Annotated in this window: 257 protein-coding genes, 2 tRNA genes and 2 pseudogenes (1 of these 261 running past the window's edge); 162 read left to right on the top strand and 99 right to left on the bottom strand. The window is 62.4% G+C overall.

The features are described from left to right. Positions 1–150: 150 nt before the first annotated feature. The 29 genes from V1279_RS14795 to V1279_RS14655 all read left to right on the top strand — a co-directional run bounded on the left by V1279_RS14795 (position 151) and on the right by V1279_RS14655 (position 10,870). Positions 151–921, top strand: a complete 771-nt coding sequence (locus V1279_RS14795) for a hypothetical protein (protein WP_334436996.1) — start codon at positions 151–153, stop codon at positions 919–921. 172 nt (positions 922–1,093) lie between these two features. Further along, entirely contained in the window at positions 1,094–1,315 is a 222-nt protein-coding gene (locus V1279_RS14790; protein WP_334436994.1) for a hypothetical protein, read from the top strand. Positions 1,316–1,322: 7 nt separating this feature from the next. Then, positions 1,323–1,781 carry a hypothetical protein gene (locus tag V1279_RS14785; RefSeq protein ID WP_334436991.1) on the top strand — a complete coding sequence of 153 codons (459 nt, stop codon included), beginning with the start codon at positions 1,323–1,325 and terminating at the stop codon, positions 1,779–1,781. Positions 1,782–1,880: 99 nt separating this feature from the next. After that, positions 1,881–2,084 carry a hypothetical protein gene (locus tag V1279_RS14780; protein ID WP_334436988.1) on the top strand — a complete coding sequence of 68 codons (204 nt, stop codon included), beginning with the start codon at positions 1,881–1,883 and terminating at the stop codon, positions 2,082–2,084. Between the two features lie 460 nt (positions 2,085–2,544). Further along, a complete protein-coding gene (locus V1279_RS14775; RefSeq protein ID WP_334436986.1) occupies positions 2,545–2,775 on the top strand; it encodes a hypothetical protein in 231 nt (76 codons plus the stop codon). Positions 2,776–2,878: 103 nt separating this feature from the next. Continuing rightward, positions 2,879–3,100 carry a hypothetical protein gene (locus V1279_RS14770; RefSeq protein WP_334436984.1) on the top strand — a complete coding sequence of 74 codons (222 nt, stop codon included), beginning with the start codon at positions 2,879–2,881 and terminating at the stop codon, positions 3,098–3,100. Between the two features lie 9 nt (positions 3,101–3,109). Then, entirely contained in the window at positions 3,110–3,361 is a 252-nt protein-coding gene (locus V1279_RS14765; RefSeq protein ID WP_334436981.1) for a hypothetical protein, read from the top strand. 3 nt (positions 3,362–3,364) lie between these two features. Further along, positions 3,365–3,754, top strand: coding sequence for a DUF6197 family protein (locus tag V1279_RS14760; RefSeq protein WP_334436978.1), 390 nt, complete (start codon positions 3,365–3,367; stop codon positions 3,752–3,754). Then, a complete protein-coding gene (locus V1279_RS14755; protein WP_334436975.1) occupies positions 3,751–3,933 on the top strand; it encodes a hypothetical protein in 183 nt (60 codons plus the stop codon). The genes V1279_RS14760 and V1279_RS14755 overlap by 4 nt, the downstream gene beginning before the upstream one ends. 3 nt (positions 3,934–3,936) lie before the next feature. Then, positions 3,937–4,170 carry a hypothetical protein gene (locus tag V1279_RS14750; RefSeq protein WP_334436973.1) on the top strand — a complete coding sequence of 78 codons (234 nt, stop codon included), beginning with the start codon at positions 3,937–3,939 and terminating at the stop codon, positions 4,168–4,170. Next, on the top strand, positions 4,170–4,346 hold the full coding sequence (locus V1279_RS14745; RefSeq protein WP_334436970.1) for a hypothetical protein: 177 nt from the start codon (positions 4,170–4,172) through the stop codon (positions 4,344–4,346). The genes V1279_RS14750 and V1279_RS14745 overlap by 1 nt, the downstream gene beginning before the upstream one ends. Continuing rightward, a complete protein-coding gene (locus V1279_RS14740; protein ID WP_334436967.1) occupies positions 4,343–4,522 on the top strand; it encodes a hypothetical protein in 180 nt (59 codons plus the stop codon). Before V1279_RS14745 ends, V1279_RS14740 begins: the two co-directional genes overlap by 4 nt. Continuing rightward, positions 4,500–4,670, top strand: a complete 171-nt coding sequence (locus V1279_RS14735) for a hypothetical protein (RefSeq protein ID WP_334436964.1) — start codon at positions 4,500–4,502, stop codon at positions 4,668–4,670. Before V1279_RS14740 ends, V1279_RS14735 begins: the two co-directional genes overlap by 23 nt. A 7-nt stretch (positions 4,671–4,677) precedes the next feature. Next, positions 4,678–4,908: a hypothetical protein gene (locus tag V1279_RS14730; protein ID WP_334436961.1), complete on the top strand. Its 231-nt coding sequence runs from the start codon at positions 4,678–4,680 to the stop codon at positions 4,906–4,908. 239 nt (positions 4,909–5,147) lie between these two features. Then, the gene (locus tag V1279_RS14725; protein ID WP_334436958.1) at positions 5,148–5,321 is read left to right on the top strand and encodes a hypothetical protein; all 174 of its coding nucleotides are present in this window, start codon (positions 5,148–5,150) and stop codon (positions 5,319–5,321) included. Continuing rightward, complete coding sequence (locus tag V1279_RS14720; protein WP_334436955.1) at positions 5,321–5,485, top strand: hypothetical protein; 165 nt, start codon at positions 5,321–5,323, stop codon at positions 5,483–5,485. Before V1279_RS14725 ends, V1279_RS14720 begins: the two co-directional genes overlap by 1 nt. 513 nt (positions 5,486–5,998) lie before the next feature. Next, a complete protein-coding gene (locus tag V1279_RS14715; protein ID WP_334436953.1) occupies positions 5,999–6,202 on the top strand; it encodes a hypothetical protein in 204 nt (67 codons plus the stop codon). Beyond that, positions 6,199–6,372 carry a hypothetical protein gene (locus tag V1279_RS14710; RefSeq protein ID WP_334436951.1) on the top strand — a complete coding sequence of 58 codons (174 nt, stop codon included), beginning with the start codon at positions 6,199–6,201 and terminating at the stop codon, positions 6,370–6,372. The genes V1279_RS14715 and V1279_RS14710 overlap by 4 nt, the downstream gene beginning before the upstream one ends. A gap of 3 nt (positions 6,373–6,375) precedes the next feature. Continuing rightward, complete coding sequence (locus V1279_RS14705; protein WP_334436949.1) at positions 6,376–6,642, top strand: hypothetical protein; 267 nt, start codon at positions 6,376–6,378, stop codon at positions 6,640–6,642. Next, positions 6,639–6,869, top strand: a complete 231-nt coding sequence (locus tag V1279_RS14700) for a hypothetical protein (RefSeq protein ID WP_334436947.1) — start codon at positions 6,639–6,641, stop codon at positions 6,867–6,869. The genes V1279_RS14705 and V1279_RS14700 overlap by 4 nt, the downstream gene beginning before the upstream one ends. Next, positions 6,869–7,102, top strand: coding sequence for a hypothetical protein (locus tag V1279_RS14695; RefSeq protein ID WP_334436944.1), 234 nt, complete (start codon positions 6,869–6,871; stop codon positions 7,100–7,102). Before V1279_RS14700 ends, V1279_RS14695 begins: the two co-directional genes overlap by 1 nt. 12 nt (positions 7,103–7,114) lie before the next feature. Then, positions 7,115–7,762, top strand: a complete 648-nt coding sequence (locus tag V1279_RS14690) for a hypothetical protein (protein WP_334436943.1) — start codon at positions 7,115–7,117, stop codon at positions 7,760–7,762. Then, entirely contained in the window at positions 7,762–8,031 is a 270-nt protein-coding gene (locus V1279_RS14685) for a hypothetical protein (RefSeq protein WP_334436941.1), read from the top strand. Before V1279_RS14690 ends, V1279_RS14685 begins: the two co-directional genes overlap by 1 nt. A gap of 1 nt (position 8,032) precedes the next feature. Next, entirely contained in the window at positions 8,033–8,497 is a 465-nt protein-coding gene (locus tag V1279_RS14680) for a hypothetical protein (protein WP_334436939.1), read from the top strand. Further along, the gene (locus V1279_RS14675) at positions 8,494–8,901 is read left to right on the top strand and encodes a hypothetical protein (RefSeq protein ID WP_334436937.1); all 408 of its coding nucleotides are present in this window, start codon (positions 8,494–8,496) and stop codon (positions 8,899–8,901) included. Before V1279_RS14680 ends, V1279_RS14675 begins: the two co-directional genes overlap by 4 nt. 5 nt (positions 8,902–8,906) lie before the next feature. Next, a complete protein-coding gene (locus V1279_RS14670) occupies positions 8,907–9,281 on the top strand; it encodes a hypothetical protein (RefSeq protein ID WP_334436935.1) in 375 nt (124 codons plus the stop codon). Positions 9,282–9,677: 396 nt separating this feature from the next. Next, positions 9,678–9,878, top strand: a complete 201-nt coding sequence (locus V1279_RS14665; protein ID WP_334436933.1) for a hypothetical protein — start codon at positions 9,678–9,680, stop codon at positions 9,876–9,878. A 4-nt stretch (positions 9,879–9,882) separates the two neighbouring features. Then, positions 9,883–10,437: an HD domain-containing protein gene (locus V1279_RS14660; protein ID WP_334436931.1), complete on the top strand. Its 555-nt coding sequence runs from the start codon at positions 9,883–9,885 to the stop codon at positions 10,435–10,437. Continuing rightward, positions 10,427–10,870, top strand: coding sequence for a hypothetical protein (locus V1279_RS14655; RefSeq protein ID WP_334436929.1), 444 nt, complete (start codon positions 10,427–10,429; stop codon positions 10,868–10,870). Before V1279_RS14660 ends, V1279_RS14655 begins: the two co-directional genes overlap by 11 nt. Here V1279_RS14655 and V1279_RS14650 read toward each other — a convergent pair. Continuing rightward, positions 10,833–11,276 carry a hypothetical protein gene (locus V1279_RS14650; RefSeq protein WP_334436926.1) on the bottom strand — a complete coding sequence of 148 codons (444 nt, stop codon included), beginning with the start codon at positions 11,274–11,276 and terminating at the stop codon, positions 10,833–10,835. The genes V1279_RS14655 and V1279_RS14650 overlap by 38 nt on opposite strands. 97 nt (positions 11,277–11,373) lie before the next feature. Between V1279_RS14650 and V1279_RS14645 the strand changes: the two genes are divergently transcribed. The 26 genes from V1279_RS14645 to V1279_RS14520 all read left to right on the top strand — a co-directional run bounded on the left by V1279_RS14645 (position 11,374) and on the right by V1279_RS14520 (position 27,542). Then, positions 11,374–11,868: a hypothetical protein gene (locus V1279_RS14645; protein WP_334436923.1), complete on the top strand. Its 495-nt coding sequence runs from the start codon at positions 11,374–11,376 to the stop codon at positions 11,866–11,868. Then, positions 11,858–12,247, top strand: a complete 390-nt coding sequence (locus tag V1279_RS14640) for a hypothetical protein (protein ID WP_334436921.1) — start codon at positions 11,858–11,860, stop codon at positions 12,245–12,247. Before V1279_RS14645 ends, V1279_RS14640 begins: the two co-directional genes overlap by 11 nt. Positions 12,248–12,350: 103 nt before the next feature. Beyond that, a complete protein-coding gene (locus tag V1279_RS14635) occupies positions 12,351–13,301 on the top strand; it encodes a hypothetical protein (protein ID WP_334436919.1) in 951 nt (316 codons plus the stop codon). 206 nt (positions 13,302–13,507) lie between these two features. Continuing rightward, complete coding sequence (locus V1279_RS14630; protein WP_334436916.1) at positions 13,508–13,723, top strand: hypothetical protein; 216 nt, start codon at positions 13,508–13,510, stop codon at positions 13,721–13,723. Positions 13,724–13,813: 90 nt separating this feature from the next. Beyond that, a complete protein-coding gene (locus tag V1279_RS14625) occupies positions 13,814–14,353 on the top strand; it encodes a hypothetical protein (RefSeq protein WP_334436913.1) in 540 nt (179 codons plus the stop codon). Then, the gene (locus tag V1279_RS14620; protein WP_334436910.1) at positions 14,350–14,493 is read left to right on the top strand and encodes a hypothetical protein; all 144 of its coding nucleotides are present in this window, start codon (positions 14,350–14,352) and stop codon (positions 14,491–14,493) included. The genes V1279_RS14625 and V1279_RS14620 overlap by 4 nt, the downstream gene beginning before the upstream one ends. Further along, a complete protein-coding gene (locus tag V1279_RS14615; RefSeq protein WP_334436908.1) occupies positions 14,493–14,678 on the top strand; it encodes a hypothetical protein in 186 nt (61 codons plus the stop codon). The genes V1279_RS14620 and V1279_RS14615 overlap by 1 nt, the downstream gene beginning before the upstream one ends. After that, positions 14,675–15,259 (top strand): hypothetical protein, encoded by a 585-nt coding sequence (locus V1279_RS14610; RefSeq protein WP_334436905.1) that lies wholly within the window; start codon positions 14,675–14,677, stop codon positions 15,257–15,259. The genes V1279_RS14615 and V1279_RS14610 overlap by 4 nt, the downstream gene beginning before the upstream one ends. A gap of 497 nt (positions 15,260–15,756) precedes the next feature. After that, on the top strand, positions 15,757–17,280 hold the full coding sequence (locus V1279_RS14605; RefSeq protein WP_334436902.1) for a hypothetical protein: 1,524 nt from the start codon (positions 15,757–15,759) through the stop codon (positions 17,278–17,280). A gap of 15 nt (positions 17,281–17,295) precedes the next feature. After that, positions 17,296–18,267, top strand: a complete 972-nt coding sequence (locus tag V1279_RS14600) for a M28 family peptidase (protein ID WP_334436900.1) — start codon at positions 17,296–17,298, stop codon at positions 18,265–18,267. A 39-nt stretch (positions 18,268–18,306) separates the two neighbouring features. Then, complete coding sequence (locus tag V1279_RS14595) at positions 18,307–20,439, top strand: ATP-binding protein (protein ID WP_334436897.1); 2,133 nt, start codon at positions 18,307–18,309, stop codon at positions 20,437–20,439. A gap of 16 nt (positions 20,440–20,455) precedes the next feature. Then, positions 20,456–21,079, top strand: a complete 624-nt coding sequence (locus V1279_RS14590; RefSeq protein WP_334436894.1) for a hypothetical protein — start codon at positions 20,456–20,458, stop codon at positions 21,077–21,079. Further along, entirely contained in the window at positions 21,076–21,417 is a 342-nt protein-coding gene (locus tag V1279_RS14585) for a DUF7717 family protein (RefSeq protein ID WP_334436891.1), read from the top strand. The genes V1279_RS14590 and V1279_RS14585 overlap by 4 nt, the downstream gene beginning before the upstream one ends. Then, complete coding sequence (locus V1279_RS14580) at positions 21,414–21,599, top strand: hypothetical protein (protein ID WP_334436888.1); 186 nt, start codon at positions 21,414–21,416, stop codon at positions 21,597–21,599. Before V1279_RS14585 ends, V1279_RS14580 begins: the two co-directional genes overlap by 4 nt. Beyond that, complete coding sequence (locus V1279_RS14575) at positions 21,596–22,099, top strand: hypothetical protein (RefSeq protein ID WP_334436885.1); 504 nt, start codon at positions 21,596–21,598, stop codon at positions 22,097–22,099. Before V1279_RS14580 ends, V1279_RS14575 begins: the two co-directional genes overlap by 4 nt. A gap of 7 nt (positions 22,100–22,106) precedes the next feature. Then, positions 22,107–22,469, top strand: a complete 363-nt coding sequence (locus V1279_RS14570; RefSeq protein WP_334436882.1) for a hypothetical protein — start codon at positions 22,107–22,109, stop codon at positions 22,467–22,469. Next, positions 22,469–22,750, top strand: a complete 282-nt coding sequence (locus V1279_RS14565) for a hypothetical protein (RefSeq protein WP_334436879.1) — start codon at positions 22,469–22,471, stop codon at positions 22,748–22,750. The genes V1279_RS14570 and V1279_RS14565 overlap by 1 nt, the downstream gene beginning before the upstream one ends. 82 nt (positions 22,751–22,832) lie before the next feature. Beyond that, the gene (locus V1279_RS14560; RefSeq protein WP_334436876.1) at positions 22,833–24,407 is read left to right on the top strand and encodes an ATP-dependent helicase; all 1,575 of its coding nucleotides are present in this window, start codon (positions 22,833–22,835) and stop codon (positions 24,405–24,407) included. Next, a complete protein-coding gene (locus tag V1279_RS14555) occupies positions 24,407–24,715 on the top strand; it encodes a hypothetical protein (protein ID WP_334436875.1) in 309 nt (102 codons plus the stop codon). Before V1279_RS14560 ends, V1279_RS14555 begins: the two co-directional genes overlap by 1 nt. A gap of 17 nt (positions 24,716–24,732) precedes the next feature. Beyond that, on the top strand, positions 24,733–25,485 hold the full coding sequence (locus V1279_RS14550; protein ID WP_334436874.1) for a hypothetical protein: 753 nt from the start codon (positions 24,733–24,735) through the stop codon (positions 25,483–25,485). Beyond that, a complete protein-coding gene (locus V1279_RS14545) occupies positions 25,482–25,670 on the top strand; it encodes a hypothetical protein (protein WP_334436872.1) in 189 nt (62 codons plus the stop codon). Before V1279_RS14550 ends, V1279_RS14545 begins: the two co-directional genes overlap by 4 nt. A gap of 16 nt (positions 25,671–25,686) precedes the next feature. Continuing rightward, complete coding sequence (locus V1279_RS14540) at positions 25,687–26,010, top strand: hypothetical protein (protein WP_334436870.1); 324 nt, start codon at positions 25,687–25,689, stop codon at positions 26,008–26,010. Beyond that, positions 26,003–26,281 (top strand): hypothetical protein, encoded by a 279-nt coding sequence (locus V1279_RS14535; protein ID WP_334436868.1) that lies wholly within the window; start codon positions 26,003–26,005, stop codon positions 26,279–26,281. Before V1279_RS14540 ends, V1279_RS14535 begins: the two co-directional genes overlap by 8 nt. Next, positions 26,278–26,469, top strand: a complete 192-nt coding sequence (locus V1279_RS14530; RefSeq protein ID WP_334436866.1) for a hypothetical protein — start codon at positions 26,278–26,280, stop codon at positions 26,467–26,469. Before V1279_RS14535 ends, V1279_RS14530 begins: the two co-directional genes overlap by 4 nt. 406 nt (positions 26,470–26,875) lie before the next feature. Then, positions 26,876–27,169, top strand: coding sequence for a helix-turn-helix transcriptional regulator (locus V1279_RS14525; RefSeq protein WP_334436864.1), 294 nt, complete (start codon positions 26,876–26,878; stop codon positions 27,167–27,169). After that, the gene (locus V1279_RS14520; RefSeq protein ID WP_334436862.1) at positions 27,147–27,542 is read left to right on the top strand and encodes a hypothetical protein; all 396 of its coding nucleotides are present in this window, start codon (positions 27,147–27,149) and stop codon (positions 27,540–27,542) included. Before V1279_RS14525 ends, V1279_RS14520 begins: the two co-directional genes overlap by 23 nt. 13 nt (positions 27,543–27,555) lie before the next feature. Here V1279_RS14520 and V1279_RS14515 read toward each other — a convergent pair whose 3' ends face one another. Together V1279_RS14515 and V1279_RS14510 are read right to left on the bottom strand one after the other, a co-directional pair. Further along, positions 27,556–28,272, bottom strand: coding sequence for a helix-turn-helix domain-containing protein (locus V1279_RS14515; protein ID WP_334436860.1), 717 nt, complete (start codon positions 28,270–28,272; stop codon positions 27,556–27,558). A gap of 251 nt (positions 28,273–28,523) precedes the next feature. Beyond that, on the bottom strand, positions 28,524–29,126 hold the full coding sequence (locus V1279_RS14510) for a hypothetical protein (protein WP_334436858.1): 603 nt from the start codon (positions 29,124–29,126) through the stop codon (positions 28,524–28,526). Positions 29,127–29,245: 119 nt separating this feature from the next. Between V1279_RS14510 and V1279_RS14505 the strand changes: the two genes are divergently transcribed. The 26 genes and pseudogenes from V1279_RS14505 to V1279_RS14380 all read left to right on the top strand — a co-directional run bounded on the left by V1279_RS14505 (position 29,246) and on the right by V1279_RS14380 (position 46,922). After that, positions 29,246–30,067, top strand: coding sequence for a helix-turn-helix domain-containing protein (locus tag V1279_RS14505; RefSeq protein WP_334436856.1), 822 nt, complete (start codon positions 29,246–29,248; stop codon positions 30,065–30,067). 201 nt (positions 30,068–30,268) lie between these two features. Continuing rightward, entirely contained in the window at positions 30,269–31,822 is a 1,554-nt protein-coding gene (locus tag V1279_RS14500; RefSeq protein ID WP_334436854.1) for an AAA family ATPase, read from the top strand. A gap of 62 nt (positions 31,823–31,884) precedes the next feature. After that, the gene (gene ssb / locus V1279_RS14495; protein WP_334436852.1) at positions 31,885–32,550 is read left to right on the top strand and encodes a single-stranded DNA-binding protein; all 666 of its coding nucleotides are present in this window, start codon (positions 31,885–31,887) and stop codon (positions 32,548–32,550) included. A 145-nt stretch (positions 32,551–32,695) separates the two neighbouring features. Beyond that, positions 32,696–33,025 (top strand): hypothetical protein, encoded by a 330-nt coding sequence (locus V1279_RS14490; RefSeq protein WP_334436850.1) that lies wholly within the window; start codon positions 32,696–32,698, stop codon positions 33,023–33,025. 1 nt (position 33,026) lies between these two features. After that, a complete protein-coding gene (locus tag V1279_RS14485; protein WP_334436849.1) occupies positions 33,027–33,383 on the top strand; it encodes a hypothetical protein in 357 nt (118 codons plus the stop codon). Beyond that, the gene (locus V1279_RS14480) at positions 33,361–33,963 is read left to right on the top strand and encodes a hypothetical protein (RefSeq protein ID WP_334436848.1); all 603 of its coding nucleotides are present in this window, start codon (positions 33,361–33,363) and stop codon (positions 33,961–33,963) included. Before V1279_RS14485 ends, V1279_RS14480 begins: the two co-directional genes overlap by 23 nt. Continuing rightward, positions 33,953–34,192, top strand: coding sequence for a hypothetical protein (locus tag V1279_RS14475; protein WP_334436847.1), 240 nt, complete (start codon positions 33,953–33,955; stop codon positions 34,190–34,192). The genes V1279_RS14480 and V1279_RS14475 overlap by 11 nt, the downstream gene beginning before the upstream one ends. Further along, positions 34,189–34,896 carry a DNA polymerase III subunit epsilon gene (dnaQ, locus tag V1279_RS14470; RefSeq protein WP_334436845.1) on the top strand — a complete coding sequence of 236 codons (708 nt, stop codon included), beginning with the start codon at positions 34,189–34,191 and terminating at the stop codon, positions 34,894–34,896. The genes V1279_RS14475 and dnaQ overlap by 4 nt, the downstream gene beginning before the upstream one ends. A gap of 46 nt (positions 34,897–34,942) precedes the next feature. Beyond that, a complete protein-coding gene (locus V1279_RS14465) occupies positions 34,943–35,908 on the top strand; it encodes a YqaJ viral recombinase family protein (protein ID WP_334436843.1) in 966 nt (321 codons plus the stop codon). A gap of 38 nt (positions 35,909–35,946) precedes the next feature. Beyond that, positions 35,947–36,720 (top strand): hypothetical protein, encoded by a 774-nt coding sequence (locus V1279_RS14460; protein ID WP_334436841.1) that lies wholly within the window; start codon positions 35,947–35,949, stop codon positions 36,718–36,720. A gap of 265 nt (positions 36,721–36,985) precedes the next feature. Then, positions 36,986–37,189 carry a hypothetical protein gene (locus V1279_RS14455; RefSeq protein ID WP_334436839.1) on the top strand — a complete coding sequence of 68 codons (204 nt, stop codon included), beginning with the start codon at positions 36,986–36,988 and terminating at the stop codon, positions 37,187–37,189. After that, positions 37,186–37,668 carry a hypothetical protein gene (locus V1279_RS14450; protein ID WP_334436837.1) on the top strand — a complete coding sequence of 161 codons (483 nt, stop codon included), beginning with the start codon at positions 37,186–37,188 and terminating at the stop codon, positions 37,666–37,668. The genes V1279_RS14455 and V1279_RS14450 overlap by 4 nt, the downstream gene beginning before the upstream one ends. Positions 37,669–37,803: 135 nt before the next feature. Beyond that, entirely contained in the window at positions 37,804–38,073 is a 270-nt protein-coding gene (locus V1279_RS14445) for a hypothetical protein (RefSeq protein WP_334436835.1), read from the top strand. Continuing rightward, positions 38,070–38,285, top strand: a complete 216-nt coding sequence (locus V1279_RS14440) for a hypothetical protein (protein ID WP_334436834.1) — start codon at positions 38,070–38,072, stop codon at positions 38,283–38,285. The genes V1279_RS14445 and V1279_RS14440 overlap by 4 nt, the downstream gene beginning before the upstream one ends. Beyond that, positions 38,282–38,512, top strand: a complete 231-nt coding sequence (locus tag V1279_RS14435) for a hypothetical protein (RefSeq protein WP_334436833.1) — start codon at positions 38,282–38,284, stop codon at positions 38,510–38,512. Before V1279_RS14440 ends, V1279_RS14435 begins: the two co-directional genes overlap by 4 nt. 31 nt (positions 38,513–38,543) lie before the next feature. Next, a complete protein-coding gene (locus V1279_RS14430) occupies positions 38,544–39,056 on the top strand; it encodes a hypothetical protein (RefSeq protein ID WP_334436831.1) in 513 nt (170 codons plus the stop codon). Between the two features lie 200 nt (positions 39,057–39,256). Then, a complete protein-coding gene (locus V1279_RS14425) occupies positions 39,257–39,607 on the top strand; it encodes a hypothetical protein (protein ID WP_334436829.1) in 351 nt (116 codons plus the stop codon). 77 nt (positions 39,608–39,684) lie between these two features. Next, positions 39,685–43,089, top strand: a complete 3,405-nt coding sequence (locus tag V1279_RS14420; RefSeq protein WP_334436828.1) for an adenosylcobalamin-dependent ribonucleoside-diphosphate reductase — start codon at positions 39,685–39,687, stop codon at positions 43,087–43,089. Between the two features lie 198 nt (positions 43,090–43,287). Next, positions 43,288–43,617, top strand: coding sequence for a DUF6197 family protein (locus V1279_RS14415; RefSeq protein ID WP_334436827.1), 330 nt, complete (start codon positions 43,288–43,290; stop codon positions 43,615–43,617). After that, entirely contained in the window at positions 43,614–44,015 is a 402-nt protein-coding gene (locus V1279_RS14410; protein WP_334436825.1) for a hypothetical protein, read from the top strand. The genes V1279_RS14415 and V1279_RS14410 overlap by 4 nt, the downstream gene beginning before the upstream one ends. Positions 44,016–44,077: 62 nt before the next feature. After that, entirely contained in the window at positions 44,078–44,467 is a 390-nt protein-coding gene (locus V1279_RS14405) for a hypothetical protein (protein ID WP_334436824.1), read from the top strand. Positions 44,468–44,645: 178 nt separating this feature from the next. Continuing rightward, the gene (locus V1279_RS14400) at positions 44,646–45,530 is read left to right on the top strand and encodes a TAXI family TRAP transporter solute-binding subunit (protein ID WP_334436823.1); all 885 of its coding nucleotides are present in this window, start codon (positions 44,646–44,648) and stop codon (positions 45,528–45,530) included. A 73-nt stretch (positions 45,531–45,603) separates the two neighbouring features. After that, on the top strand, positions 45,604–46,068 hold the full coding sequence (locus tag V1279_RS14395) for a hypothetical protein (protein ID WP_334436822.1): 465 nt from the start codon (positions 45,604–45,606) through the stop codon (positions 46,066–46,068). Between the two features lie 53 nt (positions 46,069–46,121). Next, positions 46,122–46,211, top strand: a pseudogene (locus V1279_RS14390) (thymidylate synthase); the annotation flags it as partial. Further along, complete coding sequence (locus V1279_RS14385) at positions 46,208–46,537, top strand: hypothetical protein (RefSeq protein ID WP_334436821.1); 330 nt, start codon at positions 46,208–46,210, stop codon at positions 46,535–46,537. The pseudogene V1279_RS14390 and the gene V1279_RS14385, both read left to right, overlap by 4 nt. A 166-nt stretch (positions 46,538–46,703) precedes the next feature. Continuing rightward, positions 46,704–46,922, top strand: coding sequence for a helix-turn-helix transcriptional regulator (locus V1279_RS14380; RefSeq protein WP_334436819.1), 219 nt, complete (start codon positions 46,704–46,706; stop codon positions 46,920–46,922). A gap of 159 nt (positions 46,923–47,081) precedes the next feature. Here the strand turns inward: V1279_RS14380 and V1279_RS14375 are convergent. The 5 genes from V1279_RS14375 to V1279_RS14355 all read right to left on the bottom strand — a co-directional run bounded on the left by V1279_RS14375 (position 47,082) and on the right by V1279_RS14355 (position 49,831). Continuing rightward, positions 47,082–47,158 (bottom strand) — tRNA-Pro (locus V1279_RS14375). A 64-nt stretch (positions 47,159–47,222) separates the two neighbouring features. Continuing rightward, positions 47,223–47,720 (bottom strand): DUF192 domain-containing protein, encoded by a 498-nt coding sequence (locus V1279_RS14370; protein ID WP_442894769.1) that lies wholly within the window; start codon positions 47,718–47,720, stop codon positions 47,223–47,225. A gap of 118 nt (positions 47,721–47,838) precedes the next feature. Beyond that, complete coding sequence (locus tag V1279_RS14365) at positions 47,839–48,504, bottom strand: cold-shock protein (RefSeq protein ID WP_334436817.1); 666 nt, start codon at positions 48,502–48,504, stop codon at positions 47,839–47,841. A 200-nt stretch (positions 48,505–48,704) separates the two neighbouring features. Further along, positions 48,705–49,466 carry an SIR2 family NAD-dependent protein deacylase gene (locus V1279_RS14360; protein WP_334436815.1) on the bottom strand — a complete coding sequence of 254 codons (762 nt, stop codon included), beginning with the start codon at positions 49,464–49,466 and terminating at the stop codon, positions 48,705–48,707. Positions 49,467–49,594: 128 nt separating this feature from the next. Beyond that, positions 49,595–49,831: a hypothetical protein gene (locus tag V1279_RS14355; RefSeq protein WP_334436813.1), complete on the bottom strand. Its 237-nt coding sequence runs from the start codon at positions 49,829–49,831 to the stop codon at positions 49,595–49,597. A 189-nt stretch (positions 49,832–50,020) separates the two neighbouring features. On the opposite strand from V1279_RS14355, the gene V1279_RS14350 reads away from it, so the two are divergent. The 3 genes from V1279_RS14350 to V1279_RS14340 all read left to right on the top strand — a co-directional run bounded on the left by V1279_RS14350 (position 50,021) and on the right by V1279_RS14340 (position 51,465). Further along, a complete protein-coding gene (locus V1279_RS14350) occupies positions 50,021–50,188 on the top strand; it encodes a hypothetical protein (protein WP_334436812.1) in 168 nt (55 codons plus the stop codon). 688 nt (positions 50,189–50,876) lie between these two features. Next, positions 50,877–51,023, top strand: a complete 147-nt coding sequence (locus tag V1279_RS14345) for a hypothetical protein (protein ID WP_334436810.1) — start codon at positions 50,877–50,879, stop codon at positions 51,021–51,023. Between the two features lie 247 nt (positions 51,024–51,270). Then, positions 51,271–51,465 (top strand): hypothetical protein, encoded by a 195-nt coding sequence (locus tag V1279_RS14340; protein ID WP_334436809.1) that lies wholly within the window; start codon positions 51,271–51,273, stop codon positions 51,463–51,465. Between the two features lie 82 nt (positions 51,466–51,547). Here V1279_RS14340 and V1279_RS14335 read toward each other — a convergent pair whose 3' ends face one another. Both V1279_RS14335 and V1279_RS14330 read right to left on the bottom strand, forming a co-directional pair. Next, entirely contained in the window at positions 51,548–51,844 is a 297-nt protein-coding gene (locus V1279_RS14335) for a putative quinol monooxygenase (RefSeq protein WP_334436808.1), read from the bottom strand. A gap of 84 nt (positions 51,845–51,928) precedes the next feature. Then, entirely contained in the window at positions 51,929–52,084 is a 156-nt protein-coding gene (locus V1279_RS14330; RefSeq protein ID WP_214489467.1) for a hypothetical protein, read from the bottom strand. Between the two features lie 249 nt (positions 52,085–52,333). On the opposite strand from V1279_RS14330, the gene V1279_RS14325 reads away from it, so the two are divergent. Next, positions 52,334–52,492, top strand: coding sequence for a Flp family type IVb pilin (locus V1279_RS14325; protein ID WP_334436805.1), 159 nt, complete (start codon positions 52,334–52,336; stop codon positions 52,490–52,492). Here the strand turns inward: V1279_RS14325 and V1279_RS14320 are convergent. Continuing rightward, positions 52,489–52,938, bottom strand: a complete 450-nt coding sequence (locus tag V1279_RS14320) for a hypothetical protein (RefSeq protein ID WP_334436802.1) — start codon at positions 52,936–52,938, stop codon at positions 52,489–52,491. The two genes, V1279_RS14325 and V1279_RS14320, sit on opposite strands and share 4 nt — an antisense overlap. A 303-nt stretch (positions 52,939–53,241) precedes the next feature. Here V1279_RS14320 and V1279_RS14315 point away from each other — a divergent pair, with 303 nt between their 5' ends. Together V1279_RS14315 and V1279_RS14310 are read left to right on the top strand one after the other, a co-directional pair. Further along, positions 53,242–53,694, top strand: coding sequence for a VOC family protein (locus tag V1279_RS14315; RefSeq protein WP_334436799.1), 453 nt, complete (start codon positions 53,242–53,244; stop codon positions 53,692–53,694). A 287-nt stretch (positions 53,695–53,981) separates the two neighbouring features. After that, positions 53,982–54,641: a glutathione S-transferase family protein gene (locus V1279_RS14310; RefSeq protein WP_334436795.1), complete on the top strand. Its 660-nt coding sequence runs from the start codon at positions 53,982–53,984 to the stop codon at positions 54,639–54,641. A gap of 2 nt (positions 54,642–54,643) precedes the next feature. Here V1279_RS14310 and V1279_RS14305 read toward each other — a convergent pair whose 3' ends face one another. After that, positions 54,644–54,895, bottom strand: a complete 252-nt coding sequence (locus tag V1279_RS14305) for a porin (protein WP_334436792.1) — start codon at positions 54,893–54,895, stop codon at positions 54,644–54,646. A gap of 36 nt (positions 54,896–54,931) precedes the next feature. Further along, entirely contained in the window at positions 54,932–55,192 is a 261-nt protein-coding gene (locus V1279_RS14300) for a PilZ domain-containing protein (RefSeq protein ID WP_334436789.1), read from the bottom strand. Positions 55,193–55,437: 245 nt separating this feature from the next. On the opposite strand from V1279_RS14300, the gene V1279_RS14295 reads away from it, so the two are divergent. The 8 genes from V1279_RS14295 (at position 55,438) to V1279_RS14260 (ending at position 63,378) form a co-directional block, all read left to right on the top strand. After that, positions 55,438–55,512, top strand: a tRNA-Glu gene (locus tag V1279_RS14295). Between the two features lie 964 nt (positions 55,513–56,476). After that, on the top strand, positions 56,477–57,142 hold the full coding sequence (locus V1279_RS14290) for a PEPxxWA-CTERM sorting domain-containing protein (RefSeq protein ID WP_334436786.1): 666 nt from the start codon (positions 56,477–56,479) through the stop codon (positions 57,140–57,142). Between the two features lie 105 nt (positions 57,143–57,247). Then, complete coding sequence (locus V1279_RS14285; protein ID WP_334436783.1) at positions 57,248–57,442, top strand: hypothetical protein; 195 nt, start codon at positions 57,248–57,250, stop codon at positions 57,440–57,442. A 441-nt stretch (positions 57,443–57,883) separates the two neighbouring features. Then, positions 57,884–59,116 (top strand): Zn-dependent hydrolase, encoded by a 1,233-nt coding sequence (locus V1279_RS14280; RefSeq protein ID WP_334436780.1) that lies wholly within the window; start codon positions 57,884–57,886, stop codon positions 59,114–59,116. A gap of 17 nt (positions 59,117–59,133) precedes the next feature. Further along, on the top strand, positions 59,134–60,348 hold the full coding sequence (locus V1279_RS14275; protein WP_334436777.1) for an MFS transporter: 1,215 nt from the start codon (positions 59,134–59,136) through the stop codon (positions 60,346–60,348). A gap of 107 nt (positions 60,349–60,455) precedes the next feature. Continuing rightward, positions 60,456–61,490, top strand: a complete 1,035-nt coding sequence (locus tag V1279_RS14270; RefSeq protein ID WP_334436775.1) for a PrsW family glutamic-type intramembrane protease — start codon at positions 60,456–60,458, stop codon at positions 61,488–61,490. Continuing rightward, the gene (locus V1279_RS14265) at positions 61,487–62,071 is read left to right on the top strand and encodes an HdeD family acid-resistance protein (protein ID WP_334436773.1); all 585 of its coding nucleotides are present in this window, start codon (positions 61,487–61,489) and stop codon (positions 62,069–62,071) included. Before V1279_RS14270 ends, V1279_RS14265 begins: the two co-directional genes overlap by 4 nt. Positions 62,072–62,292: 221 nt before the next feature. Continuing rightward, complete coding sequence (locus V1279_RS14260) at positions 62,293–63,378, top strand: 3-deoxy-7-phosphoheptulonate synthase (RefSeq protein WP_334436771.1); 1,086 nt, start codon at positions 62,293–62,295, stop codon at positions 63,376–63,378. A gap of 76 nt (positions 63,379–63,454) precedes the next feature. Here V1279_RS14260 and V1279_RS14255 read toward each other — a convergent pair whose 3' ends face one another. Genes V1279_RS14255 through epmA form a run of 4 tightly spaced genes read right to left on the bottom strand, consistent with a single transcriptional unit; the run spans position 63,455 to position 66,099 of the window. Beyond that, on the bottom strand, positions 63,455–63,709 hold the full coding sequence (locus V1279_RS14255) for a hypothetical protein (protein ID WP_334436769.1): 255 nt from the start codon (positions 63,707–63,709) through the stop codon (positions 63,455–63,457). Between the two features lie 27 nt (positions 63,710–63,736). After that, entirely contained in the window at positions 63,737–63,952 is a 216-nt protein-coding gene (locus V1279_RS14250) for a hypothetical protein (protein WP_334436767.1), read from the bottom strand. 6 nt (positions 63,953–63,958) lie between these two features. Further along, the gene (locus tag V1279_RS14245) at positions 63,959–65,050 is read right to left on the bottom strand and encodes a lysine-2,3-aminomutase-like protein (RefSeq protein WP_334436765.1); all 1,092 of its coding nucleotides are present in this window, start codon (positions 65,048–65,050) and stop codon (positions 63,959–63,961) included. Next, entirely contained in the window at positions 65,047–66,099 is a 1,053-nt protein-coding gene (gene epmA / locus V1279_RS14240) for an EF-P lysine aminoacylase EpmA (RefSeq protein WP_334436762.1), read from the bottom strand. Before epmA ends, V1279_RS14245 begins: the two co-directional genes overlap by 4 nt. 479 nt (positions 66,100–66,578) lie before the next feature. Between epmA and efp the strand changes: the two genes are divergently transcribed. Together efp and V1279_RS14230 are read left to right on the top strand one after the other, a co-directional pair. After that, the gene (efp, locus tag V1279_RS14235) at positions 66,579–67,145 is read left to right on the top strand and encodes an elongation factor P (RefSeq protein WP_334446393.1); all 567 of its coding nucleotides are present in this window, start codon (positions 66,579–66,581) and stop codon (positions 67,143–67,145) included. 143 nt (positions 67,146–67,288) lie between these two features. Further along, a complete protein-coding gene (locus V1279_RS14230; protein ID WP_334436759.1) occupies positions 67,289–68,842 on the top strand; it encodes a M23 family peptidase in 1,554 nt (517 codons plus the stop codon). Here V1279_RS14230 and V1279_RS14225 read toward each other — a convergent pair. The 3 genes from V1279_RS14225 to V1279_RS14215 all read right to left on the bottom strand — a co-directional run bounded on the left by V1279_RS14225 (position 68,832) and on the right by V1279_RS14215 (position 71,665). After that, on the bottom strand, positions 68,832–70,319 hold the full coding sequence (locus tag V1279_RS14225; RefSeq protein WP_334436756.1) for a L,D-transpeptidase family protein: 1,488 nt from the start codon (positions 70,317–70,319) through the stop codon (positions 68,832–68,834). The two genes, V1279_RS14230 and V1279_RS14225, sit on opposite strands and share 11 nt — an antisense overlap. 57 nt (positions 70,320–70,376) lie before the next feature. Beyond that, positions 70,377–71,006, bottom strand: coding sequence for a L,D-transpeptidase (locus V1279_RS14220; RefSeq protein ID WP_334436753.1), 630 nt, complete (start codon positions 71,004–71,006; stop codon positions 70,377–70,379). A gap of 179 nt (positions 71,007–71,185) precedes the next feature. Further along, positions 71,186–71,665, bottom strand: coding sequence for a carboxymuconolactone decarboxylase family protein (locus tag V1279_RS14215; RefSeq protein ID WP_334436750.1), 480 nt, complete (start codon positions 71,663–71,665; stop codon positions 71,186–71,188). A 50-nt stretch (positions 71,666–71,715) separates the two neighbouring features. Here V1279_RS14215 and V1279_RS14210 point away from each other — a divergent pair, with 50 nt between their 5' ends. Both V1279_RS14210 and V1279_RS14205 read left to right on the top strand, forming a co-directional pair. Next, a complete protein-coding gene (locus V1279_RS14210; protein ID WP_442894768.1) occupies positions 71,716–72,312 on the top strand; it encodes a MarR family winged helix-turn-helix transcriptional regulator in 597 nt (198 codons plus the stop codon). A 66-nt stretch (positions 72,313–72,378) separates the two neighbouring features. Next, positions 72,379–73,611: a lytic murein transglycosylase gene (locus V1279_RS14205; RefSeq protein WP_334436745.1), complete on the top strand. Its 1,233-nt coding sequence runs from the start codon at positions 72,379–72,381 to the stop codon at positions 73,609–73,611. A gap of 131 nt (positions 73,612–73,742) precedes the next feature. Here V1279_RS14205 and V1279_RS14200 read toward each other — a convergent pair whose 3' ends face one another. After that, a complete protein-coding gene (locus V1279_RS14200) occupies positions 73,743–74,432 on the bottom strand; it encodes an FMN-dependent NADH-azoreductase (RefSeq protein WP_334436742.1) in 690 nt (229 codons plus the stop codon). Positions 74,433–74,541: 109 nt separating this feature from the next. On the opposite strand from V1279_RS14200, the gene V1279_RS14195 reads away from it, so the two are divergent. Further along, positions 74,542–75,432, top strand: coding sequence for a LysR substrate-binding domain-containing protein (locus V1279_RS14195; protein ID WP_334436739.1), 891 nt, complete (start codon positions 74,542–74,544; stop codon positions 75,430–75,432). A gap of 49 nt (positions 75,433–75,481) precedes the next feature. Here the strand turns inward: V1279_RS14195 and V1279_RS14190 are convergent, their stop codons facing one another. After that, positions 75,482–76,291 (bottom strand): glucose 1-dehydrogenase, encoded by an 810-nt coding sequence (locus tag V1279_RS14190; protein ID WP_334436736.1) that lies wholly within the window; start codon positions 76,289–76,291, stop codon positions 75,482–75,484. Between the two features lie 151 nt (positions 76,292–76,442). On the opposite strand from V1279_RS14190, the gene V1279_RS14185 reads away from it, so the two are divergent. Beyond that, positions 76,443–77,336, top strand: a complete 894-nt coding sequence (locus tag V1279_RS14185) for a hypothetical protein (protein ID WP_334436733.1) — start codon at positions 76,443–76,445, stop codon at positions 77,334–77,336. Between the two features lie 146 nt (positions 77,337–77,482). Here the strand turns inward: V1279_RS14185 and recJ are convergent, their stop codons facing one another. Further along, positions 77,483–79,324, bottom strand: a complete 1,842-nt coding sequence (recJ, locus tag V1279_RS14180) for a single-stranded-DNA-specific exonuclease RecJ (protein WP_334436730.1) — start codon at positions 79,322–79,324, stop codon at positions 77,483–77,485. Positions 79,325–79,631: 307 nt separating this feature from the next. Here recJ and V1279_RS14175 point away from each other — a divergent pair, with 307 nt between their 5' ends. After that, on the top strand, positions 79,632–80,723 hold the full coding sequence (locus tag V1279_RS14175; RefSeq protein ID WP_334436728.1) for a methyl-accepting chemotaxis protein: 1,092 nt from the start codon (positions 79,632–79,634) through the stop codon (positions 80,721–80,723). A 98-nt stretch (positions 80,724–80,821) separates the two neighbouring features. After that, the gene (locus tag V1279_RS14170) at positions 80,822–81,049 is read left to right on the top strand and encodes a hypothetical protein (protein WP_334436726.1); all 228 of its coding nucleotides are present in this window, start codon (positions 80,822–80,824) and stop codon (positions 81,047–81,049) included. A 190-nt stretch (positions 81,050–81,239) separates the two neighbouring features. Here the strand turns inward: V1279_RS14170 and V1279_RS14165 are convergent, their stop codons facing one another. The 5 genes from V1279_RS14165 to V1279_RS14145 all read right to left on the bottom strand — a co-directional run bounded on the left by V1279_RS14165 (position 81,240) and on the right by V1279_RS14145 (position 86,205). Beyond that, positions 81,240–81,959 (bottom strand): haloacid dehalogenase type II, encoded by a 720-nt coding sequence (locus tag V1279_RS14165; protein WP_334436724.1) that lies wholly within the window; start codon positions 81,957–81,959, stop codon positions 81,240–81,242. 15 nt (positions 81,960–81,974) lie between these two features. Next, on the bottom strand, positions 81,975–82,976 hold the full coding sequence (gene glpX / locus V1279_RS14160; protein ID WP_334436722.1) for a class II fructose-bisphosphatase: 1,002 nt from the start codon (positions 82,974–82,976) through the stop codon (positions 81,975–81,977). 78 nt (positions 82,977–83,054) lie between these two features. Continuing rightward, positions 83,055–84,374 (bottom strand): homoserine dehydrogenase, encoded by a 1,320-nt coding sequence (locus V1279_RS14155; RefSeq protein ID WP_334436719.1) that lies wholly within the window; start codon positions 84,372–84,374, stop codon positions 83,055–83,057. Positions 84,375–84,401: 27 nt separating this feature from the next. Beyond that, on the bottom strand, positions 84,402–85,622 hold the full coding sequence (locus V1279_RS14150; protein WP_334436717.1) for an LL-diaminopimelate aminotransferase: 1,221 nt from the start codon (positions 85,620–85,622) through the stop codon (positions 84,402–84,404). Between the two features lie 286 nt (positions 85,623–85,908). Further along, entirely contained in the window at positions 85,909–86,205 is a 297-nt protein-coding gene (locus V1279_RS14145; protein ID WP_334360209.1) for a hypothetical protein, read from the bottom strand. Between the two features lie 298 nt (positions 86,206–86,503). Here V1279_RS14145 and V1279_RS14140 point away from each other — a divergent pair, with 298 nt between their 5' ends. Both V1279_RS14140 and V1279_RS14135 read left to right on the top strand, forming a co-directional pair. Next, the gene (locus V1279_RS14140; protein ID WP_334436714.1) at positions 86,504–88,309 is read left to right on the top strand and encodes a PHA/PHB synthase family protein; all 1,806 of its coding nucleotides are present in this window, start codon (positions 86,504–86,506) and stop codon (positions 88,307–88,309) included. A gap of 82 nt (positions 88,310–88,391) precedes the next feature. Beyond that, positions 88,392–88,790, top strand: coding sequence for an MAPEG family protein (locus V1279_RS14135; RefSeq protein ID WP_334446392.1), 399 nt, complete (start codon positions 88,392–88,394; stop codon positions 88,788–88,790). Positions 88,791–88,869: 79 nt separating this feature from the next. On the opposite strand, the gene V1279_RS14130 is transcribed toward V1279_RS14135, so the two are convergent. From V1279_RS14130 to V1279_RS14100, 7 genes are all read right to left on the bottom strand, one after another. Further along, positions 88,870–90,291 (bottom strand): outer membrane protein, encoded by a 1,422-nt coding sequence (locus V1279_RS14130; RefSeq protein WP_334446391.1) that lies wholly within the window; start codon positions 90,289–90,291, stop codon positions 88,870–88,872. Between the two features lie 187 nt (positions 90,292–90,478). Then, positions 90,479–91,072, bottom strand: a complete 594-nt coding sequence (locus V1279_RS14125) for a class I SAM-dependent methyltransferase (RefSeq protein WP_334436712.1) — start codon at positions 91,070–91,072, stop codon at positions 90,479–90,481. Positions 91,073–91,086: 14 nt separating this feature from the next. Beyond that, positions 91,087–92,136 (bottom strand): N-acetyl-gamma-glutamyl-phosphate reductase, encoded by a 1,050-nt coding sequence (gene argC, locus V1279_RS14120; RefSeq protein WP_334436710.1) that lies wholly within the window; start codon positions 92,134–92,136, stop codon positions 91,087–91,089. Beyond that, positions 92,136–92,819 (bottom strand): FMN-binding negative transcriptional regulator, encoded by a 684-nt coding sequence (locus V1279_RS14115; protein ID WP_334436708.1) that lies wholly within the window; start codon positions 92,817–92,819, stop codon positions 92,136–92,138. Before V1279_RS14115 ends, argC begins: the two co-directional genes overlap by 1 nt. Before the next feature lie 240 nt (positions 92,820–93,059). Continuing rightward, positions 93,060–94,049 carry an MBL fold metallo-hydrolase gene (locus V1279_RS14110; RefSeq protein WP_334436706.1) on the bottom strand — a complete coding sequence of 330 codons (990 nt, stop codon included), beginning with the start codon at positions 94,047–94,049 and terminating at the stop codon, positions 93,060–93,062. A gap of 194 nt (positions 94,050–94,243) precedes the next feature. Next, positions 94,244–94,774 carry a DedA family protein gene (locus tag V1279_RS14105; RefSeq protein ID WP_334436704.1) on the bottom strand — a complete coding sequence of 177 codons (531 nt, stop codon included), beginning with the start codon at positions 94,772–94,774 and terminating at the stop codon, positions 94,244–94,246. A gap of 150 nt (positions 94,775–94,924) precedes the next feature. Further along, positions 94,925–95,374: a PEGA domain-containing protein gene (locus tag V1279_RS14100; RefSeq protein WP_334436702.1), complete on the bottom strand. Its 450-nt coding sequence runs from the start codon at positions 95,372–95,374 to the stop codon at positions 94,925–94,927. A gap of 230 nt (positions 95,375–95,604) precedes the next feature. On the opposite strand from V1279_RS14100, the gene parE reads away from it, so the two are divergent. Continuing rightward, positions 95,605–97,659, top strand: a complete 2,055-nt coding sequence (gene parE / locus V1279_RS14095; protein ID WP_334436699.1) for a DNA topoisomerase IV subunit B — start codon at positions 95,605–95,607, stop codon at positions 97,657–97,659. Here the strand turns inward: parE and V1279_RS14090 are convergent, their stop codons facing one another. Both V1279_RS14090 and V1279_RS14085 read right to left on the bottom strand, forming a co-directional pair. Beyond that, a complete protein-coding gene (locus tag V1279_RS14090) occupies positions 97,660–97,947 on the bottom strand; it encodes a HigA family addiction module antitoxin (protein WP_334436697.1) in 288 nt (95 codons plus the stop codon). A gap of 3 nt (positions 97,948–97,950) precedes the next feature. Then, positions 97,951–98,079, bottom strand: coding sequence for a type II toxin-antitoxin system RelE/ParE family toxin (locus tag V1279_RS14085; RefSeq protein ID WP_334436696.1), 129 nt, complete (start codon positions 98,077–98,079; stop codon positions 97,951–97,953). Positions 98,080–98,308: 229 nt separating this feature from the next. Here V1279_RS14085 and V1279_RS14080 point away from each other — a divergent pair. Both V1279_RS14080 and V1279_RS14075 read left to right on the top strand, forming a co-directional pair. After that, a pseudogene (locus tag V1279_RS14080) lies at positions 98,309–98,542 on the top strand (DNA topoisomerase IV subunit B); the annotation flags it as partial. A gap of 236 nt (positions 98,543–98,778) precedes the next feature. Beyond that, positions 98,779–99,579, top strand: coding sequence for an outer membrane protein (locus V1279_RS14075; RefSeq protein WP_334436693.1), 801 nt, complete (start codon positions 98,779–98,781; stop codon positions 99,577–99,579). An 83-nt stretch (positions 99,580–99,662) separates the two neighbouring features. Here V1279_RS14075 and V1279_RS14070 read toward each other — a convergent pair whose 3' ends face one another. Both V1279_RS14070 and V1279_RS14065 read right to left on the bottom strand, forming a co-directional pair. Then, on the bottom strand, positions 99,663–99,887 hold the full coding sequence (locus tag V1279_RS14070) for a hypothetical protein (RefSeq protein WP_334436691.1): 225 nt from the start codon (positions 99,885–99,887) through the stop codon (positions 99,663–99,665). Beyond that, complete coding sequence (locus tag V1279_RS14065; RefSeq protein ID WP_334436689.1) at positions 99,863–100,303, bottom strand: hypothetical protein; 441 nt, start codon at positions 100,301–100,303, stop codon at positions 99,863–99,865. The genes V1279_RS14070 and V1279_RS14065 overlap by 25 nt, the downstream gene beginning before the upstream one ends. Before the next feature lie 160 nt (positions 100,304–100,463). On the opposite strand from V1279_RS14065, the gene V1279_RS14060 reads away from it, so the two are divergent. Together V1279_RS14060 and V1279_RS14055 are read left to right on the top strand one after the other, a co-directional pair. After that, a complete protein-coding gene (locus V1279_RS14060) occupies positions 100,464–100,649 on the top strand; it encodes a hypothetical protein (RefSeq protein WP_247521200.1) in 186 nt (61 codons plus the stop codon). Between the two features lie 104 nt (positions 100,650–100,753). Continuing rightward, entirely contained in the window at positions 100,754–101,524 is a 771-nt protein-coding gene (locus tag V1279_RS14055; RefSeq protein ID WP_334436685.1) for an SDR family NAD(P)-dependent oxidoreductase, read from the top strand. Between the two features lie 104 nt (positions 101,525–101,628). On the opposite strand, the gene V1279_RS14050 is transcribed toward V1279_RS14055, so the two are convergent. From V1279_RS14050 to V1279_RS14035, 4 genes are all read right to left on the bottom strand, one after another. Then, positions 101,629–102,390 carry an outer membrane protein gene (locus tag V1279_RS14050; RefSeq protein ID WP_334436683.1) on the bottom strand — a complete coding sequence of 254 codons (762 nt, stop codon included), beginning with the start codon at positions 102,388–102,390 and terminating at the stop codon, positions 101,629–101,631. Between the two features lie 375 nt (positions 102,391–102,765). Next, positions 102,766–103,551, bottom strand: a complete 786-nt coding sequence (locus V1279_RS14045) for an outer membrane protein (RefSeq protein WP_334436681.1) — start codon at positions 103,549–103,551, stop codon at positions 102,766–102,768. Positions 103,552–103,755: 204 nt separating this feature from the next. Then, positions 103,756–104,958: an FAD-dependent oxidoreductase gene (locus V1279_RS14040; protein WP_334436679.1), complete on the bottom strand. Its 1,203-nt coding sequence runs from the start codon at positions 104,956–104,958 to the stop codon at positions 103,756–103,758. A gap of 844 nt (positions 104,959–105,802) precedes the next feature. Continuing rightward, positions 105,803–107,305, bottom strand: a complete 1,503-nt coding sequence (locus V1279_RS14035; protein ID WP_334436676.1) for a caspase family protein — start codon at positions 107,303–107,305, stop codon at positions 105,803–105,805. Between the two features lie 384 nt (positions 107,306–107,689). On the opposite strand from V1279_RS14035, the gene V1279_RS14030 reads away from it, so the two are divergent. Together V1279_RS14030 and V1279_RS14025 are read left to right on the top strand one after the other, a co-directional pair. After that, a complete protein-coding gene (locus V1279_RS14030) occupies positions 107,690–109,180 on the top strand; it encodes a DEAD/DEAH box helicase (RefSeq protein WP_334436674.1) in 1,491 nt (496 codons plus the stop codon). A gap of 126 nt (positions 109,181–109,306) precedes the next feature. Continuing rightward, positions 109,307–110,374, top strand: a complete 1,068-nt coding sequence (locus V1279_RS14025) for a GGDEF domain-containing protein (protein ID WP_334436672.1) — start codon at positions 109,307–109,309, stop codon at positions 110,372–110,374. Here V1279_RS14025 and V1279_RS14020 read toward each other — a convergent pair. From V1279_RS14020 to V1279_RS13980, 9 genes are all read right to left on the bottom strand, one after another. Then, complete coding sequence (locus tag V1279_RS14020) at positions 110,371–110,781, bottom strand: TfoX/Sxy family protein (RefSeq protein WP_334436669.1); 411 nt, start codon at positions 110,779–110,781, stop codon at positions 110,371–110,373. The genes V1279_RS14025 and V1279_RS14020 overlap by 4 nt on opposite strands. Positions 110,782–110,914: 133 nt before the next feature. Then, positions 110,915–111,310 carry a HesB/IscA family protein gene (locus tag V1279_RS14015; protein ID WP_334446389.1) on the bottom strand — a complete coding sequence of 132 codons (396 nt, stop codon included), beginning with the start codon at positions 111,308–111,310 and terminating at the stop codon, positions 110,915–110,917. 78 nt (positions 111,311–111,388) lie between these two features. Then, entirely contained in the window at positions 111,389–111,760 is a 372-nt protein-coding gene (locus V1279_RS14010; protein WP_334436666.1) for an SUF system Fe-S cluster assembly protein, read from the bottom strand. After that, a complete protein-coding gene (locus tag V1279_RS14005) occupies positions 111,757–113,004 on the bottom strand; it encodes a cysteine desulfurase (protein ID WP_334436664.1) in 1,248 nt (415 codons plus the stop codon). The genes V1279_RS14010 and V1279_RS14005 overlap by 4 nt, the downstream gene beginning before the upstream one ends. Next, positions 113,001–114,326 (bottom strand): Fe-S cluster assembly protein SufD, encoded by a 1,326-nt coding sequence (sufD, locus tag V1279_RS14000; protein ID WP_334436662.1) that lies wholly within the window; start codon positions 114,324–114,326, stop codon positions 113,001–113,003. Before sufD ends, V1279_RS14005 begins: the two co-directional genes overlap by 4 nt. Positions 114,327–114,343: 17 nt before the next feature. Next, a complete protein-coding gene (sufC, locus tag V1279_RS13995) occupies positions 114,344–115,099 on the bottom strand; it encodes a Fe-S cluster assembly ATPase SufC (RefSeq protein ID WP_334436660.1) in 756 nt (251 codons plus the stop codon). 16 nt (positions 115,100–115,115) lie between these two features. After that, the gene (locus tag V1279_RS13990) at positions 115,116–115,319 is read right to left on the bottom strand and encodes a hypothetical protein (protein WP_334436658.1); all 204 of its coding nucleotides are present in this window, start codon (positions 115,317–115,319) and stop codon (positions 115,116–115,118) included. 5 nt (positions 115,320–115,324) lie between these two features. Beyond that, on the bottom strand, positions 115,325–116,806 hold the full coding sequence (gene sufB / locus V1279_RS13985) for a Fe-S cluster assembly protein SufB (RefSeq protein ID WP_334436655.1): 1,482 nt from the start codon (positions 116,804–116,806) through the stop codon (positions 115,325–115,327). 88 nt (positions 116,807–116,894) lie between these two features. Then, positions 116,895–118,049 carry a cysteine desulfurase family protein gene (locus tag V1279_RS13980; protein WP_334436652.1) on the bottom strand — a complete coding sequence of 385 codons (1,155 nt, stop codon included), beginning with the start codon at positions 118,047–118,049 and terminating at the stop codon, positions 116,895–116,897. A 286-nt stretch (positions 118,050–118,335) separates the two neighbouring features. On the opposite strand from V1279_RS13980, the gene V1279_RS13975 reads away from it, so the two are divergent. Continuing rightward, on the top strand, positions 118,336–118,983 hold the full coding sequence (locus V1279_RS13975) for an alpha/beta hydrolase (RefSeq protein ID WP_334436650.1): 648 nt from the start codon (positions 118,336–118,338) through the stop codon (positions 118,981–118,983). A 116-nt stretch (positions 118,984–119,099) separates the two neighbouring features. Here V1279_RS13975 and V1279_RS13970 read toward each other — a convergent pair whose 3' ends face one another. Further along, on the bottom strand, positions 119,100–119,777 hold the full coding sequence (locus V1279_RS13970; protein WP_334436648.1) for a glutathione S-transferase family protein: 678 nt from the start codon (positions 119,775–119,777) through the stop codon (positions 119,100–119,102). 117 nt (positions 119,778–119,894) lie between these two features. After that, positions 119,895–120,995 (bottom strand): anhydro-N-acetylmuramic acid kinase, encoded by a 1,101-nt coding sequence (locus V1279_RS13965; protein WP_334436645.1) that lies wholly within the window; start codon positions 120,993–120,995, stop codon positions 119,895–119,897. A 175-nt stretch (positions 120,996–121,170) separates the two neighbouring features. Between V1279_RS13965 and tyrS the strand changes: the two genes are divergently transcribed. Together tyrS and V1279_RS13955 are read left to right on the top strand one after the other, a co-directional pair. Next, positions 121,171–122,424, top strand: coding sequence for a tyrosine--tRNA ligase (tyrS, locus tag V1279_RS13960; protein WP_334436643.1), 1,254 nt, complete (start codon positions 121,171–121,173; stop codon positions 122,422–122,424). A gap of 72 nt (positions 122,425–122,496) precedes the next feature. Next, positions 122,497–123,744 carry an MFS transporter gene (locus V1279_RS13955; RefSeq protein ID WP_334446387.1) on the top strand — a complete coding sequence of 416 codons (1,248 nt, stop codon included), beginning with the start codon at positions 122,497–122,499 and terminating at the stop codon, positions 123,742–123,744. Here the strand turns inward: V1279_RS13955 and V1279_RS13950 are convergent, their stop codons facing one another. Further along, the gene (locus V1279_RS13950) at positions 123,745–124,659 is read right to left on the bottom strand and encodes a LysR family transcriptional regulator (RefSeq protein WP_334436641.1); all 915 of its coding nucleotides are present in this window, start codon (positions 124,657–124,659) and stop codon (positions 123,745–123,747) included. 102 nt (positions 124,660–124,761) lie between these two features. Between V1279_RS13950 and bla the strand changes: the two genes are divergently transcribed. Then, complete coding sequence (bla, locus tag V1279_RS13945; RefSeq protein ID WP_334436639.1) at positions 124,762–125,658, top strand: class A beta-lactamase; 897 nt, start codon at positions 124,762–124,764, stop codon at positions 125,656–125,658. A gap of 39 nt (positions 125,659–125,697) precedes the next feature. Here the strand turns inward: bla and V1279_RS13940 are convergent, their stop codons facing one another. Continuing rightward, positions 125,698–129,378 carry a YhdP family protein gene (locus V1279_RS13940; protein ID WP_334436637.1) on the bottom strand — a complete coding sequence of 1,227 codons (3,681 nt, stop codon included), beginning with the start codon at positions 129,376–129,378 and terminating at the stop codon, positions 125,698–125,700. Here V1279_RS13940 and V1279_RS13935 point away from each other — a divergent pair. The 4 genes from V1279_RS13935 (at position 129,322) to V1279_RS13920 (ending at position 134,970) form a co-directional block, all read left to right on the top strand. Continuing rightward, entirely contained in the window at positions 129,322–130,353 is a 1,032-nt protein-coding gene (locus V1279_RS13935; RefSeq protein ID WP_442894767.1) for a peroxiredoxin, read from the top strand. The genes V1279_RS13940 and V1279_RS13935 overlap by 57 nt on opposite strands. A gap of 101 nt (positions 130,354–130,454) precedes the next feature. Then, positions 130,455–131,810: a M23 family metallopeptidase gene (locus V1279_RS13930; RefSeq protein WP_334436635.1), complete on the top strand. Its 1,356-nt coding sequence runs from the start codon at positions 130,455–130,457 to the stop codon at positions 131,808–131,810. Positions 131,811–132,044: 234 nt separating this feature from the next. After that, entirely contained in the window at positions 132,045–132,494 is a 450-nt protein-coding gene (locus tag V1279_RS13925; protein ID WP_334446383.1) for an SRPBCC family protein, read from the top strand. A gap of 307 nt (positions 132,495–132,801) precedes the next feature. After that, positions 132,802–134,970 carry a carbamoyltransferase C-terminal domain-containing protein gene (locus tag V1279_RS13920; protein WP_334436632.1) on the top strand — a complete coding sequence of 723 codons (2,169 nt, stop codon included), beginning with the start codon at positions 132,802–132,804 and terminating at the stop codon, positions 134,968–134,970. Positions 134,971–135,005: 35 nt separating this feature from the next. Here V1279_RS13920 and V1279_RS13915 read toward each other — a convergent pair whose 3' ends face one another. The 8 genes from V1279_RS13915 to V1279_RS13880 form a co-directional block, all read right to left on the bottom strand. Beyond that, positions 135,006–135,503, bottom strand: coding sequence for a cupin domain-containing protein (locus tag V1279_RS13915; protein WP_334436629.1), 498 nt, complete (start codon positions 135,501–135,503; stop codon positions 135,006–135,008). After that, positions 135,500–136,183: a helix-turn-helix domain-containing protein gene (locus tag V1279_RS13910; RefSeq protein ID WP_334436627.1), complete on the bottom strand. Its 684-nt coding sequence runs from the start codon at positions 136,181–136,183 to the stop codon at positions 135,500–135,502. Before V1279_RS13910 ends, V1279_RS13915 begins: the two co-directional genes overlap by 4 nt. A gap of 85 nt (positions 136,184–136,268) precedes the next feature. Continuing rightward, positions 136,269–137,174, bottom strand: a complete 906-nt coding sequence (locus V1279_RS13905; RefSeq protein WP_334436624.1) for a DMT family transporter — start codon at positions 137,172–137,174, stop codon at positions 136,269–136,271. An 83-nt stretch (positions 137,175–137,257) separates the two neighbouring features. Beyond that, positions 137,258–138,130, bottom strand: a complete 873-nt coding sequence (locus V1279_RS13900; RefSeq protein ID WP_334436621.1) for an NAD(P)-dependent oxidoreductase — start codon at positions 138,128–138,130, stop codon at positions 137,258–137,260. 3 nt (positions 138,131–138,133) lie between these two features. Further along, a protein-coding gene (gene prfB / locus V1279_RS13895) for a peptide chain release factor 2 (protein ID WP_334436619.1) occupies positions 138,134–139,265 on the bottom strand; the annotation gives its coding sequence in 2 pieces (ribosomal slippage) (positions 138,134–139,195 and positions 139,197–139,265; 1,131 coding nt in all). Between the two features lie 91 nt (positions 139,266–139,356). After that, a complete protein-coding gene (locus V1279_RS13890) occupies positions 139,357–141,846 on the bottom strand; it encodes a penicillin-binding protein 1A (RefSeq protein ID WP_334436617.1) in 2,490 nt (829 codons plus the stop codon). A 171-nt stretch (positions 141,847–142,017) separates the two neighbouring features. Beyond that, complete coding sequence (locus V1279_RS13885) at positions 142,018–144,531, bottom strand: penicillin-binding protein 1A (RefSeq protein ID WP_334436614.1); 2,514 nt, start codon at positions 144,529–144,531, stop codon at positions 142,018–142,020. A gap of 241 nt (positions 144,532–144,772) precedes the next feature. Then, positions 144,773–146,119: an N-acetylmuramoyl-L-alanine amidase gene (locus tag V1279_RS13880; RefSeq protein WP_334436611.1), complete on the bottom strand. Its 1,347-nt coding sequence runs from the start codon at positions 146,117–146,119 to the stop codon at positions 144,773–144,775. Positions 146,120–146,841: 722 nt separating this feature from the next. Between V1279_RS13880 and V1279_RS13875 the strand changes: the two genes are divergently transcribed. Next, positions 146,842–149,970 carry an Rne/Rng family ribonuclease gene (locus tag V1279_RS13875; RefSeq protein WP_334436609.1) on the top strand — a complete coding sequence of 1,043 codons (3,129 nt, stop codon included), beginning with the start codon at positions 146,842–146,844 and terminating at the stop codon, positions 149,968–149,970. A gap of 67 nt (positions 149,971–150,037) precedes the next feature. Here the strand turns inward: V1279_RS13875 and V1279_RS13870 are convergent, their stop codons facing one another. The 3 genes from V1279_RS13870 to V1279_RS13860 all read right to left on the bottom strand — a co-directional run bounded on the left by V1279_RS13870 (position 150,038) and on the right by V1279_RS13860 (position 153,335). Continuing rightward, positions 150,038–151,366 (bottom strand): dicarboxylate/amino acid:cation symporter, encoded by a 1,329-nt coding sequence (locus V1279_RS13870; RefSeq protein WP_334436606.1) that lies wholly within the window; start codon positions 151,364–151,366, stop codon positions 150,038–150,040. Positions 151,367–151,476: 110 nt separating this feature from the next. Next, positions 151,477–152,094: a biotin transporter BioY gene (locus tag V1279_RS13865; RefSeq protein ID WP_442894766.1), complete on the bottom strand. Its 618-nt coding sequence runs from the start codon at positions 152,092–152,094 to the stop codon at positions 151,477–151,479. Positions 152,095–152,147: 53 nt separating this feature from the next. Then, positions 152,148–153,335: a pyridoxal phosphate-dependent aminotransferase gene (locus V1279_RS13860; RefSeq protein WP_334436603.1), complete on the bottom strand. Its 1,188-nt coding sequence runs from the start codon at positions 153,333–153,335 to the stop codon at positions 152,148–152,150. Between the two features lie 219 nt (positions 153,336–153,554). On the opposite strand from V1279_RS13860, the gene V1279_RS13855 reads away from it, so the two are divergent. The 3 genes from V1279_RS13855 (at position 153,555) to V1279_RS13845 (ending at position 156,828) form a co-directional block, all read left to right on the top strand. Next, on the top strand, positions 153,555–154,961 hold the full coding sequence (locus tag V1279_RS13855) for a M48 family metalloprotease (RefSeq protein ID WP_334436601.1): 1,407 nt from the start codon (positions 153,555–153,557) through the stop codon (positions 154,959–154,961). Between the two features lie 126 nt (positions 154,962–155,087). Beyond that, complete coding sequence (locus V1279_RS13850) at positions 155,088–155,855, top strand: DsbA family protein (protein WP_334436599.1); 768 nt, start codon at positions 155,088–155,090, stop codon at positions 155,853–155,855. A 19-nt stretch (positions 155,856–155,874) separates the two neighbouring features. Then, positions 155,875–156,828 (top strand): DUF1236 domain-containing protein, encoded by a 954-nt coding sequence (locus V1279_RS13845; protein WP_334436597.1) that lies wholly within the window; start codon positions 155,875–155,877, stop codon positions 156,826–156,828. A gap of 91 nt (positions 156,829–156,919) precedes the next feature. On the opposite strand, the gene V1279_RS13840 is transcribed toward V1279_RS13845, so the two are convergent. Further along, complete coding sequence (locus V1279_RS13840; protein WP_334436594.1) at positions 156,920–157,891, bottom strand: helix-turn-helix transcriptional regulator; 972 nt, start codon at positions 157,889–157,891, stop codon at positions 156,920–156,922. A gap of 417 nt (positions 157,892–158,308) precedes the next feature. Between V1279_RS13840 and V1279_RS13835 the strand changes: the two genes are divergently transcribed. The 10 genes from V1279_RS13835 (at position 158,309) to V1279_RS13790 (ending at position 168,514) form a co-directional block, all read left to right on the top strand. After that, positions 158,309–159,427 (top strand): YadA family autotransporter adhesin, encoded by a 1,119-nt coding sequence (locus V1279_RS13835; protein WP_334436592.1) that lies wholly within the window; start codon positions 158,309–158,311, stop codon positions 159,425–159,427. A 471-nt stretch (positions 159,428–159,898) separates the two neighbouring features. Then, on the top strand, positions 159,899–161,278 hold the full coding sequence (locus V1279_RS13830; protein WP_334436590.1) for a YadA-like family protein: 1,380 nt from the start codon (positions 159,899–159,901) through the stop codon (positions 161,276–161,278). A gap of 7 nt (positions 161,279–161,285) precedes the next feature. Then, entirely contained in the window at positions 161,286–161,909 is a 624-nt protein-coding gene (locus V1279_RS13825) for a hypothetical protein (RefSeq protein ID WP_442894765.1), read from the top strand. Positions 161,910–161,938: 29 nt separating this feature from the next. After that, positions 161,939–162,718 carry a hypothetical protein gene (locus tag V1279_RS13820; RefSeq protein ID WP_334436587.1) on the top strand — a complete coding sequence of 260 codons (780 nt, stop codon included), beginning with the start codon at positions 161,939–161,941 and terminating at the stop codon, positions 162,716–162,718. 198 nt (positions 162,719–162,916) lie between these two features. Beyond that, entirely contained in the window at positions 162,917–163,396 is a 480-nt protein-coding gene (gene aroQ, locus V1279_RS13815) for a type II 3-dehydroquinate dehydratase (protein ID WP_334436584.1), read from the top strand. Positions 163,397–163,474: 78 nt separating this feature from the next. Next, positions 163,475–163,960: an acetyl-CoA carboxylase biotin carboxyl carrier protein gene (accB, locus tag V1279_RS13810; protein ID WP_334436581.1), complete on the top strand. Its 486-nt coding sequence runs from the start codon at positions 163,475–163,477 to the stop codon at positions 163,958–163,960. 24 nt (positions 163,961–163,984) lie between these two features. After that, complete coding sequence (gene accC, locus V1279_RS13805; protein ID WP_334436578.1) at positions 163,985–165,343, top strand: acetyl-CoA carboxylase biotin carboxylase subunit; 1,359 nt, start codon at positions 163,985–163,987, stop codon at positions 165,341–165,343. Between the two features lie 116 nt (positions 165,344–165,459). Continuing rightward, positions 165,460–166,986, top strand: coding sequence for a sensor histidine kinase (locus V1279_RS13800; protein ID WP_334436576.1), 1,527 nt, complete (start codon positions 165,460–165,462; stop codon positions 166,984–166,986). After that, positions 166,983–167,423 carry a response regulator gene (locus V1279_RS13795; RefSeq protein ID WP_334436574.1) on the top strand — a complete coding sequence of 147 codons (441 nt, stop codon included), beginning with the start codon at positions 166,983–166,985 and terminating at the stop codon, positions 167,421–167,423. The genes V1279_RS13800 and V1279_RS13795 overlap by 4 nt, the downstream gene beginning before the upstream one ends. Then, positions 167,420–168,514 (top strand): sensor histidine kinase, encoded by a 1,095-nt coding sequence (locus V1279_RS13790; RefSeq protein WP_334436571.1) that lies wholly within the window; start codon positions 167,420–167,422, stop codon positions 168,512–168,514. Before V1279_RS13795 ends, V1279_RS13790 begins: the two co-directional genes overlap by 4 nt. On the opposite strand, the gene V1279_RS13785 is transcribed toward V1279_RS13790, so the two are convergent. Beyond that, positions 168,511–169,302, bottom strand: coding sequence for an IclR family transcriptional regulator (locus V1279_RS13785; RefSeq protein ID WP_334436569.1), 792 nt, complete (start codon positions 169,300–169,302; stop codon positions 168,511–168,513). The genes V1279_RS13790 and V1279_RS13785 overlap by 4 nt on opposite strands. 170 nt (positions 169,303–169,472) lie before the next feature. On the opposite strand from V1279_RS13785, the gene V1279_RS13780 reads away from it, so the two are divergent. The 6 genes from V1279_RS13780 (at position 169,473) to V1279_RS13755 (ending at position 174,116) form a co-directional block, all read left to right on the top strand. Further along, positions 169,473–170,450, top strand: coding sequence for a Bug family tripartite tricarboxylate transporter substrate binding protein (locus tag V1279_RS13780; protein ID WP_334436566.1), 978 nt, complete (start codon positions 169,473–169,475; stop codon positions 170,448–170,450). Between the two features lie 3 nt (positions 170,451–170,453). Next, positions 170,454–171,071 carry a flavin reductase family protein gene (locus V1279_RS13775; protein WP_334436563.1) on the top strand — a complete coding sequence of 206 codons (618 nt, stop codon included), beginning with the start codon at positions 170,454–170,456 and terminating at the stop codon, positions 171,069–171,071. 73 nt (positions 171,072–171,144) lie between these two features. Continuing rightward, entirely contained in the window at positions 171,145–172,005 is an 861-nt protein-coding gene (locus V1279_RS13770; protein WP_334436560.1) for a fumarylacetoacetate hydrolase family protein, read from the top strand. A gap of 3 nt (positions 172,006–172,008) precedes the next feature. Next, positions 172,009–172,812, top strand: a complete 804-nt coding sequence (gene hpaH / locus V1279_RS13765; RefSeq protein WP_334436557.1) for a 2-oxo-hept-4-ene-1,7-dioate hydratase — start codon at positions 172,009–172,011, stop codon at positions 172,810–172,812. A gap of 20 nt (positions 172,813–172,832) precedes the next feature. Beyond that, entirely contained in the window at positions 172,833–173,216 is a 384-nt protein-coding gene (locus V1279_RS13760) for a RidA family protein (protein ID WP_334436554.1), read from the top strand. Positions 173,217–173,240: 24 nt separating this feature from the next. Next, positions 173,241–174,116 (top strand): amidohydrolase family protein, encoded by an 876-nt coding sequence (locus V1279_RS13755; protein ID WP_334436551.1) that lies wholly within the window; start codon positions 173,241–173,243, stop codon positions 174,114–174,116. Between the two features lie 22 nt (positions 174,117–174,138). Here V1279_RS13755 and V1279_RS13750 read toward each other — a convergent pair whose 3' ends face one another. Next, positions 174,139–175,080, bottom strand: a complete 942-nt coding sequence (locus tag V1279_RS13750; RefSeq protein ID WP_334436548.1) for an AEC family transporter — start codon at positions 175,078–175,080, stop codon at positions 174,139–174,141. A 134-nt stretch (positions 175,081–175,214) separates the two neighbouring features. On the opposite strand from V1279_RS13750, the gene aat reads away from it, so the two are divergent. Beyond that, complete coding sequence (aat, locus tag V1279_RS13745; protein WP_334436545.1) at positions 175,215–175,895, top strand: leucyl/phenylalanyl-tRNA--protein transferase; 681 nt, start codon at positions 175,215–175,217, stop codon at positions 175,893–175,895. Positions 175,896–175,947: 52 nt separating this feature from the next. Here aat and V1279_RS13740 read toward each other — a convergent pair whose 3' ends face one another. Then, on the bottom strand, positions 175,948–176,982 hold the full coding sequence (locus tag V1279_RS13740) for an aldo/keto reductase (protein WP_334436542.1): 1,035 nt from the start codon (positions 176,980–176,982) through the stop codon (positions 175,948–175,950). Between the two features lie 32 nt (positions 176,983–177,014). Next, positions 177,015–178,196 carry an MFS transporter gene (locus tag V1279_RS13735; RefSeq protein WP_334436539.1) on the bottom strand — a complete coding sequence of 394 codons (1,182 nt, stop codon included), beginning with the start codon at positions 178,194–178,196 and terminating at the stop codon, positions 177,015–177,017. A 104-nt stretch (positions 178,197–178,300) separates the two neighbouring features. Here V1279_RS13735 and V1279_RS13730 point away from each other — a divergent pair, with 104 nt between their 5' ends. Next, positions 178,301–179,227: a LysR family transcriptional regulator gene (locus V1279_RS13730; RefSeq protein WP_334446377.1), complete on the top strand. Its 927-nt coding sequence runs from the start codon at positions 178,301–178,303 to the stop codon at positions 179,225–179,227. 39 nt (positions 179,228–179,266) lie between these two features. Here the strand turns inward: V1279_RS13730 and V1279_RS13725 are convergent, their stop codons facing one another. Both V1279_RS13725 and V1279_RS13720 read right to left on the bottom strand, forming a co-directional pair. Continuing rightward, positions 179,267–179,911 (bottom strand): glutathione S-transferase family protein, encoded by a 645-nt coding sequence (locus V1279_RS13725; protein WP_334436537.1) that lies wholly within the window; start codon positions 179,909–179,911, stop codon positions 179,267–179,269. A gap of 220 nt (positions 179,912–180,131) precedes the next feature. Next, a complete protein-coding gene (locus V1279_RS13720; protein ID WP_334436534.1) occupies positions 180,132–181,121 on the bottom strand; it encodes a DUF2155 domain-containing protein in 990 nt (329 codons plus the stop codon). A gap of 311 nt (positions 181,122–181,432) precedes the next feature. Between V1279_RS13720 and V1279_RS13715 the strand changes: the two genes are divergently transcribed. From V1279_RS13715 to V1279_RS13695, 5 genes are all read left to right on the top strand, one after another. Further along, the gene (locus V1279_RS13715; protein ID WP_334436531.1) at positions 181,433–182,212 is read left to right on the top strand and encodes an SDR family NAD(P)-dependent oxidoreductase; all 780 of its coding nucleotides are present in this window, start codon (positions 181,433–181,435) and stop codon (positions 182,210–182,212) included. Between the two features lie 32 nt (positions 182,213–182,244). Then, positions 182,245–183,192 carry an alpha/beta hydrolase gene (locus V1279_RS13710; RefSeq protein WP_334436529.1) on the top strand — a complete coding sequence of 316 codons (948 nt, stop codon included), beginning with the start codon at positions 182,245–182,247 and terminating at the stop codon, positions 183,190–183,192. Positions 183,193–183,252: 60 nt separating this feature from the next. Then, positions 183,253–184,473, top strand: a complete 1,221-nt coding sequence (locus tag V1279_RS13705) for a citrate transporter (RefSeq protein WP_334436527.1) — start codon at positions 183,253–183,255, stop codon at positions 184,471–184,473. Positions 184,474–184,759: 286 nt separating this feature from the next. Then, positions 184,760–185,641, top strand: a complete 882-nt coding sequence (locus V1279_RS13700; protein WP_334436525.1) for a hypothetical protein — start codon at positions 184,760–184,762, stop codon at positions 185,639–185,641. 263 nt (positions 185,642–185,904) lie between these two features. Beyond that, positions 185,905–186,417, top strand: coding sequence for a hypothetical protein (locus tag V1279_RS13695; protein WP_334436521.1), 513 nt, complete (start codon positions 185,905–185,907; stop codon positions 186,415–186,417). Between the two features lie 12 nt (positions 186,418–186,429). Here V1279_RS13695 and V1279_RS13690 read toward each other — a convergent pair whose 3' ends face one another. Further along, entirely contained in the window at positions 186,430–187,368 is a 939-nt protein-coding gene (locus tag V1279_RS13690) for a GlxA family transcriptional regulator (RefSeq protein ID WP_334436519.1), read from the bottom strand. 150 nt (positions 187,369–187,518) lie between these two features. On the opposite strand from V1279_RS13690, the gene V1279_RS13685 reads away from it, so the two are divergent. Continuing rightward, positions 187,519–188,223 carry a DJ-1/PfpI family protein gene (locus V1279_RS13685; protein WP_334436517.1) on the top strand — a complete coding sequence of 235 codons (705 nt, stop codon included), beginning with the start codon at positions 187,519–187,521 and terminating at the stop codon, positions 188,221–188,223. A gap of 469 nt (positions 188,224–188,692) precedes the next feature. On the opposite strand, the gene V1279_RS13680 is transcribed toward V1279_RS13685, so the two are convergent. The 3 genes from V1279_RS13680 to V1279_RS13670 all read right to left on the bottom strand — a co-directional run bounded on the left by V1279_RS13680 (position 188,693) and on the right by V1279_RS13670 (position 190,431). Continuing rightward, positions 188,693–189,442 carry a hypothetical protein gene (locus tag V1279_RS13680; RefSeq protein WP_334436514.1) on the bottom strand — a complete coding sequence of 250 codons (750 nt, stop codon included), beginning with the start codon at positions 189,440–189,442 and terminating at the stop codon, positions 188,693–188,695. Between the two features lie 61 nt (positions 189,443–189,503). Further along, positions 189,504–189,947 (bottom strand): MarR family winged helix-turn-helix transcriptional regulator, encoded by a 444-nt coding sequence (locus tag V1279_RS13675; RefSeq protein ID WP_334436511.1) that lies wholly within the window; start codon positions 189,945–189,947, stop codon positions 189,504–189,506. Between the two features lie 73 nt (positions 189,948–190,020). Further along, on the bottom strand, positions 190,021–190,431 hold the full coding sequence (locus tag V1279_RS13670) for an NADH:ubiquinone oxidoreductase subunit NDUFA12 (RefSeq protein WP_334436509.1): 411 nt from the start codon (positions 190,429–190,431) through the stop codon (positions 190,021–190,023). Between the two features lie 264 nt (positions 190,432–190,695). On the opposite strand from V1279_RS13670, the gene V1279_RS13665 reads away from it, so the two are divergent. After that, positions 190,696–191,424, top strand: coding sequence for a BA14K family protein (locus V1279_RS13665; protein ID WP_334436507.1), 729 nt, complete (start codon positions 190,696–190,698; stop codon positions 191,422–191,424). Between the two features lie 61 nt (positions 191,425–191,485). Here V1279_RS13665 and V1279_RS13660 read toward each other — a convergent pair whose 3' ends face one another. After that, entirely contained in the window at positions 191,486–192,376 is an 891-nt protein-coding gene (locus V1279_RS13660; protein ID WP_334436505.1) for a DMT family transporter, read from the bottom strand. Positions 192,377–192,555: 179 nt separating this feature from the next. On the opposite strand from V1279_RS13660, the gene V1279_RS13655 reads away from it, so the two are divergent. Both V1279_RS13655 and V1279_RS13650 read left to right on the top strand, forming a co-directional pair. Then, complete coding sequence (locus tag V1279_RS13655; protein WP_334436503.1) at positions 192,556–192,963, top strand: response regulator; 408 nt, start codon at positions 192,556–192,558, stop codon at positions 192,961–192,963. Between the two features lie 15 nt (positions 192,964–192,978). Next, the gene (locus tag V1279_RS13650) at positions 192,979–195,213 is read left to right on the top strand and encodes a CHASE3 domain-containing protein (protein WP_334436500.1); all 2,235 of its coding nucleotides are present in this window, start codon (positions 192,979–192,981) and stop codon (positions 195,211–195,213) included. Between the two features lie 24 nt (positions 195,214–195,237). On the opposite strand, the gene V1279_RS13645 is transcribed toward V1279_RS13650, so the two are convergent. Continuing rightward, positions 195,238–195,612, bottom strand: a complete 375-nt coding sequence (locus V1279_RS13645; protein ID WP_334436498.1) for an MmcQ/YjbR family DNA-binding protein — start codon at positions 195,610–195,612, stop codon at positions 195,238–195,240. A 120-nt stretch (positions 195,613–195,732) separates the two neighbouring features. Continuing rightward, positions 195,733–196,251, bottom strand: a complete 519-nt coding sequence (locus V1279_RS13640) for a DUF1993 domain-containing protein (RefSeq protein ID WP_334436496.1) — start codon at positions 196,249–196,251, stop codon at positions 195,733–195,735. Positions 196,252–196,305: 54 nt separating this feature from the next. Here V1279_RS13640 and V1279_RS13635 point away from each other — a divergent pair, with 54 nt between their 5' ends. Together V1279_RS13635 and V1279_RS13630 are read left to right on the top strand one after the other, a co-directional pair. Next, the gene (locus V1279_RS13635) at positions 196,306–196,479 is read left to right on the top strand and encodes a hypothetical protein (protein ID WP_334436494.1); all 174 of its coding nucleotides are present in this window, start codon (positions 196,306–196,308) and stop codon (positions 196,477–196,479) included. Between the two features lie 103 nt (positions 196,480–196,582). Continuing rightward, positions 196,583–197,038, top strand: coding sequence for an HNH endonuclease (locus tag V1279_RS13630; RefSeq protein ID WP_334436491.1), 456 nt, complete (start codon positions 196,583–196,585; stop codon positions 197,036–197,038). 83 nt (positions 197,039–197,121) lie between these two features. On the opposite strand, the gene V1279_RS13625 is transcribed toward V1279_RS13630, so the two are convergent. The 6 genes from V1279_RS13625 to V1279_RS13600 all read right to left on the bottom strand — a co-directional run bounded on the left by V1279_RS13625 (position 197,122) and on the right by V1279_RS13600 (position 202,665). Next, positions 197,122–198,069, bottom strand: a complete 948-nt coding sequence (locus tag V1279_RS13625; protein ID WP_334436488.1) for a lysozyme inhibitor LprI family protein — start codon at positions 198,067–198,069, stop codon at positions 197,122–197,124. Between the two features lie 35 nt (positions 198,070–198,104). Beyond that, the gene (locus V1279_RS13620; RefSeq protein WP_212424302.1) at positions 198,105–198,386 is read right to left on the bottom strand and encodes a helix-turn-helix domain-containing protein; all 282 of its coding nucleotides are present in this window, start codon (positions 198,384–198,386) and stop codon (positions 198,105–198,107) included. Then, positions 198,383–198,601, bottom strand: coding sequence for a type II toxin-antitoxin system RelE/ParE family toxin (locus V1279_RS13615; RefSeq protein ID WP_334436481.1), 219 nt, complete (start codon positions 198,599–198,601; stop codon positions 198,383–198,385). The genes V1279_RS13620 and V1279_RS13615 overlap by 4 nt, the downstream gene beginning before the upstream one ends. A gap of 270 nt (positions 198,602–198,871) precedes the next feature. Then, complete coding sequence (locus tag V1279_RS13610) at positions 198,872–199,933, bottom strand: ketopantoate reductase family protein (RefSeq protein WP_334436478.1); 1,062 nt, start codon at positions 199,931–199,933, stop codon at positions 198,872–198,874. 149 nt (positions 199,934–200,082) lie between these two features. Continuing rightward, positions 200,083–201,072 (bottom strand): alpha/beta hydrolase, encoded by a 990-nt coding sequence (locus V1279_RS13605; protein WP_334436476.1) that lies wholly within the window; start codon positions 201,070–201,072, stop codon positions 200,083–200,085. A 189-nt stretch (positions 201,073–201,261) separates the two neighbouring features. Continuing rightward, entirely contained in the window at positions 201,262–202,665 is a 1,404-nt protein-coding gene (locus V1279_RS13600) for an MFS transporter (protein WP_334436474.1), read from the bottom strand. Positions 202,666–202,763: 98 nt separating this feature from the next. On the opposite strand from V1279_RS13600, the gene V1279_RS13595 reads away from it, so the two are divergent. After that, positions 202,764–203,405 carry a helix-turn-helix transcriptional regulator gene (locus V1279_RS13595; protein ID WP_334436472.1) on the top strand — a complete coding sequence of 214 codons (642 nt, stop codon included), beginning with the start codon at positions 202,764–202,766 and terminating at the stop codon, positions 203,403–203,405. Between the two features lie 42 nt (positions 203,406–203,447). On the opposite strand, the gene V1279_RS13590 is transcribed toward V1279_RS13595, so the two are convergent. Beyond that, a complete protein-coding gene (locus V1279_RS13590) occupies positions 203,448–204,347 on the bottom strand; it encodes a DMT family transporter (RefSeq protein ID WP_334436469.1) in 900 nt (299 codons plus the stop codon). Between the two features lie 744 nt (positions 204,348–205,091). Here V1279_RS13590 and V1279_RS13585 point away from each other — a divergent pair. From V1279_RS13585 to V1279_RS13575, 3 genes are all read left to right on the top strand, one after another. Next, positions 205,092–208,817 carry a vitamin B12-dependent ribonucleotide reductase gene (locus V1279_RS13585; RefSeq protein ID WP_334436466.1) on the top strand — a complete coding sequence of 1,242 codons (3,726 nt, stop codon included), beginning with the start codon at positions 205,092–205,094 and terminating at the stop codon, positions 208,815–208,817. Positions 208,818–209,079: 262 nt separating this feature from the next. After that, entirely contained in the window at positions 209,080–209,646 is a 567-nt protein-coding gene (locus tag V1279_RS13580) for a hypothetical protein (RefSeq protein ID WP_334436463.1), read from the top strand. 203 nt (positions 209,647–209,849) lie between these two features. Further along, the gene (locus V1279_RS13575) at positions 209,850–210,077 is read left to right on the top strand and encodes a hypothetical protein (protein WP_334436460.1); all 228 of its coding nucleotides are present in this window, start codon (positions 209,850–209,852) and stop codon (positions 210,075–210,077) included. Between the two features lie 282 nt (positions 210,078–210,359). Here the strand turns inward: V1279_RS13575 and V1279_RS13570 are convergent, their stop codons facing one another. Both V1279_RS13570 and V1279_RS13565 read right to left on the bottom strand, forming a co-directional pair. After that, on the bottom strand, positions 210,360–210,620 hold the full coding sequence (locus V1279_RS13570; protein WP_334436457.1) for a PepSY domain-containing protein: 261 nt from the start codon (positions 210,618–210,620) through the stop codon (positions 210,360–210,362). Between the two features lie 227 nt (positions 210,621–210,847). Further along, positions 210,848–211,015: a hypothetical protein gene (locus V1279_RS13565; protein WP_334436453.1), complete on the bottom strand. Its 168-nt coding sequence runs from the start codon at positions 211,013–211,015 to the stop codon at positions 210,848–210,850. A 176-nt stretch (positions 211,016–211,191) separates the two neighbouring features. On the opposite strand from V1279_RS13565, the gene V1279_RS13560 reads away from it, so the two are divergent. After that, positions 211,192–211,554: a hypothetical protein gene (locus V1279_RS13560; RefSeq protein ID WP_334436450.1), complete on the top strand. Its 363-nt coding sequence runs from the start codon at positions 211,192–211,194 to the stop codon at positions 211,552–211,554. A 140-nt stretch (positions 211,555–211,694) separates the two neighbouring features. Here V1279_RS13560 and V1279_RS13555 read toward each other — a convergent pair whose 3' ends face one another. Then, positions 211,695–211,952 carry a tripartite tricarboxylate transporter substrate-binding protein gene (locus V1279_RS13555; RefSeq protein ID WP_334436447.1) on the bottom strand — a complete coding sequence of 86 codons (258 nt, stop codon included), beginning with the start codon at positions 211,950–211,952 and terminating at the stop codon, positions 211,695–211,697. A 152-nt stretch (positions 211,953–212,104) separates the two neighbouring features. Continuing rightward, positions 212,105–212,695, bottom strand: coding sequence for a hypothetical protein (locus V1279_RS13550; protein WP_334436444.1), 591 nt, complete (start codon positions 212,693–212,695; stop codon positions 212,105–212,107). A 450-nt stretch (positions 212,696–213,145) separates the two neighbouring features. On the opposite strand from V1279_RS13550, the gene V1279_RS13545 reads away from it, so the two are divergent. Then, positions 213,146–213,946, top strand: coding sequence for a transglycosylase SLT domain-containing protein (locus tag V1279_RS13545; RefSeq protein ID WP_334436442.1), 801 nt, complete (start codon positions 213,146–213,148; stop codon positions 213,944–213,946). Between the two features lie 566 nt (positions 213,947–214,512). Here V1279_RS13545 and V1279_RS13540 read toward each other — a convergent pair. Then, positions 214,513–214,866, bottom strand: coding sequence for a Bug family tripartite tricarboxylate transporter substrate binding protein (locus V1279_RS13540; RefSeq protein WP_334436440.1), 354 nt, complete (start codon positions 214,864–214,866; stop codon positions 214,513–214,515). Positions 214,867–215,008: 142 nt separating this feature from the next. Here V1279_RS13540 and V1279_RS13535 point away from each other — a divergent pair, with 142 nt between their 5' ends. Then, positions 215,009–215,167: a DUF3096 domain-containing protein gene (locus V1279_RS13535; RefSeq protein ID WP_334436438.1), complete on the top strand. Its 159-nt coding sequence runs from the start codon at positions 215,009–215,011 to the stop codon at positions 215,165–215,167. Positions 215,168–215,211: 44 nt separating this feature from the next. Here V1279_RS13535 and V1279_RS13530 read toward each other — a convergent pair whose 3' ends face one another. Beyond that, positions 215,212–215,868 (bottom strand): hypothetical protein, encoded by a 657-nt coding sequence (locus V1279_RS13530; protein WP_334436435.1) that lies wholly within the window; start codon positions 215,866–215,868, stop codon positions 215,212–215,214. 250 nt (positions 215,869–216,118) lie between these two features. Then, entirely contained in the window at positions 216,119–217,093 is a 975-nt protein-coding gene (locus tag V1279_RS13525; protein WP_334436434.1) for a tripartite tricarboxylate transporter substrate binding protein, read from the bottom strand. 554 nt (positions 217,094–217,647) lie between these two features. Here V1279_RS13525 and V1279_RS13520 point away from each other — a divergent pair. Together V1279_RS13520 and V1279_RS13515 are read left to right on the top strand one after the other, a co-directional pair. After that, positions 217,648–217,917 carry a hypothetical protein gene (locus V1279_RS13520; RefSeq protein ID WP_334436432.1) on the top strand — a complete coding sequence of 90 codons (270 nt, stop codon included), beginning with the start codon at positions 217,648–217,650 and terminating at the stop codon, positions 217,915–217,917. Positions 217,918–218,142: 225 nt separating this feature from the next. After that, the gene (locus V1279_RS13515; RefSeq protein ID WP_334436429.1) at positions 218,143–218,493 is read left to right on the top strand and encodes a zinc ribbon domain-containing protein YjdM; all 351 of its coding nucleotides are present in this window, start codon (positions 218,143–218,145) and stop codon (positions 218,491–218,493) included. A gap of 194 nt (positions 218,494–218,687) precedes the next feature. Here the strand turns inward: V1279_RS13515 and V1279_RS13510 are convergent, their stop codons facing one another. From V1279_RS13510 to V1279_RS13495, 4 genes are all read right to left on the bottom strand, one after another. Further along, positions 218,688–219,737: an SH3 domain-containing protein gene (locus V1279_RS13510; protein WP_334436426.1), complete on the bottom strand. Its 1,050-nt coding sequence runs from the start codon at positions 219,735–219,737 to the stop codon at positions 218,688–218,690. 143 nt (positions 219,738–219,880) lie between these two features. Then, on the bottom strand, positions 219,881–220,825 hold the full coding sequence (locus V1279_RS13505) for an oxygenase MpaB family protein (protein WP_334446375.1): 945 nt from the start codon (positions 220,823–220,825) through the stop codon (positions 219,881–219,883). 26 nt (positions 220,826–220,851) lie between these two features. Then, a complete protein-coding gene (locus tag V1279_RS13500) occupies positions 220,852–221,850 on the bottom strand; it encodes a Bug family tripartite tricarboxylate transporter substrate binding protein (RefSeq protein ID WP_334436424.1) in 999 nt (332 codons plus the stop codon). Positions 221,851–222,106: 256 nt separating this feature from the next. Further along, positions 222,107–222,174: the final stretch of an ROK family protein gene (locus V1279_RS13495; protein ID WP_334436422.1), read on the bottom strand. It continues 646 nt past the right edge of the window; the window shows 68 of its 714 coding nt (coding positions 647–714); its start codon lies off the right edge, out of view; its stop codon occupies positions 222,107–222,109.

The raw sequence follows: 222,174 nt of genomic DNA, 5'->3' as shown, positions 1-222,174 counted from the left end.
ATATTGTCTATTTGTGCCTGCATATAGCGGGAGTTGGCAAGGGGTTTCGCCCCACGCGCGTTTGAAAACGTAGTTTTCAGAGCACGGGAAAGCCATGTCTGAAACTGAATTTTCCTCCGGACACCCGGACAAACGAAAGGACGAAAGCAAATGACCAACCCGGCAAACAATCCCAAGACGCTAGGGCAGATTGCCCTTTCCAACGCGGTCCGTTCCGTCTCTGGCGTTGATAGCGCGTGCTATGACGCTACCGTGGCACTCGGGCTTGTTCTAGCTGCAAAGCAGTTGGAACGGATGGAAACGGGCGAAACGCTGGAAAGCGAAACCAGTATCAAGGCCAACAAGGCCACGTTCCGCGCCTTCCTGAAGGAATTCGCCTTCAAGGGCAACCCGGTTTGGCGCGATACGCAACACCTTGTTGCGGGTTTCGCGGCAATGAAGCCGGAAACGCGGCGCAAGGCGGCGGCCGAATACGTGGACAAGAAGGCCAAAGGTTCCCGGCTCATTGACGGGCTGGCGCGGCTGAAAACGCAATCGTTCCGCCTGATGGCTGACGTTGTGACCAACCATGCCGACATGCTCCGGAACCTCAAGGCCTTGAAAGAGGCTGGCGCGGACGCACAAGGGCAGATGGCGCATTTCGCCGAATTCGTGGCCACGTCCTACGGTTCCACGTATGCGGAACTTGAAAGCGCGCTTTCGCCAACCCCAAAGGCAAAGCCGGAAACCAACCCGATTGACGCCATCGTTAAGAAGGCGGGCGATATGACCATGACCGATTTGGCCATCCTCGCCGAGCGCATTCAGGCGCTTTACGTGGAACGGGTTGCAACGGAAGCCGCCGTTACGGAAGCCTTTGCGGACGCGGACGCGGAAGCCATCGCGGAAGCCACTCCGGAATTGATCCAAGCCGCGGCCTAAGTTCCCTCACAACCCACGGAGTAGCTGGAACCTCCGCCCTACGGGGCGGGGGCTTCTGGCGTGCTCAAGTCCCGGATTTTCTCCGGGGCCCCGGATGCACATCCAACGTTTCATTTAGTCAATTTTCGACAGTCCACACGACACCCCCACCCCCTCTTCACTGAGTTTTCCCATGACCTTCCGAACCGCTGCGGTCCGCCGCAACGTGGCCGATAACCTGCGCCGCGAACACGCCATCCCCCACGCCATCAGCGACGACGACATCCTCTCCCTGCGCGAGGAGCTGGCGTTCATGGATGCCGACGAGATGCACGGCTACCTGCGCGAGGAACACGCACGCCTCGGCTGCTGGAGCCAAGTCGTCGCCCGCAACCTCTCCCTCGAATACGCCTGAGATCCCCATGTCCAAGAACATCGCAGCCATCCTGCGCTCGGTCGAGCTGGCCAAGCAGCAGCGCGTCAAGCGTGCCAAGACCACCGCGCCCGTCGAGCCTGTCACGGTCGACGAGGACGCCGAGTCGTACGCCCGGTTCAACGACTTCCTGACCGAGTACGACACGTTCGACATCCCCGACTGCAAGGCAGTCACGCCTGGCCTGGTCAAGGTGTCGCGCAAGGCTGAGCCCAAATCGATCTACTCGCCGGCTCCCTCCGGTCCGATCAAGTTCGAGCGCCCCCGTAAGCGCCGTACGCCCGATCGGTCATCTGGCCCGGACTGCGAGCTTCCGCCCGATCCGCGTCAGCACCGAACCGTCACCGTCGAGGACGCATCCGGCCGTGCCCGTGGCGTCATCCGCATCAACCCGTTCTCCAAGCGCATCGCCGTCTCCGGCTTTGGCCTGACCGAGAGGACCAAATGAACATCCTGAACCGCAAGATCGACAGCGCGCTCGAATACGCCATCGGCATCACCTTCCTGCTGGCCATGGCCTATGCCGGATGGACCCTCGGAGGCATCCATGCCGGCGTCATCTAAGCGAACCGGCATCGGCTCAGCAGCTGCACGCCTGCGCGAGCTGATCGAGACGCGCCCCTCGCTGTTCGACCAGACGGCTGCGATCAACGCCCAGTTCCGCGAAGCCATCCTCAAGGACGAACGCGGCATCCAAGCCCATCGCTACGTCGATGACTGGCTCGAGCGCCTCACACCGATGCGCCGCTGAGCGCTGAATTATCAACATCTAGTCACGCAGGGAGTGTCCAGCCGTGATTTTGAACACTCTGATACCGATATGGCACCTGCGCACGCTATATGTTGTGGTCGCAAGGGTGCAAATCCAGCGGATTGGCGAGCAAATGCAAATTCGCTTTTATGGCGCAGGCAAGAGGCGGGTCGACGAACCTAACGCTGGTTCTCCGGTTTGTCGCTGCAAACGCTGTGGATCTCGCAAATCCTGACTGCAAACCGGCTGGTTGGAGTGGCTCTGAGGATCACGCTGTCCCCCTCTCCATCCCCTGTCCCGTCTCTCTCTGTCCCTTATGCACCTACGTCTCTGGCTAATGCCTGAGGTGCTGTTGGTCCGGCGGCCCGCGAAATCCGGGCGGCCCGTTTAGCGCTGATTTTCTTGAAGATTTGATCTGTCTGCCCTGGCTCTGCCGGGCTCAACACGCATGGAGGAACCAATGCGCAATCGTCTCTTGCACCTGTACCAGACCTACTCTTGCCGGTCCGGCATTACCCCCTCCCAGTCGGCGGTGCTGGCCGAGGCGGCCTGCGTTCTGGGGTCTCGTGGCATCCCGGCTGATGTGGTCCGGAACACGGTCGAGGATCTCGAGTCGGCCTTCGAAATCGGGATCGTAATTCCCTCGCGGCCAGTTTTTTCGGGATTTATTTCCGAATTATCGAGGGCCTGATCAGGGCCTTCCGACCCTCCCTTTCTCTCACACAAACATGGCCGAAATTTGCTCTTGCATTTGCATGAAAGCTAGTGCAAACGAGGCCGCAACGGAGACGCACATGCGTATGTTCACCTGCAAGCTACTCGGTTTCGCCGACGCAATCGGCGCACCGGTCAATCAGATGCCGCTGTCGGGCGTGGTCAAGGCCCTGGTCGTGATGGGCGAGGATCACGACAAGATCGGCGGCAGCAAGGGCGAGGTGTGCGTCACCTCTGCTCTGCGCTCGATCGACTTCGAGCGTCGACTGCTCGTCACCCAGAACAACGTCTACCAGTTCTGAGGTGCGGCCATGCTGTTGATCCACAATATCGACCCGGCCGTGATCGAGTCGCGGGACCGCGCGATGAAACTCGCCGACTACTACCTGCGCAAGGGCGAGGACGCATTCACCTTCGAGAACGAGGCCGGACGCGCCTACGTCATCACCCGCAAGATGGGCGTCGAGCCGTTCATGGCAACCGGCGACAAGCTGGTCGGCTACGCCTCGTCGCGCCTCGCTGACGTGATCGACCTCGTCTGGTCTGAACCGGGAAAGGCTTGAGCCATGCGGAAGATATCCGAAACCCTGATCGCCGCCAGGGCGATCATCGCCGACCCCGCGCACTGGACGAAGCACGCCCACGCCCGGGATGCGGCCGGCGAGCCGGTTACCCTCGACGCCCCGAACGCCACCTGCTTCTGCCTCGATGGCGCGATCGCCAAGGCATCCGACGTTCACATCGATGCGTTCGGCCATTGGGTCCGGGACGAGCACTACTTCAAGACATCCGAGTTTTTGCGCGGGGTCCTCCAAGAGGCCAGCGGCAAGCACAGTTATGTCGCGGTCAATGATGGCTCGGCATATTGCAACGACGAGACCGGCCACCCCGGCGTTCTGGCTCTCCTTGATCTTGGCATCGAGAAGGCCAAGCAGGCCGAGGAGGTGCAGTCGTGAGGAAGCGCACCAAGAAGCAGCAGGCGGCCGACGCTGCCCGCATCCAGCGCGCGGTCACCGGGGTGCTGATCCCCATGACCTCGATCACCGCGGTCTACGCCTTCGCCGAGCAGCTGATCGCTGACGGCGCCGACGATGCGCAACTGGCGGCCGGCGTCCGCAAGTTCATCGGGACCTGAGCCATGGCGAACAAGCCTGACGATCTCGCCTACACCCGGAAGATGGCCAAGGTGACGCACGTCTCGATCGGCGAGGCCTACACCGACACCTTCGCCTTCGAGGCGGATGCCCGCACGTTCTTCGCCGAAGTTACGGCGACGCAGACGATCATCTTCGCCTCTCTGCATGTCAGGGAAGGCCGGAACTACCGGCTCAAGGCCGTCCACAACAACCTCGAAGGCCTGGAGCTGGACTGATGAAGTTCAAAAAGGGCGAATGGGTCAAGTCGGCCCGGCGCGGCTCGAAACCGTCGTTCATCGGCCAGATCGTCGACATTTCGGAGGGCGAATACGTCGTCCGAGATGTCGAGAAGCTGCGGTGGTTGCGCACCGAGGCCGAGCTGTCGCCGGCACACAAGAAGGAGGCAGCATGATCCTGACTGCGAAGACCGAAGGCGCGTTCTGCGTCGCTGCTGCCCTCCCCTGCTCGCTGCCGATCGGCGGCTGGCGGGTGGATGTCGACCCCGACATGATCGAGCTGCTCGATCGTGAAGACTACATCGAAACCTCAACCATGGAGGAGCGCCATGCTCACCCTTCGGCGGCTTGACGCCTTCGACGCCGATCGCCTGCATCGCAAGCTCAACCGCATGTGGCGGGAGGGCGACGAGCGGATGGCGAAGCGCTGCTATCGGATGATGTGCAGGGTATACCTGCACCTGCATCGGACGATGATGGTGGCCCATGCGACAAGGTGAACTTACCATGATCGCGTCGGGCTCTGGCGGCACCTGTCGGACGTTCGAAGAATTTCAGGCGCGCATCCGGGCATCCGCCCGCATCGTGACTGAGGCCGATCTGTACTGGCGGGCGAACCGCTGGGATCCGGATCTCGCCCGCGCGCTTGATGCCGAGATCATGGTGAAGAGCTGCAGTTCGCTCTTCAAATCGAACAAGTCGAACCCTCCCGAGGTTGGGAGGATCTATCGACGATGAGGCCCCGGTGGTGCGGTAAAGCGGTCCGCACCAGAAGGCAGGGGAAATCCGCAGCGGCTTCAAACTAGGGTCTAGGAGATATGGCGTCCCGCACGCCAGCCGAGGATGACCCGCCATACACAGAGCAGGACGTTCGCGATCCCGGAGAAATGGGTAGCGTATTTATATGGTTGCCGCGACCCAAACGCGGTGGCGAGGCCGGCGCTATCCGGCCATCCAATTCACACGAGGACGCTGTCGTGTCGATCCAACAGATGCAGACCAAATGGCTGCGGCAGGCTGATGCAGAAGCGGTCGCCAAGGCGAACAACGACAACGATCCCGACTGGACCTACGAGGCCAAGCAGGCCTCCGATGGCCACTGGTATGTGGCCGTCTTCGACGAGGACGGCGAACATCTTGGAGTCCTGTGATGCGAAACCTGGAAGAGAAGCCTTACACGCTTGATGAACAGCGCGTCGCTGAGTTCCTCTGCAACAAGGGCGTGGGCGGCGGCGATGATCCGATCGGCTTCTTGCTGGCATCGTACGAATACCTCGTTCACGAGCGGAACGAGCTACGGAAGCAGTCCAGCTGAGTTTTGACCGGTGAACCGCGAGCGACCGGACGCAGAGTGGGGCCAGCAGCCCACAAACCATCTGCTGGGGCCTTTCGTCCCCTCACTGCGCCGCCTGCCTTGTGGCGTTCGCGAGCTGCAGTGGGGGGATGTCACGAGATCGAAGCTGCAACGGAGAACGACCATGAAGTAAGCGACCCCGCCTAGACCCCACCATTACGAGAGACCGACTACCTTTTGACCGGAGAAGCCGGGAGCGACCGGACCCAATGCGTGACCAGCGGCACGCCAACAAATCCGCTGGAGCTATTCGAATGGGCGGGAGGGCGGCCTCCCTAAAGCGCGAGAGACTGATCCCGGCTCGCCGCCCACAAATTCCACCTGCGCCCCAAAGGATGCAGTGCGGTTGGAGAGAAACCTGCTGACACACGCGCCGACCCCGGCGCTTTCTGTGCAGCGTTGGAGAGAGCACTCGCGAACCGCAACCACGCCCGAGGTGCGCCTTGGGGTTTGTTTGAATGCAACGGATGGCAAATGAGCAATATCGAAACTGAGCTGGAAGCGATGATCGATCGGCACGGCCTCACCCATGTCGTCAACACGCTGGCCGTGATCTGCACCGAGAAGGCTGAGCATCTCCGCACCAACTGGCAGGACTCCCGCACAGCCAAGGCCTGGGAAGCTGATGGAAAGACGCTCGATAAAGCCGCGCGTTTGATCTGCTCGGACTGCAAATGAACCCCTTCGAGTTTTACGACGCCGGTTACCTCGCCGGCTTCGAAGGCGATGATGCATGCCCGTATCTCGCCTTCACCTTTCCCTGGCTGTGGTGGCACGTCGGCCACGCGGCTGGCCACCACCACATCTGCTCCCTTTGGGAAGCAACCCTCCACTTCGAACAGGACTGAGCCATGCAGCGAATTTTTGTAGTGCAAGGAGAGCACTGGAGCGTCCCCGGCAAACCGATGACCGCCCATGCCACCATGGGTCTGGCACAGCGTGAAGCTAACAAGCTGGTCAACATCATGCTGGCCGACGCCAAGCTGCCGCCCATCACAGAGGATGCCTCCGATGAAGAGCGCGACAGCGCCCTTGAGCGCGTCCGGGAAGATTCGATCAACGGCGGAACTGACTGCGACGTCTGGATTACGCCGCTGGATGTGGAGGAAGAGGCATGAGCCGGCGCAAGAACCAGCCCGAGACCAATGTCGAGTTCGTCACCCGGCTCATGGAGTTCAGCAACTACGGCGCGCTGGCTCAGATCTTCGTCATCGAGGCATTGCGCCGTTGGTCCGACCTCGTCGCTGATGCAGAGCCGGCGAAGGTCGATTCCCCGATGATTTCCGGTCATGCCTGGGTCGGCGTGGCCAAGGAGATCAAGGCCAAGCTCGAAGAGAGGGTGTGATGCCCTTCAAAACCTGGGAATTCAGCGGCCTGCTCCGCGAGAAGCAGCTGCGCGCAGCGGTGATTGCCGCCGGGATCAATCCCTTCCTGCTCGTCGAGACCGAGCACTTCTTCTTCTACGACGATGCCGAGGAATGGCTCGAACAAAACACCGTCCAGGGCGGAGACGCCCGGGCCGTCAAATACAAGGCAGGCGACGGCTCCGAGCGGTGGCTTGTCGGCGCGAAAGTGTGAGGAACTGACGATATGGCGAAACAGCCCGAGACCATCACAACGACCTATCCGATCATCGACACCGCGATGGCGGCCTACATAGTGCTGGAAGACAGCCGGCTCATCGTCGGCAACACGCTTCCGGAGGATCATCCCTTCAAGGAAGCGGAGATGTCGATCACCGACTGGTGCAACAACTTCGGCGCTGCAACGATGCGCAACCGCGCCTGGGACTTGTCTCCCCTGATCGAGAACGTCTGGTGCTCCCTGACCGAGAAAGAGCAGGAGGACATCTGCTGGGACTTCGAATTCGTTCCGGAGTTCATCCTCTACTGCATCAAGTTCGACGACCACAGCGAGTACCTCAAGCCGGTGGTCGATCGCGTCGATGCACTGGTCGATACCTATCGCAAAGCCCGCAGCACGGCCGAGGAGTTCAAGGGATCGTGCCCTCCCTCCTCCCGCCAGCGCGACGAGTTCATCCGGCAGTGCAAGGCGGAGGCCGTGAAGCAGTGGGCGTACGAAGACCTGGTCACCGACGATTGCCCGTCGCGCAACAACTACACCGGCAGCCGCATGCAGCAGGCCTTCGAGATCGGCGAGAAGCCGGCCGAATTCGTGAAGTGGCTCGGCGAGAAGTACGACCTGACCCCGGCTAACGAATGGTTCGGGAGGGGCTGATGCCGGCGACCCTGACCGCGGCCAACGCTGAGGAAATCCACGACCTCATCACCTGGCTTGATGACCACCCGGCCGATGTCAGTTCGCAGTGGCGCGATGCGACGGCGCACTGGCTCATGGTGTTCGTCGAGAACACCGACGCCTTCCCGGCATTCATCGCAGTCCCCGAGGAACTCATCGAGACGCTCGATGCGGTGATCGAGGACTGGGTCGAGGTGCTGACCGCCCACAACGAAGACTTCCTGACCGAGCTTAAGATCGGAGCCTGAAATGACCGTCTCTGCCTGCGATTACATGGACTACCTCAACGACGCTCTTGGTGTCGATGTCGACTCGGAGCACGGCGCCGAGGAAGCGACAAACGCGGCTCTCGCCGAGGTCGAAAGGCTCAAGCGCGTCGAGCAGGCGTTCAACGCTAAGACGCAACCTCCCATGGACCGTCTGCTTTATCTGGTCGCGCCGACGCACGATCAATGCCCTGTCGACGACGAGGGCGTGGTCAGCCGCGACCTCTTCGTATGGGCAACTGACGCCAGCGAAGCCGTCAAGTTCTGGCGCGACTACTACGAGATCGGCGACGACGAAGACCTTGAAGAGTACCCGCTTGGTATCACCGACAAGGTCCGCGTCTTCGAATGCCCCATCATGCCGGCCGGCGCAACATCCGCCGCTATTGGCTGGGGCGACATCCACGCCTACGGCGCAACGACAACAGAACGGACGGAACTGCCATGAAGAAGCGAGCTTTCATCACCATGACCCTGGCTGTCGACCTCGACATGGTAGCCGGCCCCTGGGACAAGCCGTCTGACTGGACCGACGCGATGCAGCGTCAGTTCCATGCGGCGGCCTGCTATCACCCCGAGTTCACGGTCCATGAGATCATCGAGAAGGTCTACGACTACGTCGAGGGACAAGGCTGGGTCCGCCCGGAAGCCGTGACCATCGCCGACCGTATGCTGAAGGTCGAGGAAGTCATGGGTACGTTCAACGTCAACAGCGATGTTGACGTGATCGAGCAGCGTATCCACCAGATCGAAACCATCATCGCCGATAGCGGCGGACCCGGCAGCATCGACCACATGCCGGAGCGCAACTCTGACGACGCCGTCGACGAAGACGGCTGCCCAACATGGTGAGTTCGATGAGGGATTGGATCAACGTCCACGTTTCCCCTTACGCCGTAGACGACGGCGAGACCGACGTGATCATGATGTGCGTTGTCGGACCTCGTGGCGGCACCCGATCAACCGATGTACTGACCTTGGAGCAGGCTCGCACGCTGCGCGCTCAGCTCGACGAGGTTATTGCCCGGTTTGATGATCGCCCACGGGATCGCATCCGCCTCTATTCGATCAGGGATATCGGCCACTTCCTGCAGGAGCTGGTTAGCATCAAGGGGTTTTGCCCCATCGAGCAGACGCGCAACGCGCTGGTGATAGAGCAGTCCACCACGAGCGGACATCTGTCGCAACGCTTCAAGATCACAATCGAAGATACGCCGGCCGAGCCGGTGTGACCACCCATACATCGCAAACAGGAACAACAGCTATGGACGCTGATCGACTTTACGTGTCTGAACGTGCCGCAAGGCAGGCGGCCAGTGACGCCATCACTGCAAAGAAGGCTGACAGCTTCAGGGTCCGCCCTCACCGTCAGCGCAACGACGATCGATCCTGGGACTTCGGTTTCGTCGCGGTCCTCATGAAGAGCGGCCGATCTGCCGGCTTCGCCTGATCTTCTCGATCAACATAATCAACAAGGTGACCATCATGCTCCAAGCCAGCCCGCAAGAGTTCATCAGCGCAAAGACGATCGGAACAGCTCTGATCCTCTCCGCGCTGGTTTGTTGTGTCATAATCTTTGCTTGAATGCAACGGTTTGTTGTGCAAATGTACTGCAAACGGAGGTTCCGATGTTCATCTTTCTTCTGGGCAACTACCAGCTGCCCTTCACGCTGATCGAGCTGGACTCGTTCGATTACACCCACACCCACCGCACCGCCTGGCACACGACCTGGAAGGAAGACATGCACCTGAAGGTGTGTGTCCCCGGGATGCTGCCGACCCGGCTGCGTATCGCCAACGACAATCAGAAGGCTGCCGACCATGGATAGAGTTTTGACCCTCCTCCGCACCGCCGAGGACTTCGCCAAGACGGCTCACGGCGACCAAAAGCGCAAGTATACCGGCGAGCCCTACTGGCATCACCTGAAGGAGGTAGCGCGGACGCTGATGCAGTACGGCGCAACCCCCGACGTGGTGGCGGCTGGCTGGCTGCACGACACGCTGGAGGACACCAAGACCACATACCAGGAACTGTGCCTGACGTTCGGCCACGTCATTGCCAACATGGTCGTCGAGGTCACGGACGTCAGCCGGCCCGACAGCGGCAACACGCCCGAGGGCATCGGCAACCGAACCCTGCGCAAGGCAATCGATCGCCAGTTCGTGGCTGGCGCCTCATGGCGGGGCCAGATGATCAAATGCGCCGACATCCTCAGCAACACGGCCAGCATCGTCGAGAACGATATCGGCTTCGCAAGGATTTACGTGGCCGAGAAGGGTCTGTTGATCGACGCCCTGGAGAAGGCTCGTCAGGCTCAGTATCCGATCTGGCGCGAGGCCTACGACTGCGTCGTTCAAGCGCAGAACCGAGTTCGCCGTGCCGCGTGATCCCCGAGCTGACCCGCTGATCGAGCGGGCCAAGCTGCGCTGTCCAGGATGCCGGATCGCCTGGCGCCTGGACGGCTGGAAACATCGATCGCCGGCCAACAGCGAGTGCATCGCCAAGGAAGAGCGCGCCGAGCTGCGGCAGATCGCGGCTGAATGTCGGGAGAAAGAGCGGATGGCATACGAGCAGGACGTCAAGGATCTGGCCTACACCCTCGATCCGCCATGTTGGGTGAGCTACAGCGGCAAAGGTCGGAACTTCAAGGCGGCGATGGATTACCGGCGCAACGCTTCACTGCGGAAGGCGCAGGACACCATGGATCGCATCAGGGAGCGGCGAGGTCCGCAAGCATCGATCGAGGATCGCATCGAGGCCCTGGAAGCCCAGATCGTCGAACTCAAGCGCGAACGGCGGCTTCAATCCTCGATCGTCTGATCGCCCTCACCTTCTGCAGCATCTCACCGTGCGAGAAGGTCGGGACATTCAGCTTGTCCGAGGCGAGGCGTATGGCTTGTTTGGACAGTTCCGGCGTTACGTCGAACCAGTCACCGAACAGCCTGCGCTTCGCCTTGTCGAAGGTGGCGGCCACCTCGTTGAAGACGCGGATCGCAAGCATATCGCCTGCGGTCCAGACGCACTCTTGAAGCACCAGCTCCTTCGGGTTTCCGAGCTGGAGTGCGGCCATGCGGTCCTTGAGCTGTCGAGCCCAGCCGATGCGGAGCGGCCGGCCCCCGACAGGACCGACCGCATACACACACGCGAAGCTGAGTTCATCAAAAATGGTGCGTTCCGGCTTTGAAGAAAGCCAAGGGAGCCCGCAAACAATCTCAGTCTTCTGCATGGCGCTGTCCTAGCACATCGTTTGCATCAATGCAAATTTAGTGCTTGCCATCCGCCTCGATGCAAACTATCGAATGCAAATAACCGGAGACCGATACATGTCCAAGAGAAAGTCGTTCCTTTACCCCCAGGAACTCGGCATCACCTACCCAGAGTACAAAGCCCTCATCGAGATCAGGGAGCTGTTCGCCAACAACAAGTTCGATCACGACCAGCACGTCGATATGACGAGCGGCAACGGCTTCAACATGAACTGCATCGTCAGCGAAGGCGAATGCGGCACTACCGCCTGCATCGGCGGCTGGATGTTCCTGGCGATGGAGCGCGACCGGACGCTGCCCGTGGGATGCTTCCGGGCTTTCCAGTACGTCCAAAGCTACCGCAGCGCTGCGCTCGGTCCGCTGTTTTTCCCGTTCTGCAACCGCGAAATGCGCGACCTGCTCGATCAGCACGGCCAGAACTACGACTTTCCGTTTGAGCTGGTCACGCCCGCGATGGCGCTTCAAGCGATCGACAATTTCCTCACGACGGGCAACCCGAACTGGCCCGAGGTCACCGGCCTTCTCAATATCGAGGTAGAGCATGTCGCTTGATTTCAGGAAGCCGCTGCAGACGAGGCACGGCTACCCTGCCCGCCTGGTCTTCGACCAGCTGCACACCCACGTCTACGGACCGCTGGTCTTTGCGATCACACATCCTGACGGCATGGAGCGCATCGGATTCCGCCGGGCTGACGGGTCCTACCCAATCCCCGACTCCGGCGACCAGTGGGACATCGTCTACGCGGTAAAGCGCGAGGTGGTGATCACTGTCGAGGGTGGCATGGTCGATGTCCGCCACCTGCCGTCTGACGTCCAGGTGACCGTGATCGACTTCGATGTCGACGGCCTCGACGTTGAGGAGCTGTCCTGGGACCAGGACCGAGCCTGCATCATTTCCGAATACGGTCCGGGCGATCAGCCCGTGACCTGACGCTTGCATGAATGCAAGCGATTGCACACCCCGTCATCAACCCGCGCGCCGCCCCTGCTGACGGGGTGGGATCAACAACGGCCCGCAACAAAGGAGAGAGTGAATGGATCCAACCATGGGACATGGTGTCATCGGTGGACATGGTGTCATCGGCCAAGCCACATTCGGTGGAGCCGAGAGCAGCGATGCTCCCGCGATCGGCATGTCTGGCTATCTTAGCCAAGCTGACATGCAGGCCGCACAACAGGATGGCGGGACGGAAGCTTCCAGCCTGGTCGTCGAGGCCGACACGGTAGTCGGAGCTGAAGTATCGACCGAGACCGCGCTCGCCGCCGTCCTGGAAGAGTCCGCCGCCCCTGCTGCGCCGGTCGTTCCGGCAATCATCTACCCGTCCGGCCGCGTTGACTTCAACAAGCCGTTCCAGGTGTTCGACGCCAACGATGACCAGGACGTCCACACCGACGCGAAGATCATCGCCGTGCTAACGGGCAACGCCTATCCGGTTGTCATCGTCTCGCATCACGACGGCGAACAGGTCGTCGGCCAGTTCGATACCGATGGCGACGAGATGCAGGGCGAGCTGAAGGTCGAGAACCTCGATACCGAGCCGCGCACGCTGTACGGCGCCGTCGTCAAGGACGGTCGCGAATACAGCCTTCACGAAGAGCTGTTCGGCAGCGAGCTGGAAGCGGGTCAGATCTACCTGAGCGGCAACCAGTCGATCGCGCTGGTCTTTCCGGTGACGATCCCGCCGCAGGGCATCGCCCCGGTTCTGCCGGAAGCTGGCGTCGAGGAGGCGATCGAGGAAGAGGACAACGTCCCGACCACCGCTGCCCCCGTCGAGCCGCCGCATCCGGATGCTCGCTGGGTCAACGGCCGGCTGGTCAAGCCGGGTGACAAGGTCCGGGCGATGAAGAAGGGCGAGTTCGTCGAGCGCGTCTGTACCGTCATCAAGACCCAGGATGACCACAAGCGCACCCTGTACATCCAGGCCGACGTCGGCGGCGATGGACCGTACTGGGCGCTGAACAAGAAGATCCGACCCCACTACTGAGCCAGTCAATGGCGTGCCCGCTCTCTTCGGAGGGCGGGCATCTCTTCGAAGGGACGACTGATGGAACACCGTTATCACTACGCTCTTGGGCAAGATGGCGACTACATCGTCTGGGAGAGCCTTCAGCCCGCCACTGCCGGCGATGGATGGCATTGGGTTGAGCATACCCGCTGGCTCATTCCTGGCACCCAGTTCGGGGACTGACCATGAAGCATATGCGTCTCTTCCGACGTCAGCGCCGCTGGCGTCACCCGTGCGACAAGGGCTCGCCTCATCAGCGCGCTCTCGGCGCAGCCTTCCGCTTCCTCCTGGAAAACCACACCTGGAAGCGCCACCCCGCTCCATTCAAGAAGACCTGGCGCGGCCGACAGCGGCGAGAGGAAGTTCGTTTCGTCGTCGCCAACAAACGCGCCTTCGTATGAGTATCGATCGTGAGAACCTCGAACACTGCCTTAGCAATATCCGAGAGGTTCGATAGCGCGTCGCTCGTCAAGCATGGCCGGCCCTGGACGGTGGCCGAGATCGAGATCATGCGGCGCAACCGGCACCTCAGAACAGCTGAGCTGCAGGCGTTGCTGCCTCCGCATCGGTCGAGGTCATCGATCCAGGGCAAGCGCGACAAGACGGAAGGTCTCGGCTACCGCCGCCTTCCATGGACGTCCGGCGAGGATGAGGAACTCAGACGGTCAGCTCCGACCAAGGGCGCGACCGCCATCCACCACATTCTGCCGCATCGCTCGCCCTGGGAAATCAGCCTTCGCGCCAGAGCGCTGGGCATCAAGCTGTTCAACTATCACGAAAAGCCTCTCGCCATCATCGGCGAACCGCTGGCGGACGCCATCCGCGCCCGAGCCCGAGAGGATGGCTTATCGATGCGTGGCCTCGACTGCGAGCTGAACACCGGAGGCTACTTCACCAACGTAGCGGCACTTCGAGCCAGACGAGGATCTGGCCCGTACATGCCCGCCATTCGCAAGGCCGTCGAGTTCTTCGAGGCCGAGCTTGTAACCGGTCCTGACGGGACCATCACCATAGACTGGAAAGACGAATGAAGACCCAACCAAAGAAGCGCCGCCGCTACACCCCCACCCTCAACGACCTGTTCGACAGTCGGATCGATGACTCGATCGTCCTGGCCGACATGCGTGAGCGCGTCCGGCTGTTCGGCACCACGCCGCTACGGTTTGCGTGATGTCCGAGGATGATCAGGCAGGCAAGCCGGTGCTCTTCGCCAGGCTGAACGGCAACACCCTCCGCGCCAAATGGCCAGGCAAACGCTGGCACGGCGCCTACCCCAACATCGATGCCGCCGCCGAGGCCGCCCATCAGGACGGTCTGGCGTCGTTCGTCATCGACTACGTCACCGAGGAAGAATGACCAAGAAATCGCTCGCCGAATTGCGCTCCGAGCTGGTCGACGAAGAGAGAAAGCGGGACGACCTGTTCGCCCAGCGCGCTCCGATCGACCGCAAGATCGAGCATTCGGCCAAACGTATCTCTCACCTCAACGAGTTGATCGGGCAGATCATCGTCGCAGAGGCGAAGGACAAGGGGCCGGACTGGCAAACGCTCGTCCGGAGCAACGTCAACGACGGCCTGAGTTACCATCGGCACGTCCTCGACGCATTCAACGACATCGGCATTTTCGCGGACGGCTTTTGGTCGGACACGAACGACCGGTGTCTGAGAATCATGTTGACGAAGGGCTCGCAGGAGAGCTTCGACACCACCAAGAAAGCCATCGAACTGATCGCACCGTTGCTTACTGAAAAGGACGGAATGGTCAGGTTCGGGATCTTCGAGCATTCGCTTTCGTCCGGCGGGATCTACACCCTGCTGGTTTCGAAGGATCTGAAGCGCGCGAAGGTCAAGCTTAACCGCTGGGATAAATTCGAAGGGACGCTCAACGAGGTCCTGATCCGCATCCAGCGGGATCACTACTACGACGACGGCACCTGAGCGCTTCCAGGAGGCTCGGACCAACCTTTAGCATCACGTACCTGGGGACTACGAACTTGCGACAACCTTGTTGGCAGTGCGGAACCAACAATCAAGAAATCAGAGATAGCAGAGGCATCAATGATTATCAGAGATTGCTGCGGAACACTCCTGTGTATCCGCTTCTACAACCCACGCGACAGACCACGAACCAAGCGCCTACCACACCTTCAACATCAACAAAGGGCGTCTTGAATGATCATCAGAAACTGCGGCGGAGCGCTGCTGCGCATCCGCTTCTACAACCCCCGAGATAGACCGCGTGCAGGGCGCGGCTCCTTCCCGGATATTTTTCCTTAGATTTTTCGCTTGCGCTTTCGTGCGCATGAATGCAAATAAAAAGCGCCACCGGTTCTGACTCGCCGCACTATTTCGAGCGGCGTTCACAGCCACCCAAGGACGTCGTGCGCCCATCCGGGCGCATGAATGCAAACGATGAACTGCAAACGGAGACTTCGATGTCGTTCTTCCTGGTCACTCTCGAGCCCGATGGCAAGGGCAACATGGTGGACGTTCCGATCCCGGACTACGGCCCCTATGACAAAGGCAGCGATGCGGCCAAGCACGCAAAGGTGCTGACTGAAAAGCTCGGCCGCAAGGTCCAGCCGCGTCGTATCGCCCAGGCTGCCGACTGGCGGGCTCGCCAGGCTCAGCGCCTGGCTGACGGCACGCTGAAGCCGCTGCCGGCGAAGTGGGACGTGAAGCCGATCAAGGATCACTTCGCGCACCTGCACGCGGACGACGTCACCAATATCGCCTTCACCGAGAACGATGAACTCGGTGTCATCGATCGCGTCACGATCCTGACCGCTGGTCGCTACCTCAGCCGGTTCTATCCGGATCTGGATAACGATAAGCGGAACAAGCTGATCGCGGCGATCGATCCCAGCGGGGAAGTCTATTACGCGACCACGCCGGAAGAGATCACCAGGATCTACAAGGAAGGCCCGTCGTCCTGCATGGACGGCAGCAAGAACTTCAACCTCCCGGTCTGGCCAACCGCGCCCTACGGAGCCGGCGACCTGGCTGTCGCATACCAGGTCAACGCGCGTGGACGCATCCAGTCGCGTTGCGTGTGCTGGCCGGCGAAGAAGCAGTTCGGCCGGGTGTTCGGCGACTTCCAGCGCATGCGTGCCAGCATGGAAAGCGAAGGCTTCACCTACATCCGCACAGACAACTCGGTTGACGGCAATAGCTCCTCAGAGTGCTTCGATGGTGCAAGGCTTCTGAAGATCCCAACCGGCCGCGTCGAGCACGAATATGTCATGCCTTACTTCGATGACATCAAGTTTGCGCTCGACATGGGTGACCACTTCGTCACGGCTCTGGAGAAGCCGGAAGGCAAGCTTGGTGCCAGCTACATCACCACGGGCAGCACGGCCGGCAAGTCCGACATGTACCGTTGGTGCCCGAAGCTGAAGAACTTCCATCCCGCAAGCCACTTCAGGCACGTTCATGGCGTGAATGAAGAATGGTGTCAGGAAGCCATCAACATCCACGGGGCCCAGTGCGAGGTGACGGGCGAGCTGTGGCCTTACAGCTTCCTTGTCGAGCGCGACGACGGCAGCCTGGTCAGCCCGAACTGCGCCGAGGGCGATAAGCCCAAGGCGAAGACCAAGAAGCGAGGTCGCCCTCCCCGCGCGCCTCGCATCAGCGGCACCCACGCTGACCTGGTCATCATTGATGATCCGATCATTCGTGCTGCCGATTGGGGCGATGCCATCGAGTACTGCCCCATAGAGCCGAACATCAACATCAACGTCGGCGATCAGTTCGATGCGCACGCCTTCAACCGGCACGTTTCGGCCACGCTCGAAAACGTGGTGATCGATCGCGAGGCGATGATGGATTTTCTCCGATCCCCGTCGCTGACGGAAACTATCCAGCAGCAACACATCGACCGGATGACTCGCCAGATCGACGAGGCCATCGAAGTTCAAGTCGTCGGCGACCCCTTCGTCCGCCGTATCCGCGCCGCCTAACCTGAAAGAAGAGAAATGTCAGACCTTCGTACTCTCATCGATATGCTGTCCTACTGCCGGCCGGCCAAGTCGGATACCGAGCAGCAGTTTATCGACCGGTTCCTCAAGCCGCTTAACGTGGCCAAGGATCAGTTCGGAAACCACTTCGTCATCATCGGCAACGAGCAGCCCTCCGTCCTGTGGTCGTCGCACACCGACAGCGTCCACACGAAGGAAGGCAAGCAGAAGGTCGCCTTCGACGGCAAGTTCCTGTTCAACCCGAAGGACTCCAAGTCGAGCTGCCTCGGCGCAGATGATGCGGCCGGCGTCTGGATCATGATGGAAATGATCCAGGCGAACGTGCCTGGCCTCTACGTCTTCCACTTCGCCGAGGAGATCGGCTGCAAGGGCTCCCGCGGCATTGCCAACGAGAACCCGAAGTTCCTGGAGGGCATCAAGGCGGCCATCGCTTTTGACCGGCGTGGCATTGACAGCGTGATCACCCACCAGGGATCGCGCTGCTGCTCCGATGCGTTCGGCGAGTCGCTCGCTGCCCAGCTGCCGAAGCGGTTCAAGCTCGATCCGACCGGCGTTCTGACTGACACCAAACAGTACATGGGCATCGTGCCGGAATGCTCGAACCTCTCGGTCGGGTACTACAACGAGCACTATCCGAACGAGAAGCTGGACGTCGGCCATCTGATCGAGCTGCGCGATCACATGATCAAGATCGACGCTTCGAAGTTCATCATCGAGCGTGACCCCACAGTCGTGCCGATGCCGAAGCAGACACGATCTCTCGGCTCTCTGCGCGATCTCGGCATCTTCAAGAAGATGCGCATCCGCGACCTCGAAGAGAAGGTCTGGAAGCATCCGCGCGAGGTTGCGCGCTTCCTCGACGCCATGGGCGTCTCTATCGACGATATCGAGGATTTCATGTGGGAGAACCAGCCCTCCCTCTTCGATTTCGAAGACGAAAACAAAGACGGCGACCGCCTGATCGCCTGACTGAACAGCAACGACCCACTCAGAAACAAGGACTGACCAATGAAGCTTGGAATGCAAGAGCACACCGACATCGCGACTGGCGTTCAGGAGGAATTCGACGTCGAGATCGAGGCCAATGCGGTCGCGATCTACGCCCAGATCTCCGGCCTGGCGAAAGACAAGGTCGGCTACGGCGTACGCGAGATCCCGTCCAACGCCTGGGATGCGTCCGGCGGCAACTTCGAAGTCCATCTTCCGACCCCGCTGAACCCGGTATTCAGGGTCCGCGACTATGGCACGGGCATTTCGCCAGAGAACATGAAGAAGGTCTACGGCAAGCTCTATGCCTCGGATAAGCGCGGTGCCAATGACAAGGTCGGCGGCTGGGGTCTTGGCTCGAAGAGTCCGTTCGCTTATCTGCTCGGTCCGGATGGTGCCGGCTCCTTCAACGTCACCTCCTACTATGAAGGCGTGATGCGAGCCTACGTCGTCTCGCTCTCCGCCGAAGGCAAAATCAAGGTCCGTCAGATGGCAGAGATGCCTTCGGACGAGCCGTCAGGGCTGGATGTCTCCTACGCAGTCCGCCGCGAGGACATCCATGCATTTCACAACCGCGCCCACAAGATCCTCTGGTCGTTCAATCCTCGCCCGAAGATCTTCCCCGAGATCAAGTGGGATGAGCCGGTGGTCAAAAGCTCTGGGGACAACTGGACCAGCTACAAGTCGGGCACCGTGCCGTTCTACGGACCGAGCGTCCGGATGGGCTGCGTGATGTATCCATTCGATCTGAGCCTGATCAAAAACTCCGGCTTCCTGGACAGCTCCGACGAGGTTCTGTTCGAGGCGCCGATCGGCTCGCTCAAGGTCATCCTGTCCCGCGAAGAACTGGCCTACGACGAAACCACCAAGGCGACGTTGGCAACCCTCGTGAAGAACTACGAGGACAGCTTCATCAACCAGCTCCGCGCCAAGGTCGAGGCCGCCGACACCCTGTTCAACGCCTGCGTGGCTTTCAACAAGGGCGTTGAAGGCCTCGGTCTGACCCGTGCGGAACGCCTTCGGACGATGATGGATTGGCGTGGTCTGCCGCTGACCAATAACGTCGTCAAGCACAACTTCAAGACCTGTCACCTGGGCAATGGATGGCAGCAATTCGACAAGTTCACGGACGAAACCGTCCTTGCCTCCTGGGCGGCCGACGCCAAGATCGTCATCGAGCACAACCCGCACTACTCCTTTAGCCGGTTCTCAATGGCCAACCTGGTCGGTGAGAAGGTCCTCTGGGTCCGCTGCAAGCGCATCGACCGGGATGAAACCCTGCGCCGGCTCGGCAACCCGGAAGTTATCGATCTCGATAGCTTCAAGGTTCCGGTCGAGAAGCGCGTCAGCAAGACGATCCGCAAGCGCCGCACCCTGGTGGTCGGAACGCATGGACGTCTCCGCAAGGAGACGCAGGACGTCGATCTGGCTGATGGCGGCTACTTCATCGAGCAGCGACCCTATGGCTACCGCCGTGGTCGCGGCAACGAGTGGTTCCACGTCATGGATGGACACAGCGATGTGTCGCTCAGCAGCCTCGATGACGTCACGCACGTCTGTGTCGAGCTGGGGCTGATCGAAGCCGGCACTGTCATCCTGATCAAGAAGCACGATCAGGAAGTGCCGGATGGCTGGACTCACATCGGTGACGACATCGTCGAAGGCCTGCGCGGCAAGGTGAACGTCGCTGAGTTCACCGGGCTGCACAAGAAGACGATCAACCATATCGACGGCACGATCCGCCGACTGGTCGATCCCCGGCTGTTCGACAACGCGCCGGCCGATCTGCAGGAATGGGCTGGTCAACTCCGGGCGCTTTACCGCACCCTGGAGGGTAACAGCACCGCGTCAACCGAAAGCGACAAGGCGTGCGCCGCCCTGCAGAAGCTGGGCGTGAGCGTCAACAAGCCTTCGGTCGAGTGTCCGATCGCCGCAGTCGAGGCTCGCTTCAACGAGCTGACACTCGGCTATCCGCTCCTGCGGATGATCTGCTCGAACAGCAGCTTCTACGGCTTCGACAATGCCGCGAAGCAGCGCCTCAAGCACTACTTCGACCTGCTGCGGCGACCGGAGATTCCGGTCGTCCAGGACAACGATGAGGACTTCGACAGCGACGCCGAAGATTTCGACGTCGATCTGGACGAAGCCGCCTAAATCAACGGAGCACCCAATGATCCCAGCGGTCATCACCGATACTTCGATCACGTTCTTCGCCAAGGGCCGTCCCTGGAACTTGTCGGCGGACCACCCGAAGTTCAGCGACATCAAGCAACTCCTGACATCCGGATCGGATGACGCCGATCGCGCCATCCAACTGACGGACGTCCGGGTTGCGGTCGATGCAGCGACAGCCGGACAGGCTGCGCTGACGGAGGAAGGTCTCTTCCTGAACGGGAAGCAGATGCCCTCCATCTGGCGTGACAAGGCCGTTGCCGCTCCCGACAGCATGAAGGTCCTCCTGGTCTATCCAGGGGACCGGGTGCGTGTCGAGGGCGACGAGGACGCTCCGGACGGCATCTACACGGTGGGCGAAGTCGACAACAACGACGCTGACAAGCGCGTCTACGTCGAGTCTGAAGAGGACTATTTCGGCTTCGTCGCCAACACCTCGATCAAGGAGATCGTTGAGGAAGGGCCACGGCTACCGGCGCAGGAGCCGGAGCCAGAGCCTCAACCGCTCGTCGAGGCTGAGGACATCGGCTGCGACTGCAACGAAGCCGGCATGGACTCCGAGTGGAACTGGGAGCCCGATCAAAATGCATACGTCTGCAACGGATGCGGAGAGGTTCAATGAATAAGCACGTACCAATGCCCGTGCCGGCGGCGACCGGCGAGCGCGATTTCGATCAGGCCATCGAGACCTTCTTCGAAGGCGTGAAGCGCATCAGCGACGACTACATGAATGCGAATTATCCGAGCCTCTCGAAGCCGGTCTTCGAGCTGCAAAAGCTGCAGAAGCGCTACCGCATCGTTCGCGACCAAGCAGCCTTCTGCTTCGTCGACAAGGCAACTGGCGACGTTCTCAAGTCAGCCAGCTGGGCGGCGCCGGCCAAGCATGCCCGCGGCAACATCTTCGACGCCCACAACGGGTTGGCGAAGATGGGCCCCTACGGTCCGGCGTATCTGCGATGAGCGAGCGATACGTCACCCTGATCGGCGCGGAACAGGTTCAATCCGCAGCCAACACGATGGTCAGAGCAGCCGAGCAGATGGGTCGAGCTGCCGACAACATCAACTACGCCTTCGAGTCCCACCAACGGTTCCTCGAAGATTGGCTGGTGCGATTGCAGGCAACGATGGAGCAGAAGTCGTGAAGATCCACTGGCACTTCGACAATCCCTGGCGCGACAAGGCGATCTACGTTCCGCTGGCGCACCTGGTCCCGATCAATCACCAGCGATACCAGGCAGATCTCGGCGACAAGCTGGATGCATATCTACTCCCGCAGCCGGACGGCACCTTCGTGGCCGGCATTCGCTACGGCAAGGAAGGGGAACAATACATCTCACCGAGCCCCATGGTGCTCGGTGACACCCGCGCGTTGGCCGAAATACATCGGATGCAATGGCGTCCGTGCCGCTGGGACGATGAGCTGACGCGGCCGACAGAGCCCGGCTGCTACATGCTGCGGATCGCTGGCGACTGCGAGACCGATGGTCCGCATGTCTACTACGACTACCCCGATTACACCCAAAGCGGCCGGGTCTTCGGCGAGGACGGCGAAGTCTTTGCCTATGGGGACACCGACGAAGAACCCGAACAAATCATCGCCTGGTACGGGCCGCTGACCGCCCCGCCCTGCGATTGCTACTGAGGAAAACATGCCGAAGACACTGACCAAGATGCAAGAGCAGATCGTCGCCAAGGTACTGACGATCGGCGCCACCGACTTCGTCTGGTGCAAGGCCGGCGAGGTCAACTCCATCAAAAACCTCCGAGATCGAGAGCTTCTCAAGGGAGATTGCTGGGGCGCTGTACAGCACCGCCACCTCACCGACCGGATCAAGACCATCTTCTGGGTCGAGAACCCGGTGACCTTCATGATCCCGAATTTCCACGGTGAAGGATGGCTGATCTTCGACGATCGCCGGTACATCACCAAGGTCTACAACGAGGACAATGCCAAGCGCGTGGTTTCAGCACTGAAACTGCTGCGGCAGACCGAATTAAAGGAGGCTGCGTGATGTCGCTGCATCCCAGGTTATCGAAGTACCTCGAAGGTCTCGACGCCCTGACCGATGGTCGCGGCTTCGACGCTAAGCACGAGAAGGCCCGGCTGTTTGTCGAGGGCGCCTGCAAGCTGGTCTCGCAGCTCGCCAGGATGGACACGCCCACAGACGGCGTCGAGGATGAAGATAAGGCGGACGAGATCATGGCCGATCTCGACGACGAGCGGCTGTGCAGTGATGCCTCAGCCCTCTACGCGCTGATCCGCGAAGCCAGGGAATTGTCCGGTAAAAGGTAGTTTGCATTTTTTGCAAATTACCGATTTGCGTGAATGCAAAAACCTGCTACCTCCAACCAGCAAATCACATTGAGGACTATCCATGGCGTTCGTTCCATCCCCTCAGCAGGCCGCCTTCATCAATGAGGCCCTCAACGGGACCAGTTCCATCGTCCTGATCGCCGTGGCCGGCGCAGGCAAAACCTCCACCATCCTCCAGGCGGTCGGCCGCATGCGGGGATCCTCGATCATCATCGCGTTCGGCAAGCGGATCGCTGAGGAGATTAAGGGTAAGCTGAAGCAGATGGGCATCGACTGGAAGAAGGCGGAAGCCTCGACCGTCCATGCGATCGGCCTTCGGAACTACCGCAAGAAATTCCCCACGGTGCGCGTCGTCGAGGACAAGGTCGCTAACATCACCTCGTCCTGGATCGATTCCAACAAGATCGGACCCGAACTGGCGCCCCACGCTTCGATCATCTGCCAACTGGTCGCCTTCGCGAAACAGAGCGGCGTCGGCATCCGCGGCCAGGGCCACATCGAGGACACGTCGATCTGGGACGATCTCGCCGAGCACTTCGATCTGTTCAATGAAGAGGCAGTCGAGAAGAAGGCTGACGATATCATCGACATGGCAATCGACGTCTTGAAGGCCTCCAATCAGGAGCCGGAGATCGTCGACTTCAACGACATGATCTATCTGCCTTTGCTCTATGAAATCAAGTTCTGGCAGTACGACAACGTCATCATCGACGAGGCACAGGACACCAACACGGTGCGCCGGCTGCTGGCCCGATGCCTGATGAAGCCGAATGGCCGGCTGTTCGCTGTCGGCGATCCGCACCAGGCAATCTTCGGGTTCACCGGAGCTGATAACGACAGCCTGGACATCATCAAGCAGTCCTTCAATGCGAAGGAGATGCCGCTGACGGTGACCTACCGCTGTCCGAAGTCGGTGGTGAAGTTCGCGCAGACCTGGGTCGGCCATATCCAGGCCCATCCTTCGTCTCCTGAGGGTTCGATCTCGCTCGAGACTTTCGAGCAGATGATCCAGAACCGCGACCGCCTCAACGCCGACGCGGCGATCCTGTGCCGCAATACCCGGCCGCTGGTGACCGCGGCGTTCGCTCTGATCCGCGAGAAGATCCCCTGCCGGATCGAAGGTCGCGACATTGGCGAAGCGCTCAAGAAGCTGGCAACCCGCTGGAAGTCCATCAGCACCATCCCGGAGCTGGAGGATAAGCTGGAGGAATGGCTGGAGCGCGAGAAGGAGAAGTGGCTGCCGCGTAAGAAGATGGCCAAGGTCCAGGAGGCCGAGGACAAGTTCGAGACGATCAAGGTGATCATGGATGCTTGCCGCGAGGACAAGCAGTACGAGATCAAGGCGGTCGTCGCCTACATCGACAACATCTTCTCCGACAACGTCTCCGGCATCCTGACGCTCTCGACGATCCACAAGTCGAAGGGCCGGGAATGGAAACGGGTGTACTGGCTCGACCGGTTCAACACCTGCCCATCCCGCTACGCCACGATGGATTGGGAAAAGGAGCAGGAAGCCAACCTGCAATATGTCGCAGCCACCCGATCGATGGGCGAGCTGATCGACCTCTTCCCGCCGCTGCCGAAGGTGCAGCCGGTCAACGACAACAAGCAGCAACCGGCGGAGAAGGCAGCGTAATGGCGATCTTCGAAATCGAGGCCTGGGGCCCTTGGAGCCCCTGGCCGGCCGAGTATTGCGGCGGCGACGAGCCGCTCGAATGTCCCCAGGTGATCCCGGCCCACTTCTGCACCGCGCCGAAGCGGGTCACCACCTGGCGGACCTGCCCCAACTGCGGCGATCGAGGCACGAAGATCCTCAGCCTCAACCCCAAGCACCCCGACAAGCCCTACCAGTGCCAGGGCTGTCGCTCCCACTACGCCCCACCTTCGCCCGAAGCTCGCCGGCCCCGCCGACGACGGGACAGCCGTGACTGGTGGTTTGCATGAATTCAAAGGAGAGACCGATGAACGGTTTTATTCTGTACCGCGGCCCGTCGTTGATCGACGGTGCGCCCATCGTCGTGATCGCCACCGGCCTGGAGGACGGCGGCAGCAATTCCAAGACCGGGCCGATGGTCCAGATCTACATCATTCGCGCCGACCAGAACCCGCTGCTCGCAGCGCAAACCGGCGACGACGTCTCGATCTGCGGCAGCTGCATCCACCGGGGCCGCATCGTCACTGATCCGAAGACCGGACTGCGCAAGAACGTCGAGCGCTCCTGCTACGTCACCCTGATGCATGGCCCCAGGGTTATCTGGGATGGCTTCCAGCGCGGTATCTATCCCGAGGTGTCGTTGGCCAAGGCTCGCAAGCTCCTGGCCCGCAAGCGCGTCCGTATCGGTGCCTACGGCGATCCTGGCGCCGCTCCAGTCAGCATGTGGCGAGTCGCCCTCGCCCAAGTCGACGAGCTGTCCGGTTATACGCACCTCTGGCGCACCTTCCCAGAGCTGGCGGACTTCTGCATGGCCTCCTGCGACAGCGAGGCTGATCGCATCATGGCGAAGGCCCTGGGGTTCCGCACCTACCGGGTGCGTCCAAAGGGTGAGCCCAAGATGGACGGTGAAGGTCACTGCCCGGCCGGCGCTGAGATGGGGAAAGCCGTGCAGTGCGCCTACTGCCTGCTCTGCGGCGGCAATCGGTCCAAGGCCAAGGCCGACATCACCATTGAGGCACACGGGACCGGCGCCAAGCACTTCGCCAGGGAGGCTGCATGAACCAGCGCCCGCATCGTTGGCAGAAAGTCTCTCTGATCGAAGATGACTTCGATCAGGTGGAGAGCGTTGGCGAAGTCCTCTCAACTAGCAGAGGCGAGCGAAGAGCACCTTCCCGCTACGGCGGGGAGTACCGCCGATCCAACCGATACACCGAAGACGGTTACGGCGAGCTGGATTTCGCCTGAAACCGAAGGAGAAACCATGGAAGTACAAGAAATCGAAAGGCAGATCGCCCGCAGGATCATCGACGATGCGCTGGCTGCCGGCTTTGCGATCGACGTCTACGACGGCGGCGACTTCGCGATCGAGAAGAGCACCGACGCCGATGCCATCTTCAGCGCGATGTTCTCCACCGATGACGACCGCCTCTACATGCACAAGGACGGCAAGCAGGTTGGATCTGTCTGGCTGATCTACGGCGAGTCTGGCTGGGACGTGATCACTGACTATTCGATGAGCATCGACGACCTTCTCCAGGGAGCGCTCAAGCTGTCTGAGGAGCTGGAGGGAAAGCTCAATGGCTGAGCACCTCGGCGAAGCGAATGGTTTCCGCGAGGGCCAACGCGTCAAGATGCTGGTCGAGGCCAAGGGTGCCGATCACGAAGACATCGAGCACACGATGCCGGCGGGATCTACCGGCGTCATCGACCGCATCGAACGGTACGACAACTCGCAAGGCGTCGTCTTCACGATCTGGATCCCCGTCGATGAGGCGGATGATCGCGGAATTGTGAACGCATTCGACGAGGAAGACGGACCGATCTCAAACTTCATTTCAGCAACGGAGGAACCGTGAAGAAGAAAATCCAAGCCGCCCTGGTCCGGGTGGTCGCATTCAAGGCGCCCGGGCCAAAGTGGCACATTGTCGGCGAGCCAATCGAGCGAGCCAAAGCCGTCCTCGTCATCGCCGCTGAATGGAAAAGCGGCAACATGGCCAGGATCGTGTCACAAACGAAGCCGCCTGCGGCATCGAAAGCGTCATAACTTTGTCCAAAAGGTTGCATGAATTCAAATGACGGTCTATCTGTTACACTTGTCGCCCAGCTACCAGCATGCTGGGCACTACATCGGCTTCTGCGAAGAAGAAGACCCGACCCGTCGCTTCGAGCGGCATCTATCCGGTCGCGGATCTCCTTTGATCAAGGCAGCGGTTGCCGCCGGGTGCAAGGTGCATATTGCCCATCACTTCCCGGGGGCTAGTCGAGATTTTGAGAGGGTGCTTAAGAACAGAGGAAGTGCCCGAAGATGGTGCCCAGCATGCGGAGTTAACTCCCGTCCGGTACCTGTCTGCAAAGTAACGTCATGATCATACTGAACGGCGTGAGTGCATCCCGCCGATCAGTATTTTCGTGATTCGCTCCCGCGCAAATGCGGCATCAGGAGGTTGAAAATGCCGTTTCGAAAGCGAAAAGCGTCTGACAAATATCTCGCTGGAGAGGATGTGAGGGCTTGGCGCATTTCGCGCAATCTGACGCAGGCGGAACTCGGAAAGTGGCTTGGCCTGACACCCCAGGCAGCCGCCCGATACGAAGTGGTCGGCGTCACCAAAGGAATTGCATTGGCATTCGCCGCGATCGATCGGGGCCTGAAACCGGTCAAGATCACGCGCGCCGATTACAAGGCCGTGGAGGATCACATGAAAAACAAACGAGAGGAAGTGAATGAAGAAGGTTCAGACGCCTAACAAGACAGATCCCCCTGCTCCTGTGTCACGCCCGATCAATGCCAAGTTCCAGAGCAGGATCCCCGCGATCCTGGAAGAGATCTGCAAGTCGCTGATGGTCATCGAGCCGGCGGTGCAGGACGTCACGATCCCGCTGCGCGAGTTCGTGGACTACCTCGACTTCGAGATCGCCAAGGTCAGCCTGGACATCAAGAAAAAGGAGTGGGAGTCAGTCGTCGACATCAACGAGATCAACGCCGACAAAGCCTGGCTGGCTCAGATGCAGCAGCTGCGCAAGGACTTCGACGTTGAAGCGATGACGTCGTCGGTCACCTTCATCAGGACGATGACCAAGCGAGTGCGGGACATGTTCGACATGAGGGTCGCCTATTAGGCGACCCACCTCTTCACATGGACTTCACGAACACAACGACGATAGCGATCTCGGCGATGTCGTCGAACTGCATCACCTCGTCCTCTTTGACGGGATGGCTCTTCGACAGCTTCAAGCCGGCCTCGTCTATTCCCATCAGCGAGCGGATCTTGGTCTTCCCGTTCTTGTCGGTGACCATGATCGTATCGCCCGTGACGGGATCACGCCGCTTGGTCGCGTAACACATCGTCCCGGACTTCATCCAAGGCTCGAAGGTGTCGTCCGGCATGTAGAACGCGAACGCCGTCTCGTCGCCCTCCAATTGCGGCGGGGCCGGAGCGTAGCTATCGCGCTTCGGATTGGCAGCTGCCTGCAGCGCCGCCGGCAGCGACGACACATGACGAAGCTCCACCGTCGACACGCGCGGGGTACTACTACGGAAGGAGCGCCGAGGAGCCTCGGCTTCTTCTTCGGCAGTATCGGAGGGCTCGATCTTGTTTGCCCCCAGCACGTTCATCACTTTCCGTGGGATGGGATATCCCGATCCATCGGCAATCTTTTGCAACGTCTTAAGGGTCGGTACGAATTGATGATCTGGGTCGTTCATCAGCCGGAGGATCGTCGACGGGGCTATATTCGATTTGCGTGCTAGATCAGTCCCTGTCCACTTCTTGCGATCCAAGATGTGCTCGATCCACTCGATCACGATCTCTTTCGGGGTTTTCATATTCTCTGTCACTGCTGCATTCATTTTGCGATCCTTCCATATCACGGTCGCTGAGCAAAAAGGTTATCCTTTGTTCGAAAATCGCACAGTTCTTGAAATTGAGTTCATCTGAGGCAGTCCCCTTGCTCCGTTTGCGCGGATGCTAACGCCACCCCATAGAGGAGGTTGCGCGGATTTGCAAAGGCTTTTTTGTTCCAATTTTTCCAGAAATCAAACGCACAAGGAAAAACTGTAGACAAATCAAAGACAAGTCGCGCCTGCGACAATCTGACCACTCAATTAGAATGGTTCGAAGCCCGCCATAAGGCTAACAGTTGCTTGAATTCCGGCGTGCGAATGCCGGCATGCACAACCGCGCAGGCGTCGGCCGCGTGCTCGTTGTCGTCGTGCAAGTCCCCTGCCCTGCGCAGCAGCTTGCCCTTCTTAGAGACTTCCTTCTCGTAGGTCTGCCAGGCGATGTGCGGATACTTCGCCGCCGCCCAGGCGATGACCTCCGGCTTGTCCGCGGTCTTGGAACCGACGCTGGCCATCTTGGTCTCGACCGGCATGACCTCGATCACGGCCGGCGCCGAAGCGAGGACGCCGATCGCAATGCCCAGACCCCACGCAGAACGCGCGTGCTGGGCGCCTGAGGGGATTTCAGCGAAGGCTACCGAGCAGCCATGCAACTCTTCCCGGAGCCCCTCGTGCAGCTCCCTGGCCCGGCGGAAATCGTCGCTGTTCTGGCGCACCATTTTCTTCTTGCCGGCCAGCTTCTCGGTCGAGATCGTCCGCACTCTCTCCAGGCTGAGGTCCAGCGTGTCGAGGTCGAGTTGCATCCGGGCGATGCCCCAATTGGCAAAGCCGAGATCGAGACCAGCGACGCGAACGGTGCCCATGTTCTTCCTTGTGTGAGTCGGTCAGCCCGCCACCCAATATCTCGTGGCTTGACCATTTGCATGAATTCAAGCTAATAACCCACCCCGCAAAAGGGGTCAACCCCACGAGAGGCACGCACATGAGCTACGACGCGATGGCCTGGGCCAGAACGGTGATCACCGGCAGCCCGTCCCGCAAAGCTGTTCTGATGAACCTTGCCAACAGGTTCAACGATACCGAAGGCGCTAGTTGGCCGTCACAGCGCCTGATCGCCGAAGAGACTGAATTCAGCGAACGCACAGTCCGGCAGGCGATGGCCGATCTGGAGGAGATGAACATCATTCGCCGGATCAAGCGACACGACACGACCGACCTGGTCTTCTTCCCACTGATGCCCAAACCGGGTCGACCGGCACGTCTTGCCGGTGCCTCCAGAAAACCTGAGCAATCTCAAGGGAATGTAGAGGACGACCGGCAGGAGCTGCCGGTGGTGTCCGACAACGACAACGACCGGCAGGAGCTTCCGGAGGGACCGGCAGGAGCTTCCGGTGAGTACCGGCAGCAGTCGCCGGAGGCACCGGCAGCAGCTTCCGGTGGCCACCGGCAGGAGCTGCCGACTAACAGATATCTAGAACCGATAGGGAAACAAAAGACTGAAACAAAAGTGAAGCGAGGACCGGCTGCGCCGTTCCCTGCAGACGCTTTCGATCAGTTCTGGAAGCTGTACCCGAACAAGGATGCCAAGCCGGTCGCTCGCAAATCCTTCGAGCGCATCGCTGATGCCGGCAACGTCGAGTTCGACGCGATCATGGAAGGCCTCCGGTTCTACGTAAACAAGGATGACTTCCGGGAGTGGGCAATGCCCAGCACCTGGCTCAACCAGGAGCGTTGGGAAAGCCGGCCGAAGCAGAAGAAGCGCGGCGAACCCAGCGGCCGGTGGAAGCGAGTGGTGGCGATCTGATGGGCGTCGATGTTTCGAAGGTCCTGAGAGAGGAGAAGATCGAAGTCAGGTCGATCAAGTTCGGCAATCAATATGCCCTCTGTCCGCAGTGCTCGCACATGCGGAAGGGGGCGCACAAGAAGATCAAATGCCTGAGCGTCAAGATCGACGCGAGCGGCGTGTGTTGGAACTGCAAAAACTGCGGATGGGTAGGTTCAGAGAATGCTAAGCGAGAGACACGCACAGGGGATCGAGGACCGCGGCCTGAGCGTCGAAAAGGCGGTGGATATGGGGCTCTACAGCGCGCGTCGCTTGCGCGATGGGTCAATCGAGCCTGACCTCGATGGTCCGATCCTGGCGATCCCCTACTTCGAGGCGGACGTCGAGGTGAACACCAAGTACCGTTGGCATCAGGATGGCATCCGGATGTTCCAGCAGCGCAAGGGCGCTGTGAAGACCGTCTACAACGCCAATGTCCTGCTCGATGATGCTTGGCATCAGCGCCTTGCACAGGGCTTGGACGCCCTAATCTGGACGGAGGGCGAGTTCGACACCCTCGCTGCGCTGGAGTGCGGATTCCACACCGTGATCTCCGTGCCCGATGGTGCGCCGCCGGCCCGCGACAAGAATGGCAAACTGATCCATGTGCCCGACGATGATCGGGACATCGATCCCGAGGATGACGATAAGTTCTCGTTCATGGGACGCTTGATGGAGCGGATCATGGAGGTCAAGACCCACATCATCGCCGTCGATGGCGACGAACCTGGCGGCCGGCTCGCGAAGGAGTTGGTCAGACGGCTCGGGGCGGTGAAGTGCTTCTGGGTCGAGTACCCGAAGGACCAGGTCGTCCCGGACAAAAAGAAAAGGGGCGAGCTGCGCGCCTGCAAAGACCTGAACGAGGTGAAGAAATATCTCGGCACCGAAGCCGTGCGCGAGATGATCGAAACTGCGAAGCCCTGGCCCGTCAAGGGACTGTTCCGTCTCTCGGACTATCCGGAGATGGAGATCCCGGCGATGTGCGAGATCGGCTTGTCCGACGAGCTGGACAAGATGATGAAGTTCTACCAGGGACAGTTCATCATCTGCACTGGCGTGCCAAACGTCGGCAAGTCGACATTCATCAACCAGGTATCGGTGCTGCTGGCGAAGAAACATAAATGGCCGGTGGCCATCTTCTCCGGCGAAAAGGACGTCAAGCCGTTCCTGGCGTACGAGCTGATGACGGCATACCTGGAGAAGCCGCGAGACCAGTGGACGTTCGAGGACCGGAAGAGAGCCGAGGCATTCGTTCAGCGCTACTACCAGTTCATCGACTACGACGACACCGGAGACGCGGAGATCGACGTCAAGTTCGTCCTCGATGCGGCGGCAGCAGCGGTGTTCCGTGATGGCGTCAAGCTGCTGATCATCGATCCCTGGAACGAGCTGGAACACGACCGACCGATGAATATCTCGCTGACCGAATACGTTGGCAAGATGATCAAGAAGATGAAGAGGTTTGGAAAGATGTTTGGTTGCGCGGTCTGTGTTGTCGCACATCCGACCAAGCTGGCGCCGGATGCGGTGCCCGGTTTGTACAGCATCTCGGACTCGGCGCATTGGGCCAACAAGCCGGATCTCGGCATCGTGGTCCATGCCGGCGACGACGAGAACCCGAGCGCTCGCCAGATCATCATTCCCAAGGTGCGCCTCAAGCGCATCGCGGGTAACACCGGAACAGTGCCGATGGCGTTCAACGAGACCACCGGACTGTTTGTCGCCCCTGAGTTTTGACAAACTATTTGCATGAATACAAACGTCGTGCTAATGCAAACGAAGAAGGAGAAGGAAGACCTATGGCTCAATCACTGAACAAAGTGGAACTGATCGGACGTCTCGGCGCCGATCCCGAGGTGAAGAACCTCAACAATGGCGCGGTTGCCAACCTCCGCATCGCGACCAGCGATGTCTGGAAGGATCGCGACGGTGAGCGTCAGGAGAAGACCGAGTGGCACTCGATCTCGATCTGGAACGAGAAGACGATCGAGTTCGCCGAGAAGTACCTGAAGAAGGGTGACCTCGTCCGCCTCGAAGGCAAGATCCAGACCCGCAAATGGCAGGACCAGGATGGCAAGGATCGCTACTCGACCGAGATCCATATCCCGAAGTTCGCTTCGCTCGATGCGCTGATGAAACTGTCGTTCGACAACGACAACGATCGCGGTGGCAATGATCGCGGTGGCGGTTCGCGCAGCTCCGGTCGCTCGTCCCGTGACGATGACCGCGGTGGACGCGACGATGACCGCGGCGGCAGCCGTTCGTCGAGCCGCTCCTCCAGCCGCTCTCGCGACGATGATCGCGGTGGTGATGACCGGGGTCGCGACGATGATCGCGGCAGCCGCTCTTCGTCCCGCAGCTCGTCCCGCGATGACCGCAACGACGATCGCGGCGGTGGACGGTCCTCGGGCCGCTCGTCGGCGCCGTCCCGCAACAACGACATGGATGACGACATCCCCTTTTGATCGGGACATCCTCACCCGCATGAGATGCGGTGAGATCTGAGCTTCCCCGGTTTGAGCGGGGATTTTGAGGGGCGCTCCTTTTGTTGGCGTGCAGGAGCGCCCCTTTTGGCATCAACTGTTTGCACGAATGCAAAGGCAGGAATAAATGAGATTTATGTCAGACCGGGAATTCGCGGCCTATCACGCGAAGGCCGAGCAAGCCCAGAACAGCAACGACAACGTGGAATGCGACTGCGCTCCCGGTTGCTGCGATGGCGGGGCCGAGGTCGATCCGCAAGAGGTCGAGTTCGAGCAGATGATGGCGTTCCTCGGCGGGATCTTCGGTGGTGACCCGGTCGTCGACGAGGAGACGGCTCAGGCAATCGAGATCGCTGAACGGCGCGAGGCCGTGGCGCAGCTCGGCCGCATCATCGAAGGCCTCACGATCCTGACTGCGATCCACGCGGATCTGGTCAAGGCAACGGTGGAAGGCTGACATGGCCGGAACCCGCACAGTTCTCGAAGTCGATCCCGGCGCGCTCGGCGACTACTACGACTGGCTGAAGGACGCAGCCAACGGCGACACCCTGGTCTATTGGCAGGGTGACCTCCAGTACGACCGACAGGTCGTGATCCCAGCCACCGACCTTCTGCGCACCGCAGAGCGTCAGCGCATCACCATGCTCAACGTGATCGCCGATCGCGTGTTCAAGGATGCGAAGGCCGGCGAGCTGACGCTGACCCAGTTCAAGGTCGGCGAGAGCATCTACGAGTATCGCGCCACCCGCCGCCGGCAGTCCTATCCCGGTCAACCGCAGGTATCGATCCCGCATGACAACCTCGTCCTCGCTTGAGGATCGCGTCACGGCTCTCGGCTGGCTCGCCCATGGTGGTGAGCTGGCCGTAGCCCTGAAGGGCGATCGCGCCAAACACAGCGACATCATCTGGCAGCTCCTCGCGGAGGCTGTCGAGACGATCGACAAGACCCCCGACCAGGAACGGCGGTGGCTGACATCCGGCCAGAGATCTGGCGGCTGGAACATGATCGGCATGACCCGCGCCGATCTGATCGAGATCGAGCGTATCCGCTTGCTCTCTGCGATGAAGCCCTTCGACGGAGCAACCAAGTATGCCCCACAACGAAACGATGTCGACCGCGCCCTCGGCGTCCTCTCCTGGATGCGTTGGTGCAATTCGGCACGCCTACCTGATCGACTTACAAAGGCAGCTATCGCGCTGGCTCGCGGCGGAGATCAGGAGCTTGTTCATCGGCTCTACTGCCCGACGCGCAAGCCGAACCGCCAAAACGTCCACGAAATCCGCACCAGGACTGTCGGGTTCATCCTGACCGGACTGAAGGGCGATCTGGGTATCGTGCCGGCACACGGCATCGCATTCCAGGAAACCTACGGAGGGTCGCGCGATGCCGCGTAGCCCCGAGGAAACGGATGCGTACCTGCGCCTTCAGTCGGCCAGGCGCATCCATGAGGCCACCATCTGCAGGCTGGAAGCCGCCTACATCAACGGTTCGCCCGAGGATGTCGAGATGGCGACCAGCGCCCTGCTGGACACGTCACAAGTCATCGCCGATCGGCTGCGCGACCTGGTGTTTGCGCAGATGTATCGGGATGGCATCGATCCAATCACGAGGCGATCGTTTTGAGCATTCGAGAGATCGTACTGGACACCGAAACGACGGGCCTCGACCGCAAGGTCGATCGCGTGATCGAAATCGGCTGCGTCGAACTGGTCGACATGATGCCGACCGGCAAGACGTTCCACCAGTACATCAATCCCCAGGGACAGCCGGTCCACAAGGAAGCGTTCAGGGTCCACGGACTCAGTGACGTCTTCCTGTCGAGCAAGCCCACGTTCCGCAGGATTGCTGACCGGTTCCTCAAGTTCATCGACGGCGCGAAGCTGGTGATCCACAACGCCAGCTTCGACATCGGCATGCTGAACGAGGAGCTGGATCGCCTCGGCTACGAGCCGCTCGAAAACGAAATCGTCGACACCCTGGAGCTGGCCAAGGAGAAGCGGCCCCGCGGGAAGCACACGCTGGACGCTCTCTGCAGTGCCTTCGGCGTCGACAACTCGAGAAGAACGGAGCACGGCGCCCTTCTGGACGCGGAGCTTCTTGCCGAAGTCTACGTCGAGATGCTCGGCGGCCGGCAATTTGGAATGTCCCTGGATCTCTTTGCGGTCCAGGAGGAAGTCATCAAGCCCGTCATCAGGCAGCGGCCCACGCCGCTCGCCTCCAGGGTGACGGCAGAGGATCGCGCGGCACACGCCGCATTCGTAGAGACCCTCGGTAAGGAAGCCGTCTGGCTCGACTACCGGGAAAAGGAAACCAGCGAAGCCGCGTAGACGGCGGAGCTATGTCCAATCGTTTGTTTGAATGCAGGAGATTGCAATGCAACCACCGAACTATAGGCGCACTGGCCACATCGGCATGAGCGAGGAAGCGCGAAAGGCCCGCATGGGTTCGATCGGCGGCTCCGATGCCAAGATCATCATGTCCGGCGACCAGAAGGCCATCGAGCGACTGTGGCGCGAGAAGCGCGGCGAAAAGGAGCCGGAGGACCTGAGCGAGGTCATCCTCATCAATCTCGGCAACCTGACCGAGCCGCTCAATGCCGACCTGATGGAAAAGGACACCGGCTGGTGGGTCACCGACGAGCAGCTGAAGGTCCATTACCCGGACTGGGACAAGGCTCACACGACGCTGGACGGCTACCTCCGCGAGACCCCGACGTCCGCACCGTTCGGCATCGTCGAATTCAAGTTCATGTTCCCGTTCGGCTTCGACATGGAGAAGGCGATCGAGAAGTACTACCCGCAATGTCAGCACAACATGATGGTGACCGATCTTCCGGTTGCACATCTGTCGATCCTGACCGGCGCGGCCCAGTGGTATCGCGCCGAGATCGAGGCGGACGTCTTCTATCACTCCGAACTGCTCAAGGCAGAGAAGGACTTCTGGGAGTGCGTCGAGACCGGTCGCATGCCTGGAACGCCGGAGATCGTCGTGCCGCTGGTCGAGCGGATACGCATCGTCGACATGAACGAAAGCAACGAGTGGGCTGACCAGGCCGCCACGCTGATCAAGACCGTCACCGCGGTCAAGAAGCACGACAAGGCGAAGAAGGACATCAAGAAGCTGATGCCGGCCGATGCTCAGCAGGCTTCGGGCAAGGGCGTGACGATCAAGCTGTCGAAGGACGGCAAGATGCTGATCGACTTTGACAAGGCTGCTGTCGAGCAGGCGGACAAGGACAGCGGTCTGTTCCCGCCCCCGGCGAAGTCCACGAAGGCAGCGGCCAAGCCGAAGAAGGCCAAAGCCAGCAACGACAACAAGGAAGAGGCAGCGGCGGCCTAACGCCCTTGCCCTCCACCCCAATCACCAAGAGGAAGACCATGAGCACTAAGCAGCAAGACAATCTCGCGATCTGGGATGCGGTCGAGACGACCGATATGAAATACACCAAGCAGTTCAACCGCGGTGGTGGTTTCAAGGGAACGTCGATCAATGCCACCTACTCGGCGAAGAAGGCGACCCAGGTGTTCGGGCCGCTCGGTATCGGCTGGGGTTGGAATGTCATCGACGAGAAGTATCAGCCTGGCCAGGACAAGGACATCGTCCACGTTGTCCGGATCAAGCTCTGGTACGAGTGGAACGGAAAGCGCGGCGAGATCGAGCACTTCGGCCAGACCCAGTTCGTCGGCAAGAATAAGAACGGCTACTACACCGACGAAGAGGCGCCGAAGAAATCACTGACCGACGCGATCTCCAAGGGGCTCAGCCTCCTCGGGTTCGGCGCCGACGTACATCTCGGTCTGTACGACGACAACCGCTACATCAACGACCGCAAGGCGGACATGCGCGACGGCGTCGATGCGTTCAACAACGATAACGAGCGCCGAAGCGACCGGAACGATGACCGCGGTCCGTCCGGCGACCACCAGAAGGACGACGGTGGGCTCACTGCCGAGGAGGCTGATGCCATCCTCGACAAGTGGGAGAAGGCGATCGCCGGCTGCAAGAACAACGCGGAAGTCCTGACGCTCGTCGGATCTGACGACTTCAAGGACGACCTCGCCAAGCTGCATGTCGACGACGAGAAGTTCCTGCGCCAGAAGGCCAACGCCCGGTCCAAGGAGCTGAAGGCGGCGAAGGACAAAGCTGCGTAAGGCGTCATGACCCAGGCTGAAGCCTACATGGAGCTGGCTCTGTGGGGCATCACACTGGCTCAAACCCCATCAGGACTTCGGTCCTGGTGGGAGGCCGAGAGAGCCCATCGAGAACAATATGGGCTGTCTCAGGACCAGATTGATCGCCTCGTCGCAGCCTGCCGCGATCGGATCGCCCTCCTGACGGAATGCGAGGCCGAGAAACCCGAGCAACCGAAACCCAGAGCCAGGGCGCCACGTCGCCGGCCGCTGATTTGAGAACACGATGGCTGAAACACCACTCACCCGCCTGGCCAGATCGGTCAAGGCGCTCACCTACGACGACACCGAAAAGCTCGCACGCCGATTGAAGGGCATCATCGAGGGTCGAGAGGACGACCCTGAACTGCGGCTCGACCTCGATAACCACCAGCACTGGATGGCGCTGGTTCAGGATTGGGCTGAAGTGGAGTTGGACGAACCATCATGAGCAGCAAATCGTCCAGCAAGTCCAAGAACCCGTGGATCTACGTCGTCAAGAACGAGGACGGGCACCTGGTGCCTTACGCGAACTACGACCGCGAGATGTTCGAAGCGCTCCCCTTCAAGAAGGTGCTGCGCGTCAACATCGCACAGCAGCGCAGCCAGCCCCGGCATCGGCTGTATCGCGTCGTCCTTCGCATCATCGTGAAGAACACCGACCTGTTCGTCGACGAAGACAGCCTGCACAAGACACTGCTGCTCGGCTGTGGCGTGGTCGAGCCGATCATGACCGTGACCGGCGAGATCATCATGATCCCCTCCTCCACCGCGTACGACGCGATGAAGGAAGACACGTTCAAGGCCTACTTCGATCGGGCCATGAACATCATCGAAACCAACATCATCCCAGGTATCGACCTGAGCCTGCTGCTGAAAGAAGCGCGAGCTGAGGCCAACTGGAAGGAAGAAGAGAAGGAGGCGGCGTGAGGTTCTACACACCGATCATCTGCGAAGAGACGGGCTGGTACGGCGGCAATTTCCACTGCCTTGCTCCGTCTCTAAAGTATGCCTTCCGGATGCTGGAGAGGCGCATCGCTGACGGCAAGATCCAGAGGAGACCGTATGAGCAACGCTGACAACCTCGCCAAACGGTGTGTGGAGGCAATCAACTTCTACACGCTCAACAAGCAGCCGGCTGAGGATGCGGCAATCATGATCACGACTCCGAAGGGATGGAAGGCTCCGCCGAAGTTCCCACGGAGCGAGATCACGACCGTAAATCCCAATACTGGCGACCGAGTGCGCCGTATCCCGGCTATGCGACTGCTGGCCTATCTGGTCGGCAACAACCTGACCACCATCAAGATCGAGATGAAGGAACTGAAGGCATGAGGGGCATTGAGATCACATCCTTCACAATCGTCGGCGAGGAAGGCGCCTGCATCAAGGCGTACAAGGACAATATGGGTGAGCCATATCGTTCCGGTGTCACTGTCTGGATCGCTAAAGACGGCGACGATCGTGGATCTGGAGTCTTCCTCGAAGAGCGAGACCTTGATGGCCTGATCTCTGGACTGCTGGAAATTCGGAAGAGGTTTAAATGAGGCTGTCGAAAGCGCAGATGGCATTCCTCGACGAGTGGGTGCCGGCGCAGCAGATCTGGGCGCACGCCTGTGATCTCGCCATTGGTGCCGTCCCGGGGAATGGCCAGAGAAGAACCTTCGACGCCCTAGTGAGAAAGGACGTCATCACGCCGGGCGGTCAGATCACCAAGGAAGGTCTTACCGCCTGGGAGAGAGCCGTTGCTCGGCTGAAAAAACGTTCTGCTTGACTGTTTGCGTGAATGCAAATACGAAACGCAAATGCTGATCGAAGCTCTCCCCCTCGCTCCACCACCCGGTTTCCGCAAGGCGATCCCGGACAAGGTGAAGCTCAAGGTGGTTATCAGACAGGGTGGCAACTGTGCTTCCTGCAGCGAGAAGCTGGGGAAGCTCGAAGACACCCAATTCGATCACTTCCCGGCATTGCAGCTGCGCTGCTGGGATCCAGAAGCGAAGGACACCGTTCCGCCGTCGAATGACCCGGAGCACATCTTCGCAAAGCACGTCGATTGCCACGCGGCCAAGACCTTCGGATCGAAGGCCTCGAAGCGCGGTGCCGACGTCACCGAGATTGCAAGAACGAAGCGGATCGCCCGGGAAACCGAGGAGTTCAGACGTCGCATGTTGGCGAAGCTGATTGATCCCAATGAGGCGGCCGAGGAGCCGCCGAAGCGCATGAAAAAGAAATGGCCATCACGACCATTTCCGAAGAGGGGCAAGAATGGAAAGTCATGTTCGAGAGGTGAAGAAGGAAGTTCAGAGACTGAAGGATAGTGGAGAGATCGAAGACTTCGACTTCGACCACGACAAGAGACACCATCGGATCAGGTTTCTGTTCAAAGGCAAATGGCACTCAATCCCGTTCGCCGCCTCTCCGAGGACGTCCAACACCAACAAGTTCACCCGGCAGCAGATCAGACGGATCATCAGATCCGTGTCCTGACGTTTGCATGAATTCAAAGAGAGAGGACCTAATGAGACAGGTAGCAGTTCACGACAATAACTCGATGGGCCTGATGAAAGCCTTCCACTTCCTGCTCCAGCAGCAGCAGAAGCGGACGATCAAGAAGAAGTTCGACTACGTGCCGAACGGCACCGTCGTTCACGCATCGCGTAACCTGAAGGCTGACGAGGCCAGCAAGGTGAACGGCCTGGTGTCGCAGCTCAATGCGCTCGATCCCAAGGACGGCGCGAACGACGAGGCCATCAAGTCCCTCCTCACCGAGCTGTCGAAACAGCCAGTGAAGTTCGTGCCGCTCAAGCGACAATTCCCGATCGATTACTCCAAGCCCTACCCGTACCGCTCGACGAAGCGCGGCGGCTGACGCTCGACCGATGACTGAGCATCCCGGCCGACGTGGCCGGGACCTTCCAACAAAGAAACGCAAGAGAATACCAGTTCATGAGAATTGAGCGTCGCTTCACCGTTGATGGCAGCAAGTCCCCATACGACCTGATCGAATGGCGGACCGCGACCAGCGAGATCAAGAACCCGGACGGCTCGGTCGTTTTCCGCATGGAGAACATCGAGGTGCCGGCGTCCTGGTCGCAGGTCGCTGTTGACGTCCTCGCCCAGAAATACTTCCGCAAGGCCGGCGTTCCCAAGCTGTTGGAGCGGGTGCCTGAGGAAGGTGTTCCGACGTGGCTGCAGCGCTGCGTTGGCACCCCCTACCCCCTAGCTGAAGCGGGCAACTACCTGACCAGCGAGACCTCCGCCAAGCAGGTGTTCGATCGCCTCGCCGGCTGCTGGACCTATTGGGGCTGGAAGGAAGGCTACTTCGTTCCCGGCACCATGAGCCAGTACGTCACCCGCGCCGACCTCGACGAGGATGCGGAAGCAAACGCCCGCGCGTTCTACGACGAGCTGCGCTTCATGCTCGCCAACCAGATGTTCGCCCCCAATTCGCCGCAGTGGTTCAACACCGGTCTGCATTGGGCATACGGCATCGACGGTCCGGCTCAAGGGCACTTCTACGTCAGCGACACCGACGAAGCTCTGCTTCCGCAGGTCCTGTCGTCGACCTCCGCCTATGAGCGCCCGCAGCCGCACGCCTGCTTCATTCAGTCGATCGGCGACAACCTGATCCAGGACGGCGGCATCATGGACCTGTGGGTCCGCGAGGCTCGCCTGTTCAAGTACGGCTCCGGCACCGGCACCAACTTCTCGAGCCTCCGCGGCAAGGGTGAGAAGCTGTCGGGTGGCGGCACCTCGTCGGGCATCATGTCGTTCCTCAAGATCGGCGATCGCGCTGCCGGCGCCATCAAGTCGGGCGGAACGACGCGCCGCGCTGCCAAAATGGTCATCGTCGACATCGATCATCCGGACATCGAGGAATACATCGACTGGAAGGTCGAGGAGGAGAAGAAGGTCGCTGCTCTGGTCGCCGGTTCGAAAGCGACGAAGAAGCACCTCTACGACATCTACGAAGCGTCGATGGCTGCCGACGATCAGGCCGTGAAAGCCTCGATCAAGGCTGCCCGCAAGGCGTTCGTGCCGGACTCCTACATCCAGCGCGTTCTGCAGCTCGAAGCCCAGGCAGAGAACTTCAGCTTCCCGGAGTTCGATGTGGACTGGCAGTCGGCTGCCTACGAGACGGTGTCGGGCCAGAACTCGAACAACACCGTGTCGGTCACCGATGCCTTCCTGAAGGCTGTCGAGAATGACGAGAGCTGGAACCTGATCGGTCGCACCGATGGCAAGGTCATCAAGACCGTCAGCGCCCGTCACCTCTGGCAGAAGATCGTTCGCGCTGCGTGGGAGTCGGCCGATCCTGGCCTGCACTTCAACACGACGATGAACGAATGGCACACCTGCCCTGCCGGCGGTCCGATCCGCGGGTCCAACCCCTGCTCGGAATACATGTTCCTAGACGACACGGCGTGTAACCTGGCGTCGACCAATCTGCTGACGTTCTACGTGCGAGACTTCACTGCTTCGAACGTCTACACGTTCGACGTTGAGTCGTTCATCCATGCGAACCGGCTGATCACCATCGTCCTGGAGATCTCGGTGGCAATGGCGCAGTTCCCGTCCAAGGAAATCGCGCTGAAGTCATACGAGTACCGGACGCTCGGCCTCGGCTACGCCAACATCGGCGGTCTGCTGATGTCGATGGGTCTCGCCTACGACTCGCCTGAAGGTCGAGCCATGGCGGGCGCGCTGACGGCAATCATGACCGGAACGGCCTACAAGACCTCCGCCGAGATGGCGCAGGAGCTGGGTTCGTTCGTCAAGTTCCAGGAAAACCGCGAGGCGATGCTGCGGGTGATCGGCAACCACTACATGGCCGTGGTCGGCAATGACGAATACGAAGGTCTGTCGATCGAGCCGGTGAAGCTCGACTGGGACAACCTGCCGCAGAAAAATCTCGGTGCCGTCGCCGACCGCATCTGGGGTGAGGCGTATCGGTTGGGCCGCGAGTACGGTTTCCGCAATGCTCAGACCACGGTCATCGCCCCCACCGGGACGATCGGCCTGCTGATGGATTGCGACACCACGGGTGTGGAGCCTGACTTCGCGCTGGTGAAGTTCAAGAAGCTGGCCGGCGGCGGCTACTTCAAGATCATCAACCAGGCGGTGCGCCCTGCCCTGCGCAAGCTGGGCTACTCCAACTCGGAGATCGAGGCCATCGTGGTCTACGCCACTGGCGTGGGCATGCTGCCGGCGAAGTTCGAGAAGGCGGCTTTCGATGCTGGCATCAAGCTGACGAACGAAGGTGTCCGGGCTGCTTTCGACATCCGCTTCCTGGCGGATTGGGAGAAGCTCGGCTTCGCCAAGGAAGAGATCGAGCGGGTCAACACCGAGGTTTGCGGCACGATGACGCTGGAAGGCGCACCGTATCTCAAGCCGGAGCACTATGCTGTGTTCGACTGCGCCAACCCGTGCGGCAAGACCGGCAAGCGGTTCATCTCGTCCGAGGGTCACATCCGAATGATGGCTGCGGTTCAGCCGTTCATCTCGGGCGCGATCTCGAAGACGATCAACATGCCAAACAGCGCCACCGCAGCGGATGTGGCGGAAGCCTACAAGCTGTCCTGGCAGTTGGGTCTGAAGGCCAACGCGATCTATCGCGACGGATCGAAGCTGTCCCAGCCGCTGAACGCGACCTGGATGGCCGACATCGACGGCGAGGAGGACGAGGCGCCGAAGACGGTGATCCAGGTGGTGGAGAAGATCGTGCGCAAGCGCGAGAAGCTTCCATCCAAGCGGAAGGGCTACACGCAGCGCTCGATCGTCGGCGGCCACAAGGTCTACCTCCGCACCGGAGAATATCCGGACGGGCGCCTGGGTGAGTTCTTCGTCGACATGCACAAGGAAGGCGCCGCCTTCCGGTCGCTGATGAACGCCTTCGCCATCGCTGTGAGCCTCGGCTTGCAGTACGGCGTGCCGCTGGAGGAGTTTGTCGACGCCTACACGTTCTTCCGGTTCGAGCCCTCCGGGTTCGTCCAGGAACACGACCGGGTGAAGAACGCGACGTCGATCATCGACTTCATCTTCCGGGATCTGGCGATCAACTACCTTGATCGCGACGACCTGGCTCACGTCACCCCCGAGGAGTGCTCGCACACCTCGATCGGGGAAGGCTTGGGTAAGGAGCAACCCATCGTGATCAACAACGTCGTGATCACGAAGGACGCTGTCACGGTCTCGGCTCCGGCCGTAACGGTGGTGCCCGACAAGCTGTCGGTCGCGAAGATGAAGGGCTACGAGGGCCACGCCTGCCCGAACTGCTCGAACTTCACGATGGTGCGGAACGGCACCTGCTTGAAGTGCGACTCGTGCGGCGAGACCACCGGCTGCTCCTGATGCATCTGTTTGTGGCCAAGCGGCACAAGCGGCTCTGGATCATCAACCGGGAGAACAACGAGGCGGTCTACACGCCTCCGAACTTCCTCCAGTTGCCGTCCAGGGTCGCCATGCACAACCTGGCGTTCGACCTCATGAGGCTCGGGCGCCGGGACATTGACCGGATCGCTGCATTCGAATGGGAGTTCAGCAAGCGCAATGTTCACCGAACTCGAAATTGTGGAACGGTGCCTGTTGATGTTTTCCAAGCCCGGCCGATGGACGCAGAAGACCTGCGCCCGGGATCGGCAGGGTAAGCCGGTCCCCGTATTCAGCCAGGAGGCACGCTCCTTCGATCTCGAAGGGGTGATCCGCCGAGCGGCTGGCATTGAAGACCGAGGCGCGTATGCGCGCTTCGCCCCACTGATCAAGACCCAGGTCGGCAAGTATCCATTCGACTGGAATGACCAGGCCGGTCGCACCCAGAAGGACGTGACCCGGATGCTCGAAGACTTGGCAGACGAGTTCCGATTTAAGGAGGTAGCATGAACGACAACTTCACAGAGGCGGACCTGATCGAACTGGAAAGATCGGTCAATGCGCTGGTGGCAATCTGCCACAAAATGAACAAGCACTGGTGGACCGACCCGGTCACCGGAGAAGACCTTCGCAAGAAGGAGCTGATCGTCCCCACCAAGTTGATGCTGACCGTCAGCGAGCTGTGCGAGGCGATGGAAGCCGATCGCAAGGATCTGATGGACGACAAGCTTCCCCACCGGCTCGGCCTGGAGGTGGAACTTGCCGATGCGCTGATCCGCATCGGAGACCTGGGCGGAGCGCTGACACTCAACCTCGGCGCCGCGGCGCGTGAGAAGTCAGCCTTCAATCAGGTTCGCCCCGACCACAAGGCCGAGAACCGGGTGAAGAAGGGCGGAAAAAAGTACTGACAACTTCTTGACTTTCCGTGCGCTTGAATGCAAATCATCGACTGCAAATAAGGAGAACCCAATTGGACGTGTTTGAAGCTGAGAGATTGACCGACGAGCTGGTCTCGGCCGAGTTGGCCAAGCAGAACCAGATGTGGGGCCGCATGACCGAGCGGGCCGACATCTCCGAGGGGCAGCTGTTCCACGCTGGCATCGCCCAGATCGACGCGCTGTTCGACCGACAGAACGGTGAGCCCGACGCTTTCGCCTCTGCTCCGGAGATCTATCCGCCGGACTGGAGCGGCTTCCGCGACTACGGCTCGGATATCGCAAATCTCGTGGTGGCCGTGGCTTTCTTCACCCAGGAGATCAAGCGCAAGCTTCTCGCTGGCGAAGACTACACCCGCCTCGCCCGCGGCGCCGACCAGGTCTACCGGCCTGAGACCGGGCTGCCCAACCTGATCGAGGCGTAAGCCATGATCGTTGCCGTTCTTCTGAACAACGTTCTGCCAGCGATCGGCGTGTACCAGCTGATCACCGTCACCATCAAGATCACCAAGCGGTATCCGATCCGCCGCTGGTTTTTCTAGTACCCCAGCGTTTGTTTGAATTCAAACCGTTCCAATCTTGGAACACCTAAAGGAGAACTACATGAAGAAGCTTTTGCTGATCGCGGCGGCCATCCTCGGCCTCGCCACGGTGACTAACGCCCAGGCAGCGGAGAAATTCCGCCTCTGCACAGGCAACAGCGCGCTGAACTACTTCAAGGCCGGCCACATGCTGAAGGCCTCGTCGTCCAGCGTCACGGTCGAAGTGATCGAGACCAAGGGTTCGCTCGACAACCTCGACAAGCTGTCCAACGGACAGTGCGACGGCGCGTTCGTACAGTCCGACGCGATGCTGGTCTTCTCCAGCAAGAACGCCAAGGCGATCTCCGGCATCGAGCGCGCGGGCATCCTGTACCAGGAGCAGGCCCACATGCTCTGCAACCGGAAGCTCGATCTCGGCCGCATGGTCTCGCTGAACAAGACGCACACCGTTGCTGTCGGTCCGGATGGCTCCGGCGCCCGCACCACCTGGGATGCGTTCGTTCTCGCCGACAAGGCCCGCTACTCGGTCGTGAACACTGATGCCCGCTCTGGCGTCCGCGCTCTCTCGGCGGTCGCCGAAGGCACGCAGGTGCAGTGCGCGCTGGTGATCACCGCCCTGAACTCGTCCTTCATGAAGAACGATGCTCAGCAGCAGGGTGACAACGTTGTGCTCGTCGGCACCGACGACCGCGACATGACCAAGACTGCCAAGGATGGCCGCGGCCAGCCCGTCTACACCTATGGTGAGATCCCGGCCGGCACCTACCCGAAGATCCAGCCGACCGGCGCGGTCTACGGCACCAAGGCCATCGGCACCATCCAGGTCGACGCGATCTTCGTCGCCAACACCGAATGGATCAACGCTCACGAAGGCGACTACGACAAGCTGCTCCGCTCGTTCGCTGCCGCCAAGCCGCAGATCCAGAAGCTCGCTCAGCCGCAATAACCGCTGACGCAAAGACGGGCGCCCTCCGGGGCGTCCGTTTCTTTTTCCGTTTGTCAATTTTCTGGAGGGTAATGTGACTGAAGTACTGAGAGACGAGCTTGGTGAATGGATCGCGCAGGCGAAGCAATTCCTGCCGTTGTTTCGCGATCCCATTTGGGCTGGCACTGGCGAGCAAAACGACAGAGAGCATCTAAGGGATTACGCCAACACCTTGGCGAAGACCCGAGCAACCTTCGACCTGCTGCCGGCCGAGACGGTGATGAACTTTATCGTCGACGAGGACGATAAGGTGATCGCCTTCACCGGCAACTCCCCGGATGCCGCTGATCGAGCCAAGGCCATTGTCGGGTTCATCCGCGCGATGCCGGAGATCATCCACAAGCTGGAGGAATTTCGAGCGCTGGTTCCAGATTTCGGCGCACGCATCGCCGAGCTGATCGAGCACAACAATGACCAGCTGATGGAGAACCGGGCGCAGCGGGAGATCATCCGACAGCAGAAGGCGCAGATCGATTTCCTCCTGAGCAAGGTGCCCTGAGTGCGGGAGGCCGAGTGATGAAGATCGAAGAACGGCAATCTCGGTCCGGTCTAGTGAAGAGCATCTTCGATTTCCGGATCGAGGACTTCGCGCTGGACGGCTACGACCCACACCCGCACATCAAGGCAGAGGTTTCCGTATGAAGGTTGCGCAGGCTTACTACTCGACGGCGGTCGAGCATAAGGAAATGCCTGGCTGTTTCATGGCCACCTTCGCAACACCTGGTGAAGCTCCGATGTGGGTCAATGACCGGGATGGCAAACCGAAGATCTTCCGGGATGCCGCGGAAGCGGAGCTGGCGGGCTTCAGGGTGATGGTCGCGAGGCTGAACCGGGCTCGATCGGTCCAGACATTCCAGACCAACGGCAAGAGCTACAGGCAGAAGGGTGGGATCAAGGTGTTCCGCGCCGCCGAAGAGCGGAAGGGCGAACCAACAATCCACACGGTATTCGGGAAGAACGGCAAATGAACCAGCACTGGATCAGCGTTTCCGTCTACGGCGATCCTTGGGAGGTCGAGATGGATATCCACAGCGATCGATATCGCTACCGGTCTGCGATGTTCGGGAGGATTAGGACCGAGTGGTCCTACGGGCGACCGCCGACAGGCGCACATGCAGAAAAGAGGAAGGAACAATGACGACCGCGATGAACGACAACCCCGACAACGGCATCAGACAGATGATCTCGATCTCGGAGGTTCTGAAGCGTGTGCCGGTAAGCCGGTCCACGCTGCACCGCATGGTGAAAGAGAAGCGGTTTCCTCAATCCCACGAGCTGAGCCCGATGCGAGTCGGGTTCTTCCTGGACGAGGTGATCGAGTGGCAAAAGAAGCTGACCGACAAGGCAGCGTGACACGAAGGCCGGGCCAAATGCTCGGCCTTTCTCATTTCCAAAGGCTGGACCTCCGCAGTGACCTCCCGTAAAAAGCCACCCCAGGGCCACCCGGGAGAAAAAAAGGTAAAAGGACCGCTTTCGTCCGATTAGTTAAGTGATTGGATTTGTTGAAGTATTTGGTCGGGGCAGCTGGATTCGAACCAACGACCTGCAGTACCCAAAACTGCCGCGCTACCAGGCTGCGCTATACCCCGATCTGTATTGGGAAATGCGTCGATACACGCTTAGACCGCTGCCAGCAAGGCGATCTGAAAGGGCTCAGCGCTTATTAAAGAGCGGGTGCGCCACCCGGTCGCCGGGCTGAATTCCATACTTTTGCGCCGTGCCCGCGATCACCTCCAGCACGCCTTTGGCTAATCCCCCCGAGGAGATGATCTTGGTGGAGAACGGCTCGGTATTTTCGGCAATGCGCAGGATGCGGCCGTCGGCGCGGATGAAGATCATGTCGAGCGAGATGTAGGTGTTCTTCATCCACATCGAGATCTGCTGCTCCGGCGAGAAATCGAACAGCATGCCTTTTCCGTCAGGCAGCTCCTTCCGGTACATCAGCCCGTTGGTCTTCTCCTCTTCCGTGGTCGCCATCTCGACCGAAAACACCTGTACGCCCGATTTGGTGACGATCTCGAGCGGCTGAACGCTCGCGGCCCTCGCGGCGGGACTGGCGCAGAGGATGAAGAGCACGGCGGATGCCGCGGCCAGCGACGTCACCAGGCGGCCACCGATGCGAAGCCGCGCAACCATCAAAGCGAAATTCATCAAAGCACTCATGCCGGATATCTGGGAATTGCCGGGAACCCTAACCCGATGATTGCGGCAAATGCCAGAGGCCGCCGCGCAGGTGCGCGGCGGCCGGCTCAAATTTCCGTCAACGGGATCAATGCGAGGACAGCGCCGACGGGCCGGTCTCGGGATGGATCTCGGCCGCCATCATGCCCTTGGACCCGGGCCCGAAGCGCACCAGCACATACTGGCCCGGACGCAGTTCGGTCATGCCGAAACGGCGCAGCGTTTCCATATGGACAAAAATGTCCGGCGTGCCCTCGCCGCAGGTCAGGAAACCGAAACCGCGCAGCCGGTTGAACCATTTGACCTGGGCCCGCTCCAGACCGCTGGTCGGCGTGACGCTGACATGGGTCCGGGGCGGAAGCATTTGCGCCGGATGGATCGCGGTGGACTCATCCATTGAAACGATTCGGAACGCCTGATAGCCCTTGGCGCGCTGCACGCATTCGACCACCAGCCGCGCGCCTTCATAGGCGGTCTGATAGCCGTCGCGCCTGAGCACGGTGACGTGCAGCAGCACGTCGGGCGAACCATTGTCGGGAACGATGAAACCGTACCCCTTCGAGGCGTCGAACCATTTGATGACGCCGGATATTTCGACAAGGTTGGCCGCGGCATCGCCGAGACCCGACAGTGCATCCACTGCCGGGTCGCGCTGCGCGCCCGTTGCGTATTCACCCGGTCCAAATCTGTTCTGCCCTGTCCCGCCTGACGGCGGCCCCCCGAGCTTCTTGGACCCAAATTCGTCCGACCCCATGACCCCGGACCTCACACTTCAAAAAAGCGGTCCACTTTCGCCGCAGCGGACCGGAACACGCGCCCTACCATGACCATCATGATAACGCAGCGCGAATCTCTCGAATCAAAAGATAACACTCTCGACTGCTGCGCATAGCTAAAAAAAACAAAATTGCGGGGGCTATGAACAGGCTTGCACAGCCGCGAATCAGTTGGAGATCAATTGCCTACGAACGGTCCGAGCGTTTCCCCGATGTCGAAACGGATCACCAGATCGGCGATATCGTCCTGTTCTGTCGGCTCGTTGTTGATAATCACGAGCTTCGCGCCGCAGTTCCTGGCCATCAGCGGAAAACCTGCGGCCGGCCATACCACCAGCGAGGATCCGATCGCCAGGAACAGATCGCATTGCTGGGCCAATTCAGTGGCGCGGCACATCGCGTCTTCCGGCATCGCCTGTCCGAATGAGATCGTTGCCGTCTTCACCGGATACTCGCAGATGGTGCAGTCGGGGGCATCACCGGTCTCTTCGAAACGCGCTTTTACCCAAGGAAGATCATAGGCATGTCCGCAGCCGATGCAGCGGGCATAGGTGATGTTGCCATGCAGTTCGATCACGTCGTCCGCCTTGAAGCCCGACGCCTGATGCAGATTGTCGATGTTCTGGGTGATGATCGCCGGGGTCTTGCCGGCCTTGTAGAGCGAGGCCAGCGCGCGATGCCCGCGGCCGGGCCTGGCCGCAGCAAAGGTCTCTTCCATCGCAAAGCGCCGCCGCCAGGCCTCGGCCCGCGCGTCGGCGCTGGAAACGAATTCGTCGAACGCAATCGGGCGGTTACGAGTCCACAGACCGCCGGGCGAGCGGAAATCCGGAATGCCGCATTCGGTCGAAATGCCGGCTCCGGTAAAGGGGACGATACACGCCGCTTCGGCGATCATGTTGCCGAGCTGCTCGACGCCGCTGTGCAAATCCTTGGCGATCACCGCTGATATTTTCCGAATGGTTGGGCCGTGCGAATTATAGCACGGCCCTTCGGATTGCCAGATCGAAGCGCCCTGCCCGGCCGCGCAGCATGCACATCGTCAAGGCGGCCTTATATCAGGCCGCCTTATCACGCTGCTTTGGCGACCTGTTCCTTCGGCTCTTTGGCTTCTTCGGTCTTCTTCGCCTTCGGCGCGGGTGCGCTTTCCGCCTTCTTCACCGGCTTGCCGTACTGGGCCAGCTTTTCCAGCTCCGCTTCGAGCTCGGCGCGTCGCGCGGCGACCTTCTCGAACAGCTTGTCGGCGGCGCTCTCGCGCAGACCAGCGAGTTCTTCGATACCAAGTGAATCCAGATCGATCTTTGCCATTGGAACCTCCCGTTTGAGCCTTTCGCTAACGGGAACCCGCGTGAGCGACAAGAATGCGCCACATCTTATCCACCACCTTCGCTTCACTACGACAGCCAATCACAGTGCTGTAGCCCGCCTCCCCATTCACGCCCCATTCGCGCGCGCCAATCATGGCGGGGCGCGAATCAAACAAGATACGGATGGGCGATGACAGAGAAGGAAGAAAGACTCACGCGCGACCGGGCCGAAATCGCAGCCCGCGTCGCTAGCTTCAGGGAAACCCAGCAGAAGTTCGAACGCGAGCGCGAAGAGTATTACGAGACGACCTTGGCCAACGCGCTGAACGGATCCGGCCGGCCTTCGTTCTGGCGCTGAGGCGGAACCGGCAGAAGCTTGCTCGCCCCTCGCGTTATCGCCGACGGAATATGGCGCGTGGAACCGCAAGCGAATTCCGCCAAGAAATTCCGCCAAGAAAATTCGCAATGGCAGGAACGAAGCCGGTGCCTCGACGTTTTCTTCCCAAGTGCAGCAACCTTGCGAGAGGTGAAGCACGAAAAACCCCGTCTGCATCTTCGAATGTAGGCGGGGTTTTCGTTATGGAGCAGACGACTGCGGTCGCACGCGATCGCGAGCCATGCGGTAGGGCGGGTCTGATCGTCGTATTGCGCAGGAACAAACACGCCCTGGCGGAGTTTAACAGTCGGGAAGGTGTGTCATGCCCGCGTGGATGGAAATACTGATCAATGTGATCGGCTATGCGGGCTTCATCGCCATCGCAACCTATCACCGACCGCCAGACAATAAATTGCCGGACCGTTGACGCCGAACGTCGGCGTCAATCGCGGGATTGAGTTCGGTTGAGAGCAAGACTCCTTTTGTTCTCACAGAACGAACAGGGGCCGCGTTTTCCGGCACCGTTATCTTGTTAAGATAGCGTTACCTCGCCGCGTCGTCCTCTTACCCATCCGATCGATCCCGCTGTTCCTCATCCCGCCATGTCCGGTCGCGTGCCGGACGTCGAACCTTTTTGGCGCAGCCCGTACTTATCCAAAAAGGTGCTGCGATGACCCAAGCCGACCACTACCGAGACCAGTCCAACAGAGCCCGGCAGCTCGCCGAAGCCGTCAAGGATCCCGAAGCCTCGAAGAAGCTGATCGAGATGGCCGAGGAATTCCGCCTCTATGCCGAGCGGCTGGAACAGAAGCATTAGGTCGTTTCGGTTCCGATTGCAGCAACGCCGGGCTTCAGATTCCCGTTTTGATGCGTGCTCGTGACGCGACCCCGGATCAAGTCCGGGCAGGCTTTCGCTCGAAAAACACTATAAATTTTTTTGACGCCGGTCATGGAAACTTAAGCCTCCATTTACCGAGCCTCCCTGAAATGCTGCGCCATTAACCCAACCTCTTTACAAAGCGTAAATAGCCGCCTGACAAGGTTTGGCCCAGGAGGGTTATCCCATGGTCATTTATCCCATACCGGTTGAAGTGACGCAGGCCAGAATACAACTCGTCGTCGATCAGAACGCCAAGGCGCCACCGAATACGATCAACCAGGATCTTCAGGCCGTCTATCACGCCAAGGCAGCCGCCATGGAAGCGGCCCTTGCGGATGTGCCGCCCGACGAAACGTCCCTGCTGGACGTCAAGGTCTAAGCGAAGCGGGAAGTCAAATTCCTGCGCGCGATCTCGAGGTCGCGCGCAGCTCGATGGTTTTCCGTGCGGGACAGCCGTTTCCTTATCGCGGTATCGCTTCCGCCCGATAGATCTGTGTCCCCGTCGTCTCGACGATGCGGCCCTTGAGCGATCTTACAAACGCCTTCGAACCTTCGACGGCGAAATGCGTGCGTAACGCCGCCTCGTCAGCCCATTGCTCGAAGAAGAACAGCCGCATCGGGTTTTGGCAGTCGATATGCACGTCATGCGAGATGCAGCCGGGCTCCTTGCGGGAGCGCTCGACATGCTCCAGGCAGGAGCGGAGCACGTCGTCAAAGGCCTCCTCGCGCGCCAGGATGCCGCCAGTCACGATAATCATGTCGACGCCCCTGCTGTCGCGCGCCAGCCGACCGCCCGCCGTCGCAGGCGCCCGCCACCCGCGCATTGAAGCGGGCAGCTTTTGTTAGTGCATCAGGCGCGGCACGACAACCGACACCGCCAGCAATACGCCGAGGCTGCTCACCACGGACAATTTCATCCGAGCCGTCCTGGCGTCGGTAATCGGAAGCACGAAGAAGAAAATCATCGCGAGGATGAGCAGGCCGTTGATCAGAAGCATGGGCGATCCCTCCGTTGGCGCGACAATGGAGGGGACAGCCAGTCGAGTATGTGTGAGGGATCACGCTGGTGACGCGGCGTTCTGGCTCGCCAAATGATATCGATCCGAACAGGGCCGCCAGCAAACGCGATGGATCACGCCGTCCGCCATGGGCCGCAACCCGATATTCCTGCAATTTTACGCTTTTGGTTGTCTTACCGGCAACTTGCGCGTGCCACAACATTTCCGTCAAAGTTCGAGAGAGAATGAATGCTCGGGAAGTTTCTTCGCGACGAGTCCGCTGCCACCGCAATCGAATACAGCCTCATCGCTGGGTTCATCGCCCTGGCCATCATTGCCGCCGTCGGAATGACCGGCCAACGGCTCGTCGAACTGTTCGAGAGTCTTATTCCCGCGCTGACGCTCTAGGTAACGATTGATGCCCTGGCATCGGTTTCCGGTTGAAATGGCGCGAGCGTTACGTTCAGCGCGACGTTTTCACCGGGCCGCCGAACAGAGGCCTCTACCGAAGAGGTCGCCATCCAGCGGACGTCAGCTTTATCATCTTTCAAATCGACGCGCCTTCCCGGCAGCCTGCATCTCTGGCTTCCTGGCGTGCCCTTGCCTGTGGCGTGTAGCTTCAGTTTTGAGAGATTGATCGCCGACCATGGCAGCCCCGCCAGCTCGCGGGCGAGAACGGCAGCTCCGAGCGTTGGGAAGAGAGCTTTGACGCTTGAGAACTGTCCGGAGAACGGCGCTTCGCTGCAGACGCCGGTGCGCTCTGGTCCCGCGTAGTGGTTGATGATGCCGCCGCCGACCGTGCGGCTGCCGGTGTTGCCTTCAAGCCGAATAGTCTGGGCATTGCAAACCTCCATCAATGAACACCCTGCTGACGCCGGGTGTCGTCCCCAAATCCAAGCCTAGGACAAATCTACGACTCAATCATTGAACTTCGCCAAGTTTACCCACAAGGAACAACGCGACGAAGAGTGGCGGCCAGTTGAACCCGGAGATAGCTCGCTGGCTTATGGGGTATCCGGCCAGCGGGTCCAGTCACGCGGTTACGGCAACGCCATTGGCCCGCAACACCCTGCCCCTTGGCGCGTTTTGCTGCTATTTATCGCCCACCCGCCCGAACCATAACGAAATCTCCAAACGTTCTCAGGAGGACAACAAACATGCGCTATCTCCACACCATGCTGCGCGTCCGCAATCTCGATACCGCGATGAAGTTTTATCGGGACGCGCTGGGGCTGAAGGAAGTACGCCGGGTCGACAACGACAAGGGCCGGTTCACGCTGGTGTTCCTGTGCGCGCCCGAGGACGAAGGCCTGTTCAAGGCCGCGCCCCAGAACCGCGGCGCGCCGCTGGTCGAGCTGACATACAATTGGGACGAGGAGAAATACGGCGAGGACCGCCATTTCGGCCACCTCGCCTATGAGGTCGACGACATCTACGCGACCTGCGACCGCCTGATGAAGGCCGGCATCACCATCAACCGGCCGCCGCGCGACGGCAACATGGCGTTCGTGCGCTCGCCGGATCTGCATTCGATCGAGCTGTTGCAGAAGGGCGAACCGAAGCCGCCGGCGGAGCCGTGGTCCTCGATGCCGAACACCGGCCACTGGTAGGCCTTGTACAATTTCTTCGTGCACGTCCGTCATCCGAGCTACCGGCTCGTGATCAGGGCGGACGCGCCGTTTCCTGACGGTGCGACTGAAAGCGAATGGCGGCTGACGCGCAGCCGCCATTCTGGCGACGTCAATACCGAAGCGCCCGAGGCGCGCGAAAAATCGGGGCTCTGTCGCACTGCGGCGGAGCCTGATTTTTTGTCGGGCTTCAACGCGCGCAGGAGCGCGCTTTTTTGCCGATCTTCAGCTATTAACGGCCAATCGGAAGATCAGCGGGAGCAATGCGCGTGGCCGACAACAAGAAACAACAACTCACCATCTGGGGCCGGGCCAACTCGGTCAACGTTCAAAAAGTGCTGTGGTGCCTCGCCGAACTCGATCTCGCCTACGAGCGCATCGACGCCGGCATGCAGTTCGGCAAGAACAACGAGGCGCCGTATCTGGCGATGAACCCGAACGGCCGCGTGCCGACGCTGGTGGACGGCGACTACGTGCTGTGGGAATCCAATTCCGTGATGCGCTATCTCTGCATGGCCTATGGCCAAGGATCGGACCAAGGTTCGCAGGTCTACCCCTCGCAACCGAAAGCGCGCGCCGGCGTCGACCGCTGGCTCGACTGGACGCTGTCGACGCTGCAGCCGGTCGACCGCCCGGTGTTCTGGGCGCTGGTGCGAACGCCGGTCGAAAAGCGCGACATGGTTGCGATCCAGAAGGATGTCGACGCCGAGGCCGCGGTGTGGCGGATCGTCGAGGCGCACCTTGAGACGCGGCGCTTCATCGAAGGCGATCAATTCACGATCGCCGATATCGCACTCGGCGCGTTTGCGCGGCGCTGGTTCGGCGTCGAAGGCGTCACCAAGCCAAAGCTGCCGAACCTCGAACGCTGGTTTTCGCAATTCGCGGCCCGCCCCGGCTTCACGCAGTTCATCGCGCCGCCAATGACTTAAAGTCAGCGCGAGCCGCCGGACACGCCGGCGCCGACGCTTACCGCACCGCCGATTTTCATGCAGGTGTTGGTGCCTTCGATCTTGACGAAGCCCGCGCCGTACTCCGCGCAGGCGTTGGCTGAATTTGAGCGCTTCAGCGGAAGCACCTTGCCCGACGTTGCGGCCTTGTCGGACTTCTGAAGACGGGGCTGCTCGGCGGCCGCGGCAAGCACAGGGAACACCACAGCCATCATGACCAGGAGAAATTTTCGCATCCCGCCTTTTATCGCTCCTCGCGGATCGATGCCAGATTAGCGGACGAACTTGACGCCGACCGATTTGCCGCGGCGCCAGACCACTTCGCAGCGATGTCCGGTCCTGGCGTCGCGCGAAAACGCCAACCGCAACTTCGCCGGCAGCGAGTTGGGATCGTCGATCGTGACCTTCGCCCCCGTCGTGGACAGATCCCGCACCACGCATTGGCGGGCGGCAAAACCACCCTCGAGCGTGATCCAGCCGGGCTGGCTCAACGATTTGCGCGTCTCGCGCTTTTTGCTCGATAGCAAAGCCATGTCGGAAGTTCCCCCAACACAGCCTTACGACATGCGGCTTTAAATTCCGTTGCACGGCGGTGACGTGTCGCCGCCAGGGGGTCGATCGAGGCGCAAACGGCCGCAAAAAACGGGTTTCCGAGCGGCTTGCCCACCCGGCCAAACGCCACTATACGTTCGCCCGTCGCCGCCTCCATGGAACATGGACGGCAGGCGGCCAACACGGCCTATCAAGCGCATAACGCGTTGATTCTCCGGTTGTTTTTGCTCCCTTCGTCTATCGGTTAGGACGCCACCCTTTCACGGTGGAGAGAGCGGTTCGATTCCGCTAGGGAGCGCCAGTCGTGTTGCAAACACTTTCAAAGCCCAAGGCGACCATTTTCAAGGCTTAAGGGAACCATTTTCACAGCCCAAGTTCCATCCGCTGCATAGTCCGGCAAACGGACATCAATGCGTAAGAATGAGGAACAGGGAAAATGGATACGGCCGCTATTGCAATCACGACCTGCGTCGCGCTTTACCTCGCACTCCGCGTAACGTTGCGGGTCTACTTTCCGCCGGATACCTGACGGACCCTCCTCACGAGGCTCGGGGATTATCACATGCGGGGACTGAATGCTGCCAGGCCCCTCCCCCGAGCTCGTTGACCCTCCAGCCGACTTCTCAAAAACAGGCTCTCGACGAGGCAGGGATATCCTGACGGTTCCACTGTTGCCGGCGGCTCGGTCACGCCGCCGTCCGGCGACACCAGGAGAACCTGGCTCTTCTCAGGCCGCGCCTTTGCGTAACCGCCCAAGTGCACGCCATCTCCTGGCAATCAGATAGCACCTCCGGCGGACTTATCTTTGCGGCTGCCTGTTTAGTTGTCATCCCCTCGCACTGTTCATATCTGGATGCCGTGCGCTCTCGATTGGGTGCAGGCGTTCACTCGGCGAGGCGGTACGCGATATCGCAAGCGGCTCGTACAGCACCGGGCCCCCACGACAAGGAAGCCCGGGCCGCACGGATCACGAATATTGTGTATTTATTCTGGGCGCGCATTTAATACGCATTGCAATCGCCTCAAATTAAATGTTGCGCCACGGACTACAGCAAGCACAATACAGCCGTAGCGAACGCTTCAAATGCGGGTGCGGCATGGATGCAGCGCAACCTATAATCGATTAAATTATTTTATTTTACGGTACTATGGTAAAGTCAATTCGCTTTACCAATTTTTAATAGATGATAGCTTCGGGAAAAGTTGGCATATCAGGCCAGCCGATAAATTTATTGCGAATTTCCAGTACTGGCGGGAGTATAACAATGATTAATTCACGCGGAATATTGGCAGCTGCTTTGATATCGATAGCCGCTGTTTCGATCAGCCCGGCGCAGGCAGACATCGTTGTGGACACGAGCGTCAACAATCAGGGCACGGACAACGTGCTGCTCAACTCCGCGACAGACGTACTGACCGTCACTGGCACGGTCGGACCAAACGACCTCGTGGTTAATTTCACCTCCACGAGCGGCAACGGACTCTTGAGCGCAAACCCCAACGGCCAGGCTACCGTGTCAGGCGGTACGGGGAACGTTTCTCTGACTCAACTCTCGTTCGAGCTGGCGACCGGCGGCACGTTCACGCGATCCGTCTTTAACATCAATGCCGCCATCGATGGGAGCGTGCTTATCCACGTGGAGGGCATCAATATCAACGGCGGCTTCTTCGAAGACGACTTCCAGGTCGACGCCAACGGCGAAAACTTCTTCACCATCACCAGTATCAACGGACAGCTGATGACCGACGTTTCGCTCACAGCGATTGGTGGCGCCACGTTCCAGGATGTGCGGCAAGTCCGGCTTGGAGGGTTCGAGACGGTCGGTGCAGTCCCCGAGCCCTCCACCTGGGCCATGATGATCCTCGGCTTCGCCGGCGTGGGCTTCCTTGCCTATCGCCGCAAGCGGTCCAGTTCGTTCCGTCTCGCGTAATTTTCGGCCCCAGGGCTGGAATCGAGAAAGGCCGCCTCCTTCAGGCGGCCTTTTTTGTCTAGGGACAGTCACCCGCAACATGCGGCGGAGTGAGGGACGTTTCCAATGGCGCAAGAATCGCGCTTGCAAGAGTTGGCAAATCTCAAGCTGGCCCTCTCCGTTCTGGCCGTGCAACTCGATGCCTTGGAAGCCCGGCGGAGTGTCAAGTACTCGCCCGCCCCCGATGAACCATCCGATGCTGGGCCCGACAAGCATTTCGCACAGCGGGCAGTTCTGGCGATGCAGCATCTTGGCGGTTGAGCAGCATCAGCTGGCCGATAGAAACGACGGCCGGACCCAAGCCGCAGCCGGTCAGTTATAAACTCCCGTTCTTTCCATGCCGGACTGACCGTGCTCGATAGGCCAGCCGACAGCCTTGGGTGAGACAGCCTTGGCTGGCCGGTTGGCGCATTCTTAACTATCCTCGGGAGCGCCAATGTTCCCGCATTGATATACGGAAAGCACGCGCGTCTAATCGTCCACCCCCACAACTTGCAGTAAAATGCCGGACTACACCCTCAAGGAGAAAGCGAAGATCACCGCTGGCGCGGTGACCGCGCTCGTCATCGTGGCATGGCTTGCCGTTGTGGTATTGGCGCTGCTGTCAGCGGGATAAACGTGGCTGGCGACGCGGCAGGAACTTTGTTCTACTCCGAGAACGGCAACAGGAACTTTGTTCTACTCCGGAGAACTACGGAAAGCATGGCTGACATTTCCTCGCGCGTCGATGGCGAGCGCGTCCTCGCCGATCTCAACGCGCTGCGCGCCATCGGCGCTTACAAGACCGGCGTTCACAAGCCGACGTTCTCGGAACCGCATCTGCGTTCCCTGCAATGGCTGGTGCAGCGGCTTCCCGAAGCCGGGCTCGCAGGCGAGATCGACGGCATCGGCAACGTGCTCGGCACCAGCACGAAGCCCGGGCCGAAGCTGCTGGCGGGGTCGCATCTTGAAAGCCAGAACCACGCGGGCTGGCTCGATGGACCGCTCGGCGTGGTCTATGCGCTCGAAGCCGCCCGCGTCATCAATCGCGATCCGAATGCAAACGGCGCGGTCGAAGTTGCGTCCTGGTGCGACGAGGAAGGGCATTTCGGACACTTCCTCGGCAGCCGGTCCTATGTCGGCGGCGTCACCGAAGCCGATATCGACGCGGCGCACGACCGCAACAACGACAGAAGCATGCGTGACGCGCTGCGCGACGCCGGCCTGGCCGGCCGCGCCCGCGCAGGTTACGAACGCGGGCGGCATATCGGATATCTCGAAGCCCATATCGAACAGGGCGAGACGCTCGAAAGCAGCGGTCTCGGAATCGGAATAGTCACCTCCATCGTCGGGATCTGGCAATACCGCATCACATTTACGGGCGAACAAAACCACGCCGGCACCACGCGGATGGCCATCCGCAGGGATGCTGGGTTGGCACTCGCCAGATTTTGCGTCGGTATCGACGACCGCTTCCCCGGGGCCTGCGGCCCGCGCACGGTGTGGACCACCGGCCGCATCACCCTCGATCCCGGTGCGCCCAGCATCATCCCGGGAGCTGCGGAAATGCTGTTCCAGATTCGCGACGACGATCCGGCCGTGATTGCGCGGCTGGAGGATCTCCTCCGCAGCATGGCCGCGGCAGTCGACAAACAAGGCCGTTGCACTGTCGCCGTGGAGCGCATTCGCACCGGTGCGCCCGCGCTGATGGATGTCTCCTTCCAGCAGGCGATCGAACAAGCCAGCGCAGCCTTTGCCGGCGGCAGGTCACTCCGCATGCCGAGCGGCGCCGGTCACGACGCCCAGATTCTCGCGACCGTCATGCCGGCAGGCATGCTGTTCGTGCCCTCGATCGGCGGCATCTCGCACCACTGGACCGAGAACACCGCAGACGCCGACATCGTCACGGGAGCCGAGGTCTTTGTCGACGCGTGCCGGCGGCTGTTGGCGCCGTGAGACCGCGCAAGAGCGACATGGCTGCTGGCACCAGGCCGACCTATTCGATCAGGGATATTCCACCGAGCGTATGGGTCCTCGGCTTCGTCTCGATGCTGATGGACGTCTCGTCGGAGATGATCCACGCCCTGCTGCCGATCTACCTGGTTTCAGTGCTTGGCGCATCGATGGTGACGGTCGGCGTCATCGAAGGCATCGCCGAGGCGACCGCCTCCATCACGAAAATATTCTCCGGCGCGCTCTCGGACTGGCTTGGCAAGCGCAAATGGCTCGCGGCTTTCGGTTACGGTCTCGCGGCCTTTACCAAACCGGTCTTTCCGCTAGCGCCAACGGTCGCCTGGCTGGTGGCGGCGCGTTTCGTCGACCGGATCGGCAAGGGCATTCGCGGCGCCCCGCGTGACGCGCTGGTGGCGGACCTCTCGCCGCCCGAGCTGCGCGGCGCGAGCTTTGGGCTGCGCCAGTCGCTCGATACGATCGGCGCCTTCACAGGCCCCCTGCTCGCCATCGCCCTGATGTGGTGGACATCGGACAACTTCAAGGCCGTGTTCTGGGTTGCCGTGATTCCCGCCTTCCTGGCGCTGGCGCTGATCGTCTTCGCCGTGCGTGAGCCGGACCGGCCGAAAGAGCTGCGCGTCGTGCGCAATCCGATCAGCCTGGCCGAGATCAAGAACCTCGGGCCGGCCTATTGGTGGGTGGTGGCGGTGGCGAGCGTGTTCACGCTGGCGCGCTTCAGCGAGGCATTCCTGGTTCTGCGCGCCCAGAATGTCGGGCTGCCCATCACGCTGGTACCCGCCGTGCTGGTGGTCATGAATGTCGTCTATGCCCTGGCGGCCTATCCCGCCGGCGTCATCTCGGATCGCATCAGCCGCACGGCCGTGCTGGCCGGCGGCATGCTGTTGCTGATTGCCGCCGACATCGCGCTGGCGCTGCTGCCGTCAATCGGCGGCGTTGCGCTGGGCGTCGTTCTCTGGGGCCTGCACATGGGGCTGACGCAAGGGTTACTGGCCGCGCTCGTGGCGGATACCGCGCCGGCCGAGTTGCGCGGCACGGCCTATGGATTCTTCAACCTGCTCGGCGGCCTGGCGATGCTCGCAGCCAGCATCATTGCGGGCGCGCTCTGGGATATCACGGGACCGCAGGGAACGTTCCTGGCCGGCGCCGGCTTCGCACTGGTCGCGCTGGCGGGGTTGCTGATGGTACATGGCAAGATCGGCGGCAAGGCCGCCGCATAGGCCCCGGGAGTTCGAAGTGTTCTTGGCGACAACGAGTCGCGTTCGGCTTTCTTGCAAACAACTGAATTTGCGGCCATTTGAGCACCTGACGAGGTGAAATTCCCGACATGTTGTTGCTGCAAGCCCTCCCCACATCGATCGGCGTTGCCGCCATTGCGCCGGCGTTGCTGGTGCTCTGGCTCGTCATTGCCGCCGACGAGCGCCCCGGCCCGCCCACGCGGGTATGGCTCGCTTTCATCCTCGGAGCCGCCAGCATCTCTTTGCTGGGAATTGCGCGCGCCCCGTTTGCCGCGATCCTCGCGGTGCCGGGAAACCCCTGGATGACGCAGGGCCTGCGTTCGATCTTCGGGGTCGCCGCGCCCGAAGAGATCGTGAAGGTCCTCGTGATCGTTTTGGTGTCGATCCGTCGCCGCACGTTTGCGGACCCGATGGATACCGTGGTCTATGGCGCGGCAGCGGGCCTTGGTTTTGCGGCTTACGAAAACCTCGCTTACCTCGTGCAGCACGCCGACATGTGGCGTTCGCTGGCCGCGTTGCGCAGCGTGCTGACGGTGCCGTTTCACGGTGCGCTCGGCATTATCGCAGGCGCCTATATCGCGATCGCGCGCGCAGGAACGGCACTCGGCGCACACCGCCATCATCGCGACTGGGCGCGGATTTCAAGTTGGTGTCTGGCGCTGTTCGCGCCGGTCGCGTTGCATGCCGCATTCGATTTTCCGCTGCTGACGTTGCAGAAGCATCCCGATCTCGGTCCCGATACGCGAATGCTGCTCGGGGCGGCCAGCCTGTTGATCGGATTCAGTTCGATCGGATTTGCCATACGGCTGGTGCGGCGCGTGGGCCGGCATCATGCCCCCCGCACCGAGATCGCGCGCGAGCGGCTGAGTCAGTTGCGGCGGATGTGGGCCCTGCTGGTTGCCGGCGGCGGCGCGGGCTTTGCCGGCGTGGCTTTCGTGCTGACCTCGCTTCATCACTGGTTCGTCAATCCCGACCGCAACGTTTCGCTGCTGCTGGTCCCGCTCGGTCTCACTTCGATCCTGATCGGCCTGGCGCTGCTGATAGTTACCACCGCCATCTATGTTTTCGGCCGGAACCGGATCCGAACGAGCGCGGAAGGCTTTTCATCGGCGCCCGGCCAATGACCCGTCCCCAAGATATCCCGCCAGACATCGGCAAATTGCAGTCCGAAATGAACGCCGCGGTGCAGGCGCATTGGAAGGCGTTCCTGTTCGAAGGCATCGTGCTCGCCCTGCTCGGCCTGACTGCGATGATCGTGCCGCCGCTGGCAAGCCTTGCGGTCACCATCCTCCTCGGCTGGATGTTCCTGATTGGCGGCACCGCCGGGCTGTTCGCCACGTACTGGGCGCGGCAGATGCCGGGCTTCTGGTGGTCGCTGTTTTCGGCGGCGCTGGCCGTGCTGGCCGGCGGCATCCTGCTTGCAAAGCCCGAGCAAGGCATCCTCACGCTCACCATCGTGGTCGGCGCGTATTTTCTGGCCGAAGGCGTCGTCACCATCATGTACGCGCTGGAGCACCGTCGCGAATTGTCGGAACGCTGGTCCTGGCTGCTGATCTCAGGCGTGATGGACCTCCTGATTGCGTTCATCATCGTCGCCGGGCTGCCCGGTTCGGCGGAATGGGCGATCGGCCTCCTGGTCGGGATCAATCTCGTGCTCGGCGGCGCGTCGCTGGTCGGCATGGCGCTCGCTGCGCGCAAATCCTGAAGCCGCCGATTATGGGATGACAAGACCGGACGGGTGCGCTATAGAGCCCGGCATGATCATGATCGCCGCCAACAGCTTTTGGTATTTTAGCTACGACAGCTCGCTGGCGGTGGGAGGATCGCGCTCAATCTGACGAATTGCAGCCAACAAGTCCGAACAGCCGCCAAACCTGGCGGCTTTTTTATTGGCCGGCAGGTTCCCAACGAACAGGAGCCACAGCCGTGTTGAGCACCACCGACGATCTTCGAATTAGCGAACTGAAAGAACTGAGTACGCCGCAGGAGGTGATGTGTGAGATACCGCGCACCTTGACCGCGACGCGTGTGGTGATGGCGGCGCGCAACGCCATCCACGCCATCCTGAACGGGACCGACGACCGCCTGCTGGTCGTCGTCGGCCCCTGCTCGGTGCACGATCCCGTCGCAGCCGTCGAGTACGCCGAGCGCCTCGCCGCCTTGCGCGAACAGCTTGCCGACCGCCTCGAAATCGTGATGCGCGTCTATTTCGAGAAGCCGCGCACGACGGTCGGATGGAAGGGGCTGATCAACGATCCCAACCTCGATGGCAGCTTCGACATCAACAGGGGGCTCAGGCTCGCCCGCAACGTGTTGTCGGCGGTGAACAATCTCGGCCTGCCGGCCGGGACCGAATTCCTCGACATGACGACGCCGCAATACATTGCCGACCTGATGGCATGGGCGGCGATCGGCGCGCGCACGACGGAGAGCCAGATCCATCGCGAGCTGGCGTCGGGGCTTTCCTGCCCGGTCGGCTTCAAGAACGGCACCGACGGCAATGTGCGCATCGCAGCCGATGCCGTGAAGTCGGCCTCGCATCCGCACCATTTCATGGCGGTGACCAAGGGCGGACGCTCGGCGATTGCGGCAACCACCGGCAACGAGGACTGCCACATCATCCTGCGCGGCGGCCACCAGCCGAACTACGACCGGGAAAGCGTCGATGCCGCGTGCCTCGAACTTGTCCGCGCCGGCGTGGCCCCGCGGATCATGATCGACACCAGCCACGCCAACAGCAACAAGAAGCCGGAGAACCAGCCGCTTGTCGCGGCCGACATCGCCCAGCAGATCTCGAACGGCGAGCAGCGCATCACCGGCGTCATGATCGAGAGCAATCTGGTCGCTGGCCGCCAAGACGTGGTGCCGGGCAAGCCGTTGACCTATGGCCAGAGCATCACCGACGGCTGCATCGACTGGGAGACGACGGTGTCCGCGCTGAACGTGCTGGCCGATGCGGTCGGGACAAGACGGAGCGGGCCGTCGCGCAAAATCCAGGAGCTATCGGCCTAGCCAATTGGACGAACGTTCGTAAAGCAGGGCACGCGGTCTGCGCGCCCTGCTCCCGGTTTCACGGAAGCTCTCGAGCCTAGCAGCCGCGGCAGATGCTCTTGATCTTGCGGTCGAGGGCTGCATTTTCCTTGCTGAGCGGGTCGTTCGGATCGTTCAGGTTCTTCTCGCTGGGAACGTCGGCGCGGCGGGGTTGACGGTGTCCGATCGGCGCCTCCGGAATCCCTCCGGCACTCGGACTGCTCTTCGGCATTGTCGACGTCCCGCCCTGCGCGAACGCAGCAGGCATGCCGAGCAGGACCATCAGCGTGACTGACAAGACTATTTTTTGCATTCTGATTCTCCCGCCTTTTAGGTTCATTTATCGCGTCCGTTCCGGCGCGTCGATCGTTGCGCAATTGCGGCGTCCCTGGGCGGCGCAGTCCTGCGCCTTTCGTACATCGGCCATGGTGCCGAGCAACCAGATTCCGGCGGCCACCAGCACCACGAAGAAGCCGAGCATCACGGCGTTTTCGATTCCGCGGTTGCCGCCCTCGTCTTCGCGCGGCTTCGGTTTCTCCTCGCCTTCGTCCGTCATCGCCGATTATGGCTTTGACGGATAGAGATGCACATCACCGCAATAATCAACGATACGATAATGCGTTTCCGAGGATAGTTCACGTTTCCCGGAACTTGCATGCGACAAATAATTCGGTCCAATCGGCGCCTTTCCATGGCCGCCGGGAATATCGAGCACATAATCCGGCTGGCACAGGCCGGACACGCGGCCCCGCAGGTTCCGCATCAGTTCCTGCCCTTCTGCAATCGTCGTGCGCAAATGCGCCGTTCCCGGCGCGAGATCGCCGTGGTGCAGATAGTAAGGCTTGATTCGGCATTCGACGAAGGCCCGCATCAGCGCTTCCAGCGTCGCGGCATCGTCATTGACGCCCCGGAGAAGCACCGTCTGGCTCACCAGCGGAATGCCGACGTCAGCCAGCCGCGCGCAGGCTAAGCGCGCCTCGCCCGACAATTCGCGCGGATGATTGGCATGAACGGCGATCCAGGTCGTCGCGCCGTCTGCTCGCAACGCCTTGACCATGTCGCCATCGATGCGCGCCGGCGCCGCCACGGGCACGCGGGTGTGGATACGGACGATCTTGACGTGATCGATGGCTGCAAGGTCTCTCATGATCTCGGCCAGCCGCCGCGGCGATAGCATCAGCGGATCGCCGCCGGTCAGAATGACTTCCCAGATTTCCCTGTGGCCGCGGATATAGTCCAGCGCCTCGCGATAGGCCGCCTCCGACAGCGCCGTGGCCTTGCCCGGCCCGACCATCTCGCGGCGAAAGCAGAACCGGCAATACACCGCGCAGACATGCACCAGCTTGAACAGGACGCGATCGGGATAGCGATGGACGATGCCGGCGACCGGCGAATGCGCGTCGTCACCGATCGGATCGGCGTTCTCGCCCGGCGCTTCCACCAGTTCCAGCGCGCTCGGAATGAATTGCCGCGCGATCGGATCATCGGGGTTTTCAGTGTCGATCAGGCCGGCGATGTCTGGCGTCACGGCAATGGCATAGCGCGCAGCGACCCGTTCGAGGTCGGCGAGATCGGTCACCCTCACCAGCCCGCGCTCGACGAGCTCGGCGGGCTGCCGCAGCGTTGCCGCCAATTTTCGATCGATCCTGTTCATGTCTCTCCTGCCGGTGGCGTCCACACCACCTGATCGACTCGCAGCGCGCCGCTGGCCAGCATCACCAGCCGGTCGAAACCGAGCGCGACGCCGCTCGACGGCGGCATCGCGGCAACCGCTGCGAGAAAATCCTCGTCGAGCGGATAGCGCTCGCCATAGCGCCGCTCCTTCTCGTCCATATCGGCGGCGAAACGGCGGCGCTGCTCGGCGGCGTCGGTCAATTCGCCAAATCCATTGGCGAGTTCCACGCCGCAGGCATAGACCTCAAAACGTTCAGCGACGCGCGGATCGGCCGCCTTCGCCCGCGCAAGGGCTGCCTCCGGCGCCGGATATTCGAACAAGAGAGTCAAACGCCCCTGCCCCAGATTCGGTTCGACATGCTCGACCAGCACCTTGCTGAAAATGTCCGACCAGGTGTCGTCATCCGTGACTCGCACCCGCGCGCTCGCCGCGGCCGCGAGCGCCGCGCGATCGCCCTCGCCATTGCTGATCGTGGCCAAAAGATCGATTCCCGCAAAGCGCTCGAATGCCGATGCCACCGTCAATAGTTCCGGCTCGGCGAAGGGATCGACCGTTCTGCCCCGAAACGAAAACCGGCCGATACCGGTCGCCTGTGCCGCATGTGCGATCACGACGATGGTGTCGGCCATAACAGCGTCATAGCTTGCGTCGGCACGGTACCATTCCAGCATCGTGAATTCGGGCAGATGCAGATCGCCACGCTCGCGATCGCGGAACACGCGCGCGAACTCGAATATTTTGGCCTCACCGGCGGCGAGCAGTTTTTTTGCGGCGAACTCCGGCGACGTTCGCAAATACCGTGTCGCACGGCTGCCGTCGTTACTGATAAGCTCGGTACGGGGAGCATGCAGATGCGTCTCGTTGCCCGGCGATATCTGGAGGATGGCGGTCTCCACCTCGCTAAAGCCCTGCTCGTCGAACCAGCCCCGCACCGCCCTGGTGATCGCGCTTCGCGCCAGCAGAAAAGGTTTTCGGTCGACATGCCGCGCGGGCGACCACCATGGCGACGGCTGGTCGATGTCTGCCATCAGCAACGATTCCGAGCCCGCCACCGCGCAGGCGCGCCCACCGAACCAATCAATAGGTGCAGGGAATCGACTAACGCCATTGATATTATTCGACTTTCTTTACATCGCAGCGATAAGCGGCGGGAGGCGACGAGATCAAGCTAAACTCCGTCATTTCATGTCGAAAGATACGCACCTTGTCCATTCGCTTAGAAAGCCAGCGCAACTCGCTGAGCTTTCGGGCTTCTGCGTGCCCTTGGAAATTTGCCCGCAAGGCCATCGGTATCGTCGCGGACCGTCAAATGACCTTGCCGGCGTTCTCCAATAAACGCGGCGAAACCGGGCTGTCTACGGCCTCGAGCGGCCCCGCCGGAATGGCCGCAAAACGCTGGCATCGACGGGCAAAATCAGTATGTATGTTGCAGCCCGAAACCGCCTTATTGGCTCCATGGACACCCATGTCCGGATTGGCCGAAGGCCAGAAATTCAGGAAATCAGCTTTGAAAGTTATCGCCAGTTCTATCCGCAAGGGCAACATCATCGAGCAAGACGGCAGGCTCTATGTCGTCCTCACCGCCGAAAACATCCATCCCGGCAAGGGAACCCCGGTCAGCCAGATCGAAATGCGCCGCATCGGCGATGGCGTGAAGATTTCGGAACGCTACAAGACCACCGACCAGGTCGAGAAGGCGACCGTCGAGGATCACAATTTCAATTACCTGTATGAAGATGCCGACGGCTTCCACTTCATGAACAACGAGACCTATGACCAGGTCCAGGTGTCGAAGGAAATCGTCGGCTCGTCCGCGCCCTATCTGCAGGAAAACATGACCGTGAAGCTGTCGATGCACGACATGAATCCGGTCGCGATCCAGTTGCCGCAGCGGGCTACTCTCGAAGTTGTGGAGACCGAGCCGGTCACCAAAGGCCAGACCGCGTCTTCCTCCTACAAACCTGCTATCCTCTCCAACGGCGTGCGCACCTTGGTGCCGCCGCACATCGGGACGGGAACGCGGATCGTGGTCATGACCGAGGATGGCTCTTACGTCGAGCGCGCGAAGGATTAAGACCGCGCACTGTAGCGTTTTCAAGCGAAGTGGGCACCGGTTCGCGTGAAGGAAACGCGTCAAAACTAGAATCTAGAGCTTCGGTTCTGATTCAATCAGAACCGAAGCTCTAGAATACGGAGCACACGCCGGGGGGCGATGCAGTGGGCAGGAAAGCTGTCGGCTTGCTTGGGCGTTGGCTGGCAGCCCTTTGTTGGCTCGCGGCCGGGGTCACTGGCGCTGCCGCCGAGGAGTTCAGGACGCCGTCGATATCAGCCGTCCGCGTCGAATGGCGGGCGGCTCTCGATCAGCTCCGCACCGAGATCGCCACCCGCCCGGCGATCGCTTCCCGATTTACGTTCGCCGGCCAGCGGCGGGTGCCGGCATGGGATCCGCGCGCGACGCCCGCGCTGGTGCAACTGAACGCCATCAACGCGAGCCTGTTCACCGGGATCGGACGCAGTCCAGTGCCGGTATTGCTGCCGTTCGATACTGCGGGCTACCTCGAAGGCCAGGCCGACGGCACGCAGCTGCCGCTGTCGCGCTACCAGGCCGATTTCCGCCCCGCAGACCTGTTTCACGCGGGTCCCTCCGGCTACGACGCGGTGTTTTCGTTGCTACCAGGCGCGGGTGGCTCGCGGACCTTCGCCAGGCCGGTCGAAGTGCAGATCACGGGTTCGATCCTCATCTATGACCTCGCCGATCCGCTTGGCGGCAAGAGCGAGCCCGTCAAGGCGCTGGCGGCGCAGTTCCCCGACATGCGCCGCTTCATCCGTGAAGGCTATGTGCGCTACGCGTTCACGCGCTTCGGCGTGCCCTATGTGGTGTCGATCCAGTGTCTCGATTCAGCGCCGCGGGCGCGGCGGCTGGCCTGCCGCGAAGCCTATCCCATAGCCGAGCGCTTCCTGAAAGCCTTGCGCATCGCGGGCGGACAACCGACGCGGCCGCGCCACGACATTTCGTCCGAGATCGCTGAACGACCGACGGTGGTTTCGCCCGACTTCACCTATTACCCGGGCGGCGACATCATCGCCCGTAGCAGCGTGCGCCGGCGCGGCGGACGCGCCGACTTCGCCGCCTATTCGCAAATCCGTTTTCCGCTCGAGAAAGCCCCCGCCGCCATCCGCTCGCAATCCTTCGGCAGGAAAAAGTCCAAGGAGGGCCGCGGCGTCTATCCGTGGCGGGACAATTTTTGCGAAGCCCGCAGCTTCCAGGTCGGGCAATGCGCCGCCGGCTTCGGGCACCAGGGCCAGGACATCCGTCCCGCGCCCTGCCCGCCGAACAGCAACAGCGAAAGTAGTTGTCATCCCAGGAAGCAGGCTGTGATCGCCGTCCGCGACGGCATCCTGATCCGTTCACTGAGACAGCAGGCGGCAACGCTGCAGATCAATACCCGCAACGAGCACATCCGCTTTCGCTACATGCACATGAACCCGTCAGCCATGGATGCCGACGGCATTCTCAACGGCCGCCGGGTCGCCGAGGGCGAAAAGATCGGCGTGGTCTCCAACTATCTCGACTTCCCGAACGGCACCTCCTACCACCTTCACTTCGACGTGCAGGTGTTCACGCGCGACGGCTGGATCTGGGTCAATCCCTACACCACCCTGATCGCGTCCTATGAACGGCTGATCCGCGGCCGCGGCCGCGAGATCGGCACCGATCCTCCGGCTGTCGCCGCCGTGGTGCACGCTTTGCCGGAGGGCCTCACCAGGTGAAGGGACTCCCGAAAGGCGAGTGCCAAAAGGGCAGGCTGCGTGGACGCGCGTAGCGTCGCCGGTTCTTGATGCCCCCTTGCGGCTCGCCGCTCAACAGCACCACGAATTCCGTTCCCTTGCCGGTTTCCGAACTCAACGCCTCGTCCGTGACGATCAGGGAAGATCGCGGCGTAATGTTGCCGATGCGATCCAATACATCCTGCGGAATGGCGATGCGGCCGAGCGCGGCCTTTGCGCTGTCCGGGTCCGTCGGCACCGGCTCAACGTCGCGACCACTGCTCCCGCGCGCCCGGTCGCGGGGCTCAACCGTGGCATTGGGCGAACGTCCACCCGCCAATGAGACAACGCTCCATCGCACCTTGGCATCGTCGGTCGCGCGCTCGATAGCGGTGAAGACATGCGTACCGATCGGACGGTCGGGATCTGCGATCGTGACCGGACTTTCAAGGATGGGCATGAATGCTTGACGGACATAAAGCCGCTGGGTCTTGCGGCTGATTAACACTGATACCGGCTGGAGTTCGCGTGCGATCTCGCGGACCGCCTCGGCTGCGGCAACGCGCGCAGCCTCGGCCGCGGCGGCGGCTTCACGCGAAGACGTGACGGCATCGAGCCTCTGTTGCAGATCAACGTTGGCAACGTCCCATTGCAGCTGCAGCTCGGCGATTTTGGCGACGGCCTGCGCCTTGGCGTCCTCAGCCTGCTCCTTCGCCTCCGCCGAGATGCCAGCGCCAAGTTTAGTCTCGGCGGCCGCCAATTGCGCCTCGGCCCTGCGCTTGAGATTTTCCGCCGCGCGAACCGGCGCCCTGGCCTGCGTGGCCTCCCGCAAGGCCGTCCCGGCGGCTAATCGCGCCTCGGCCGCTTTCCTCGCAGCCTCTTGCGCCTCTGCCGTGCGAGCAGCGGCCATGACGCCGGCTCCCGGCTTGGCTTGAAACGGAACCGGATGGGCAAACTCAACGGGCGCCACATCGGTTGGCGCCACGATTACCCGCATGCCCATCGCGGTCGCGTCGAACAGACGCCCGGCGAACTCGAAGGGGAGCCGGATACAGCCATGGGACGCCGGACGCCCCGGCAGGACGCCGCCATGGAGTGCGATACCGGACCAGGTGATGCGCTGCATGTGCGGCATGAACGCGTCGTCATACAGGTTCGAGTAATGCTCCTCTACCTTCTGGATGACGCTGAAGATCCCGGCGGGCGTCTCGCGTCCCTTCGTGCCGCTCGACACCGGCGCCCGCAGGATCCACCCCTTGGCGTCGTAGACGGTGATCCGCTGGTTGCGGAGCGAAACGATGGCCATGAGCGGCTCGCTGGCGCTGCGCGTTTCGATGGACTCGATCGAACGTTCGCCGCTTCTGGCGCCCGCATCGTCTCCCGCCGCGACCAGCACGGCCAGACCAGCAGCGGCAAGGTAGACGGGCCGCAGCCGCGCCGGCTTGCGCTTCGGATTTACACAACGGGGCGTCCTGCGCATCCCATCTGACCGGGGCTAGGCCAGCTTGTACTTTAGCTTGTACTTGGGTAGATCCATTCACGCACTCCGGCCTGGCGGGAGGACGACGACGATTGCACCTGGCTTCACCCGATTCACGAGATCGATGACGTCCTCGTTGGTCATGCGGATGCAGCCGGACGAAATGGCTTGGCCGATATATTCGGGCTGGTTGGTGCCGTGGATACGGTACAGGGTGTCCTTGTTGCCCTGGTAAAGGTAGATCGCCCGCGCGCCGAGCGGATTTTCCGGGCCTCCGGCGATGCGCTTGGGGTAAGGGCCGAGCCGAGCCTGGATCTCCGCCGTCGGAATCCAGTCAGGCCATTCAGCCATACGGCCAACGGTAGCGACGCCGGACCAGGCCAGCGCTTCCTCTCCCACCGTCACGCCATACCGGACCGCCTTGCCTCCCGGCAGGACGTAATACAGATAACGGGAATTGGTATCGACCAGGATCGTGCCCGGCTGCTCTTTGCGCATGTAGTCGACAATATGCCGGCGATAGGTCTCGGGAATGTCCGCCCGCGCATAAGGCGGACGGGCCAGCAACTGCCGGTCCCTTGGGGTCAAACTGGCATTCGACGTCGGGGCGAGCGTCGATTGCATGCAACCGCCGAGCACGAACCCCAGTAACCCCACGAGCAACAACGCCAACCCGGACCTCGACACCGCCAGTCCTCCAAAAAGCGTCACATGGGGCCATCTGCTGCTCAAATAGTGCAGAAATCAAGGCGACGTTGGAAAGTGTCGCGACGCGATACGGATAAGCTGGCAGCCAACTATCTGGCCTTCATCAACGCACACCGATCAGTATTTGGTTCGGTGCCAATGAGCCCGCGCCTTGATATTTATGAAGCGGCCGCGCCGACAGCCTGCTTGCGCACCGGCGGGGTCCAGCGAAACGCCGCGCCGAACCTGTTCCAGACGTTGATCGAAGCGACCGCAGAAGTGAGATAGGCGAGCTCCTTCTCGGAGAACTCGCTACTTGCCTGCGCGTAGACCTCGTCGCTGACACCGTCCGCAAGCAAGGTCAGCGCTTCCGTCCAGGCCAGCGCCGCACGTTCGCGCTGCGAGAACTGCGGCGCCTCGCGCCAGACCACCACGAGATTGAGCTTGTCGGCGGGCACGCCGAGCTTCTCGCTCTCCAGGATGTGATACTGCACGCAGAAAGCGCAGCCATTGATCTGCGAGGCACGCAGCTTGATCAGCTCGAGCAGTTGCTTGTCCATGCCAGCCTTGCCCGCGACCTGGCCGAGCGCCAGCACGGCCTCGTAGGCGTCCGGCGTTAGCGACATGAAGTCTTTGTACTCTTTGCGGGCGTGTGACATCTTCTGTGCCTCGTGTTATCAGTGCTCTGATTGATTATAAGAGCACTGATATGTCGCGCAAGATCGGAACTGCAGCATACGCGCGATCGCTTGGGCCGCGAAAAGCGGTGGCCCAACAATCGAAACCCCGTCGAAAACCGGCCGCGCAAAAAGCCCCTGCCCGCCGGAAAAAATCCACCGAAAGCCCTGCACCGGCGATGATCCGCCCGCCGCCGCCCGGCGAGGGCAAGCGCGGCGAGCACGGCTACCTCGCCTATCTCTTGCGACAGGCCCAGGCCGCGACCCGGCTCGCAATGGAGCGGGCGCTGGCCGACCTCGGCGCGACCCCACCGCAATTCGTGGTGCTGACGATGCTGCGCGCCTATCCCGGCCTGTCGGGTGCTGATCTGGCGCGCGTGGCGATGCTGACGCCGCAGACGGTCGGCGTCATCATCCGCAATCTCGAGCGCGACGGCGCCATCAAGAAGACCCCGCATCCTATTCATGGCCGGGTGCTGCAGTGGACGGTAACGCGGCGCGGTGCTGCGTTGCTCGACCGGTGCCGGCGACACGCGCAAGTGATCGAGCGGCGATTGACGGCCGGGCTGTCCACCAAAGCCCAGACCATGATCCGCCGCTGGCTGGCCAAAATCGCCGCGGATTTGTGAGGAATCGCTGGTTCCCGCGGCGTCATGGCTTTTGGCGCGGGCCCGCCGCGCCGCTAGACTGCCGGCATGAAACAGCCTGATTCCCCTGATGCCCGGACTCGCCGCGCCGTGCTCCAAGCCGGCCTCGGCGCCGGCGCCCTGCTCGCGACGGGGCTTCCCGCGCTTGCAGCACCGCCCGGCTTCGACGCGTGGCGCGATAATTTTCGCGCGCGCGCACTTGCAAAAGGTATTTCGGACGCGACCTGGACGCGGGTGATGGGCCGCATCGAGCCTGATATGAGCGTGTTCCGGCAGATGCAGAAGCAGCCGGAATTCCACGAGCAGATCTGGCAATACATCAATCGCCGCGTCTCGGACTGGCGCATCATCAACGGCCGCGAGGCGCTCAAAAAGCACGAGGCGCTGTTCGCGCGCATCGAGCAGGATTTCGGCGTCGAGCGCGGCACGCTGCTGGCGCTGTGGGGCGTTGAATCAGCCTATGGCGATCCGCTGGTGCAGCAGAACCATATGCGCCCGATTTTTCCCGCGCTCGCAGCCCTTGCCTGGAACGAGCCGCGCCGCCGCGCCTATTGGGAAACCGAGCTGATCAATGCGCTGAAGATCGTCGACCGCGGTTGGGGAACGCCGGAGGAAATGCGCGGTTCCTGGGCCGGTGCGATGGGTCACACGCAATGGATGCCGGAAGTCTGGCTCAATGTCGGCATGGACTACGACAAGGACGGCCGTGTCTCACCGTTCGGCAAGCCGGACGACGCGCTCGGCTCCAGCGCGCGCTATCTGCTCAACCGCGGCAAGTATCACCGCGGCGAGCATTGGGGCTATGAGGTCCGCAGCTCAGGAGGGTCTTCGAGCGGCAGCCGGACCTACGCGGCATGGGCCAGCGCCGGCGTGACGCGCGCCGACGGCAAGCCATTCCCGCAGCCGAACGCGTCGGCGCAGATGTGGGTGCCGGTCGCCGGCGGACCTTCGTTCCTGCTCGGGCCGAACTTCTATTCGGTCAAAAGCTACAACCCGTCGATGAACTATGCGCTGGCGATCTGCCATCTCGGCGACCGCATTTTGGGTGCGCCGCCGTTCATCAACCCCTTCCCCGGTTCGGAGCGCGCGCTGACGCTTCCCGAAGTGCAGGAGCTGCAGACGCGATTGACAAAAGCCGGCTTCGACACCGGCGGCACCGACGGCCGCGTCGGCAACGACACCATGAAGGCGGTGAAGGACTATCAGACCAAGATGGGGCTGTTGCCGGCTGACGGTTACGGCGGACTGAAGGTGCTGGCGCGGTTGAGGCAAGGCGGGTAGCCGCCACAGCCGTCATTGCGAGCGAAGCGAAGCAATCCATGCCTCCGCGTAGGGATAGATGGATTGCTTCGTCGCTTGCGCTCCTCGCAATGACGACTGGGGCCGCTACCTCCGCGCCACTCCATCCGGGCTCACGCCGCTCGCCGCGGCTCCGCTTCCTCCACCAACCGGTCGACCAGGTCATCGACGGTGCGTTCGGCCGCCGCAATCGACGCCTGCAATCGATCGCCGCCGAACTCGTCATACTCGATTGCAACGCTGTGGAACGCGGTGACGCCGAGAAACGCGAACACGTCGCGGATGGCACCTTCCACATGATTGATGTGAGCGATGCGTCCGCCGGGATCGTACCCGTAATCGCCGCGCGAACCGAGCAGGATGAGGCGCTTGTCCATGCCTGCCAGCAGCGGTGTATAGGGATCGTCCGGCCGTGAACGGTCAAAGCCGAACGTGCGGCCGACCCGCACGACATTGTCGATATAGGCCTTGAACTGCGCGGGCATGCCGAAATTGTACATCGGCACGCCAGCCACGATCAGATCGGCTGCGATCAGTTCATCGATCAGCGCGTCGCTTTCCACGAGCGTCTCCTTCATCCAGGGCTCGCGTTGATCAGACTTCGTGAAGGCGGCGCCGATCCACTTTTCGGTGACCGGATGCGGCGGTGATTGGCCGACATCGCGACTGACCAGAAAATCATTCGGCCGGTGTTGCAGCCAGCGCCGGGTAAATCGCTCGGTGAGTCTGCGTGTATGCGATCCCCGCGGGCTCCGGTCTGAGGCTTGGCAACGCGCGCTGGAATCAATTTGTAACAACTTCATGGCTTAGCCTCCTTCATCCGTGTGGGTACATTTGTGCCCATTAATCCGCGTTGACAAACGCGAATTATTCAGCCTATGGCTGAGCTGAATTCATCTATAGGCTTTGGCGATGAGACATCTGCCTCCACTAACTGGTCTGCGCGCGTTCGAGGCCGCCGCACGACATCTGAGCTTCAAGCACGCAGCCCACGAACTGCACGTCACGCCAACGGCGATCAGTCATCAGGTACGGCAGTTGGAGGAAGCGATCGGCGTAAGCCTGTTCGAACGGCGCACGCGCCAGGTGGCGCTCACGGCGGAAGGGCAAGTCTTGCTGCCGGTTCTGCGCGACGGCTTCGATTCCTTTGCGCGCGTCATCGATGGCTTGAGCAGCAGACAGCGGCGCACCGCTGTCACGCTCTCCGCGACGCCTGCTTTCACGGCCAAGTGGCTGGTGCCGCGCATCGCGGCATTTCGCAGGGCACGACCGGATATTGATCTCACGATGCTCGCGACGTTGGAAGCCGTCGACCTCCGTTCGGGCGCCGCTGATCTCGCCCTGCGCTACGGCCCCGGACCCTACCCCGATCTGGTCGCCGAGCCCCTGACCGTCGATCGCTTTGCGCCGGTCGCAAGTCCGCGTCTCGGTATCAAGAAAGCGAGCGACCTGCGGTCAGCAACCTTGCTGCACTTCGACTGGTATCGTCGCGATCCCCGCAATCCGACTTGGCGTCGCTGGCTGAAAATTGCCGGCATTGACGGTATCGATGCGCGGGCGGGTCTGCACTTCAGCGATGAGACCCATGCGATCCAGGCGACCGTCGCCGGCGCCGGGATCGCGCTGCATAGCCTGCTGCTCGTCTCCGACGAACTGGCGCAGGGCACGCTGGTGGTCCCGTTCGGACCGGAACTTGAAGGCTTCTCCTTGCACCTGGTGCGCGACCACAACAGGCCGCTGACGGAACCGATCGAGGCAGTGCAGGCCTGGCTGCGGGCGCAATTTACCGCAGCGCCCCAATAGCGCTCTGCGCGCGTGCTACAGCGAAGACATCTCGCGACGGTTACGCCGCTTACGCCCGCCGCGCCACGCCGCCGGCATTCATGCCGCCGTCGATGACGAGCTCTGTTCCGGTCACGTAGCGCGATGCATCGGAAGCCAGATACAACACGCCCTGCGCAATTTCGATCGCCTCGCCCGCGCGCCCAAACGGGGTTGCGAGTTTTGCGCGCTCCTCCGGATCGATCGGCGCATTCTGGCCGTTGCCTGCGGCTTCCGTTGGAATCTTGCCCCAGATCGGCGTGTCGATAATGCCGGGATGCACCGAGTTGACGCGGATGCCGTCACCGGCCGTGGCGCACTCCATAGCGATTGCCTTAGCAAACAGCCGAACGCCGCCCTTGGTCGCGCAATAGCCGGAAAGACCGGCCGCGCCGCGCAGGCCCGCCAGCGACGACATCATGATCACGGAGCCGCCGCCGGTCTTGCGCATCGCCGGCAGGCAGTGCTTCACCGAGAGAAACACGCCGTCGAGATTGATCGCGGTCTGCCGCCGCCAGTCCGAAAGCGACATCTCGGTGATCGATGGCACTGAAATGCCGATGCCGGCGTTCGAGACCAGCACATCCAGCCGGCCATAGCGCTTCATGACATCGGCCACGACTTCGATCCAGCGTTCCTCGCTGGTGACGTCGTGATGCCAAAAGCTCGCCTCCCCACCCGCCTTCTTGATCCGCGCCACCACGTCGGGGCCTTTCAAATCGTCGACGTCGGTCACGGCAATCGAGGCGCCCTCGCGCGCCAGCAACTCGCAAACCGCTTCGCCAATGCCGGACGCACCACCCGTCACCAATGCGACCTTGCCCTGAACCTGCCCTGTCATTTCTTCTCCCGTTGTTATTATCTGTTGTTGAATTGGCGTTTATATACTTCACACTACACCGTACAGAATGTAGAAAATGAGTACGGAAACGGCTGTGGAGGGGCGCGATTACCTGAGACGTTAGGCTTTTTAAGCAACGTATGGGTGTGACGTGTTTGTGGGCGTTTCAGACAAGCTTGAGCGCTTTGTTCGATCAATCAAAGTCAGCCCAACTAATATTGATGTACAGTATCCACAAGCCGGACTTTTTGTCGCGCTTGAGTACATTCAACTCAACTTAAAGGACAAAGCCACAAGGGCGTTTCTAAAATTCGAAACGGATGAAGATATTCGAGTTGGGACAAACTTCCGGGTCGATTGTCGCCTGCTTCTCCTTGGTGAATTGCTTTTCAGTCTCCGCAATACGGTAGCATTTCCAGAGATTTGCCGCCGACTTAAGCGAGACATTCGGGTCGGAACATTTGAAGCTTTGGCGGCGGGACTGTTTCATAGGGTCGGATATGAGATTTTTGCGCGCCCAGAGACCGGCAAAAAGGGGGACGATTTTGACTTTCAAGCCGCTAAAGGGGACGCGGTCGTGAACGTCGAGGTGACAGCTCTTACCGCTCCTGAGTACTCGGAAAAAACCATATTGGACGCGCTCAACAAAAAGCGACAACAGTTACCCAAGGGAAACCCGGCGGCCATTTTTTGTATCATTCCCGACGCATGGTATTATCCAGTAGAAACTATCCTTGCACGATTTGACACTATCCAACGCAGGTTCTTCGGGTCTACGCAACGCATTGGAGGGCTAGTTATTATGGGTGAAGATCCAACCCCATGGGATAGACCAGGTGGAGGCGTCGTGCCGATAATGCTGAATCCCTACGCAAACGCGAGGGCAACGCACCCGTTCGATCCAAAAATCATAATCAAAAAAACGTCTCCTGAGTTGCGAGAGGCTTTCAGGACGGGACAAAATCGCAAGGTTTTACGCGAGGAAATGCGCCAAAGCGAATTTTATCGCTGGGTGGACTCGCTAATACCGCCGGTGGCGCCATGACCGAAGACATAGAATTTTCCGGTACTCGCGGACAGCTTCATGGCTCTGAAAGTGCGGTGGTGCGTTGAACTGAGACGTGACGCCAAATCCCTGATGAACGCGACGATTCTAGGTGTCGCAGCTTTTCGTTCAAAGTTGCCATTGGACTATCGGATCACGGCCGGTCCCGGATCCGGCACCGCGACGTCGGTCACGCGCAATTGCACGCGTTCCGAACCCTGAAAGCGATCGACTGCGAGCGATCCCGCCACGTGCAAAGGCTGGCCGCGGTTTTGCGTCAGCGCGTGGCCGAGCTTTTGTCCGATCGAGCGGAATGCGATGCCGTTGACGATGGCGCCATCGCCCGACTTGAAGCGCAGGCGCAGATGCGCCTGGCCTACTTCATCGGCATAGACCAGTTGATGCGCCGGCAGCGCGATCACGGGCTCCGGATTGGCCGCCCCAAACGGCCCGGCGCGGTTCAGCATCGTCGCGAACTCCACGGTCACGCTGCGCGCGCTGACCGCGCCATCGATGAACAGCTCGTTTTCGTGACGGGAACTGGCGACGTCCTCGGCCAGCGTGCTTTCCATGAAGGCGCGAAACTCCGCGAGCTTCTCCTTGCGCAGCGTCACGCCCGCGGCCATGGCGTGGCCGCCGCCCTTCATCAGCAATTTTTCTTTCACCGCCTGCCGCACCGCCTTGCCGAGATCGACGCCCGAGATCGAGCGGCCCGAGCCGGTGCCGATGCCGCCCGGCTCCAGCGCAATCGCAAAGGCGGGACGTGCAAACTTCTCCTTCAGCCGCGAGGCGACCAGGCCGACGATGCCGGGATGCCAGCCCTCGGCAGCGGTCACGATCACCGCGCCCTTGTCCTCGAGCCCGAGCGACGCCAGCGCTTCGGCCTCGGCTTGAGCCTCCGCCGCCTGCTCGATGATGCGGCGCTCGCTGTTGAGCCGGTCGAGTTCGGCCGCGATCCGCGCAGCCTCCGAGATGTCGCCTTCCAGCAGCAGCCGCACCCCGAGATCGGCGCGCCCGATCCGGCCGCCAGCATTGATGCGCGGCCCCAGCATGAATCCGAGGTGCCAGGCTTCCGGCGGGCCATTCAGCCGCGCCACATCCATCAGCGCGGTATGGCCGACGTGGTCGCGGCGGCGCATCGCGATCAGGCCCTTGGCGACGAAGGCGCGGTTGAGCCCGGTCAGGGGCGCGACATCGGCGACGGTGCCGAGCGCCACATGGTGCAGCATGCCGAGCAGATCCGGCTCCGGCCGTTCGGCCCTCCAGAAGCCGCGGCCGCGCAATTCACGGTTCACCGCCACCAGCGTGATCAGCACCAGGCCGACGGCCGCGAGATGGCCGAGGCCGGAGAGATCGTCAGGCCGATTCGGGTTTACCAGCGCATCGACCTCAGGCAATTCGTCGCCGGTCTGGTGATGGTCGATGACGACGACCGCCATGCCGAGCTTCCGTGCTTCCGCCAGCGGCTCGAGGCTGGTGGTGCCGCAATCGACTGTGACGAGCAGCGTCGCGCCTTTGCCGGCAAGCACCCGCACCGCCTCGACGTTGGGGCCGTAGCCTTCGAAGATGCGGTCGGGGATGTGGATCAGCGGATCGAGCCCGCAATGGCGCAGGTGCCAGGCGAGCAGCGCCGCCGAGGTCGCACCATCGACGTCATAATCGCCGAAGATCGCGACCTTCTCGGCGCGCACGGCCGCGTCGGCAATGCGCCTCGCCGCCGTCTCCATCTGCGTCACGGTGTAGGGATCGGGCATCAGTTTGCGGATGGTCGGATCGAGAAAATCCTCGACCTCGTCGATCCCGACGTCGCGGCCAGCGAGCACGCGCGCCAGCATCTCCGGCAACTGGTAGCGCTGTGTGATCGCCAGCGCCCGCGCCGCTCCCCTGGTATCGAGCCGGTCGCGCCACAATTTGCCGGTCGCCGAACGCGACACGCCGAGAAACGCCGGCGGCAGTTCAACGGGAAGTGCGGATGCGGGAAGCGTCATGATTCCTTCGAGAAATAGGGGCAAAGCGGCCGGTCGGCAAACCGGGACCATGGCGTGGTGCGGCTCCGCGCGAATCGCTGCGGCCAAGCCGACACAGTCCCGGCCGCGCCAGCTTTGAGCCTATGCCGATAAAAACGACTTGCACAAAGAAGATGCAACTTGTCCCCGCAATACTACCCGCGGGACATCGGAAATTAAACCAATCGTTAGCCATGATCCCCGACAAAGGAGTCCAACACGCTCCCGTTGAGTCTCCGCCGATCCGCAGAAGACCGGCAACCGCACAAAGACTGAGGAATTCCCGCCAATGTCCGTCGCGCTTCGCTCCCAGACCGCAACGTTCGCAAAACAGTCAGCCAGTTCAGCGGGCACCGAGGATGAAGCCGACGTTTCCGCGCTGATCGCCAGATTGACCGCCGAGGTCAACCAGGTCGCCTGCGAGAAGACCAAATCGATCCAGAAGATCACCAACCAGATGAAGATGCTGGCGCTGAACGCGCTGATTGAGAGTTCGCGCGCCGGCGCCCAGGGCGCGGGCTTTGCCGTGGTGGCGCAGGAAGTCCGCAATGTCGGCCAGCAGGTCGAGACCATCGCCCGCGAACTCGAAAGCCAGCTCACCAACCGGACCGGCAACCTGATGAACTCGATCGCGCAGATGGCCGACCGGTCTCGCGGCGAGCGCATGGTCGATCTGTCGCTGAACGCCATCGAACTGATCGACCGCAACCTCTATGAGCGCACCTGCGACGTGCGCTGGTGGGCGACCGACTCCGCTGTCGTCGATTGCGCGGCGGCGCCGGAGCCAGCCACTGTTGCCCATGTCTCGGAACGGATGGCCGTGATCCTCGGCGCCTATACCGTCTATCTCGATCTCTGGCTGTGCGATCTCGACGGCAATGTGGTCGCCAACGGCCGCGCCGGTCGCTTCAATGTCGTCGGCCAGAACGTGGCCTCGACCAAGTGGTTTCGCGCGGCGCGGGGCCTGCGAACTGGCGACGAATACGCCGTCGGCGACGTCGAATGCCAACCTCTGCTCGGCAACGCCCAGGTCGTGACCTATTGCGCCAGCGTTCGCGCCGGCGGCAAGGCGAACGGCAAGCCGACCGGCGTGCTCGCGGTTCATTTCGACTGGGAGCCGCAGGCCCGCGCCATCGTCCAGGGCGTGCGCGTCGGCGCCGCCGACAAGGCGCGCGTGCTGCTGGTCGATTCGAATTTCCGGGTGATCGCGGCGTCCGACGGCCAGGGTCTGCTCACCGAGCGCGTCTCGCTTCCACTGGAGGGGCGACGCTCCGGCTTCCATCAGGACCGCTCCGGCGCACTGGTCGCGTTCCACGCCACGCCGGGCTACGAGACGTATAGGGGCCTCGGCTGGTTCGGGGTGATTCAGGGGGCGGGATAGGTTGCGCTATTGTGACAGGAAGCATCGGCGCAAAATAAGGCGCAAAGATTCCCCTTGAAATCCTTCCGCCCTGCTGGGGAAATGTCTATCTTTCAACCATGACCAAACTGCTTGAACATGCGGTCGACAGCGTACGTGCCCTCCCCCCGGATGTGCAGGAAGACCTTGCGCGCCTGCTTTTGCAGGTGGCCGGCGAGGAGCAACCCGTTATTCGGTTGACGTCCGAGGAACGCGCCGACCTCGCCGAAGCTGATACGGAGATCGCCCGGGGTGAGTTCGCCACGGACGAACAGATGCGTTCGATACTGGCAAAGCGCACTGTGTGAGGTTGCGCGTCACAAGGCACGCGGCGACGCAGTGCGTAGGATGGGTGGAGCGAAGCGATACCCATCGACTGCGGTGCGCGAAGGTGATGGGTTTCGCAAAGGGGCTCAACCCATCCTACGAGCTGGAGTGTGCGGAGGTGATGGGTATCGCTGCGCTCCACCCATCCTACGTCCGGGCCACGAGTAAGGACTAGCATCCCAGCCGGTCGGCGATCTCGCCAAAATCCCTGGCGACGATGTCCCAGTCGCCCTTGGCCTCGAAATCATACTTCTGGTGCGGGCCGTATTCGGTGGGACGCGCGACGAACGCGGTCTTGAGGCCGTTCTGCTGTGCTGCTTTCAGATCGCTGTTGTGGGCGGCGACCATCATGACCTGCTCCGGTGGCAGGCAGAGCAATTTGGCGGCGCCGAGATAGGTTTCGGGATCGGGCTTGTAGTGCTCGAACAATTCCGCCGACATGACGAGATCCCACGGCAGGCCGGCGAACTTTGCCATGTTGGTGAGCAGCGCGACATTGCCGTTGGAGAGCGGCGAGATGATGTATTTCTTCTTCAGGCGCGTCAGGCCGGGCACGCTGTCGGGCCAGGGGTGCAGGCGGTGCCAGCCCATGGTGAGGTAATGCAGATCGGCGTCGCTCAGTCCCTTGATCGACATATCTGCGACCAGTTTTTCCAGCGATTGCCGGTGCAGCGTGTCCAGGATCTGATAGCCACGCTCGGGATGCTTTCGGACCTCGTCCATCGAGGCCATGTAGACGCCGCGCCAGCCGTCGACCAAAGCGGTCCAGTCCGCCTTGATGCCCGAGGTCTCCGACCACAGTGTGAAATCGTTGATGAGGCTGGTGCGCCAGTCGACGACGGTGCCGAACACGTCGAACACCAGCGCCTTCACCGCCGATATGTCGGACATGCGAGCCCTCCCAGCTCAATCCAAATGGAACTTGTCGAGCTGCCGGTGTTCGGCCTTGATGTAGCGCACCGTGCCGGTCACCGAGCGCATCACCACCGTTTCGGTCTCGATCACACCATCCTTGCGGAATTTGACGCCTGTGAGCAGCGAGCCCGTCGTGACGCCGGTTGCCGCAAACAGGCAGTCGCCCCGCACCATGTCCTCGATGCCGTAGATCATCTTCGGATCGGTCACGCCCATCTTGTGCGCGCGCTCGCGCTTCTCCTCGCTGTCGAGGATCAGCCTGCACTGCATCTGGCCGCCGATGCAGCGCAGCGCCGCTGCCGCCAGCACGCCCTCGGGCGCGCCGCCGGTGCCGATATACATGTCGACGCCGGTGTTATCGGGATCGGCACAATGGATCACGCCGGCCACGTCGCCGTCGGTGATCAGCCGCACCGCGGCGCCGGTCGAGCGGATGCTGGCGATGATATCAGCGTGGCGCGGGCGATCCAGCACCAGCACCGTGATCGCGCCTGGCTCGACGCCTTTGGCTTTCGCCAGCCGGCGGACATTGTCGGCAGGCGACGCGTCGAGCTCGACCACGCCCTTGGCGTAGCCCGGGCCGACCGCAAGCTTCTCCATATAGACGTCAGGCGCGTGCAACAGCGTGCCGCCGTCGGCCATCGCCATGGTCGCGATTGCGCCCGGCATGTTCTTGGCGCAAAGCGTCGTGCCTTCCAGCGGATCGACGGCGATATCGACCTGCGGACCGGCATTCAGCCCGACCTTCTCGCCGATGAACAACATCGGCGCCTCGTCGCGCTCGCCTTCGCCGATCACGACGGTGCCTTCGATCGGCAGCTTGTTGAGCTCGCGGCGCATCGCATCGACCGCAGCCTGGTCGGCCGCCTTCTCCTGGCCGTGGCCGCGCAGCCGCGCGGCCGAAACCGCCGCGCGCTCCGTCACCCGCACGATTTCGAGCGTGAGAATGCGCTCGAGCAATAGCTGCGGCGGAACGGAAATATGGGTCGACATCGGCTTACTCCTTTGAACCTGCACAGGCCTTTCGGCCCGCAATCAATGCTTTGGCGCGCGATCCGTTCAGATCCCGCGTCAGTTCTTTTCGATCCGTATCACCTGCGGCCGGCCGCTGATCACCTTGTCGCGCTGAACGGCTTCCAGCGCACGATAGACCGCGTCCTCGGAAGTGGCGTAGGTAATCAGGATCACCGGAACGGGTGACGCTTTTTTCGTGGCGCCGTTCAGGTCGACACCTTCGGGATGCCGCTGCACGATCGATTCCAGCGAAATCTTCTGTTCGGCGAGGCGGGTGGCGATGGTGGCAGCGGTGCCGGCAAGATCGCGCGCCATCAGGCGGATGTAGTAGCCGCCCTCGTGGCGCTCCATCGGCGCCTTGCTGGTTTCGCGCAGCCGCTCCACCGGACGCCCGAAGGGTTTGGCGCGAATGCCGCGCGCCACATCGGCGATATCGGCAACGACGGCAGACGCGGTCGCAGCGCCTCCGGCGCCCGGTCCCACCAGCGTGATCGGAGGAATGCCTTCGCCATCGATAGTCACCGCGTTTGTAACACCCATCACCTGCGCGATCGAGGATGATTTCGGCACCATGGTCGGATGCACGCGTTGCTCGATGCCCTTGGCGGTCCGTACCGCCACGCCAAGCAGTTTGACGCGGTAGCCGAGCTCCTCGGCCGCGCGCAGATCTTCCGGCGCGATCGAGGAGATGCCTTCCACATAAACCGCGCTCTGCGCCACCTTGGTGCCGAAGGCGAGGCTCGCCAGGATCGCAAGCTTCTGCGCGGTATCGTGGCCGTCGACGTCGAACGACGGATTGGCCTCGGCATAGCCGAGCCGCTGCGCATCCTTCAGGCATTCGGCAAACGATAGCCCCTCCTGCTCCATCCGGGTCAGGATGTAATTGCAGGTGCCGTTGAGGATGCCGTAGACGCGGTTGACGCCGGTGCCGGCAAGCCCCTCGCGAAGCGTCTTGATGACCGGGATGGCCGCGCCTACCGCCGCCTCGAAGTTCAGGGCGCCGCCATGCTTCTCGGCGGCCTTCGCCAGCCGAATTCCGTGCTTGGCGATCAGCGCCTTGTTGGCGGTTACCACCGACTTGCCGGACTTCAGCGCGGCCTCGATCGCCGACAGCGCCGGCTCACTGGAGCCGCCCATCAGTTCGACGAAGCAATCGACGTTGGGATCAGAGGCCAGCGCCAGCGGGCTCTTGGCCCAGTCGACGCCGCGCAGGTCCAGCGCGCGCTTTTTCGCTTTCGAGCGCGCGGTGACGGCAACGACGCGCACGCCGCGCCCGCTGCGCTCGGACAGCATCCGCGACTGCTCTCCGATGAGGCGGACGACTTCGGCGCCAACAGTGCCGAGCCCCGCGATACCCACTCTAAGGGGTGCGACCATGAATGAGAGAACCTGCAATAAAAGGAATTAGCGCCGGTTGGCGAGAGGAACCACGTTGTGCAACGTTTCAATGCCGCTTTCAAGGAAGCGGCGCACCCCGCGTGCGGCCTGGCGGATACGTTGCTCGTTTTCCACCATGGCGATGCGGACATAGCCCTCGCCATGCTCGCCGAAGGCGACGCCGGGCGAAACCACCACGCCTGACTTCTCCACCATCAGGGTCGCGAACTGCATGCTGCCGACGGCCTCGAAGGTCTTGGGCAGCGGCGCCCAGGCGAACATCGAGGCCTGCGGCGGCGGAATTTCCCAGCCCGCCCGGCCAAACGATTCGACCAGCGCGTCGCGGCGCTTGCGGTAGGTGTCGCGCATTTCCTTGATGCAATCGTCCGGTCCGTTCAGCGCGGCGGTGGCGGCAACTTGAATGGGCGTGAACGCGCCATAGTCGAGATAGGATTTCACCCGCGCCAGCGCGGCGATGATCCGCTCGTTGCCGACGGCAAAGCCCATGCGCCAGCCCGCCATCGAGAATGTCTTCGACATCGAGGTGAACTCGACCGTGACGTCGATCGCGCCGGGAACCTGCAGCACCGAGGGCGGCGGATTGTTGTCGTCGAAATAGACTTCGGCATAGGCCAGATCCGACAGGATGAAGATCTCATGCTTCTTCGCGAACGCCACAAGATCCCGGTAGAAATCGAGGTCGGCGACATAGGCGGTGGGATTGGAGGGATAGCAGACGATCAGCGCGATCGGCTTCGGGATCGAATGGATGATCGCGCGTTCCACCGCCTCGAAAAACTGCGGCGTCGGTTCCGACGGCACCGAGCGGATCACGCCGCCCGCCATCAGGAAACCGAAGGCGTGAATCGGATAGCTCGGATTGGGGCACAGCACGACGTCGCCGGGCGCGGTGATCGCCTGCGCCACATTGGCAAAGCCCTCCTTCGATCCCAGCGTCGCCACGACCTGGGTGTCCGGATTGAGTTTTACGCCGAACCGCCGCCCGTAATAGGCGGCTTGCGCCTTGCGCAGGCCGTTGATGCCGCGTGAGGCCGAGTAGCGATCGGTCCGCGGCTTGCCGAGCGTCTCCTTCAGCTTCTCCAGCACATGGGGCGGCGTCGGCAGGTCCGGATTGCCCATGCCCATATCGATGATGTCGGCCCCGGCATTGCGCGCGGCCGCCTTGGCCTGGTTGACCTTCTCGAACACGTAAGGCGGCAGACGGCGGATGCGATAAAAATCTTCCATGGGACCCTTGCTCCGACAACCGGCGGGACAGAATCGGACGGAACCTTCGCGGCTATCGAAACCGGTTTGGGTTTCGGTCAGAAGTCGCGCTCAATCAAGGATTTAGAGCGAATTCAGGCGCGAGGTCCTTAAACGCTCCGGACCCGCAATGCGGTTGAATTGGGTTCTTTTACCACGGGAGCCCGGCAGCGCCAGTTTTTATGGGTGTTTCGAGCAACGCCCCGCGCCGGACCTGGTCCGGGCCGGCCGTTTCGCGCCAGAATAGCGCTTCAAAACAACGACCTTCTTACTTCTTGGCCGGCTTTGAAGGAGGGGTGGAAGCCGTCGCCTGACGGTCGCGGGCGGCCGTCAATTCTGACTGAATTTTAGCCAGTTCGGCCGGCTTCATCGCCTCCTCGTTGCGGTCCGGCGGCAGGTCATGCACCGGTAGATAGCCACCGGCTTCCTTCGGACGCTCGGGCGCGCCAGCCGGCACGCCAAGGCCCGGCATGTCCGCGATCTGTGTCGAGCAGCCGCCAAGCGCAAATGCCGACGCGAACAGCGCGGCAATCGACCACAGTCTTATCGTCCGAGTGACCGGCATCCGTTCCGAAAATCCCCAACTACCTGAGCACCACGCGCGCAACACGATCGCATCTATGCGGTGGTACGAGCTTTGCAACGCCAAGCTGTCCCGCGGCGTTGATTTCGCTGTAACCGTTCAAACCATTGTCGCCCGAAACGATTAAAGCCCAAAGAGCAAATGTGACAGGTGCGGCCGCAATGTGTGCAATGTGTCTGAACACGCAAACTTTATCGCAGTGCAACAGGGTTAACCGCGAACCCTCTTGCCATCAATCCACGCGGTGACGAACGCGAAACGAAGCTATAGTGTCCTTGATATGAGTGACGTCAACACCGAAACCCAGGCTTCGAAAACATTCGATCCCGAAGCCTTCGCCATGAACATCGCCAGGGCGATGGAGACGAGCGGCCAGGCGCTCGCGGCCTATCTCAAGCCGCGCGAGGGCGGGGAACCGAAGGACAAGCCGCCCAGCGAAATCGGTGAGGTCATCAAGACGTTCTCTGTGGTCGCGGAATACTGGCTCTCCGACCAGGAACGCGCCGCGGAGCTGCAGACCAAAATCGGCAAGGCCTATCTCGATCTCTGGGGCTCGGCGGCGCGCCGCATGGCCGGAGAACAGACCACGCCCGCGATCGAGCCGTCGCCGCGCGACAAGCGTTTCAAGGATCCCGAGTGGAAATCGAACCAGTTCTTCGATTTCGTCCTGCAACTCTATCTGCTCACCACGCAATGGGCCGAGGCGCTGGTGAAGAACGCCGACGGTCTCGATCCGCATACGCGCAAGAAGGCCGAGTTCTACGTTCAGCAGATCACCAACGCGATCGCGCCGTCGAATTTTGTCTTCACCAATCCGGAAGTGCTGCGCGAGACGCTGGCTTCGAACGGTGCCAATCTCGTGCGCGGCATGAAGATGCTCGCCGAAGACATCGAAGCCGGACGCGGCGCGCTGCGCATACGCCAGTCCGACCCGTCGAACCTCGTCGTCGGCGTCAACATGGCGACGACGCCGGGCAAGGTAATCTTCCAGAACGAGCTGATGCAGCTCATCCAGTACACGCCGGCCACGGAGACGGTGCTACGCACGCCGCTCCTGATCGTGCCCCCCTGGATCAACAAGTTCTACATTCTCGATCTCAAGCCGGAAAAATCCTACATCAAATGGTGCGTCGACCAGGGCATCACCGTGTTCGTGATCTCCTGGGTCAATCCCGACAAGGAACTCGGCAAGAAGACGTTTGACGACTACATGAAGGAAGGCCCGCTCACCGCGATGGACATCATCGAAAAGGTGACGGGCGAGATGAAGGTCCACACCGCCGGTTACTGCGTCGGCGGCACGCTGCTCGCCTCCACGCTGGCATGGCTCGCGGAGAAGCGGCGCCAGCGCGTCACCTCGGCGACATTCTTTGCGGCGCAGGTCGACTTCACCCATGCCGGCGATCTCCTGGTGTTCGTCGATGAAGACCAGATCTCGGCGCTCGAGCGCGACATGCAGGCGGCCGGCGTGCTCGAAGGCAGCAGGATGGCGATGGCCTTCAACATGCTGCGCTCCAACGACCTGATCTGGTCCTATGTCGTCAGCAACTATCTGAAGGGACAGGCGCCCTCCTCATTCGACCTGCTGCACTGGAATTCCGACGCCACGCGGATGCCGGCGGCCAACCATTCCTACTATTTGCGCAACTGCTATCTAGAGAACCGGCTCTCCTCCGGCAGCATGGTGCTCGACAACACGCTGCTCGACCTGTCGAAGGTCAAGGTGCCCGTCTACAATCTGGCAACCCGCGAGGATCACATCGCGCCAGCAGACTCCGTGCTCTACGGCTCGCAGTTCTTCGGCGGCCCGGTGAAATATGTGCTGTCCGGCTCCGGCCACATCGCCGGCGTGGTGAACCCGCCGGCGGCGGGCAAGTACCAGTACTGGACCAACGACAACGTCAAGGACGTCACGCTCGCTGACTGGCTGAAGAACGCGACCGAGCACAAGGGCTCCTGGTGGCCGGACTGGCGGCAATGGCTGGAGGACCTGGACGCCGAGCAGGTACCCGCGCGCGCCGTCGGCTCCGAGGAGATGCCGCCGATCGAGGACGCACCCGGCAGCTACGTCAAGGTCCGCGCATAGCGCTGATGCGGGCGGTTGGGTATAACCTGATATCCCGTGCCGGGAATCGAAATCGATTGAGGGGAAACCGATGACGCAACCAATCACGCGCGAATTGTTCTGGCTGACGCTGACCGTGATTTTGACCGGACTGATGTGGATCCCCTACATGATCAATCGCTATCAGGTGCGCGGCTTCTCCGGTGGCATGGCCAACCCTTCGCGCAACGACAAGCCGCAAGCAGACTGGGCCAACCGGCTGATGTTCGCGCACGACAATGCGGTCGAGAATTTGATCATCTTCGCGCCGCTGGTGCTGATCCTCAACGTCATCGACTATTCCGACAGATGGACCGTGATGGCCTGCGCCGTCTATTTCTGGTCGCGTGTCGCGCATCTGATCGTCTACACGCTGGGCCTGCCGATCTTCCGCACGCTGGCCTTCACCGTCGGCTTCCTGGCGCAAGTCGTGCTGGCGCTGGCGATCTTCAGGGTGGTTTGAAACCTTCCTGCACGCGAAACAAAGGCAAAACCCCGGAGCTTGGCCCCGGGGTTTTTCGTTGGCGCCTCTGAAACAGCGCTCAGTACTTCGCAACGACAGGCGAGTTGAAGTGGTAGTTGATGCCGGTGCGGAAGACATGCTCGGTGACAGAACGGGTGGTCGTTGCCGGAGTCGCGCCGATGATGAAATTGTCGGAGTTGGTGCCGAGATCGACATACAGATATTCGGTCTTGGTGGTCCAGTTCGGGTTCGGGCCGAGCAATCCGAGCAGGGTGAACGGCGTTTCGATGCCGGCGCCCGCGGTCCAGCCGCTCCTGGTCGTCTCGAACGTGTTCGACACGATGCCGGCGCCCAAATTCGTCGTGACGCTGGTCTTGACGTTGCCGTAGGCGTAACCGCCCGTTGCATAGAACAGTGTCGATCCGACCGAATAACCAAGGCGGCCCCGAACGGTGCCGAACCACGGTAGCTTGGCATCGTAAGCGGCGGATACGCCCGCGCTGCAGGTCAATACACACGTCTTGTCGTCTTGCAGGGTCGAACCCTGGATATCGGCCTCAACGCCGAACACCCAGTTAGCGGCCTGCCAGTTGTAGCCCGCCTGCACGCCGCCAATGAAACCGTCGGGGGCCAGGTTGAAGGTGTCCACGAACGGGCCAATCGGCACGCTCAGTGAGCTTCGGTCGCGGCCATAGCCGGACCCGAAATTGCCGCCGAGATAGAAACCGCTCCAATTGGCCGCAGCCACCGGCTGGTAATTCGAGTTGCCGCCGATCCGGTAGTTCAGGCCGGCGCGGAAGATATTTTGGCGGATCTCGGTATTGACGTTGCTTGGGAAGAACAAGGGTGCGGCGAAGTCGGTCCGGTTGCCGAGATTCAGATAGAGATGTTCGATCTTTCCGGTCCAGTTGCCGCCGAGCGCTGCCTCCACGCCACTGCCCACCACCCATCCACCCTGGGTACGATCGGTTGAAAACGTCACTGGAACCGGACCCGGCCCCGATTGAGTTATCGTGGTGTTAACGTCGCCATAGGCAAAGCCGGCCGTGACGTAGCTCAACACCGGTCCCTTGGCCAAGCCGACACGCCCGCGAACAGTTCCAAACCAGTCGAGCTTCTGGCTGTAGTTCGTAAGCAAGCCGCCGCCGAAATTCAGATTGGTGCGGTCGTCGCTGAGGCCGGCTCCCTGGAGATCCGCTTCAACACCGAAGACGATCGGCCCGAGCACGGAATTCGTCTGCCAGTTGTATCCAAGCTGGACGCCACCGAGCGCGCCCTGGGGCTGCAGGTAAAGCGAATAGTCTTGCCCTGGAAGCGGCTGATGCTGCGTCCGATCGCGCCCGACCCCTCCGCCCGCGTTGACGCCGATATAAAAGCCGGTCCAGTCATAGACGGCTGCCAGTGCTGGCGCTTTGGTGTAAGGCCGGGCGGCGAGGTCTGCGGCGAGCGTCGGAGCGGATCCCAGGCCAACGAGAGCGGTCGCCAACAGGTACTTCTTCATTTTCATTACGACGTTCCCAGTCCGGCATTCCCAACACATTCGACAAACGTGCTGCCGGTGCTCACCATGAGCCTTACCGGATTCCTATCTTAAAGCTGTAGCCGAGCAGCCACATCCTCCGGGGATTTCTCTCACGCGACCAACTGCGGCAATATCCGGGCAATATCGCGGGCTTAGAAGCCGTTCTTCAATCGCCTTTTCGAGCCACGACAAACAGCATCGACGCCATCTTGTCATCGAATCCTTTGACTTCGCCGCTCTCGATCGACAACGAGTTCCAGTTCCCCGCCTCGGCGTAGGTCGCGCGCAGCCAGTCCGGCGACGGATAGTTGTAGTAGCGATTGAGCGTGTCGCGGCCGTCGCCATCGCCGGCCTTGTAGCTGGCGAAGAAATAGCCCGCAGGCTTCAGCGCACGCCAGATCAACCTCAGAACGTCAGCAAGCTGGTTGCGGGGAACGTGCAGCAGGCAGGCATTGGCCCAAACGGCGTCATAGGCCGCGACCTCGTCGAGGTCGTGAAACAGCAGCGTCTCGACGGTGCGGCCGAGATGCTTTGAGGCGATGGCCGCCATTTCCGGCGAGCCGTCGGTCGGGCGGACATCGAACCCACGCGCCAGCATTTCGGCGGTGTCGCCGCCGGCGCCACAGCCGAGTTCGAGAATGGAAGCGCCCGGCGGAAGCTGCGCCAGGAACGCCATCAGCCGCGCCTGGCGCGAGGTGAACGTGCGCGCGGCATAGGCCTCGGCATTACCGCTGTAAAACTGCAGCGTCGCGTCGTCCACCGCGGCACCTCGTGTCACGGAAACAGCGCGATCTGTTCCAGCCCGGCGATTTCGGGCAGGTCGAACATCAGGTTCATGTTCTGGATCGCCTGTCCGGCCGAACCTTTCACTAGGTTGTCGAGCGTGGAAATCACGATGGCGCGATTCTTGATGCGGTCGGCGACGACGCCGATCTGCACATAGTTGGAGCCGCGCACGTTCTGGGTCTGCGGCAGCACGCCCTTTTTCGCGACATGCACGAAGGGCTCATTGGCGTAGGCTTTCTCCAGCGCGGCCCGCAGGTCATCAGGCGTCGCGCCGTTGAGCTTGACGTAGGACGTGCAGAGTTCGCCCCGCGCCATCGGAATCAGATGCGGCGTGAAGTTGACCGTCACCGCGGAGCCGGCGGCGACGCCGATCTCCTGCTCGATTTCAGGCGCGTGCCGGTGGGTGCCGACCGAATAGGGCGACAGCCCCTCGCCCGCCTCGCTGAACAGCGTGTTCTGCTTCAGCCCGCGTCCGGCGCCGGTGACGCCCGATTTCGCGTCGATGACGATATCGTCGACGTCGATCAGCTTGGCTTTGGCAAGCGGCACCAGCGCCAGCAGCGCCGCCGTCGGATAGCAGCCGGGACAGGCGACCAGCCGCGCGGCCGCGATCTTCTCCCGGTAGAATTCGGTCAGGCCATAGACGGCCTCGCCCTGCAGTTCGAGCGCCCGGTGCTCATGGCCGTACCATTGCGCATAGGTGTCCTTGTTCCGCAGCCGGAAATCGGCGGACATGTCGAGGGCCTTGATCCTGGGATTGGCCTTGAGGACCGCGGCGATGATGTCCTGCGTGGTGCCGTGCGGCAGCCCGCAGAACACCGCGTCGAGGCTGGTCCAGTCGACCTTTTCCCATTCCACGAGCCTCGGCAGATCCAGCATGAAGAAATGCGGAAACACGTCGCCCATCGACTTGCCGGCGTGGGTATTGGCGGTGAGCGCGGTGATCTCGGCATTCGGATGCCGCGCCAACAGGCGCACCGCGTCGGCTCCGGTGTAGCCGGACGCGCCGAGAATGCCGATCTTCTTCTTCGAGCTCATCACACGCTCCTTTCAGGCGTCATCGTTTGATTGTCTTGTACCGCAACCGCGGCGAAAGCCAGCGGTCGCGCGGCGCGCATCAGCCCTGCAATGGCGCGCGCGTCTGCGTCGCCTTGCGAGGCCAGCGCCTGGTTCAGCGCCGTATAGTCGGCGTCGGACTTGTGCTGGTTCAGCTTGAAGCTGCCTTCGATCTCCTCGACTGTCATCACCATGCCCACAATCGCCTTCTTCATCGCCTCCAGCCGCCCGGCCGTCATCTTCGACGACAGCCAGGGCTTCTTCGGCAACAGCCGTCCCTCGAACTTGGCGCTGAGCGTGTCGATCTGATCAGCGAGTTCGTCGTCGGACAGTTTGCGCACCGGACCCGTGAGATGCACCGCCTGATAGAGCCAGGTCGGCACTTGGTCAGGCGAGACATACCAGTCCGGCGACACATAGGTGTCCGCACCGTTGACGGCCAGCAGCCAGGACGTCGTCCCGTCCGCGAGCTTTACCAGCGGATTGTGACGGGCGACATGAAACAGCGCGCGCGGCGTGCCGTCATTGTCCGATGTCAGATAAAACGGCAGCGACGAGGCGACCGGCTTCTTGCCGTCCCACGCGCAAGCCAAACCGAAGCCGCGCGCATCCGCGAACGCGAGGCTCGCGGCGCGGTCGGACTTGAACGGTGGAGGCGTATACATCTCAAACTCCTGCTTGACGTAGGAGCCGCCAGTTCAGACCGCGTTTTCTGGGAAAGGAAGTAGCCGCGGGACCCGATCCGGCGGCAGGGGCGACGATCTCAAACGCAGGCGTCCGCCCATACCGCGATAATGCGGCGGCGGCGAGCGATGGTCATGGTCGCGACGATATTCATGGGCGCGGCTATAAGGCCGCGCCCGCCCGGCGTCAAGTTATGACTGCCATTCCGGCAGGGTCTGGCGTCAGATCACCGGATTCCACGGCGCCGGAATCAGCCGGTAACCGTTGCCGTCCTTCTCGACGAAACCGTTGGCCGGGAACGGATAGTGGAAGCCCTGGACCCGCATCTTGTCGGCGACCAGCATGTCGTAGACCCGCCGGCGGGTCTTTTCCGCCAGCGCCGGATCCTGGTCGAACTGCTGGTGCCAGCCCGGATTGGTGACAAACAGCGCCGGGACGTTGGTGACGTCGGCCTGGATGAACACCTTGTCCGAGCCGGATGCGAGAACGTGGGAGGTGTGGCCCGGCGTGTGACCGATGGTTTCCATCGCCGTCAGTCCGGGAGCGATTTCCTCGCCCCACTCGTAGGGTGTCACCTTCTTCTTCAGCCCCGCCTCGAACACGCGGCGGACGTTCTTGAAGTTGGTCTGCATCCGCCCTTCGGGCGCTCGGCTCATCTCGCCCTCATCCATGAAGTATTTCCATTCCGCCGCCGGCACCAGCACCTCGGCATTGGGGAAAGCCGGCGTGTTCTCGGCGGTCAAAAGGCCGTTGATGTGGTCGCCGTGGAAGTGCGAGATCACGACGATGTCGACCGCCTTGGGGTCGAAACCCGCGGCAACCATGTTGGCGCCGAACTGCCCGACATTGCCCTTGCTCGATGCAAAGGCGGCGGCGCCGTTCCCGGTATCGACCACCACGAGCTTGCCGCCGGTATTGATGACGAGCGGCGCGAACTGGATCGACATCTTGTCCTTCGGCATGAAGGCCTTTTCCAGCGCCGCGTTGACTTCGTCCTTCTTGGCGTTGAGCACGAACGTGTCAGACAGCGCGAAATTGTTGACGCCATCCGAAATCGCCGTCACCTGGGCATCGCCCACCTTGTAGCGATAGAAGCTCGGCGCCTGCTTGTCCGCCACAGGGGCAGCCGCCCTTGCGGGCGCTTGCGGCAACAGCGGCGTGGCGGCGAGCGCGGCGGCGCCGGCGAGTGCGTGACGACGTGTCAATTCCATGGTGATGTCTTCCCAGTGAGATGATGGATGCGATGGCGGGATACCCGCCTGATGCGTGCCCTTGGTTCGGTTGCCGCCGCATCTATCAGCGATTCTGCGATACGGCGACGACGGCTTCGCGACAGCAACGCGAAGACGGCTCCGATCCACGTATGGGGCTAACATCCCCGTCATCAGCTTATTCCGGCCTGCCCCTACGCCGCCCGAAACAGCCATTCAGCGATCTTCCCCATCACGTCGCCGACCAGCAGCAGCGCGGCCGACCAGACCAGCGCCGAGACGAAATTGGCGACCTGGAACGGCCAGTAGGACATCTCGAAAATGCCGGCGGCGAGCGGCACCGAGGCCCGCAGCGGCCCGAAGAACCGGCCGATGAAGATCGAGGGCACGCCCCATTTTTTCACGAAGTCCTCCCCGCGCAGCAGGATTCCCGGATAGCGTGACAGCGGCCACATCTCTGCGACGTGTTCCTTGTACTTGAAGCCGATCCAGTAGGAGACCCAATCGCCGAGCGCTGCGCCGATCCCGCCTGCCAGCCAGACCGGCCAGAAGCTGATGCCGCTGACGCCGATCAGCGCGCCGATCGCGACCAGCGCGCCCCAGGCCGGCACCAGCAGCGAGACGAACGCAAGCGATTCGCCGAAGGCCAGCACCAGGACGATCGGGGCGGCCCAGACCTGATTGTCGCGCACGAAATCAGCCAGAGCGCGCACATAATCATCCATTCCGAGCCCTTTCCGCCCCGATTCCTGTCTTTGAACCCTTCTACCGGTTCCGCCGGGAAGAACAGGTAAGCCAGCCCCTTCCGCGACATCAAGTCACAAAGCCGGGGGCCGGCGCGTGAACGCACTTACCGCCGGATGTGAGTGGTGCGATCAGCTCTGGGGCGGCGGTGGCCGCCTGGGCGGGCGCGGTTTCGCCGGACGCGGCGATGCAGGAGCGGTCGGTTGCAGAGTCACGATCACAGGATTCGGCTTGTGATCCAGCGCAGCACCGGTGGCCGCATCGACGCCCATGCCGACCAACCCGCCAAGCAAAAGGTTGCCGGCGAAGCCCGCCGCGCCCGTGCCCGGAACTTCCTTGGTGAGCGGGATGATCTGCGGCTCATACCCCTCCTTGTTGACGGTCACCGTGATGTCGGCGCTGCGCTTGGCCACGACCACGCACGGGGTAACGCAGGCGGTCGGTGCATCCAGCCCGGAGACCTCGGCGGTGGCGCCTGAGGGCGTGCTCGCAATGGAAATGTTCTCGGTCGTTCCACGCGTCACCGACGCGCAGCCAACACACGGCGCCGCGAGTGCGGCGGCCAACAGCAATCTGATCATTGGATTTTTTCCCCTGCCCACCGCAACCTTCACGCAACCCAAGGCTGAAGGCAAGTTCGGTCACCCCGATCGGCTTGGTTATTGTTAATCGAACGCGGTCCGCTTAATGGCTGCCGCTTCCCGCAAGGACGCACCCTGCCCGGCATGAGCCGTCACTTTTTGAGCCCATCCGTGGCATAGTCACAGCAACCGATTCGCTGCCGCGCGCCGCGCGCAACATACGAAGAGCCATGTCCAAGCCATTGAAATCAGCTACAAAACCTAAATCAGCCAACGACCTCTTTGGAGCGGAACCGAAGGGCCGCGCTGCGCCCAAGGCCGCCTCGCGGGCGACCAGCGCCGAGGCTGGCTATACCGCGGCCGACATCGAGGTGCTGGAAGGATTGGAGCCGGTGCGCCGCCGCCCCGGCATGTATATCGGCGGCACCGACGAAAAGGCGCTGCACCATCTGTTCGCCGAAGTCATCGACAACGCCATGGACGAGGCGCTTGCCGGGCATGCCTCGTTCATCGAAGTGGAATTGAGCACCGACGGCTTCTTGACCGTGACCGATAACGGCCGCGGCATCCCGGTCGATCCGCATCCGAAATTTCCGAAGAAGTCCGCGCTCGAAGTCATCATGTGCACGCTGCATTCCGGCGGCAAGTTCGACTCCAAGGTCTACGAGACCTCGGGCGGCCTGCACGGCGTCGGCGTCTCCGTGGTCAACGCCCTCTCCTCACGTCTCGAGGTGGAAGTCGCGCGCAGCCAGAAACTCTACCGGATGAGTTTCGAGCGCGGCCATCCCAAGGGCAAGCTCGAAGACCTCGGCAAGATCAACAACCGCCGCGGCACCCGCATCCGCTTCAAGCCCGACAGCGATATCTTCGGCGCCAAGGCCGTCTTCAAGCCGCAGCGGCTGTTCAAGATGACGCGCTCGAAAGCCTATCTGTTCGGCGGCGTCGAGATCCGCTGGCGCTGCGATCCCGCGCTGTTGAAGGGCATCGAGGATGTGCCGGCCGAGGATAGTTTCCATTTCCCGGGCGGCCTGAAGGACTATCTCGCCGCCGCCATTCACGCCGATACGCTGGTTCATCCGGATATCTTCTCCGGCAAGTCGGGACGCAACGGCGCCCATGGCGCCTGCGAATGGGCGGTGGCGTGGACCGCGGATGCCGACGGTTTCCTCTCCTCCTACTGCAACACCGTGCCGACGCCCGACGGCGGCACGCACGAGTCCGGCATGCGCAGCGCGATGCTGCGCGGCCTGAAAGACCACGCCGAGCGCATCGGCCAGGGCAAGCGCGCCGCCCCGATCACGTCGGAAGACGTCATGGTGGGCGCTGCCGTCATGCTCTCGGTGTTCGTGCGCGAGCCGGAATTCCAGGGCCAGACCAAGGACCGGCTGGCCACGGCGGAGGCGCAGAAGATCGTCGAGCAGGCGATCAAGGATCCGTTCGATCACTGGCTGTCGGGCAATCCGCTGCAGGCCAACAAGCTGCTGGATTTCGTCATCGAGCGCGCCGACGAACGGCTGCGCCGCCGCGCCGAAAAGGAGACGTCACGCAAGACCGCGGTGAAGAAGCTCCGCCTGCCCGGCAAGCTCGCCGATTGCACCAACACGGCCACCGAAGGCTCCGAGCTGTTCATCGTCGAGGGCGACTCGGCCGGCGGCAGCGCGAAACAGGCGCGCGACCGCAAGACGCAAGCTATCCTCCCCTTGCGCGGAAAAATCCTCAACGTCGCCTCCGCCGGCAAGGACAAGCTGACGGCGAATGCGCAGCTCTCCGACCTGATGCAGGCGATCGGCTGCGGGACGCTGGCGCATTATCGCGAAGAAGACCTGCGCTATTCCCGCATCATCATCATGACCGACGCCGACGTCGACGGCGCGCACATCGCCTCGCTCTTGATCACGTTCTTCTACCGGCAAACGCCGCGGCTGATCGACGAGGGGCATCTCTATCTGGCGGTGCCGCCGCTCTATCGCCTCACCCATGGCGCCAAGACGGTTTACGCCCGCGACGAAGCCCACAAGGACACGCTGTTGAAGAGCGAGTTCAACGCCAACGCCAAGGTCGATGTCGGCCGCTTCAAAGGCCTCGGCGAGATGATGCCGGCGCAGCTCAAGGAAACCACCATGGACCCGGCGAAGCGCACGCTGCTCCGCGTGGTGCTGCTGGCCGACGACCGCGAAGGCACCGCCGATTCGGTCGAGCGGCTGATGGGGACCAAGGCCGAGGCGCGGTTCGCCTTCATTTCCGACAAGGCGGAATTCGCCAGCGACGATTTGCTGGACGTCTAGTCAGGCCGCATCTGCGGGCCTGACCCGCCTGCTGATGTCGGCCCCCTTGTCCCGTTCAATCACGGCAATATCGTACTGGCCCTGCAAATCGAGCCAGAACTGCGGATTGTTGCCGAAATAGCGGCCGAGCCGCACGGCCGTATCTGCCGATATCGAGCGCCTTCCATTGAGAATGTCGGTGATGCGCCCCGACGGGACGCCGAGGTCCAGCGCCAAACGATTGGCGCTGAGCTTGCGGGCTTCGAGTTCGCGCTTCAGAAGCCGGCCTGGATGGATCGCGGGAGCCATGTCTTACCCCTTGTGGTAGTCGACGATCTCGACGTCGAAAGCATCGCCCGCGCGGAATTCGAAGCAGATACGCCAGCGGTCATTCACCGTCATGGCCCACTGCTTCTTCCGGGCGCCTTTCAATTTGTGCAATCCGACGCTCCGCAGCGGACTGAGATCTTGGAGGCTCTTGGCGACTTGAGCGCCAATAACAAATCAAGTGCGGCATCGACGTCGAGACCACGGAATTGATTCGAAGAATGGCCTTCCCAAACCTTCCGCGTTGCCGTGTTCCGCCACGATCGGATCCTGGCAAATTCATACTACGTCAAGCAGATACGGCAACCCGTCCCGCATTCGCCCCGTGTCGTGTCGGGTTGCATCCAAGGTCGAGGTCAACCGCTTCAAAGGCCCAGGCGAGATGATGCCGGCGCAGCTCAAGGAAACCACCATGGACCCGGCGAAGCGTACGCTGCTCCGCGTGGTGCTGCTGGCCGACGACCGCGAAGGCACCGCCGATTCGGTCGAGCGGCTGATGGGCACCAAGGCCGAGGCGCGGTTCGCCTTCATCTCCGACAAGGCTGAATTCGCCAGCGACGACCTGCTGGACGTCTGACTTCAGCAGTTGGAGGCGGTTTTCGGGTTATTTCCGGCGCTTTCAGTCGGTTAGCGCCCGAATTTGCCCGTTTTCCAGGCATTTTCCAGTCATTCGTTTTCCGGTGGCTGTGTTCCCCCCGCAACAGCTTTTTGAGCGGGACTGCGTATAGTCACCGCACTGGGTTTTGGGAATCGGGTGCTCGCGCATCTTTAAGAGCGATCGAATTCGACGCTTCTGGACTGAGGGACTTGAAAATGAAGAAGTTAGTGATCGCTCTGACCGCGGTAGCGGCTTTCACCGGATCGGCTGTTGCGGCGGATCTCGGGGCTCGCCCCTACGCCAAGGCCCCGGCCCCCGTGGCCCCACTTTACAACTGGACCGGCTTCTACATCTTCGGTGGTGGCGGCGGCGGACTGTGGAGCGCTGATAGCAACGTGCAGACCTTCCCCGGTGGAGTCGCCCTTAGCCGCGACCAGCGGCACGGCGGCAGCGGCTGGTTCGGAACGGTCGGTGGCGGCTATGACGTGCAGTTCGCCGGCCGGTGGGTGGCCGGTATTTTCGGCGACGCGCAATTCGGAGATATCCGGGGCTCAGTCAGCGATCCCTTCTTCCTCGGAAGCGAAGGTCGTATGAAGCTTGAGACGAGCTATGCCGCGGGTGTGCGGTTAGGCTATCTGGTGGCTCCGAACGTGTTGTCTTACGTGAACGCTGGCTACTCCGGTTCAGAGTGGTCGGGTACTACTCAGAGCTTCAATGTGCCTGGTGGTATTGACGTCGCTACCACGCCTTCTTTCGATCGCAATGGATGGTTTATCGGCGGCGGCGTCGAGAACAATCTCGACCTGTTCGGGATCTCGGCCCCCGGCTGGTTCATGAAGACAGAGTATCGCTCTGCATTCTATGATCGCATTGCCCTGCCGACGACGTTCACCCCTGCCTTCGGCGGTGGTCCGACCGGCACTGCAATTACCTTCAAGCCCTGGACGCAGACCATCAGCACCTCGCTGGTCTACCGCTTCAACTGGGGCGGCGCTCCGATCCAGGCCAAGTACTGATCTCTGCTAATTCAGCAGCTCAAAAGCCCCGGCATCGTCCGGGGCTTTTTTGTTGTTCGGATTTGGGATCCTTCCGAATCGTCTTAGCCACCTGCCACCGCCGCCTTCAGCGACCGGTACGCCCGCTGCAACCGGCACTCGATCTCGGACCAGTCCGGATCCGTCATCGCCTGCCCGCGCGCGTCGCGATAGGCCATCGCCTCGGCGCGGCCGATGCCTGATACCAAGAGCGACGGATCGTCTGCCGGCTTGCCGTAGGTGATTGCGGCCACGCGGGCGACCGTCACGCCGTATTGTTCTGGGCCCACGGCTTCGCGCCTCGCCTGCCACCAATTGAGTTCAAGGCGCGCCGCCTCCGCGACGTCGAAGCCGCCGGGCGTGGCGGATGCGAGCAGGCGATAGTAGTCACGAGTGGCGGCAGCGCGGCGTCGGCCGCCTCGCGTGAACGCGTCGGCTGGAAGACTTTCGCGGCCTGCGCCGCGGCCAGCGCGATCCGAAAACTGTCCAGCGGCGAGAAGTCGAACTGCGTCCGCGACATTTCGTAGAGATGGTAGAACAGTGCGGGATAGCGCTTGTCGTAATAATCGCGCCACATCGCCGTCTCCAGCCGTGCGATTTCAGCCGGCTCGAAGCCGCGCAGATCCGCGTGCCGCGGCCATGCCACGTAGGCGCCGATGGCGCCGAACACCAGCGCGAGCGTGAGAATCACCGTTCTGCGGCTCATGATAGCCCTTGAAATGGCGGTGCAACGAGTTCCGGCCTTGCGGAGCAGGCCTGCTTTGTATTCGATCGAAAGCTACGGTCGCCGCTGGCAATGGTTTCCTGCGGCGGCCCGCGATAAGCGGCACGGCGTCCAGGGCCGGAATGGCGACAGGAGGAAATCCATGGCCAGATCACTTTCGATCATCGGCTTTCTGGCGCTTGCCATCGGCCTGCTGTGGATCGGGCAAGGCACCGGCGCGATTCCCTGGCCGCCATCGAGCTTCATGATCAATCAACTGCAATGGGCGGGTTATGGCGCGCTGCTTGGCGCCGTCGGCCTGATCCTGATCTGGCAGGGCAACCGCTAGATTCGTAGGATGGGTGGAGCGAAGCGATACCCATCAATCACAACGCCTAAAGTTGATGGGTATCGCTTCGCTCCACCCATCCTACAGAAAGCTGGACAACCACCATGAATGCAAAACTATTCAATCTCACCGGCAAGGTAGCCATCGTCACCGGCGGCAATGGCGGCATCGGGCTCGGCATGGCCAGGGGATTGGCAGAAGCCGGTGCGGCGATCGCGGTGGTGGGCCGCAACGAGGCCAAGTCGGCGGCCGCGGTCGCGGAGCTTGCGCAAGGCGGCGCCAAGGCGATTGCGGTCGCGGCCGACGTCACCGACAAGGTCGCGGTCGCCGCCATGGTCAGCCGCGTCGCCGGCGAGCTCGGCCGAATCGACATCCTCATCAACAATGCCGGCATCAATATTCGCAAGCCGCCGGACGCGCTCGATATCGCCGAGTGGAACAGCGTGATCCAGACCAACCTCACCAGCGCTTTCCTGTGCTCGCAGGCGGTCTATCCCGCCATGAAGGCGGCCGGCGGCGGCAAGATCATCAATATCGGCTCGATGATGTCGATCTTCGGCGCCAGCTTCACACCGGCCTATGCCGCCAGCAAGGGCGGCATCGTGCAGTTCACCCGTTCCTGCGCCTGCGCCTGGGCGGCCGACAACATCCAGGCCAACGCCGTGCTGCCGGGCTGGATCGATACGGATTTGACCAAGCGCGCCCGCAAGGAGATCGACGGCCTGCACGACCGGGTGCTGGCGCGAACGCCTGCGGCGCGCTGGGGCGCCATCGGTGATTTTGCCGGGATCGCGGTGTTCCTCGCCTCGCCCGCCTCGGATTTCCTCACCGGCACGGCGATCCCGGTCGATGGCGGATATTCGATCATGGGCTGACGTGCCTCACAGACCTGACGTACGAAAAAAGCCCCGGACGATGCCGGGGCTTTTGTTTATGGGTGAAGCGTGAAAGCTTGCTACTTGCTCAGTACTTTACTTGCTCAGTACCTGGCGACCACCGGAGCGCCGAACTTGTAGCTCAAGCGGATGACAGCCGACTGAATGTCGCGCGGCTTGGCATCGAAGGTGTACAGCCCAGCGGCGACGCCGTCGAGCTGATAGCTCTTGGTCTCAAAAGCCGCGTAGTTGTACTCGAGCCCGAAAATCCAGTTCGGGGTGAAGCCGTATTCCCAGCCGGCGCCAACGGTCCAGCCGTTGTGCCACTGCGTCTGCGATCCCGAACCCGTCACCGGTACCGCGTCAACCACCGACAAGCGGTTGTTGACGCCGGCGTAGCCGCCCCTGACGTAGAACAGGTTGTTATTCACCGCGATACCGGCACGGCCGGTGATCGTCGCCATCCAGTCGGCGCGCCAGCTAAACCGGTCATCAAGTCCGGCGCCGAAGACGGTGTTGAGCACGGTGCCATGGTTGTCGAGGCCCGAGACGGTGCCCTCAAGACCGAACACGAAGTTGCTGGCTTGCCAGTTGTAGCCCACGTGGCCACCACCGAAGACGCCCGAGCCGCGCTGACGGAAGCCGTTGCCGGGCGAGAGATCACCAAACAAGGTGGTGTTAGCGGTATTGACCCACTCCTGGTTGGTCCAGCCGCCACCGACGTGACCGCCGATATAGAAACCGCCCCAGTTGTAGACGGCGACCGGCGCCACGGGAGCCTTGGTGTAACGGGCGGCCATATCCGCTGCGGAAGCACTGACGGTACCGATGGCCAGCGCGGTAGCGGCGAGAGCAATTTTCTTCATGATCTTTCCCAAATTCAACAAGTGGTGCGAGCAATTCAATACTGGAACTATTTAACCCGGTTGCATCCAGGAAGCTGTCACCACATCGCCACACTGACGAAAGTTCGAACACGTCTCAGCCAGAACATTGCCGGCTGAATGCCGCAATTTCGGCCGCGAGAAGGGCCAAACCCGAGATTTGACCACACGCCACAGGAGATGCGGTGGTCTTCCTAGCCTCGCCCGCGTCCGATTCGTCACCGGGTCAGCGATTCCCATCGATGGCGGATATTCCGTCATGCGGTAGCCAACAAGGGCTTGCCGGATCCTCCGCCTCGACGAAAAAAGCCCCGGCCTTGGCCGGGGCTTCTCTATCGTCAGGTTTTTAGTACTGGATCAGTACCTCGCCACGACCGGCCCGGTCGGCCACGGATTGAACTTGTAGCTCACCCGACCCATCACAGCGTCGACATCCGCATCGACGTTACGGAAGAATGCCGCGCCGCCGCAGCTGGCCAACGCCAGGTTACAATTGTGCTGCTTGGAGTCGAATTCGTAGTGCTTGTAGTCGATGCCGAGGATCAGGTTGTCGAGAACGGCGTATTCGAAACCAACGCCGGCATACCAGCCGCCATGCGAAGCGCCGGCATGGTCGAACGTAAGGCCGGTCGCGATTTCGAGGTGCTGGGTGTCGATGTCAGCCTGCGCATAGCCGCCCTGGCCATACACCATGAACCGGTTCCAGGCATAACCGAGCCGCCCACCGATATACCAGATGTCATTGATGCGGCTTTGGCAGGCAAAGCCAGCACCAATCCCGCAGCGCTCACCGATCAAGCCAGCGCTGCTGGTGGTGTTAAAGCCGTTGTCGAGGGCATTATAGCCGCCTTCGATACCGAGGACGAAATTGCCCCACTGCTTCTGGATTCCGGCAAAGCCGCCGTAGATCAAAGCAGTGTCGCTGTTACCGGTGCCCCAGAGGAGAGGCGGAGCATTGTAGAATTCGCCGGCGGTGTCGTGCCAGGCGCCGCCAACCGCGCCGCCGACATAGATACCGGACCAGTCATAGGTAACGACCGGGGGCACCACGGGCGCCTTCGCGATGCGTGCCGGCATGTCTGCGGCGAACGCGCTCACCGCGCTGGCGGCGAGGATTGAAGCAGCGAGTACCAGTTTCTTCATTGTCATTCCCCATTTGGATTGCGCGGGCGACTTGCGCGGATGAGCGTCGAAAACGTGACTAAAGCTAACCGGATTCTGGCTGAAAAACTGTCACCCGGTTGCTACAGTTGCGAGCAATGTTGCTCGGATGCACGGAACCGGGCATATCGCGAGTATCGAAATACTCGATATTTCTCAAGGCTTTGCCTGCTTGTCGCCGTCCGCTCAATGGAACCGCACATGCTCAGGCCGCACGCCGACGCCCACAAACCGCGCCATGATGCCCTGCAGCCACGGCACCGCAGTGACGAGCCGCATGACGAGCGGGACCTTTAGCGGCTGGTTGCCCGGCTTCAGCGCCGCGCTGACGATGTTGTTCTGGACCACGACCTGCATCCGCTGCGTCATCCGCGCCGGAAATTCGCGGCGGCGCCGCACGGCGTCGAGCTCGTCTTCCGATGGACAACCCGTGGCCAGCTTCGCCGCCAACAGGTTGGCGGTCGCGACCGCGTCCTGCACCGCGAGGTTGACGCCGACGCCGCCGATCGGCGACATCGCATGCGCGGCATCGCCGATGCACAGCAGTCCCGGCCGCGTCCAGCGCTTCAGCCGGTTGATCGCGACCGTCAGCAGCTTCACGTCATCCCAGCTTTTCAAGTCGGCCAGCCCCGATTTCAGGATCGGCGCCATCCGCACGATATCGTCGAGCAGCGCTGGCAGACCCCTCGCCTTCACCGCCTCATACTGCCCCTTCGGAATCACGTACGCGCATTGCCAGTAGTCGCCGCGGTCGAAGGTCACCATCATCTTGCCGAGATCAACCCGCGCAAACAGGCTTTCGCTTTCGTCTCCGCGCTTGCCGGCGCGAAACCACAGCACATCCATCGGCGCGCCGATTTCCTCGACTTCGAGGCCGGCGCGTTCGCGCACCAGCGAATGACGGCCGTCGCAGGCAATGGTCAGGTCGGCCGCGATATCGATCACGCCATCCGGTGTCTTCGCCTTCACGCCCGTGATGCGCTCGCCGTCACGAATGAGATCGATCGCTTCCGTCGACATCATCACCTTGAGCGAAGCAAACCGCTTGCCGCTCTCGCGCAGGAAATTGAGAAAGTCCCACTGCGGCATGAAGGCGATGAAGGGATATTTGACGTTGAGCCGGCCGAGATCGGCGATCCGCACCGTTTCGCCGCCGAACATCCCCTCCATCTTCTGCAGGCGCTGATGCGGCAGTTTCAGGAAGCCGTCGATCAGCCCGAGTTCGTCCATCACCTGCAACGTGGAAGGATGCACCGTGTCGCCGCGAAAGTCGCGGAAGAAGTCCGCGTGCTTCTCCAGCACCGCGACGTCGATCCCGGCACGTCCAAGCAGGTAACCGAGCATCATGCCCGCGGGCCCGCCGCCGACGATGCAGCAACGTACTTTCATCGCTCGCTCCTGTCGCTCTTTGTCCGACGGATAAAATCGTTCATCTGCCGCACCTCGGCAATGCAATATGCGATGCGAAAACCGCTGCGCCCGAAAACTAATTTATCGAACAGATTCAATCTGATTTGGGGCGTCCAGTCTTGCTCGCAAATATATACTTCTTCCCTGTCACCCCAAATCAGTGGCTATTTCCGCGCTGTCCCGTCTCGACAAGAGGGGCGTATCGCGATCGTCACGAACGCGAGGCGGGATGCGGTGGACGCAACAGCGTCGGCGCACAACGTGGTCGCAGGGTGAGTAGAACCTCATGAGTGACGAGCGATGCGCAGGACGTACGGCGCTGAAGCGTACGGCAAAACCGTGTGGTCCCGACACCCGTGGCTGGTGCCAAGCTGCCGGTGGCGAACTCGATCCGACCGGATCGATTTAGCCATCAAGCCGGCGGCGATGGAGGCAAGACGAATTCGTCTCCAGGGAGAGCGCGGCATAAGCCGTCAAACCATTGCGCAGGGAATGCCGGAGTGCTCCGGCTGTACCTGTATGCTCGTGTGCGCACTTCCTTGTGCACATTGCACACGAGACCGCGGGTGCAGCAAGCACCCGGCATTCCCTGCTCCCTCTCGTTGGAGGGACAACGTCATGAAAACCTCGGGCGCCGTGCGTCGCGAGAACGCGAAACTGTATCAACGTCATTGCGAGCGCAGCGAAGCAATCCACAGCGCCGCAAAAAGGAAGAATGGATTGCTTCGCTTCGCTCGCAATGACGTGGAGACAGCCAGGCTACGCTCTGTCCCCTCACCCTGAGGAGGCCGCGAAGCAGCCGTCTCGAAGAGCACCAATGCCCCTACCGCCGAAAGCTCTTGATCTCCGACACGCTGCCGTCGCGATAGGTCAATTCCACCGAGACCGACTTGGTCTGCGGCGCGAGCTTCAAATACGGCGTCGCTTCGTGTGGAATGACGCTGGGGTCCCGGGGATTGCACGGTGGCATCTTCAGCACCTTGTCGGGCACCGCGCTGTCGATACCGACGCGCACTTCGCGGATCGCGCAGCGATACGACATCAGATGCGTGTAATAGACCAGCAGGCCGTTGAATTCGCGGAACGACAGCCAACTCGTCGCGGTCATGTCGAGGATCTTGCGCTGGTCGCGGATCAGGGCTGCCTCGGGGTCGAAGCGGATCGGGAACGGCCCCTGCAAGTCGCCATTGGTGTCGACATAACGCACCTGGATGATGGCTGCCGGCGCATCCGCCGGCAGTTCGACCGACGGGTTGGGCATCCGCTTGCGGGTTCTGGGATCGAGCGTGTCGATGAAACCGGTCTCGCGGAAATCGCCGGTGTCCCCCAGCCGCCAGGAGATGCCGAGCGTCGGGTCAGCGATCGAGAACACCACGGTCCAGCCGCCATTGTGGCGCGAGAACATCGCGATCGGCGCGTTCACGGAATCGTTCTGCGGTTTGAGTTGCTGCACCGGCGGCAAGGCCGCCAGCTTCTGCAGCGGCTCGGCAGGCTTCGCCGCGGCTTCCGGCTGCGCCTTGCTCGCCATGCCGTTCAGAAACACGTCGTCGACCATCTGGTCGAAATAGACCGGGATCTGCTTGTGGCGGACCGTTTCCGCCAGTTCGCTCACCGCACGCCGCGTGCGCTGCGCGACCTGAACGAGGTTCGCTCCGGGCTGCGTCAGTTCCTTGGCAAAGGTTCGCGTGAAAACCGAATTGGGATTGGTGTCGTCATTGGAGAGTCGGTCGAGCGCGGTCTGCCGCGGCCCCGCCGAGAACACCGAGAACACGCCTTCCGGCAATTGCGTCATCGGCGCAAGGCCGCCGCGGCCGGCAACCGCGCGGGTGCCGGCGCGTTCGAACGGATTGTTGCGGCAGGCGTCGAACACCAGAATGGCGGTGCGGACCTTCCGGTTCTGCATTCGCTCGATGATGCGGTCGGCGAGGACCGAGGCGTCGCGCACCAGCTCTTCCTGGCCTTCGGTGGCCGCCGGCACGTCGGTCGGCAGCAGGAAGTTCTGCCCCGCGATTTCAAAGCCATGGCCCGCAAAAAAGAAGAACGCGGTGTCGCCGGCGTCGACTGCCTTGTCGAACGCCAGCAGCGTCTGGCTGAACGCCTGCCGGTTCTGGTTTTCCGCCACCATCACCGTGAAGCCAAGCTGCTTGAGCGTATCGCCCATGGTGCGGGCGTCGTTGACCGCCTTCAGCAGCTTGGGCACGTTTTTGTAGTCGTTGTTGCCGACCACCAGCGCGACGCGCTTTTCGGCATAAGCGGGAGCGGCAAAGACCGCGATGCACGTTGCAAGGCCCGCCACCGCGAGCAGTCTGGAAAGCCAACCCTTCATCGAATTCCCCCAGCGCACGAATGGTCCTGGTTTGGGCCGTGCCAAGCCGCTTCATGCCATAGTCGGCATCCCAATGCCCACGGTTCAATGGACCGGGTTGATAGGAATGCGGCAGTTCGATTTGACGGCCAAATGACGGTTTTGGCCGTTATTTGTGCGAGAACATTAAGCTTTTTCGCTATATGTCCCGTTCCCAGATTGACTTTGGCCATTTCAACCCTATGTTCGCCCTCAACGCGGCCTTGGATCGAAACGCGATTCCTTAGGTTAGCCGCTCGTCTGCGTAAGTCAGAGCCCCCAGCTTTTCAAAGCGCGCCGTTTCGGGGCAAAACGCGACAGCCTTTTTACCCTCGATTCCGAACGGCGGTGTCGACTTGAGGCTCAATGTCTTTTTCCCATCTCGGCCTTTCCGATAAGGTCCTCGCCGCGGTTGCGGCCACCGGCTACACTACCCCTACCCCCATCCAGGAACAGGCGATCCCCCACGTTCTGGCCCGCCGCGACGTTCTCGGCATCGCCCAGACCGGCACTGGCAAAACCGCCGCCTTCGTCCTGCCCATGCTCACACTTCTGGAAAAGGGCCGCGCCCGGGCTCGGATGCCCCGCACCCTGATCCTCGAACCGACCCGCGAACTCGCGGCACAGGTGAAAGAGAATTTCGACAAATACGGCATCGGCCAGAAACTCAACGTCGCGCTCCTGATCGGCGGCGTCTCGTTCGGCGACCAGGACAGTAAGCTGACCCGCGGCGTCGACGTCTTGATCGCGACCCCCGGACGCCTGCTCGACCACACCGAACGCGGCGGTCTGCTGCTCACCGGCGTCGAACTGCTCGTCATCGACGAAGCCGACCGCATGCTGGACATGGGCTTCATCCCCGACATCGAACGCGTCTGCAAGCTGGTGCCATTCACGCGGCAGACATTGTTCTTCACCGCAACGATGCCGCCGGAAATCAGCCGCATCACCGAAGCCTTCCTGCACAATCCCGCGCGGATCGAAGTCTCGAAGCCGGCGACCACAGCGGTGGGCGTGTCGCAATTCCAGGTCCCCGCCGGACGCGAGGTACACGAGAAGCGCGAGATCCTGCGCCGCCTGCTGCGCGACGCCAAGGATCTTCAGAACGCGATCATCTTCTGCAACCGCAAGCGCGAAGTCGCCGTCGTTTACAAATCGCTGCAGAAGCACGGCTTCAGTGTCGGCGCCCTGCACGGTGATATGGACCAGTCGGCCCGCACCGCGGCGCTCGATCAATTTCGCAAGGGCGAGATTCCGTTGCTGGTGGCCTCCGACGTCGCGGCCCGCGGCCTCGATATTCCAGCTGTCAGCCACGTCTTCAATTTCGACGTGCCGCATCATGCCGACGACTACGTGCATCGCATCGGCCGTACCGGACGCGCCGGACGCGCCGGCACCGCGATCTCGATCGTCAGCCCGCTCGACAACAAATCGATTGCTGCGATCGAACGGCTGATCGGCCAGACCATTCCTGCCGCCGAAGGCGACTATGCCGTGCAGTCGGTTTCCTCCGACGAAACCGATCAGCCGCGCGAACATCGTTCACGCGAGGGATCTCGGGAAGGTTCGCGCGGTGGCCGCAAGCCGCGGCGTGAACGCGAGCCGCGCCCCGCCAGGGGTAGCGACAAGAGCGGCGACCGCGAACCGCGGCATGCCAAGGCCGCCGGCCGTAGTGCCGGCCCGCAGCCGCAGGCAGCGACCGAAGCCTTCACGCCGCCCAGCCCTGCACAGCCCTCGCGCGTGCCCTCGATCGGTCGTCCCGAACCGCGGCGCGCCCAGCGCGACGCTGAATCGGAGCCCGCCGATCACTCGCATCTTCCGGCGTTCCTGCTGCGGCCGGTTCGCGCCCGCGTCTGATCAGCGCCGATCCCGACGGCCGGAAGCATTTACCGGCCGTTCATCCTCCTCCGTTAACCTGGCGCGATAATTTAAATCATTGCTGCCGGCAACGACTGGCGCTGCTCGCTATTGGGGACGGGATCAGTGGTCAAGCTGCTGGACGAACACGAACGCACCTTGGCGTTTGCCGAAGTCGCGTTGGGCCAGATCAAATCCCTTCGGCAGACCGCCGTCCCGCGCAATTACGAAATCTGGTACGTTTACGCCACCGGCTACAATGCCCCCCTCAACAAGATCATCAACGAGACGCTGGCGCGCAACGGCAGACTGAGCGAGTCCGACCTCGAGCAGATCTACGAAACCTATCTCTCGCACATCAAGACTTCCGACCGCATCGACAAGGTCGGCGCGCGCGTGATCGGCGAAATCGACGACGTGATGAACCTGATCACGGACGCGCTCGGCATGTCGCAGAGCTATGACGCCAGGCTGAGCGGCGCCAGCGAGAAACTCCGGAATGCCAAGAACCGCGATCAGATCGAGGCGATCGTTGAAGGTCTGGTGAAGTCCACCCGCGAGATGCAGGAGACCAACAAGGCGCTGGAAAGCCGGCTGTCGCTGTCAAAGACCGAGATCAGCAACCTCCAGCACAGCCTCGAGGCGATCCGTGCCGAGAGCCTGACCGATCCGCTGACCGGATTGGGCAACCGCAAATATTTCGACCGTTCGATCGACATGGCGGTTCGGGCGGCGCTGGCAAACGGCGAACCGTTGTCGCTCCTGATGTTCGACATCGACCATTTCAAATCGTTCAACGATTCCTACGGCCACCTCACCGGCGATCAGGTGCTGCGGCTGGTTGCGATGTCGCTGAAGCAGACCATCAAGGGCCAGGACATCACCGCCCGCTATGGCGGTGAGGAGTTCGCGGTCGTGCTGCCCAATACCGGGCTGCGTCAGGCGCTGACGGTCGCCGACCACATTCGCCGCGCCGTGATGGCGAAGGAGTTGAAGAAGAAATCCACCGGCGAAATTCTCGGCCGCGTCACCATCTCCGTCGGCGTCTCCATGCTGAAACTGGACGATGACACCGATTCGCTGATCGAGCGCGCCGACGCCTGCCTCTACGCCGCCAAGCGCAACGGCCGCAACCGCGTGATCTGCGAAGTCGATCCCGAATACGCCGACGAGACCCGCAGCCAGGTCGCTTAGGCTTTCGCCTTACGCTTCGCCGGCTTGCCCTTCGGAGCTGGCCGCTTCGCCGCCACCTTGGCCGATTTCCGCACCCTCGGCCGTTTGCGCAACGCCGCGCGTTGTGCTGCGGCGAGCGCCGTCCTCGCCCAATTGGCCAGCTCCTCGGAGTCGTCAAACAGACGCGCCGGCAATTGCCAGTACGAGTTCACGGTGACCGTCTTGCTGCGCGTCTGATACTGAAACGGTTGCGATCCCTCCGCTTCGAATTGCGGAATGGTTTGGTCATCGGCGCGGAAATACAGACCAGCCCGCAGCGCGAGCGCGAAATTGGTGCCGTCGGCGGAGATGCCAAAACCTGAAAACATCCGGCGGATGGTGACCGGGCCGAAATCGGCAAACAGGTCGATCAGGAAATCGCGGTCCATGGCAATCACTCGTGCCCCGGATGCTGCGCAGCGCGAAGCGGTGCGCTGCTGATCCGGGGCCTATGGCTTGGGCAGGCAGGTCCCGGCTCTGCGCAGCAGCGCAAGCACGCTGCAGCGCGTCCGGGACACGAGACTAAACCTTCGCGGCCGTCAGCTGCACCGACTCGCCGCAACCGCAGGCGGAGACCTGGTTCGGATTGTTGAAGATGAACTGGGCCTGCATCTTGTCGGCCTTGTAGTCCATCTCGGTGCCGAGCAGGAACAACACCGCCTTGGGATCGACCAGGATCTTCACGCCGCGGTCCTCGACCACTTCGTCGGTCGGCCGGACCTCATGGGCGTATTCCACCGTGTAGGACTGGCCTGCGCAGCCGCCGTTCTTGATCCCGACGCGCAAGCCCACGATCTCGGAACCTGCGCGCCTGGTCAGTTCCGTAATCCGCTGCGCGGCTGCCTCGGTCAGTTTCATGACCTGCGGGCGCGGCCGCGGCTTCGGCTTGGTGGCTGGCGTGGGTGAAGCTGACGTCATGTCATTCATGTGATCATTCCCAACCGCAAATCAATGCCTGTCATCTTCCCGTAAAGCCGTTAAGCCAACACGCAACACTCACCACATATTGAGGACGAGACGGGCCTCGTCGGACATCCGATCCGGCGTCCAGGCCGGATCCCACACCAGGTTCACATTGACGACGCCGACGCCGGGAACGCTGGCGACCGCGTTCTCCACCATGGTCGGCAGTTCGCCGGCCGCCGGGCAGTTCGGCGTGGTCAGCGTCATCATCACGTCGACGCTGCGGTCGTCCTTGAGGTCGACCTTGTAGATCAGGCCGAGCTCGTAAATGTCGGCCGGAATTTCCGGATCGAAAACCGTCTTCAGCGCGGCGACGATCTCGCCTCCCAGCCGCTCGGTCTCCTCGGGCGGCAGCGCCGAGATGGTTTCCATATTGGCTGACTTGACTTCGGCTGTGTCACTCATGAGAACAATTCCCGCGCCTTGATCAGCGCCTGTGCCAGATGGTCGACTTCTTCCCAGGTATTATACATCCCAAACGACGCGCGGCAGGTGGCTGTGACATTGAACCGCTCTAAAAGCGGCATCACGCAATGGGTGCCGGCGCGCACCGCTATCCCTTGCCGGTCGATCACGGTCGCGACGTCATGGGCGTGGGCGCCCTTCATCTCGAAGGAAATCACCGGTCCCTTGCCGCGCGCGGTGCCGATCAGGCGCAGCGAGTTGATTTCGCGCAGGCGCTCCTGGGCGTAGGTCAGAAGATCGTGCTCGTAAGCGGCGATGCGCTCCTTGCCGATCGAATTGACGTAGTCGATCGCCGCACCCAGCCCGATCGCCTCGACGATGGGCGGCGTCCCAGCCTCGAACTTGTGCGGCGGGTCGCCATAGGTGACCCAATCCCGGGCAACTTCACGGATCATCTCGCCGCCGCCGTTATAGGGCCGCATCGCCACCAGGTGCTCATGCTTGGCATAGAGCGCGCCGATCCCGGTCGGACCATAGATCTTGTGGCCGGTGAAGGCATAGAAATCGCAATCGAGGTCCTGCACGTCGATCGGCAGATGCACCGCGCCTTGCGCGCCATCGACCAGCACCGGAATGCCGCGGTCATGAGCGAGCTTCACGACTTCCTTGACTGGAACGAAAGTGCCGAGCGCGTTCGACATCTGGGTGATGGCAACCAGCTTGGTGCGCGGCGTCAGCAGCTTCTCGAATTCCTCGATCAGGAAGTTGCCGTCGTCGTCGACCGGCGCCCATTTGATCACCGCGCCATGGCGCTCGCGCAGGAAGTGCCAGGGCACGATGTTGGAGTGGTGCTCCATGATCGAGAGCACGATCTCGTCGCCCTGCTTGATGTTGGGCTCGCCCCAGGACGATGCCACGAGGTTGATGGCCTCGGTGACATTGCGGGTGAAGATGATTTCTTCACTACGCCCTGCATTGATGAATTTCGCCACCTTGGCACGGGCGCCCTCGTAAGCCTCGGTCGCAGCGTTGGCGAGATAATGCAGGCCGCGATGCACGTTGGCATATTCGCTCTTGTAGGCTTCCGTCATGCGGTCGAGCACCGCATTCGGCTTTTGCGCCGAGGCGGCGTTGTCGAGATAAACCAGCGGCTTGCCATAGACCTTCATCGCCAGTGCGGGGAAATCCTCCCGCACGCGGGCGACGTCATAGGCGCCATTCTTCACCGCCGGATGCTGGGTCATGACCGCGCCTCCAGCCAGCGCTGCGCGGCTGCAATCGCGAGCTCACGCAGATCATCGTTGACGATCGATTCAATGGCCTCGCCCACGAAGGCCTGGATCAGCAGCGCCTGGGCTTCCTTTTCGGAAAGGCCACGGGCGCGCAGGTAGAACAGCAGGCTCTCGTCGAGCGCGCCGGTGGTTGCGCCATGGCCGCAGGTGACGTCATCGGCGAAGATTTCGAGTTCCGGCTTGTTGTCGGCTTCGGCCTCGTCGGACAGCAACAGCGCCCGCGTCATCATCTTGGCGTCGGTCTTCTGCGCATCCGGGCGCACGATGATGCGGCCCTGGAACACCGAATGGCCGCGGTCGTCGGCGACGGCGCGGAACACCTCGCGGCTGGCGCAATGCGGCACTGCGTGGTCCATCAACAGCGTCGTGTCGGCGTGCTGCCGGCCATTGAGCAGATTGACGCCGTTGGTCTCGACGCGGGAGCCCTCGCCGGCGAAGGCAATGGTGGCCTGATAGCGGCTGACGGCAGCGCCCGAGGTCATACCAAACGTATTGAAGTGCGCGTGTGCGCCCAGCGTGACGACGGCGGAGCAGATGTTGAAGGCCTCGCGGCCGTCCTCGACCAATCGAACATGGTCCAGCCGCGAATTGTCGCCGATCGCTACAATCAGCGAGTCGTGAGCCTGATAGCCGTTGGCGCCATCGGCCGCAATGTAGCTTTCGACCAGCATCACGCCGGCATCCTTGCCGAGGCGCAACAGCGAGCGGGTGAACATCGCCGCGGGCGCGGAGCCGCTGGCGATATGAATGATATGCAGCGGCTGCGTCAGCACGACGCCATTGGCGATCTCGACCACCACGCCATCGGTCATCATCGCGCTGTTGAGCGCCACCATCGGATTGGCGATATCAAGCGTGAAGAGCTGCGCCTGCAACGTAGCGTCACCACCCTCCAGCACTTCGCGCAGGGTGCGGATGGTCAATCCCTTCTCAAGCCCGTCCAGTTCGGAGAGCTTTGGCGCGAATACGCCGTCCACCAGCACCAGCCGACGTGCACCCTTGATCGCCTGAAGCTTCAGGGCAGCAGCGGCCCGTGTCAGCGCAGCGGCATCCGGTGCGGGCGCCAGCGGCAACACTTCGCGCATCAGCGCGCGCAGGTCGGTGTATTTCCAGTCCTCGATCCGCCGGTGCGGCAGGCCCACACGGTCATAGGCCTCGAAGGCGGCGCTTCGCGCCTCAGCGACCCTGCCTGTGCCCGGCAGCCGGTCGCGCGCGATGGCAAAGCTGTCGCTTAGCGCACGTCCGGTCTCGTTCTTTGCCAAAACTAGGTTCATCACAAATCCGCTTTGCGTCAGGCTGCGTCTTCGAACTGGGTGTAGCCGGAAGCCTCGAGTTCCAGCGCCAGATCCTTGCCGCCGCTTTTGACGACCCGTCCCTTCGACATCACGTGCACGAAGTCAGGCACGATGTAGTTTAGCAGCCGCTGGTAATGCGTGATGACGACCATGGCACGGTCCGGCGAACGCAGCGCATTGACGCCGTCGGCCGCGATGCGGAGCGCGTCGATGTCGAGGCCGGAATCCATTTCATCAAGGATGCAGACGGCCGGCTCGAACAGCGCCATCTGCAAGATCTCGTTGCGCTTCTTCTCGCCGCCGGAAAACCCGACATTGACGCCGCGCTTGAGCATATCCTGCGGAATGTTGAGCGACTTTGCGACCTCGCGCACCTTCTTGAGAAATTCCGGAGACGAAAGCAGGCTTTCGCCTCGGGCTTTTCGCTGGGCGTTCAGCGCCGTATGCAGGAAATTCCAGGTGGTAACGCCGGGGATTTCGACCGGATACTGAAACGCCAGGAACACGCCCTTGGCGGCGCGCTCATCCGGCGACATCTCCAGCAGATCCTCGCCCCTGAACAGGATTTCGCCGCCGGTGACTTCGTAACCGGGCTTGCCGGCGATGACGTGCGACAGCGTCGATTTGCCGGAGCCGTTCGGCCCCATGATCGCGTGCACCTCGCCCGGGTTCACCGTGAGCGACAGCCCATGGAGGATTTCGTTATCCTCGACACCGACTTTCAGATCTTTCACTTCAAGCAACGCAGTCATTTTGTTTCCTTGTGGCCTAAAACGCCCGAATTAGAATCGGAAGACAGAACCAGGTAAAGAAGCCTAGTACGCCACCGCCGGCAGCCAATTTGCCGAATTCGGCTACATCAACCCATCCCGCCAAGCCGCCAATCAGAGCCGCAAAGGCTCCAGCGATCGCAACAAACAAAAAGATCGCAAGTGGCGCAAACCGAATAAATGCGAAGATGTTTCTGATCATTTGGCTTACCCGACGCTGCCCTCCAGCGAGATCGAGATCAGCTTCTGCGCTTCCACCGCGAACTCCATCGGCAGTTGCTGCAGCACATCCTTCACAAAACCGTTGACGACGAGGCCAACCGCTTCTTCCTGGCTGAGACCGCGCTGGACGCAATAGAACAGCACGTCCTCGGAGATCTTCGACGTCGTCGCTTCGTGCTCGAAGGTCGCCGACGAGTTCTTCGCCTCGACATAAGGCACGGTGTGCGCGCCGCATTTGTCGCCGATCAGCAGCGAGTCGCAGGCGGTGAAGTTGCGTGCGCCGGTCGCCTTGCGGTGCGCGGTGACGAGGCCGCGATAGGTGTTCTGCGAGACGCCCGCGGCGATGCCCTTGGAGATGATCCGGCTCGTCGTGTTCTTGCCGAGATGGATCATCTTGGTGCCAGAGTCGACCTGCTGGTGACCGTTCGAGATCGCGATCGAGTAGAACTCGCCGCGTGAATTGTCGCCGCGCAGGATGCAGCTCGGATATTTCCAGGTGATCGCCGACCCCGTTTCGACCTGGGTCCAGGAGATCTTCGAATTGTTGCCGCGGCAGTCACCACGCTTGGTGACGAAATTGTAGATGCCGCCGACGCCTTCGGAATTGCCGGGATACCAGTTCTGCACCGTCGAATACTTGATCTCGGCATCGTCGAGCGTGACGAGTTCGACGACTGCGGCATGCAACTGGTTCTCGTCGCGCTGCGGTGCGGTGCAGCCTTCGAGATAGCTGACGTAAGACCCCTTGTCGGCGATGATCAGCGTGCGCTCGAACTGGCCGGTGTTGCGTTCGTTGATGCGGAAATAGGTCGACAGCTCCATCGGGCAGCGCACGCCCGGCGGCACGTAGACGAACGAGCCGTCGGAGAACACCGCGGAGTTCAGCGTCGCGAAGTAATTGTCCGAGGTCGGCACGACCGAACCGAGATACTTCTTCACCAGTTCGGGATGTTCGCGGATCGCCTCCGAGATCGGCATGAAGATCACGCCGGCCGCCTTCAATTCCTTCTGGAACGTGGTCGCCACCGAAACCGAGTCGAACACGGCATCGACTGCAATTCTGCGCTCGCCTTCCGGCTTCACGACGCCTTCGAGCACCTCGACTTCGCGCAGGGGGATGCCGAGCTTCTCGTAGGTCTTGAGAATTTCCGGATCGATCTCGTCGAGCGAGCCGATCTGCTTCTTCGGCTTCGGCGCCGAGTAGTAATAGAGTTCCTGATAGTCGATCCTGGGATAATTGACGCGGGCCCAGGTCGGCTCGGTCATGGTCAGCCAGCGGCGATAGGCCTCCAGACGCCATTCCAGCATCCAGGCAGGTTCGTTCTTCTTTGCGGAAATGAAGCGGACCGTGTCTTCCGACAGCCCCTTGGGCGCCTTGTCGGATTCGATCAGCGTCTCAAACCCATATCGATACTGGTCGACGTCGATGCGCCTGACGCGCTCGACCGTCTCTTGTACGGCTGGCATTCCATCCTCCGCTCGCGGTTTCAAGGACCGCGGTGGAACAATTCCAAATCAGTGACGAAGCGTTCCGGCGAAACCCACTTAGAACGTTTCAAGCTGTGTTTCGTCGCCCTCTAAGTAAGCCATCGGCGAGCTTTCGCCAAGCCTGAAGGGCCAAATCAATGTCTGCCTCAGAGGTAGACCAGCCCAGACTGAGCCGCACCGCTCCCTGCGCCAGTTCCCCGCCAACCCCCATGGCGGCCAGGACGTGAGACGGCTGGACCTTGCCGGACGAGCAGGCGGAACCCGAAGATACCGCAATACCGCCGAGATCGAAGCCAATCACGGCCGTTTCGGCCTTCAGGCCGGGAACCGTGAACAGGATGGTATTCGGTAGCCGCGGCGCGTCCTCGGAAAACACAATCATTCCAGGAGTCTGTTGGAGCCCCTTCTCAAGCCGCCCGCGCAGAGCCTGTAAGCGGGCGGCGTCTTCCGCCAGCGCGGCCATTGCGACAGTGGCAGCCACGCCGAAGGCCGAGATGCCAGCGACATTCTCAGTGCCGGCCCGGCGCCCGAGCTCCTGCCCGCCTCCACGCAGCAGCGGCTCCAGCCCGTGCACATCCTCGGACAGAACCAGAGCACCAACGCCCTTGGGGCCACCGGTCTTGTGCGCAGAAAGCGTAACCAGATCGGCCTTCATCGACTTGATATCAAACGGTATTTTTCCCAGCGCCTGGATCGCATCGACATGCAGCAGCCCGCCTGCTTCATGCACGATGTCAGCGACTTCGCCGATCGGTTGAAGCGCGCCGGTCTCGTTATTGGCGAGCATGACCGAGACAAGCGCCGGCTGCCCAACGGCAAGAAGCCTCCGCAGATGGTCGATGTCGATCAGGCCGGATCCGGTGACCTGGATGGTCCCGATCGCCTCCGGCGAGAAACGCCCGCCCGACAGCACCGACGTGTGCTCGATAGCCGAGACCAATAACCGACGGACCGGTTCGCCCGCGCCCCGCCGTAGTCCCGGCGTCAGCGCCAGCGCATTCGCCTCCGTGCCACCCGACGTAAACACCGCATCCTGCGGCCGGGCGCCGATGGCCGCGGAGATGGCTGCGCGTGCATCCTCGACCAGCCGACGCGCCTGCCGACCTTCGGCATGAACCGAGGACGGATTGCCGGCCATGTCCCAAGCGGCGGCCATCGCCTGCCTCGCCTCAGGCCGAAGCGGCGTCGTCGCATTCCAGTCGAGATAAACCCGTTCAGGCATTTCCGTACAATACTACCTATATCGGCCAGCAGCTCTCGCGCGCCTCAGCCTTACGCCAGCGCAAGGTGCCTTATCGCAATTGGGGATCGCGCCGTCTCTTACAATCGCAGGCTAACGCCTTGAACAGCCTTCCAGATGTTCAAGATGCTTGCTTTTTGCCCCTCGCCTCATGCTAGAACGCCGCCACCAGTTCACGGGAGCGCCGTTCGCGCATCGCCCAACGACGTCCGATCACATTCCTCCGCAGATCACGTCCGTTGCCAAGGAACACTTCCAAGGATCATCAATGCCTGAAGTTATTTTCACCGGCCCCGCAGGCCGCCTCGAAGGCCGTTATCATCCGGCCAAGCAGAAGAACGCGCCGATCGCGATGATCCTGCATCCGCATCCGCAGTTTCACGGCACGATGAATCACCAGATCGTCTACCAGTGCTACTACGCGTTTGCGCATCGCGGCTTCTCGGTGCTGCGTTTCAATTTCCGCGGTGTCGGCCGCAGCCAGGGCTCGTTCGACCACGGCACCGGCGAATTGTCGGATGCGGCTTCCGCGCTGGACTGGGCGCAGACCATCAATCCCGAAGCGCGCGCCTGCTGGGTCGCCGGCTTCTCGTTCGGCGCCTGGATCGGCATGCAGCTCCTGATGCGCCGGCCCGAGGTCGAAGGCTTCATCTCGATCGCGCCGCCCGCCAATCTCTACGACTTCTCCTTCCTCGCGCCCTGCCCGTCGTCGGGCCTGATCGTGCATGGCGAGAGGGACGCGGTGGTGCCGCCAAAGGACGTCAACACGCTGGTCGAGAAACTGAAGACCCAAAAGGGTATCGTGATCGACCAGCAGATCATCCCGGGCGCCAACCACTTCTTCGACGGCAAGCTGGAGCCGCTGATGGAGACGGTGACCGGCTATCTCGACATGCGGCTCGCCAACGTCCGCTGACGTCAAATTGAGACGCGTAGCCCGGATGAAGCGCAGCGAAATCCGGGGCCGCTGCCAGCGCCGACGATTCCCGGATTGCGCTGCGCTCCATCCGGGCTACGGCGAGATGGCGATACCTAAGCCGCCAGCTTCAGCATATGCGCGTTATGGCGCACCAGGAACGCGTGCAGCAATTGCGGATAGTCGGGCCCGACTGCCGTACGCACGCTCGGCCGCTGCGCCAGCGCCTTTCGCCATGCGCGCACCTTTGGCGTATCGGCAAACACCGAAAGATCGATCAGTTCATCGAACACGTCGAAGTAACGGAAGATCGGCGCGAACACCGCGTCCACCAGACTGAAATCCTTGCCGGCAAAGAACGGTCCCGCGCCGAGCGTTTTTTCGACCTGCGCGAACTTCGCGGCTACTGCCTTCCGCTTGGTTTCAAAGACCGCGGGATCACCCGTCGTCTCCAAGCCCCAGAGCTCGCTCAGAATGGTCGAGCCGAATTCCATCCACGCGCGGTGCTGCGCCCGCTTGAGCGCGTCCTGCGGATGCAGTTTCGCGCCGCCTTGCGTCTCTTCGATGTACTCGCAGATGACATTGCTCTCGAACAGCGCCGCCTCGCCGTCCGCGGTTTCGACAAGCAGCACCGGCACCTTGCCAAGCGGCGAAATCTTCAGAAACCAGTCCGGCTTGTTGGCGAGATCGATATCGATCCGCTCGAACGGAACGCCCTTTTCAGTGAGCGCGATCACCGCGCGCTGCACATAGGGGCAAAGCTTGTGGCTGATCAGCGTGAGTTTTGGTGCCATGACAACCTCCCAGGCGAAGCCTGGGGCAGGCCTCGCTCCATGCATCTGCATTTAATTAGATGCATTTGCATGTAGCCGTCAAGGTCGATGCAGTTGCATCAACAGATCTTGAACCGGTCAGGGTCGCGCGATGATGCCCCCGGTCATCGGGAATGCCACCCCCGTGGTGGCCGGGTAGCTGAGCGGCAGGCCCTTCAGGCCCCGTGCCGCCAGAAAGCCGAAGGCCTGCGCCTCGATGGCGTCGGACGCCCAGCCCAGCGTGTCCGCCGCGCGGACGGTCGCCGGGGCCAGACACTCACGCAGCATACGGAGCATGGTCAGGTTGCGGGCGCCGCCGCCAGCCACGATCCAGTTCTTGGGTTCCTTCGGCAGCAGCGGCACCACCCTGGCGATCGCGGCTGCAGTAAACGCGGTCAGCGTCGCCGCGCCATCCTCGGGCGGCACATCGCCGAGCTTCAGCCCCGCAAAATCGTTGCGATCGAGCGATTTCGGCGGGGGCAGCGAAAAGAACGGCATCTGCAGCGCGCGGGCGATCCAGGCCGCATCGACCTTACCCAGCGCGGCGGTGCGGCCCTCGGTATCGAAACGCTGGTTCAGCCAGCGGAACATGTAGTCGTCGAGCAGCGCGTTGCCCGGACCGGTGTCGCAGGCGATCAGCGTATCGCCGTCGATATAGGTGATGTTGGCGACCCCGCCGATATTGACCACGACAGTCGGCCCCTCCCAGTCCAGCGATTGGGCGAGCGCGCGGTGATACACCGGCACAAAGGGCGCGCCCTGCCCGCCAGCTTCGACGTCGGCAGCGCGGAAATCGTACATGACCGGAATGTGGATCGTCTTGGCGAGCGCAGCCGCGTCGCCGATCTGGACCGTTAATTTTTTATCGGGCCGATGCAGCACGGTCTGGCCGTGAAAACCGACGATATCGATGTCGTCAAAACGCAACCGGTGTTGCGCGGTAAAGGCGGCCACCGCCTCGACATGCGCTGAGGTAACGACCTGCTCGGCCTCGCGCAGGCAGCCGGGCCGCGCCGCGCGGTCCGGCAGGTCGGCGGCCTCGTACAGCGCCTGCCGCAACAAGCCGCGCTCGGTATCGGTATAGGGCCGGTATCCGGACGGTCCGAGCGCGTTCACCCGGCGTCCGTCGGTTTCGATCAAAGCGACATCGACCCCATCGAGCGAGGTGCCGCTCATCAAACCTAATGCCGTCAACATCATGGTCGATTGTGCCTTGAAACGCCCTGCTCGATACGTCCCGCCGACGACGACCAGCTTGTGCCAAACACGCACATCTTATAATGCCACAACGCCCGGCCTTGCGGCAGCCCGTTCCGCCATGGTTCCGCAACTGGTTACAATTACAGTGAAAATAGAATGATCAAAGCGCCCGCCCATGACCAAATTTAAATCAGATTTCCTGAACATTTTACAGGAGCGCGGCTTCATCCACCAATGCTCCGATTTCGAGGGCCTCGACGCGCTTGCCGCGAAGGGCCAGGCGATCGCCTATGTCGGCTACGACTGCACCGCGCCGTCGCTCCATATCGGCAATTACCTCACCATGATGATGCTGTACTGGCTGCAGCAGAGCGGCAATAAGCCGATCACCCTGATGGGCGGCGGCACCACCATGGTCGGCGACCCCTCCGGCAAGGATGAATCGCGCGCAATCCGCTCGATCGAGGAAATCGAGGCCAACAAGGCCTCGATCCGCGGCGTGTTCGCGAAGGTACTGCGCTACGGTTCGGGCCTGAGCGATGCGATCATGCTCGACAATGCCGAATGGCTGACGAAACTGAACTACATCGAAATGCTGCGCGACGTCGGCCGGCACTTCTCCGTCAACCGCATGCTGACGATGGATTCGGTCAGGCTCCGTCTCGAGCGCGAGCAGGAGATGAGCTTCATCGAATTCAACTACATGGTCTGCCAGGCCTACGACTTCGTCGAGCTGGCGCGGCGCACCGGATGCCGGTTGCAGATGGGCGGCTCCGATCAATGGGGCAACATCGTCAACGGCGTCGATCTCGGCCGCCGCATGGGCACGCCGCAATTGTTCGCGCTGACGACGCCGCTGCTGACGACAGCGTCAGGCGCCAAGATGGGCAAGACCGCACAAGGCGCGGTGTGGCTCAACGCCGACCAGTTCTCGCCCTACGACTTCTGGCAGTACTGGCGCAACGTCGAGGACGCCGACGTCGTCAAGTTTCTAAAGCTGTTCACGATCCTGCCGATGGGCGAAATCGAAAAGCTCGCAGCATTGCAGGGCGGCGAGATCAACGAGGCCAAGAAGGTGCTGGCGACGGAAGCCACCGCGCTGCTGCATGGTCGCGAGGCCGCCAACACAGCCGCCGAAACCGCCCGGCAAACTTTTGAGCAAGGCACGATCGCCGAGAGCCTGCCCACCGTGGAAGTTTCGCGCGGCGAACTCGCGGCCGGCATCGGCGTCCCGGGCGCCTTCGTCAAGGCCGGCCTCGTGGCCTCGAACGGCGAAGCACGGCGCCAGATCAAGGGCGGCGGCTTGCGCGTCAACGACGCCGCCGTGACCGACGAGAAGATGATGCTGACACCGTCCAACCTCACGCCGGAAGGCGTCATCAAGCTTTCCATGGGGAAGAAAAAGCACGTCCTGCTCAAGCCAGCCTGATCGGGCCTTGCATAGGCGCATTCGCTTTTTGATGCTTGCGGGGATCTGCGGAAACGCGCTCCCATGCGTCCCATGGATAACAAGACGCCAGAGGGAGATGCGTTAGCCAGGCCGCTCAAGCCGGGGCGTGTAGCGCTCAACGTGCTGGCGCTGTGCTTTACGCTGGCGCTTATCGGCCGCGGCCTCGGCGAGAGCTTTACGGTTTTCCTAAAGCCGATCTCGGAGAATTTCGGCTGGGACCGCGCCCAGGTGGTCTCGGTCTATTCGCTGACCTGGCTGGCGGGCGGGCTGACGGCGCCCGTGGTCGGCCGGCTGTTCGACCGCTACGGCCCCCGCACTGTCTATTCGCTGGGACTGCTGCTGCTCGGCGGCGCGTTCCTGGTGGCGTCGCAGGCGCAAGCGCTGTGGCAATTCCAGTTGAGCGTCGGGCTCGCCGTCGGGATCGGCATCGCCTTCATCGGCAACGTGCCGAATTCGATCCTGCTCGGCCGCTGGTTCGGCGTACGCCTGCCGACCGCGATGGCGGTGGTCTATTCCGCGGCCGGCGCGGGCGTGCTGGTGCTGTTGCCGGCCTCGCAAATCCTGATCGATCTTGTCGGCTGGCGCGGCGCCTACCAGATCTTCGGCATCGTCGCGCTCTGCCTGCTGGTGCCGTTGTTGCTGCTGCCGTGGCGGCTGTTCTCCACGGGCTCGCCACACATCGCCAAAAAAGCCGATCCCGATTTCGTCGACGGAGGTTGGACGCTCGCCAGCGCGATGCGCCACCACGCGTTCTGGGCGCTGTTCGCCACCTTCTTCTTCACGGCGGTGGGGATGTATGCGCTTGCCGCACAGATCGTCGCCTATCTGATCGACGCCGGCTTTCCACCGCTGCAGGCGGCGACCGCCTGGGGCTTTTCCGGCGTCGTGCTGCTGTTCGGCATGCTGGGGGTCACGCAACTCGATGCGATGATCGGACGAAGGCCATCGGTGCTGCTCAGCTACGCGATCTCGATCATCGGCATCATCCTGCTGTGGCTGTTGCAGTACTATCCGAACTTCTGGCTGCTCGGCGCCTTTGTCGTGACGTTCGGCAGCATGATCGGCTCACGCGGTCCGCTGATCACGGCGACCGCGATGAAGATATTTCGCGGCGAGCGGGTCGGCACGATCTACGGCACGATCTCGATCGGCAGCGGGCTTGGCTCAGGGCTCGGCGCCTGGGCCGGCGGCCTGATCCACGACTGGACCCACAGCTATAATCCCGTGATCGCCTTCGCGCTGGTGGCTGTAGTGCTCGGAATGATCCCGTTTTTGGTCGTGCCGGCGCTGCGGCGCTAGCTAAGTTGCGGCCTGCTTGCCGGGGCTTCCCTTCCTTGCCGCGATCGTTTCCAGCAACCAGCTCTTGAATGAGAGCATCGCAGGTGATGGTCGCCGGGAGTGCAGTGAGGTAATCCAATAATCGCCAAGCGCCACTTCGATCTTGAAAGGACGTACCAGCCGCCGTTGCCGGATCTCGTCCTGAAACAATGCCTCCGGCAACAACGCAACGCCGAAACCACGCGCCGCGGCACTGGCGATCGTGATCGATGAATCGAATACCATTCCCTTGAGGACCGGACTCTGCAGTCCCGCTGCCGTAAACCAGCGCGGCCACTCCTCCTGCCGGTAGGAACGCAGCAGCACCTCGCGCTTGAGATCGGCCGGCCGGCTCAGCCTGCGCACCAGCGAAGGCGCGCAGAATGGGGTAAATGGCGCCCCCATCAAGTGGGTCGCCTCGGTGCCGTGCCAAAGGCCATCGCCAAACCTGATCGCGTAATCGAGGCCTTCGCCCGCGATATCGATACGATTGTTGTTGGTGAACAGGCGCAAATCGATCCGCGGATGCGCCTTCCTAAAAGCGTCGAGCCGCGGCAGCAGCCATCCCGAAGCGAAGGTACCGACCACGCCGACCGCGATGACGTCCTGATAGCGACCGTCTTCAAAACGATTGAGCGTTTCGGTGAGCCGGCCGAATGCCTCGACAATGCTCGGCAGCAGCAATTGTCCTTCATCGGTGAGCGCGACGCCGCGCGGCAGCCGGCGAAACAACTGTACGCCAAGCCGGTCCTCGAGGACTTTCACGTGCTGGCTGACGGCAGCCTGCGTAACGCGAAGTTCCAGGCCAGCACGGGTGAAACTCAGGTGGCGCGCCGTCGCTTCAAAGGCCCGTAGTGCATTGAGCGGAAGGTGCGAAAGCTTCGTCCGGCGCCGCATTGCTCGTCCCTAGTTTTTCTTATGCCTGCCCGCAGAACTGATCGTTTGTCAAGACAGCGGCCCATCGGCACCTTCCTGCGCGCAGCAAAATAGGGATTCGCGATGATCACCAGACGACAGTTCCAGCTTGGACTCGGCACCGCGCTGATAGCGACTGATTTAAGCGGCCGCCCGAAAGCGGCGCGCGCATCGACCGCAAGTCAACGACTGATTGACGAGATCAAGGGTCTGGAGAGCGAGAGCGGCGGCCGGCTCGGCGTTTGCGTCCTTGAGACAGCAACGGGCACACGCCACGTCCACCGGGGTGACGAGCGTTTTCCGATGTGCAGCACCTTCAAGGCGCTCGCAGCCGCGGCTATTCTGGCGCGGGCAGATGCCGGCAAGGAACTGTTGACGCGGCGCATAGCCTTCGACGCGTCCGCACTCGTCGTGTACTCACCCGTAACGGAAAAGCACGCCGGTGGCGACGGCATGACGCTCGCTGAAATTTGCGATGCGGCGGTGACGCGGAGCGACAACACGGCCGGCAATTTGCTGCTCGCGAGCATCGGCGGACCTGCGGGGCTGACGGCGTTCGCACGAAGTCTAGGCGACCAGGTCACGCGGTTAGACCGCGATGAACCCTCGCTCAATGAGGCTTTGCCCGACGATCCCCGCGATACCACGACACCGAATGCAATGGCTTCGAATTTGCAGACCCTCATCCTCGGAACTACGGCGCTGTCGGCTGCGTCGCGCGAGCAACTGACGGCATGGCTGATCGCCAACAAGACAGGCGACGCGCGACTGCGTGCAGGTTTGGCGAAAGACTGGCGTGTCGGTGACAAGACCGGCGCTGGCGATCACGGCACGAACAATCACGTCGCCGTGGTCTGGCCGCCCAGCAACGCCCCCATCGTGATCGCCGCCTATCTGACTGGCGCTACCGTTCCTACCGCGCAGCAAAACGCCACTTTGGCTTCGGTCGCGAGGGCGGTCTCGGCCATGACATCTGGCTAGGTCGGAATGCACGGCCCGACTTGCCGCAGCGCGCCCTGCCTAGTTATTCGGGGGGAATTCGATCGGGCTGTTGTTCTGCTTGCCGGTGTTGAATTCCATAATCTTTCGCGTCACCCCCGGAAAAATGGCCGAGATCGGATTGACGCGCAGCACCGGCTGGCCGGGGGTGCCGACCACTTCATAGGTCACGCCGATCAGGCCCTCGTTGTTGCCGTTGCCGAGGAACAGGCCGAGGACGGGGATCTGGCCGAACATATTGTTCAAGCCGTACATCGGAACGAAGGTGCCGCTCATGCGAACCTGGTTGGCGACGGTATCGATGCTGCCTTCGATGGTTGCGCCGATGGTCGGTCCCTTCACGACGCCGTCGCGAATCGCGAGCTGTCCGTTCTGGCGGGTGAATTCCGCGCGCAAGGCCGAAAAGGATACGCCGTTCTGAGTGCCGGTTGAGCCGCCAGCAGCCACACGGTCGAGCGAAGCCTCGCCCTTGATGGAGAAATCGCGAACGTTGATCAGGCCGTCCTTGGCGCTGGGTTCGACTGTCGGTGGCTCCAAGGCGAGCGCGAGCTGGCCGCCGATGATCTTGGAGTACATGTCGGTGAAGCGGAAGAAAGCGCCTGCGTCATCGGTCTGCAGCACAATGACGTCCCGGCCCTGCCTCTGTCCGCGGCCGCGCAAGTCCGCGGTCACGGGCGTATCGCGCCCGACCTTGCCGGACAGCGTAAAGTTTCGGACGATACCGTTGCGGCGGGAGAACTTGCTGTCGACGCTGCGCAACGCCTCGCCGTTGAATCCTGCCACCGCGCCGAGCTTGAGGTCGATGTCGAGGTCGATGTTCCTGGACTTGCTCCTGGGATCGGCCTCCTTGCCCGAGATCGCCGACTTGAGGAAGCCGCGGCCGTCGAACACGTCGCCGCGCATCATGACCTTCACGACGCCATCGACGCCGCGTTCGGCTTTCAGCGAGGTCTTATCGCCGTCCGATGGCGCGTAGGTCGGGAAGTTCGCGTTCAACAGATCGCCATTCTGGTCGACTTCCAGCGATCCCTTGATCGAAACGCCGCCACCTTCGACCACGATGTCCTGGAACAGCGTCGATTGTTCCTTCTTCACCACGTTGAACGTCGCCTTGCCCGACTTGCCGGGCACCTTGACCCAGCCCGGCAGGATGTTGTCGAGCCGCAGCGAGGTCAGGTCGGCCTCGATGCCGACACGGCTGTCGTTCTCGCCAATCTTGCCGATCACCTTGATCGGAATGGAGCCGCTGACGGCGGGTCCGAGATCGATCCCGAGGCGTTGGCGGCTGGCGTCATCAAGCGTTGCCTGCAGCCTGATATCGGCGTCGCCCTCGTTCGCCTTGCGATAATCCAGTGAGGCTGGCTGACCATTGATCTTGACGTCGCCCTTGACCTGGTAGCCGGCGTTGTTGGCGACCAGCTTCAGCGTATTGGATTCCAGTTTCTGGTTCATCACGAGCTTGTCGGCGGCAAACCCGGCCAGATCAGCCGTGACGCTGTAGGTGGTGTCGGCCTTGGTCAGCGAGCCCTTGACCGGCATGCCGAGCGTGATGATGGCGGCGACCGTTCCCTTGCTCGCGTTCGGATCGATCAGGGTGCCGGAGAGATCGCTGATGCGGTCGGAAGCCAGAATCTCAGCCGCGGCCGGCACCGGAGCGTCGACCCTGAACTTCGCCCGCGAAGGCGACGGCTTCGGCGCCATGTCCGGCACCTCGAAGATGAAATCCGAAATGTTGATCTTGCGCCCGGCCGGCGTGTCGGCGACGCCCTGCCCGATCGTCACTGTCGCAGTGCGGCCGGTGACCCGCGCCTTCAGGTCGGCATCGCGAACCGAGGGCATTTCGTCCACCGGGCGAACCGTGACGCCCGACGCAACGATGTTGATGGCGAGACCATCGTCCGGAATCGGCGGCCCCTTGCGCGACAAATTACGCACCGGTGAATTGACGCCGACCTCGATGCGCTGAAGCGTACCCTTCTCGATCCGCTCGATCACCCATTCGCGCACTTCGGGCACGATCAGGATCGGCCACATCCGCTTCAGCGCGGATGCCGACATCGGCGTACCCGCGAAACCAAGCTGGAGACGCGCCTCGTTCGCATAGTCGACGCTGCCGGTGCCGGCGATGCCGATCTCGCCGTTGCTGATATCGGCCTGGGTGAGCAGCACGCGCTTCCGGTCGGTGTCGAACTTCATCCCGATCGCGATGCGGTTGAAGATCAGCGGCGGTTCATTGTCGGTGCCGGCGAGCAGGATCGTGCCGCCGCTAAAGCCCGCCTGCCATTCGGTGGTGGCGCCGTTCGGCGGTTCGAGATGGGCGAGCAGCGTAATCCGGTTCGCGCCGGAAACGACCTTGAAAGGGGCGACCAGCACGCGCCGTCCGGCATCCCATTCGACGCTCATCTCTGCCGAATCGATCGGCATCGGATAGTCAGGCGTATCGGTGTCGATGAGGTTGCCGGCGCCGGCCATGACCTTGCCGCGGAAATAGGTCGGCAGGCCGTCGCGGCCGAGTTCACCCTTCAGTTCGCCTGACAGCGGCAGGTCGGCGCTGTAGGTGAGATCCTTGACCCGCATCGCCAGCAGGATGTTGGCGGCCGGCACCTTGTCGGCGCGAAGATCGACGGACCGCACGCCGTTCTGCTGCGGCCCGACCACGACCTTGAGCGACCACCGACGCGCGCCCTCCTCGCCAAGGCTCACCGCAACCCCGCCGCCGCTCGGCCGGCGCATGCTGAGGCTGATATTGTCGAACGTCCACTTGTTGCCGCGCTGCTGGTCGTCGACGACGAGGTTGCCGTTCTTGAGGCCGATCTCGTTCAGATTCTGTCCGTCGAGGCCGGTCAGGCTGAGGCTGTCGAGCCAGTCGAGGCCGGCCAGCAATCCGTTCTGCGTCGTGTCGGGAGCCGTCGCCGCCGCGCCCTGAGCGGGTGCGGGCGCCTGGCGGGGGAATGTCGGCGCTATGCCGGCATCGCGCTTGGAGGCGACGCCCGTCGCCAGCGGCTTTGCGGTGTCGCCGGCGGACACCGTCACCTGGCCGTCCGGCGTGATTCTCACCGCGAGTTCGGCGTCAACCAGATTGAGGCTTTCAGCGCGCAGCCGCCCCATCAGAAGCGCCGTGCCGGATAGTTTCACCTCGGCCTTCGGCGCAGTGGCGACGATGACCTGGTCACGGTCGCGCACCACGATATCACGGATGCGCACCGCGATTCGAATCCGCCCGGCCCGCTCGATCTGCGTACCGCCAACCGCAACCGTATTGCCGTGGCCGATATTTTCCTCGATGGCGGCTGCCAGCCAGGGCGTTGCCACGTCGAGATTGATGGGCCCGGCGCCGAGCCGCCACCACAGCCCGCCGAAGCAACCGGTGAAAATCACCGCCAGTACGCCGATCACAATCGCCAGGCGCTTGACCCAGCGTTCGCCGGTCAACCATAGCTGCAGCGCTGAAAACTTGTCGCCCAGCCGGTGAAATCTGGAATTGGAGCGGGAGAGCAGCCGCTTTGTCCGATGGCGCGCCGCCTCGTCGGGCTCTTGATCCCAGCCGGTCGAATCATCCCACTGCGAGACGTCGGCCTCGGCACGCGGATTCGACCCCTTGGGCGAAGTATTCCTAGCCATTGCCTCTCGGTGCCGGCGCTGAGGTTGGTCGCCGCCAAGGGCGCGCTCTTCGATCGTTATCGAGCGCTCCTGTGCCGGCATCGCTGCCAATCCTCGATTAATACTGTTACTCGTGGTCGGGCCCAAGGGTTGATTGGGCGGCCCCATCGACGAGCGGATGGGTGTAGCGTCGAATTCCGTATAATCATACTCCGGGGTCATCAAACTTGCCCTGCAGCCGGAGCGAATCCGACGGTCAAGGGCGAGACCCGCAATACCCTAATGGTTGATCTGCGGAAAGCGACGAAAGGAAGGCGTATGTCCAAGAAAACGCGCAAGAAATCCTCCAAGCCATCCCCCAAAAGCCGCAAGACGCCCGCCCCAAAACCATCCGCGGCCAAGAGCGCCCGCAAGGGCGCCCGCCGCAGCGACGCGACATCGGCCAAAAAGCCTGCCGCCAAGACAGCCAGCAAGACGGCCAAATCCGCCGCCAAGGCGGCCGTCAGCAAACCGGACAAGACGGCCAAAACCGCTTCGATCAAAGCGTCGCACAAGCCGCCATCGAAATCGTTAAAATCCAATCTATCGGCTCCGCCCAAGCCGAATGCCGGAACCGGACGGGTCGAGGGCGCGATAGCTCCCCCCTTCAACTTGCCCCGCGATGGCGGCGGCAGCGTCTCACTGGCCGACTATGCGGGCAAAAAATTGGTGCTGTTCTTCTACCCCCGCGCCGACACCCCCGGTTGCACCCGGGAAGCGATCGACTTCACGCGGCTGCAGAGCGCGTTTGCCGACGAGGGCGCCGCGGTACTCGGCATCTCGGCAGATACCGTAAAGGCCCAGGAATCCTTCCGCAGCAAGCACCAGCTTTCGGTTCCTCTGATCTCGGATGAGCAACATGAGATGCTCGAGGCCTATGGCGCCTGGGGCGAAAAATCGATGTACGGCAGGAACTTCATGGGAATCATTCGAACGACGGTTCTAATCGGAGTCGATGGGCGGATCGCCAAAATCTGGCGCAATGTGCGGGTCGACGGCCATGCCGACGAGGTGCTGGCCGCCGTCCGCGCCATATGATTTGGCAGGTTCCATTTCCCAAAAATTAACCATGAAAGGGTCAAATCGGCACCGCAAATTGAGCCGTACGGAACTCACCTCCGACCGGCGCGGGAGTGCCGATGTCGTACCGTTCCGGTCATCATTATTCCGATCACCACCATCCTCACGATCATGGCCGGACGCCGCCCCGCCGTCCCGCCAACTATGCGGCAAAGGCCGCTGCGATAGACGGTGACGGCTACACCATCGTGCATGCCGGCAAGCAGGTCCGGCTCGGCCCTGTCGTGTTCTGGATCGTTGTCGGCACGATCGTGTTGCTCGGCATGTGGTCGGCGGCGACTGCCACCTATTTCGCGTTTCGCGACGACGTCCTGACCCGGCTGATCGCCCGTCAGGCCGAAATGCAATATGCCTATGAAGACCGCATCGCGGAGCTGCGCGCCAAGGTCGATCGCACCACCAGCCGCCAATTGCTCGATCAGGAGCAGTTCGACCAGAAGCTCGACCAGATCATGCGCCGCCAGACCGCGCTCGAATCGCGCGCCACTGCGATTGGCGCGATTCCGGATAGCGCGGCCACCGGTTCGATCAGGCCCCCGGCCCGCGGCGCGGCCGTGGAGACGCCGGCTTCCGGCAGCCTCAAACCCTCCCCCATCAGCGACACCGTAATCTTCGTGGCGCCGCCGGATCGCGAAGCGCGGCTGGAATCGCGCGCGCCCGTCGTCGTCAAGCCGCAGCCAAATCAGTTCGCCAAGGTTCAGGGCGTCGACAACGTGCTGGTTCGCCTGCAGACCTCGCTCGATTCCGTCGAGCGGCGGCAGATGGCGGCCTTGAGTTCAGTCGAGGACGGCATGGAATCCCGCCTCCGCCGGATGCGCGGCGTGTTCACCGATCTCGGCCTCGACATGGCGCAGCTCGAAGCGGCGACGCCGCGCTCGGCCATTGGCGGCCCGTTCGTGCCGGTGAAGCTTTCGGCCGACGCCGGCGCGTTCGAGCGCCAGCTCTACCGGATCAACATCACCCGCGCCCAGATGCAGCGTCTTAACGCGACGCTGGCGCTGGTGCCCTACCGCAAGCCCGTCGTCGGCGAGGTCGAATTCACCTCGGGCTTCGGTGTCCGCAGCGATCCCTTCCTCGGCCGCCCCGCCATGCACACCGGCCTGGATTTCCGCGCCGCCACCGGCGATCCCGTCCGCGCCACCGCGAACGGCAAGGTGCTGTCATCGGGATGGATGGGCGGCTATGGCCGCATGGTGGAGATCGACCACGGCAACGGGTTGTCGACCCGCTACGGCCACCTGTCGGAAATTCACGTCAGGGTCGGCGACTTCGTCAGGATCGGACAGGTGATCGGCGCCGTCGGCTCCACCGGCCGCTCCACCGGCCCGCATTTGCACTACGAAACACGGATCGATGGCGATGCCGTCGACCCGCAGAAGTTTTTGCGCGCGGGCGTGCGGCTCAGCTCAGGCTAGCATCGCGCCGTCAGAACTGCGTGCTCGCCTGTTGATGGCGCGCGGAATACTTCCTTTATTCTCCCCTCGCCCAATCTGCCGTCATGTAAAATGGAACCAGCGCGCCCGCGTCGGTGAAATTTTTTCTGGCCCCGTGTCGGCTCGCAGGGAGGCCAGGCGTCCTTGTGGCAGAGACTGAGCAAACCCAACCAAATCCTGCGATATACTCCGCTCAGTAATGGAGAAAATAACGTCATGTCCCAAGGCAATACCGTTCGTTTGCATCGTGTCCTCGCCACCAAGCCGGAGAAGGTTTTTCGCGCCTTCCTCGATGCGGATGCCATGGCCAAGTGGCTGCCGCCCTACGGCTTCACCTGCAAGGTCCACCAATTCGAGGCGAAGGTTGGCGGCACATTCAGGATGTCGTTCACGAATTTCACCACAAACACCGGCCACTCGTTCGGCGGAGAATATCTGGAGATCGTCCCCAACGAGCGTATCCGCTACACCGATCGTTTCGATGACCCCAATTTGCCTGGCGTCATTGAGGTCACCGTGACCCTGAAGGCGGTTTCGGTCGGAACCGAAATCAACATCGAACAGACAAACTTGCCGACGGTGATTCCGGTCGAAGCCTGCTATCTCGGCTGGCAACAGTCGCTCGCCCAGCTCGCGTTGCTCGTGGAGCCCGATATTCCGGGATAGTGACGGTCGAGGAGAGGCACCACGCTGTGGTGCCTCATCCTCTAATGCCCGACCTCCCCGGTAACGACGTCGTCGAATTCCCATGCCTGCCGCTCAACGCGGCGATCTGCGAATCGATGGTGGGACCTCCCCATTGTTTTATGTGACCGGGTCTCGTTTGAGGAAGTCTCGCAAGCCGCTTCAGCGCTTGCAAGCATACGCCTATTCCGTATGACGAAACGGCATTGTTGCCCGGCGCCAATTGTGATTGATGCGGGTTGCAGGCATGACCTTGCGCGATGGCAAGGCCTAGAGGTTGGACTAAGGCTTGAAACCGAACACACGAATTGGTCCGCGACACCCAAAACTCGCGGCAGGTGGATTTCGCTTCGCGCGCTGGCTGGCGGCAAAAACCATGGGGGCCGCGGGATTTCACCAGCTCGGCTCGGAATTCGCCGATGCGCGGATCGCGCATGTCCGCGACAAACTCGCGCGGGGCGAGACGGTCTATCTCGCTGGCCTCGGCGCACCCGGCACGCATAATTCAGGTCTGGCGCTGGTCGAGGTGACGCAGGCAGACGGGCCACGGCTGATCGTCAACAACGAGGAAGAGCGCTTTTCCGGCAACAAACACACGACCGAATATCCAAAACTGTCGGTCGACGCGGCGGTGGCGACGCTGCGGGAGATGGGCCGCGATATCGCCGATATCGATGCCTGGCTCACGAGCTGGGATTATCCGATGCTCGCCGGCACGCTGGCGCGCTCGGTGATCGAGGAACTGCCGCAGAGCTTCAAGCTGGTACGCACCACCGAAGCCGCCGGCTTCGACGGCCGCCGCCTCGACCAGATGACGCGGACGCCAAAGATCCTCGCCCGCCAGCTCGGGCTCGCTGGGCGCGTGCCGCTGATCTGCCTGCCGCATCACGACAACCACGCCTGGTTTTCATACGCCGCTTCACCATTCGCCGACGACGGCAAACCGACGGCCGTTGCGGTGCTCGACGGCACCGGCGACCAGGGCTCGATCTCGCTTTACGTCGTGGAGCATGGCGCGATGCGCCGGCTCTACTGCAACGACAGCATGTTCGATTCACTCGGTGCGTTCTACAGCGTGATTTCCTCGACACAGGGCGGCTGGACCTGGCTTTCCAGCGAGGGGCGGTATATGGGCGCCGCGGCGTGGGGCGACATGGACCGCGCCAGCAATCCCTATTATGCGCGGCTCAAAGACGTTCTGCATTTCGGCGGCAACGGCGAGGTCCGGCTCAACCGCGCGATGGCCAACTGGTACTGCGATCCCTTCGACCATCCCTACAAGCAAGCGCTGACGGAGATACTCGGCGACCCGCTCAAGCCGGACCAGCTCTGGAATCCGGATGCCGTGCTGCGGGTTGAGGACATCCATCACCGCCCCGATACCAGGGACCGCCTCGACAAGGCCGCCGCGACTCAACTGGTGTTCGAGGACGCGATGATCCATGTCGTCGATCATCTGTTGCGCGCGACCGGCGCGAACCGGCTGGTGCTGACCGGCGGGGTGGCGCTGAACGCGGTCGGCAATATGCGGCTGCTCGAACATTTCGATGCGGCCTGGTTCGCAAAAACCCACCAGCGCAACACGCGCCTGCATCTGTGGGTGCCGCCGGTGCCGGGCGATCCCGGCGTCACCATCGGCGCCGCCTGGCTGTTCGCGCATCTCGCCGGCGCCCCGCGCGGCGCGCCGATGACGCACGCTTTCTATTGCGGCACGCCGCCGACACGGCAAGACATCGTCAGCGCACTCGAGGCCGATGACATCGCCTCACAACGCATCGGCAATATCTCGACGCCTGAAGGCCTCGAAGCGATCGCCGACCTGATGGCGTTCATGGTTGCGCAAAGCGGCGTCATCGCGCTCTATCAAGGCGCGGCCGAAACCGGTCCCCGCGCGCTCGGTCACCGTTCGATCCTGGCGAACCCTTGCGATGCGGAAGCGCGCGAACGACTCAACGAGCGCGTCAAATACCGCGAGGCGATTCGCCCGCTGGCGCCGATGGCGACGCTGGAAGCCGCGCGAGAATATTTCGAACTGCTGCCCGGCGCGTCGGATGCCGATTACAGCGCCTACAATTACATGGTGCTGACGGCGCATTCGAAGTCGCACGCGCGCGAGAAAATCCCGGCCGTCATCCACGCCGACGGCACCGGCCGCATCCAGATCGTGCGCGCAGGCGACGATCCCCTCACCTATGCCTATCTCAAGGCGCTCGGCCGCCATATCGGCGTCGAGCTATCCGTCAACACCTCCTTCAATGTCGCCGGCCCCATCGCGCAAACGCCGCAGCAAGCGATCGACACGCTGCGCCGCTCAAAGGGGCTGGATGCCGTCATCATGGTCGCCGACGACGGCACCGTGCACGCGGCCTGGCATGGCGGCGAGCGCGACAGCGGAAGGTTCAGAGACTGGCTTGCCGACTGGAAGAAGACATCAGCTTCCAGCCAGCGCACGCGATAATTCGCTTTCTCCCTGAGATCGGGTGATCCGCCGGTTCAGAGATCGACGCGTTCGCTCGCAACCGCCTTGCGTTCCGCCATGTTGAACCGGCCGCCATAGATCGGGCGCTCACCGGTCGTCGGACCGGGATACTGGACGATGAATATCTCCCCGCCCGTTTCGGTGCGGAATTCTCCCTCAAAGTGCGGGTCGGGATGGAACAGCACCGTTCCCGGACCATGCAGCGTTCCGTCGATTGAAAACTCGCCTTTCAGGATATGCCACACCTGCGCGAAGCCATGATAGTGCTCGGGGTGATAGGCGCCGGGCTCAAGCCGTAGAATTCCCGCGTTCGGTTCGGTCGGGCGTTCCGGTCGCGGATGAAAAAGCATTTTGCCTGTCTCACCCGGCCACCGGATTGTCTCCCAATCGACTTCCTCGAAATGGCGCGCCTCGTAAGGCTTGTGGTCCTTTCGCGACGCTTGGCGCGCGGTCGTCAATTCCGCATTTGCGGCCGCCGTATCGGGAATCTCCTTGCTGCTGACAGCACTCATTTTGCTCTCCCTTTTGCCGTGCTCTCTCGTTCGCTTTTCCTGCCCGCAATATTGCTCCACCACTCAACCGCGATGGCCGACTGATTTTCGATTGATGTCACCATGAGCAGGCGCGCACTGCCGGACCCCCGCGCCCACGCCATATGTGGTACGTCTGAGCGCAAATGAATTGAATCACCGTGCTCCAGCGCGATGGTTTCGTCGCCCACCTGAAATTCGACACTGCCTTCGAGGACAAAACACATTTCTTCGCCGGGATGCGCGACCAGCGTCGGCTTGCGCGGCTTTGCCGACAATTCGAGCAGGAAAGTTTCCAGCCGCTGCTCGCCCATGCCCGAAGCGAGCTTGCGCCAGGCATAATCTGCGTCAGCGCCCTTCGATGGAACGGCATCGATTGACCGCACCACGCGATACGCGCGCGTCCGGTCCTCTCCTTCGATGTCGGCGAACAATTCGGCCGGCGGCACCTGAAGGACGCCGGCAATTTCCAGGAGATTACCGATCGAACACGCGATCAGTCCGCGCTCGATCCGCGAGAGAAATGTCACGGATAGCCCGACCATTCCGGCGAGGTCGTCGAGCGTCAAACCGCGCGCCGAACGGGCCCTGCGAATGACGGCGCCAATTGCGGCAAGGCGCGCCGCCTCGCGGGCACGCCGGCCAGCTTCTGCCGAAACCACGCTGCTCTCCCGTTTTGCCTATAAGGCAAATCGTATTGCTATATAGGCAAATGTCAAGTTGGCTCGCGTCGTCTGCGCGAACGAACTAACGTTGGAGAAACTTCAGCACGCGGCCGTCGATCAGCAGCAGCGCGCTGCCGATCACAAGTGCGCCCGCGATCTCGCGCGGCGAGATCTTCTCGCCGAGTACGAGGACGCCCAGCAGGATCGCGGTCACGGGTATCAGCAACGTCACCAGCATGACATTGGTGGCGCCGGAGCGCCGCAGGATCTGAAAGAACACGATATAGGCAAGCGCGGTCGACATCCCGGCAAGCCCGATCACGGCGAACCATGTCGATGGCCCCGGCATCGGCAGTTGCCAGGGACGTTCGACGAGCCCGGCGATAACGGTCATCATCGCGGCCGAGGCCAGCATCTGGAACGTCGCGGTGCCGAGCGGCGGCGAGTTTGACAATAGCCGCCGTGCCAGCAGCGCCGATAATCCGTAAGAGAAGGCAGCTGCGAGGCAGAGCAGGATGCCGAGGCCCTGCCCGCTCTCGAATCCAAACCGGCCGCCCTGGAGAATGATCACGCCGATCAGGCCTGCGATGACGCCCGCGATCCGCCGCGCAGACAGCTTTTCCTCACCCGCCACCGCCATCACGACGACCGTGAACAGCGGCGTGGTCGCGTTCAGGATCGAGGCCAGCCCACCCGGAATATAGGTCTGCCCGACCACGATCAGCGAGAACGGCAGCACGTTATTGAGAAGCCCGATAGCGATAAACGGCCGCCAGCCTGACAAGCTATCCGGGAAACGGATGCGGTAGAGCCATAGCAGCGGCAACAGCATAACGGCCGCAAGCGCCACGCGCAGGAACACCACCGTAAACGGCGGCAATTCCCTCAACACCACGCCATTGAAGAAGAACGACCCGCCCCACAGCACCGAGAGCAGGCCAAGCAGCGACCAGTCGCGCGCATCAATCGTCGTGTCGCTGGCGGTCATGGCGGCTTAAATCCGGGGGACAGACAGCTCTATTCAGCCGCGCCGGGTCTTGCCACCCGATTCCGGATACAGGTTTGCGGCGGCTATTTCGGCCGCGAGACGATCTCGATCATCCTGCCCTCGTCGTCATCGGGCATCTCGGCCTTTGCCCGGGCGTAGGCCTCGACCACGGCATGCCCGACCAGCGGTGCGTTGGCGAGCAGGCTCTCGGCCAATTTCACCGCGTAGACCGCATCCTTGTAGCGAAGTGCCGAAGTGAACGACGCGCCGGAGAAATCGCGCGCCACCATGCGCTTTGAATGCCGGATCACCTGCGGCGACGCCACCGCGCCGGTCGCCAACGCATCCGCCACGAGGCTCATGTCGAGCCCGGCCTGCTCGGCCATCGCGATGCCTTCGGCAAGGCTCGCGATCTGCACCGCGCCCATCAGGTTGTTGATCAGCTTGAAGACGGTGCCGGTGCCGACCGCGCCGAAATGCCTGACCACGTCGCCGATCGGCGCGAGATACGGTTTTGCGGAATCGAGATCGGCCGCATCGGCGCCGACCAGCAAAGTCAGCTTTCCGGCAGCCGCCGCTTGCGGCAGGCCGGTGACGGGACAGTCGATATAGATCAGGCCGCGCCCGCGCAGTTCGCGCGCCATGTCGAGCGCGTGCTGATGCGACACAGTCGAGCATTCGATCGCGAGGCTGCCCGCCTTCATCGTTGCAGCCGCGCCATCCTTGCCGAGCCAAACGGTGTGCGAGGCTTCGTCGTCCGCGACCATGGTCACGACGGCATCCGCGCCATCGGCAGCGTCCGCAGGCGACGAGGCCCACCGTGCGCCGCGCACGATCAGGCTCTCCGCTTTTACCTTGCTGCGATTCCACACCGCGACCGAAAAGCCGGCATCGAGATAGCGGCCGGCCATGCCATGGCCCATGCGGCCGAGCCCGATGAAGCCGACCTTCGTCATCGGCTAGTCCACATCCTCGACCGCGCCGGGCGTGGTGCCGAACGCGCGCTGCGCCAGCGTCGCCGCCATGAATTCGTCAAGGTCGCCGTCGAGCACGCCAGACGTATCGGAGGTCTGCACGCCGGTGCGCAGGTCCTTCACCATCTGGTAGGGCTGCAGCACGTAGGAGCGGATCTGGTGGCCCCAGCCGATATCGGTCTTGGCGGCCTGATCGGCGGCGGCCTGTTGCTCGCGCCGCTTCAGTTCGATTTCGTAGAGCCGCGCGCGCAGCATGTCCCAGGCCTGGGCGCGGTTCTTGTGCTGCGAGCGGCCGGCCTGGCAGACCACCGCGACGCCGGTCGGAATATGCGTCAGGCGCACCGCGGATTCGGTCTTGTTGACGTGCTGGCCGCCGGCGCCGCCCGAGCGCATCGTATCAGTGCGCACGTCGGACTCGGCGATATCGATCTTGATGCTGTTATCGACCACCGGAAAGATCGCGACTGACGAAAACGAGGTGTGCCGGCGCGCGTTGGAATCGAATGGCGAGATCCGCACCAGGCGGTGCACGCCCGCCTCCGTCTTCAGCCAGCCATAGGCATTGTGGCCGCTGATCTGGATGGTCGCAGATTTGATGCCGGCTTCTTCGCCGGGAGTCTCTTCGAGATACTCGATCTTGAAGCCGTGCTCCTCGGCCCAGCGCGTATACATGCGCAAGAGCATCGCCGCCCAGTCCTGGCTCTCGGTGCCGCCGGCGCCGGCATGCACCTCAAGATAGGAATCGAACTTGTCGGCCTCGCCCGACAGCAGCGCTTCCAGTTCGCGGCGCGCGACTTCCTTCTTCAGCGCCTTCAGTGCGTTCTCGGCCTCGACCACGACGCCTTCATCGTTCTCGGCTTCGCCCAGCGCGATCATCTCGACATTGTCGTCGAGTTCGCGCTCGACCTTGCCGATGCCCTCAAGCGCATCCACCAGCGAGGTGCGCTCCTGCATCAGCTTCTGGGCCTTCTGGGGGTCATTCCAGAGATTGGGATCTTCGGCGAGCTTGTTCAGCTCGGCGAGTCGAGCCGTGGATTTCTCGACGTCAAAGATGCCTCCTCAGCAGCCCGACTGACTGCTTGATCTCTTCTACGAGGCGTTCGACTTCGGCGCGCATGGTCTCTTCTGTCTGCGGTCGGAACCGCTACTGGATGATGAGAGAGGGATGTAGCGGCCTGCACCACAAAGCGCAATCCGCAAACCGGTTGCTAGTACAGCCGGCCGGTTCCGGGACGCACGATATTGCCCGAGTCAGGCGAGATTTCTTGTGGCACGCGTCCATCCTGGTCGGTAACGCCAACGAGGGAATAATTATCCGGCGGTGCGGTGCCCGGCTTGAAGGCTTCCAGGATGGTGCGGCCGCCCTCGCCCGGTGCGGGGCGCATGCCGCTCTTGGCATCGAGGCGAACCAGCCTGATGCCGGCGGGAATCTTGAACGGGGTCGCCGGCTTGTCGGCGAGCGCGAGCTTCATGAACTCTTTGACGATCGGCGCGGCGGTATGGCCTCCTTGCGCGGCCCTGCCCAGACTGCGGGGCTTGTCATAGCCAAGATAGAGACCGACGACGAGATCCGACGAAAAGCCGATGAACCAGACATCTTTTCCATCGCTGGTAGTACCGGTTTTGCCGGCGATCGGCTTGCCGACCTCGCGCATGACCGAGGCCGTGCCGCCCTGCACCACCCCCTCCAACATCGAGGTGATCTGATAGGCCGTCATCGAATCGAGCACCTGCTCCCTGCGGTCGACAAGCTGGGGCTCGGGCTGATTCTTCCAGCCGCCGGGCGCGTCGCAGCCGCGACACTCGCGCGCATCATGCTTGAAAATCGTGCGTCCGTAGCGGTCCTGGATGCGGTCGATCAGGGTCGGCTTCACCCGCCGGCCGCCGTTGGCGAACATCGAATACGCCGTGACCATCCGCATTACCGTGGTTTCGCCGGCGCCGAGCGAATAGGAAAGATAGTTCGGCAATTCCTCATAGACGCCGAAGCGTTTGGCATATTCACCGATCAAGGGCATACCGACATCCTGCGCCAACCGCACCGTGACGGTGTTAACCGACCATTTGAGGGCTTCGCGGAGGGTAATGGGGCCACGGTAACTGCCCACCGAAAAGTTCTCCGGTCGCCAGACGCCGGCGCCCTGCCCCTGATCGATCTCGATCGGCCCGTCGATCATGATGGTCGACGGCGTATAGCCATTGTCCATCGCCGCCGAATAGACCAGCGGCTTGAACGTCGATCCCGGCTGTCGATAGGCCTGGGTCGCGCGATTGAACTGGCTTTGGTCGAACGAGAAGCCACCCACCATCGCGACCACGCGGCCGGTCCACGGATCCATCGCGACCATGGCGCCGGACACTTCAGGCAATTGTCGCAGACGATACTGGCCCTCGACCGTGTTGCCGTCCTTGATCAGCGGATCGGCGTAGATCACGTCGCCTGGCGAAAGAATTTGCGAGACGGCGCCCGGCGTCTTGCCGCGAGCCGAAGCGGAAGCCGCCCTCGCCCATCGGACACCTTCCAGCGTGATGAGGCCGGTTAGGCGGTCCTTGGAGATGGCGCCTCCCAGTTCGCGGCCGGGCTGGAAACCGATACGAGCCGACTGATCGGATGTCTCCAGCACCACGGCCATTCGCCAGGGCGAGATGTCGCTGAGCGATTTGACGTCGGCGAGTTTGACGCCCCAGTCGCCGGAAATGTCGAGCTTGCTCATAGCTCCGCGCCAGCCCTGGGCCTCGTCAAAGTTCACGAGGCCGGCGGCCACGGTTTTGCGCGCCATCACCTGCAGCTTCGGATCGAGCGTGGTGCGGACCGACAGGCCGCCTTCATAGAGTTTCTTTTCGCCGTAGCGCTCGAAGATGTCGCGCCGGACTTCCTCGGCAAAATACTCGCCGGCAAAGGTGTGCGCGGCGTTGGACCGGCTGGTCACGGCCAGCGGCTCCTTGCGGGCCTTGTCGGCATCGGCCTGCTTGATCCAGCCGTTTTCCACCAGGCGATCGATCACGTAATTGCGCCGCTCGACCGCCCGATCGCGGTTGCGCACCGGATGCAACATCGCCGGTGCTTTCGGAAGCGCTGCAAGATACGAGGCTTCCGCAACCGTTAGTTCGTTCACCGATTTGTCGAAATAGACCAGCGACGCCGCGGCGATGCCGTAGGCGCCGAGGCCGAGATAGATTTCATTGAGATAGAGTTCGAGGATGCGGTCCTTGGAATAGGCGCGCTCGATGCGCATCGCCAGCAAGGCTTCCTTGATCTTGCGGGTGAACGAGACCTCGTTGGTCAGCAGGAAGTTCTTTGCAACCTGCTGGGTGATCGTCGACGCACCCTGCGGCCGGCGGTTGGAGCCAAAGTTCTGCGCATACACCACGGCCGCGCGCGCCATGCCGGTGAAGTCGATGCCGCCGTGCTCGTAGAAGTTCTTGTCCTCGGCCGCCAGGAACGCGTTGGTGACGAGTTTTGGCATCGCCTGGATCGGCAGATAGAGGCGACGCTCCTTGGAATACTCGCCGAGCAGCGCACCGTCGGACGCATGGACGCGCGTCATCACCGGCGGCTCGTAATCCTGAAGTTGCGAATAGTCCGGCAAGTCCCTGGAGAAATGCCAGATCGCGCCCGCGACGCCGGCCACGCCCACCAGGAACACGACGGTTCCGGCGGTAAACAGGAAACCCAAAAACCGGACCAGAAACCGCACTATCGACGCTCCGTTCCAACCCTTGCACCGTAACAGCCGGCGCATGTCCTCGTGTCCATCGGAGATTTCCTCTCCGGCGACATGGATCGCTCAGATCGACCGGATCCAAACATTTATATACCGCAATGTCCGAGAGGTACGTCTTGAGGTTGTGAACGCTTCTTGCGGGATTCAGTAAAGCCCGCCGGTTCCGGGACGCATGATATTGCCGCCGTCGGGCTGGTACCCTTGCGGGTATCCCTGCTGGTATCCTTGCGGCATCCGGCCGTCCGCATCGGCCACGCCGATGACCGAGTAGTTATCCGGCGGCGCGGTGCCCGGCTTGAAGGCTTCCAGAAGGCCGCCACTGCCCGGACCGGCGCGCATGCCGCTCTTGGGGTCGACGCGGACGAGCTTGATGCCGGCGGGCACCTTGAAGGGAACAGCGGGCTTGTCGGCGAGCGCAAGCTTCAGGAAGTCCTTGGCGATCGGCGCGGCCAGATGACCGCCGGTCATGCCGCGGCCGAGATTGCGCGGCTTGTCGAAACCGACATAGATGCCGACCACGAGGTCCGGCGAGAAGCCGATGAACCAGGCGTCCTTTTCATCGTTGGTGGTGCCGGTCTTGCCGGCGATCGGCTTGCCGACTTCCTTGACCACCGTCGCGGTGCCGGCCTGCACCACATATTCCATCATCGAGGTGATCTGGTAGGCCGTCATCGGATCGAGCACCTGCTCGCGGCGGTCCACGAGCTGCGGCTCGGCCTGATTCTTCCAGCCGCCGGGCGCGTCGCAACCGCGGCATTCGCGGGCGTCATGCTTGAAGATGGTGTGGCCGTAGCGATCCTGAATGCGATCGATCAGCGTCGGCTTCACGCGGCGGCCGCCATTGGCGAACATCGAATAGGCCGTCACCATCCGCATGACCGTGGTTTCGCCGGCGCCGAGTGCATACGACAGATAGTTCGGCAGTTCGTCGTAGACGCCGAAACGCTTGGAATACTCGCCGATCAACGGCATGCCGATGTCCTGGGCCAGCCGCACCGTCACCGTATTCAGCGAATTCCGCAGCGCGTTGCGCAAGGTGACCGGTCCCTGGTATTTTCCCGACGAATAGTTTTCCGGGCGCCAGACACCGACGCCCTGTCCCTGATCAATTTCAATGGGCGCGTCGACGACGACCGTCGACGGGGTGTAGCCGTTGTCCATTGCCGCCGAATACACCAGCGGCTTGAAGGACGAACCCGGCTGCCGATAGGCTTGGGTCGCGCGGTTGAATTGGCTCTGATCGAACGAGAAGCCACCAACCATCGCCAGCACGCGGCCGGTCCACGGGTCCATGGCAACCATCGCGCCCGAAACTTCCGGCAACTGACGCAACCGATATTGGCCTTCAATCGGCTTGCCCTCCTTGTCGAACAGCGGGTCGGCATAGATCACGTCGCCAGGCGACAGCACCTGCGCCACCGAGGTCGGCGTCTTGCCCCTCGCAGGCCCCGAGGCCGCCTTGGCCCAACGCACGCCCTCGATCGTGATGATGCCGGTCTGCCGCTGCTTGCTGACGGCGCCGCCGAGTTCGCGGCCCGGCTGGAAGCCAATCCGCGCCGACTGGTCGGAGGTCTCCAGCACCACGGCTATCCGCCAGGGGGCGATATCGCCCAGCGACTTGACGTCCGCGAGCTTCACGCCCCAGTCGGCGGAAACATCCAGCTTGGAAGGCGCGCCGCGCCAGCCGCTCGCCTCGTCATATCTCACGAGGCCCGCGACCATGGTCTTGCGCGCCATGACCTGCATCTTCGGGTCGAGCGTGGCACGGACCGACAAGCCGCCTTCATAGAGTTTCTTTTCGCCGTAGCGCTCGAAGATGTCGCGCCGGACTTCCTCGGCAAAATACTCGCCGGCAAACGTATGCGCGCCGTTGCCGCGGCTGGTGGTGACGTTGAGCTGTTCCTTGCGGGCCTTGTCAGCGTCGGCCTGCTTGACCCAGCCGTTTTCCACCATGCGATCGACCACGTAGTTGCGCCGCTCGACCGCGCGATCGCGGTTACGAACCGGATGCAGAGCCGCGGGTGCCTTGGGCAACGCCGCCAGATAGGAGGCTTCCGCGATCGTGAGTTCGTTCACCGATTTGTCGAAATAGACCAGCGACGCCGCGGCGATGCCGTAGGCGCCGAGGCCGAGATAGATTTCATTGAGATAGAGTTCGAGGATGCGGTCCTTGGAATAGGCGCGCTCGATGCGCATCGCCAGCAAGGCTTCCTTGATCTTGCGGGTGAACGAGACCTCGTTGGTCAGCAGGAAGTTCTTTGCAACCTGCTGGGTGATCGTCGAGGCGCCCTGCGGCCGCTTGTTGGAGCCGAAATTTTGCGCATACAGGACGGCCGCGCGCGCCATGCCGGTGAAGTCGATGCCGCCATGCTCGTAGAAGTTCTTGTCCTCGGCCGCGAGGAAGGCGTTGATGACGAGTTTCGGCACCGCCTGGATCGGCAGATAGAGCCGGCGCTCCTTGGAATACTCGCCGAGCAGCGCACCATCGGACGCATGCACGCGCGTCATCACCGGCGGTTCGTAATCCTGAAGCTGTGAGTACTCGGGCAAGTCCTTGGAGAAATGCCAGATCGCGCCCGCGACGCCGGCAACGCCGACCAGGAACACGACGGTCCCGGCAGCGAACAGGAAACCCAAAAACCGGACCAGCAAGCGCATTATCGAAGTTTCCGTTCCAACCCTGTGCGCCGATATCCGCGGCGTCTATCCTAGCTACGGCAATCCCGCCGAACGAGTTGCAGCCACGCGGTCGAACAATAAAAGGCCCGGCGGACAAATTGACCGATTCCGAAGACCAGCAGTCGATTTTCTATACCGTTGCCGCTGTGGCCAAACTAGGGCTTGGTCCACCGGACGGCACGCTTTTCAGCCTGCTCTTACGCCAGGTGTACCGGACTTTTCACTTGCCCGGTCCGGCAGTTGCCAGCTGTTTGGCTAAAAACGCATCAATTGCCTGCGCCATCGATCCGACCGTCCGGTTCCGCCAGTTTTCCGATACCAGATGCTCAAGGTCGCCCTTGTTCGAGACATAGCCGAGCTCGACCAGGACCGAGGGCACGTCGGGGGCCTTCAGGACCCGAAAACCGGCCGATTTCAACGGATGCTTGTGCATCCGCACCGTGTTCTTCATTTCACCCATCAGGACCCGCGCAAAGCGGTTTGAAAAGGTTTTGGTCTCCCGCTGCACCAGATCGATCAGGATGTCGGCGACTTCGGTCGGCTCGTCGGCGAGACTGACCCCGCCGATCGCGTCCGACTTGTTTTCAGTGTCCGCCAGCCGCTCGGCCTCCGAGTCGGTGGCTTTATCCGACAGCGTATAGATGGTGGCGCCCTGGGCGTCGCCCTCGCCACGCCGCAAGGCATCGGCATGGATCGAGACGAACAGCGCCGCCGACTCGTTGCGCGCGATCTTCACGCGGTCGCCGAGCGGAATGAAGGTGTCGTCCGTGCGGGTCATGACGACGCGATACTTGCCCGACTTCTCGATCCGATCGCGCAGCGCCAGGCCAAAAACCAGCACCAGATTCTTTTCCATGATGTCGCCGCCGCCGGCTTGGGTGCCGTTGTCAACGCCGCCATGGCCGGGATCGATCACGACGACCGGCCTCTTGTCGGGCGGCCCGGGTGCAGGCTTCGGCGCGGCTGGCGCATCCGCCCGCGCAACGGCTGCGTTGGCCTCGGCGATCGCTGGCCGCAGTTCGGGGCGGCTTTCGGGGGCCAGCGACTGGACAAAGGCGGTGCGGTCCACCTCTTCGAATTCGAGCACCAGCCGCGGCGGCTGGCCGTTGGCAGCCTCCAGCACGTAGGATTTGGCAATCCTGGCCGGTCCGGTCAGGTCAAACACGATCCGCGACCCACCCGGCATGATCAGACCGTAGCGGAACGCCTTGACCAATCCCCGCCCTGCGACACCGACTCCGGCCGGAAGCTGGAAACTGACCTGGGGAAGATCGACGACCACGCGATAGGGGTCCGCCAGGGCGAAGGCCCGAAACTGGATCGCCTTGTCGAGATCGAGGATGAAACGGGTCTGTTTGGCATCGCCGGCCAGGCGAGCGTCAGACGCGATCGGGAAATTCGATACCGCCGTCGGGCTGGGAATGGCGGCTTGAGAAGCCGGTCCTTGATAAACCGGTGCTTGATAAACCTGTGCTTGGGCCGCGCTGCGGCCGATCATTTGGGTGCACAGCAATGCTGCGGCGCACAATACGCGTAGCAAAACAAGGTGATTTGCGCGACTCGCCAACGATTCGGTGCCTCCGGAGGAGCCCTCCCTTACCGCATTAGAACCGCAGGGTTAACCGGACCTTAAGGTTCGACCGGCGAAAAGGAGCGAGTGTTGCCGCGCTGCGACGCTCGGCCGCGGGTTCCCTTGCGCTTCCCTTGCACGCAGCCCCCAATCCACGTATGTACGAGGTGCTGACGGCTAATACTCCCGGTTGTGTCGCGTTCAGCCTCCCGGTGCAGCGCTGGAGCCTTCCAAGTCGAAGGAACCTGCGTCTTTCCCGACCCCTCCACAGCCAGCGCCGCGCGCGGCTGACACGGAGTGGCGGTTTCGAGCCCGAGCGGCGTCCGGTCCCAGGTACCTTTTCCAGGGACGGTTTGAGACACGGCAAAACTGATTATCCGGACCCAAAACGGTCCGATATGCGATGGCCGGCGGGCGTTTAGGCGTCGAACCGGGCCTTCAGCGATAAATACGGCGGTATCTTTTCCGCCAACATGTTTAGACGGGCCGACGCTTAATGCGCCAGACTGTGTTGCCGACCAGGATCCACGGAACGATCGCGCCGACGCGAGGCGAAAGCTTCGCGCGTCGCCACGCTCTGGTGGCTCCCCGTTCGGCGCGGCGCCAAGAAGTGCGTTTTGGCCTTCCCCTCACCCCCGAATCAGGTGGACCGTCGCGTCACCGGGCCGCGCAATTTGCGCGCGCCATGCACCGCGCCCGCCGCCGTCAAGAGTTCCAAAATGCCCAACAAGATGTTGATCGACGCCACCCACCCGGAAGAGACCCGGGTCGTTGTGGTCCGCGGCAATCGCGTCGAAGAATTTGATTTCGAGACAGCCCAGCGCAAGCAGCTCCGCGGCAATATCTATCTCGCCAAGGTCACGCGCGTAGAACCGTCGCTGCAGGCGGCGTTCATCGAATATGGCGGCAACCGCCACGGCTTCCTGGCCTTCAGCGAAATCCACCCGGACTACTATCAGATCCCGGTCGCCGACCGTCAGGCGCTGATCGAGGCTGACGAACGCGCCCATCGCGAGGCCGAGGAAGAGAGCGAGAACCGCTCCTCCAACCGCCACCGTGGCCGCTCGCGCCACCGCAATGCGCGCCGTCGCGGCCATGGCGACCGCGTCCAGAGCGGCGTCGTCGAGAACGCCGGCCAGGATCCCTCACAGGCGACCCAGCCTTATGAAGGCGAGGCGCATCAGCACGAAGGCGCGTATGCCGGCGACGTGCATCCGCACGACGCTGAGCATCATGAGGATACGGCGCGTCACGACGATGATGCGCATGATCGCGAGGCGCATGGTCTCGATCGCGATCATTCGCACGATCACCACGATCACGATCCTCACCACGACCACCAGGCGCAAGGTCCTGACGAACGGGCAGATGCCGCAGGCGAAGCACCGGTCGCAGAAGTGGAATCCGGCATACCCGCCGTGGCGCCGGTCGAGGCGGCCGCCCCCGAGGCGACGACTGAACACGCTCATACTGAACACGCTCATGATGAGCAGCATGACGAGGAACAGGCGCGCGAAAACGCGGCCCACGCCGACGACGCGCCGCATATCGAGCACGCCGGCGAAGGGTACGCGGTTGCTTCTTCCGACGAACTCGCCCCGGCTTCCGAACGCGACGACGGCCACGACGATGAGGACGACGGCGACGACGCCGAAGAGGAAGTCGTCGAATCCGTCGGTGGCGACGACGTGCTGGAGGAAGTTCCGGAACGCCCATTCCGCCCGCGCCGGCAGTACAAGATCCAGGAAGTCATCAAGCGCCGCCAGGTGATGCTGGTTCAGGTCGTCAAGGAAGAGCGTGGCAACAAGGGCGCGGCGCTGACGACCTATCTGTCGCTGGCCGGCCGCTATGCGGTGCTGATGCCCAACACCGCCCGCGGCGGCGGCATCAGCCGCAAGATCACCTCGGCCCAGGACCGTTCGCGGCTGAAGGAAGTGGTGCAGGACCTCGACGTGCCCGAGGGCATGGGGATCATCCTGCGCACCGCCGGCGCCTCGCGGACCAAGCCCGAGATCAAGCGCGACTTCGAATATCTGATCCGGATGTGGGAAACCGTGCGCGACATGACGCTGAAGTCGCAGGCCCCCACCCTCGTCTATGAGGAAGGCTCGCTGATCAAGCGCTCGCTGCGCGACCTCTACAACAAGGAAATCGATGAAATCCAGGTCGCCGGCGAAGCCGGCTACCAGGAAGCGCGCGACTTCATGAAGATGCTGATGCCCTCGAACGTGCGGGCGGTCCGGCAATATCGCGACGGCCAGCCGCTGTTTTCACGGATGGGCGTCGAGAGCCAGTTGGATGCGATGTTCTCGCCGACCGTGCAACTGCGCTCCGGCGGCTACATCGTCATCAACCAGACCGAAGCGCTGGTCTCGATCGACGTCAACTCCGGCCGCTCGACCCGCGAACACCATATCGAGGACACCGCGCTCAAGACCAACCTGGAGGCGTCCGAGGAAGTCGCGCGGCAATTGCGCCTGCGCGATCTCGCGGGCCTCATCGTCATCGACTTCATCGACATGGACGAGAAGCGCAACAACCGCGCGGTCGAGCGCAAGCTCTCCGATTGCCTGCGGCAGGATCGGGCGCGCATCCAGGTCGGACGCATCTCGCATTTCGGTCTCCTCGAAATGTCGCGCCAGCGCATCCGCGCCAGCGTGCTGGAGAGTTCGACCGAGCCGTGCGCGGCATGCGGCGGCAGCGGTCACGTGCGCTCGGTCTCGTCGGTCGCGCTGCAATTGCTGCGCGGCATCGAGGAAATCCTGATGAAGGGCGCGACCCACAATCTGGTGGTGCGCACCCGCACCGACGTCGCGCTCTATGTGCTCAACCACAAGCGCGGCCATCTGCGCGATCTCGAAAACGCCTTCAAGGTGTCGCTCGCCGTCGTTGCCGACGCCACCGTGAGCGGCCAGCAGTCGTATATCATCGACCGCGGCGAACAGGTGCACACGCTGGAAGCCGCCAAGGCGTTGCTGGCGGCGCAGGCTGCCGCCTTCCCGCCGCTGGTCGAGGAAGCCTATGACGACGACGAGGCGTTCGACATCGAAACCGAATCCGAGGTCGAAACCGAGGAGACTGAGGGGCTGACCGACGATGCCGCCGAAGCGGCTGCCGGCGAAGGCGAAGGAGACGGCCACCGCCGCAAGCGGCGCCGACGCCGGCGCGGCCGTGGCGAGCCGCGTGACGGCGCCGCCCCGCGCGAGGACAGTGACGCGATGCGCGTCGCGGTCGAGGCCGTCGAAGGCGCGACCGCCGAGGACGGTGAAGCCGACGAGGACGAAGGCGACGAACAGCCCGGCATGGCCCGCGGCGATCAGCCTGCCGGTGGCGAGCGGCGCCCGCGCCGCCGCGGCCGTCGCGGCGGACGCCGCCGGCGCGGTGCCGAACTGGAAGACGGCCTTGCCGGATCGATCGCGGACGAACTCCGGCCAACGGCGGCTTCCGAAGTGACCAACGCGGTTGCCGATTTCGACGGCGGCGCGTCCGAGCCCGCGCCATCGCTGGTGCAGGCCGACGTTCTGCCCGAACCGGTCTCGCAGCCGGCGGAGATGCAGCCTGCGGCCTACGCCCAACCCGAGCCGGTTGCGAGCGAGCCCGCGCCAACCGCTGAAGAAACCAGGCAAGAGGCCGAGCGGGCCGCGGCGCGGCGGCGTTCGACCGTGCGCGAGAAAGTCAGCTTCATGACCAGCGCTCCGGCCGAACCGGCGCCCTCCGTCAGCCACAGCGCGCCGGAGCCGGTCGAGTCTCCCGCACCTGCACCGACCGAGCCGGCGCCGGCCGCATCGGACGAAGGCGCGCCACGCAAGGCGGGCTGGTGGTCGCGGCGCTTCGGCAGCGGCGAGTAAGGATCGAACCAAAAGAAAAACCGCCCGGCCAAAACCAGGCGGTTTTTTATTTGCATCGAGCTGGGCGCTATCCCGTCGTGATCGCAGTCTCCACGTCGGACGGATCGATCTGCTTGTTCAGATTGGCGTGCAGCCTGTCGTGATCGAGCTCGCCCTCCCACCACGACACCACCACGCAGGCGACGCCGTTGCCGCACAGATTGGTCAGCGCGCGGCACTCGCTCATGAACTTGTCGATGCCGAGAACGATGGCCATACCCGGCACCAGCCGCGGATCGACCACGGCGAGCGTCGCGGCCAGCGTGATGAAGCCGGCCCCGGTAATGCCGGACGCTCCCTTCGAGGTCAGCATCGCGACCAGGAGGATGGTCAGTTGCTGGCTGAAGGAGAGATCGAAACCGAGCGCCTGCGCGATGAACAGGGTCGCCAGCGTCATGTAGATATTGGTGCCGTCGAGGTTGAACGAGTAGCCGGTCGGCACCACGAGGCCCACCACCGACTTGGAACAGCCGAGCCGCTCGAGCTTTTCCATCAAGGATGGCAGCGCGCTTTCGGAGGACGACGTGCCGAGCACGATCAAGAGCTCGTCCTTGATGTAGGCCAGGAACTTGAAGATCGAGAAACCGACCATCCGCGCGATCACGCCGAGCACCACGAACACGAACAGCGCAGCGGTGACGTAGAAGGTCGCGATCAACCCGACCAGGTTCAGGATCGCGCCGGTTCCGAACTTGCCGATCGTGAACGCCATCGCGCCGAACGCGCCGATTGGGGCTGCCTTCATCACGATGGCGATGACACCGAACACGGCATGCGCGGCGTCGTCGATAAAGGCGCGCATCGTATGGCCGCGCTCGCCGAGGCCCATCAGCGCAAAACCGAACAGGATCGAGAACAGCAGCACCTGGAGGATTTCGCCCTGCGCGAAAGCGCCGACCACCGTATCGGGAATGATGTGCAGAAAGAAATCGACGCTCTTCTGCGCCTCGGCCTGCTTGGCGTAGCCGGCGACGGCTTGCGCGTTCGCCATGCCGCCGCCGAAACCCGCGCCCGGCTTGACCAGATTGCCGACCAAGAGGCCTAACACCAGCGCAAAGGTGGAGACGACCTCGAAATAGACCAGCGCCTTGACGCCGATCCGGCCAACCTTCTTGGCATCTTGTATATGCGCGATGCCGGATACCACCGTGCAGAAGATGATCGGTGCGATCACCATCTTGATCAGCTTGATGAAGCCGTCGCCGAGCGCCTTGATCCAGTCGTTGGTCGCAAGTCCCGGCCACAGCCAGCCCACAAGCGCGCCGAGCACAATGGCAATCAAGACCTGAACATAGAGAATCCTGTACCAGGGTTTTGCCGCACTCACCGCTGCTTCGGTCGCAATCGTTGCCGCCATGACGTTTACTCCCCGTCAGAACTCGCGGATCGACAGCCCCTGCGCCAATCCAAAATCCTTTGATACAGCGGAGTCAATGGAGTTGCGGGTGTTGCGCCGGCGCGGCCAGTTTAACCGCGCGGGTCGAAAATCCGCCGGATCGCCGGCACGAGCGCGGCGCCGAGCGCGTTCTTGATCAATGACGCCGCGATGAACGGCGCGATGCCGACCAGCCACGCCTTTTCGACACCGAGCTTCATGCCGAACGCCAGCCAGCAAAATCCGGCGGCGAGAATCAGAATGTGTCCGAACGCCATCGCCACGAACAGCCGGAGCGCCGATCGATCCCAGCCGCGCTCGCTCAACCACCCCGTAACGAATGCCGCCGCCACGAAGCCGAAGAGATATCCGGCCGTCGGCCCCATCAGCGGCGCGAGGCCGCCGGCAGGACCTGCAAATACCGGAAATCCGATCGCCCCTTCGGCCAGATAGGCCATGAGTGTTGCGCTGCCGAGCCGCCAGCCATAGGCCGCGCCGATCACCAGCACCACCAGCGTCTGCAGCGTCATCGGAACGTAGGGCAATGGCAGATTGACCTTGGCCGACAGGGTCAGCAGCGCCGTTCCCAGTGCGACCAGGATCACGCTGCGCAACAGGCCGGACGATCCATCAGTGCGATACGGCCACAGCAGGGCGGCGAGCGGAAAATGCGGCGGCACGACGGTTTCAGGCATGGTTCTGGCGGACACGGATGGCTCCCCGGTTTGATTGACGGATGATGTGGATGAAGGGCTGGTCGGTTCTATCCAAGCCAACGCGCGATGCGCGTCACCGCTTCACGCATCTCGTCAGCCGAGCGCGCGTAGGAGAAGCGAATGAAACTACGGCCGTGGATCGGATCGAAATCGACGCCTGGCGTCGCCGCCACATGCGCCTTCTCCAACATGCGGCCGGCAAATTCGAAACTGTCGGCGGTGAAATCCGAAACATCGGCGTAGAGGTAGAAGGCGCCATCCGCAGGCAGAAACTTGGAGAGGCCGGCCTTTGGCAGTCCCTCGATCAGGATGCGGCGGTTCTCCTGATAGCCGCGCTTGATCGCCTCCATCTCTTCGCGGCCTTCGAATGCCGCTTCGGCCGCGATCTGCGACAGCGTCGGCACCGAGATCGACAGGTTCTGCTGCAGCCGTTCGATCGGCCGCACCAGCGACTCCGGCACCACCATCCAGCCGACCCGCCAGCCGGTCATGCAGAAATATTTCGAGAACGAATTGATCACGAGTGCATGCGGCGAAAGCTCCGCCGCCGTCACCGCCGGAAACGCATAGTCGAGGCCGTGATAGATCTCGTCGGAAATGAAGCGGATGCCCGCGCCTTCCGCCGCATTGATCAGGCCGGTGAGCGCCTCGCGCGACATCATCGTTCCCGTCGGATTGGCGGGGCTGCCGACCAGCACGCCCTTCAGCGGCGCCTTGCGGTGTGCGGCCAGCAAGGCCTCGCCCGTCAACGCGTGACGCGTTGCGCTTGATGTCTCGATCAGCACCGGCTCACAGCCGAGCGCCGTCAGGATATGTCGGTATGGCGGATAACCCGGCACCGTGACCGCCACCCGGTCGCCCGGCTCGAACATCGACAGAAACGCCAGAATGAAACCGCCGGACGAGCCGGTCGTGATGACAATGCGCTCGGGATCGACCGCACAGCCGTAAGCATCGCGGTAGTGCTTTGCGATCCGCGTGCGCAGCGAGGGGATGCCCAGCGCGGACGTGTAATCGATCCGCGCCGCATCGAGCGCGGCATGCGCGGCTGCGATCGCGACCCTGGGCGCCGCCGCCGCCGGCTGCCCCACTTCCATATGAATGACATGGCCGCCGGCGGCTTCGATGCGGGCCGCGGCCGCCATCACGTCCATCACCATGAAGGGCGGAACATCGCTCCGCCCCGAGGGCGTCAGCAGGTCCTTCACACGGTCTCTAAGTGTCGATTCCAGCATCGATATCTGCTATTGCACGGGCGCTACCCGAATTCAGGTTCCCGAACCGGTTTACCGCCCCAGACTGGCCGTATTCAGTGGTTTGTTATAGCGTTTTCAAGCGAAGTGATACCGGCTCGGGTGAAGAAACGCGTTGAAACAACAAACTGGGACCCGTCTCTGATCTAATCAGAAACCGAACCGGCCTCCGGGCATACCGCCAATCGCCAAAGACCATTCATGCTGCTCCGCATCGCCCTACGCAAGAAACCACCGAGACTGACCGCGCTGATGACAGCCGTCGCGCTTGCCGTTGCGCCGATGGCGGCTATGGCGCAGCAGAACAAAGGTCCGCCGGTGCTCCGCGACACCGAGACGGAACAATTGCTGCGCGAATATACCCGGCCGATCCTGCGCGCCGCCGGTCTGGAAAAACACAATATCCAGATGGTGATCATCAACCAGGGCGTCTTCAACGCCTTCGTTGCCGACGGCCGCCGCATCTTTGTGAACTACGGCGCGATCATGCAGTCGGAGACGCCGAACCAGATCATCGGCGTGATGGCGCACGAAACCGGCCATCTTGCCGGCGGCCATCTCGCCAAGATGCGCGAGCAGATGGCGCAGGCCCAGACGCAGATGATCATTGCCATGCTGCTTGGCGCCGGCGCGATGGTGGCGGGCGCGCAAGGCGGCGGCAGCAACAGCGGCTTGGCGAACGCCGGCGCGGCAATGTTCTCAGCTCCCGGAGAAATCATCCGCCGCAACCTGCTGTCTTACGTGCGCCAGCAGGAGGAAAACGCCGACAAGGCCGGCGTGAAGTTTCTGACCGCCACCGGCCAGTCCGCCCGGGGCATGCACGAGACCTTCAAGCGCTTCACCGACGAAAGCCTGTTCGCCGCGCGCGGCTCGGACCCCTACGTTCAGTCACATCCGATGCCGGCTCAGCGCGTCGCCGCGCTGGAAGAACTGGCAAGGTCGAGCCCTTATTGGGACAAGAAGGACGACCCTGCCCTGCAGCTGCGCCACGACATGGTGCGCGCCAAGATCTCGGCCTTCATGGAGCGGCAGGAGACCGTGTACCGGCGCTATCCGCTGTCCAGCAACAGCCTGCCTGCGCGCTATGCCCACGCGATCTCGACCTATCTGCACGGCGACCTGCGCAGCGCGCTCGCCCAGATTGACGCCCTGATCCAGCAGCAGCCCAACAATCCCTATTTCCACGAGGTGCGCGGCCAGGCGCTGCTCGAGGGCGGCAAGCCGCAGGAGGCAATCGCGCCGCTGCGCAAGGCCGCAGCGCTCTCCAACAACTCCCCGCTCATCGAGATGCTGCTTGGGCAGGCCCTCGTGGCAACCGGCAACAACGCCTACACCGACGAGGCGATCGCTATCCTACGCGCGGCGGTCGCACGCGAGAGCGAAGCGCCGATTGGCTACATCCAGCTCGCAATGGCCTACGGCCGAAAAGGCGACTACGCGCAGGCCGATTTGGCGTCGGCCCAGGCCGCCTACCTTCGCGGCGACAGCAAGACTGCGCGCGATCTTGCATCGCGCGCGAAAACGCGCTTCGCGATCGGGACGCCGGGATGGGTCAAGGCTGACGACATTGTGAGCGCCAAGCCGCTGCCGGGCCAGAAGAGCAACTAGCAATAAACCGCGTTCGGCTATAATCGGACTTGATCACCAAGGACTTGGTCGCCCGCGACCAGGATATTCTCCAGGAGCCGGCCTTCAGCAGAATTGCCCGGGAACTCGCCGCATAAGGATTTACCGATGCCCTCGTTCCGTCTCATTCCCGCATTGTTCGCTCTGGCGCTCTGCGGCGCGCCGCTGTCCGCTTCCGCGCAGAGCTTCAACGACACCCAGCGCGGCGACATCGAGACCATCGTCCGCAATTACCTCATTGCACATCCCGAAGTGCTCGAAGAAGCGATGACCGAACTCAGCAAGCGTCAGGCCGCGGCCGAAGCCGCCAAGCACGAAGCCGGCGTCGCCAAAAACGCGGACGCGATCTTCAACTCGCCGCGCAACGTCACGGTCGGCAACAAGGACGGCGACGTCGCCTTCGTCGAATTCTTCGATTACAATTGCGGCTACTGCAAGCGCGCGATGCTGGACATGATGGAGCTGATGAAGGGCGACCCGAAGCTGAAGGTCGTGCTCAAGGAATTTCCGGTGCTGAGCGCGGGCTCGGTCGAAGCCGCCCAGGTCGGCGTCGCCGTGCGCATGCAGGATCCGACCGGCAAGAAATATCTCGACTTCCACCAGAAGCTGCTCACCGGCCGCGGCGCCGCCGACAAGGCGCGCGCGATGGCCGTTGCCAAGGAAGTCGGCGGCCTCGACATGACGAAGCTGGAGAAGGACCTGTCGAGCGCCGAAGTGCGCAACACGCTCGAGGAAAATTTCAAGCTCGCCGAAGCGATGGGCATGAACGGCACGCCGAGCTACGTGATCGGCAAGCAGGTCGTGATCGGTGCGGTCGGCGTCGAAAGCCTGCGGGAAAAGATCAGGAACGCACGCTGCGGCAAGGCGACCTGCTGAAGCGAGCGCCGGCGATTCGATGATTGCAGCAAAGGGCCGGCTTCGCAGCCGGCCCTTTTGTTTTGCGGTATTGCCGTGCGAGCCGGTTCATCCCGCGTTCACAAAACAAAACCAGCGGAACCGCCAACTATCAGGAACATCACGTAATTCCTTTCGTTGTTTGGGCGGGCAATGCAGACATCTGAGGAGACACTCAATGACTAATCGCTTTTTGATTTCGGTCGCCGCAGCGGCCCTGCTCGCCGGAACCGGATTTGCGAATGCGCAGGGTACCGGAATGGGCCGCGACGCAGGGTCACCCGGTTCCACGACGCAGCAGAGCGCGCCCTCCGATCGCGGTGGCGGTGCTTCGGGCGGCGCGATGCAGCGCGATAGCGGCGGCACGACGGGTATGAAGGGGGCGGAATCCGAGAAGTCGACGGGCGCTGAAAAGAAACAACGCGCCGATGACAAGATGAAGGGCGGCAAAGACATGAAGGCCGAGGGTAAGGAAGACCGCGGCGGCATGAAAGGCGAACAAAAACAAAAGGGACAGACGACCGGCCAGGGCACGATGCAACGTGATCAAAGCACGACCCAGCAGCGTGAGCGTGACCAGACCCCGGGCCGCGACCAGACTATGCCGCAGAAGGACCAGAAGGCCCAGGGCAAGCAGGACCGCATGCAGACTCAGACTGAGGGCGGAGCTGCGACCACGACGGGCCAGGCCGGCGCGGCCGGGAAGCTCTCGACCGAACAGCGCACCCAGATCACGAGCGTGATCAAGGAACAGCGCGTGTCGCCGGTGACGAACGTGAACTTCTCGATTTCGGTCGGCACTCGCGTACCACGCGACGTGACCTTCCACACCTTGCCGGAGCGCGTGGTGACGATCTACCCGGAATGGCGCAGGTATAAGTTTATCCTCGTCAAGGAGCAGATCGTGATCGTGGATCCGAACACCTACGAGATCGTGGCGATTCTGGAAGCCTGACAGCGGGGCTTTTCGCGAGCATCAGGGCGGGCAGAAATGCCCGCCCTTTTTTGCGTTCTGGGCTCCACGCGACAAGATGCCCCGCTTCGCTTCACTTCTGCAGAAGCAGCCGCACCAGTTGGGCCTGGCGACGTGAGCCTGTCTTGTCAAAGATACTGGACAAATGGCTGCGCGCCGTTCCGACGGTGATGCCGAGCCTGTCCGCGGCAGCCTGGCGGCCATCGCCCTTGACGATCTCAAGCGCGAACGCTGCCTCTGCCGGCGTGAAACCAAACCGTTGACGTAGGTCTTCGACGCGCGCCAGGATCTCCCTTTCAGGATCGGAGACGAGCACGATCGCGACGGCACGTTGCGAGGAAGTCCAGGGGAGGATGGCCGTTGCCGTTTCCTGCTTTACCGGCGTCACGACAACATCAAGCGGCAACCGCTCCGCTCCACGCGGCAGCGCGACGTCGCCGCCAGAACCGGTTACAGCACTGGCATCGCCAGCGCATGACTTGATCAGCCCCCGCAATGTTCGCCGGCCGTCAGCATCGGATGCGGACAAAGCGCCGGCTTCCAGCCGCAAGCCATCGCGACGATCGAGCAGCGCCCGAGCCGCTCGATTGACGAATAGCGGCCGGGCCTCCGCATCGACAAGCAGAAAACCGTGTTGCAATCCGTCGAGGCCGGTTAGCGCGTGCTCGTTTGCGAGGGTCAGGTGATGCACACGGCGCTGCAGCGCGACTGCGCGAACGAGATGCTGCGCCAGCGCCGCAAACAAGCGTTTCTGGCTGGCGTCAAATGGCGACTGATTCAGCAGTCCGTGGCTCGCAATGTGTCCGGAGGCCGCGCTATCGGCAAACAGGTTGGTGACCAGGGGATCGGCGCTGAAACCGCCCGGCCGCCACAATTCGTTGTAGAAGGCAGTGCTGGTAAACTCGTCCCGCGAGATAACGTCGGCACCGGTAAAGACCTCTCCGGGCCGATAGTTTCCAGTGCACGGCAAGGCCGGAATATTCGGCGTCCAGTCGTCAAAGCTGCGCAAGATATCCGGATCGGTTCGCGGCGCATGCATGCTCACGACCCCGTTCGCCGGGTCGTAAAATCCGAACACCACCTGCGGCCCGCCAACGGCATCGCCAATTCCGTTGAGGACGCCTGGCCAGAGCTGCGCGTCGAGCGCGGCATCGTAGATGGATCCGACAAGGTCCAAGACCTTGTCCTCGCCGGATAGCCCATCGCCAGACATCAGCCCCTACCCCAAGTTGTGCGTGAAGTCTGGCCTATGTACCGCCCCGGCCGCAAGGCTCGACTATGGGCATCAAGCACGATTCTGTTGCCACGAAGTCTCACTTCGCAGCATTCACGCCGAAACGCTCTCTTTTCGTTCAATTCACCTGACGAACGTCAGATGTGGCCGCCGCATGGCTTGGGCCAGGGTCCCTTCGTGGCATATCGAAACAACAGAATCATGCCGTCTGCCGTGGGAGCTTTTTGGATGTTTGATATTCGGCGCGGGACACTGCCAGGGCTGGTGCGAGCCGCCAGCGTTTCAATCGCAGCCGCAACCCTCTGGGCCTTTCCGGCGATGGGCCAGCAATCCCTCGACGGCGGGACGGCTACCGGCGCCAATGCCTACGCTTCCGGCAATAGCGCGGTAGCGACCGGCGATGCCGCGACAGCGATCGGTCAGTTCAGTGTCGCGAACGGCACCAGCGCGACGGCGACAGGCCAGGACAGCAGCGCGAATGGCGACTCCGCCACCGCGACGGGCCAGAACGCCAACGCGAACGGCACCGCCGCGACGGCAACGGGCGTCAACAGTTTCGCGAACGGTTCGACCGCGACAGCGACAGGCACGAGCAGCCAGGCGAACGGAATTTTCGCGACCGCGACCGGCTCGGGAAGCGCGGCGAACGGCACCGCTGCGACTGCGACCGGAAAATTCAGCACCGCGAACGGCAGCTTCGCGACCGCAACCGGCACGGGAAGCGGCGCGGCCGGCGCCTTGGCGACCGCGACGGGCGCGGACAGCGTCGCGAACGGCACTACGGCAAGCGCCTACGGCCAGGGCAGTAGGGCCACCGGCGACGCCACCACCGCGATCGGCCAGGCAAGCCAAGCCGCTGCCACCGGCGCAACCGCGTTGGGCGCGGGCGCACAGGCGCTCGCGGCGAATTCGGTGGCGATCGGCGCCGGTTCGATAGCAACCGCTCCCAATACCGTGTCGTTCGGCGCCGCCGGCAGCGAGCGACGGTTGACCAATGTGGCGGCTGGCATCAACCCGACTGACGCGGTCAATGTCAGCCAGCTTTCCAGTTTCAGCTCCAACTTCCAGTCCCAGATCAGTTCATTGCAGGCACAGATCGGCGACAACCGTACCGAGGCGCGGCGCGGCATCGCCGCTGCGGTCGCGACCGCGAGCGCACCGATGCCCTCGGCGCCCGGTAAGACGACGTGGCAAATTCGCGGATCGACGTTTCAGAGCGAGGCCGGATTTGGATTTGGATTTGCCCATCGTCTCAAGACCGGCGTACCGCTCAGCATCGTCGGCGGCTACGGCAACGGTGGCGGCACTCAACATACCGCCTATGTCGGCGTGGGCGGCGAGTTCTGACAAGCTTCTGGCCGCCACGAATGCTATCATTCGATCTCAACGGCGATCGGCGCCTTCGTGACGAACTGGCCCAACGATGCCGGACGTTGTTCCTCGCCGGATAGCCACCGCTTCGCCCTACCCCAAGTTGTGCACGAACACTAGCCCTAGGTGTAGCCCCCAGCCGCAAGGCTCGATTATGGGCAAGCACAATGTTGCCGCGAAGTCTCACTCCGCAACATTCACCTCGAAACGCCCGCTTTCGCTCAATGCATCTGACGAACGTCAGATGCGGCCGCTGCATGGCTTGGCCAAGGTCACACAACGATCGATCGAGACTACAGAGTCGTGCCGTCTACCAAGGGTTTTTTTTGCATGCTTGATAATCGGCGTCACCAAACGGTATTTTCACCGGCACTTGCTTCTGGCGCGTTTTATCCGAGTAACCATCGCAGCGGATCGCTCGCTAGCAGCTCCCTGTCGGGTGTGACCTTGCGGTGGCTGGCACTGGCCGCCGGTGTCGCGACTGGTGTGTCCCTTGGGAGCGGCTCCGCCATAGCTGCCGACTATAATGCGGGCGGCGGCATCAATAATCCGGTCAGCGGCAACGCAACGGCCGTTGGCGACAGTGCCGAAACGACAGGATTCAACGCTACGGCCTATGGCGCCGGGGCCTTCGCGAATGGCTCCAGCGCTACCGCGACGGGTGTTAGCAGTTTGGCGAGCGGCGACTTTGCTACCGCAACAGGCGCATTTGCCCTGGCGAACGGCGCCAGCGCGACCGCAACCGGTCAGGGCAGCTACGCAAACGGTGCCCTCGCTACCGCGACGGGGTCGGGCAGCTTGGCGAATGGCGCCGCCGCGACCGCAACGGGTTCTGATAGCCACGCGAATGGCATCAGCGCAACGGCGACGGGCCAGGACAGTCGCGCTAATGGCTCGTCTGCGACTGCGACCGGTCAGGCCAGTTACGCAAACGGCAGCGAAGCGACGGCAACCGGAGCCTTTGCGTTGGCGAACGGCACCGCCGCGACCGCGACCGGCCAAACCGCCCGCGCATTTGGCACCAGCGCGACCGCGACAGGGTCGCTCAGCCTTGCAAACGGCACCAACGCGACCGCGACCGGCGTCATCGCATACGCGAACGGCGTCAACACCACCGCGACAGGCCATGGCAGCAATGCCAGCGGTGCCGATGCGACTGCCACGGGCAACTCCAGCCTCGCGAACGGAGCCTCGGCAACTGCCACAGGCCAGAGCAGTACCGCCAACGGCGCAACTGCCAGCGCGTTCGGCCAAAACAGCAACGCCACCGGTGACGCCACCACCGCGATCGGTCAGGCAAGCCGGGCCACTGCTACCGGTGCGACGGCCCTTGGCGCCGGCGCTACGGCGACCTTCGCCAATTCGACCGCTATCGGCAACGGCGCGAGCACGACCGCCGCCAATCAGGTCTCGATCGGCACCGCATCGAACACCTACCGGATGTCGGGTATCACGTCGGCCGCAAGTCTCGCGGCGCAGTCCGGCCCGACCTCGCTCGTGACCACCGACGCCAACGGCAATCTGGCGGCGGCGAGTTTCAGCAGCCAGGACATCTCTATTTTGCAGTCCAACGTCGCGACGTTGCAGACGCAGATGCGGCAGGGGTTCGAGGGAACGGCGATCGCGATCGCGATGGGCGGATCGGCACTGCCATCGGACAAGAAATTTGCGATTTCCAGTAACTGGGGAACGTTCCGCGGCGAAAACGCCATGAGCCTGAGTGCCCAGATGCGGTTGAGCCAATACGTGGTCGTCAATGGTGGACTAGGAGCCGGGTTTGCTCAAGGTGGCATCGGTGGGCGCGCCGGAGTGACCGTCGCATGGTGACGGCAGCGTGGTGACTTTCAAGCGGCTACTGTTGGTTGCAGCCGCGCTGTTGGCGACGACGTCCGCCGGCCATGCGCAGACATCAGCGCAAACGCCGAAACCCGCGCAGATCGATCGCAACGGGGTGCTGATCCTGATCAGGTCGTCTCTGCTCGCGCTCGATCAAGCCAACAAGACCGGCAACTACACCGTGCTGCGTGACATCGGCGCGCCCGGCTTCCAGAGCAACTCGGCCGCCCGGCTCGGTGATATCTTCGCCAAGTTGCGCAACGACAATCTCGATCTCTCAGGCGTCGCCGTGATCGATCCGCAGCTCAATCTGCTGCCGCAGATCGAGACCAATGGCCTGATGCGTATGGCAGGCTTCTTTCCCTCGGTGCCGACGCAGGTCAATTTCGACCTGTTGTTCGCACCGGTGAACGGGCAGTGGCGGCTGTTCGGCATCTCTGTCTCGATCGGACAGAGTGGGCCCGCCGCGCCTGAGCCTCCCTCAGCGCAAAAACAGCCCGTTGCAAGTGCCGCCAAGCCACATCCAACTCCAAATGGCGCCAAGCCGCCCGCGTTGGCAAAGTCCGCAGCCAAGCCCGTGCCCGCGGAAAACAAGCCGACGGACAATCAGCAGCCTAAGTAGGTCGACCCTGAGCCAGCGAGCGACTGAGCATGTTACCCGATGAAGCCCTGAAATCGATGAAGGTGATGTTCGCGACGCCCTGCTACATCTCGGCGGTCAGCATGCATTACGTCACAAGCATCTTCGAGCTCACCTATCATTGCAACCGGTTCGGGCTGCAATGCATCCTGCACATGCATTCGGAGAGCCTGATCACCCGCTCGCGCAACAACATGGTGCGCAAGTTTCTATCCGACGAAGCTTTGACTCATTTGTTCTGGATCGATTCCGACATCACCTTCACGCCGCAGTCGGTCTGCCGTCTGCTGCTGATCGACCGCGAAGTCACCGCCGGCGTCTATCCGATGAAGAGCTTCAATTGGCCCGTAGGAGGCTTGCCGACGGGAACGACGCGCCAGCAATTCGAGGATCGCTACACCGAATATCCGTTCAATCCGATTGGCCATGGCACAGAGCGGGTCAGCGCCTATGCCGACGCCGACGGCTTCGTCGAGGTCGCTGAGGCGCCGACCGGCTTCATGTGCATCAAGCGGTGCGTATTTAGGCAATTGATGGAGAAGTATCCCGCGCTGAACTACGTGCCGGATGGACCACCGAACCCCCAGGCGCATCTGCACTGGTTGTTTTTCGACTGCATGGTCGATCCCGACTCCGGCCGCTACCTTTCCGAAGATTACGCGTTCTGCCGCCGCTGGCGCGACATCGGCGGCAAGATCTGGGTCGATCTGCAATGCAAGCTATTACATCTCGGGCAGTACAACTTCCGCGGTGACCTCGCCGAAAGCCTGCGGGTCCAGAACCGCTGGTAATGTTGGTGATCCGGCCACCCCGGTTATGGTGCCGCTTCTGTTGACAGTGGTTAACGAGCAATTTCTGCAGGTTCTGTTCGCCTTTTTATGAACAGGATGAGGCATTTGAAAGGGGTCCAGAACGGCCTAAAGGCTTCCCCTTGGCCGCGTTGTTACCTATAACCCCGCGACCTGCCCGCCCCTTTTGCTGGAATCCGGATGGCCCAAGGAACTGCCCAAGCCTCTGCCGCGACGATCTATGTCCTCAACGGCCCGAACCTCAACATGTTGGGGACGCGCGAGCCCGAAACCTACGGCCATGCGTCGCTCACCGACGTCGAAAAGCTTTGCGTGGAAACCGCAGCGCAATTCGGCCTGAAGGCCGAGTGCCGCCAGTCCAACCGCGAAGGCGAGTTGATCGACTTCATCCACGAGGCACACGCCAGGAAGGTGGCCGGCATCATCATCAACGCCGGCGGCTATTCGCACACCTCGATCGCGTTGCACGATGCGCTGGTCGCGGTGAAAATCCCGACGGTGGAAGTGCATATCAGCAACATCCACGCCCGCGAGAGCTTCCGTCATCACTCCTACACGGCCATGGCCGCCTTTGCGTCGCTCTGCGGCTTCGGCATCGATGGCTACCGGCTCGCAATCAATGGCCTTGCCGCCAAACTCGGCGTCAAGGCCAAGAATTGACCTTACTCCCGTCGTCAAAACCGACACCAAGCCTGACGCTTACGCCGTCACCCACATCGAGAATTCCGGATCAAGAGCATGGCCCGCCAGCCCGACAACAAGTCAGCGGACAATTCAGCCGCAAACCTGAAGAGCGACGACAGCGCGCTCATTCGCGAACTCGCGCTGTTGCTGGATGAGACCAGCCTGACCGAGATCGAAATCGAGCGCGCCGGATTGCGGGTGCGGGTCGCGCGCAACATCACCGTGTCGGCGGCGATGCCGGCGGGCTTTCAGCCGGTTGCTGCGGCCGCAGCCGTCCCCGCGGCGGGTGCCGATCTGGCCAAGCATCCGGGCGTGGTCCCCTCGCCGATGGTCGGTACCGCCTATTGGGCGCCTGAGCCCGGCGCGAAGCCGTTCATCGAGGTCGGCACCAAGGTATCGGCCGGGCAAACTCTGCTGATCATCGAAGCGATGAAGACGATGAACCAGATCCCATCGCCGCGCGCCGGCACGGTGACGCAAATTCTCGTCGAGGACGGCCAGCCGGTCGAATTCGGCGAACCGCTCGTGATCATTGAATAAAATTCGTCAACGTCAGGCGCTGCGATGTTCGACAAGATACTCATAGCCAATCGCGGCGAGATCGCCCTGCGCGTGCTGCGCGCGTGCAAGGAGCTCGGCATCTCCACCGTCGCGGTGCATTCCACCGCCGACGCCGACGCCATGCATGTGCGGCTCGCCGACGAGAGCGTGTGCATCGGGCCGCCGCCGTCAAAGGACTCCTATCTCAACGTCCCCGCACTGCTCGCGGCCTGCGAGATCACGGGCGCCGACGCCGTGCATCCCGGCTACGGCTTCCTGTCGGAGAACGCCCGCTTCGCCGAAATCCTCGCCGAACATAATCTGCATTTCATCGGCCCGAAGGCCGAGCACATCCGCCTGATGGGCGACAAGATCGAGGCCAAGAAAACCGCCAGGCGACTCGGCATCCCGGTCGTGCCCGGCTCCGATGGCGCGGTCTCGCCCGACGACGACGCATTGGCGATCGGCAAGGCGATCGGCTTCCCCGTGCTGGTGAAGGCGGCCGCCGGCGGCGGCGGACGCGGCATGAAGGTGGCGCACTCCGCCGACGATCTGATGATGGCGCTGTCGACTGCGTCCAACGAGGCCAAGTCGGCGTTCGGCGACGCCTCTGTCTATCTCGAAAAATATCTGCAGAGGCCGCGCCACATCGAGATCCAGATTCTCGGCGATGGGCGCGGCGGCGCGATCCATCTCGGCGAGCGCGACTGCTCGCTGCAGCGTCGTCACCAGAAGGTCTGGGAAGAGGGCCCCTCGCCGGTTCTCCACGCCGCCGCCCGCGCCAAAATTGGCGAGACCTGCGCCAAGGCGATGCGGGACATGAAATATCTCGGCGTCGGCACGATCGAATTTCTCTATGAGGACGGCGAGTTCTATTTCATCGAGATGAACACCCGCATCCAGGTCGAGCATCCCGTCACCGAGAGCATCACCGACATCGACCTCGTGCTGGAGCAGATCCGCATCGCCGCCGGCGGCGACCTGCCCGCGAAGCAGGAAGAGATCGCCATCATCGGGCATGCCATCGAATGCCGCGTCAATGCGGAAAACCCGCAGACCTTCCGCCCGTCACCCGGCAGGATTACGCAATTCCACCCGCCCGGCGGGCTCGGTGTGCGGATCGATTCCGCCGTTTATCAGGGCTACGTCATTCCGCCCTATTATGATTCGCTGGTCGGCAAGCTGATTGTGCACGGCAAGACCCGCGCCGAATGCCTGATGCGGCTGCGCCGGGCGCTCGACGAAATGGTGGTCGACGGCATCGAAACCACCCTGCCGCTGTTCCGGGCCCTGGTCCGGGAGGCCGATATCATCAATGGCGACTACCACATCCATTGGCTCGAGCAGTACCTCGCCGGCCAGCTGGTGGACGGCAAGACCTGAGCGAACAACCTCCTGAAATATTCGCTGGCGCATGGAACCGATGGGTTCCATCACACGTTGGGATGTATAGGGGTTGCCAGGGGCGTTGTTCCGTTTGTTCATGACGCGAGATCACCGTGACCGCTGATGCCCAGCGCAAGCGCGCCATCGGGCACATCCTGCTGCTTGCGGCGGGGCTATTGGTGTTGACCGCCATCAGCGCCGGTTCGGTCCATCTGGTGAACAAGGCGCGCGAGGACTCGCGCAGGGTTCTGCGCACCCTTGAGGTTGAAAACCAGATATCGCTCGTCCAACTGCAGTTGCGGCGTGCCGAAAGCGCACAGCGCGGCTACCTCGCGACATTGCGGCCGGATTTTCAGGCCGATTTTGAGCAAGCCATATCCGAACTGACGCCGGCGCTGACGAAGTTGAGCCAACTTATCACCGACAATCCGGTTCAAAGGCGGCTCATCAACGAAATGATGCCGCTCTACGACCAGCGGATCGAGGAATTCCGTACGACGAACGAACTGGCCCGGTCGAAGCGTATGAACGACGCCGCCAAGATCGTGCGCGAGGGTATCGGACGCGACACCATGAAACATATCGACGATCTCGTCGGCCGGATGCGGGCCGAAGAAGATCGTCTGTTTGTCGAGCGCACGACCAACGCCGATCGCAGCCAGACGCTGGCGGCCTCGATCACCGGCATCGGCTCGGGTTTCGTGGTCGTGCTGGCCGGCATCGCGATCTTCCTGGTCCGGCGTTCGTCGCACGCACGTGACCAGGCCGACGCCAGGCTGCGCGACAGTCATCTCAACCTCGAGGCCACGATCGACGAGCGTACCGCGGACCTGCGCGAAGCCAATGACGAGATCCAGCGCTTCGCCTACATCGTCAGCCACGATCTACGCTCGCCGCTGGTGAACATCATGGGCTTTACCAGCGAGTTGGAGGAATTGCGCGGCGACATCTTCAAACGGATCGCAGCACTTTCCCGCGAGCAGTCCGCACCATCAGCCCCGGAAAACGCCACCGATACCGCCGAACCCGTGCTCGAGGGCTCCGACAAGCAGCTCTCGGAAGACTTCTCCGAGGCGCTCGCCTTCATCAAGTCGTCGATCGGCAAGATGGACCGGCTGATATCGGCGATCCTCAGTCTCACCCGCGAGGGGCGGCGCGATTTCGAGCCGGTCTGGATCGATACCAGGGAGCTGATCGAGGGCATCGTGGCGACCGTGGCGCATCAGGCCGCGGAAGCCCAGGCCGAGATCCGGATCGACGCGCTGCCGAATATCGTCAGCGACCGCCTTGCGCTGGAGCAGATATTCTCCAATCTGATCGATAATGCGCTGAAATACCTCAAGACCGGGGTCCCCGGCGAAATCACGGTGCGCGGCCGCACCAAGCTCGGCTTTGCGATTTTCGAGATATCGGATAATGGGCGCGGCATCGATCCCAAGGACCATCAACGCATTTTCGAGCTGTTCCGCCGCGCAGGAACCCAGGACAAACCGGGGCAAGGTATCGGCCTTGCCCATGTCCGCGCCTTGGTGCGTCGCCTGGGAGGCACTATGTCGGTCGCGTCGGAACTTCACCAGGGCAGCACGTTCACGATCACGTTGCCTATTAATTGGTCAACCAACCGGAACCCACGACCATGAGTAATCCAGTCACCATCATCATGATCGAGGACGATGAGGGCCATGCCCGCCTGATCGAACGGAATATTCGCCGATCCGGTGTCAACAACGAGATAATGCCGTTCACCAGTGGTACAGCTGCCCTGAACTACCTGTTTGGCGAGGACGGGACGGGTCTGGATCACAAGGGCAGCGCGCTCCTGATCCTGCTCGATCTCAATTTGCCCGACACGACCGGCATCGACATTCTGAAGCGGGTCAAGGAAAACAAATATCTGAAGACCACGCCGGTGGTGGTGCTGACCACGACCGACGATTCTCACGAGATCAAGCGCTGCTACGACCTCGGTTGCAACGTCTACATTACCAAGCCCGTGAACTACGAAAGCTTCGCCAACGCCATTCGCCAGCTCGGTCTGTTCTTCTCCGTCATTCAGGTTCCTCCGGCCGCCACATGAAACCAGCGATGCCGACACTGCTGTATATCGATGACGACGCCGGCCTCGCCCGGCTGGTCGACCGCGGCCTGACGCGGGCGGGCTTCAAGGTCGTCCACGCAGCGAGCGGCGAGCTAGGGCTGGCGCGGCTGGCGCAAGGCGGCATCGATGTGATTGCGCTCGACCAGTACATGCCGGGTCTGGATGGTCTCGAAACGCTGGAACAGATCATGGCGATAGCGGACGCCCCGCCCGTGGTGTTCGTCACGGCCGCCCAGGATTCGGCGATCGCCGTCACGGCGCTGAAGGCCGGCGCCGCCGACTATCTGGTCAAGGACGTCAGGGGCGATTTCATTCCGCTGCTCCAGGTCGCCGTCAACGGCGCCCTGCGGCAGGCCGAGCTTCAGCGCGCCCGCGACGAGGCTGAAGCCGAGGTCCACGCCTCGCGCGACCGCTATGCGGCGCTCGCCGCCGAGCGCGAAGTGCTGCTGCGCGAAGTCAACCACCGCGTCGGCAACTCCTTGCAGATCATCGCCTCGCTGCTGCATCTGCAGGCCAATTCGGCTGTTCAGGACGACGTCAAGGCGGCGCTGACCAATGCGATGGGCCGCGTCGCCGCAGTCGCGCAAGTGCATCGCCGCCTCTACACGTCGCACGATCTCAAGAGCGTGTTGCTGAACCAGTATCTCGAAGCCCTGCTGGAAGACCTCCGGCGTTCGGCCGAGGGCAACAAGATGTCGCGGCTGACGCTCAAGGCCGAACCGATCGAGATCGACCCGGACCGCGCGGTGGCGATCGGCATCATCGTCAACGAGCTGGTGATGAACGCCGTCAAATATGCCTATCCCGACGGCGCCGGTCCGATTCACGTCGAGCTCAAGCCTGAGGGCGAGGACCTCGTGGTCGCGATTGCGGACGACGGCGTCGGTCTCAACGCCAAGGCCGATCCGCGTTCCACCGGCATGGGACAACGCATCGTCAGCGCAATGGCCGCCAAGCTGGACGCCAGTGCCGAGCGCGATCCGAACCATCACGGCACCAGGATCGTGCTGCGCTTCCGCCGCATCCCGGCAGCGGCGCCGAAATCGACCAACGCCGCCGCGGCGGGTTAGCGCGGCGTCGCCGCCTCGATCGCACGCGCAGCCGCGACAAGAACGTCGGCCACCTCGATCGCGCGACGCGGGCTCAGCCTGTTTCGGATGGCGGAGAGCGTAATCGCGGCGGCCGGTTGGCCGTCCGGCGTTCGGATCCAGGCCGAAAGCGACTTCGTCCCCTGCACTAGCCCGACATCACGCAGATTGTAGCCCCGGCCGCGCGCGAGCTGGATCTGGCTAAGCACCGTGGCCGTATCGGTCCGATAGGCGCCAAATCGTGTTGCGTTGGCGAGCATGATCTTGCGCGCCTCAGGGGCGGGCATGGCGGCCAGGATTGCGACCCCAGCGCTGCTGACGCCCAGCGGACGCCGCACGCCGACCTCGATCGACAACACCTGGATCGGATAACTGCCGATGCGGCGCGCCACGCACAAGGTGTCGAGCCCGGTGCGCAAGGTTAGAAACAGGGTATCGCCGAGTTGCGCCGACACCGCCGCGAGATGCGGCTCGGCTGCAATCAAGAGTGGCGAACGCGAGGGACGTGCCAGCGCCAGCTCCGGCACCTGGCGGCCGACGACGTAATGTCCCGTCCGCTCACTGCGCTCGACAATTCCTTCCTCGATCAGCACATGAACGATGCGATGTACCGTCGGACGAGCGAGCGACGTCGCCTGCACGACTTCCGCGAGAGGTACGCCTCTTTCTCCACCAATCGCGAGCGTGCGCAGCACGGCCACCGCGCGGCGGATCGCCTGCCCGCCCTGCCGCGGCCCGCGCCCACGCGCCTTTAACCGACCATTTGTCATACGCGTTGTCCGCTGTCCACAATGTGGACAAAAACACCACAATTTGGTCGACAGTGGAAGGGCCGAGCGCAAGATCGGGGCGCGGAACAATATAAGCGCATGCCGCTGGGACGGGGCTCGCGCAAAACAAAAAATGTAGCGGCGGATATGCCGCTTTTCGGGAGAAGGCGATGAAATTTTTCGCGATCGCAGGCGTCGCTGTATCGGTACTGTCAGCTGTCACGTTGAGCACGCCGGCCGACGCCCAGCAATGGCCGGCGCGGCAGGTACGGCTGATCGTCCCCTATCCGGCAGGCGGCAATGTCGACAGCGCGGCGCGCGTCATCGCCGACAGGCTGCAGGCAAAGCTGGGCCAGCCGTTCATCGTCGAAAACAAGGCCGGTGCCGGCGGCCTGATCGCCGGTGAGGCGTTCGCGAAAATGGCGCCCGACGGCTACGCTTTTTTCGTCGGCGCCAACGGCCCGGTGCTGTTCGCGCCCGAAATCGCCAAACGCGACGCCTATAACTGGAAACGGGATTTCGTCCCGATCACCTCGATCACGATGACACCGCTGGTGCTCGAAGTGCATCCCTCGGTGCCGGCCAAGGATCTGAAGGAATTCATCGAGCTTGCCCGCCGCGATCCCGGCAAGCTGACGATGGCTTCCCCCGGCCAGGGCACCACCAACCATCTGCTCAGCGAGTTGATGCAGTCGACGCTCGGCGTGCAATGGCTGACGGTGCACTACCGCGGCAACGCCCCTGCTCTCAACGACCTGATCGGCGGACAGGTTCAATTTGCCCTGGACCAGATCTCCGTCGGGCTGCCCTCCATCAAGAGCGGCATGCTGCGCGCGCTCGCCGTCACCGGCAGCCACCGCGCCTCCTGGCTTCCGGATGTCCCGACCTTCATCGAACTCGGCTACAAGGAATTCGACGGCCAGACCTTCACCGGCCTGTTCGCGCCCGCCCGCACGCCGGCCGAGATCGTGACCAAGCTGCACGATACCCTCGCGGAGATCCTGAAAGATCCCGCCATCGTCGAGAAGTTCAACGCGCTCGGCGCCGAGGCCGTGACGATGACGCCGGCGGAGTTCACGAGCTACCTCGAGCGCGAGGACGCCAAGTGGATTCCCGTGGTCCGCAAGGCAAACATCAAGGCGGACTGATCCATGCAGATCGATCCCGGCGATCTCGGCGCGGAGCGGATTTACCGGCTGATGACCGGCATCGTGGTGCCGCGTCCGATCGCCTGGGTGACGAGCCTGTCGCGCAAGGGCGTGCTCAACCTCGCCCCGTTCAGTGCCTTCACCTTCGTCTCGCAGAAGCCGCCGATGCTGGCCATCAGCGTCGGCCGCAAGGGCCCCGACTACAAGGATACGGCGCACAACATCCTCGACACCGAGGAGTACGTCATCCATATCGCCGACACACCGCTGATGGGTGCGGTGCATGACAGCTCGGTCGAGCATCCGCCCGAAGTCAGCGAGGTCGGAGAGCTCAACCTGGAAACGCGTCCCAGCGAGCGCATCAAGGTGCCCCGGCTCGCCGCCGCGCCGGTCGCGATGGAATGCGTGTTTCGGCAATGTCTCGAATTCGGCGAGGCGCGCAGCCGGCTCATCGTCGGCGAGGTCGTGATGTTCCACATCCGCGACGGTCTCGTGAACAACGGCAAGGTCGAGACCGAAGCGCTCGACCCGATCGCCCGCATCGGTGGGCCCCGCTACGCCCGGCTCGGCGAGATCGTGACGCTGCGCGGCGTCTTCCAAACCCCGAAATCGACCGATTAGCGGTGGCAGCAATCCGTCGCGAGCTTGCTGACGCCGGACGCAGATCGAAGCAGAATTCTCGAAGAGGACGACAATGCGACTGGTGAGCTATCTGGTGGAAGGAGAGCCGCACTACGGCGCGGCAGTCGACGGCGGTGTGGTCGACCTCACCCAACGGCTCGGACCGAAATGTCCTGACCTTCGGACTCTGATCGCCAAGGACGGCCTGGAAGTTGCGCGCCAAATGGTCGCCGGCCTCAAGCCGAGCCATGTGCTCGACGACCTCGTGCTGCTGCCGCCGATCCCCAATCCGGAAAAGCTCTGGTGCATCGGCGTCAACTACAGGGATCGCAACGCCGAGTACAAGGACAATTCGGACCTGCCGAAATATCCGAGCCTGTTTGTCCGCAACCCGTCTTCCGTCGTCGGCTCCGGTCAGCCGATCGAAAAGCCGAAGATTTCCGAACAGCTCGACTACGAGGGCGAACTTGTGATCGTGATCGGCAAGGAAGGACGGCATATTCCCCGCGAGCGCGCCTTTGAGCACATCTTCGGCATGACGCTGTGCAACGAGGGCAGCGTTCGCGACTGGCTGCACCACGGCAAGTTCAACGTCACCCAGGGCAAGAATTTCGACCGCTCGGGCAGCATCGGGCCGTGGATCATCACCTCGGACGAGTGCGATCCACGCGGGCCGCACGACATCGTCACCCGCGTCAATGGCGAGGTGCGCCAGAGCGATTCCACCGAGCGGTTGATGTTTCCGTTCGATTTCCTGATCGCCTACCTCTCCACCTTTGCCACCCTGAAACCCGGCGACATGATCGCGACCGGTACCCCGACAGGGGCCGGCGCGCGATTTACGCCGCCGCGCTGGCTCAAACCAGGCGACGTCGTCGAGATCGAGTCCAAAGGCATTGGCATCCTTCGCAACACCGTGGCGGCGGAGCAGTAACCGATGCTCGATCAACAAACCGTCGAACGGCTGGCGCAGCGCCTGGATGACGCCGAACGCAGCAAGTCGCTGATTACTGCATTCACACGCGAATATCCTGATCTCACGATCGAGGACGCCTACGCCATTCAGCGCGCTTGGACGAAGCTGCAACTCTCGCGTGGCCGCGTCGTCAAGGGGCACAAGATCGGTCTGACATCGAAAGCGATGCAGAACGCCGTCGGCATTTCCGAACCGGATTACGGCGTGCTGTTCGCGGACATGTTCTACCCGGACGCGTCCGCGATTCCATTCGAACGTTTCCGCGCGCCCCGTATCGAGGTCGAACTGGCCTTCGTGCTGAAGACACCCTTGAAGGGACCGGATTGCACGCTGTTCGATGTGCTCAACGCCACCGATTACGTCACGCCGGCGCTCGAAATCCTGGAGACCCGGATGCATCGCGTCGATCCCGAGACCAAGGCGCCGCGCAAGGTGATGGACACGATTTCCGACAATGCCGCGAATGCGGCGTTGATCGTCGGCGGCCGGCCTATCCGCCCCCTCGATTTCGACCTGCGCTGGATTGGCGCGCTGTTGTTTCGCAACGGCCAGATCGAGGAGACCGGCATCGCCGCCGGCGTTCTCAATCATCCCGCCAACGGCGTGGCCTGGCTCGCCGATCGGCTGGCCGCCCAGGACGAGTTTCTCGATGCCGGCGAAGTGGTGCTGGCGGGATCGTTTACACGCCCGGTCGAAATCATCAGGGGCGACACGTTTCATGCCGATTACGGCCGGTTCGGATCGGTGTCCTGCCAGTTCGTCTGAACGAGAAACGGAGAGCAGAGATGACAAGGCGCAAGAGCATTCATATCGGCGAGTTCAAGCACGCCAATCCGATTCCGAACGCCTGCCGCATCGGCAATCTGCTGATGTCCGGCGTCATCCTTGGCCGCGACCCCGCGACCGGCGCGATGCCGGAAAAGATCGAAGACCAGTGCGCCAACATGTTCGGCCATATGAAGGCCATCGTGGAAGCCGGTGGCGGCACAACCGCCGACATCATCAAAATGACCGTGTGGCTGCAGGATCGCACGCAGCGCGCACCGGTAAATGCCGAATGGCTGAAAATGTTTCCGGACGACCATTCGCGTCCCGCCCGCCATGCGCTGCAGATGGACATGGACAGCGGCGCGCTCGTGCAATGCGATTTCACCGCCGTGATCGGCTGACCACGATCGAACAAGGAACCTGACATGCCGACCTATCTTCCATTCGATCCGAACCCGCGCCGTCCCTCAAAACTGCCGCCGCCGAAAAGCATCGACAGCCAGTTTCATGTGCTGGGCCCGGTCGAAAAATATCCGGTGCGGCCGGGTGCCGCCTACCAGATGCCGACCGCGACCTGGGAGGCAGCACTGCGCGTTCACAAGGCGCTCGGCATCGAGCGCGGCATTATCGTGCAGACCACCACCTATGGCGCCGATCATTCCGTGGTGCTCGACGGCCTCGCCGCGATGGGACCGAACTATCGCGGTTGCGCCAACGCGCTGGTGTTTGCCGAAGCCGATGATGCCTATCTCGCCAAACTTCACGACGCCGGCGTACGCGGAGCCCGCTTCAGCTTCCGGCAGGAACTGGGCGCGGTGCTCTCGGACAAGGATTTTGCGCGCGCCATCGCCAGAATTCGCGAACTCGGCTGGTACGCAAAGATCCAGCCGGAGAAGGACGGCATCGTCTCCAGCGTCGCCAAATACGAAAACCTCGACGTGCCGGTTCTGATCGACCACATGGCCCGCCCTGACCCTGCCCGCGGCAAGGAAGATCCGAATTTGCGAAAGATGCTGGAGCTTCTATCGAAGGGCAATTTCTGGGTGATGCTGTCGCTCGGGGAAAAGACCTCGAAAAAGGGCCCGCCGTGGGACGACGTCATTCCGATCGCGCGCGCCTATATCGAAGCCGCGCCCGACCGCTGCGTCTGGGCGAGCGACTGGCCGCACCCGGTTTCAGTGGTGCAGCCGCCCAACGACGCCGACCTGCTCGAACTGCTTTATCGCTACGCGCCCGACGAGGCGGAGCTGAGGAAAATCCTGGTGACCAACCCGGCAAGGCTGTTCGGCTACGAGGACTAGGATTGCGCCGGTTGTCGAGCGCCTATCGCAGCGCGACCGCCACGAAGGCTACGACGACGGGCAACGTCACTGCCGCCAGGACCGTGCCGAGCGCCACGGCGCCCGAGACGGCTTCGGTCAGCCGACCGTACTGGGCCGAGAAGATGTAGGCATTGGCGCCGGTCGGCATCGCGGCAAACAGGACGACCACAGCCGCGGAAATGGGCGGCAACGCCAGGACGTAGAACGCAAGGATCGCCGCAATGGCCGGCATCGCCAGCAGCTTGAGCGCGCACATCACGGCCATCGCGACCGCCTGGCCCTTGATCTTGAATCCGAAGAGGTTGATGCCAAGCGCGATCAGCGCCGTCGGCGAACCCGCCTGCGCCAGCAGTTCCAGCGTCTTGTCCGCAACGGGGTGCAGCCCCAATCCGGTCAAGCGCCAGAGGAAGCCGAAACCGAGCGCGAGCATGATCGGATTGCGCGCGATCTCCCGCACCGCCCGCAGGACCAGGAGCGGCGCTGTCTCGGAAGACTTCCGCTCAGCCCATGCCATCTGCAGCGTGCCGCAAAGCCAAAGCAGCGGCGTGTTGACCGACAGGATCAAGGCCATCGAACCGGCCGCCTGACTTCCCAGAGCCGACAACGTCAGGGGAATGCCGAGCATCACGACGTTGCCGTAGATCGAGCCGATCGCGAGGACCGCGCCGTCGGCCCGGGATTGCCGAAGGACGGATGACGCCAGAAGCGCGACGATCCATGTGGCCGCCGTTGCCCCATAATAGGCGCCCCACACCGCGAAGGCGTTGACGGCGGGAAATTCCGCGACGACCACGATCCGGAACAGGAGCGCGGGAATGGCAATGCTGAAGGCGAACTCGGAAATGCCCTTGTGGGCCGTCGGGGAAATGAAGCGTAGCGCAACTGCCGCATAGCCGGCCGCAATCAAGGCGAACACCGGAACGACGATCAACACTGCGCTCATGCTGCACTCTTCTACCGGAATTCGGTCGGACGAATTGCCCGTCCGTCATCCGTCTCGCATCGTGCGGCCACGGCTGCGCACTGATTGTTTGCGGAACGTAGCATAGGCCCCCTCGGTCCTGCTATCATCAGCCCATGACCTCGCGCGAGTCAGCCGTTTCCGAAATCACCCCCGAAGTGCTGCTGCGGGCCTATGCCTGCGGCATCTTCCCGATGGCCGAGAGCGCGGGTGATCCGACGCTGTTCTGGGTCGAGCCGGAATTGCGCGGCGTGATTCCGCTCGAGGGCTTCCGCGTCGCCTCGCGGCTGGCCCGCACCGTGCGCTCGGACACCTTCAGCGTTACCGTTGATACCGCCTTCAAGGCGGTCATCGCGGGCTGCGCGGCGCCGCAGCCGGGCCGCGACGACACCTGGATCAACAAGCGTATCCGCGATCTCTATGTCGGGCTCCACGAGCTCGGCCACTGCCACAGCGTCGAAGTCTGGGAGAACGGCGACCTCGTCGGCGGCCTCTACGGCGTCAGCCTGGGACGCGCCTTCTTCGGGGAGAGCATGTTCCATCGCACCCGCGACGCATCGAAAGTGGCGCTGGTTCATCTGGTGGCGCGGCTGATCGCGGGCGGGTTCGAGTTGCTCGACACCCAGTATGTCACCGAACATCTGCGCAGCTTCGGCGCGGTCGAAATTTCGAGGCGCCGCTATCGCGCCTTGCTCGACAAGGCGATCGCGGGTGAGCCTGCGGATTTCCTGAATTTGGCCGCCGGCCAGCCGGTCAGCGGGGCGGAAGCGCTCGCGATCATCGCCGAACGCAATTGATGCGTAGGTCCTGCAAAACACCGAGATGCTGCGGCATCCGCTTCCGATCGGCTCAAACCGGCCGCGGGTTCAATCGCGCAAAGCCTTCCTGGACACGATAAGGATAGTAGGGATAGCAAGGCATCACCGCGCTCGCTTGGTCCAGGAGCGCGATCTGCTCGGCGGTCAACGACCAGCCGACCGCGCCGAGATTGTCGCGCAGCTGCGCTTCGTCGCGCGCTCCGATGATCACGGACGACACGCCCGGACGGGTGAGCAGCCATGCGATAGCGACCTGCGGCACGGTGCGACCGGTCTCGTTCGAGACTGCATCCAGGACATCGACGACGGAATAGAGCCGCTCCTCGTCGACGGGCGGACCGAACTGCGCCGTCTCGCGCAGGCGGCTGCCTGCCGGCAGCGGCTGGCCGCGTCGTATCCTGCCGGTGAGACGCCCCCAGCCCAGTGGGCTCCAGACCAGCGCGCCGACGCCCTGATCGAGGCCGAGCGGCATTAGCTCCCACTCATAATCGCGGCCGATAAGCGAATAATAGACCTGGTGCGCCACATAACGCGGCCAGCCGTGACGCTCGGCAATGGCGAGCGACTTCATCAACTGCCAGCCCGAGAAATTGGAGACGCCGACATAGCGCAACTTGCCGGCGCGGACGAGCCCGTCAAGCGTTGACAGCACTTCCTCGATCGGCGTGAAGGCATCGAAGGCGTGGAGCTGCAGCAAGTCAATGTAGTCGGTCCCGAGCCGCCGCAAGGCGGCGTCCACCGCCAAAATGAGGCGATGCCGGGATGAGCCGGCGTCGAATGGACCGTCACCCATCGGCAGGCTCATCTTGGTAGAGATCAGCACCCTGTCGCGGCGGCCTTTGATCGCGGCACCGAGAATCGCTTCCGACGCGCCGTTCGAATAGACATCGGCGGTGTCGAACAGGTTGACGCCGGCTTCGAGGCAGATGTCGACTAGCCCCCTCGCTTCCTCGGCGCCACTCCGGCCCCAAGCCGAGAACAGCGGCCCCTGTCCGCCGAACGTGCCAGTGCCGAAACTGATAACGGGGACCTTCAAGCCGGAGGCACCCAGGTTGCGATATTCCATCATCGTGCTCCCTCTTGATTGATGCTTTGCTTTCATTCCGCCGGGCACGCCGCAGCGGAAGGTACCGGCTGGTCGAGACGCAAGCTCCATAGCGCCAGCAGGAGCCCCGCCGCGGTGATCGCTGCCGCGACGAGTGGAAGCGCGGCAAGGCCCGGGCCGTGATCGATCGTTAGCCCGCCGGCCCAGGCGCCGAGCGCATTGCCGAGATTGAAGGCTGCGATGTTGAGGCTGGAGGCGAGCGTGCGCCCCTCCGTGCCGGCCGCTTCGAGCACGCGAAGCTGCAGCGGCGCCACAGTGGCAAAAGCGGCGGCGCCGAGCAGGAAGATAAACGCCGCGGCGAGGCCTTTGATCGACAGCACCGCCGCAAGCGCGACCAGTACGAGCGCAAGCGCCGCAAGCGTGCCGATCAGGGCGCGTCCGAGACCACGGTCGGCGAGCCGCCCACCCGCGACATTGCCGATCGACAGGCCGACGCCGAACACGAGAAGGATCGGCGAGACCGCCGCTTCAGAGAAGCCGGTCAGCCGCGTCAGGATCGGCTGGACATAGGTAAAGACCACGAACAGGCCGGCAAAACCGAACACGGTCATGGCGAGGCCGAGCAGGACTTGCGGACGGCCGACCACCGCCAGTTCCTCACGCAGCGAAATGGCTTTCTCATTGCCGCCAACATGGCCGGGAACAAGAACCACCAGCACCGCGAAGGCGATCACACCGATCGCGGTCACCGCCCAGAACGCGGCGCGCCATCCCAGCATCAGGCCGAACCACGCGCCGAAAGGAACGCCGAGCAGAGTGGCCGCTGTCAGCCCAATAAACATGGTGGCAATCGCGGACGCACGCTTGTCCTCGGCGACGAGGCTCGTAGCCACCACCGAGCCGACACCGAAGAATGTGCCATGGGCGAGCGAGGTGAGGATCCGCGCCGCCATCAACAGCCCGTAGTCCGGCGCCAGCGCGCAGGCGGCGTTGCCGAAGGCAAAAATCGCCATCAGAGCAAGCAGCACCGCCTTGCGCGGCATCCGCCGCGTCGCCAGCGTCAGGATCGGCGCGCCGACGAACACGCCGAGCGCATAGCCGGAGATCAGCATGCCCGCCGCGGAGACCGAGACCTGCATGTCGGCGGCGACCTGCAGCAAGAGACCCATGATGAGGAATTCAGTGGTGCCGATGCCGAAGGCACCGGCGGTCAGCGCAAGGACGGCGGCAGGCATGCGTCGCTCCGGATAGGACAGGGTTGCTGCAATGCAAATAGCGGAAGGACGGCGGAAGAATTAGAGTGCCGGCAGTCCAGCTCGACACCAACCGTTCCGCCGAGATGGAGGTCTTCGTCCGCGTCGTCGACCTCGGCGGGTTCACCGCCGCGGCAAAAAGCTTTCGCCTGACCCCATCCGGCGTGAGCAAGCTGGTATCCCGCCTGGAAGCCCGGCTCGGCACGCGGCTCGTCAACCGGACCACGCGCAAGCTCCAACTGACAGAGGAGGGCCAGGCCTTCTACCAGCGCTCGTTGCGCATCCTCGGCGAGATCGAGGAGGCCGAGCGCGAGGCCGGCTCCGGCGCCGCGCCGCGCGGCCATCTGATGGTGAACAGCAACATCCCCTTCGGCATGCAGCACGTGATGCCGCTGCTGCCGCGCTTTCTCGTCGAGCATCCCGACATCACGCTCGACATCGTCCTCACCGACACGGTCATCGACCTGATGCAGGAGCGCGCCGACGTAGCGATTCGCGTCGGGCCGCTGGGAGCTTCGCGCCTCGTCGCACGTAAGCTCGGGACCAGCCGCATGGCGGTGGTGGCCGCGCCGACCTATCTTGCCCGTTTCGGCGAGCCGAAGACGCCAGCTGAACTCGCCAGCCATCGCGGCATTGGCTGGACTTTTCCGCGTAGCATTCGCGGCTGGCCGTTCCGTCGCGGCGAGCGAATCGAGGAGGTGCTGCCGCCGCCGGCAGCACGCGCCAGCGATGGCGAAGCGGTCCGCCGGCTCGCGCTCGGCGGCGTTGGCTGCGCACGCCTGGCTCTATTCCACGTCGGTCCGGACATCGAGGCCGGGCGCCTGGTTCCGGTGCTGCAGAACTACAATCCCGGCGACCGCGAAGACATCCATGCCATCTACGTCGGCCACGCCGGACCGCTGCCGGCGCGCGTGCGCAGCTTCATCGATTTCCTCGCAACGCACATCCGCATCGGCGACTTCACCCTAAGGCGCGCTGCCGGCGGCAGGTGGAAGCTACACGGCGGATACTAACATTGCGGACACCTTCTTCGGCGACCGGAACCGGAGCGGTCAGCGCCTTACCCGGCTTTCATCGGCCGCCGCGAAATGCGCCAATTGATCGGCGTGCGCCTTTTTGAAAGCGGTTCGAGCAACAAGACGCTGAATATAGGTCTCGGTCGCAGGGCGGTCGCCACGAGCGCGAATTTCAGGAACGCGCAGCACATCCGCCATAATGAGATCGGCAGCGGTGAACCGGTCTTCCACAAGCCATTCGCGTTCGCTCAATATGGCTTCCATGTGCGCAAGCCGGCTATCCAGCCAGCCAGACAGGCCATTTTCACGATCCCCCGAGAGCCGGAGGAACCACCAGGGAACGGTGACCATCTCGATCGAGTTGAGCGCGGCGACTACCCATTGGAGCGTTTCAGCCTCGCCGCTCGCGTTGCTTGGCATCAGAATATCGCTCTTGCGTGCCAAGTGTAGCAAGCACGCGCCACTCTCAAAGATCGTGATCTCGCCATCCGTAAGAAAAGGCACTTGCCCGAACGGCTGCCGATCAAGGTGGCTTATTGGCCGATCCTCGAAAGGAACTGTGTCAACGTCGTAACTAAGCCCCGCTTCTTCCGCGCCCCAACGCAAACGCAAATCACGGACGAACCCGCGCGGCCCCTCGGGCACCCAATCATAGGTCCAGATGGTCAGATTTGCACCCATGGGATCGGCATTCCTTGAATCTACGAGTCTGGCGTCAGCAAATTCCGTTAGCAAAACATCCAGCTTGCGCAGTCGGGATCAACGTCCGCTCCCCCAACTTTTCAGCCATTCAGCCCACAGCAAGGCCTTTCCGATAGCGGATAGTCGTGCAGGTTTGAATTTGTCCACGCCGCCTTAGGTATTGGGACAGACAAGATGCCGATGCGGAGGCGCGGACGCCTTAATTCCCGAACAATCCGCCGAACAGTCCACCCGGCCGCTGCTGCGGCGGAGGCGGCGGTGGAGCCTGTTGCGGTTGTGGCTGCTGCTGGAATTGCGGTTGCGGCGGCGGTCCCGGCGGGCGCGGCGCCGCCTGCTTCGGCTGCGGCGGACGCTTTGCGGCCGGCGGTGCGGCCCCCTTCGGCGGATCAGGCTGAGCGCTGACGATGGTCTGGTCGGGGCCTTTGCAGTCGGTCAGCCAGATATCGTAGACCGGATGCTCGACGCCATGCAGGCCAGGGCTCGCCGCGTACATCCAGCCCGAGAAGATCCGCTTCACTTCGCCCTGCAGCGTGATCTCGTCGACCTCGACAAAGGCGTCCGTGTTGGCAGCTTCCGTCGATGGCCGCGTGTAGCAGGCACTAGTCTTCACGCGCAGCGCGCCGAACTGCACGGTCTCGCCGATATCCTCTTCGAAATTGATGATGCGGCCGGTGATCTTGTCGAGGCCGGAAAAGCTCGCCTTCTTGTTGGTGATCTTGGTGGCCGGCGGTTCGGACACGACCTCGTCGCCCGGCTGCAGGGTCGCCGGCGATTGCGGCACGCCCTTGGCCGGCGGTTGGCGCTGGCCCGGCGGCGCGTTGGCGACGCCCGGCTGGCCCGGCTGCGGCGGCTGAACCGCGACGCCCGGCTGGGTGCCCTGGGGAGCGACGGTCGTTCCCGGCGGCGGCGCCAGCGGCTGCGACTGGAAGCTTCCTGGCGGCGGAGCGCCCTGCCCCGGCGGCGGACGGTTCGGGGTCGGCAACAGGCGGCCGCGCGGCAGTTCCGGCACTTCCTCATCGTCGTCGGGAAATTGTTGCTGCTGCTGATTACCCCGGGGAATGGCGCCCGGTGGCCGCAGCGGCGGATCGGAAAAGATATTGCCGATCTGCGCCTGTGCCGGCGGCACAAGCGAGGTCGTGGTGGCGGCGATCAACGCCGCAAGACCGGTCAGGGCAATGGTTCGAAGCATCTCGCGGCTTTTACAGGCGAATCGGGCTCGCGACATAGTACAGACTTATCCGCCGCTCGCGTCCCACCCGGTTAACACGGCGAATACGGCGCGGAAAGGGCGGCCTGCCCCCTTCCCGCCGCACTCGATCATGGCCCGGAAAGGCGGAAACCGCTTTCGATAGTCGCGCCATGATCTCGATCATGGCCCCATGATCTAGTCATGCCGCGTTTCAGATGAAATAGTCGCTTCCGTTCGCGCGAGGCGCCCCGCCAGGCGCGAAAACCACCAAAATCCGGGATAACCGGAAGAGCGAGAGGAAACCCCAGGATATGCCCGATCGAATTCGCCTCGATGGCCGGGTTGCCGTCGTGACCGGCGCGGCTGGCGTGATCGGAACCGCGACCATCCGCCTCCTGGCCGAACGCGGCGCCCGTATCGTCGCTGTCGACCGCAGGGAGCAGGATCTTGCGGCCGCCATCGAGGACCTGCCCGCCTCCGCCGAAGCGCTCGCGGTGACGGCGGACGTTACCCGGGAGGACGAAGTCGCGGACTATGTCCGCGCCACGGTCGACAGGTTCGGCGCGATCGACGCTTTCTACAACAACGCCGGCATCGAGGGCGACATCAAGCCGATCACGGAATATTCGCTGGAGAGTTTTCGGCGCGTGCTCGACGTCAACGTGGTCGGCGTCTTTCTCGGCATGAAGCACGTGCTGCCGGTGATGCTGAAGCAGAACAAGGGCAGCATCATCAACACCGCCTCCATCGCCGGCCTGATCGGATCGCCGATGATCGCCGTCTACAGCGCCAGCAAGCACGCGGTGATCGGTCTCACCAAGAGCGCGGCCTGGGAATGCACCGGCACCGGCGTGCGGGTCAATTGCGTCTGCCCCGGCCTGATCGACAGCCGGATGCTGAGCACGATCCTGCAGGGCCGCAATCCCGGCAATGAGCCGCCGCCGACCGAGAAGATCGTCGACCGGATTCCGGCACGGCGGCTCGGACAGGCGTCCGAAGTCGCCTCCATCGTGGCGTTCCTCGCCTCCGACGAGGCGAGCTACGTTTCGGGCTCCGCCTATGCCGTGGACGGCGGCCGTACCGCCGCCTGAGCTTTCAATCAACGCACAAGGTCTTCGCCACCATGCCAGTCACGCTCGATCCCGATGCCGCCGCCGTCTACAAGGCTTTCCAGGAAGCGGGCCGTCCCGCCTACGAGACGCTGACCGCACCGGAAGCCCGCGAGTATTACCGCAACGCCCGCGTCGTCAGTAACCCCGAGCCGCCGGCGCTTGAATCGAACAAGCCGCTGTCGATCCCCGCGCCGCACGGCGCGATTGCAGCGCGCATCTACACCCCGAAGACGCTGCGCAAGAACAACGGCCTTGCGCCGTGCCTGGTGTTCTTTCACGGCGGCGGCTGGGTGATCGGCGATCTCGATACCCATGAAGTGGCCTGCCAGAAGCTGGCCCATGAGGGCGAGCTGATCGTCATCTCCGTCGATTACCGCCTCGCGCCTGAGCACAAATTCCCCGCCGCTGCCGACGACGCCATCACCGCGACCAAGTGGGTTGCCGCCAACGCTAGCCAGCTCGGCATCGACGCCGGGCACTTGCTGGTCGGTGGCGACAGCGCCGGCGGCAATCTTGCCGCCGTGGTGGCACTGGCCGCGCGCGACGGCGACGGCCCGAAACTCGCCGGCCAGGTACTGATCTACCCCGCCACCGACTTTGCGATGAGCCATCCCTCGCACAGCGAACCGGAGACCAGCATCTTGCTGACGCACTCCGGGGTCAAATGGTTCTGCAACCATTATCTCAACGGCGCTGCGGACATCGACCATTGGAAGGCCTCGCCTGCGCGCGCGAAAACGCTCGCAGGCTTACCGCCGGCCTATGTGCTGACCGCGGGCGCCGATCCGCTGCGCGACGAGGGCGCCGAATATGCCGCACGGCTCAAGGAAGCCGGCGTGCCCATGACCTATCGGCACTTCCCCGGCCAGTTCCACGGCTTCTTCACCATGGGCAAGCTCTTGCAGCAGGCCAACATCGCGGTCAGCGAAATCGCCGATTGGCTCAAGACGCTGAAATAATGCACATTGCCGATTGCGACCTGAACCGGTGAATTTCTCTCGCGCTTATCCGAGGCCGTTGTGATCGAACCCATCCTTGTATTCGGGATACCCGTCGACTTCATCCTGTTTGCGCTGACGCTGCTCGGCATCGCGCTGTTTCATCATCACACGCTCCCCGTCGCGCTGACCGGGCTCGCCACGATCGTGGTCTACAAGCTGATCTTCACCGGGTTCAAATACGGCACGGGCCTCGCCGGCCTCGGCCATCATATGGCGCATGAGTGGGTCACGCTCGGCAATCTGTTCCTGCTCCTTATGGGGTTTGCGCTGCTGTCCCGGCATTTCGAGGAGAGCCGGATTCCGGATGAGATGCCGGCGTTGTTGCCGGACGACTGGAAGGGCGGCGTCGTGCTGCTCGTCCTGGTGTTCGTGCTGTCGAGCTTCCTCGACAATATCGCCGCCGCCCTGATCGGCGGCACCGTTGCGCGGCACGTGTTCCAGGGCAAGGTTCACATCGGCTATCTCGCGGCGATCGTTGCGGCCTCGAATGCCGGCGGAGCCGGCAGCGTCGTCGGTGACACCACCACCACCATGATGTGGATCGCCGGCGTCAGCCCGCTTGCCGTGGTGGAGGCCTATATCGCGGCGATCGTCGCCATGCTGATCTTTGCCGTGCCCGCCTCCATCCAGCAACAGCGCTACTCGCCGATCCAGAAGGATGCGTCGAAAGGTCTGAAGATCGACCCGACGCGGGTGTTCATCGTCGCCGCCATTCTCGTCGCCGCGCTGGCCGCGAACATCGGCGCAAACCTCAAGTTTCCGGCCCTTCTCGATACAATCCCCGTTCTAGGCATCGCCGTCTGGGCGGCCATTCTTCTGACCGCCGCATTGCGCGCGCCGGACTGGAAGGTGATGCCGGAAACCTTCAAAGGCACGACCTTTCTTCTGGCATTGGTCACCGCAGCCTCGCTGATGCCAGTCGAGAAACTACCCGCCGCTTCGTGGCCGACCGCGCTTGGCCTCGGCTTCGTCTCCGCCGTGTTCGACAATATTCCCCTCACCGCGCTTGCACTGAAACAGGGCGGCTACGACTGGGGTTATCTGGCCTATGCGGTCGGCTTCGGCGGATCGATGACCTGGTTCGGCTCGTCGGCGGGGGTTGCACTGTCGAACATGTATCCGGAAGCCAAATCCGTCGGCCGCTGGGTCAGCCAGGGATGGCCCGTGGCTTTGGCCTATGTCATCGGGTTCTTCGTGATGCTGGCGGTGCTTGGCTGGCACCCCGACAGGCCGGTTTAGCCGTTTGCAATTCTGACAGGCGAACGGCGTCGTCACGCCGCTCGAACGCGCGCGCATCTGCGCCGCGCAAGATATCCAGAGAGCGCAACTTCCTGAAGCGGCACAACTGAGCGATGGCGCGCTTCAGTGCACGCGCCCGAAGGTGGTGGCCGGCCTCGCGTCGGCCATCATTCATTGGCTGGGGACGCTGTACCGACTCAGGCCGCAATGTTATCCAAGTTTCGTACTAGCTTTGGCACACAACGATCGGCCAGCTGATTCGGCACACGATCGCGAGGAGAGAGCTATGGCATTTTTCAAGCGCGAGCTCGGCCCGATCGAGCGCTTCGAGAACGCGCTGAAGGAGAAGCTGGCGGCGCGGCAGAAGCTGGCCGACCGCTTGAGCATCGCCGAAACGGAACTGGTAGAAAAACGTGCCGCCGCCGAACGGCTGGCGGTGGCCGGGGCTGCCGCTGCCCGGCTTGATCGCGCCGAAGCCGACATGCGCGCCGTCGAAGAACGCACCAAGACATGGCGCGCCGCATTGGCGGAATACGACGAGCAGGTGGCCTCGGCCGAGCGCGCACTCGCCGATGCCAAGGCGCAGCGTGACCGTGACACGATGGCTGACCAGATCGAAGCGATGGCTGCGGCCATCGAGCGGGCCGCGCCGGGATTTGATACCGGGGCCACCGCGCTGGTCGAGGCCGTCACCAAAGGCGCACTGTCGATACCGGAAGCGACCAGGTTTTCGACCAACGTGGATGCCGTGCGTCGCGAGGTTCTCTCCGCGGCGGACCTGATATGCTGGGAGCTGCGATCCGCCGCCGTGCGCACACGTGCAGGCAACGCCAACCTCGCCAGCCTCACGCTGTCCGAGTCGGAGCAGCCGCTATCGCCGGAGATCGAGCGGCAGTTGATTTACACCCTCCATCCCCTGCTCTGGCGCGAGGACGGCGAGGTGCGCAAGGTTCCGGCCTTTACCCTGGTCGGGTTGCCCAAAGCGCTGTTGACGGTAGCGCTGCAGCATCAGCATGTGGACCATCTCAACGCCCGCCGTGTGCAAACCCTGATGCATCTTCACGGCAGCGCAGGACTCGGCGAACCCGAGGCTGACGATCCGCAGCTCGTCGATCTCGATGCCTTGCTCGCGGAAGAACAGCAGACCGCGCAAGCCAACGTTGCGTGAACTCAATCGACAGCGCTCGGTTGTCGAGCGCCGGACCCCCACCAAGCGCTGAACAACGCCTCCGGCGAACGTTGTCCGGGTTCATTCATGACCCCGGATCTCGGCGATGCGGCTACGCAACGCTCAATGTCTGGGACCGACAGGGCGATCCGAAACGAACCGGTTTGAGCAGCGAAGTTCCGCCGGAAATCGGGTGGCCGCCACGTCTCCATTCTGCGATCCCAAGCGGTCACGAAGCAAGGCCATTGCAGTTGGAGACGCCAATGAAATCCGAAAACGCCAAACGAAACGCCGTGTCCGAAAACGGTCCGGCAACCCGAAATCCATTCGGCGTCATGGACGTTCCGCATCCCAACGACGATGACGTGACGCAGTTCGCCCGCAACACGGCGCCGGAAGAATCTGCCGCCGACGAGAATGCAAAGCCGTGGAGCGCTGGGGACACCAGCTACCCGCACGGCACGATCGAAGGTCAGTGGTCGAGCCGCTGGAAGGGTGCTGCGGACCCCACCATACTGGGCGATGCCCCCGATAAGTGGAAACAGGGCCAGGGCGAGGCGAGAATCGTCGGAGATCGCGTCTACCTGTCGTTCGACTGGGATTCCGGCAAGCGCAGGGGACTCATCGACGCAAGACGCGAAGGTCCGCGGCGGCTGGTCGGGAAATATATCAACCTGAACAATCCGGAGATCACGGTTCCCTGGATCGGCCTGGTGGTGAGCAACCAGCGAATAGACGGCTACTTTTCGCAAGGCCGGGTGGACTTCCGGAGATAGCGATCAATCCGCCTACCCCGCCCGCGCCGCGCGGCGCAGCGATTGCGGCGGCTGGCCGAAGGCGCGGATGAAGGCGCGGCGCATCCGCTCCGGATCGCGGAAGCCGGTGGTTTGCGCGACACGCTCGATCGCCTCGCTGGAGGACTGCACGCGCTGCCGTGCCACTTCGATACGCAGCCGCTCCACCGCCTTTGACGGCGTGGTGCCGGTCTCCGCCATGAAGGCGCGGGTGAAATGCCGCGAACTCATGCCGGCCTGCTCGGCAAGGTCCTCGACGGTGAGCGGCGCATCGAGATGCTCGCGCGCCCAGGCCAATAGAGATCCGAAGCGGCCGTTCGGCGCCTTCAATTCCAGCAGCGAAGAGAATTGCGACTGGCCGCCGCCGCGGCGGTGATAGAGCACCAGTTGCTTCGCGGTCTTCTGCGCGATCTCGTCGCCGTAATCTTCCGCGATCATCGCCAGCGACAGATCGATGCCGGCCGAAATCCCGGCTGACGTCCAGATGTCGCCATCGCGCACGAAGATGCGATCCGGCTCGAGCTTCACCTGCGGATAGGTTTTGAGAAAATGCCGTGTGCGCTGCCAATGCGTGGTGGCGCGGCGGCCATCGAGCAGGCCGGCCTCGGCGAGGATATAGGCGCCGGAGCAGACGCTGGCGATGCGGACGCCGCGTTTGGCGATCGTGCGCACGAAGCCGAGCATCTTCTCGCAGGTTGCCGCCTGCCGCACGCCCTCGCCGCCTGCGACGATCAGCGTCGTGATCGCGGATGCCGACTTTAATCCCCTCGCGACGATCTCTACGCCTGACGACGAGCGGACCGGCCCCGGCGTCACCGCCAGAACCCGGATCGATGGCGCACCATCGGCAAAGCGCGCCGCGATCTCGAATGCCGAAATCGGCCCGGCGGCATCGAGCAACTGGAAATCCGGAAACACGAGAACGCCGATCATGATGCTGGCCCGCTTTTGGCTTCTGTCCTAACTTTTGGCATATGTCCTAACTTCTGGCACATGTCCTAAAATGAGGGAAAAATGCCATTTCGGACACGAAACGACCATGTCAGGATGCCTCCCGTCAAGCCAAATTTTTCGGAGGTCACGATGTCCGCGCCGTCTCCTACGCCCACGCCGCTTCAGATCGGTCTCGTGCTGTTCCCAAAGGTCACCCAGCTCGACTTCACCGGTCCGTTGCAGGTGTTTTCCAGCCTGCCCGGCGCCAAGGTGCATTTGATCTGGAAGCGGATCGAGCCGGTCACGAGCGATTCCGTGCTGATGCTGACGCCGACCACGACCTTTGCGGACTGCCCGCAGCTCGACGTCATCTGCGTGCCCGGCGGGTTCGGCACCGACGACATGATCAACGACGAGGAGATGCTGGCCTTCCTGCGCCAGCAGGCGCCGGGCGCAAAATACATCACCTCGGTCTGCACGGGTTCACTGGTGCTCGGCGCCGCTGGCCTGCTGAGAGGCTACCGCGCGACGACGCACTGGACGGCGATGGATTTCCTTAAAGCCTTCGGCGCGATCCCGACCAGGACGCGCGTCTGCGTCGACCGCAACCGCGTCACCGGCGGCGGCGTCACCGCAGGCATCGATTTCGCGCTGACGCTGGTCTCGCTGCTGCACGACCAGAGAACCGCGGAGGCGATCCAGCTTCGGCTCGAATACAATCCGGCGCCACCGTTCAATTCCGGCTCGCCCGACACCGCGCCGCCGGAAGTCCTCGCCTTGATGAAAGACCGGATTGCACCGGCGCAAATCCGCCGCGGCGAGATGATCGACCGTGCCGCTGCGCGGTTGGGGTAAGTGCCCCGAACGATAGTCGAGAGCTGGAATCGTGTCCCGGACGCGGTGCAGCGTTCTCCCGGCGATGCGAAGCATCGTCCGGTTACGCTGCTCCGCAGAGCCGGGACCCACGAGGCTCGCTTTGGGTCCCGGCTCTGCGTCGCGTCACTTCGTGCCGCGCCGCGTCCGGGACACGTAACCCACCACGACGCAGAAAAAGGCCGCCTGGTTTCCCAGACGACCTTTCCTGTCCTACGGCAGCCACACATTAGCGGGCGATTTCAGAACCTCTGCACCGGGGGCCTATCTCCCGGCCGTATCCTGATCGGTAGCCGCTGCAAATCGGGGCAGTCGCGAACTGGAGCCCGACACCGACGCGATGGTTTCCCATCTCCGTAAGATGTCCCATTGAACGGCGATCACGCGGTTTGCGCAAGGCGGCGTCAAAGAATGTCCCCGCTGTTACCGTTGTCCACAGGCCGGGATAAGATCAAATCGGACTTCGCGGCGTATGCGCCGGATGGCGGGCTTCCTGACGCATGGTCGGCGCCTCCGTACCCCTGCCGGCACGGGCCAGTTGGGCGAAAATGATGGCGTGCACGATCAGGAACATTGGCACCAAGACGGTGGGTATCAGTGACCACGGCAGCATCTGCACTCCCTCCGAGCCTGCCCCGGCGTGAATCATCTGCAGCGGCGAGCCGTTCGCCGACGCGATTCCGAGTGCGAGCGCAACCACAAGATCGAGCATCCCGAATGCATTCCAGCCCCAGACCAGCGCCGTGCCTTGCCCGCGCAGCGTGAGCCAGGCCACCGGCAACGCGAGCGCTCCGGTTATGATGTCGCCCCACCCCGCCGAGTATGGAAATGGCCCGGCAAGCCGGCCTTCGGCCGCGAGCAGGAGGAAGAATCCTCCCCCCAGGCGCCAGACGTTGAGACCGATCAGGAAGGGCATCGACATCCCGAGCAGCGAGGCGCGCACCGACGGAGAGATCGAGGCCGCAACGGCAGTCGCGATCAGCGGCGACGCGAGTACCGTACCGATCACCGGCGGCCCCACCGGATTTGTGCCGAGGAACAGGTTCGCGCCCGCGAGCGCAGCGGCCAGGCCCGTCCACAGACCGGCGCCGACCGAAAGGGCGATACGCTGCGACGCGCTGACCGGCATTGCGCCGGTGAGCGCATTGATGCTGACGATGATCGCGGCGACGAGAACGATGGTTCCGATGAAGTCCAGCATGGCATCTCTCCTTACGTGTAGATACACCTATTTGGATGAGATCGATGTGGTTCAGTTCGTCTCACCCCAAATTCCGGGAGCCCAAAAGCTTCAGCGCAGCCTGGCCGTCGGCACCGAGTAGCTTTCCGATCTGCGCCTGCGCCTTCGACCAGAAGGGAAAGCTGCGGCGCACCACGCTCCGGCCCTGACTGGTAATGCCGATCATCCGCGCGCGTGGGTCATCACCCGCATGGATCGAAATCCACCCTTGCTGCTCCAGCGGCGTGAGGTTGCGGGTTAGCGTCGTGCGCTCCATGCCGAGAATTCCAGCCAGCTTGCCGATCGGCATTTCCCCTCGCAGCATCAGTTGCGACAGGATGGTGAACTGGGTGATCCGGATTCCCGATTCCTGCATGTACTTGTCGTACAACCGCGTGATCTTTCGCGCGGCCTGCCGCGACGCCAGGCAGAAACAGCCGGCGGCGGCCATATAGTCGACGGGATAGCGGTCGCTCGCTTGCTTCATTGGTTACGTGTATATACACATATATTGTTTCGCAAGAGCGCCCGTCGATCTACAGCTTAAAATAAACGTGAAGTCAGCTTCCCGGCGTCCAGGCCTGGTAGTCGCCGGTCGCCTTGGGGCGGCGGCCGCTGGCCAGCGTCGAGCCGGAGGGACGGTAGGCCACGGGCGTGCCGGTCATGTTGGGAACATGCGGCTTTTCCCACTCGCGCGGCGTGTAGCTCTCCTCGGTCGGCGCGGTATCGACGGTGTGATGCAACCAGCCATGCCATGACGGCGGCACCCGGCTCGCCTCGGCATATCCATTATAGATCACCCAGCGCCGTTCGAAGCCGAGCGTCGGATCGATCTTGCGGCCCTTGGTGCGATAGTAGAGGTTGCCCTGCTCGTCCTGGCCGACCAGCTCGCCGAATCGCCATGTCCACAATTGCGTGCCGAACGTCTGACCGTTCCACCAAGTGAAAAATTTCAGCAGAAACAGCTTCATGAGGGCTCGGCCGGTTCGAGATGTCGTGCCGCTCTGATGCCACCGGCGGGGCGGATTGTCCAGACAAAGGCTGATATTGCAGCCTGCCGGACCGGTACTCTGCACGGCCCGATTGCGCCCGCGGGTCGCGGAATCGGCGTAATCCGTTCATTCCGCGTACAGTTCCGACCTGACAGGCTGAGCTTGCGCGCAATCAATACGCGGGCTCGGGAACGTCCGCCCGCTGAACGGGTTAGGGCGTATATCCCGTAAACGGAGTCGACAATGATCAATCTGAAAGTTTTGAGTACAGCGGCGGCGATTGCGCTTGTGTTGCCGATGGTTGCGCCGAGTATCAGCGCCGTCCAGGCGCAGGATAGAGGCGGTGGGCCGGGCGGTGGCGGCGGTGCCCGGGCCGGCGGCGGTGGCGGTGGCGGCGCAGCTATCGGCGGTGGCGGCGGCTTTAGAGGCGGTGGCGGCGGTTCCGTTGCACCCGGCGGCGGTGGCGGCTTCAGAGGCGGCGGTATGGCTGTTGCACCCGGCGGCGGTGGCGGCTTCAGAGCTGGCGGGCCGGCCGTTGCACCCGGCGGCGGTGGCGGCTTCAGAACCGGCGGGCCGGTCGTTGCACCCGGCGGTGATCGCGGCTTCAGAACTGGCGCCATTGCTGGCACGGACGGCCGCGGACCCGGCTTTGTCCGACCCGGGGTCGGCGGAGGTACCGTCGCGGGTGGCGGCTGGCAGGGCGGCGGCTATCGCCATTATCATCGCCATCGTGGCGGCTTCTGGCCGGGCTTCGCGATCGGCGCCGGCATCGGGTCGGCCTATGCTTACAGCGATCCCTACTACTACGATGACTCGTCGTATGGATATTACGATGACAGCGTAGTCGCGGCAGCGCCCCCAGCCGGCGATGATGCCGTGGCGTATTGCATGCAGAGATACAAATCCTACGATCCGGCGTCAGGAACCTATCTTGGTTACGACGGCCAACGGCATCCCTGCCCGGCGCAATAGCACGATATCGCGAGTTCGAAGGGCGGCGCGCTCCCGGTGCGCCGCCCTTTTCGTTCCAAAATTACGAACGCAGCGCTACTGCAACGCCACCCAGCGTGAACACCAGCGCCGCGATCTCGCGCAGACCGAGCGGTTCATGCAGCATCGCTGCCGCCGCAAGCACTCCGATGACAGGGACCAGCAGGGTTCCAATCGAGGCCGTCGCCGCCGGCAGCCGCTCCAGTGCAGCAAACCAGCACACGTAGCAAAGGCAGAACTGGATCAGCGTCATATAGAGCAGCGACGCCCACCCGACGGATGACAGCGCAGCCAGTTGCGGCTGCTCGACCGCAAGCCCAACGATCGCGATCGGCAGGCAGCCGAGCCCGATCTGCCAGGCAGCCAGCGACAGCGGCGGCATCGCCAGCGGGAAATGCTTGGTCAGCACGGTGCCGAGGCCGACGCACACCGCGCCAACCAGCGCACACGCGATGCCCGGCAACTTCTCGACGCTGGCCTCGAGGCCGTTACCACCGATCAGCACGGCGATGCCGGCGAGCGCGACCGTCAGCGCGACGGCGCGCAGCGGCGACAGCCGCTCACCCAGGATCGGCCATGCCAGAAACGCCACCCAAACCGGGATCGATATGCCGAGCACCGCGGCCTCGCTGGCATTGAGCCACAACAGCGCCAGTCCCATGAACGCGACCCAGCCGCCGATCGTCAGCATCGAGACCAGCAGCAACCGCAGCCGCATCGGCCGCGGCACGCTCAATTTCTGCCGCCGCGCGAGCGCAAACAGCGCCAGCGCCGTGGCGCCGGCGATGCCGCACAGGCCGCGCGAGGACAATGGCGGCCATTCCGTCAGCAAGTGTTTCATGATCGGAAAGTTGAGGCCCCACCCGACCGACGTAATGGCGAGCAGGATGAGCCCGAGCGGCGACAGCCGCCCCGCGCGATCGATCGGGGGCATGGCGGGCTTAGATCCGGAACCGGAAGTACATTTGTTCTCGTTCTGACACAGCGAAACGGAATTGCCCTCAACAACTTTTATGTGCACTCTAATCATACAGACGACCTGTCGGCGTTTCGACTTAATCGTCACATGGGATGCGAGTCATCTGGCCGCCGCCCGAGGAAGAAGGAATCATCGTGCCGCGCGTTCTCGTGGTCGATGACGACCCGATGGTCTGCGTTGCCATCGAGGTTTGTCTGACGCGCAAGGGTTTCGAGGTCACCGTTGCCGACGGTGGTGAAGCGGGAATGCGCGCACTCGAAGCCTCCGATTTCGACGTCATGCTGATCGATGTATTCATGCCGCATATGCGCGGTTTCGAATCGATCCGGATGTTTCACGAGCGCAAGCCGGACATACCGATCATCGCGATGTCGGGCTACGCCTTCGCCAACACCGAACGTGCACCGGATTTCCTGCGGATGACCATCGAGCTCGGCGCGGTACGCTGCCTGCGCAAGCCCTTCACGCCGGATGCGCTGTTGACCTCGGTCAATCAATGCATCACCACACCGAAAGCTTCCGCGCGCCACTCGAAATCGTGAAGTAAGCAACTGGCAATGCCCTCGCAGCGTATCATTCTTGGAATTGGCCTCGCTATCCTCCTCATTATCGGCGCTGCCTCGATCGGTTTGGACCTCAAGTCGCGGTCCGATAACGCTTCCGTCGACCGCGCGCTTGGAATACTCAGCAAAATCTCCGACATGCGCCCGCTGCTGCGCCGGACGGAAAGCGCGGCGCGCGCCTTCGCGATCAGCGGCGATCAGGAATTCGCCAGGGAATACCGCGAGGCCAGCGACGCGATCCTGCCGGCGCTCGCGGCACTGATCGAAGCCGTCAAGGCCAATCCCACCGAAAGGCAGCTGATCGAAGAGACCAAGGCGCTGGTGGAGCGCCAGATTGCCATCAATGGCGAGCTGATCAGGCTCCGGACCGCGGGAGAAAGCGCCGCCGTCGCAGCACTCGTCGGCCAGGAGGACCGTGCGGCGACGGCCGCGATCGCCGGAAACCTCGAAAAGGCGGTGGCGGAAGAGCGCCGCCTGCTCTTCGCGAGGCGCGCCGAATCCGAAATCAACGGGACGTTCCTGCTGGCGATCGATCTCGCCGGCGTCGCACTGATTCTGATCCTCGCCATTATTCTGACGGTGTCGGCCCGCCGCTCGCGCCGGGAACTGCAGGATTCGCTCAGCGCCACCCAGGCCACCAACGAGGCGCTGGAGGCCGCGGTCGCCGAGCGCACCGAGCATCTGGTCGCAGCCCATGACGAACTCAGGCTTTCGGCCGCAGTCCTGCGCAGCACCTTTCACAGCATGGCTGAGGCCGTGCTCGTCATCGATCCCAAGGGAGAGATCCTGCTTTCCAACCCGGCCGCAGAGAAGATGCTGCGCTACCGGCCGGGAATGAAGGTCGAGCTGCTGCGGTCGCTCAGCACGGTTTTTCATGCCGACGGCGTCACGCCGCTGCTGGTCCACGACATGCCTGCATCGCGGGCGCTACGCGGCGAAGCATTCGACGCCACCGAAATCGTGGTGCGCCCGGTCAGCGGCAATCCGCCCGTTCATCTCATGATCAGCGGCCGGCCGCTGCGCGATGCCGCGGGCGGCATCAGCGGCGCGGCGCTGGTTTATCACGACGCCACCGCCTCGCGCGAAACCGAGCACAAGCTGTTGCAATCGCAAAAACTCGACGCCATCGGTAAGCTCACCGGCGGCGTCGCCCACGACTTCAACAACATGTTGACGGTGATCACCGGCACCACCGAAACGCTGGTCGCGGGCCTTGCACATGAACCCAAGCTGCAGAAGACGGCCGAACTGATCGACCATGCGGCGGAACGCTGCAGCGAGCTGATCCAGCATCTGCTCGCCTTCGCCCGCCGCCAGCCGCTGCAGCCGCGCAATGTCGACATCAACGCCACCGTGCTCGACATCGCAAAATTGCTTCGGCCGACGCTCGGCGAGCAGATCGAGGTCGACTCGATCCTCGAGCAGGAAGTGGCGACCGCCCATATCGACCCCTCGCAGCTCGCCAACTCCCTGCTCAACATGGCGATCAACGCCCGCGACGCGATGCCGAACGGCGGCAAGCTGCTGCTGGAGACGCGCAACGTCGTGCTCGACGAAGCCTATGCGCAGGCCAACCCCGACGCGAAGCCCGGCCCCTATGTGATGCTCGCGGTCAGCGACAATGGCACCGGCATGTCGCAGGAGGTGCTGGACAAGGTGTTCGAGCCGTTCTTCACCACCAAGGAGGTCGGCAAGGGTTCGGGTCTTGGCCTGAGCATGGTCTACGGCTTCGTCAAGCAATCGGGCGGTCACATCCGGATTTACAGCGAGGTCGGCCACGGCACCACGATCAAGCTCTATCTGCCGCCGGCCCGCGGCCAGGTCGAGACCGCGCCAGCCGCGGTGGCGCCGCTGCCGCATGGCAACGAGACCATTTTGGTGGTGGAAGACGACGCGCTGGTGCGCAACTTCGTCACCACGCAATTGCAGAGCCTCGGCTACCGCACGCTGGCCGCCGCCAATGGACCGGCGGCGCTCAACCTGATCGAAGGCGGCCAGGCGTTCGACCTGCTGTTCACCGACGTGATCATGCCCGGCGGCATGTCTGGCCGCGAACTGGCGGAGAAGGTGTTGAGGCTCCGGCCCGGCATCAAGGTGCTCTACACATCAGGCTACACCGACAACGCCATCGTGCATCAGGGCCGCCTCGACCCCGGCGTGCTGCTGCTGACCAAGCCCTACCGAAAGTCCCAACTGGCCAACATGATCCGCCGCGCGCTGATGGGATGAAGCGGTGGAAGTGGTGTTACCTTTTCACGCTTGCGGCACAGGCATTGCCAGCCCGAGCTCAAGCCGTCTCTTCTTTGACAAGCCCTGCGAGACGATAGAGTGAGACTGCCGGATGTAGTCGCCCAGCGCGGCATCTGATAGCCCGGGCTTTGCGAAGTGCTGGATCCATTTCATGCCGCGCGATGCGAGGTACGGCGCAGGACGCAAGCCCGGCTGATCCTTGAGCATCTCATAAGCAATGTCGCTCACTTTGAAGGTGACGCTCGGCTCGTTATGCTTCCCGCTGGCGATCGCAAAGACTTTGCCACCGACCTTCCAGACATGCGACCCGCCCCACTGGATCACATGCGTGGTCGCAGGGAGCTTCCGGCAGAATGCATTGAATTTTCCGCGGGTCATCTTGTTGCGTTTCACCCAATCGGCCGCGCGTCGGACCTCTCATCGAGCGCCCGGCGCTCGCGGAGCATAATCAGGACGGCGTGGTCGGCGTGGCAAGGCTTTCGCATAGCAAGCCATATCTCACGATATTCTCATCGGAATGGTACCGAGGAAATCGCGCTTGCCAACTTCGACACCGCAGTGACGGAGGATGTCGTAGGCGGTGGTGACATGAAAGTAGAAATTTGGCACCGCAAAGTGGTTGAGATAGTCCGCACCTCTCATGTGACCCATATTCTTCGGACCGAGCGGGAAAGTGATCTCGCGGTCGGCCGACTCGTCGATCTTCCTGGCGTCGAGCGTCTTCACAAAGGTGACCGTCTTGACGATGCGCGCCTTGAGCTCGGCGATTGTCTTCTCGTTATCCTCATACCTGGGCGGGTCGATGCCGGCGAGCCGTGCGCCGCCGTTCTTGGCCTGGTCACAGGCGCTCTGCACCTGCAGAGTGAATGCGAACATATCGGGGAAGAGACGCGCGCTGAGCAGCGTCGCGGGATCGATCGACCTGGCCGCAGCATATGTCTCAGCCTTGTCGAGAATCGCCGAGAGTGCATTGAGGCCAATCTCGAATACCGGAATTGATGCGTTCGACATCGACATGACGGGATCCTCCATCGTTGATGAATCAGACAGGTCATCAGGACCGGACGGCAGTTGGCCGACGAAGTGAAGAAGCGCCGTCCCGCCGTCAAGGTGTTGCATACGTTAGGCTATACCGACAACGCGATTCTGCATCAGGGCCGCCTCGATCCCGGCGCGCTGCTCTTGACCAAGCTTTTTCGAAAGTCCCAACTGGCCAACTTGATCCGCCGCGCGCTGGCGGGATGAACAAGGCGCAAGCCCCTGCTCTTGCGCCGTCGTTTTCGATTCCGACTTGATGTATAAGGGATGAGACGTTGGACGACGGGATTCTGGGGAAGAGCCAAGGCTAATGGCCGACGTGACCTACAAGCGCTGCTATTTCGACTGGGGCGGACGATGCGCGTACTGCGACGTTGGACTCCCCCGGATAAAGTGGGATGGCAAGGTCAAGGCCAGCATCGACCATTTCATCCCGCTCTCAAAGGGAGGTCAAAATAGCAGGGCCAACCGCGTGCTCTCCTGCTACCCCTGCAATCTCGCCAAGGACGACACCGACCCGCGCGAAACGAATCAATGGCCCCACATCGAACAGCGGCTTGCCGAAATCGCCGCTTCGCGACCCCTCAGTCACGGGCAGCTCAAACGGCTCCTGCCCGAATTGGTGAAACAAGTTTACGTCCAGGCGCCGGTTGTGCTTTCCCCCGATGAGCGCGAAGCGATTGCCCGCTCCAAGGCCGCTGCTGAGCGCGGTGAATTCGCAACCGACGAACAGGTGCGGGCCGTATGGGCCAAGCACGGCCTATGAGGCTGCGCTATACGCTTCCCGCGCTCGCCGACCTCACATCGATTCTGGATTACATCGTCCGCAACGCGGCGCGCATTTTGAAGTCACATGTCTCCTTCTTCTCGCTCTAACCACCAGTGAAGCCTGTTCACCCGCTCACGCGTGACCTCAGCCTTTGAAGCGGCCCAGATCAACGGAAACATAGAACCACCTTCGACTAGTGACGCATGCAGTGTGGCTTCGGAATCGGCATAGGCGTCCCATGCCGCCTGGCTGGCCGCCAGTTTCTTCTCGTCGAGTTCGCCACGAGCCCGGATTTCCACGAGCGCCTCTTCCATTTCACGCACCACAACGTCTAAATCCTCACCAGCAGCCATGTTCATGGCCATTTGGGTTCGTGGCACATCTCCCTTGGTCTCACCGATCAGAATCCAATCCGTCGCTGAGAGAAAATCCCGCGTCGACGTGAGAAATTCTGCGATTTCCTCCACCGCGTAAGGCCGCTCTTTCGGCATCTCGTGCGTCACAATGTGCCGAACTTCGAAAATTCTCTTGATGACCGAGAGAGTACGTTCAGCCTCGCCGAGAATCGGCGGCAAGGACTGAGTATTCTGATCTTCAGTCCAACGCTCTCGGGACTCGGGAAGCTTTTTTCTGAAACCTGGAAATAAAGTTTCGTAAGTTGATACAACGTGATCCAAACTTGAGACAGGAAGCGAGTGGGCGATAATGTCGCCAAGGGTCACAAGCTTGCCGTGCAAGCTCTTGAGAAGAGAAAAATCAAGCTTGAAATTCTTCGCTAGCGGCTCTGTTCGATCTGCGTATTTGGGGTCGGAGTCGATAGCCTGTCGGACCGTTTCACGAACGTAGACTTCCATGATCGTGGAAAGTCTCATGGGTACAAAATCGGTGAAGTCTTCCGCTTGTCTTTCGTGCGTGTTCCACGCCCGCGCTAGGTCATCGACGCGCTCCAGGAGCTCAGCTCCAATCCTCGATCGGCCTCTTCTTCGCTTCCATGCGATGATCTGATCCGTGGCAGAGCGCTTTATCATTATCTTGTCCAATGCGTGCGTGGGCAAATGCCGCATCAAGCCGCCGATAGACGCACGTGGAACTTGCTGCCGGTTGCCTCGGCATAGCGCAGCAGCGTCTTCGTGCTCGGTAGCGTTTGACCGCTTTCAAGTCGGGCGATCGTGGATTGGCTGGTCCCCATCCGGGCAGCCAGTTCGGCTTGAGAGAGACCTGCGCGCAGGCGGGCCCTGAGCAACTCGGCAGCAATCTCGAACTCTGGAGCGAGTGCGTCGTACTCCGCTTTGACTTTCGGATTTGCCAGTAGACGAGCTTTGAGCTTTTCGAATGGAATTGTCATGTGACCTCCTTTGCTCGCTGAAGCGCGAGCTCGATCTCGGAGCGTGGCGTCTTTTGCGTCTTCTTCACGAAAGCACGAACAACGACCACCCTTCGGCCACGGGCTGTGACATAAAGCGTGCGAGCAATTCCGTCGCGGCCTGTCAGCCGTAATTCCCACAGCTTCCCTTCGAGATGCTTGACGTGCGGCTCGCTTAGGCTTTCCAGTCCAGCCAAGGTGATGCGCTCCGCGAGTCGCAGAAACCGCGCCTGCATATCGGTCGGAAGGCAGCGATTTCCGCGGCGACCGTTTCGTTAAGGATTTCTACCCGCCAAGCCACGAGCACTCATATCTCATTTCTGAGATACGATCAAGGGTGGCGAGGAGCTGTCCGGCGGCTCAGCTCGCGATGCTGGGCACGGCCGCAGATGCTACAGCATTTCGTCGTAGCTCCACGGCGGAGCAATCGATCCGCCGTGGCGCCAACTGCGCTTACGCGCACGTCACTACAAGCCCGAACCGCCCGCCACGATCTTCTCGTTCAGTTTCTGATCGACGATCTGCACCGTGCGGTCGATCTCGGCGCTGGGCGCGCCAAGCTGATGGGAAATCAACTTCACCAGCAGGTCAACCCGCTCGATGAAGGGCGCTCCGGCGGCAACCGCACGGGCCGCCGACGACGGCTTGAGAAGGCTTTGCGCCGCCTTGGCATATTTCTCGAAAGGCACCTGATCCTGCGCCTCGGCGCCCAGCCGCCGGGCGATGCCGTCGACATGGTCATAGATCGATTGCGAGAGTTCTAGATCGCTGTGCACGGCATCGCGGATCGACTGCGGCTCGTGCGGCGTGATGCAGCGGTAATTCCCGGTCAGCAGCATCGACCATTTGGCCAAGGGCACGAACAGCGAATCGAACACTTTGAGCTTCACCGGAACGTCATGGCCATCCAGCTTCACCGCGTCGATGTCTGCTTCGAGCTCGCGAAGCAGCTTGTTGTGCGCCTCGTCTTCAAAGGCCGCGGCCTTGAAGTTTGTCGGCAGGCCGACATGAAGCACGTTCGCGGCCTCTTCCGGCGGGCGGAAGGCCTGCGGATCGGGCGAACAGAGCGACACCAGTCCCGGCTTGAACCGCTCCCATACCAGCGCATTGGTATAGGCCTCCTCCAGATCCATGTCCGCCAGTGCCGGGATCCGTTTGAGATAGGGCAAGGGCGGCATGTTCATGATCGAAAGACAAGGCAGTTTTGCCTCGGCGATTTTGATCATCAGAACCCGGATCGTATGGTTGGTGTATTGCGGCTCCTGCATCGCAAGACCCACCAGATCGTAGCCGGAAAGGTCGACCTCGGCGGGCGTTGTGGCGTCCAGTTTGCCGGGCAGATCGCGCGAGAAGATCGCACGGTGCACCGCCTCGTCACGCAGCTTGATGCGAACCTCGGTGCCGTCGCGATTGATGAGGTCGGCCGTCTTCTTCCGGCAAACCAGGGTCACGTTGTGACTTGCCATCAAAAGCTTCGTCGCCAGCAATGAGCCATACGAGGCCCCAAGGATCAGAATATTGCGCGCCATGCTCTCTCTTTTCACAGGTGATGCCAGAATTGTCTCGAACGCCCCGACCCCAGCGAGGCCGAAAATTTCGCCCGTGGCATACAACGAATTGATAGGCGTTACAATCACATAGGAGCCCGCAATTTCATCCTCCGCGGACGACGACGATCTCACTTCGACCGGGCTGTCAGGAATGCAACCGATCGCTCCAGCGCGAGCCGGCCTGCGTCCGTTGTAAGCAATAGCTGATATTCGTGGTCCAGCGGCGGGTCGTAGTCATCGCGAAAGAAGAGGGTATCCACCTCGACGCCTTTGACCCGGAGCGCGTTGGCGAGCGCCACCGACTGCGGTGCGAGCGGATCGGCGTTGCCGACGGAGATGAAGGTCGGCGGATAGACGGCCGTGACATGCGGTGTCACTGACATCTGTCGGACACGCGCATCGCGCGGATCGCGCGTGCCGATATAGGACCAGATCACGGTGCGCATGAAATCGGCAAAGGAGCCCTCGAAATTCAGCGAGGTCGGATCGTAGGGACCGCAGAAGAGCACGAGCCCTCGCAGGGACTCCCGCGACATTCCTGGCTCAACCCCAATGCGGCGCGCATAGTCTGGATCGGAGATGACCAGCGCGGACTGCGCAGCGATCTGGGCGCCCGCTGAATCGCCGGCGAGGAATATGCGCTGCGGGTCGATGTTGAAGCGTTGCGCATTGGCAATGATATATGCAAGCGCGGTATTGGCCTGCCGCACGGGTGTGGGAAAGCGCGCCGTTGGCGCGAGCGTGTAGTCGATGGCGAACGTCACGAAGCCGCGCGCGGCGAGAATTTGCAGATAGTTGGATAGGTCCGAGCGCGAGCCGGCAACGAAGCCGCCGCCATGTACCCATACGACTGCGGGAACGGGGGTATGTACGTTGGCGGGGGTGAAAACGTCGAACAAAGCGTCGCGATTGCCGGGCGCATAGCTCAGATCGCGCTGCATCGAAACGCCTTTTGGCACGAGCGGGGCGATCGAGTCCGCCGCGGCGATTGCGCCCCTGTGAAAGGCGTAGCGGATCATCAGCGCGGAAGGCCACGGGCTGATCTGGAATGCAACATAAGCGCCGGTACCGATGACGACGACCGCGCCGACGAGGACAAGCACGAGCTTCCTGAGCATCGCGAGCCTCCCTTTCCATTTGCATCCCACAATAGCGCCAGTCATGTGCAGGTGCACGAGGGCCTGGAATATTCGGCTTGGTCCAATGGTCTAGGCAGCTACGACCTTGTCGCCAGCACCACGCCCGCCAGCGTGAACACCAGCGCCACGATTTGCGTCAGCCCGAGCGGCTCGCCCAGCGAAACAACCTCAGAGCTTCCGCAGGTGGCGCAAGCGCAAGCTCGCCAAGCAGGCGATGGCCGCCGGCACGACGAAGCTTGCCGGTACCCAGAACGCCACTTGCATCATGCTTTCATCCGTGGCCCCGGCGGAGAAACCACTCGCATTTGCAACCAGACCCGCAAGCGCCGCGCCCAGGGCAAACCCGGTCTGCTGGACAGTGGGGACCGAGGAGGCCGCAACGACCTCATCACCCGCTTTGGCGCCGCTCATGATCCGGTGGGCGACAAAGGGCCAACATTGGCCGATGCCCATCCCCAGTGCGACAATGGCCGGGACCAAGGCCAGCGTCGCCGCAGAGCTTGGGAGCAGCGACGCGATAGCCATTAGGCCGATACCCATCATCGCCGGTCCGGCCAGCATGAGTCGGTCTGGCCACGACCCGGATGCGCCAGCAGTGACAAGGGACGCGATCGTCCATCCCAGCGAACCGCTTGCAACCATGAAACCGGCCGCCAGTGGATCAAGCCCGCGCAAGTGCTGCAGGAAGATGGGCACGTATATCTGCAACGGGCTGAAAGTGATGCAAAGCAGCAGTGCCAGCCACAACCCTACGCCGGTTGGCGTGTACAATGAAAACGCATCGCTCGGCAGCAGCGGCGCCGCCGCGACACGATCAAGCCGCAGCATCACCACCAGCGCTCCAATCGCAAGGACGATCAGACTGGCTTTAGCAAACGATGATTCGACGATCGAGGCTGAAGACATCCCGGCGATTGCGAGCCAGATCAATGCGACGCGTCCGGCCGGCAGGCCTGCAGCGGGCGTCCGGCGTTCCGACGCACCCGGCGGCAGGATGACATAGGCGCTCACGGCCAATATGCCGGCGACGATCGCGGTCGCGACGAACGCGCCGCGCCAATTGCCGAAGCGGGCGAACATTCCGCCGACCAGCGGCCCCAGCAAGACCGACATGCTCCAACTGGTCGACATCAATGCAATCGTCCGTGACCAGACTGCTTCCGGGAAAGTCGCTCGCACCGCGACATAGGCTGCGGCCGCCTCCAAACCACCGCCGAATCCTTGTACTAGCCGGCCGACGACGATCCAGCCCATTGTTGGCGCGAGCGAGCAAAGCAACGCCCCGAGACCGAATGTCGTTACCCCGGCGCAGTAGGCTGCCCGGGGACCGACCGCAGCCGCGAGCATGCCAGCACAGCTCGCTGCGACAATGGATGACGCAAGAAATGCGGTTGTCGGCCAACTCAACATGGCGACGCCGCCCAGTTCACCGACGATCGACGGCAGCACGGTCGTCAGCATCAGAACATTCATCGATTGAAGCAGCACGCCGCCCAGCAGGATCCCGAGCGTCGGTATCCACTCCCATTTGAGGAGCGATCGCCATCCCTCGCGCCCCGGGTTCTGCCGCATGCCTGTTTGCTTCCCTTCGGGGACTCGCGCGCCGGGATTGCCAGCTATCGGCGTCCGGGTTATTTTAGATAGTAATCGCTTTCTAAATCAAGGACCTCATGACTCAAGACGAAGATCGCAGTCAGGATCGCATCCTGTTTCACCTGAAGACCCGCGGATCGCAGACCGCCGCCGATGTTGGGTCACGCCTCGACATGACCTCGGCCGGTGCGCGTCAGCATCTCGTCAAGCTCGAAACGGCAGGTCTGGTGGAAAGCGAGGACCGGCGCGAAGGGCGGGGACGGCCAAGGAAATACTGGCGGCTGGCGCCGCGAGGTCACGAACGGTTCCCCGACCGTCATTCCGATCTAACCCTAGATCTGTTGCGGTCCATGCGCGACGTCTTTGGGGAGCGCGGATTGGAACAGCTGATCGAGCACCGCGAACATGCGAGCATTGTAGATTACCGCAAGCTCGTCGGAGAGCGACGCTCGCTTCAGCAAAAGCTGACCGCCCTCGCAGAAATTCGAAGCCGCGAGGGCTACATGGCGAGCGTCGCCAAAGACACGCGAGAAAGCTTTCTGTTCGTCGAGAACCACTGCCCGATTTGCGCGGCGGCGACAGCTTGCCAGGGTCTCTGTCGTTCTGAACTGGCGATCTTCCGCGCCGTGCTGGGGGCCGACGTCACCGTCGAGCGCATCGATCATATTCTCGCCGGTGCCCGTCGCTGCGCTTACCGGATCGGCAAGCGTCAGCAGTGACAAACTTGGGGCCGATGACCCTCGCCTTCCCCAAACTGGCGGCTAGGACCGCGTCGCCAGCACCACGCCCGCCAGCGTGAACACCAGCGCCACGATCTGCGTCAGCCCCAGCGGCTCGCCGAGCGCGACCGCGGATGCGACGACGCCGATCACCGGCACCGCCATGGTGCCGATCGCCGCCACCGAGGCCGGCAGGCGGGCGAGCGCGGCAAACCAGCTGACATAGGCGATGCAGAACTGGATCACGGTCGAATAGACCAAAAGCCACCAGCCGAGTTGCGTCACCTTTTCGATGTGCGTGGTCTCGATGGCGAAACCGATGATGACGATCGGGAAACATCCCAGCCCGATCTGCCAGGCCGCGGCCGGGATCGGCGGCAGCGGCACCGGCAGCTTCTTCGCCAGCACCGTGCCGAGCGCAAAGCCGAGCGCGCCGCCGAGCGCCATCACCATGCCCGGCAGTTTTGCAGCCGTCGCGCTAAAACCGTTGCCGCCCATGATGGCGGCAAGTCCGGCGAACGCCATCACCAGCGCGATCGTGCGCAAAATGGTCGGCCGTTCGCCGAGCACCGGCCAGGCCAGCAGCGAGGCCCATACCGGCATGGTATAGGCGATCAGCGCGGCCTCGCTGGCCGGCAGCCACAACAGCGCCAGCCCCATCAGCACCATCCAGCCCGTGACGTTGAGCAGCGCCGCCAGCATCAGCCGCGGCCACAAATGCCGCTCGACCTTCAGGCTCTGGGAGCGCGCCAGCGCCAGCACGGCCAGCAGCGCAGCGCCGATCACGCCGGTCGTGCCGCGCAAAGTCAGTGGCGGCAGCTCGCTCAGGAGATATTTTGTGACGGGCCAATTAAAGCCCCAGCCCACCGAGGTAATGGCGAGGAACATCAGGCCTGCGGGCGCGATCCGCGAAGGCGCGCTGGGCGGTTTTGAGTCTGTCATGGAGCCCGGCAAGGGATGGAATCAGCGGCCACCATGGCGTGTATCCGGCCCTCCGACCACGGGTGCGCGGACATGCCAGACCTCCCCTGCCCGTAGCCATAGGGGTGCGCGTTCCGTAGCCCTACGTGAGTCTCGTGAACGCAATCCCGAATGGCGAAAAAATACCTGCCCTGTGAACAGCGGGACGAAGCCGATTTCCACACGTCGGAACAAATTTTTTGTCTTGGGAATCCCTGAGGACTCACTGATACTTGGCGCCATCACAGGGGCGGCACCACCCCCTGTTATCCCTCACTTTCCACCATATTTAGTATTTGATTCAGGAACTCGTACTAGTCCTTGACGGGCGCGACGGGTTTGGCCTAGCCTTCTTCCTGGACGGCGCGAGTTAAGTTTTGGGTCCCGCCGGACGCTCCCAATGGGTTCCTGAACGAGCACTCCGTCGGCCGGTCGAGGCACGGATCGAGGGCTTGTCTGCCTTGAAACGGGGGCGATCGGCGCACCGAAGAACGAGCCGAATGGCTCAGGTGACGAGTTGCGGCGTTGAGTTGGAGGGGTTGGCCCCGCCGGCAGGCGGGACGAGCCTTGGGGTGGCGAAGACAGAAAACAGGGCCGGGTCCACCGGTAGAGCTTGCGGATCTCAGGCCCAAGGTTGTCTTCAACCTTGGTGCCGAAGGTTCGCTCACTGACAACATCCGGCAACCGCGGCAAATGCGGACCGGTCAAGAAGACGGGGCACGACCTATGCGAATCGAACGGCGCAACACCACTTCCGGCCAGTCACCCTACGCGGGGATTGATTTCAGATTGACGACATCGGAGATCCGCAATCCCGATGGTTCGATCGTGTTCCGGCTCGAAAATGTCGAAGTGCCCCAGTTCTGGTCGCAGGTCGCCTCCGACGTCCTCGCCCAGAAGTACTTCCGCAAAGCGGGCGTTGCCGCGCGCCTGAAGAAGGTCGAGGAAGAGACCGTGCCGTCCTGGCTGTGGCGCTCGGTGCCCGACACCGAGGCGCTGGCCCTCCTCCCCGAAAGCGAGCGCTTTGTCAGCGAGCTCAGCGCAAAACAGGTATTCGACCGCCTCGCCGGCTGCTGGACCTATTGGGGCTGGAAGGGCAGCTACTTCACGACGGAAGAAGACGCGCAGGCGTTCTTCGACGAGCTGCGCTTCATGCTGGCCAAGCAGATGGTCGCGCCGAACTCGCCGCAGTGGTTCAACACCGGCCTGCACTGGGCCTACGGCGTCGATGGCCCCGGCCAAGGCCACTATTACGTCGACTGGAAGACCGGCAAACTCACAAAATCCAAGTCGGCCTACGAGCATCCGCAGCCGCACGCCTGCTTCATCCAGGGCATCGAGGACGACCTCGTCAACGAGGGCGGCATCATGGACCTCTGGGTGCGCGAAGCGCGCCTGTTCAAATACGGCTCCGGCACCGGCTCGAACTTCTCGCGCCTGCGCGGCGAAGGCGAGCGCCTGTCAGGCGGCGGCCGCTCAAGCGGCCTGATGAGCTTTCTCAAGATCGGCGACCGCGCCGCGGGCGCGATCAAGAGTGGCGGCACCACGCGCCGCGCGGCCAAGATGGTCGTGGTCGACGCCGACCACCCCGATATCGAGACCTATATCGACTGGAAGGTGAAGGAGGAGCAGAAGGTCGCCGCTCTCGTCACCGGCTCCAAGATCAACCAGAAGCACCTCAAGGCGGTCCTGAAGGCCTGCGTCAATTGCGAGGGCTCCGGCGACGACTGCTTCGACCCCGAAAAGAACCCTGCCCTGCGCCGCGAGATCAAGCTGGCGCGCCGTGCGCTGGTGTCCGACAACGTCATCAAGCGCGTGATCCAGTTCGCCAAGCAGGGCTACAAGGAGATCGACTTCCCGACCTACGACACCGACTGGGATTCGGAGGCCTACCTCACGGTATCCGGCCAGAACTCCAACAACTCGGTGTCGCTGAAGGACGATTTCCTTCGCGCCGTGGAAACCGACGGCGACTGGAATCTGATCGGCCGCACCAACAAGAAAATTACAAAAACGCTGAAGGCGCGCGAGCTTTGGGAAAAAATCGGCCACGCCGCCTGGGCCTCGGCCGATCCCGGCCTGCACTTCAACACCACCATGAACGACTGGCACACCTGCAAGGCGTCCGGCGAAATCCGCGCGTCCAATCCGTGCTCGGAATACATGTTCCTGGACGACACGGCGTGCAACCTCGCCTCCGCCAACCTCCTCACCTTCTATTCGACCACCACAAAACGGTTCGACGTCGAATCCTACGAGCACCTGTGCCGGCTCTGGACCATCGTGCTGGAAATCTCCGTCATGATGGCGCAGTTCCCCTCGAAGGCGATTGCCGAACTCTCCTACGAGTTCCGCACGCTGGGCCTCGGCTTCGCCAACATCGGCGGCCTGCTGATGACCATGGGCCTGCCCTACGACTCCAAGGAAGGCCGCTCGCTGTGCGGCGCGCTGACTGCCGTGATGACCGGCGTGGCCTATGCCACCTCGGCCGAGATGGCGAAGGAGCTCGGCCCCTTCCCCGGCTACAAGAAGAACACCCAGCACATGCTGCGCGTGATCCGCAACCATCGCCGCGCGGCGCATGGCGAGAGTCGCGGCTATGAGGCGCTGGCGGTCAATCCGGTGCCGCTCGATCACGCCTCCTGCCCGCAGGCGGACGTCATCGCGCACGCCAAGGCGGCCTGGGACAAGGCGCTCGAACTCGGCGAGCTCAACGGCTACCGCAACGCGCAGACGACAGTGGTGGCGCCGACCGGCACCATCGGCCTCGTGATGGATTGCGACACCACCGGCATCGAGCCTGATTTCGCGCTGGTGAAGTTCAAGAAGCTCGCCGGCGGCGGCTACTGGAAGATCATCAACCAGGCGGTGCCGGTGGCGCTGCGGACGCTCGGCTACAGCGAGGCTGATATCGCGGAGATCGAGGCCTATGCCGTCGGCCACGGCTCGCTCTCCAATTCGCCCGGCATCAACGTCTCCACGCTGAAGGCCAAAGGCTTCACCGACGAAGCGCTGGCCAAGGTCGAGAAGGCGCTGCCGACCGCGTTCGACATCAAGTTCGCCTTCAACAAGTGGACCTTTGGCGAGGATTTCCTGCGCGAGACGCTCAACCTCGCACCGGAAGCGATCGCGGCCCCCGGCTTCGATTTGCTGGCAGCCGTCGGCTTCAGCAAGCGCGAGATCGAGGCCGCCAACGTGCACATCTGCGGCGCGATGACGGTCGAGGGAGCTCCCCACCTCAAGGCAGAACACTATGCGGTGTTCGACTGCGCCAACCCCTGCGGCAAGATCGGCAAGCGTTATCTGTCGGTCGAGAGCCATATCCGCATGATGGCGGCGTCGCAGCCGTTCATCTCGGGCGCGATCTCGAAGACCATCAACATGCCGAACGACGCCACCGTCGAGGATTGCAAGGCGGCGTATCTGTTGTCCTGGAAGCTCGCGCTGAAGGCCAACGCGCTCTACCGTGACGGCTCGAAGCTGAGCCAGCCCTTGAACTCGCAGCTCATCAGCGATGATGACGACGAGGAAGATGCGACCGAGGCGTATTACGACAAGCCGATGGCCGCGCGTACCGCGCAGGTGTCGGAAAAGATCGTTGAAAAACTGGTCGAGCGCATCGTGGTGATGCGCGAGCGCGAGAAGATGCCCGACCGCCGCAAGGGCTACACCCAGAAGGCGGTGGTCGGCGGCCACAAGGTCTACTTGCGCACCGGCGAGTATGACGACGGCCGCATCGGCGAGATCTTCATCGACATGCACAAGGAAGGCGCCGCACTTCGCTCCTTCATCAACAACTTTGCCATCGCCGTTTCGCTCGGCCTGCAATACGGCGTGCCGCTGGAAGAGTATGTCGACGCCTTCACCTTCACCCGCTTCGAGCCGGCGGGCCCCGTGCAGGGCAACGACTCGATCAAGTATGCGACCTCGATCCTCGACTATGTGTTCCGCGAACTCGCGGTCAGCTACATGTCGCGCTTTGATCTCGCGCATGTCGATCCCAGCGAGTCCAACTTCGACGCCATGGGCAAAGGCGTCGAGGAAGGCAAGCAGCCGGAGCAGAGCAGCAAGTATCTCTCAAAAGGCCTGACCCGTTCGCGCACGGACAATCTGGTTGTGATGCGCGGCAGCGATGTCGACGCGCGTGGCTCCGGCAACGTCACCGCCATCGCCTCGCACGGCCCGAGCGCCCGCAACAGCGACACCGTCGAAGGCGCGGTCGCCCTGAAGCAGGAATCCCAGCACGACCTGTCGCCGACGGAAAAGCTGCAGTGGAGCAAGGCCGGCAGTACCGCACAGGCCATCGCCCCGAGCAAGGCCGAACGCCGCGCCGAAGCTAAAGCCAAAGGCTACGAAGGCGAGATGTGCGGCGAATGCGGCAACTTCACGCTGGTGCGGAACGGGACCTGCATGAAGTGCGATACGTGTGGGTCCACGACGGGGTGTAGTTGATAGCTGCCTACCGTTTGAAGATATCCCTCGACCCGCTGAACTCTTAATCATGGGGTCGAGGGCTAGAGTCTCTGGGCTCACTGTATGAAACCATATATTTTAGCTAGTTCGTCGAGGTATTGATCGAGATGTCTAGTGAACATGAAACCAAGCATGCAGGAGTGGCGCCGGCACCGGCTCGACCCGGGCCGAATGGTCATCCTCCAGTCAGACCCGCCCCATCTTCCCCTTCACGGCCGCCAAAAAAATAGTGCGGTTGGTGATGACAGAGGATCTTTCCGCGCCAAAATTCGACGCGCTGCGAAACGCTATCTATCATACGACGCGGAAGAACTATTACGACTCCATCAATCGCGCGCTCAATTTTCTTGTCATCATCCTTGGCGCTGGTGTCGCTGGAAAAGCGTCGGACCTGATTCACATTAAAGAGCTTTGGCTTGAGTTCAGCGTTCTTGTGTTTGCAACGCTTCAGCTAACTTTTGATTTTGGGTACAAGGCCAGAACTCACGAATTTCTCCAACGCAAGTACAACGAAATGCTCGCTGAATTTGAGTTGGAAGCTAAGCCTTCGCCTTCGAAGTGGAGAGCGAAGCTTTATACGATCGCGAGCGACGAACCCATGCCAATGCGCGCGTTGGATGCTTTAGCCTACAATGCAGCCGTAGATGCGACGATAAGCGACCCTTCAGCCAAGCAACTGCATCGATTGCGGGTACCTTATCTTCATCGATTGCTCAGACACTTCCTCGCGAGAGAGGGCTACGAATACAAATTGGAGAGCGAGGCCGCCACCAGATGGCGCAGATTCGCAGATAATTTTCGCGCCTAGGGGGCAGGATGGCAAAGAAGGTCAAGAAAGCGAAGAAGGTCAAATCAGCGATCAGGCGGGGGGTGAAAACGGCAAAAAAATCGGTCGCAAAGGCTCTTAAGAAAAGGCACCCCGGCGTGCGGCCTCCGCCCCGGTAAACTGTACCGCCGTAGAGCGCCGCCCTGAGCCACTTTATCAATCTCCACGAACGGAGTCGCGTCAGAATGAAATGGATGATCCTCATCGTCGCTTTGATCAGCGCGAGCGAAGCCAAAGCTCAGGGCACCGACAACCCGAGCAGGCAACCGGGATCAGGCAAGGTGATTACGACGAAGGATGACGGCCAAAACAAGGGGTCTACAGACCCCGTTCATCAAGGAGTAAGGCCTCCACCTTCTCCTTCTGTGACCTATACGCTGACACCGGCTAAAGGGAAGAAAAAGGCCGACTAGGTAATTTCGGACGATCTGAAGCCTGCCATCCCTGAGCGCCGGCCGTAACCCCGCGCCGGTCAATCCTATCAGCGCGTAGGGCGGATTAGCGAAGCGTAATCCGCCGCTCTCGCGAGAGGTCGGTGGGTTACGCTGCGCTAACCCACCCTACTCGCTGCGCTCATCCGGGCTACGCTCTGACCACAACTCAGACCCGCATGTCGCTCCCGCCTTCGCTCTTCGAGCCACGGCGAGCAAGTCGCTCATGCGGGCTACTCGCCGACGTCGGGGTGAAGAGCGCGACTACCATCCGCGATTCACGTAGCGCACCTCGCCAGTTCGCGAGTCGACATAGACCTCCATCCAGCGGCCGGTGCGGTCGCGGCCTTCGATCTCCCACTTGTCGCCATGGAACTCGGTGTGGGACACCGTCACGATGCCGAGATCGGTCGCGACGTCGAGCGCGATCTGCATTGAGATTTGACCACCGGAATCCTGGGCCATGGCAGGTGTCGCTGCGCCAAGCGCCAAAGCGGTGACGATTGGAAGAATGACATTTCGCATAGACTACTCCTGTCCGAACGCATTGAGCTGTTACACTGGTTAGAACAAGCGGCAGGGGCAATGTGTTCCGACACTGGAGATCCCGAAACAGCATGAAACTTCAGCAGTTGGGGCGATTTGGTGGCGGTTCCCACGCAGTGGTGCCCAACAGCAAGCGTAGGGCGGATTAGCGGGTAATCCGCCGTTCTCCGCGACCGAGTCGGTGGGTTATGCTCCGCTAACCCGCCCTACTCGCTGTAGTTCTTCAACATGCCCAAGCCTGTCAAATAGCCGGGACGCGGCCTCGGCGAAGCGCCGGTGCTCATGTCGGTCGCCACGATGCTGGACGCGATGATCTTCAGGGCGGTGCTGTCGTCGCACAGCGCGCGGGATCGGTGGAGCGAAGCGATATCCATGGATTGCGATTCATGATGGTATGAGTTTCGCGAAGCGCTCAACGATCCCACCAAGAGCGACCATCGAAGCGTAATCCCCCAACCGTGGCATGGCTGCGTAGTCGACATCCAGGCCGCTTGCATTCCACCCATGGTTGCGGTTGTATAGTCGCACGGGTGATCGGGGGAGCGAGAAATTGAAACAGATATTTGTCGCTGTGGACGCAATCGGCATCTTAGGTCTTCTTTTCGCCGTGCCACTTATAACCTGGACAAAGATGACGTTAGGTTCGGTCCTAACGATCGCCGGAGCGTACTTCAATCCTCTCCGCAACGCTGCTAATCCGCGCGGCGGCGAGGCGACAATAAAGCTAGGAAAATTTGAAATTACATTGTCAGGCGGCCTTCGGTTTGTGGTCGTAGTTGCAGGGCTAATACTGGTAATTGCGTCGGCAATAGAGTCCGTCGAGCCCGTCAAAACTGCCATCAACACCGAGATAGAAAAAAGGTTTCCGAACTCAAATGACGCTATCGACGCCACTTCGTTGGATAAGATTTGAAATCGCCGATAGAACACGACCAAACATGCAGCAAGCGTAGGGCGGATTAGTCGAAGACGTAATCCGCCGTTCTGCGCGACCGAGGCGGCGGGTTACGCTTGGCTAACCCGCCCTACTCACTATTCACTTACTTCATTCACTCACTTCGCCAGCCCGAGCGACTTCAGCGCCTTGCCGTTGTCCTCGTTGTCCGCGTTCATGAACGCCGCGAAGCCAGCCGAGTCCAGATAGATCATGTCGAAGCCGCGCCTGTTCATGAACTCCTTGAACTCCGCGCTGTCCCAGACCTTCTTGATCGCGGTCTCGTACTGCGTGGCAGTCTCCTTCGGCAGGCCCTTGGGCGCCGCAAAGCCGCGCCACACACCCTTGTGCCACTTGTAAATTAGGTGACAGTGCACTCAATTCCGGAAAGCCGGTAGCAAAGCCGCATGGTGTCCAACGGTGAATTGAATGCACTGTCACCGTAATAACCCCACTCGCTGTTCCGGCGTTTCAACCTTGCAGAGTCATCCGCCGTGCCCTGCCTCTGGCACGGTGGAGTTCGCGCGCGTTACCGTGCACTGCCCGTCGTAATCGGTTCCGAGTGTACCGGGATCATCAGGTGCTCGTTGGGTTTGCCGGGGAACATGACGTAGGGCTGCGTCGGGTCTTTGACATCCAGATCGCGCGGATAGGGACTGAGCATCTCACGTGCTGCGCCGCCGACGATCATCACATGCGGCCCGGTCTGGACCCAATGCTTGTGCGTGTGCCGTTCGGCATGATCATGATTGCTCGTGCCTGTGTCACCGTCCAGCATGAAAATGAGGCCAATCTTGTTCGGCGGAGTCTGTTTGGCCTGCAGAGCCTTGCGCCATTCCATGGCGTTCTCGTCATCGCATTCGGGCGTTCCGTCATTTCCGATAAAGCAAGTGAAACCGTTCGATCCGGTTTGGATCGTCTTGGAAGATCCATCCGGCTGCGGCATGGTGATGGTTGCATTGTTCACGACCGACGCCGGAGCGGCGGTCTTCACCTTGGCGATGTACGCTGGTTCGGTCTTCGGGATTTCCTCGGTGGGAAGAGCCGATGCCGATGTGGTGGTGAGGGCTGCCGAAGCGACGCAGAACCCAACCGACGCGAGAGCATAGAGCCTGTTCATGGCTTACCTCCTGTAGTGGGCAACCAGCATCAATTCTACACCCAAACCAAGTGGGTGCAGCCTTCAAAAAATATCTCAGGCGGATCTTCGGCGAGGTGCGGCCGATGCCAAGACGGGAGGAACGAGCTACCGTTGCCCTTGGGTTCCATTGCGAGACACGCACGCAGCATGGCGGCTCCGTCTGGCGTTGACCGTAGCCCTCGAACAGGTTGACCAACTCGTAGGGCGGATTAGCGCAGCGTAATCCGCCGCTCTCTCGCAATCCCAATTACGGTGACACTTAATTCCGGAAAGCCGGCAGCAAAGAGCCACATGGCGCCCAGCAGTGAATTGAATGCACTGTCACCGTAAATATCGCCCTCATGAACTCCGCGAAGTCAGCCGAATCCAGATAGAAGATCGTCAGCGCGACACGTTTCGTTATTGTGCCCTACTTGCCCCAAAAGACGCATGTCAAGAAAAAGCAAGAGCTTCCCACGCCTCCGCCGCTGGCGGCGCGGTGCACGGTGGGCGCGACGGAAGCTCGCGAGAGCACCGCGGGCGGCTCGGATCGTTGGCGTCGTGGCGATCCTGCTTGTGCTCGTCGCGCTGACGAACCTTGTCTATCACGTGATCCGCAAGCCGACTGAGCTGTTTGCCTTCGTTGGCGATGCGCTCGACAAGGAGCCGGCCGAGACGTGGCGGCAATACGGGCCGCTCTTCCGCGCCTATTCCACCAGTACGATCACGCCCGAATTGCTGGCCGCGCTGGCGCAGGTCGAGAGTTCAGGCAACCCGGTGGCGCGCACCTACTGGCGCTGGCGATTAAGCCTGAATCCTTTCGCGATTTACCAGCCCGCCTCCAGCGCCGTCGGCCTCTTCCAGATGACCGATGCGGCCTACGCCGAGGCCGCGCGGTCCTGTGTCCGAGAGAATGCGGTCACAAATACCGGCTGCGGGTGCACCAGCCTCACTATCCGCGCGATCCCGAGCCATGCCATTGAGCTCGCGTCCGTGTATCTGGCTCGCAATGTCGCGGCGGTTCTCGCCCGCGTCCCCGATGTGCCGGCAAGCCTGCAGCAGAAGCAGGATCTCGCCGCGTTTATCCATCTTTGCGGCGGGGGTCCCGCCACAGCCTTCGCGCGCCGCAACTTTCAAATGATGCCCGGCGAGCGGTGCGGCGATCATCTCGTCACAGCCTATATCGTCAGGGTCAATGCGATGAAGCGGCAGTTCAAGCGCCTAGCGGCCGATGGCAGGTTCCAGAATTAACCTGCAGAGCGCACATCAAGCTTAACGCGCGAGTTTGGTTGCTACACTACGCAAGCCGAATAGATTCCGATTACCGGACGATTTCCCCAAGTCATCCGGGTCCACGCCAGCGAAGCCGCCAGGCGAATTGCCCTCTGCCTGGCGGCTTAGTTTTCGGCTCTCGGCGGGTGTAGCTCAATGGTGGAGCGTTGGGTTCCAAGCCAAAGAGGCCGGTTCGATTTCGCGCTTTCCGCTCCTCATCCCCGAATGCGTTCAATGCGATTTATTCAGTGGGAGATGCTTATGCCTATGTCGCGCAAGCCCATTAGCGAAGTCGTTCTAGAGATCACTGACATCACCTCTCGACCTGTCATGGCAGAGAAACAACAAGCCGACAGCTACGCCCTCAAAGTAAAGGCAGCGATGACACGACTGAGCGAGAGCAAACGCTAGCCCGCAAGGACGATTAGCCGAAGGCGTGATCCGCCGTTCTGCGCGACCGAGTCGGCGGGTTACGCTTGGCTGCCCCGCCCTGCTCGCTGACACTGCCCCGGATTTCGCTTCGCTTCATCCGGGCTACGGGCCGCCTACTTTGCCAGCCCGAGCGACTTCAGCGCCTTGCCGTTGTCATCGTTGTCCGCCTTCATGAACTCCGCGAAGCCAGCCGAATCCAGATAGATCATGTCGAAGCCGCGCCGGTTCATGAACTCCTTGAACTCCGCGCTGTCCCAGATCTTCTTGATCGCGGTCTCGTACTGCGTGGCAATCTCCTTCGGCAGGCCCTTGGGCGCCGCAAAGCCGCGCCACACACCCTTGTGCCACTTGTGACCCGTCGCCTCCTCGGTGGTCGGCGCATCAGGGAAATTTGGCGCGCGCTTGGGCGAGAGGAACACGAGGCTGCGGATACGCCCCGTCTTGAGCCCGCCTTTGCAGACGGCCAACGGGAACTCGGCCCTGGGCAACTCTGGGAACGCCGCTGGTGCACTCGCCCGCTGCAGCTTGATGCGCCGGCCGGTCGGCGCCGGCGCATGGGCAGGTCACTGTCGATCGCGCAAGGGCCATCGAATCTGGTATAAACGCCGGATGCATCCCGATGCAGCCAGCCCCCTACTGCCGCTCGTCACCTTGGCCGCGGGCGTGTTTCTGCTGATGGCGCCCCGCATCGTCAGCTTCGCAGTGGCGCTCTATCTGATTGTCACCGGCCTTCTCGGCCTGAACGCGATCTACCACTTCTTCAGATAGGTCCGGCAGCGCGGGACCGATACCCGCGCCTCGCTCTGCTGTCTTTAGCTTTGTGAGGCTGGCGTGGTAGCCGGGGCACTCAGGACTGCGCCTCCAACCGAAACGGGTCCTACAAAGTTCGGCTGCCGGGCCATCTTCTTGCGCATTGCGCGGGATAGCCGGTTGCGCGCGTGCCTTGTTGAAATGGACGAAGTCACTTCCGGGGTCAGTGCATTCTTCAGCGAGTCGACCTTCGCGATCAGCGTGGAAATCTGAGCGGACATCTTCTTCACGTCTTCATGTTCACCCGCGATCTGCGCGGATATTTTCTTCACCACGACCTGCTCATCCACGACGCTCTGCCTGAGAGAAGCAAGCGCAATCGAATCCTGCTGAAGAAGCGCTGCGTTTTGCTGCAACAGCGAGCTATTCTCCTGCAGGGCGGCCATGTGCTGCTGCTGGGCCGACGGAACCTCCTTCGATGCGGGGCCAGCCAGATCAGCCATGAGATCGGAAATTTTCTGGTGCGGAATTAGCTCGGCCAGCATGCTGACATTCGGCAGGGCAAAATCGGAAGGCGCCATGGTATAGACGGCCGCGGCACTGTTTATTCCAATAGCGATCACCGACAGCGCCAGGATCGATTTCCGGCTCGATTGCTTTTTCGGCGCCGTGGATTCGGGTTGTTCGCTTTCGCTCTGCTTTTCCGGTGTACTGGTCACGTGCAATAACCTCAAATGAGTGAACAAAAAAGAGCCGTCGCCGGATCGTCCCTCGCGACGGCTCCTTTACGCGGCACCCAACTAGAACTGCCTGAGACTATAGGCTGATCAGATTAATTCGGCGTTAGCGTTAGCGCAGCGTCATTCGCCGCTCTCTCGCGAGAGGCTCGGTGGGTTACGCTGCGCTAACCCACCCTGCTCGCTGACACTGCCCCGGATTTCGCTTCGCTTCATCCGGGCTGCGGGCCGCCTACTTCGCCAGCCCGAGCGACTTCAGCGCCTTGCCGTTGTCATCGTTGTCCGCCTTCATGAACTCCGCGAAGCCAGCCGAATCCAGATAGATCATGTCGAAGCCGCGCCGGTTCATGAACTCCTTGAACTCCGCGCTGTCCCAGATCTTCTTGATCGCGGTCTCGTACTGCGTGGCAATCTCCTTCGGCAGGCCCTTGGGCGCCGCAAAGCCGCGCCACACACCCTTGTGCCACTTGTGACCCGTCGCCTCCTCGGTGGTCGGCACATCAGGGAAGTTCGGCGCGCGGTTGGGTGAGAAGAACACGAGGCTGCGGATACGCCCCGCCTTGAGCAGCGCCTCGGCTTCCGGCATCGAGCACGCGACGAAATCGACGCCGCCGGCCGCGAGATCGGTCAGCGCGGTCGCGGCGCCGGTGGACGGCACCCAGCGGATCGAGCCGGGCGAGACGCCGTCGGCCTGCATCAATCCGGCGAGCGCGACATGCCAGCTTCCGCCCTGCCCCGTACCCGAGGCCACCACCTTGTTCGGATTCGCCGTGATATGCGCGAACAGCTCCTTGACGTTCCTGTAGGGCGAGTCCGCCTTGACGTGGATCGCGGCGGGGTCCTGGTTGACCAGCGCGATCGGCGTATACTTCTCCCAGGTAAGATCGGTGAGCCCCACCCAGTGCATCAGGTTGATCTCGAGCGTGATGAGGCCGAACGTGTAGCCGTCCGGCGCGGCGGTGGCGATCGCCTGGTGGCCGACCACGCCCGACCCGCCGGTGCGGTTCACGACGTTCACCGGCTGCTTGAGATCGCGCTCCAGCATGTGGGCGATCTGGCGCGCGACCGCGTCGGTGCCGCCGCCGGCGGCCCACGGCACGATCAGCGTGATTGGCCGCTCCGGGAAGGCCCCTTGCGCGTTTCCGGCGCCGAGCAGGCTTGCGGCCGCAAGCGCCGCAAGGGCAAGATTTCTGACATGGCGAAACATTCGCAAATCCTCCCGTTTTGTTTTTGATGCGCCGGGTGAGACGTCGCGACGCGCGCTTATGCGCTATTCGCCATTCGGGCGGCGGAGCGCCAGCATGTCAAGGGGAAGTGCCGGCACATTGGCGCAACGGAAACCCCGACACTGCGGGCCAATGGGCGGGAGCAGCGAGCGTAGGGCGGATTAGCGGAAGGCGTAATCCGCCATCAGCTTTGTTCTACGTCCGACTCTATTTTGTTCTCAAAGAACGAATCGGAATCGCGCAAATCAGCGCGAGCCAATTCTTAACAACGCGTTTGCTTCGTGCTTGCGTAGCAAAGTAGCCCGGATGGAGCGGAGCGCAATCCGGGATCACTCTGACACCGCCCCGGATTTCGCTCCGCTACATCCGGGCTACGCCCGCCCGCAACTACGGTGCACTCAATTCCGGAAAGCCGGTAGCAAGTAGGGAAAGGCTGCTCGAAAGAGCGGCCTTTTGATTATAGGCGAATGAGTTTAAGTTGGGCAACAACATGAGAAACGCCTTGTCCAGACTCTTCAGAGTGATGAGATTTATCGTGCCCGCTCTCTACATCGCGGGAGCAATGGTTATCTGGCTGGCTTTTTCCAGATCGAACCCTGATGGCCTCGCCAATATTTGGATTGCAATCTACACATTTCCAATGGTCCTGATCGGCACCTTTCTACTGCAAGGCGAGTTCCCATATCTGCCTGGCCGCTACTATGAAGCGCACGCCCTCTACTTCTGGCCAAGCGTTGCCCTTTTGGCTCTTGCATTATTTTTCATTTTTCATGGATTGCACCGATTAGCTCGCAAGGTGGAATAGCGAGTAGCCCGCATGAGTGCAGCGAGATGCGGGATCATTCGAGACCCGGCTGTTGCTTCGCTCGTCTGCGCTACCCTGGCCGATTTACGCTGATCGAGATTTTGTAGCCGGTGGCATCAACGATCGGACGAACGTCAAGCCTGACGCCTGCGGTCCCCCTTTTTGCTTGATTTGCCCGGGCATGACCCTACGGTGCGCCCCGCCACGAAGGGAACGAGACCGATTATGGACGATGCAATGAGGTGCCCGGCATGCAATTCCGAGCATGCCTATCAGGATCGCGGCCTGTGGGTTTGCCCGGAATGCGCGCATGAATGGAGCGCCGAGGCGGCCGCAGCCGCGGAGGCCTCGCCCGAGCCGGGCGTCCGCGATGCCAACGGCAACCTGCTGGTCGATGGCGACAGCGTCATCGTCATCAAGGATCTCAAGGTCAAGGGATCGTCATCGGTCGTCAAAGGCGGAACCAAGGTCAGGAACATCCGCCTGACCGACGCGACCGACGGCCACAACATCGCCTGCAAGATCGACGGCATCGGCGCGATGAATCTGAAATCCGAATTCGTGAAGAAGGCCTAGCAAGCGCGGCCCGGATGATCGTCGAGCAAGCAGGGCTCAACCCATCCTGCGCGCTACTTTGCATGGGGTTGTTTTCGATATTTTTGGTTTGGGGCCGCTACCCCCTCTTGGGCGACCAGCAAGCGTAGCCCGTGAGGCCGCCAGCAGCTCGTCGAGCAAGAAAAAGCCCGGCTCAAGGCCGGGCTTTTCGTTCATTAGCGCCTGTCCTGGCCGGGGCCTCCGCCACCGCCCGGTCCGCCGCCACCGCGCGGTGCGGCCTGCGGCGCGCCGCCGCCCTGCGGCGTCGCGGGCGCTGCTGCGCGCGGGGCGGCCGCCGGGGCCGGCGCCTGCTGCGCGCGGGCGCTCGTGGGCGGGCCACCGCCGCCGCGAGCCGCATCGGGCTGCGTCATGCGGGGCGTGGCACGCTCGACCCGCGGCGTAGCCGCGCGCCGTTCGTCATGACCACGGGCCATGACCGGCGGCGTCCGCTGCGTGCGGGCGCGGGCCGTCGGCTGCTCGCGCACGGCCGCTCTCTCGCGCACGGACGCCCTTGCGTCCTCACGCGTGATCCGCCCGCTCTCGCGCGTCGTGCGGGGCTGCACCGCGCGTTCACGCCCTTCGCGCGCGCTACGCGTCGCGATGTCTCTCTCCCGCGTCACGCGTTCCGTGACGCCGGCGCGGGTCCGTTCCGTCGTGCCGGCACGGGTCCGTTCCTCGCGGGTCCGTTCCTCGACACGGGCACGCGACCTCTCCTCGACGCCGACACGCGCCCTCCCCTCGGGGAGTGCAGCGTCGCGCGCTGCCGCCGCGCGGCCGATCCGGGCCGCCGAGCGGTCGATCGTCAACCGCGTCGCGACATGCTCATGCGATCGCCAGTAGCCGCTCCAGTGGGCACGGCGGTGATACCAGGGACGTCCCGCATAGTGGCTCGACCAGTACGTGGTCAGCGCGAACGGCACGATTGGAACGTCGATCTCGTCGACATAGTCGGGCAGATAGACGTAGCGGTTGCGGTGGAGATACTGGAGATATCGCGACGACACCCAGCCGCGATCATCCGACCAGCTCACATCGCACCAGGCCTTGCCTCTGAAACACCCGTGGATATTGACACGGGTGCCGCCAGGAATGCGGTCGACCGTCGGAAAGCCTTCACCGGGCCCTGCCTTCAGGCTGACGGTGGTGGTGACGATGCCCGGCGCCGCCAGTGCGGCGGCCGGCATCAGCAGCATGGCTGCTGCGATAAACAATCCTCTCAGCTTCATGGCGATTTCCTCCTCTTGACTTGGAACGCCGTAGCGAAACAGGCGTTCCCTGAAGGAGTGGTCGCGTTAAGCAAAATGATGCAGGCGTCTCGCAGGCGCGAGACGCGCCGCTCTTGGTTGTCGTTCAGGGATGCGCGGCAAACTCATTCCATCATCGGCCGGCCGATCCACAATCTGTTGAGCCAGCGCACGGCCAGGTCCGGCTGCTTGTCACCTTGCAGGCGCGCCAGCGCCTCCTGATAAGGGCCCACCGCGCGCAGGCGCATGGGAAGGCGTGGATAGATGCGCCGGATCCACGCCAGCGCCCGGTTCATGCTGCGCGCTTCGCGTTCGCCGAAGTCAAATCCGAATTCCTGGGCCAACCGCTCCGGCAGCAAATGGGCCGTCAGCGCGCGATACCATCTGGGCACGCGCAGTCCGGTGGCGGAGCCTGAAAAAATCTGCTCGGCAATGTCGCGGGCGGCGGGACTGACCGCGAGAATATCGAATTGCGACATTGCCTCCGTGTAGGCGGCGAACGACGTCCAGTCCGCAGGCAGGTCGGCCGGCCGCACGCCGAACAACGCCGCGTACAGCTTCGCCTCAGCCCAGTATTGTTCGCGCTCGCTGTTCGTGAGTGCGGGCAAGACAAGATCATGCGTCTGCAACGCGGTCTCCACCAGCGTGGCATGAACCCACCGCAGCGCCGAGACCTCATTGGCGGTGTAGGCAGAGCCGGCTTCGAAGCGGCCTGCCGCCTGTGGCAATATTCCGGTCACCGCGGCGTGACGCCGATGCAGCCGGCGGCTTGCGGCCAACGCCTGATCGAGCGTGCCGAACACCATCGTGAAAGTAATGTTGAAGGTCCGGTGAAACCGGCCAACCGGATCGGCAAAGGTCCGGGAATGCTCCGATATGGCGGCGGCGACCCAGGGGTGCGCCAGCTGCAGCAACAGCGCCCGCCCCGCGCCAAGGAAAATCGCCGCCTCGCGGTCGACCCGCCACGTCAGCGAATCCGGACCGAAGATTCCTTTGATTGGATCGGCCGCCGCCTCGCGAACGGTGTCGAGACTGTTTTCAAAATCATCGTCGGACAACAGCAACGGCATTTCCCTCAAGCGGGCCCGCCTCCCCCTCACCCGCCCTCCGGCTTGATCCCGGCCGCTTTCATGATCGGCAACAGGCGCCCTTCCTCGCTGTCGCGATAGGCTGATATCTCCTGCGGCGTGGTCGGCCAGGTGGTGGCCCCCAAGTCGGCGTAGCGCTGTTGCACCCAGGGGTCCTTCAGGGCCTTCACGGTAAGCGCGTTGATTTGCGCGACGAGGTCGGGCGGCATGTTGGCGGGGCCGACCAGCGCGGTCCATGAGGTGATCTCGTAGCCGGGCAGGAATTCGGCGATCGCGGGCACGTCGGGAAGCTCCGCCAGCCGCTTCTTCGCGGTGACCGCCACCGGCCTGATCGCGCCCGAGCGCACGCTCGGCAGCGAGCCCGGCAGATTGTCGAACAAAAGATCGACATTGCCGCCGAGCAGGTCGTTCAGCGCCGGCGCGGCACCGCGATAGGGCACGTGCCTGACCTGAACGCCTGCCATGCTGTTCATCATCTCGCCGGAGAGATGCAGCGTGGTGCCGAAGCCGGCGGACGCGTAGGTGTATTTGCCTGGCTCCTTCTTGAACGCGGCGAGCAATTCCTTCAGATCCGCGGAGAACAAGTCCTTCTTTGCGGTCAGGATGTTCGGCAGTTGCCACATGCCGGAGATGAAGGTGAAATCCTCGCGCGGGCGATACGGCAGTTTCGCGTAGCTGCCGATCGCGAGCACGTTGGAGGCGATGCCGCCAAGCCCGATCGTATAGCCGTCCGCCGGCGATTTCGCGACTGCGTCCGCGCCCAGCACGCCGCCGGCGCCGGCCTTGTTCTCGACAACGAAGGACTGGCCGGACAGCTCACTCATCTTCTGGCAGAGCAGGCGCGAGAGCGTGTCGGTGGCGCCGCCGGCCGGAAAGCCGTTGACATATTTTACGGGCCGGATCGGCCAGGTCTCTGCCGCCCGGGCTACACGTGGCGCCAGAAACGGCGCGGCGACGAAAGAGCTGATGGTCGCAAGCGCGCGACGGCGGTCGATAGACAGCGGCATCGGTGTCCTCCCCTTGCACGCCATGCGCCACGTCGCAGCTTTGCTGCTGTTCTTTTCTCCTTACCTCCGGCCTTCGATTGATGGCCGGAGGTGGGACGCGTTCGGCTGACCTCAGCTTATGAGGTGCGAGCGAAACTGCAAAGCCTGCTTTTCACGATAAAGGCCCGCGAGGACAACGCGGGCTTTCTGCCGGGTGGAAAATGTTCGCTCGACGGCACCACGCGCCCACGCGCTGACGCTGCCAGGACGGCATTCTCTAGCGGCGTACGCCGGGCCGTTTGACTACCCCCTTCTTCCACAGCCGAAATCCGCCCTCGAATGCAT

The organism is Bradyrhizobium sp. AZCC 1610 (assembly GCF_036924515.1).
Classification (GTDB): domain Bacteria; phylum Pseudomonadota; class Alphaproteobacteria; order Rhizobiales; family Xanthobacteraceae; genus Bradyrhizobium.
Note: the sequence above shows the minus strand (reverse complement) of the source record. Positions and strands in the feature narration are given on the sequence as shown.

Coding starts and splice junctions, on each gene's coding strand:
- V1279_RS13930 (WP_334436635.1), top strand. CDS start 130,455: ATGTCGTACCGTTCCGGTCATCATTATTCCGATCACCACCATCCTCAC.
- V1279_RS14490 (WP_334436850.1), top strand. CDS start 32,696: ATGAGATTTATGTCAGACCGGGAATTCGCGGCCTATCACGCGAAGGCC.
- V1279_RS14280 (WP_334436780.1), top strand. CDS start 57,884: ATGGCTGACATTTCCTCGCGCGTCGATGGCGAGCGCGTCCTCGCCGAT.
- V1279_RS13925 (WP_334446383.1), top strand. CDS start 132,045: ATGTCCCAAGGCAATACCGTTCGTTTGCATCGTGTCCTCGCCACCAAG.
- V1279_RS14210 (WP_442894768.1), top strand. CDS start 71,716: ATGTCGCGCAAGATCGGAACTGCAGCATACGCGCGATCGCTTGGGCCG.
- V1279_RS14735 (WP_334436964.1), top strand. CDS start 4,500: ATGCTCACCCTTCGGCGGCTTGACGCCTTCGACGCCGATCGCCTGCAT.
- V1279_RS14650 (WP_334436926.1), bottom strand. CDS start 11,276: ATGCAGAAGACTGAGATTGTTTGCGGGCTCCCTTGGCTTTCTTCAAAG.
- V1279_RS13590 (WP_334436469.1), bottom strand. CDS start 204,347: ATGACAGACTCAAAACCGCCCAGCGCGCCTTCGCGGATCGCGCCCGCA.
- V1279_RS14560 (WP_334436876.1), top strand. CDS start 22,833: ATGGCGTTCGTTCCATCCCCTCAGCAGGCCGCCTTCATCAATGAGGCC.
- V1279_RS13855 (WP_334436601.1), top strand. CDS start 153,555: ATGCTGCTCCGCATCGCCCTACGCAAGAAACCACCGAGACTGACCGCG.
- V1279_RS14215 (WP_334436750.1), bottom strand. CDS start 71,665: ATGTCACACGCCCGCAAAGAGTACAAAGACTTCATGTCGCTAACGCCG.
- V1279_RS13665 (WP_334436507.1), top strand. CDS start 190,696: ATGATCAATCTGAAAGTTTTGAGTACAGCGGCGGCGATTGCGCTTGTG.
- V1279_RS13885 (WP_334436614.1), bottom strand. CDS start 144,531: ATGCGCTTGCTGGTCCGGTTTTTGGGTTTCCTGTTCGCTGCCGGGACC.
- V1279_RS14040 (WP_334436679.1), bottom strand. CDS start 104,958: ATGAAAGTACGTTGCTGCATCGTCGGCGGCGGGCCCGCGGGCATGATG.
- V1279_RS14630 (WP_334436916.1), top strand. CDS start 13,508: ATGAAGCATATGCGTCTCTTCCGACGTCAGCGCCGCTGGCGTCACCCG.
- V1279_RS14425 (WP_334436829.1), top strand. CDS start 39,257: ATGAGACAGGTAGCAGTTCACGACAATAACTCGATGGGCCTGATGAAA.
- V1279_RS14670 (WP_334436935.1), top strand. CDS start 8,907: ATGAGGGATTGGATCAACGTCCACGTTTCCCCTTACGCCGTAGACGAC.
- V1279_RS14580 (WP_334436888.1), top strand. CDS start 21,414: ATGAGCGAGCGATACGTCACCCTGATCGGCGCGGAACAGGTTCAATCC.
- argC (WP_334436710.1), bottom strand. CDS start 92,136: ATGAGCTCGAAGAAGAAGATCGGCATTCTCGGCGCGTCCGGCTACACC.
- V1279_RS13670 (WP_334436509.1), bottom strand. CDS start 190,431: ATGAAGCTGTTTCTGCTGAAATTTTTCACTTGGTGGAACGGTCAGACG.
- V1279_RS14335 (WP_334436808.1), bottom strand. CDS start 51,844: ATGATTATCGTGACTGGCGGCATCCTGGCGCGCGAGGAGGCCTTTGAC.
- V1279_RS14370 (WP_442894769.1), bottom strand. CDS start 47,720: ATGAATTTCGCTTTGATGGTTGCGCGGCTTCGCATCGGTGGCCGCCTG.
- V1279_RS14730 (WP_334436961.1), top strand. CDS start 4,678: ATGATCGCGTCGGGCTCTGGCGGCACCTGTCGGACGTTCGAAGAATTT.
- V1279_RS13875 (WP_334436609.1), top strand. CDS start 146,842: ATGCCCAACAAGATGTTGATCGACGCCACCCACCCGGAAGAGACCCGG.
- V1279_RS14195 (WP_334436739.1), top strand. CDS start 74,542: ATGAGACATCTGCCTCCACTAACTGGTCTGCGCGCGTTCGAGGCCGCC.
- V1279_RS14570 (WP_334436882.1), top strand. CDS start 22,107: ATGCCGAAGACACTGACCAAGATGCAAGAGCAGATCGTCGCCAAGGTA.
- V1279_RS13965 (WP_334436645.1), bottom strand. CDS start 120,995: ATGATGTTGACGGCATTAGGTTTGATGAGCGGCACCTCGCTCGATGGG.
- V1279_RS14695 (WP_334436944.1), top strand. CDS start 6,869: ATGCCCTTCAAAACCTGGGAATTCAGCGGCCTGCTCCGCGAGAAGCAG.
- V1279_RS13980 (WP_334436652.1), bottom strand. CDS start 118,049: ATGCCTGAACGGGTTTATCTCGACTGGAATGCGACGACGCCGCTTCGG.
- V1279_RS14150 (WP_334436717.1), bottom strand. CDS start 85,622: ATGGAAGATTTTTATCGCATCCGCCGTCTGCCGCCTTACGTGTTCGAG.
- V1279_RS14510 (WP_334436858.1), bottom strand. CDS start 29,126: ATGGGCACCGTTCGCGTCGCTGGTCTCGATCTCGGCTTTGCCAATTGG.
- V1279_RS14795 (WP_334436996.1), top strand. CDS start 151: ATGACCAACCCGGCAAACAATCCCAAGACGCTAGGGCAGATTGCCCTT.
- parE (WP_334436699.1), top strand. CDS start 95,605: ATGTCCAAGCCATTGAAATCAGCTACAAAACCTAAATCAGCCAACGAC.
- V1279_RS14760 (WP_334436978.1), top strand. CDS start 3,365: ATGCGGAAGATATCCGAAACCCTGATCGCCGCCAGGGCGATCATCGCC.
- V1279_RS13775 (WP_334436563.1), top strand. CDS start 170,454: ATGCAGATCGATCCCGGCGATCTCGGCGCGGAGCGGATTTACCGGCTG.
- V1279_RS14715 (WP_334436953.1), top strand. CDS start 5,999: ATGAGCAATATCGAAACTGAGCTGGAAGCGATGATCGATCGGCACGGC.
- V1279_RS14400 (WP_334436823.1), top strand. CDS start 44,646: ATGAAGAAGCTTTTGCTGATCGCGGCGGCCATCCTCGGCCTCGCCACG.
- V1279_RS14315 (WP_334436799.1), top strand. CDS start 53,242: ATGCGCTATCTCCACACCATGCTGCGCGTCCGCAATCTCGATACCGCG.
- sufC (WP_334436660.1), bottom strand. CDS start 115,099: ATGACTGCGTTGCTTGAAGTGAAAGATCTGAAAGTCGGTGTCGAGGAT.
- V1279_RS14045 (WP_334436681.1), bottom strand. CDS start 103,551: ATGAAGAAACTGGTACTCGCTGCTTCAATCCTCGCCGCCAGCGCGGTG.
- V1279_RS13600 (WP_334436474.1), bottom strand. CDS start 202,665: ATGCGGCAGAACCCGGGGCGCGAGGGATGGCGATCGCTCCTCAAATGG.
- V1279_RS14420 (WP_334436828.1), top strand. CDS start 39,685: ATGAGAATTGAGCGTCGCTTCACCGTTGATGGCAGCAAGTCCCCATAC.
- V1279_RS14330 (WP_214489467.1), bottom strand. CDS start 52,084: ATGCTTCTGATCAACGGCCTGCTCATCCTCGCGATGATTTTCTTCTTC.
- V1279_RS14775 (WP_334436986.1), top strand. CDS start 2,545: ATGCGCAATCGTCTCTTGCACCTGTACCAGACCTACTCTTGCCGGTCC.
- V1279_RS14300 (WP_334436789.1), bottom strand. CDS start 55,192: ATGGCTTTGCTATCGAGCAAAAAGCGCGAGACGCGCAAATCGTTGAGC.
- V1279_RS13770 (WP_334436560.1), top strand. CDS start 171,145: ATGCGACTGGTGAGCTATCTGGTGGAAGGAGAGCCGCACTACGGCGCG.
- V1279_RS14385 (WP_334436821.1), top strand. CDS start 46,208: ATGAAGGTTGCGCAGGCTTACTACTCGACGGCGGTCGAGCATAAGGAA.
- V1279_RS14250 (WP_334436767.1), bottom strand. CDS start 63,952: ATGACGGACGAAGGCGAGGAGAAACCGAAGCCGCGCGAAGACGAGGGC.
- V1279_RS14365 (WP_334436817.1), bottom strand. CDS start 48,504: ATGGGGTCGGACGAATTTGGGTCCAAGAAGCTCGGGGGGCCGCCGTCA.
- V1279_RS14770 (WP_334436984.1), top strand. CDS start 2,879: ATGCGTATGTTCACCTGCAAGCTACTCGGTTTCGCCGACGCAATCGGC.
- V1279_RS14275 (WP_334436777.1), top strand. CDS start 59,134: ATGGCTGCTGGCACCAGGCCGACCTATTCGATCAGGGATATTCCACCG.
- V1279_RS14015 (WP_334446389.1), bottom strand. CDS start 111,310: ATGACGTCAGCTTCACCCACGCCAGCCACCAAGCCGAAGCCGCGGCCG.
- V1279_RS14020 (WP_334436669.1), bottom strand. CDS start 110,781: ATGGACCGCGATTTCCTGATCGACCTGTTTGCCGATTTCGGCCCGGTC.
- V1279_RS14320 (WP_334436802.1), bottom strand. CDS start 52,938: ATGGAGGTTTGCAATGCCCAGACTATTCGGCTTGAAGGCAACACCGGC.
- V1279_RS14340 (WP_334436809.1), top strand. CDS start 51,271: ATGGTCATTTATCCCATACCGGTTGAAGTGACGCAGGCCAGAATACAA.
- V1279_RS14645 (WP_334436923.1), top strand. CDS start 11,374: ATGTCCAAGAGAAAGTCGTTCCTTTACCCCCAGGAACTCGGCATCACC.
- V1279_RS14115 (WP_334436708.1), bottom strand. CDS start 92,819: ATGTATACGCCTCCACCGTTCAAGTCCGACCGCGCCGCGAGCCTCGCG.
- V1279_RS14545 (WP_334436872.1), top strand. CDS start 25,482: ATGAACCAGCGCCCGCATCGTTGGCAGAAAGTCTCTCTGATCGAAGAT.
- V1279_RS14785 (WP_334436991.1), top strand. CDS start 1,323: ATGTCCAAGAACATCGCAGCCATCCTGCGCTCGGTCGAGCTGGCCAAG.
- V1279_RS13575 (WP_334436460.1), top strand. CDS start 209,850: ATGAAATGGATGATCCTCATCGTCGCTTTGATCAGCGCGAGCGAAGCC.
- V1279_RS13740 (WP_334436542.1), bottom strand. CDS start 176,982: ATGGAATATCGCAACCTGGGTGCCTCCGGCTTGAAGGTCCCCGTTATC.
- V1279_RS14565 (WP_334436879.1), top strand. CDS start 22,469: ATGTCGCTGCATCCCAGGTTATCGAAGTACCTCGAAGGTCTCGACGCC.
- V1279_RS13755 (WP_334436551.1), top strand. CDS start 173,241: ATGCCGACCTATCTTCCATTCGATCCGAACCCGCGCCGTCCCTCAAAA.
- V1279_RS14665 (WP_334436933.1), top strand. CDS start 9,678: ATGTTCATCTTTCTTCTGGGCAACTACCAGCTGCCCTTCACGCTGATC.
- V1279_RS14030 (WP_334436674.1), top strand. CDS start 107,690: ATGTCTTTTTCCCATCTCGGCCTTTCCGATAAGGTCCTCGCCGCGGTT.
- V1279_RS14765 (WP_334436981.1), top strand. CDS start 3,110: ATGCTGTTGATCCACAATATCGACCCGGCCGTGATCGAGTCGCGGGAC.
- V1279_RS14050 (WP_334436683.1), bottom strand. CDS start 102,390: ATGAAGAAAATTGCTCTCGCCGCTACCGCGCTGGCCATCGGTACCGTC.
- V1279_RS14780 (WP_334436988.1), top strand. CDS start 1,881: ATGCCGGCGTCATCTAAGCGAACCGGCATCGGCTCAGCAGCTGCACGC.
- V1279_RS14130 (WP_334446391.1), bottom strand. CDS start 90,291: ATGAAGAAGTACCTGTTGGCGACCGCTCTCGTTGGCCTGGGATCCGCT.
- V1279_RS14200 (WP_334436742.1), bottom strand. CDS start 74,432: ATGAAGTTGTTACAAATTGATTCCAGCGCGCGTTGCCAAGCCTCAGAC.
- V1279_RS13905 (WP_334436624.1), bottom strand. CDS start 137,174: ATGACCGCCAGCGACACGACGATTGATGCGCGCGACTGGTCGCTGCTT.
- V1279_RS14055 (WP_334436685.1), top strand. CDS start 100,754: ATGAATGCAAAACTATTCAATCTCACCGGCAAGGTAGCCATCGTCACC.
- V1279_RS14345 (WP_334436810.1), top strand. CDS start 50,877: ATGACCCAAGCCGACCACTACCGAGACCAGTCCAACAGAGCCCGGCAG.
- V1279_RS14175 (WP_334436728.1), top strand. CDS start 79,632: ATGTCCGTCGCGCTTCGCTCCCAGACCGCAACGTTCGCAAAACAGTCA.
- V1279_RS14525 (WP_334436864.1), top strand. CDS start 26,876: ATGCCGTTTCGAAAGCGAAAAGCGTCTGACAAATATCTCGCTGGAGAG.
- V1279_RS13595 (WP_334436472.1), top strand. CDS start 202,764: ATGACTCAAGACGAAGATCGCAGTCAGGATCGCATCCTGTTTCACCTG.
- V1279_RS13720 (WP_334436534.1), bottom strand. CDS start 181,121: ATGCTTCGAACCATTGCCCTGACCGGTCTTGCGGCGTTGATCGCCGCC.
- V1279_RS14225 (WP_334436756.1), bottom strand. CDS start 70,319: ATGCGCAGGACGCCCCGTTGTGTAAATCCGAAGCGCAAGCCGGCGCGG.
- V1279_RS14325 (WP_334436805.1), top strand. CDS start 52,334: ATGCTCGGGAAGTTTCTTCGCGACGAGTCCGCTGCCACCGCAATCGAA.
- V1279_RS13515 (WP_334436429.1), top strand. CDS start 218,143: ATGGACGATGCAATGAGGTGCCCGGCATGCAATTCCGAGCATGCCTAT.
- V1279_RS13730 (WP_334446377.1), top strand. CDS start 178,301: ATGGAGGTCTTCGTCCGCGTCGTCGACCTCGGCGGGTTCACCGCCGCG.
- V1279_RS14410 (WP_334436825.1), top strand. CDS start 43,614: ATGAACGACAACTTCACAGAGGCGGACCTGATCGAACTGGAAAGATCG.
- V1279_RS13605 (WP_334436476.1), bottom strand. CDS start 201,072: ATGCTCAGGAAGCTCGTGCTTGTCCTCGTCGGCGCGGTCGTCGTCATC.
- sufD (WP_334436662.1), bottom strand. CDS start 114,326: ATGAACCTAGTTTTGGCAAAGAACGAGACCGGACGTGCGCTAAGCGAC.
- V1279_RS14205 (WP_334436745.1), top strand. CDS start 72,379: ATGAAACAGCCTGATTCCCCTGATGCCCGGACTCGCCGCGCCGTGCTC.
- V1279_RS13835 (WP_334436592.1), top strand. CDS start 158,309: ATGTTTGATATTCGGCGCGGGACACTGCCAGGGCTGGTGCGAGCCGCC.
- V1279_RS14455 (WP_334436839.1), top strand. CDS start 36,986: ATGGCTGAAACACCACTCACCCGCCTGGCCAGATCGGTCAAGGCGCTC.
- V1279_RS14430 (WP_334436831.1), top strand. CDS start 38,544: ATGCTGATCGAAGCTCTCCCCCTCGCTCCACCACCCGGTTTCCGCAAG.
- V1279_RS14460 (WP_334436841.1), top strand. CDS start 35,947: ATGAGCACTAAGCAGCAAGACAATCTCGCGATCTGGGATGCGGTCGAG.
- V1279_RS14075 (WP_334436693.1), top strand. CDS start 98,779: ATGAAGAAGTTAGTGATCGCTCTGACCGCGGTAGCGGCTTTCACCGGA.
- V1279_RS14355 (WP_334436813.1), bottom strand. CDS start 49,831: ATGGCAAAGATCGATCTGGATTCACTTGGTATCGAAGAACTCGCTGGT.
- V1279_RS14090 (WP_334436697.1), bottom strand. CDS start 97,947: ATGGCTCCCGCGATCCATCCAGGCCGGCTTCTGAAGCGCGAACTCGAA.
- V1279_RS14675 (WP_334436937.1), top strand. CDS start 8,494: ATGAAGAAGCGAGCTTTCATCACCATGACCCTGGCTGTCGACCTCGAC.
- V1279_RS13505 (WP_334446375.1), bottom strand. CDS start 220,825: ATGCCGTTGCTGTTGTCCGACGATGATTTTGAAAACAGTCTCGACACC.
- V1279_RS14190 (WP_334436736.1), bottom strand. CDS start 76,291: ATGACAGGGCAGGTTCAGGGCAAGGTCGCATTGGTGACGGGTGGTGCG.
- V1279_RS14415 (WP_334436827.1), top strand. CDS start 43,288: ATGTTCACCGAACTCGAAATTGTGGAACGGTGCCTGTTGATGTTTTCC.
- V1279_RS14505 (WP_334436856.1), top strand. CDS start 29,246: ATGAGCTACGACGCGATGGCCTGGGCCAGAACGGTGATCACCGGCAGC.
- V1279_RS14585 (WP_334436891.1), top strand. CDS start 21,076: ATGAATAAGCACGTACCAATGCCCGTGCCGGCGGCGACCGGCGAGCGC.
- V1279_RS14700 (WP_334436947.1), top strand. CDS start 6,639: ATGAGCCGGCGCAAGAACCAGCCCGAGACCAATGTCGAGTTCGTCACC.
- V1279_RS14450 (WP_334436837.1), top strand. CDS start 37,186: ATGAGCAGCAAATCGTCCAGCAAGTCCAAGAACCCGTGGATCTACGTC.
- aat (WP_334436545.1), top strand. CDS start 175,215: ATGACCTCGCGCGAGTCAGCCGTTTCCGAAATCACCCCCGAAGTGCTG.
- accB (WP_334436581.1), top strand. CDS start 163,475: ATGGCCCGCCAGCCCGACAACAAGTCAGCGGACAATTCAGCCGCAAAC.
- V1279_RS13975 (WP_334436650.1), top strand. CDS start 118,336: ATGCCTGAAGTTATTTTCACCGGCCCCGCAGGCCGCCTCGAAGGCCGT.
- V1279_RS13535 (WP_334436438.1), top strand. CDS start 215,009: ATGCATCCCGATGCAGCCAGCCCCCTACTGCCGCTCGTCACCTTGGCC.
- V1279_RS14590 (WP_334436894.1), top strand. CDS start 20,456: ATGATCCCAGCGGTCATCACCGATACTTCGATCACGTTCTTCGCCAAG.
- epmA (WP_334436762.1), bottom strand. CDS start 66,099: ATGGCAGACATCGACCAGCCGTCGCCATGGTGGTCGCCCGCGCGGCAT.
- V1279_RS13630 (WP_334436491.1), top strand. CDS start 196,583: ATGGCCGACGTGACCTACAAGCGCTGCTATTTCGACTGGGGCGGACGA.
- V1279_RS14110 (WP_334436706.1), bottom strand. CDS start 94,049: ATGGAATTGACACGTCGTCACGCACTCGCCGGCGCCGCCGCGCTCGCC.
- V1279_RS14465 (WP_334436843.1), top strand. CDS start 34,943: ATGCAACCACCGAACTATAGGCGCACTGGCCACATCGGCATGAGCGAG.
- V1279_RS13955 (WP_334446387.1), top strand. CDS start 122,497: ATGGATAACAAGACGCCAGAGGGAGATGCGTTAGCCAGGCCGCTCAAG.
- V1279_RS14690 (WP_334436943.1), top strand. CDS start 7,115: ATGGCGAAACAGCCCGAGACCATCACAACGACCTATCCGATCATCGAC.
- V1279_RS14270 (WP_334436775.1), top strand. CDS start 60,456: ATGTTGTTGCTGCAAGCCCTCCCCACATCGATCGGCGTTGCCGCCATT.
- V1279_RS14290 (WP_334436786.1), top strand. CDS start 56,477: ATGATTAATTCACGCGGAATATTGGCAGCTGCTTTGATATCGATAGCC.
- V1279_RS13870 (WP_334436606.1), bottom strand. CDS start 151,366: ATGGCGGCAACGATTGCGACCGAAGCAGCGGTGAGTGCGGCAAAACCC.
- V1279_RS13725 (WP_334436537.1), bottom strand. CDS start 179,911: ATGGGTGCAAATCTGACCATCTGGACCTATGATTGGGTGCCCGAGGGG.
- V1279_RS14060 (WP_247521200.1), top strand. CDS start 100,464: ATGGCCAGATCACTTTCGATCATCGGCTTTCTGGCGCTTGCCATCGGC.
- V1279_RS14035 (WP_334436676.1), bottom strand. CDS start 107,305: ATGAAGGGTTGGCTTTCCAGACTGCTCGCGGTGGCGGGCCTTGCAACG.
- V1279_RS14100 (WP_334436702.1), bottom strand. CDS start 95,374: ATGATCAGATTGCTGTTGGCCGCCGCACTCGCGGCGCCGTGTGTTGGC.
- V1279_RS13710 (WP_334436529.1), top strand. CDS start 182,245: ATGCCAGTCACGCTCGATCCCGATGCCGCCGCCGTCTACAAGGCTTTC.
- V1279_RS13685 (WP_334436517.1), top strand. CDS start 187,519: ATGTCCGCGCCGTCTCCTACGCCCACGCCGCTTCAGATCGGTCTCGTG.
- V1279_RS13790 (WP_334436571.1), top strand. CDS start 167,420: ATGAAACCAGCGATGCCGACACTGCTGTATATCGATGACGACGCCGGC.
- hpaH (WP_334436557.1), top strand. CDS start 172,009: ATGCTCGATCAACAAACCGTCGAACGGCTGGCGCAGCGCCTGGATGAC.
- V1279_RS13940 (WP_334436637.1), bottom strand. CDS start 129,378: ATGCCGGCACAGGAGCGCTCGATAACGATCGAAGAGCGCGCCCTTGGC.
- bla (WP_334436639.1), top strand. CDS start 124,762: ATGATCACCAGACGACAGTTCCAGCTTGGACTCGGCACCGCGCTGATA.
- V1279_RS13915 (WP_334436629.1), bottom strand. CDS start 135,503: ATGAGTGCTGTCAGCAGCAAGGAGATTCCCGATACGGCGGCCGCAAAT.
- V1279_RS14635 (WP_334436919.1), top strand. CDS start 12,351: ATGGATCCAACCATGGGACATGGTGTCATCGGTGGACATGGTGTCATC.
- V1279_RS13640 (WP_334436496.1), bottom strand. CDS start 196,251: ATGTCGATGTCGAACGCATCAATTCCGGTATTCGAGATTGGCCTCAAT.
- V1279_RS13680 (WP_334436514.1), bottom strand. CDS start 189,442: ATGCTGGACTTCATCGGAACCATCGTTCTCGTCGCCGCGATCATCGTC.
- V1279_RS13950 (WP_334436641.1), bottom strand. CDS start 124,659: ATGCGGCGCCGGACGAAGCTTTCGCACCTTCCGCTCAATGCACTACGG.
- V1279_RS14245 (WP_334436765.1), bottom strand. CDS start 65,050: ATGAACAGGATCGATCGAAAATTGGCGGCAACGCTGCGGCAGCCCGCC.
- V1279_RS14685 (WP_334436941.1), top strand. CDS start 7,762: ATGCCGGCGACCCTGACCGCGGCCAACGCTGAGGAAATCCACGACCTC.
- ssb (WP_334436852.1), top strand. CDS start 31,885: ATGGCTCAATCACTGAACAAAGTGGAACTGATCGGACGTCTCGGCGCC.
- V1279_RS13510 (WP_334436426.1), bottom strand. CDS start 219,737: ATGAAGCTGAGAGGATTGTTTATCGCAGCAGCCATGCTGCTGATGCCG.
- V1279_RS14740 (WP_334436967.1), top strand. CDS start 4,343: ATGATCCTGACTGCGAAGACCGAAGGCGCGTTCTGCGTCGCTGCTGCC.
- V1279_RS14005 (WP_334436664.1), bottom strand. CDS start 113,004: ATGACCCAGCATCCGGCGGTGAAGAATGGCGCCTATGACGTCGCCCGC.
- V1279_RS14255 (WP_334436769.1), bottom strand. CDS start 63,709: ATGCAAAAAATAGTCTTGTCAGTCACGCTGATGGTCCTGCTCGGCATG.
- V1279_RS14535 (WP_334436868.1), top strand. CDS start 26,003: ATGGCTGAGCACCTCGGCGAAGCGAATGGTTTCCGCGAGGGCCAACGC.
- V1279_RS14480 (WP_334436848.1), top strand. CDS start 33,361: ATGACAACCTCGTCCTCGCTTGAGGATCGCGTCACGGCTCTCGGCTGG.
- V1279_RS14550 (WP_334436874.1), top strand. CDS start 24,733: ATGAACGGTTTTATTCTGTACCGCGGCCCGTCGTTGATCGACGGTGCG.
- sufB (WP_334436655.1), bottom strand. CDS start 116,806: ATGCCAGCCGTACAAGAGACGGTCGAGCGCGTCAGGCGCATCGACGTC.
- tyrS (WP_334436643.1), top strand. CDS start 121,171: ATGACCAAATTTAAATCAGATTTCCTGAACATTTTACAGGAGCGCGGC.
- V1279_RS14790 (WP_334436994.1), top strand. CDS start 1,094: ATGACCTTCCGAACCGCTGCGGTCCGCCGCAACGTGGCCGATAACCTG.
- V1279_RS14010 (WP_334436666.1), bottom strand. CDS start 111,760: ATGAGTGACACAGCCGAAGTCAAGTCAGCCAATATGGAAACCATCTCG.
- glpX (WP_334436722.1), bottom strand. CDS start 82,976: ATGTCGACCCATATTTCCGTTCCGCCGCAGCTATTGCTCGAGCGCATT.
- V1279_RS13820 (WP_334436587.1), top strand. CDS start 161,939: ATGTTACCCGATGAAGCCCTGAAATCGATGAAGGTGATGTTCGCGACG.
- V1279_RS14750 (WP_334436973.1), top strand. CDS start 3,937: ATGGCGAACAAGCCTGACGATCTCGCCTACACCCGGAAGATGGCCAAG.
- V1279_RS13585 (WP_334436466.1), top strand. CDS start 205,092: ATGCGAATCGAACGGCGCAACACCACTTCCGGCCAGTCACCCTACGCG.
- V1279_RS13625 (WP_334436488.1), bottom strand. CDS start 198,069: ATGATAAAGCGCTCTGCCACGGATCAGATCATCGCATGGAAGCGAAGA.
- V1279_RS14435 (WP_334436833.1), top strand. CDS start 38,282: ATGAGGCTGTCGAAAGCGCAGATGGCATTCCTCGACGAGTGGGTGCCG.
- V1279_RS14475 (WP_334436847.1), top strand. CDS start 33,953: ATGCCGCGTAGCCCCGAGGAAACGGATGCGTACCTGCGCCTTCAGTCG.
- V1279_RS13780 (WP_334436566.1), top strand. CDS start 169,473: ATGAAATTTTTCGCGATCGCAGGCGTCGCTGTATCGGTACTGTCAGCT.
- V1279_RS13735 (WP_334436539.1), bottom strand. CDS start 178,196: ATGCCTGCCGCCGTCCTTGCGCTGACCGCCGGTGCCTTCGGCATCGGC.
- V1279_RS14680 (WP_334436939.1), top strand. CDS start 8,033: ATGACCGTCTCTGCCTGCGATTACATGGACTACCTCAACGACGCTCTT.
- V1279_RS14350 (WP_334436812.1), top strand. CDS start 50,021: ATGACAGAGAAGGAAGAAAGACTCACGCGCGACCGGGCCGAAATCGCA.
- V1279_RS13860 (WP_334436603.1), bottom strand. CDS start 153,335: ATGCTGGAATCGACACTTAGAGACCGTGTGAAGGACCTGCTGACGCCC.
- V1279_RS14445 (WP_334436835.1), top strand. CDS start 37,804: ATGAGCAACGCTGACAACCTCGCCAAACGGTGTGTGGAGGCAATCAAC.
- V1279_RS14745 (WP_334436970.1), top strand. CDS start 4,170: ATGAAGTTCAAAAAGGGCGAATGGGTCAAGTCGGCCCGGCGCGGCTCG.
- V1279_RS13675 (WP_334436511.1), bottom strand. CDS start 189,947: ATGAAGCAAGCGAGCGACCGCTATCCCGTCGACTATATGGCCGCCGCC.
- V1279_RS14720 (WP_334436955.1), top strand. CDS start 5,321: ATGCGAAACCTGGAAGAGAAGCCTTACACGCTTGATGAACAGCGCGTC.
- V1279_RS14555 (WP_334436875.1), top strand. CDS start 24,407: ATGGCGATCTTCGAAATCGAGGCCTGGGGCCCTTGGAGCCCCTGGCCG.
- V1279_RS13700 (WP_334436525.1), top strand. CDS start 184,760: ATGGCATTTTTCAAGCGCGAGCTCGGCCCGATCGAGCGCTTCGAGAAC.
- V1279_RS14705 (WP_334436949.1), top strand. CDS start 6,376: ATGCAGCGAATTTTTGTAGTGCAAGGAGAGCACTGGAGCGTCCCCGGC.
- V1279_RS14515 (WP_334436860.1), bottom strand. CDS start 28,272: ATGAATGCAGCAGTGACAGAGAATATGAAAACCCCGAAAGAGATCGTG.
- V1279_RS14640 (WP_334436921.1), top strand. CDS start 11,858: ATGTCGCTTGATTTCAGGAAGCCGCTGCAGACGAGGCACGGCTACCCT.
- V1279_RS13845 (WP_334436597.1), top strand. CDS start 155,875: ATGATTGCAGCAAAGGGCCGGCTTCGCAGCCGGCCCTTTTGTTTTGCG.
- V1279_RS14605 (WP_334436902.1), top strand. CDS start 15,757: ATGTCGTTCTTCCTGGTCACTCTCGAGCCCGATGGCAAGGGCAACATG.
- V1279_RS13785 (WP_334436569.1), bottom strand. CDS start 169,302: ATGACAAATGGTCGGTTAAAGGCGCGTGGGCGCGGGCCGCGGCAGGGC.
- V1279_RS14440 (WP_334436834.1), top strand. CDS start 38,070: ATGAGGGGCATTGAGATCACATCCTTCACAATCGTCGGCGAGGAAGGC.
- V1279_RS14285 (WP_334436783.1), top strand. CDS start 57,248: ATGGCGCAAGAATCGCGCTTGCAAGAGTTGGCAAATCTCAAGCTGGCC.
- V1279_RS13660 (WP_334436505.1), bottom strand. CDS start 192,376: ATGCCCCCGATCGATCGCGCGGGGCGGCTGTCGCCGCTCGGGCTCATC.
- recJ (WP_334436730.1), bottom strand. CDS start 79,324: ATGACGCTTCCCGCATCCGCACTTCCCGTTGAACTGCCGCCGGCGTTT.
- V1279_RS13570 (WP_334436457.1), bottom strand. CDS start 210,620: ATGCGAAATGTCATTCTTCCAATCGTCACCGCTTTGGCGCTTGGCGCA.
- V1279_RS13900 (WP_334436621.1), bottom strand. CDS start 138,130: ATGACGAAGGTCGGCTTCATCGGGCTCGGCCGCATGGGCCATGGCATG.
- V1279_RS13750 (WP_334436548.1), bottom strand. CDS start 175,080: ATGAGCGCAGTGTTGATCGTCGTTCCGGTGTTCGCCTTGATTGCGGCC.
- V1279_RS13850 (WP_334436599.1), top strand. CDS start 155,088: ATGCCCTCGTTCCGTCTCATTCCCGCATTGTTCGCTCTGGCGCTCTGC.
- V1279_RS13970 (WP_334436648.1), bottom strand. CDS start 119,777: ATGGCACCAAAACTCACGCTGATCAGCCACAAGCTTTGCCCCTATGTG.
- V1279_RS13500 (WP_334436424.1), bottom strand. CDS start 221,850: ATGCCGCTGTCTATCGACCGCCGTCGCGCGCTTGCGACCATCAGCTCT.
- V1279_RS14265 (WP_334436773.1), top strand. CDS start 61,487: ATGACCCGTCCCCAAGATATCCCGCCAGACATCGGCAAATTGCAGTCC.
- V1279_RS13525 (WP_334436434.1), bottom strand. CDS start 217,093: ATGTTTCGCCATGTCAGAAATCTTGCCCTTGCGGCGCTTGCGGCCGCA.
- V1279_RS13990 (WP_334436658.1), bottom strand. CDS start 115,319: ATGATCAGAAACATCTTCGCATTTATTCGGTTTGCGCCACTTGCGATC.
- aroQ (WP_334436584.1), top strand. CDS start 162,917: ATGGCCCAAGGAACTGCCCAAGCCTCTGCCGCGACGATCTATGTCCTC.
- V1279_RS14305 (WP_334436792.1), bottom strand. CDS start 54,895: ATGCGAAAATTTCTCCTGGTCATGATGGCTGTGGTGTTCCCTGTGCTT.
- V1279_RS14610 (WP_334436905.1), top strand. CDS start 14,675: ATGACCAAGAAATCGCTCGCCGAATTGCGCTCCGAGCTGGTCGACGAA.
- V1279_RS14380 (WP_334436819.1), top strand. CDS start 46,704: ATGACGACCGCGATGAACGACAACCCCGACAACGGCATCAGACAGATG.
- V1279_RS13695 (WP_334436521.1), top strand. CDS start 185,905: ATGAAATCCGAAAACGCCAAACGAAACGCCGTGTCCGAAAACGGTCCG.
- V1279_RS14170 (WP_334436726.1), top strand. CDS start 80,822: ATGACCAAACTGCTTGAACATGCGGTCGACAGCGTACGTGCCCTCCCC.
- V1279_RS14500 (WP_334436854.1), top strand. CDS start 30,269: ATGCTAAGCGAGAGACACGCACAGGGGATCGAGGACCGCGGCCTGAGC.
- V1279_RS13580 (WP_334436463.1), top strand. CDS start 209,080: ATGACAGAGGATCTTTCCGCGCCAAAATTCGACGCGCTGCGAAACGCT.
- V1279_RS14165 (WP_334436724.1), bottom strand. CDS start 81,959: ATGTCCGACATATCGGCGGTGAAGGCGCTGGTGTTCGACGTGTTCGGC.
- V1279_RS13690 (WP_334436519.1), bottom strand. CDS start 187,368: ATGATCGGCGTTCTCGTGTTTCCGGATTTCCAGTTGCTCGATGCCGCC.
- V1279_RS13645 (WP_334436498.1), bottom strand. CDS start 195,612: ATGACCCGCGGAAAATTCAATGCATTCTGCCGGAAGCTCCCTGCGACC.
- V1279_RS14710 (WP_334436951.1), top strand. CDS start 6,199: ATGAACCCCTTCGAGTTTTACGACGCCGGTTACCTCGCCGGCTTCGAA.
- V1279_RS14615 (WP_334436908.1), top strand. CDS start 14,493: ATGTCCGAGGATGATCAGGCAGGCAAGCCGGTGCTCTTCGCCAGGCTG.
- V1279_RS14540 (WP_334436870.1), top strand. CDS start 25,687: ATGGAAGTACAAGAAATCGAAAGGCAGATCGCCCGCAGGATCATCGAC.
- V1279_RS14620 (WP_334436910.1), top strand. CDS start 14,350: ATGAAGACCCAACCAAAGAAGCGCCGCCGCTACACCCCCACCCTCAAC.
- V1279_RS13760 (WP_334436554.1), top strand. CDS start 172,833: ATGACAAGGCGCAAGAGCATTCATATCGGCGAGTTCAAGCACGCCAAT.
- V1279_RS13565 (WP_334436453.1), bottom strand. CDS start 211,015: ATGGATATCGCTTCGCTCCACCGATCCCGCGCGCTGTGCGACGACAGC.
- V1279_RS13550 (WP_334436444.1), bottom strand. CDS start 212,695: ATGAACAGGCTCTATGCTCTCGCGTCGGTTGGGTTCTGCGTCGCTTCG.
- accC (WP_334436578.1), top strand. CDS start 163,985: ATGTTCGACAAGATACTCATAGCCAATCGCGGCGAGATCGCCCTGCGC.
- V1279_RS14595 (WP_334436897.1), top strand. CDS start 18,307: ATGAAGCTTGGAATGCAAGAGCACACCGACATCGCGACTGGCGTTCAG.
- V1279_RS13715 (WP_334436531.1), top strand. CDS start 181,433: ATGCCCGATCGAATTCGCCTCGATGGCCGGGTTGCCGTCGTGACCGGC.
- V1279_RS14600 (WP_334436900.1), top strand. CDS start 17,296: ATGTCAGACCTTCGTACTCTCATCGATATGCTGTCCTACTGCCGGCCG.
- V1279_RS13650 (WP_334436500.1), top strand. CDS start 192,979: ATGCCCTCGCAGCGTATCATTCTTGGAATTGGCCTCGCTATCCTCCTC.
- V1279_RS14105 (WP_334436704.1), bottom strand. CDS start 94,774: ATGGATGATTATGTGCGCGCTCTGGCTGATTTCGTGCGCGACAATCAG.
- V1279_RS13610 (WP_334436478.1), bottom strand. CDS start 199,933: ATGGCGCGCAATATTCTGATCCTTGGGGCCTCGTATGGCTCATTGCTG.
- V1279_RS14520 (WP_334436862.1), top strand. CDS start 27,147: ATGAAGAAGGTTCAGACGCCTAACAAGACAGATCCCCCTGCTCCTGTG.
- V1279_RS13620 (WP_212424302.1), bottom strand. CDS start 198,386: ATGACAATTCCATTCGAAAAGCTCAAAGCTCGTCTACTGGCAAATCCG.
- V1279_RS13545 (WP_334436442.1), top strand. CDS start 213,146: ATGTCAAGAAAAAGCAAGAGCTTCCCACGCCTCCGCCGCTGGCGGCGC.
- V1279_RS14065 (WP_334436689.1), bottom strand. CDS start 100,303: ATGAGCCGCAGAACGGTGATTCTCACGCTCGCGCTGGTGTTCGGCGCC.
- V1279_RS13795 (WP_334436574.1), top strand. CDS start 166,983: ATGAGTAATCCAGTCACCATCATCATGATCGAGGACGATGAGGGCCAT.
- V1279_RS14485 (WP_334436849.1), top strand. CDS start 33,027: ATGGCCGGAACCCGCACAGTTCTCGAAGTCGATCCCGGCGCGCTCGGC.
- V1279_RS14145 (WP_334360209.1), bottom strand. CDS start 86,205: ATGCCGGTCACTCGGACGATAAGACTGTGGTCGATTGCCGCGCTGTTC.
- V1279_RS14155 (WP_334436719.1), bottom strand. CDS start 84,374: ATGGTCGCACCCCTTAGAGTGGGTATCGCGGGGCTCGGCACTGTTGGC.
- V1279_RS14140 (WP_334436714.1), top strand. CDS start 86,504: ATGAGTGACGTCAACACCGAAACCCAGGCTTCGAAAACATTCGATCCC.